Here is a 230,686-nt window from a genome sequence, read left to right as displayed (position 1 = left end):
GCCGTGTCAGATCACGAACGAAGTACGGTGCATCAGCGGCCGGTTTGCCCTGGATGAGACGCCTGAGCCCATAAAGGCCTGATCCGCCGATCCGCGCGAGGGTCGCCAGCGCCGCATAAGCCGCCCCATGGTTTTTCACAAAGTAATGCAGGCGCGAGTCGAACCAGTAATGCGGTGTTCGGTCCCAGGATTTCATACCGGTTGAGGCCGATCCGATATGCGCGACCGTGCTGGCGGGGACAAAATGCGTGCGCCATCCGGCGCGGGCGGCGCGTTGGCAAAGATCGGTTTCCTCAAAGTAGAGGAAAAAGGTCTCGTCAAATCCGCCAATTTCCTCAATAACTTCGCGGCGGATCATCAGGCTGGCGCCTGCGGTCCAATCGACTTGCGTTTCGCTCTCTGGGATATCCATTGCAACGACCGAGTGGCGCAGCAAGCGGGTGACAAAACCGGTGCGGGCGGCCATCTCGAACTCGCCGGCGATAGAGGGAAAGCGAAACGCGGTGCGATGCGGGCTGTCATCGGTTCCATGCACGAAAGAGCCTGCAAGTCCCGCACCTGGGCTTTGCATCAGGAAATCGCGCAGCCGGGATATGGTTTCTCCTTCGACAAAGGCGTCAGAATTGAGAAGGTAGTAAAAACCTGGTGCGCTGCCATCAGGCAGCCCGGCCATCATGCCAATGTTCATTCCGGCGCCAAAACCGCCGTTCACTTCTGACCGGATCAGACGGACCTTATGGCTGTCCAGCCAGCCACGCCGGGCCGCGCCGTCCTGCAGTTCTTGCCAGGAATTGTCGCCTGAGCCGTTTTCAACGATCACCAGACCGCCGGGCAGCTCTTCCATTTCTGCCAGCGCGGCCTCGGCGGCCTGCAGCGTCATCTGCGGCGTGCGATAGTTCAGAATGATGGTCAGCACGCTGCTTTCTACAGTGTCGACCGGGTGTAAATTGCTGGCCTGAGATGATGGCATGGTTGCTACTCCGCGGCCTGATGATGTGCGCGGCTCTGCGCTCTTAGGCTATCGGAGAGATCAAGGCGCGCTTTAATCTCGGCTGCCAAGACGCTGACATTGGGGACCAAAACCATACTGTCGTGATTGCCCGGCACTTCAACCACTTCCACATTCGGCGCCCAGCGGGTCCAGTCGTTGTCGTGGAAGACATACTCTCGCTCGGCGCTGACAAAGCGGCCTCCAGATACTGCCCAGTGGCGGTCCAAGGGAGGACGGAAAAGGGCCACCTTTCCATCCCAGCCGCGCATCTCGTATGTCACAATCGCTCTGCGAAAAGCCAATTCGATGCGGCGATTGTTGAAGGCTGGTGTAGCGCCATCCTCGGCCGGTTTCACCCGGCGTTTTTCGAACTCCCAGGCAATCCGGTTGCGGGCCCATTCGGTCAGATAAGACGGGCCCTTGCGGCGGATTTCCTGGAGTTTGATCAGCGCCTTGTCCTTGCGTGTCAGGCTGGGGCGCACGGGCAATGGAGTGTCGAGCAGGATCAGGGCAGCGGTTTCCTCACCTGCAGCCTGCAATTGTTGTGCCATCTCGTAGGCGGTAATCCCGCCGCCAGAGAAGCCACCCAGGAGATAGGGGCCTTCGGACTGTATCTCTTTGACTTCGCGCAAGTAATCCGCAGCGGCGTCGTTAATGCGATCATGCGGCGCGTCGCTGCCAATCAGCCCGCGAGCCTGCAGGCCATAGACAGGTCGGTCCGCCCCAAGCATTTGAGCCAGATGCCTGAGGTTGAGGACATTGCCGAACATGCCCGCCACGATAAAGAAAGGCCGCCGCCCGGTGCCATCGCCCGGATGCAGCTTGACCAGATGCGTGAACGCGGGTGTGGCCGTATCGTCGTTCCCTTCGCTTGCGGTTTCCGCGCTGACACCGCCGCCGGTTCGCTCAATGATCCGGTCAGCCAGAGCCGCAACACTGGGAGCTTCGAACAGGATCGATAGCGGGAACTCCACGTCATAATCCCGTTTGATCTGCGCAAAAAGTCGAACGGCGATCAGGGAATGTCCGCCTAGATCAAAGAAACTGTCTTGCGTGCCCACCTGCGCCACGCCCAGGAGGGTCTGGAAATGCTCGGAGAGTCGCTCTTCCACTGCATTTGTCGGCGCGACATAATCGGTATCGAGCTCTGGACGTTCAAAGCTCTGGGTTTCTTTGTTTGAGACTTCGGGGCGGATCTCGGCCTCGGCGATCAGATCTTTCAGGTCCAGCGATGAGACGACGACCTGCGGCAGGCGCTGGTCTGTGGCGACACTCAGCGCACGCACGAGGGCCTCTCCGCCTTCATCTGCGCGGATCCCTTGTGTGATGTTGTGACGAAGGCGCTGCTCGTCCTTGGACAGGGGCTGGGCGCTGCTGCTGGGCGCCATAGCGATCTCAAGTGCAGTGACATCCTTTTCATCCGTTGCCGAGCTCTCAAAACCAGCCGCCAGTTTCTGCATGCGAAAGCCGTCGACCTCGACAAGGACTGCACCAGTCTCGTCGCTGATGGTAATATCAAAGAGCGCGGTATCCGGTGCACCGGTATCCTGCGCGGAAAGGCGCATGTGACTGTGGATCGTGTCGCTCAGGCGGGCGTGAATTCTGATCGCTTAATAGGATACTGGCACCCAAAGGGAAACGGGGCTGTACCCCGGCGCCAGAGACACGGCCCAGCCGGTTGCAAGGTCCAGAAGACCCGGGTGCAGGATTGCGCCATCGCCTTTCGCTGCGTCGGAAAGGCGCAGAGTGGCGAGCCCTTCACGTGCACCGAATGCCATCTTGTGCAAGACATGCCAGCGGGGGCCGAATGCGAGGTTCGCTTCCTGAGGGGAACATAGGCGGTTGTTTTGGGCAGGCTCTGGTGGCTGGCACCGCGCGCTGATGTCTTTTAGCGAAAGTGGCTTCGCCGGGGAGGCTTGCGCATAGGTCGCCAGCGCTTCGGCATGGAGCGCAAACCCGTCTTGCGCTGCGCTGTAGAAACTCAGCGCATAGCCATCTTCCTGTGCAACCAGGCGGATGAGCAAATCTGCTGGCTTGTCTTCAGCAACAACAAGAGGGCGCAGGAAATAGAAATCGCGAAGTTCAAGCGCGGGCAGGGTGCCTTCCTCGGCCCGTCCAAGTCCGGCAAGCGCTTCGGTGGCCAGTTCGATATAGCCTGTGCCAGGCATGACGGCGGTGCCATCCTTGGTGCGGTGCTCATCCAGCAGCCAGTGCTGCCGCGCATCAAGACGCGTTCGGTAGATGCGGTTGCCCGCTCCATCGAAGCCTTCACTGTCCCATAGCGGCTGCTCTGAGGGTGTCAGCTCGCTTGGCTCACCGCCTCCCTGCCGGGCGCGCAATGCATCGGCGGCCATGCCTGTATCCGCCCAGACGCCCCAGTCCACGGCGATGACGCGGGTCTGCCCGCCCGCGCGATGGGCTGCAAAGGCGTTGAGGTATTCGTTGGCCGCGATGTAGTCCACCTGGCCCGCAGGCGCTGTTACGGTGGAAGAGGAGGAGAAGAGCACCATCATGTCGAGGCTGCCATCCGGGAACAGCGCGTCCAGCACGCGCAATCCGCTAACCTTTGGCGCTAGAACCTTGCTGATCTGCTCCTCCGTTTTGGCCAGCAGCGGCGCATCGTTAATGTGGCCCGCACCGTGGATCACGCCGGTGATGGCACCAAAGCGTGTCTCGGTTTCTTCTACGGCACGCTTCATTTGGCCTGAGTTGCAGACATCCGCCGCCAGTGGCACTACTGTGCCTTTTTCGATGTTTTCGAGGTCCTGCACTGCGCGAATACGCTGTGCAATGCGGTTTGCCGGACTGTGCATCCGCAGGTGCCGCGCCCAGGTGTCGCGTGGGGGCAATCCGTCGCGCGAGATCAGCACGACATTAGCCTCAAAATGCTGCATCAAGTGGCGGGCGATCGTCAGGCCGATGCCGCCATAGCCGCCTGTGATCAGGTAGGTTCCGCCTGTTTTGAATACCGGCGCCTCGGCCTGCGGCAAGGGCAGGGCGCGCCAGTCTTTCTCAAACCGCTTTTCGCCGCGCCAGATCGCGGCAGCATTGATCGGCTCTGCCAGCATCTCTTCCAAAAGACGCGGGGTTATGTCAGAGGGCTGGGCGCTCCTCAGACGTGCCAGAAGACCTGTCGGCGCTTTTGGGAGTTCGATATCCACGCTCGTGCAGGTGAAGCCCGGCAGCTCGCGCGGGAGCATGCAGGCGGGGCCGACAATAAGGGCCTTTTCCGGGTTTGCCAGCGGTTCGTTGCCAAGCTGCGCTGCGCCCGTAGTGAAGACGGTCACATGGGGCGGCTTCGGCAGATCCATACTGCCAAGCTCCTGCGCCAGCGCCGTCAGGGAGTGAAATCCCATCTCCAGGTTGCGGTCAAAGAAAGAAGAGCCTGGGCGGAAGCTTTCTTTATCGGTTACCAACCAGAAATGTGCGATGCGGCTTGGGAGCATGTCTTCACGCTCCAGGTCGGCCAGAAGCGCGGCATAGCCCGCGCGCCCCTGCTCTGGCGCCAGCACAAAAGACGTTTCAGTGAGCTGTGCATAGGTATCGCCCGGGCGTACACGGGCCACCTTGTGACCGGCTGCTGTGAGCCTTTCAGCCGTCTTGGCCGCAAGCCCGATGTCATCTTCGAAGATCAACCAGATTTGCGGGTCCTGGCTGAGCTCTGTTTCGATGTCGAGGGTGCAATCGGCAAGGCGGGGGCGCCAGACCGGGCGATAGCCCCAATCGCTCAGGTCATCAGTTCGCACCAATGGCGCCGTCTCTTTGGCCTGTTTTGTGGTGCCAGGTTCGATGAAATAACGACTGCGCTGGAAGGCATAGGTGGGCAGGGAGAGGCGATGACGCGCGGCCTCGCCCCAGATCTGATCCCAATCAGCCTCATAGCCGCAGGCCCAGAGCCGCCCGATGACGCCAAAGAAATAGGCATCGTCCATCACGTTCTGATCCGGGTGTCGCAGGGAACTGAGGACTTGTCCGGGTTTCACCGCCGGGGCCATCTGCGCCAGTGCGCTCAGGGCCTTGCCGGGGCCAACCTCAAGATAGATCCGCCCGGCCACGGCACTCAAAGTTTCCATGCAGTCGGCAAACAGCACCGTGCCGCGCAGCTGGCGTACCCAATAGTCTGGATCGGTCGCTTCTTCTGCGGTCAACTGCTGTCCACTGCGATTGGACAGGATCGGGATTTGCGGCGCCGACAGGGTCAGACCGCGCAGGAAGGTGCCGTACTGATTGAGGATACCGTCCAGCATCCGCGAATGGGCGGCAATGTCGATCTGGATGCGCTGGTGGTCTATATCACGCGCTTTCAGCGTTTCCGCAAGACGGTCGAGTGCGGCCTGTGGGCCGGAAACGGCGGTCAGGTTCGGTGCATTCACGCTGGCGATATCGAGGTCATCACCGATGAGTGCCTGAACCTCCTCCAGAGGCAGGGAGATCGACAGCATGCCGCCGGCGGGCACCGTATCGAACAGCTGTCCGCGCAAAAGGACCAGGTCGATACAGTCCTCGAACGACAGAACACCGGCCAGACAGGCGGCGGTGTTTTCGCCCATGGAGTGCCCAACCATAGCCGAGGGGCGTACGCCCCAGCTTATCCACAGCTGCGCCAGCGCATACTCGACGATCATGATCAGCGGCAGCTGCACCGAAGGTTTCTGAAGCGCAGCGTTCGCGGCCTTCTCCTGTCCCTCTTCCGGGAGCCAGAGCGCGCGGATGTCATAGTCGAGGCTCGCCTGAAGATGATCCAGCCCGCGATCCATCCAGTCGGCAAAGACCGGCTCTGTCTCGTAAAGGTCGCGCGCCATTCCCGCATATTGCGCGCCGCCACCGGGGAACATGAAAACCACCTCAGGCGCGTCGCCGAGGTGATCATGGGTAAAGACTTGACGCGAGTCTGCGGCCTCAAGCAGATCTGCGGCCTCGGACGCTGTCTCCGCGACGACCACGCGGCGCTTGGCAAACCCGCGACGCCCTTCTTTCAGTGTATAGGCTACATCGGCAAGACTGGCCTCGGGGTTGGCGCGCAGCCAGTTCACCAAGGCGGCGGTGTTGTCGTCCAGCGCGCCTTTGCTTCGCCCTGACAGGCACAGAACGTGGAACGGAAAGTCGCTTTCCTCAGATGGGCTGCGCTCGGGCGCTTCCTCAATAATAACATGGGCATTCGTGCCGCCGACCCCGAGTGCGTTGACCCCTGCCCGGCGCGGCCCCTTATGGGGCGCCCAGTCGGTCAGGGACGCGTTCACCTTGAACGGGGAATGGTCGAAATCGATCGCCGGGTTCGGCGCCTCATAGCCAAGAGAGGCTGGGATCTGTCTGTGTTTCAGAGCCAGCGTGGCCTTGGCAAGCCCTGCCACACCGGCCGCGGTATCAAGATGCCCAATGTTGGTTTTGACCGAGCCGATGCGGCAATAGCCGACCTCGTCTGTGCTGTCGCGATAGGCCTCGGTCAGGGCGGTGACCTCGATCGGATCACCCAGATAGGTGCCGGTGCCATGGCACTCCACATAGTCAATCGTGTCAGCGGGCACATCCGCCGCGGCCAAGGCCTTTCGCACGGCTGCGGCCTGTCCTCCGACCGACGGTGCCAGGTATCCGGCCTTGTCTGCGCCATCGTTGTTGATAGCCGAGCCTTTTATGACAGCCCAGATGTGGTCTCCGTCGGCAACTGCGTCTTCCAGACGGCGCAGCGCGACAGCGCCCGCGCCGGAGCCAAAGACAGTGCCCTGCGCCCGGTGATCAAAGGCATGGCAATGACCGTCCGGCGACAGGATCTCGTTTTCCTTGTAAAGATAGCCGCGCCCCTGGGGCAGCTCGATGGTGACACCGCCTGCCAGGGCCATGCCACATTCGCCCTCGCGCAGCGCCTTACAGGCATAGTGGACGGCGACCAGGGATGTCGAGCAGGCAGTCTGGATGTTGACCGAAGGCCCTTTGAGATCAAAGACATGGCTGACACGGGTTGACAGGAAGTCCTTGTCGTTGCCGGTGTGACGCAACAGGAACATTCCGACCTCATCCACAAGGTCCGGGTTGGAGCAGATGTTGAAGTAGAAATAGCTGCCCATGCCGCATCCGGCATAGACCCCGATGGGCGCATCAAGGCTCTCCGGCGGGTGGCCGGCATCTTCCATCGCGCTCCAGGCGACCTCAAGGAACTTGCGGTGCTGGGGGTCGAGAATGGCGGCTTCCTTTGGGCTGAAGCCAAAGAACTCTGCATCAAACCTGTCATAGTCATTCAGCAGCGCCGCCGCAGGTACGTAGTTCGGATCGCTCAGGGCTGCGGGCCGTTCTCCGGCTGCAAGTAGGGCGTCTTCGTCGAGGACCTCAATGCTTTCGATGCCACCGCGCAGATTCTCCCAGAACGCCGCAGCCGATCCCGCTCCTGGTACGTCAACGGATAGACCGACGATGGCGATGTCGCCGGAATACTCCCGGGCATGTGCTTGGCTGTCGTCTTGCGTATCCAACTTGGTTGTCACCTTTTACGTTCCGGTGTTGTCAGCCCCCCCTCATGCCCACCTAGATGGAGCGCTGTTTCTAAGGTCTGTCAATCCCAATCGGCCCTTAGGTTTGCCTTGATCGCTGGGCAATTGCGCCAATCGCAAGCCTGTTTCAAATCATACGCGCATCAAAGCTGCCCCAAAGGCGGAGCTTTCCGTCGGCCAAATTGGGAAACCTATACGGCCAAGCTATGAACGGACGGTGATGAATTGTGCCTGAAACGGGAAAAAAATGAGGCAAAGCACCGATTTGGGTTAGAGGATGCTGCGAGATCCCCCTGAGGTTGTGGTGGGTGCCATGCTCTGTTGCCCGTCGAACAGGCTTCGTTTGCCGGAAAACACCTGTGGGTTTCGCAGACGTTCCGCGTAGCCCAGGACCGATCCGGCACAAAGCCACGTAATGGGGATAAGAGTGTCGTTGAGCAGCATGTCGGCCAGAGTCGCGGCCAGGATCAGGGCGATGGGGGCCGCAAGGGGCGAGACCTGCCTGTTCTGGCGGCGATGCAATTCGATGGCCAGCAGGAAGATGGGAAGCGTGAGAATGCCCATTTCGGCGATATAGCCGAGCCAGCCGAAAGTGCCGAAGGTGATGATCCAGCGGCCATCCGGGATTGAAATGATCTGTCCCGTTTCCAGGTCCCGGACCAGATTGCGACCCCAGCCGCCCCAACCGAACCAGGGTTTTTCGGCCGCCCGCGCGAGCATCATGGCCTCATTGTCAAAGCGATAGCCTAACGATTGAGCGCGCTCGGCACTGATTGCTTCGGCCTTGGCCAGGATCGCATCGGTCGGGATTACGCCGAGGTTTCTGAGCATCGGGTAGGTAATGGCAATGACCGCGATCAGCACCGCAAGCCGGATTTGCCAGCGCGCTGATGCAAGAGCGACAATGGGTACGATGGCAAGTCCATAGGCCAGCGAGGCGAGGCTTTTGCACAGGATCAGCACCACAAAAAGATAGGTCGCAGCAAATGCAAAGCGCGTACGATCCCTGTCCTTGGAAGCCCTGGCCAGGGCGGACGCTGCGACCACACAGGAGAAGATGAAGAACGCCAGCCATAGGGCGTGGGGCAGGAAGACGATGGGGCGAAATCCGCCCTGGCGCATCATTTGAGCAAAGTCATGCTGGAAGAACCCATAGATCCAGGTGTTGAGCTGCGGGCTGAAACGAACTTCGAACAATGCCGGCAGGCTGTAGGCAAGCCCGGCCAGACAAAGTGCCAGAAGCAGCTCTCTTTGCCCCTTTTCGTCAGAGAGATACCGGCGTGCCAGAAGGAATGGCATCAGCAGTATGGCCTGGTTGATGATGACCGAGCCAAGGTCGCGCCAGCGCAGTCCCGGCAAGATATCGGTAATGAAGATAATTGGATCCGAATTCTGCAGAACCCGGAACAGGATCGGATCACCATTTGTCAGAACCGTCGGAATTACGCAGGTCAGAAACAGAAGCACCAGCAGCCGTGCAAGCAAAGGCTGGGGCCAGATCGGCACCGGCTTGCGCAGCACATAGATACACAGGCCAAAGGCCATGACAGCAGGAATCGAGAACTTGTCCATGTCCGGGACGAGAGGCAGATCGAATTCTGCCAGCGGCGGCAGCAAAAGATACCCGGCAATGAAACACCACAGAATGGCTCGCTCCAGGGGCAGGCGCAGGAACAGTGTCAGGCTGACCAAGGGCCAGGCGATGAGCATCAGATATGCCAGGGCGTTGGGCATCGGCGCGCGGAGCTTTCCTATGCTGGGATGCGAGTGTTCAGTGGCGAGTCGGCGTCCGACCGTTTGTCTAAAAGTCTATTCAGTGTTTTCTATTCTGTCCCGAACGAAAGGAAAATCCGGTAAACAGATGGCAACACAGCAACAATATGACTCGCGGGACGTTGCTTTGCTGGCGCCACCGCCAACGGGACGCTATGAAAGCAGGGGCATCAAAGGGGAAAGGTCCTTTGTATTTCGAATACGAAGATCGAAAAATCACCGTAAACATTGCCGATAGAGCACAGCTGGAGCGTGAAGTTCTGGCGCGCCTCAGTGCGAAACGCGGGTTTTCGCTTGCGACGATCAACTTGGATCATATGGTGAAGCTCGAGCAGGATGCAGAGTTTCTTGCAGCTTATGCTGCCCAAGATCTTGTCGTGGCCGATGGGCGCCCTGTGGTCTGGCTGTCTCAGCTTGCCCGCAGGCCGGTCCACCTTATGCCGGGCTCTGATATGGTCATTCCCCTTTGCCGTATGGCAGCAGAAACGGGGGCATCGGTCTCATTGGTTGGTAGCACCAGTCAGGCATTGTCGGATGCGCAAGAGGCCCTGCTGGCCGCTGTGCCGGGGTTGGAGGTGACGTGGTGCCATGCGCCGTCGGGCGTGTTTGATCCCGAAAGCGAGGAGGCGGCAGACATCCTCACTGAGTTGGCCGAGAGACAGGTGGGACTTTGTTTTCTAGCGCTCGGTGCCCCAAAACAGGAGAGACTGGCGGCGCGGGGGCGCATCCTTGCCCCAAAAGTGGGGTTTGCTTCAGTTGGCGCCGGGTTGGACTTTCTGGGCGGGCACCAGCGCCGAGCGCCCTTGTGGCTTCGCCGAATGGCGCTTGAGTGGTTGTGGCGCGCGCTGAGCAATCCGATCCGGATGGTGCCACGCTACTTGAAATGTGTCGGCATTCTGCCCCGCCAGATTCGCGCGGCCCTAAGGCTCAGACGTACGCTCTGAGGCAGGCTAGGTGCGGGCCACCTTTGATCTGCCTTGCTTTTTTCCCCCGCGCCAACGTCCGGTCCGGCCCGAACGCTGGTGTCGCGACAGCGCGAAACGCCTGTTTCTGCTAGCCAGCAGATTTGTATTCGATGATGCGGCGAGACCGGCCGCGCAAGCGGTTCCAGTGGTATTCCAATACACCGACAGATTCTGGAAACTTCCCAAGGACAGTGAAAAACGCCTGCTCCAGAGGCATCGCGCGGGATAGTCTGAGGAATTGCAGGGGATAGATGGCAAGGGCCAACAGAGCCCAGGGGCTTATCATGACGCTGGAAAGCAGGGAGGCAGGCAACGCAAGCCCCCATAAAAGCGCCCGTCGTGTTTCTCGTACCCAATGCCGCTCAGGCGGGGCGCCATGGAGCGCGGCTCCTTCGGCAAAAGCATGCCCGGCGCGCCGGGCGCGTTTGGCCCATTGCTCGAAGCGTGTGATCTGGGCATCGTGGCGTGTCATCTCGGCATCAAGCCTCCAGATGCGCCATCCATTTTGGCGCAAACGCACGCAGAGTTCCGGCTCTTCGCCGGCAATCAGGCTCTCCCGGTATCCTCCGAGTTGTCTTAAAGGGCCGACTCGCATCAGGGCGTCGCCCCCGCAGGCCAGGGCCTCTCCGATGGGGGTGTCCCATTCTTGATCGCACAGACGGTTGTAGACAGAGACCTCGGGGTGCTGTTCGCGCCGCCTGCCGCAGACAACCGCAACATCGTCATGGTCCGCCAGAAAAGCGCTGGATGTTTCTAGCCACAGGGCATCAACCGTGCAATCGCCATCCACAAATTGCACCAGACTGGTGTCGCTCTGGTCATTTAGAGCCGCGAGTCCGGCGTTGCGAGCGCGAGCTGCCGTAAATGGTACGGTGAGATCCAGTTCCACGACCTCGGCCCCAATGGCACGCGCTGCAGCGACGGATCCGTCACTTGATCCGCTGTCCACGTAAATCAGCCGGTGCACTTGCCCCGCAAGAGATTTGAGGCAGTTCTTCAATCGCTCGCCTTCGTTGCGGCCGATCACCACGGCGTTGATAGGGGGCGGGGTGGGGTGCTGCTTGCGCGTGATTTCAGGCATTGCCGGTCCTCGCAGGGGCATCCGGGTGCATGCGCATTTGCTCCAGAAAAGCGTCGTAGTCATCGCAGCTTTTCAAGAAACCCGCCTCCTGCAGAGGTCGGTTTCCCTCGTACGCCCTTGCGGTTTCGGACCATAGCGACAGGTCAGGCTGCTTGGACATGCGCGCGACGCGCAGCTTGTCCTCACCATGCGCGATGGAGGCGGTCGCGACCGAAAGCCGGTCCCGTGCCAGTGAATCGTTGGCGAACTTATAGTGCTTGATCAGCGCGGTCATCGGGGCGACCTGCACGCCTGCCGCGGCATGAGGATGCACACCGGCTTCAACGGCCGGACCAACAAACACGAGGGGGTGTTTTGTGAGGCAACACTTCTCTCCAAATACCTTGGCCCGCACCCCGCCGAACAGAACCTCGGGCGCAGCATGGTTTGGCGTGTGGTTCCGCGCCAGAAAATAGGAAAGGCCGGTTTCCTCTGCATCATAGGGTAGGGATGCGATGGCGCTCAGGTCATAGAAGTTGAAGGCCTGAAGTACCTCGCGATAGGGCATCTGAGCGACATCGCACAGGGGGGCCTTGGGGAACATCTCAAGCATCTGCGCCATCATTGCCGTGTGGCCTTGGGAGGCAAGGTATCGAAGAAGGCCCTTCAGCCCGATGTCGGCCCGCCCGGGAAAGTCGAAGATTTCATCCATGTCGACAATCAGGCACCAACGGTTCTGTGCATAACGCTGCGCTGCGTAGCTACGAAACATGTTCTCGTAGGTGCCCCATGGCAGGCGCGACTGCAAAATAGCCGTGCCGGGGCGTTTGCGGATCTGCGCTATGGTGTCGTCGTCAGACCCATTGTCAAAGAACACGAAGTGCCGAATGCCGAGGCTCTGATAGTGGTCAAAGAAGCTGTCAAGATAGTAGCTTCCGTTTCGTACCAAGGCGATGATGGTGACGTCATTGCGCCCCGCAAACCTGCGACGGGGGCCGTGGATATGGCGCAGAGAGGCGAGAAACCGGAGGCGTTCCCTGTCGCGCCGGATGCGGTCGCACAGCCGCTGGGCCAATGGCATGCGCGCGATGCTGGTCGTCATGGCGTCTTGTCCGGTTGCGTTTGTCTATGGCCACCCTACGGCCAGAAGGCGACCGACGGCAAGAGGGCTGACAGTCACCGTGATGGTTGCGCCAACATTTCCGTTTTGATATTCGAAACAGCAGCTTTGGGTTGCATGATCCCGCGATCCGAATTGTCGAGGAGGGTGGGTGTAATGGCAACGGATCTGACCGTGCTTGTCGGCGATGTCGGAGGCAGCAATACCCGATTGGCGCTTGCGGGTCCTGAGATTGGTGTGACCGCGCTCAAGCATTTTTCCAACGATAGCTACTCCTCACTGGAGGAGGTACTCGCCGCCTATTGCGAACAACCCGATTTGCCGACTCTCGGCGGATGCTGTCTGGCCGTGGCTGGGCCGGTCTTTGGCGAGGCCTATCGCCTGACCAATCGGGACTGGCATGGCACTGCGCGGGATTTGCAGAACTGTCTGCCGCTGGCTTGCGATGGCCGTGTTGATGTCATCAATGACCTTGCCGCATTGGGGCACGCACTGCCGGTTCTGATGCCCGGTCAACTTTCCTCCCTTAGGGCGGGGAGGCAGCAGGGCGGGCAGGCGCTGGTTGCCGGGGTCGGTACCGGTTTCAACGTGGCCTTGTCGGCTGCGGGGCACACGGTTGAGGCCGAACTTGGACATGCGAGCCTGCCAGAAACCGTTGCAAGGGAATTGTCGCATGCTGTGGGAAAAGAGGTGCACGGCTTTGCCAGCGTGGAAGAGCTGTTTTCCGGCCGTGGTCTTGTGCGTCTCCACCGTGCGCTGGGCGGGGACCCTTCGGAAGAGGGCAGCCAGATCGTATCGGCATATCGCGACAAGGTTCCAGGCCATCCGGCAGAACGCACGATCCCGATCTGGGCGCGGCTCCTCGGTTTGTTCAGCCGTGAATTGGTGCCGGGTTACATGCCAGGGCAGGGGTTATTCTTAGCGGGCAGCGTGGCCCGCGGCGTCTTGGGTACGGATGCCCGGACCGAGTTCCTGAGCGCATTTGCCGAACCATGGGGCAAGCTCTCGCAGCGTGCGGCCGAAGTCCCGCTCTGGCTGATCACCGACGATGCCGCTGGGGTGAGCGGAACTGCCAGATACGCCATTGAGGCGGCAAGGGCGCGGCTCAGTAATCTCGCTTGAAAAAAATCCCGAGACCGGATTCACCGACGCTGTCGACCTTGCCTGTTACGGTCAGGTTATCGGTGACGTCCAGGTTGAGGCTCAACTCGCTTTCGCCGCGCGTATTCACGTCCAGATCGGTGTAAATGTTTTCAGCGATATAACCGCCCAGGCCCAATTGTCCGGCGCCCAGCTGGTCCATCCCGATATCTGCATCGTCTGCGCCCGTACTGTTGCGCAGGGTTTGAGTGGCTTTGCCGCTGCGCCCGCTCAGCGTCAAGGCAGACGAGGCAAGTCGCGCAAGCGCTAGGGGAGACAGATCCTTGATGTTGTCACCAAAGAGTAGCAAGGCCAATGCCTCTTCGCTGGGGCGGGGAGGCTCTGAGGTGACGACGATCTCTGGGGCATCAATGAGGCCCGAAATGCTGAGGGTGGCGCTGCCCTGTTCGGTCTGCGCCGACGAGCGGAAATCAAGATAGGGTGTCAGGTTGCCCAGAAGCGTGATCTGTCCCTCGTCCAGGGTCAGGCGGCGCCCGAGGATGTCAAAACTTCCGCGGATCAGGCCGATTTGACCGGATGGGCTGATCTGGTTTGTGCTGCCGCGCAAGTGAATACGCCCGCCCATCTCCGCACGCAGGCCGCGCCCGCGAGCAAAGACTTTTCGTGGCGCATCAATCACCACATCGAGTGCGGTTCGGGACACTCTGCTTGATGACCGGGCTTGTGTGCTTTCAATCAGGCCCGCACGCTCCCTTGTGGCCTGAACCGCTTGGGATGCGCCAATATGCGAAATCGTTGGTATGGGGGCGGCGGTGACCGATCCGGCGGCGGTGTTGAGGTTGATATTTGTCTCGCCAACGTCAATTCTCCCCCGCAGGCTGCTGTTGCTGGCCAGGGCGCCATTCAGTCTCAGGTCGCCGTTCAGGCGGGTGTCATAACTGAGATGGTCGGTCATGACGAGATCGCGAATGCCGATACTCAGATCGCTTTGGAAGGGCGGGGCCAGGGACAGCGGGCCGCTGATCTGAACCGTGCCGCTGGCGCCCGGGCTTGCGGTGACCTGCACCTGGGCCCGGCTGTTACCAAGTGAGAGGCTGGCGTTGATGGCGTCGATGCGCTGACCGGCCGATGGCAGGGCAAGAACCGATCCGGTCGTCGAAATCGTCCCGGAAAGGCTCTCCACAGCGGGCGGGCCTTTCATGGCAAGATCAAAGCGCGCGCTACCCTTGGCCAGGTTGGGTTTGATAAAAGGATTGGCGCCCTCCAGCCTCAGTTGACCTGAGGCAGTGGCATCGATGCTGCCGCTTGTCTCGGAATACGTACCCGCGACATCCACCGTGGTCTGTGCCGGCGCGGTCGCTGTGGCGCTGAGGCGCCACAGACCGTCGTCGCGCTGTGCGGTGCCTTGCGCCCGAACTGCCCCGGCGAGTTCTGGAACGAAGCGTTCCAACTCGTTCAGGGCCGCATCAAAATCAAATCGGGCGTCTCCGCTCAGGCTGAGTTCTCCGTTTACTGTAGCATTTGAGGAATGCGGCCCCTTTAGCCGTATATTGCCGGACAGCGTATCTGCGTTGCGGGTCAGGGTGGTCGAAAGCTCAAGCGGTCCGGGGGCTTCCGGCACCAGACGCTCAAGATGTTCCATCCTTGCGCTTGCGATCAATGAGCCGGACGAGCTGTTCAATGTGCCCTCTGCCGTCGCCGAGAGGTTGTCTCCGGCCAGCTCGAAGTGGTCGATACGTATGCCTTCTTCCCCTCGCGCTGCGACAAGGCGCGTCGTAATGGTACCGGAAAGAAGAGGATCGATCTGGGCAATGCCTGCGCTCAGATCCCGGCTAATCAACGTGATGTCGGCATCGAACCCACCCCACAGAGGGGTTGCAGTGCCTTTGATTCTGGCCTGCATTGCGCCGCCAAGCTGGTTTTGTGCTAGGAGCGAGAAACGCGACAGGTCTGATGCTGCCGCATCCAGATCCGCAGTGATCTTCATCCCGGTATCAAGGCCTGAAAAAGCGACATCTCCCACCAGCCGGTAATCAGTGCCTTCTAGCTGTAGGTCCGTCAGCCGAAAGGCAGAGTCGCCTTTCGTGCTCAGCCCGGTCTCCAGCGTAATCCGGTCCCCCACAGCTGCCGCCAGTGCCGTGTCGCGCAAGTCAACTCCGCTGACGTCGAGCTGAATCTGGCCATCCAGAACAGTGCCCTCAGCGCCGTCGCCCGCAGCCACCATGGTCCCTGAGGCGCGCAGCGTGGCCTCGGAAAGGTTCGCCTCCGGACGCGAAAGCTGCCGCAGGTCGCCTGATAACGCCCAATGCCCGGCAGCGGTCTTCTGCAGCGACATGTCAGCGCCCGCCAGCGTGGTACTGGCGCCAGGTATGGGCAGGATGATCGCTGCATTTCCCGCGGGCGGCGTGATCGCGGCTTTCAGGTTTGCGGTCTCGAGCCGTCCCGCGGCGCCGCTTGCAAGGGAGCCGGTTACGCGCAGTGCCTGCGTGTTCAGCGCAAGCGTATCAATGGAAAGGCCACCATCATTCTCGGTCTGCCCTCGCACCACCAGTCGCAGTCCAGGCCCGAAGAAGGGGCGGTAGTCCGGTTTGAGAAGCGGATCGATATCACCAGACAGGTCTGCCCTAAAGGATATGGCAGAGGTCCGCACGACTGGCTCATTCGTGTTCGAACTCGGCTCCTGCGTCGGCTGTGATGGTGTGGACAGAACAACCTGTCCTGCGAGGCGATCCTGCCCGTTGCTGCTTAGGCCAATCTCCGCGGCAAAATCACTGACCGGGCCGCTGCCTTTGGCGACAAGTTGCAGGTTTGGCCGCCCGGGTAGGTCTAGTGCCGTGGCGATCAGCCCGTCCGCGGATTCTGACAGGGTCAGATCCAGATCAATCTGTCGTGTCGATGAGACATATCCAGCTATCAGCGACAGCCGGTCTCCGGGTTTGTCGAGCCGGGCGATTTCCAGCTTGGAGCTGAGAGTCCCGTCGGCCAGCGTCAAAGCGCCGTTGATAGCTAGGCTGGATGACTGGCCCAGAATATCCTCTCCTAGATCAATGCGTGAGACACGGATCTCTCCCACTTCCACCGCAACAGGCAGATCGGGCAAGGCGAAAGGCGTTGCCTCGGGCGAGGGCAGAGCGGGATCTTCAGGGACGGGGTTCGGCGTACGGGTGACAGTGATCGCCGCGGCGCTGAGCGTATTCACGGAAAACCGACCTTGGATCAGCGCAAGGCGATTCCAATCCAGCTTTGCCTCATCAAGGATCAGCCATACGCCGTCGTCATCCGCCACGGTCAGGCGCTTTATCGTAGCCTCGGACGATAGCGCGCCCGTCAGCCCCTCGACCGAGATATAGCGGCTGTCGCCAGAGAGCGTATCTTCCAGAAAGCCGACAAGGAATCCGTCGCTGTCCGCGGATGCCCGCTCTTGCGCAGGGGCTGAGGTCGGCAGGCTACCGATCATGGCGGCGACCAGCAGGAGGCTCCGGGCGAAGAAATGGCCAAAAAAACTCAAAATGCCTGTCCTATGCCAATGTAGAGTTGTGCGCCGTCTTCGTTGCCACCAGTGACAGGGTAAGCCAGATCGACCCGGATGGAACCGATGCCCGCAATCGAATACCGGAGGCCAAGCCCTGCGCCAGAATGGCTTGTAGAGCTGCTCGTGATGAAGCTGTCCGCGTCAACATAGGCGTGATCGTAAAAGCCGACGACAGAGATCTTGTCAGTGACCCTCCCGCGGATTTCGCCCGAAAGGGCCAGGAAGCCGCGGCCGCCTGCGGTACCGCCCGCCACGGGCACGCCGAGAGACTGATACTCATGCCCGCGTACAGTGCCACCACCGCCGGAAAAGAACAGCATGGTGGGGGAGGTGCCGCTGTGGGACGGGCCAATGACCGAGCCGAGCTGCGCCCGTCCCGCCAGGATGATGCGATCATCTTGGCCAAGTCCGAGATAGCTTCTAGCATCCAGAGTCACCTGAATGCCCGGATCGCCCCCATCGGCGCCAAAAAAGGGCGAAACCCTCCCGCTCATGAACAGGCCTTTGGAAGGCTCCGTCGCACTGTCGCGCCCGTCGAATTCCGCCCGCAGACTTGCAAAGACGTATTTGAAGCGGCGTTTGCCAAAGGCATCGGTGGCCAGTATCGAATCGAACCCAAGCACAGCTTCGCCATAAAGCTGGTCCGAGTAGACCCGTCGTACGCCGATACCACCCATGCCATGAACGGCGGTGAAATGCTCCTGATCCAGGCTTTCGGCCTCGGTCATGTAAAATATGTTGTCATCAGGTCCCAGCGTCGCGGGTCGATCAAGCCGCAGGGCAACACGCCCGTCGATATCGTCACTGCCGCCAATGCCACTGATGCGCGCCTCGAACCGTAGTTTCTCGGCGCCGCCAAAAAGGTTTCGGTGCATCCAGCTTGTGGTGACAGACAGTCCTTCGGTCGAACTCACCTCAGCACCAAAGGTTAGCCTGCGGGGCGGCATGTCCTCGACCGTCGCGGTGAAGTTGATCGTACCATCTGGCTGCGCCTTTTCCGCTTCCTGGAAAGAGACCGAGGAGAAAGTACCGGTCCGGCGCAGACGGGCCGCAGACCGTGTGATCAGATCGGGGTGATAGGTTTCGCCTTTTGGAAAACCGGCGATCTTGCGAATGACGTCCTCACGGACGCGGCTAGGCCCCGACACGGCCATATCTCCAAAGCGCAGGCGCTGACCGGGGCGGATGGTCAGCCGTGCATCAAGGGTGGCCTTGCGGTGGTCAGCCGTGATCCTTTGTGGTCCAAGCGTGGCCTTTGCATGACCCGCGCGCCGCCAGGCGCGGATGCCACTGTTGGCGGCATCGCGGATTGCGCCTGTGCTGGCGGGCGCGCCGCTGGCAAATCCTTGGGGCAATTCGGTGTCGCTGTCCTGTGGCAAGGGCACAATCTCGGTTCTGCCAAACGTAAACAGTGGGCCGACATCGACGGTTATTTCGATCTCATCGATGCGTCGGGGCGGGTTAATGGGATCGATGCGCGCAGCTTCACGCCCGTCCAGACGAATATCGACAACAGGGGCAAAGTGCCCGGCATCGTAAAGCACCTGAACCAAGGTGCGGTAATCCGACAAGGCCGCAGCCAAGAGGTCCTGCACGTCACTGTCCTGAGCCGCAGACAGAACGGCGGAAGCCTCTGTCAGGCGCGTCGTCAGCTCTGCAGGCGCCCCAGGCGCAGAAAGTCGTGTCTCAGCGCCGTAGGCCGGAGCGACGGACAGGGCCGCGCAGGTCAGCAAAACTGGCACCAAACCCTTGAGGGCGGTGCGGGCTTTCGGTTTTGACGGCATCGGCTCTCCGGGCAGCGGCGGACGATTTTGGGCGGGGTTCTTAGAACCCGTGCAGTAGCCCAGACCGTACCACAGAGCGTGTCGAGGTAAAGGCGCCAAGGTATCAAATGCGCGGCTGCGGAGACGGCTTGGCGGATCGGCGCCAAGAGCCGGGATACTTACATTTGCGCAGCGCGGAACCAGCGACGGATGGCGGCGCGGTCCTCGGGCTCCATATAAGTGATGTTGGCCGGGGGCATGGCATGGGTAAGGCCGGCCTGCAGATAGATTTCCCGTGCACGACGGGCAACATCGGCCCCTGTCTCAAGCAGGACGCCTTTGGGTGCCGTGCGAATCCCGTCCCAGAAGGGCTCGCGCGCATGGCACATGCTGCAGCGGCCCATGACGATCTCATGCACTTCGTCAAAACCCGCGGTGTTGGCCATGACAAGGGCGGTTCCGGTCAGGTCGGCTGTGTCGGTCTCTTCGTCGCCTTCGTATTCGAGGCCTGCAGTCGACAAGATGATCACGCCAAGAAACAGCAGTACTGTCACAAGCCAGGTCCAGGTGGGATTGCCCGCGCGGGCGTGGCGTGTGTTGAAGTAGTGCCGGATCGTCACCCCCATCAGAAAGACCAGCGCTGCGATCAGCCAGTTGTAATCGCTGGCAAAGGCCAGAGGGTAATGGTTGGAGAGCATCAGAAAGATGACCGGCAGGGTCAGGTAGTTGTTATGGGTCGAGCGCAGCTTGGCGATCTTGCCGTACTTTGCGTCTGGCATGCGCCCCTCTTGCAGGTCTTTCACAACGATGCGCTGGTTCGGCATGATGATGAAAAAGACGTTGGCTGTCATGATGGTGGCGGTAAAGGCGCCAAGGTGCAGCATCATGGCGCGGCCGGTGAAAACCTGGTTGAGGCCCCATCCCATCGCCACCAAGAGCACAAAGAGCAGGACCATCAACAGGGTGGGACGTTCGGCCAGACCCGACTTGCAGAGCTGGTCGTAGACGATCCAGCCGATCGATAGGGTAGCCGCGGAGATCAAGATCCCCTGCCAGAGGGTCAGGTCCGCCTTTGACTGGTCGATAAGGTAGAGCTCTCCGCCTGCCCAATAGACCACCATCAATAGGGCAAACCCAGAGAGCCAGGTGGAATAGCTTTCCCATTTGAACCAGGTGAGATGCTCGGGCATCTCGGAGGGCGCCACCAGATACTTGCGGATGTGGTAAAAGCCGCCGCCATGGACCTGCCATTCCTCGCCATGGGCGCCGACGGGCAGGTCGGGCGCCTTGCGCAGGCCCAGATCCAGCGCGATGAAGTAGAAAGAGGATCCGATCCAGGCGATGGCCGTGATCACATGCAGCCAGCGGATCGCAAAGCCCAGCCAATCCCACATCATCACAAGTTCATACATGCGCAAAAGTCCCTGATTTGTGCCGCCGCTGCACACTAGGCAAAGCGGCTTTTCTTCGGTATTGCAGATAAATCCCAAGCTGTATCAAAAATCATGGAAGAATGGCGAGCCGCCCCATGTCTTATCTCGACAATATCCGCACCTTTGTCCGTGTCTATGAGCTTGGCTCCATGTCGGCGGCGGGGCGGGATCTGAGGATCTCACCGGCTGTAACTTCGGCACGAATTTCGCAGCTTGAGGATTATCTGGGCGTACGATTGTTTCAGCGCACCACGCGCAACCTGTCTCCAACCGAACAGGGGCAGGCGTTTTATCCGGGTGCGGTCTCGGTGCTGGAGGCGGTGGATCAGGCCGAAGCAAAGGTGATGCACCTGACCGATGCGCCGCGCGGTACCCTGTTTGTTGCGGCGCCTTTGGGGATGGGGCGGCGGCTGGTTGCGCCGCAGGTGCCGGAATTCCTGGCTGAGTACCCTGAGATCAACATGCGTTTGCGCCTGTCGGATCGTGCCGTGGATCTGACAACGGAAGGCCTGGATCTGGCGTTCTTTCTTGGTCAGCCTGCGGACAGCAACCTGAAAATCCGCAAGATCGCCGATTGCCGGAGGGTTCTATGTGCGGCGCCTGACTACATCAACAGGAGAGGGATGCCGACAGATGGCGCGGCGCTACTACGAGACGGGCACAATTGTCTCAATCTGCGCTATCCCGGTGCCAGCGAGTTCCAGTGGATGCTGGAGACGGCCGAAGGCCCGCAGCGGTTTGCCGTATCCGGGCGCCATGAATGTGACGACGGGGATGTGCTGACCGATTGGGCTTTGGCGGGTGAGGGGATTGCGCTGAAACCGGTGTTTGAGGTTGCGACGCATCTGTCAGCGGGGCGTCTGCTGCCTGTGGCAACGAAGACGCTGCCGGTGCCGGTTCAGATGGCTTGCCTATATACGCATCGTCGCCATCAGGATCCAAAGACGCGACTGTTTATGGATTTTATGACTGAGCGAATGGCCCGTGTCATCAAAGAGGCCGAAGCCCGTACAGATCTTGTTTAATTGTGTCGGGCCCAGAGTTGGGCCGGGCGCCGCGTTGCGGCCCGTAATTGCAGTGAGTCGCTGCCGTTCAGCGCAGGCTGCGTTGCGGCGCTTCTTGACGATGAGGCGCTGCTGCGCAGCGCTAAGACAATGCTGAAAAGCGGTTCAGGGGCAGGTCTGCCCTGAACGCGCCCTTTCCAGTGGCTCCCACAAACCACCGCCTTAAGGGCAAGGCGCGCGGTGCGCGCAGGCTGCGCCTCCCTTGACCCGGTGATTTGTGGCTGGGGAGCCTAACTGCCGCGGTAGGTGGAGTAGCCAAAGGGCGAGAGCAGAAGCGGCACATGGTAATGTGCGTCTGCGTCGCTGATGCCAAAGCGGATGGGAACCGTATCAAGGAACAAAGGATCCTCACTCGCCTGTCCGGTGGCGCGCAGATAGGCGCCTGCGTCAAACTCCAGCTCATAGGTGCCGACACCGAAACCGTTCTGCGGCAGGATGGGGCTGTCTGTGCGTCCGTCCGAGTTGGTCGTCATCTCGGCGAGCGCTTCACGGCGTGCGCCCTCGACGCGGAAGAGTGTTATTGTCATTCCGGCAGCTGGGCAGCCGCGGGCAGTATCCAGAACATGTGTGGTCAGGTATCCAGTCATAGGGGCTCCCTCAGTCAAAGCCTGAATGAAGTGATGTCTTGTTATGCAGCAACTTCCTGCACCAAGCCCGAGCATTCGGCAAACCGCATGCGATTGACAGTGCATTCGTGAAATTTTGAAAAAAACGTCTCGTCTTCTGCCATAATAAAAGGAAACTCGCGGTTGACCCAGCCTTGGCGCCCTGACGAAAGAGATACCGTTATGATCAGATATCCCCGCAACATGATTGGCTATGGGGCGACACCTCCGGACGCGGCTTGGCCTGGGGGGGCGAAGATCGCCGTGCAATTCGTTCTGAACTATGAAGAGGGCGGTGAGAACTCTGTTCTACACGGTGATGCGGCTTCTGAGGCCTTTCTGTCGGACATTGCCGGTGCGGCGCCCTGGCCCGGACAGCGCCATTGGAACATGGAGTCGATATACGAGTACGGCGCGCGCGCAGGCTTCTGGCGGCTGCACCGCATGTTCACTGGCGCCGATATACCGGTGACGATCTATGGGGTTGCGACCGCCCTTGCACGCTCACCAGAGCAGGTTGCGGCGATGAAAGATGCAAATTGGGAGATTGCATCACACGGGCTGAAGTGGGTGGAGCACAAGGATATGCCGGAGGACGCAGAGCGCGCTGCGATTGCCGAGGCGGTTCGGCTGCATGCCGAGGTTGTCGGCACTCGTCCGCGTGGCTGGTACACGGGTCGCTGCAGCGTCAACACTGTGCGCCTTGTCGCCGAGGAGGGTGGTTTTGACTATATCTCTGACACCTACGATGATGATCTGCCTTATTGGCTGGAAGTGGGGAACCGCGACCAGTTGATCATCCCCTACACGCTGGAAGCCAACGACATGCGGTTTGCAACAGCTCCGGGGTACATCACCGGTGAGCAGTTCTTTCAGTATCTGAAGGATGCGTTTGATGTCCTTTATGCCGAGGGTGAGGCAGGCGCGCCAAAGATGATGTCTGTCGGCCTTCATTGCCGTCTAATCGGGCGACCGGGCAAGGCTGCTGGACTGAAGCGCTTTATTGAATACATCAAGGGTTTCGAAGGAGTTTGGTGTCCGCGGCGGATCGATGTCGCCGAGCATTGGGCGCGTGTGCATCCCCACCAGCGCCGCAATTTGCCCAGTCGGATGGAGCGCGAGGATTTCGTCGCTGCATATGGAGGAGTATTTGAGCATTCCGCGTGGGTCGCGGATCGGGCCTTCGAGCTGGAACTGGGCGCAGCTCATGACACGGCGATCGGTCTGCACAACGCGCTGTGTCGTGTGTTCCGTTCGGCCAGCGAAGTGGAACGCCTGGGCGTCTTGACCGCCCACCCTGATTTGGCCGGTAAACTCGCGGCGGCCAAGCGCCTTACGGCCGAAAGCACCTCTGAACAGGCAAGCGCGGGGCTTGATGCTCTCACGGATGCAGAGCGAGAGCGCTTTACCCGCTTGAACGCGGCCTACATGGAGAAACATGGTTTTCCGTTCATCATCGCCGTGCGCGATCATGACAAGGCGAGCATTCTGGCGGCCTTCGAACGGCGGATCGGCAATGACCGGGCTGAGGAATTCGATGAGGCGTGTCATCAGGTGGAGCGGATTGCCGAGTTTCGCCTCAAGGACCTTCTGCCATGAGCCGAGTCATCAAGATCCGGCCGATCAGTTCTGAGGCCTTTCTTCCCTTCGGAGATGTGATCGATACCTCCGGTGCGCCCGACAAGATCATCAACCAGGGGCGTTGTGGACGCTACCATGATCGGGCGCAGATGGATTTTGCTGATGGGCGCGCCGGACTGAGTCTTTTCAATGCTGAGCCCAGAACGCTGCCCCTGAAGCTTGAGATGGTTGAGCGCCACCCGGACGGGAGCCAGGCCTTTATCCCCATGAGCGAACACGGCTTTCTTGTCGTGGTTGCCGAGGATTTAGGCACTGGCCCGGGCGCTCCGCTGGCGTTTGAGACAAAGCCGGGGCAGGCCATCAATTTTCACCGCGGAATCTGGCATGGTGTGTTGACGCCCCTGCGCGCGCCCGGTCTTTTTGCGGTGGTGGACAGGATCGGGGCAGGTGCCAACCTGCAGGAGCACTGGTTCGATACGCCCTATGAGGTGAGGCGCGCCTGACACGTCCCTCTCTAGCGTTTTTATCTGCCCGAGAAGAGGCGGAACAAAATAACACAAAATGCCAACAGAAGAGGGAATATGAAAATGGCCGATGGCTCCATAGGAACGCCAGCGCAGCTGCGCGATCCGAACTACACGCCGCCACTGAGCCAAGCGATACCGCTTGGGATCCAGCACGTGCTTGCGATGTTTGTTTCAAATGTTACCCCGGCCATCATTGTTGCCGGGGCTGCCGGGTTCGGGTTTGGCTCAAACTCGCCGGATTTTCCCGAGCTGTTGTATCTCATACAGATGTCCATGCTCTTTGCCGGTGTTGCAACGCTACTGCAGACCATCACGCTGGGGCCGGTGGGGGCTGCCCTTCCGATCGTGCAGGGGACCAGTTTTGCCTTTTTGCCGATCATGATTCCGCTGGTGGCGGGAAAAGGCGTGGATGCGCTGGGCGCGCTTTATGGTGGCGTGCTGATCGGGGGCGTGTTCCATGCAGTGTTAGGCCTGTTCATCGGCAAGATCCGCTTTGCTTTGCCGCCTTTGGTCACCGGTTTGGTCGTGACCATGATTGGGCTCGCCCTGGTGAAGGTCGGCATTCAATATGCCGCTGGCGGTGTGCCTGCGATAGGAAAGCCGGAGTATGGATCGCTCTTGAACTGGTCAGCGGCGTTGGTGGTGATCGTCGCGACGCTCGGGCTCAAGTTCTTTGCCCGTGGCATGTTGTCTGTATCCGCAGTGCTTCTAGGGCTGCTGGTGGGTTACATCTACGCGCTGACGGTGGGAATGGTGAGCTTTGACGTCATCGGCAACAGCTGGTCGCGCGCGGCTGGCTTTGCGCTGCCGGTTCCCTTCAAATACGGGTTCGAGTTTTCCTTTGCAGCCATCATCGGGTTCTGTCTGATGGCCTTTGTTTCGGCGGTAGAGACCGTTGGCGATGTCAGTGGCATCACCCGTGGTGGCGCGGGCCGAGAGGCGACGGACAAAGAGATCGCGGGGGCCACCTATGCCGATGGTCTTGGCTCCGCGGTCGCAGGGGTGTTTGGAGGCTTGCCCAATACCTCGTTCAGCCAGAACGTGGGACTTATCGCCATGACGGGAGTGATGAGCCGCCATGTGGTGACCTGTGGCGCGATCTTCCTGATCATCTGCGGGTTGGTGCCCAAGGTCGGTGCAATCATCCGCACCATTCCGATCGAGGTGCTGGGCGGAGGCGTCATTGTCATGTTCGGCATGGTGGTCGCGGCAGGAATCTCGATGCTGTCGGACGTGAACTGGAACCGGCGCAACATGGTGGTCTTTGCAATCTCACTTTCTGTTGGGCTGGGCCTTCAGTTGGAGCCAGGCGCGGTGCAATACCTCCCGGATACTTTGCGCATCCTGATGACCAGCGGCCTGTTGCCCGCTGCGGTGATTGCCATCGTTCTAAACCTCGTTCTACCCGAAGAGTTGGCGGACAGTGCAACCGAAGAAGTCTCAGGCGGTTTGGCTGGACGCGGACAAGGTAGTCTGGGCGGGAAATGAATGTCCAGGCGGGCGCAGGGTGCTCCCGCCTGGTCTGCGATCATCAAAGATGATCTGGTCCAGTTGGGCCTGGCGCCGCGCTTTTGCGCGGCGCTTTTCCGTTTCAATGAGAGTGGCCTGTAGCGGACGTCTTCCTTGAGAGGTAGGTGCCAATGGAGGGTCCCGTCCCTGGTCTCAACGGCCGGTGACGTGGTCGCTGTGCTGCTGCGAGAGGTAGTTGCCAACGACATCATAGCGGTCCGCGAACCAGGGAGACGGAGCACCGCGCTAGCGCGGTGCCGGGCTCAGCCGGGGGAGTGGGGTTTTGCAGAAAGCACGGCAGTCCAGGGCGGGAGTGCCTATGTGCCCTGTGTCAGGCCTTGCTCATCAGACGAGCCACATCCAGCATGCGGGCAGAGAACCCCCATTCGTTGTCGTACCAGCCAAACAGGCGAAGTTGGCTGCTGGCTATGATCCGGGCTTCGGGGGCGGCAAGGATCAGCGATTCAGGCCGGGCGCGCAAATCCGACGACACCAATGGCAACTCTGTCCAGCCAAGCTGGGCCGAGCGGTCCACGGCCGCTTTCAGAGTGCTGATCAGATTCTCCGTAGCGACTGGGTTTGTGAGTTGCGTGACCAGATCGACGGCTGAAACGCTTGCGGTTGGCACACGCACGGCGGCGCCGCTGATGCGCCCCTTGAGGTGTGGCAGCACCTCATCAATCAAATGCATGGCTGAGGTCGTCGTGGGCACCATCGACATGGCCGCGCTGCGGGAACGAGCAAAATCGCCGCGCGGAGCATCCACAAGCGGCTGGGAGTTCGTGTAGCAGTGGATCGTTGTCATATGGGCCGTTTCGATCCCGAACAGATCATCGAGAATCTTAATGAGCGGCGCCAGACCATTGGTGGTGCAGGAGGCGTTTGAAACGATCTGCGCGTCGCCAAGAGTGTCCTCATTGGCGCCCAGAACGATTGTGCGTTCGGCTGCGGGCGAGGGGCCCGATATGAGAACTTTTCGTGCGCCAGCCTTCAGACCCCGCCGTGCTACATCTGACGTGCGGGCAATACCAGTGCATTCGAGAACGACGTCGACGCCCGACAGATCAACAGCCTTCAGATCACTTTCCCGGCTGAAGGCTATGTTGCGGCCCAAGACGCGCAACGCGCCCGGTTCCGTTTCGACCTCGCCGGGCAAGGGGCCGTAGGTGCTGTCATATTGAAACAGGTAGGCGCACAGGTCGAGCGGTGCGATATCGTTGATCTGCACGACTTCGATGTCTTTGTGTTCTGACGCGCAGACGATCTGGCGCAGGATTGCCCGGCCAATGCGACCAAATCCGTTGATGGCGATTTTCATGGGTTTTCTCCGTCCGGACCTTGTAGCCCCCAAGGGACATTTCCGGCGCAAGACCTGTTTGAAATGAGGGAGCCGAAACGCAGAGGCGTTGCGGCTCTAGTCTGATGGACAGCGAAGCGCGCCGATGTAAGTCCCCGAGATGGTTTTGACCAGCGAGTTGCGTTTCAGCTGGCATCCCGTGGCGGCGCGAAAGGCCCGTGCCGCCTGTCGTGCGCCGATCATGGCCGGTGGACGGAAGGGGGCAAGCTCATGATTGAGGCGGGTGGCCTCATAGCGGCCAGGATAAGATTCCGAGGGGACCACATGCCAATCCCGGCCGAGAACCGTGACCTTTTTGGGGGCATGCTCTGCAGCGACAATCGGGGATGCGGCGGAAATTCCTGTGCCCAAGGCGCAGCAGAGGCAAAAGGTACGAAGAATGGCCGGGGCAAAAGCAACAGTCATCTGACGGCTCCTGATGGCAAGATATGGGCGCAGCCTAGCGAAGCTGCGCCGGTTTGCAATGGGGCCTGCCCGAAAAAGCGGAAGCGCTGTATCAGCCCTGCAAAGACAACGGCATGTGGCGGTTCACGTCCTTGTACAGGAGATAGCGGAACCGGCCGGGTCCGCCTGCATAGCAGGCCTGCGGGCAAAAGGCGCGCAGCCACATGAAATCCCCGGCCTCGACCTCTACCCAGTCCTGATTGAGGCGGTAGACGGCCTTACCTTCCAGCACGAACAGGCCGTGTTCCATCACATGTGTTTCCGCAAAAGGTATCGTGCCGCCGGGTTCAAAGGTGACGATGGTGACATGCATGTCGTGGGCCAGATCTTCGGGGTTCATGAAACGTGTCGTACCCCAACGCCCATCGGTGCCCGGCATCATGTTGGGGGCCAGATCCTTTTCGTTTACCGTAAAGAATGTAGGGGCGGACAGCCCCAGCGCACTCTGCCACTGCTTCCGGATCCAGTGGAAGGAGGCCAGGCTGTCGCCCGTATTGCGCAGCGACCACGTACTGCCCGGCGGTACATAGGCAAAGCCGCCGTCGGTAAGAACATGGGCCGCGCCGTTGATTGTCAGCTCGAGCGTTCCCGCAGTGACAAACAGGCCACCTTGTGCGCGTGGGTCGGTTTCCGGAGTGTCCGAGCCGCCGCCGGGCTGAAGTTCGACGATATACTGCGAGAAGGTCTCTGCAAATCCGCTGAGAGGGCGGGCAATCACCCACATGCGCATGCCTGTCCAGCCTGGCAGAACCGAGGTGACGATGTCCTGCATGGTGCCTTTGGGAATAACGGCATAGGCTTCGGTGAACACGGCGCGCCCGGTGAGCAGTTGCTCCTGTCCAGGGTGGCCTCCTGACGGAGTGAAATAACTGCGGTCTGTCATTTTGCGCATATTCTCTTTAGCCCTCGATGGCCTGCTGCCGACCCGGTGCCGCATCCGTGCCTGCGGCCTTCAGTTGTGGTGGGGTGTTGCGTGGACTATGAGACTTTGCCACCTCGGCTCCAAGGTGTGAGAGGGTGAAAACAATCTTCGTGATAATTTGAATATCCGCGCAGAGAAACCGCGCTGTCACAAAGCCTCTACAGCCCGTGATTGTCTGAGATCCGCAGCGCAGACTTGCAGGCCACGCAACAGCGCCTCGGTGTCTTTATCAGTGCTTTGGCCCCGCGGCACAGAGGCTCCAACAACGATCGGGGTCCTCCCGGGGGCCGATACCGGCACCGCAATGCCCAGAATGCCGGCCTCAAATTCGCTGTCGGTCAGCGACCAGCCTTGTTGTCGCGCAAGATCGACTTGCTGACTGATCGCGTCCGGATCGGTCAGAGAGGTTTCGGTGTGACGCGGGATCGGGACCCGCGACAAGGTCTCGTTGATCTCATCTGCTGGCAGCCCGGCCAGGAGCATGCGCCCCAGACTGGTGTGCGCCAGTGGAATATGAGCTCCAGCGGTGAAGCCATAGGTCACCGGGCCCTGATCCACTGTGGACTGGGCAAGAACGAGAACCCGATCCTGATCGAGCATACAAAGGGTGATACCGGCGTCGAGGGCGCGGGCGTGCTGGTTGAGGAGAGGTTGAACACGGCGCCCGAACTGATTTGCCTGAAGGAACCCGCCTGCCAAAGCCAAGACACGCGGGGTCAGTGACAGCATCCGCCCGTCTTGTCGCAGGTATCCCGCCTGCACCAACGTTAAGGCTCCGCGGCGCGCTGTCGCCCGGTCCTGCCCGGTGCGACGGGCAATTTCAGCAAGGGTCAGGCTGGGCGTTTCCGCATCGAACACGGCCAAAACCTTCAGGCCTTTGGCAAAGCTGGAAGATATGTTTCGATCTTGTGGGGTCTTGGTCATGCGCCTGATGCCTGTGAAACAAAATTAGGGTGCGCTCTTGACATGAAAGGCTGGGTCAAGCACGAGTAGTTCGTATTTAGGCAATAAAGTGCGAATAACGCACCTTGTCAAGCCCTGTTCGCTTTCTTGCCAGCAAAAGGACTGAAACCATGATCAGCCAGGAACTCAACGACAGTCTAACCCGAGTCGGGAAAGGCAGCGATGCCGGAGAAGTTTTGCGCAGATACTGGCAACCCGCCGCTCTTCTGGACGAATTACAGCAGGGCAGGCCGGTGGTCCCGGTGCGCCTGTTGGGTGAAGACCTTGTGCTGTTCCGCGACAGTGAGGGCCAGCTGGGCCTGATCGGACGGCATTGTCCGCACCGGGGGGCTGACATGTGCTACGGACGGCTTGAAGACAACGGGTTGCGCTGCCCATTCCACGGTTGGCATTTCAATCGCTCTGGTCAGTGTGTCGAACAACCCGGTGAGCCGGAAGGCAGCCGGATGCACGAGAAGATCCAGACAGCCTCTTATCCGGTGGTGGAAAAGAACGGTATCATCTGGGCCTATATGGGCCCGGGGGAGCCTCCTGAATTTCCGAGCTTTGACTGCTTCCGGGCACCGGATACCCATGTCTTTGCCTTCAAGGGGCTATGGGAATGCAACTGGCTTCAGGCGATGGAGGTGGGGATTGACCCGGCTCATGCTTCCTTCCTGCACCGCTTCCTGCAGGACGAAGATCCGGCCGACAGCTATGGCAAGCAGTTCCGCGACAAGGCCGGCAATACCGAGATCCCGATGACCAAGCTGTTGCGCGATTATCCGCGCCCGGACATCCAGGTCGACGAGGCAGATCACGGGCTTAAGATCACCGCCCTGCGCCACATGGAGGACGGGCGCACCCATGTGCGCGTGACCAACCAGATCTTCCCGGAGGCGATCTGCATCCCGATGAGCCGTGAGATGACCATCACCCAGTGGCATGTGCCGATCGATGATGAGAACTGCTACTGGTATTCGATGTTCACCAGTTTCGACAAACCGGTCGACAAGGATCTGATGCGCGAGCAGCGCCTGAAGGAGCACGTGTTGCCCAGCTATGCGCCGAAGAAGAACAAGCGCAATAACTATGGCTATGACCCCGAGGAGCAGGAGCGCGAGACCTATACCGGCATGGGTCTTGATATCAACGTACACGATCAGTGGGCGGTGGAAAGCATGGGCGCCATCCAGGACCGCACAGAAGAGCATCTGGGCAAAACCGATGTAGCCATCATCCGCTATCGCCGCATGTTACGCGCGGCCATCTCCGCAGTGAAGGAGGGGCGTGAACGCGATCTTCCGATGCAGGGCGGGCTGGACGTGGGCGGTATTTTCGGGCCTATTTCCAATGACTCGATCGCGCAGGACGGCGATTGGCAGAAGGCGGCAGGGGAGGCGGACGATGCCCGTCGCAGTCGCTGCCCTTGGGATGCCAGCGTCTGACCCCTCTAGGAGCGATCCGCAGAGCAGCCAGTGCCGACCCAGTCGGCGCGCAGCCATGAAAGAGGTGTGATGGGCAGAGACTATTCCACCGGCAAGCTGGCCCAGATGGGTCTCTTGTCTTCCGATGCCAGTGCCTTGGCGCAGGACCTTTGCTCTCAGGTGGCCGCGGAAGGTATCGAAACCATTCGTGTCCTTTTCGCCGACCAGCACGGCATATTGCGTGGCAAGACGCTTGTGCCCGAGGCTTTTGCGTCTGTGTTTGATGCAGGGCTGAATATACCCTCGACGCTCTTGCTCAAGGACACCTCGCACCGTACTGCCTTTCCGGTCTGGTCCGAGGCTGCCAAGGGGCCTGCTCATTTGATGCGGGGCGCCAGCGACGTGATGCTGGTGCCGCGCCCCGAAACGTTTCGGGTGCTGCCGTGGTCGCCACATTCCGCTTGGATGTTGTGCACGCCGGTAATGCGCGATGGCAACCCGATTGCCTTTGCCTCGGATACCGTCCTGCAAACGGCTGTGGATCGCCTCGCAGGGCAGGGCATGGCGGCTACCCTCGGGCTGGAGGTGGAGTTCCAGATCTACGAGCGGCTCGACGACGCCCGCGATCATGGCCGCTGCGGCATGCCCGGTGCACCGGTGCAAACACGCAATCTGGCGCAGGGCTACCAGTACCTGACCGAGACACGCTATGGCGAGATGGAGCGCGCGCTGGATCTTGTTCGCCGCAATGCGCAAGGTCTGCGGCTGCCGGTGCGCTCGGTCGAGGTGGAGATGGGGCCGAGCCAGGTCGAATTCACGTTTGCCCCAGCGGATCCGATGACCCAGGCCGATGCCATGGTGATGTTCCGCACCATGGTGAAAGAGGTCTGTGCCGCCGAAGGGATGCACGCCAGTTTCATGGCCAAGCCCAGGCTTGAAAACGCCATGGCCAACGGCTGGCATGTGCATCAGTCGGTGCAGGACATTGCCACCGGGCGCAACCTTTTCATGCCCGAAGCGGCGGGCGATCTCACCGTCGCAGCCTCGGGATGGATCGCGGGCCTCCTGACCCATGCGAAGGCGGCCTCCCTGATGATCGCGCCGACGGTCAACAGCTACAAGCGCTATCAACCCTATCAGCTGGCTCCAAACCTCATCCAATGGGGGTCGGACAATCGCGGCGCCATGCTGCGGGCGCTGACGGCATCCCGTGATCCCGCCAGTCGGATCGAGAACCGTGCGCCCGACAGTTCTGCCAACCCCTATTATGCCTTTGCTGCCCAGCTGATCGCAGGGGCGGAAGGGATCAAGGCAGGGCTGGCGGCGCCTCCTCCCACGACCTCTCCTTACGAAGGGGAGGCAGAGAAGCTGCCTGCATCCTTGGGGGAAGCGCTGGAAGCCTTTGAGGCCTCTACTGTGTTTGCAGCGGCGCTCGGTGACGATTTCAGTACCTATCTGAGCCACCTCAAGCGGTTCGAATGGGAGCGTTACCTGAGCACCATTTCGGAGTGGGAGCAGGCCGAGTATTTCAACCTGTTCTGATACCAGCAGGCAGGTAAAGCAAAAGCGACAATTATCGCCTTGTTTGCGTCTTGAATGGAGGGCGGTGCGCTGCTAGTGTCGCGGCGCGCAGACGGGAGAACCGCAGCGGGGCAGAATCGTATCGCTCCAAAGTGGTGCCGAAGGAGCAACCGCCCCGGAAACTCTCAGGCCACAGGGACCGCCTGCGCAATGAACTCTGGAGAGATCCCGGACAGATCCGGGGCGCCGAAGGGATAGCGATCTCAGGCAGCAAGGACAGAGGGGGCATCGAAGTGTGCAGGGTCAATCTGCGCGAAACTTGGATGCCGGACCCATTCGCGCAGATGGATCGGACCGGCCGTGACAACGGGACGGACGCGCATGTCTGACGAAACCACGTCTGAATTGAAAAAGACGCCTCTTTTTGCCCTGCATGAAGAACTCGGCGGCAAGATGGTGCCCTTCGCGGGGTACCTGATGCCGGTGCAATACCCAATGGGGATCATGGGCGAGCACAAACACACCCGTGCCAAGGCGGGCCTCTTTGACGTCAGCCACATGGGTCAGGTTATCCTCAAGTCCGACAGCTATAAGGCCGTGGCCGAAGCATTCGAAACGTTGGTGCCGATGGATGTTCTGGGTCTCAAGGAGGGGCGTCAGAGGTACGGTCTTTTCACCAATGACAAGGGGGGCATAGAGGATGACCTGATGTTCGCCAATCGCGGCGATCATCTTTTTGTTGTGGTCAATGCCGCTTGCAAAGAAGCCGACATCGCCCGCATGAAAGCTGCGCTTGAGCCTGCCGTCATCGTAACCGAGGTGGTCGATCGGGCGCTGCTGGCGCTGCAAGGGCCTGCGGCAGAGGCGGTCTTGTCCTCTATCGTTCCGGCAGCGGCTGAGATGAAATTCATGGATGTGGCAACGCTTGACGCGGATGGTGTGGAAATCTGGGTCTCTCGCTCGGGCTACACCGGTGAGGATGGCTACGAGATTTCCGTACCCGCAACACAGGCCGAGGAATTTGCCCGCCGTCTGTTGGCGCATGCCGATGTGGAGCCGATCGGCCTTGGTGCGCGGGACTCCTTGCGTCTTGAGGGCGGTCTTTGCCTTTATGGTCATGATATCGATGCTGAAACCCGCCCCGCTGCGGCTTCGCTAACCTGGGCAATCCAGAAGGTGCGCCGCGCTGGCGGCGACCGCGAGGGCGGTTTCCCCGGTGCTGCGGCGGTCTTTGCGGAGATGGCTGATGGTGCGGTCCAGCGCCGCGTTGGCCTAAGGCCCGAGGGACGCGCGCCCATGCGCGAAGGCGTTGAACTCTTTGCCGAAGCAGAGGGCGGCGCGCCCATCGGCAAAATTACCTCGGGCGGCTTTGGCCCCACTGTTGGTGGCCCTGTGGCCATGGGCTATGTGCCAGCAGACCTTGCCGCGCCAGGCAGTCAGATATTCGGCGAGCTGCGCGGCAAGCGCGTGCCCGTCACCGTTGCATCGCTGCCCTTCGTGGCGGCCAACTTCAAGCGCTGAACTCAAACAACAAAGCGCATTGGTTCAAAGGGAACGAGACCATGAAATACACCGAAGAACACGAGTGGCTGCAGGCCGAGGGCGAGATCATCACTGTGGGCATTACGTCCCATGCGGCTGAACAGCTGGGCGATGTGGTCTTTGTGGAGCTGCCCGAGGTTGGCACCGAAGTCACCAAGGACGAAGAGATCGTGGTGATTGAATCCGTCAAGGCCGCCTCGGACATTCTGTCGCCATTGGATGGCGAGATCGTTGAGATCAACGAAGCCATCGTGGATGAGCCGGGCAAGGTCAACGAAGACCCCGAAGGCGGCGCCTGGTTCTTCAAAATCAAAGCCTCCGACCTGTCGCCGATGGACGACTACATGGACGAAGCTGGCTACAAGGCCTTCATCGGCTGATCACCTTTCCCCGCCGCGCTGCTGCGGCGGGGTGCAAAATCTCTCGCGAACGGGCCAGCCCGACGCCTTATCTGTTGTCCGAACTCATGATCCTCAAAGGGGTGCCTCATGTCTTTTGAACCGACGGACTACCTTCCGTATGACTTTGCCAACCGCCGCCACATTGGCCCCTCTCCGCAGGAGATGGAGGAGATGTTGCGTGTTGTTGGTGCCGACAGCCTTGATGCGCTGATCGATGAGACCGTTCCGGCCTCAATCCGCCAGAAGGCTGCGCTTGATTTCGGCCGTCCGCTGTCCGAGCGCGAACTGTTGTTCCACATGCGCCAGACCGCACAGAAGAACAAGGTGATGACCTCGCTCATCGGGCAGGGCTATCACGGCACCGTCACCCCGCCTGCGATCCAGCGCAACATTCTGGAAAATCCGGCCTGGTATACCGCTTATACGCCCTATCAGCCGGAAATTTCCCAAGGGCGGCTTGAGGCGCTTTTGAACTTCCAGACAATGATCTCGGACCTTACTGGTCTTGAGATTGCCAATGCCTCGCTTCTGGATGAAGCGACCGCCTGCGCCGAGGCGATGACCATGGCGCAGCGCGTCGCCAAATCCAAGGCCAAGGCGTTTTTCATCGACCGCGACTGCCACCCGCAGAACATCGCCGTTATGAAAACCCGCGCGGAGCCGTTGGGGATCGAAGTTATCGTGGGCAACCCTGAGAAGATGGACCCCGAGCAAGTCTTCGGTGCGATCTTCCAGTATCCGGGCACCTATGGTCACGTGACCGATTTCACGCCGCATATCGAAAAGCTGCATTCACACAAGGCTATTGCCGTGGTCACCGCCGACCCTCTGGCGCTGACGCTGCTAAAAGAACCCGGCGCCATGGGGGCGGATATCGCTGTTGGCTCGACGCAGCGCTTTGGCGTGCCTATGGGAGCAGGGGGGCCGCACGCGGCCTATATGGCATCGAAGGACGCCTACAAGCGGGCGATGCCGGGGCGCATTGTGGGCGTTTCTATCGATGCCCATGGCAACAAGGCCTACCGTCTGTCGCTGCAAACCCGTGAGCAGCACATCCGGCGCGAAAAGGCGACCTCCAACGTCTGCACGGCGCAGGCTCTGCTGGCTGTCATGGCATCGATGTATGGCGTGTTTCATGGCCCCAAGGGCCTCAAAGCCATCGCGCAGCGCATCCACCGCAAGACGGTGCGTCTGGCCAAGGGCCTCGAAGAAGCCGGGTTCAAGGTCGATCCCAAGGTGTTCTTTGACACCATCACCGTGGATGTGGGCCCGCTGCAGGCGGCGGTGCTGAAATCCGCCGTGGATGAGGGTATCAACCTGCGTCGTGTCGGAGAAACCCGTGTCGGCATCACCCTTGATGAGACCACCCGCCCCGAAACCATCGAGGCCGTCTGGCGCGCCTTTGGCATTGTCCGCAAGGATGACGATTTCACCCCGGAATACCGTGTGCCAGAGAACCTGCACCGGACCTCGGACTATCTGACACATCCGATTTTCCACATGAACCGGGCCGAGACAGAGATGATGCGCTACATGCGTCGTCTGGCGGACCGCGATCTGGCTCTGGACCGGGCGATGATTCCGCTTGGCTCCTGCACCATGAAGCTGAACGCGGCGGCGGAAATGATGCCACTCAGTTGGCCCGAATTTGCCCATATTCACCCCTTTGCACCGGCCGATCAGACCGAGGGCTATAGCGAGATGGTCACCGACCTGTCGCAAAAGCTGTGCGAGATTACCGGCTATGACGATATCTCGATGCAGCCCAATTCCGGCGCACAGGGCGAATATGCGGGTCTTCTGACCATCGCGGCCTACCACCGCGCGCGAGGGGAAGGGCACCGCAACATCTGCCTGATCCCAGTCTCTGCGCATGGTACCAACCCGGCCTCGGCTCAGATGGTGGGCTGGAAGGTTGTCGTCGTCAAATCGGCCGAAAACGGCGACATCGACCTCGATGACTTCCGCGCCAAGGCGGAAAAGCACCGCGACAATCTGGCGGGTTGCATGATCACCTACCCCTCGACCCATGGCGTGTTCGAGGAAACCGTGCATGAGGTGTGCGATATCACTCATGAATTCGGTGGTCAGGTCTATATCGATGGTGCCAACATGAACGCTATGGTGGGCCTCAGCCGTCCTGGTGATCTCGGCGGCGATGTCAGCCATCTTAACCTGCACAAGACCTTTGCCATCCCGCATGGCGGCGGTGGCCCCGGCATGGGACCGATTGGTGTGAAATCGCATCTGGTGCCGCATCTGCCGGGCCACCCGGAAACCGGAGGGGAAGAGGGGCCTGTCTCGGGTGCGCCCTTTGGTTCTGCATCGATCCTGACCATCAGCTGGGCCTATTGCCTGATGATGGGAGGCGCAGGCATGACCCAGGCAACCAAGGTTGCCATCCTCAATGCCAACTACATCGCCAAGCGGCTCGAAGGGGCCTATGACGTCCTTTACAAAGGGCCGACCGGACGGGTTGCACATGAGTGCATTCTTGACACGCGCCCCTTTGCAGACAGCGCCCACGTAACCGTGGATGATGTGGCCAAGCGCCTGATCGATAGCGGTTTTCATGCGCCGACCATGAGCTGGCCGGTGGCCGGTACTCTGATGGTGGAGCCGACGGAATCGGAGACGAAAGCAGAGCTGGACCGGTTCTGCGATGCAATGCTGTCGATCCGTGACGAAATCCGTGACATCGAAGAGGGACGTATCGACGGGGAGAACAATCCGCTGAAACACGCGCCGCACACGATGGAGGATTTGGTCAAGGACTGGGATCGCCCCTACAGCCGCGAACAAGGCTGTTTCCCCCCCGGCGCTTTCCGTGTGGACAAATACTGGCCGCCGGTGAACCGCGTGGACAACGTCTATGGCGACCGTCATCTGATCTGCACGTGCCCGCCGCTGGAGGACTATGCCGAGGCGGCTGAATAGGGCGCGATCGCTCTATCTTCTATGAACTGAAAAGGGTCCCTGATGCGGGGCCCTTTTTGCATGATCTTCCGGAGTGCGGCCGGACTGTGAGGAGGATCTGAAAGCTCCTGCGATTCGGATCAGACCGTTTTCGGAGTTGCGCAAGGAGACGTTTTTCTTCCGAATTTTGGGTAGCTGGCGCAATTATCTTACGCGCCCTATGCGGTTGTCACCCCGGGAGACGCACAATTTCTAAGCTGAGGTTTATTTGACGGAGTTATTGCGCAGGTGCAGAAAATCCAAGTCTTTTTCCTAAGAGGGCCTTAAGACCTTGGGGGTCCCATGGCTCCATACCAATTTAGGAGCCAAACATGAAAATCGGTATTGCAGCCTGTCTGTCTGCATCTTTCCTGTTCTTTTCGCATTCCGCCATGGCGGCAGAAATCACCGTGATGGCGGGAGATCTGCCTCCGATGATCAATCAGGACGGAACCGGCCGTGAGGCTGAGATCATCTCCACCGTTCTGGGGCACTGTGGCCACACAACTACCTTTGTGGTGCAGCCCTTTACGCGTCATTGGCAGTCGTTCGAGAATGGTTCTGGCGATGCGGTGGCAACGGTGCCGGTCGGCATGCCAACAGCCGGGACCCAGACCCAAGCCTATATCAACTATCAGAACGGCGTGTCCTTCTTGACCTCCTCGGAGCAGCAGGCGGACGACCTGGCCGATCTGGAAGGTTGGAACATCGTCGCATTCGAAGGAGCCAGCAACATTATTCCCGGGCTGGGGGATGTGACGTCAACATTCAAGTCCTATCGTGAGATGGCCGATCAAAAGACCCAGAGCAAGCTGCTTTACGGCAAACGCGTCAATGGCATTCTGGGCGATGGTATGCTGTTTGCCGAATTCAGTCGCCAACTCCAGGAGGCAGGCGCTTCCTCCGGTGTTGATGCCAGCCAGCCGATCGAATTCCGCGCCATCTTCGATCCCAGCCCCTATGCCATGAGTTTCAGGGACCCGGCGCTAGCAGCTGAATTTGATCGTTGCTTTGCCGAGCTTGAGGCAGACGGCAGTATTCAGGAAATCAATACGCGGTGGACCGAAAAGTATCGTGCTGCCCTTGAGGATAACTATCTGTCTTACTGACGCTCCATCCTCGCGGAGGGCTGGGCTGCAACGCCCACCCTCTGTTGCTGCAGCAGCAGCCGTGAAACTTCAAAAGGACGCCATAAGGCGTCCTCGATCAAGCAGAATGGGCAATCTGAACGGATGAGCCCGCCCTGTCTACGAGTGGTTCAGGTGTCGAAGACTTGAAGGCCATGCAATTCGAGAACAGCCTGCAAGGCCATGCAGCGACCCGGCCGGCAGCTATGACCACAAAGATGGCAACTGAGCGTTGTCAAACCGGAGCTCTGAAATGAAACGCAAGCTGACAAAACTCCTTGGCATGTCAATCAAGAGAAAACTTCTACTCCCGATCCTGGCTTGTATCCTTGTATCCAACGTGGCCTACACGGTCTTCTGGGCGTCCAAGCACAGCAGCGCTTTGATCGATGCGTTTGAAAATGAGGTCCAACTGGCACAGCGCTTTGTCGGACCACCGGTAGCCGCCGCCGTTTGGGATTTCAATGGTGATGCCGCGCTGGGGGCGCTTCAGGGCGTTGCGGAGATGAAAAATGCGGTCTTCGCCCAGGTCGTGGTGGACGGAGAGAGCTTTGCGGAGACCTTTGTGGTGGAAGGGCGACGGGAAGAGTTCATGGGGGCGGTTTCATCGCTGTTGGAAGATCCCGAAGCGGAAAAGTCGATCGAGGCGAACCAGGTTGTTTATGTCAAATTTCCGATTCTGCTAAGTGATGGTACCCTCGTGGGTGAAATGGTCATGGGGTTCGAGAACAGCGCAATCCAGGAAACGATTTCAGCTCTGTATCTGCAGTCTGCCATCATTGGCCTCGCGATCTGTGGTGTGATCGGCCTCATTGTCTACTTCTCGGCGGCCTCGGTGACGCGACCTTTGGACCGAATCGTGGACCGCATTGATGCTTTGCGAAACGGGGATACCGAAAGCGAAGTTCCTGAACAAGATCGCGGTGATGAGCTGGGGCGGCTTGCTGCTGCTGTTGAGGAATTCGTCGATGCCATGCGGGCCAATGCGGAGTTGGAAGGCAAATCGCGGGCTGCCGCCCGTGAACAGGCCGAGGTCGTGCAGGAACTGGCCAATGCGCTCAATAATCTGTCGTCGGGGAACCTTTCATATCGCATCACCAAGGACATGAGCGGCGAATACGTTGGGCTGCGCACTGATTTTAATCAGACGGCCGAAACTCTGGATGATGTCATCGGCCGCGTGCTGTCGACAGTCGATAGTATTGAGCGCCAAACCGGTGATATGGCTGTTGGAACCGACAACTTGTCCCGGCGTACCGAAAACCAGGCGGCGACCCTGGAACAGACCGCAGCAGCGCTCGACAGCATAACGTCGAGTGTTCGTTCTGCCACGGAGCAGACACGCGAAGTGGAAGCTACTATTGCAAACACCACCGCCGAGGTTCAGCGCAGCGGCGAGATTGTGGTGCGTACCGTGGATGCCATGAAAGAAATAAACGAAGCCTCTGAAAAGATTTCAGATATCAACAGCGTGATTGATGATATTTCTTTCCAGACCAACCTGTTGGCGCTGAATGCAGGCGTTGAGGCAGCACGAGCCGGTGATGCCGGTCGCGGATTTGCAGTGGTTGCTTCCGAGGTGCGCTCCCTGGCGCTGAAATCTGCCAATTCCGCGAATGAAATCCGTGGACTGATCCAAAGCAGCTCTGAAAAGGTCAAGATCGGCGTGGAACTGGTCGATGAGGCCGGTAAGTCGTTGGAAGAGATTATTGGAAAGATTAAATCCGTCTCGGATCTCGTCAGCCAGATCTCCGCATCTTCGGGGGAGCAGGCGTCGACGATTTCCGAGATCAATTCCGGAATGACCGAACTCGACCGTGTGACGCAGCAGAACGCAAGCATGGTGCTGAAGTCGAGCGAGCAGGGCAAGTCCCTTCAGGAAGCGGCTGGTGAGCTGGCGCGGCTGGTTGCGCAGTTCAAACCCTCTGCAAAGGCGATGACTGAAGCCCTTTCTTCGGCTTCCGGTGCTTATGGTGATGCCTATGCCGCATTCGACCAGGACCGTCTTGCAGGCTAGCCCGGCGTGGGCCCGGAGACGGCCACTGGCCAATTGGCTTCGGGTTTTAGCTGCAGATATTCTGCAGGCGTACCCAATCGGCGTCGCTTAGGACGGGTTCTAGGCGGCGCCCCGCCATGGGATCGGCTTCTATCAGGCCCAGTGTGGTTTCTCCCGTAATGTCAATCGCATAAGCATATGGGGTGGAGGAGATCGACGCACGGGCGAATTCTGCAAGAAGTGTCTCATCCGGCAGGGGAGGGCGGGGTGTGCTCAGGACGGTTTCGACGTAGTGATCAAGGGTTTTCCGCTCAAGCTGGCCAGTCGTCAGCAGGCGGAAGGACGCGGGCGTCCCGCCCGAATTCAGCAGTTCTGCCAGCGGATCCAACATCTGGGTACGAGCGCGCTCGGCGAGAATGGCACCGGCCGCAACTGAGGGATCTTCGTAGTCTTCCACAAAAGTCTTGTTCAATAGAACAATGCCACCTGGAAGATGTAGGCTACTGGCCAGTCCCGAGCGGAAGATGACAAGGCGTCGAATGCCGGTCCGCAGTGCAAGTTTTTCAAGCACGGAGCCCGTATCTGCGCTGGTGCAAGCCTGTCCTGCCACGCGCTCGATACGTCCCAGCAAAGCCTCGCCAATTGCTTTTCGCTTGATGTCAGGTACGACGTTGACGGCGTGCTTTTGCAATGCGGTGGGTAGCCAGAGCACCACCAAAAGCGCCAGCAGGCCCATTACGGCAAAGACACTTGCTGCTCGAAGACGCCCGGGATGTGGGCGGCTATGCTCGATAGCAGCTTTCACCCGTTCGATGGCGTCGAGCATAGTTGCTTCATCTTCGGCTATTTCCAGGGTCTCCCCCGGGTCACCATCAGGATGAAAAAGAGCCGGGAATTGGCCTGGGTTGGCACGTTCAATGGCTGCGAGGGACCAATGAGCCAATGGTTTGTCATTCATGTCCGTTATGGTGAGCGTCGCATCGCCCACCGAAACGATGACATCCCTACGCTGTGCATCAGGGGTCTCGCGCCACAGGCCAGCAGCCTCCAGTCGTTGAAATTCCCTGAGTGCTGTCATGCGATCTGCCCGTGTTGCGGTCTTGGTCCGATTGACAGCAAATTAGCACGCCACGCGGCAAAGCGGCAAACCGCTTTGCCAAAAAACGCAATCATAACCGAGCAGTTTAGAGTAACCGTTTAGGCGGGCTTCAGCCCAAGGCGGGCAAAGATCATGGCTGCCGGGCAAAAGCCGGTAAAGGCGGATTGGAACAGGTTTGCGCCGACAAAGACGGTCAGCCACATCCAATGGGGCGAGACGAACTGCGTCAGCACCACGGAAAGAAGAACCATAAATCCGGCCATCGCCATGACCGCTCTGTTGATCGTCATGTCATTTCCTCTCGATTGCAGACGTCGGGCGACGCCACTTATATTCTGAAATAGGAATGTAAGTGGCGTCATGCAAGGGGCAATCTGTTGAGAAATGCTCTTTGTCAGGCGTTGGCGATCTTTCGCAGCTCAAATTTCTGGATCTTTCCGGTCGAAGTTTTGGGCAACTCTTGGAACACCACTTTCTTTGGTGCCTTGAAGCCGGCGAGCGTTTCGCGGGAAAATGCGATCAGACCTGCTTCGTCCACTGTGGCGCCTTCCTTTAGTTCCACAAAGGCGCAAGGCACTTCACCCCACTTTTCGTCCTGTTTAGCGACCACAGCGGCAAGATTGACATCCGGGTGAGCCATCAGCACGCCCTCAACCTCGACCGAAGAGATGTTCTCACCGCCCGATATGATGATGTCTTTGGCACGATCGGCGATCTGGATATAGCCATCGGGATGCTGGATCGCGATGTCGCCGGAATGAAAATACCCGCCCTTGAAGCTCTCGGCCGTGGCTTCGGGGTTCTTCAGATAGCCCTTCATCACGGAATTGCCGCGCATGACGATTTCGCCCTGATCCTTTGCGTTCATCGGGATTTGGCTCATGGTCTCATCTACCACGGTGATGTGGTCCATCATTGGGAAGGCAACGCCTTGGCGGGCCTTGATCGCCGCTCGTCCCTGCTGGTCAAGCGCATCCCAGCTGCCGCCTTTCCACAGGCATTCGGTGACATGGCCATAGGTCTCGGTCAGACCGTAGACCTGCGTTACGTGAAAGCCGAGGCGCTCGATCTTTTCAAGGGTTGCCGGGGCAGGGGGTGCGCCTGCGGTAAAGACCTCGACGGTGTGATCAAATGCGCGGCGTTCTTCTTCCTTGGCGTTGACGATCATGTTGAGCACGATCGGCGCGCCGCCGAAATGGGTGACCCCTTCATCAGCTATGGCGTCATAGACGGCGGGTGCGGTGATATTGCGGCAGCAGACAAGTGTGCCCCCCAATACAGGCATCATCCAAGTGTGGTTCCAGCCATTGCAGTGAAAAAGCGGAACGATGGTGAGATAGACCGGGTGCATCACCATGCGCCAGGAAATCACTGTGCCCATAGTCATTAGGTAGGCGCCGCGGTGGTGATAGACGACGCCCTTGGGCCGCCCCGTGGTGCCAGAGGTGTAGTTTAGTGCCAGGCTCTCCCACTCGTCCTCGGGCATGATCCATTCAAAATCATGGGCTGCATTGCCCAGGACCTCTTCATAGATCGGATAGCGGCCGCTGGCCGGGAACCCGGCGTCCGGATCGGGCACCTCGATCAGGATCGGGCCGTCCCCCTCCATCTGGGCCTTAGCCGCCTCAGCTAGAGGCAGGAATTCGGAGTCTACCAAGGCGACTTTGGCCTCCCCGTGGCCAAAGATATAGGAGACGGTGTCAACATCGAGCCGTGTGTTGATCGTATTCAGAACCGCGCCGCAGGCGGGCACACCGAAATGCGCTTCGGCCTGGGCGGGCAGGTTGGGAATGAGGGTCGCCACCACATCACCGGGTTTGACGCCCATGCCCGCAAGCGCCGAGGCGAGCCGCGTGCAGCGATCATAGTAGGCGGCATAGGTCTTGCGGTGTTTGCCATAGACCACCGCCGGTACCTCGGCAAAGACATGTGCAGCGCGGCGCAGATGAGAGAGCGGCGTCAGCGGTACATAGTTCGCCGCATTTTTCTCCAAACCGGTTTCGTCAGCCATCCAGCCCATGATTTTCCTCCCATGATTCCGCGCAATGTCGCTTTGGGAACAGATATTGCGGAAAGTTGCGTGCATTGGAAGCCATATGAAACAAATGACCTTTTCTGATGCGACATCGACCCGTCAAGGCTCAGCCGCCCAAGCCATGTTGGCGGCCATGGTCATTCTGGGGATCAGCGATAATGCGGTCCCGTTGATGGCTGAACAGATTGGCATTTGGCAGTTCTACCTGATGCGTACGGCGATTGCTTTGCCTCTGGTCTGGGTCATGGCACGCGCGGGCAGTGGAGGGATAAAGCCTGTGCGCATTGGTGCGGTTGTGCTGCGGGGCATGTTGCTCGCAGTCGCGATGGTGTTCTACTTTTCCGCTGTCGCCCTCATGCCAATGGCGCAGGCATTGGCGGGTCTTTTCACCTCACCGATCCTGATCGTGCTGATATCGGTTCTGTTCCTCAGACATCGCATCGGCCTGGTGCGCATCTCCGCCGTCACCTTTGGGTTTCTGGGCGTGCTGTTTGTCCTTCAGCCAGACCCTTATGAATTTGACTGGCTGATTTTGCTGCCAGTTGCGGGGGGCTGTTTTATGCTCTTGGCTCTTTGGCAACAGGTCTGATGTGCCGCAACGAGAGTACAATATCCATGCTGTTCACGATGTTGCTTGCTCAGGCATTGATGGGGGCGGTTGCACTTTGGGGGCTTGCCCTGTGGCCACTGCCCGTCGCCGAGGGAGCCGATGGATTTGTGACCCGAGGCTGGGTCTGGCCGGTCTGGGAGGTATCCCACTGGATAATACTGCAGGGCGTCGCGTCGGTTCTGGGCGTTTTCCTGATCACCAAGGCCTATCAATTGGGCGACGCGTCTTTTGTATCTGTGTTTGAATACTCCGTCATCATCGTGGGGCCTGCGTTTGCATGGATGGCCTTTGGGCAAAGCCTGGACGGTCTGCAGATGGCTGGCATCGCAATAATCGTGGTGGCCGGTGGCACACTTGCCGTGCGCGGTGGGTAGGGCGGCAGACGTTTGCATTCGCAGCCCGATGTCATAGGCTGACCAGCATGATACTGTCACCGGGTCGAAAATTTGTATTCATTCACATACCAAAGACGGGCGGCACTGCCCTGGCGCTGGCGCTAGAGGCGCGGGCGATGAAGGATGACATGATGCTGGGAGACACACCCAAGGCGCTGAATCGTCGTCGTCGGTTGCGTGATGCGAATGCGCGTGGGCGCCTTTGGAAACACTCGACCATGGCTGACATTGAGGGGCTTTTGCCCGAGGATGAATTGCGCAGCCTTTTTGCCTTTACCCTTGTGCGTAACCCATTTGACCGTGCAGTGAGCTACTACCATTGGCTGCGAGTGCAGGCCTTTGACCATCCCGCGGTGCGGCTCTCCAAGTCCTTGAACTTCCGAGATTTTGTCCTACATTCTGACGCGCTTCAAGCGTTTCAAAAGCACCCACCCAGATCCTATATGCAACACGCGGACGGGTATGAGCAGTGTGATGCGTATATCCGGATCGAACACTTCGAGCAGGACGCAGAGGCTCTTTTTGATCATCTCGGTTTTCGTCTGACGCTAGAGCGAACAAATAGATCAGAACGCGGTCCAGACTGGAGAGACTACTACGATCCGCAAACCAGAGCGGCCGTTGCAGCAAGTTGCGCAGAAGAAATCGAACAATTTGAATATTCTTTTAACCATTAGCCTTTACGTCTGTTTAAGACGGGCTCCTGAGCCCAGCGTAGACAGATGAAACGGGCTTTGTGTTCAGAAGGTCGCACAGCCTTATGCCGGAGATCGGAAAGGGGCGCTCATGTTCGATTGGTTCCAGAAACGCAGCGGATCTTCAATTGAGATGCCTGTGCCGATGGTGTCGGTCGGGCGGGGTGGTTTCATGGCTGGAACGCATGTGGCGTCAAGCCTCGGCTGGCGCCCGGTCGAGGCGCTGACGGTCGGGGACGGAGTGCTCACCTTTGATCACGGCATGCAACCCATTGTAGAACTGGGGCGCGAAACCCTTGTTCTGAGCGAAGGGCCAATGGAGGCTGCGCAATGCCCCCTGCTGGTGCCCCGCGATGCCCTGAACAATCGTGTGCCGATGTACCTGATGCCAGACCAGGGCGTTCTGATCGAAAGCGATCTTGTCGAAGACGCGAAAGGGGATCCCTTCGCCGTGGTTCCGGCTTGCGCGCTTGACGGTTATCGTGGAATTCAACGCCTGCACCCGGGCGCACGGATGGAACTGATCGTTCCACGGTTCGCACAGGATCAGGTGATCTACCTTGAGGCCGGGTTCCTGGGCTATGCCCCGGCGCAGCGTGACCTTTTGGCAGATCCAACTGGTGCAGAGCTCTATTCTGTCCTGTCTCATCGTGATGCGCGTGACCTTGTGCGGGCGATGATTGCCAACGAGACCTACAGTCATATCGCGGCCAGTACCCCGCATAGTCCTACAGGATTCCCATTCATAAGCTGACCTTTTCGAGCAACACAGAAGAAACCAGCCGCGTCAGACCTCTCTGACGCGGCTGGTTCATTTTTAAAATTCAGTTACTTGTCGTGCGGCTTAATTGGCGGCTCAATTTTCTGAGCCACCAATCAAAAAGTTGCTTCAGCCTTTAAGCCGCTTCCGCCGCCTCCGGGTTAAAGCGCCCGTAGAAGCTTTGGCCCTTTTCCGCCATTTCCCGCAGCAGCGGCGGGCAGGCGAAGCGTTCGCCATAGGCCTCGGTCAGCTGATCACAGCGTTCCGCGGCATAGGGCGTGCCGATGATGTCGAGCCAGCTCAGCGGACCACCGGACCAGGGCGCAAAACCCCAGGCCAGGATCGCGCCCACATCGCCTTCGCGGATGTCCATCAGAACACCTTCTTCGAGAGCGCGCACGGCCTCCAGAACCTGTGCGAACATCAGGCGTTCCTGCACTTCGATCAGGTCGGGCTGATCTTCGGCCAGTGGATACTTCTCCTGCATGCCCTTCCAATACTCGACCCGCTTGCCCTTTTCATCATAGTCAAAGAAGCCGGCATTGGATTTGCGCCCCAGGCGGCCCAGATCCTCAAGCCAGAAAATCAGATCGTCTGCGGGGCTTTCGGGGTAGGCATCGCCCATGGCGGCCTTGGTGGCGCGGGCGATCTTGGCCCCCAGATCGATAGAGGTCTCGTCGTTGAGCTGGATCGGACCCACCGGGAAGCCCAGCTGACGCGCCGCATTGTCGATCAACACGGGCGAGACGCCTTCGGTGATCATGCGCAGACCTTCGTTGATGTAAGGGATGATGCAGCGGTTGGCGTAGAAGAACCGCGCATCGTTGACCACGATGGGGGTCTTGCGGATCTGGCGCACATAATCCAGCGCCTTGGCCACGGCGCGATCACCAGTTTCCTTGCCCTTGATGATTTCCACCAGCAGCATCTTCTCGACCGGAGAGAAGAAGTGGATGCCGATGAACTGCTCGGGGCGGCTTGAGGCCTTGGCAAGATCGGTGATCGGCAGCGTCGAGGTGTTGGAGGCAAAGATGCAATCTTCGGGAATGATCGCCTCGACCTTCTGGGTCATCTCGGCCTTGACGCCGGGATCCTCGAATACCGCTTCGATAATCAGATCGCAGCCTTTTAGCGCTTCCAGATCAGGGGTCGCATTGATCAGGCCCAGCATCGCCTCTTTCTTTTCGGCTGTGACCTTGCCGCGCTTCATACCCTTGTCCAGGTAAGCTTCGGTATAGGCCTTGCCCTTGTCGGCTGCGGCCTGATCGCGGTCTACCAGGACCACTTCCATACCGGCCTGGGCCGAGACCAGCGCGATGCCCGCGCCCATCATGCCGGCACCCAGAACGCCGAGTTTCTTGACGCGCTGATCGGGCACATCCTTCGGGCGTACCGCGCCTTTCTCCAAGGCTTCCTTGTTGAGGAACAGCGAGCGGATCATGGCGCCGGACGACGGGTTCATGATGACAGAGGTGAACCAGCGGGCCTCGATCTTCAATGCGGTGTCGAAATCGACCAGTGCGCCTTCATAGACTGCTGATAGAAGCGCCTTGGCCGCCGGGAAGGCGCCTTGCGTCTTGCCGTTGATCATTGCCGAAGCGCCGACGAAATTCATGAAACCCGCCGGGTGGTAAGGCGCGCCGCCGGGCATCTTGTAGCCCTTGGCATCCCAGGGTTTCACCAGGTCCACGTTCTTGGCAGCGAGCACCCATTCCTTGGCAGCGGCGACGGGATCGGCTGCGATCTCATCGATGTAGCCCGCGCCTTTTGCCTTTTTGACATCCAGCATCTTGCCTTCAAGCAGCAAGGGGGCGGCAGCGATCGCGCCCACCTTGCGCACCATGCGGGTGGTGCCGCCGGCGCCGGGGAAGATACCTACCATGATTTCCGGCAGGCCGTATTTCGCCTTGGGGTTCTCGGCGGCAAAGATGCGATGCGTGGCCAGTGGCAGCTCCATACCGATGCCGGCTGCGGTGCCGGGCAGGGCGGTTGCAATCGGCTTGCCGCCCTTTTTGGTCTTGGGGTCCATGCCCGCCAGCTCGATCTTGCGCAGAAGGGCGTGCATTTTCATGATGCCGTCAAAGACGCCGCGCGCAGGGTCATCTCCGGCTTCTTCCTTCATCACTGCGAGCAGATTCAGGTCCATGCCACCGGCAAAGGAGCCTTCCTTGCCCGAGGTGATCACGATGCCCTTGACCGCATCGTCTGCCAAGGCGTCGTCGATGGCGGCTTCCAGCTCCATGAGCCCATCAAAGGACATCACGTTCATGGTCTTGCCGGGCACGTCCCAGGTGATGGTTGCAACGCCGTCGGCGTCCTTGGAAAGCGTAAACTCAGTCATGTTTCGTCTCCGATCTGGTCAGCCGTCAGCGGGCTGCCGTCCTTGCGGGTGAAGCGGTCGCCATTGGCGTCGACCTTCACCATCATGTCCAAATCGCTGTAAACAGCGGTCTCTGTTTCGGTGCGCGTGCCCACCACCAGAAAGGTGGCCGGCGCGTCTGTGTTGTTCTTCAGGTGATGACCGTTGGCCTCACCGGCGGGGAAGGTGGCGCAGTCACCTGGGTGCAGTTCCGTCTGACCGTGATCGTCGATCAGGGTGCAGACCCCGGCGGTGACCATCAGAAATTCGTCCTGCTCCATGTGGTAATGGCGCAAGGACGACAGCCCACCGGGTTCAAGCTGAACCAGGTTCACACCAAACTGCGTGAGCCCGCCTGCATCCCCCAGACGCTGGCTGGAGCGGCCTGCGACCGCCTCTGCCAGCTTGCCGGGATAGACAGAGCCTGTCCGCCAGGGGATATCGGCAAGGTTCAGCTTGGGCATCAGACGCGCTCGATGATGGTAGCGGCGCCCATGCCGGATGCGATGCAGAGCGTGGCAAGGCCGACTTCCTTGTCGGTGCGCTCCAACTCGTCCAGCAGCGCGCCGATGATCATCGCGCCGGTGGCGCCCAGCGGATGGCCCATGGCGATCGAGCCGCCGTTGGGGTTCACCAGCGCCGGATCGACGTCAAAGGCCTGCTGGAAGCGCAGCACGACCGAGGCGAAGGCTTCGTTCACCTCAAAGAGGTCGATGTCGCCGATTGCCATGCCGTTGTCGGCAAGGATCTTCTGCGTTGCGGGCACGGGGCCGGTGAGCATGATGGTGGGATCGGTGCCGATCTTGGTGGTCGCCTTGATGCGCGCGCGGGGTTTCAGCCCGTATTCCTCGCCGAACTCCTTGTTGCCGATCAGAACGGCGGCGGCGCCATCGACGATGCCGGAGGAGTTGCCCGCGTGGTGGATGTGGTTGATCCGCTCCAGATGCGGGTATTTCAGCTTCGCCACCGCATCGAAACCGGGCATCTGCTCGCCCATCATCTGGAACGAGGGGTTCAGCGCGCCAAGCGACTGCATGTCGGTCTGCGGGCGCATGTATTCGTCGCGGTCCAGAATGGTCAGCCCGTTCTGATCCTTGACGGTGATCACCGATTTGGAGAACCGCCCCTGGTCCCAGGCTTCCTTGGCGCGGCGCTGGGATTCAACGGCCAGCGCATCGGCTTGCTCGCGGGTAAAACCGTATTCGGTGGCGATGATATCGGCCGAGATGCCTTGCGGCACGAAATAGGTCTCCATCGCGACCGAAGGATCCACGGCGATAGCGGCGCCATCGCTGCCCATGGCAACGCGGCCCATCATTTCAACGCCGCCCGCGATATAGGCCTTGCCCGCGCCGCCTTTGACCTGGTTTGCGGCCAGGTTCACGGCTTCCATGCCGGAGGCGCAGAAGCGGTTGATGGCAAGGCCCGGAATGCGTTCATCCAAGTCCGAGGCCAGAACCGCGGTGCGCGCTAGGCAGCCGCCCTGTTCCATCACCTGGGTGACGTTACCCCAGATCACGTCCTCGACGGCGTGGCCTTCAAGGTTGTTGCGCTCTTTCATGGCGTTGAGCGTGACGGCGGAGAGTCGCACCGAGGTCACCTCGTGCAGGGAGCCGTCTTTGCGACCCTTTCCGCGCGGGGTGCGGATCGCGTCATAGATATAAGCTTCGGTCATCAGTTTCTCCTCAAGCTCGGTCCGACGGGTTGCCGGGCATCAGATCATAGGGGTGTTTCCAGCCGGGCGTTTCGCTGAGGCGCGTCAGCCAGGCATCGATATGGGGCCATTCGGCGCGGTCAAAGCCGAAGGGTTCGGGATAATAGAGGTAGCCGCAGCACGAGAGATCGGCATTTGTGATCCCGTCGCCGACGATCCACTCGCGCCCCTCAAGATGGGCGTTCAACGTCGCATAGGCAGCCTTGAGACGCCCTTGCATGAAGCCGATTACCTGATCGGGGCGTTTGTCTTCGGGCAGGAAGTTCATCAGGAAGCGGGTCATGCCTGCCTGACTGGAGAGTTTGTGGTTGTCCCAAAGAACCCAGCGCAGCACCTCGTATTTGTCTTCCGGCGCGCCGCCGAATTTGCCGGATTTATCGGTGATATACTGCTGGATGGCGCCGGATTGCGTCAGGCGCATGTCACCATCTTCCAGGATCGGGGCCTCGCCCATGACGTTCATCTCGCGAAACTCCGGGGAGCGGTTCACCCCGGCGAAGAAATCGACGTAAACAGGCTCCCATTCAAGCCCCGATAGTTCCAGCGCCAGCGCGGCCTTGTAGGCGTTACCGCTTTCGCCGAAACAGTGCAGTTTGATGGTCATTTCTCAAATCCTCCCACGGAAATCTGTTTGTCAAAGGCTGCGCGAAATCAGTTCCTTCATGATTTCGTTGGTGCCACCGTAGATCCGCTGGACGCGAGCGTCAGCCCACATTTCCGCGACCGCATATTCCTGCATGAAGCCATAGCCGCCGTGCATCTGGACGCATTCGTCCAGCACTTCGCCTTGGGTGTCGGTGGTCCAGTATTTCGCCATCGCAGCCTTTTCGACCGTCAGCTTGCCTTGCAGGTGTTCGACCATGCATTCATCAAGAAAGGCGCGCGCTACCTTGGTCTTGGTCAGGCATTCCACCAGTTTGAAACGGGTGTTCTGGAACTGGGTGAGCGGGCCGCCAAAGGCTTCGCGTTCCTTGCAGTAGGCGATGGTGCGCTCCACTGCGCCTTCCATGGCGCCGACCGCACCGCAGGCGATGATCAGACGTTCCTGCGGCAACTGCTGCATCATCTGGTAGAACCCTTTGCCCTCTTCCTGGCCAAGGATGTTCTGTGGCGGGATTTCGACGTTGTCGAAGAACAGCTCGGAGGTGTCGGCGGCATGCAGGCCGACCTTTTCAAGGTTGCGGCCGCGCTGGAAACCTTCTGCGCCGTCGGTTTCAAGCGCCACCAGGGACACGCCCTTGGAGCCCTGCGAGGGATCGGTCTTCGCCGCCACTAGGATCAGGTTGGCGTGCTGGCCGTTGGTGATAAATGTCTTCTGGCCCGACAGGCGGTAGGCGTTGCCGTCGCGGATCGCCTTGGTCTTGATCCGCTGCACGTCCGAGCCGGTCGAGGGTTCGGTCATCGCCAGCGCGCCGACCAGCTCACCCGAGACCATCTTGGGGAGCCAGCGTTTCTTTTGTTCTTCGGTGCCGTATTCTAGGATGTAATGCGCAACGATGCCTGAGTGGATGCCATGGCCCCAGCTGGCCAGATTGGCGCGGCTGCCTTCGATGAGGATCGCGGCCTCATGGCCGAAATCACCACCAGCTCCGCCGTATTCCTCAGGGATCGAAGGGCAGAGCAGGCCCAGCTCACCGGCCTGGTTCCAGGTTTCGCGGTCCATCATTCCCTGTTTGCGCCACTTTTCGTATTTGGGCATCCATTCGTTGGTGATGAACTGGGCCGTCATGTCGGCGAGCATCTGGTGCTCATCGGTCATCCAGGCGGAGCGGGTTTCCGTGCTCATTTCTCTCCCTTTCGCCACGCACCTAGGCGTGGCTATTTCTTGCGGTCTTCCAGCGTGCTGTTGAACAGGCGCAGCCGGTGGGTCAGGTTTTCCGTGTCGGTGACGCTGTCGAAGTTTTCGAACAGAAAGGACAGCGCTTCGCCCTCATCCAATCCAGAGTCAGTGGCAAAGCGTTTCAGCCGACGGTAGCCATCCTCGGTCATGGCGACCGGAAAGCGGCGGGTCAGGCGGAACCGTTTTGGCATCGCGAATGCGTCCTCATGATGGCGGACAGGCTTGGGGGCGGATCGGGGCGCCTCAGACAGGCGCCCCGAGGATGGATCAGAAGTTTGCGGCGTCCAGCGCCATCACCGTGTCGGCACCGCTTTCGATGCGCGCCAGGTGCAGTTTGGTGGCAGGCAGGCGACGTGCCATGTAGTAGCGGCCGGTGGTCAGCTTTGTCTCGTAGAACGCCGCGTCATCGGTGCCCGCATCCAGCGCTTCCTGCGCGGCCTTGCCCATCTGTGCCCACATCAGGCCGAGGCAGACATGGCCGAACATGTGCATGAAGTCATAAGACCCAGACAGCGCGTTGTTGGGGTTCTTCATGCCGTTCTGCATGAAGTACATGCCCGCGGCCTGAAGGTCCTTCGACGCCGCCTTCAGAGGCTCGATGAAATCCTTGGCGTAAGCCTCGGAAACCCCTGCGTTTTCCTTGCAGAAGTTTTTCACCAGCTCAAAGAAGGCCATGACGTGTTTGCCACCGTCCTGCGCCAGCTTGCGGCCCACGAGATCCAGCGCCTGAACGCCGTTCGCACCTTCATAGATCTGGGCGATACGGGCGTCGCGGGTGTACTGGCTCATACCCCATTCTTCGATGTAGCCGTGGCCGCCATAGACCTGCTGTGCCTTCACGGTCATGTCGTAGCCTTCGTCGGTCAGGAAGCCCTTGATCACTGGGGTCAGCAGGGAAACCAGACCATCGGCATCCTTGTCACCGTCGCGGTGCGCCTTGTCGATCATGGTGGCGCCCCACAGAAGGAAGGCGCGGCCCCCTTCGACAAAGCTTTTCTGATCCATCAGGCTACGACGGATATCGGGGTGAACGATCAGCGGATCGGCGGGTCCATCCGGATTCTTGACGCCGGTCACGTCACGGCCCTGCAGACGATCCTTGGCATATTCCACAGCGTTCTGATAGGCGGCTTCAGCCTGGGCGACGCCCTGCATGCCGACGCCCAGACGAGCTTCGTTCATCATGGTGAACATGGCGCGCATGCCCTTGTGCTCGGTGCCCAGAAGGTAACCCGTCGCCTCGTCATAGTTCATCACGCAGGTGGAGTTGCCGTGGATGCCCATCTTCTTTTCGATGTTGCCAACGGAGACACCGTTGCGGGCGCCCGGCGTGCCGTCCTCGTTCACGATGAACTTTGGCACGATGAACAGGCTGACGCCCTTGATGCCCTCGGGACCGCCTGGGATCTTGGCAAGAACCAGATGGATCACGTTGTCGGACATGTCGTGATCGCCGGAAGAGATGAAGATTTTCTGGCCTGAGACCTTGTAGGTGCCATCGCCCTGCGGTTCCGCCTTGGTGCGCATCAGGCCCAGGTCGGTGCCGCAATGCGGCTCGGTCAAGTTCATGGTGCCGGTCCACTCGCAGGAGACCATCTTGGGCAGATAGGTGCTTTTCTGCTCGTCGGTGCCGTGCGCCAGAATGGCCGAGGCCGCGCCATGGGTCAGGCCTTGGTACATTGTGAAGGCCTGGTTCGCGGAGGAGAACATCTCGCCCACGGCAGTGCCCATCACATAAGGCATGTTCTGTCCGCCGTATTCTTCTGGCATGTCAAGGCCGGTCCAGCCGCCTTCCTTGACTTGCTCAAAGGCCTCTTTGAAGCCGGTGGGCGTGTAGACCATTCCATTTTCCAGGCGGCAGCCTTCAGTGTCGCCAACCACGTTCAGCGGGTGCAGCACTTCTGAGCTGATCTTGCCGGCTTCTTCCAGAATGGCCGCGGTGAAATCGCGCTCCAGCTCATCATAGCCGGGGGTGGCGGCCTCGGAGACTTTCAAGACATCGTGCAGGATGAACTGGGTGTCCTTGGTGGGAGCGTTGTAAACGGGCATCTTTGTCCTCGTCGAGTTTCATCTGGTTGTGTTTGTATGGCCGCAGGAGGGCTGAGGCCGGGGCAGGGCGCCGATTACTCGGCGGCCTCCTGTTCGGATTTCATCGAGGCGATTACGCTTTCGCCCCATTTCAACTGATCTTTGAGATCGTCGATCGCCTCATTCAACTCATCACGCTGACGCTCCATGTCAGCAAGCCGCTCGCAGGCGATATCATAGGTGCGTGACAGCTGTGTCAGCTGCTGGTCACCGATGTGGTACAGGTCGAGAAGCTGGCGGATCTCCTCAAGGCTGAAGCCAAAGCGCTTGCCGCGCAGGATCAGCTTGAGGCGCGCGCCGTCACGTTTGGTGAACAGCCGTTTCTGGCCGTCTCGGATCGGGAACAGCAGCTCTTTGGCCTCGTAGAAGCGCAGCGTACGGGGAGTCACTTCGTACTCATCGCACATCTGCCGGATGGTTTTGGTCTCTTCGGTCATCGTCATCACTCTATGACTGCTAGGTGCACCCCAAAGTTGATCAGCTGCTGGGCCTTTTTCAACATCTTCTTGACGTTGACGTAAGCTGTACGCTGCGTCATTTGCAGTCCTGACGTTGGGAGAGCTCTTCGTGACGTGACGTCCTGCGTTTGTGCGGGCGTTTTCGGGCCGTGTCGGTGATCATTTTGAGGCTTAGGACGATGGGAAATCCGGCCACAGAGAGGGCGCAGTGTGATTCCGCTCGAAGGCACGGTTGAGCAAATCAACCGCCGGAATGATCTGGTCCGGGCCACGCTCTGACAGCGCGCACCGCGGGCTCATCGCAGGATTAGTCTATCAGGGTCAGGGTTGTTTTGCGCAGGGCGCTCAGCTCGTCCATCGCCTCGTCGAGTTGCTCACGCTGCTTTTTCAGCTCGCCCATCTGGCGATCTGCCATTTCAACAAAGGCCTTCATTTGCGCTTGATCGCCCTCGTTTTCATAGATCAAGAGCCACTGACGGATCTCTTCGAGCTGGAAACCAAAGCGGCGGCCTCTCAGGATGAGTTTCATCCGTGCCCGTTCGCGAGCGCCATAAAAACGCGAACGCCCTTCACGGTCGGGCTGCAACAGCTCGATGTACTCGTAGTATCGCAATGTGCGCGGGGTTACATCGAACTCGGCGCACATTTCCTTGAATGACAATCTGGCTTCGGTCATCCACTGTCTCCCTTGCGCTGGAACCTATGCAACTGTTTCACCCAGTGCAAGCACCCCCAAGGAGTGGGGCTTGCGCTTTGCGGTCGGCGGGGCCAAGGTTGCAGGCGAAAAGAACAGACAGATCAAAGGGAACGCCCATGGCGGACAAGACCAAGCTGGCGCGCCAGTTTATCGAAGCGATCCCCCATGCCCGGGAGCTGGGTATGATCCTGACCGAGATCGGCGACGGAACAGCCGAGATCACAATGGCTTATGATGAGAAGCTGATTGGCGACCCGGAGACCGGTGTGATCCATGGTGGAGCGGTCTCAGCAGTGATGGATACATGCTGTGGTGCCGCCGTCATGAGCCACCCATCGGCGCCCGGTGGTACGGCAACCATCGATCTACGCATCGATTACATGCGGGCTGCGACCCCCGGTCAGACAATCATCACCCGCGCCACCTGTCATCATATCACCCGCAACGTCGCTTTTGTCCGCGCCGTGGCGATGGATGACGAGACCGACCGACCCGTAGCCACTGCTTCGGGCGCCTTTACAGTGGAGAAAGGGTTTTGAGCCGTCCCCGTCCCGAGCCTGTCCAGGTGGTCAAGCAGCGCCGCGATGCCGCCCTTGCCGCCCTTGTCAATGCCGTGCCCTATATCCGGTTTCTGAATATCACCTTCGATCGACGCGGCGATGAGCTGACCTCCGTTCTGCACTTCGACGAGAAGCTGATCGGCAACCCTTTTCTGCCTGCTATTCATGGCGGGGTCACCGCAGCCTTTCTTGAGGTGACCTCTGTCATCACCCTGAATTGGTCCCACCTGTGGCCGCGCATCGAATCCGGAGAGCTGGACCCCGAGGATCTCGCTGCGGGCAACCTGCCGCGCCAGCCCAAGACGATTGATTTCACCGTGGACTATCTGCGCTCGGGCCTGCCGCGCGATGCCTATGCGCGGGCGACGGTGAACCGGTCGGGTCGGCGCTATGCTTCGGTCCATGTCGAAGCCTGGCAGGATCACAAGGATCGCCTGTTCGCTCAGGCAACGGGTCATTTCCTGATCCCGCAGGACCCAAAAGCCAAGACCTGAACCGGGAGTGAGCATGAGCGCAGTCGCAGAGGCGCCGATCACCCATTCGCGGGTGTTGAAAATCGCCGTGCCTATCGTTCTGGCCAACGTGACCGTGCCGATCCTTGGCGCTGTAGACACCGGCGTGGTCGGTCAGATGGGAGAGGCGGCCCCGATTGGAGCCGTCGGTATTGGGGCCGTCATTCTCTCGACAGTGTATTGGATCTTTGGCTTCCTGCGCATGGGCACTACGGGGCTAGCATCGCAGGCGCGCGGGGCTGGAGATATCGCCGAAACCGGCGCGCTTCTGATGCGGGGGCTTTTGGTGGCAGGGCTTGCCGGTGCGATCTTCATCCTGTTCCAGTCGGCCCTGTTCTGGGGCGCCTTTGCCTTGGCCCCGGCCAGCGCCGAGGTGGAAAGCCTCGCCCGAGACTACCTGAGCATTCGCATCTGGGGCGCACCTGCGACCATCGCGCTTTATGCGGTCACCGGCTGGCTGATTGCGATGGAGCGCGCGCGGGGGGTCTTTATCCTGCAGCTTTGGATGAATGGGCTGAATATCCTGCTCGATCTGTGGTTCGTCCTTGGGCTTGGCTGGGGCGTGGAAGGTGTCGCTCTCGCTACTCTGATCGCCGAATGGTGTGCCCTTGCACTGGGGCTCTGGCTTTGCCGCGATGCCTTTGGCGGTAACCAGTGGCGTGACGGGGCCAGAGTGTTCGATCCGGCGCGGCTGCGGCGGATGTTGCAGGTCAATGGCGACATCATGGTTCGCTCTGTCCTGCTGACAGGCTCATTTACCAGCTTCTTGTTTATCGGCGCAGATCTGGGCGATGTTCAGTTGGCGGCCAATCAGGTGCTGCTGCAGTTTCTTCATATCACCGCTTTTGCGCTGGATGGGTTTGCCTTTTCGGCCGAAGCTCTGGTGGGAGGAGCCGTCGGGGCCAAGAACCGCCTGCGGATGCGGCAAGCAGCCTACATGGCATCGCTTTGGGCTGTTGGCAGTTCGGTGGTGCTGACGGTTGGCTTCTATGTGCTGGGCGGTGTGATCATCGACGTTATGACAACCTCGCCTGAGGTGCGTGAAGCGGCGCGGGTCTTCTTGATCTGGGCGGCCCTTGCACCGCTCTTGAGCGTTGCCAGCTACATGCTAGACGGTGTGTTCATCGGCGCCACCTGGACGCGCGATATGCGCATCGCCATGATCCAGTCCGTGGGGCTTTACGTGGTTGCCCTGGTCGTTCTAGTGCCGAGCTTTGGCAATCACGGGCTATGGGCCGCGCTGATGGTGCTCAACGTCACCCGCGCGGTCACATTGGCTCTGCGCTATTCCCGGCTTGAGGCACAATTGGCCGCCTGATTTCAGAGCAGCGTCTCGATCGCTTCGGTCGGGCGCCCGATCACGGCCTTTGAGGCCCTGATTGCAATCGGGCGTTCGATCAGGATCGGATGCGCGGCCATTGCAGTGAGCAGGTCGGCATCAGAACTCTCCTTTGAGAGCCCAAGCTCTTTGAAGGTCTTTTCCCCCGTCCGCATCATGTCGATCACAGAGGTTCCTAGGGCGGCATGGACTGCTTCGAGTTCTTCCAGGTCGGGTGCGTCTTTCAGGTAAAGACGAACGTTGACCCCAGCGCCGCGCTCTTTCAGTAACGCAAGGCCAGCGCGGGATTTGGAACAGCGTGGATTATGCCAATAGGTGATCACAGCCAGTCCTTTCGTTTCGTGCCAACAGCTTCGGCGACAGTGTCAAAGCCGTCCCGAGCGAGAAGCTGATCAAGGCCGCGTGCGATATCGCCCGCAAGCGACAACCCGCCATAGACCATCGCCGTGTATAGTTGCACCGCCGAGGCCCCAGCGCAGATCTTTGCATAGGCCTGATCAGCAGTGGAAATGCCGCCAACTCCGATCAGGGGCACACGATCCTGCAGCAGGTCCGAAAGCTGTGCCAGAACCTTCGTGGAGCGTTCAAAGAGCGGCGCGCCGGACAGACCGCCTGGCTCGTCCTTGTGTGGGCTTTTCAGGCCATCACGCGACAGGGTCGTGTTGGTGGCGATCACCGCGTCGATACCGCTATCGACCGCAACGGCGGCGATATCCTCGATACCCTCCCGGTCCAGATCCGGTGCGATCTTTAGGAATACCGGTACGCGGCGGGGCAGGTTATCGCGGGTCTCAATCACCCCTGCCAGCAGCGCAGACAGCGCGGCCTTGCCCTGAAGATCGCGCAGTTTCTCTGTGTTGGGGGAGGAGACATTGACGGTTGCGAAATCCAGATGCGCGCCGCAATGGGCCAGCACGCGGGCAAAATCAGCCGCGCGGTCGGCGCTGTCCTTGTTGGCGCCAAGGTTCAACCCGATCACCGCATCGCGGGGGCGCTGCGCGAGCCGGGCGCCTATCGCCTCCATTCCCTCGTTGTTGAACCCGAAACGATTTATGGCGGCGCGGTCTTCCGTCAGGCGGAAGAGGCGCGGTTTTGCGTTGCCGGGCTGCGGGCGGGGCGTTGCAGCACCCACCTCTATAAAACCGAAGCCCGCACGCGAGAGCGGCAGAAGTGCTTCGGCGTTCTTGTCAAAACCGGCCGCCAGCCCAACGGGATTGGGAAGATCGATTCCAGCCAAGGTGGTCTTGAGGCGGGACGAGGTCACAGGCCCCGGTGTCGGCGTCAGTCCGGCTGTCAGCGCCTTGATCGACAGACCATGGGCTGTTTCCGGATCAACCCGGTGCATGGCGGCCAGTGCCAGCTTTTCTGTCAGCTTCATCCGAAGGTTGCTCCCCCGTCGGCCGGACTGGTGCGGATCAGGCGTGAGGTTTCCACTGCGGCCTGACGGTGCACGACCGCCTTGTGATAGTCCGGGTCGGTGACCATCTCCAGAAATGCATGTGCGGTCGGGTAGCGGGCGATGAACATCTCGTCCCAGACCTCATCAGCCGGACCAATAAGGGTTGTCTGCCAGCTGCCGCGCCAGACAATGCTGGCGCCCAGTCGGGCAATGATCGGGCCCGTGTCACGGCCATAGTTTGCATAGGCTTGTGCACCAGTCAGATCGGCCCCGGCCAGCGCATGTTCGGCAGGGTAGGCGGCCTTTTGGCGGAATTTTACAAGGTTGAGCATTTCGATCGGCTGGTCACGATCCAGCGCTTTGAAGGCTTCAAACTGCGCGCGTTCGGGATCGATGAATTGGCTCATGTCATCTCCTTAGGGAACTGATGCACGCCGTCGACCAGTGGTAGCGGTTTGGCCCAAAGCACCTCTGTCATGTGCATTTCACGGTAGAGATGGGGAAACTCTGCACCCCCCCGCGAGATTTCCCATTTGAGCGCATCGCCCAGAGCTTCGGCGTCAAGAGCCAGGAGGAACAGGCCTTCTGCACCGGCAAAATGCTTGGCTGCCGTTTCGGCTGCCTGCTCTGCGGTTGAAAAATGGATATAGCCATCGGTGAGATCGATTGGCGCGCCGCGTGTCGATCCTGCGGCCTCGAATGCGGCCCATTCGTCCGCTCGGAAGATTTTGTAGATCAGCATATCCGTCAGATGCCTTCTGGCTGTTTTAGAATCAAGTCCGGATTCTGCGCAGTGGATTGGCAGGCTGACCTTAGGAAACCCGGGCAGGTTGTTTTTCTCCTTTGACTGGCGCGGTCTTTGGTCGCACCATTGGCCGAACGAATACACCAGGGAGTTTGTTTCATGATCACACGTTTTCTGAGTACCGCCGCAGTGCTGGGCCTGACGGCTGGCATGGCCGCTGCCGACTACAAGCTGACGGTCCTGCACACCAATGACATTCACAGCAGAATTGAGTCGATCAACAAATATGACTCCACCTGCAACGCCGAGAGCGAGGCGGAGGGTAAATGCTTTGGCGGGGTCGCGCGGATCAAAACAGCAATTGACGGAAGGCGGGCTGAACTTGCAGGTCAGAACTATGTCGTTCTGGACGCAGGCGATCCGTTTCAGGGGTCTCTGTTTTACACAACCTATAAGGGCGCGGCCGAAGCTGAGTTCATGGAGGCGATCGGCTACGATGTGATGGCCGTGGGCAACCACGAGTTTGACGACGGGCCTGCCGGGTTGGAAAAATTCATCGACGCCGTGTCTTTCCCGGTAATCTCGGGCAACCTGGACCTGACCTCTGAGCCGCTGTTGAAAGGCAAGGTGAGCAATCATGTGGTGCTGGAGGTCGGCGGAGAGAAGATCGGTGTCATCTCCGTTCTTGCTACAGACACGGTCGATACATCTTCTCCAGGGCCAAACGTGGTCTTTCAGGATGAAATCGAAAGCCTGAAGGCCGATGTCGCGACGCTTGAGGCTGAAGGGGTGAACAAGATCATTGCGCTGACCCATGTCGGATTGCCGATGGATCTCAAAATCGCTGCCGCCGTTCCGGGCATCGACGTGGTGGTCGGCGGGCATTCGCATACGCTGCTGTCCAATACAAATGAACGTGCCGCAGGACCGTACCCCATAATGGTTGGCAGTGTGCCCGTGGTTCAGGCCTACGCCTATTCCAAATACCTTGGCGATCTGACCGTGACCTTCGACAATGCCGGGAATGTGCTGTCTGCCTCGGGTGAGCCGATTCTTCTGGATGCCTCCGTCATGCCTGATGCCTCTATCCTGGAGCGGGTCGCGGAGATGGGCGCGCCGATCGAGGAGATGAAGCAGCAGATCGTGGCTGAGACTGGCGACGTGATCGAGGGATCGCGGGATGTTTGCCGCGCGGGCGAATGCCAGATGGGCAATCTTGTGGCTGATGCGATGCTGGCTCGCGTCAAGGATCAGGGTGTGTCCATCGCGATCCAGAACGGGGGCGGTCTGCGCGCCTCGATTGATCAGGGGCAAGTCACCATGGGGGAGGTCCTGAGCGTGCTGCCTTTCCAGAACTCCCTGTCCACATTCGAGGCGTCAGGTCAGACTGTCATCGACGCTTTGGAGAATGGTGTGTCACAAGTCGAAGAGGGCAAGGGGCGCTTCCCGCAGGTGGCGGGGCTAAAGTTTGCCTTTGACATTTCGGTGCCTCCGCTGGAGGGGCGTGTGTCGGATGTGATGGTACAGGAAGGTGGGAACTGGGTTCCGATCGATCCTGAAAAGACCTACATGTTGGTCACCAACGACTACGTCCGAAATGGAGGGGATGGCTACAAGGTCTTTGCGGGCAATGACAAGAACGCATACGACTACGGTCCCGATCTTGCGGCCGTTGTCGCGGAGTACCTGGCAGCTCGGGCCCCTTACACCCCATACACGGATGGCCGCATCACGCGGAAGTAATCTCTTCCTGGCATAAGTAAAAAACCCTGTTGGGTGTGGGCTCCTCCGACGCTGTTCGGGGGAGCCCTTTTCGTGATCGCCGGTCTGCGCTTTTCTGTGGATCAACGATCGCGCAAGTCGCTCTCGCCTACCATGTCTGTCTTTGGGTGGGCCGTTGCCCTTGATCCGCGCGGGCGCTTTTCAGGCTTTCAAGTCCTTGAGTGCAATCTGTCGGCATATCCGCAAAAAGGGGGCAGGTCCGCAGGTGAGATGCCGGACCCAAGGCTTGGCGTTGCTTCCCAGACGGGGAATGGCCCGGTCTTTAAGTCTGCGCCGCTCGGTGGAGGGGATTGTAACGTTAGGAATGCACATGCCTCAGAATGATCCGTTTTCGCAATTTACCCGCGGTCTCGACAGCCCCGGCGCGCAGCACTTCGCCATCGTGCCCGTCGATGGCTCCGACCTGCCGGTTCGGCCGCGCGTGCTTTACATTGTTGCCAGTGGAGATCTTGTTGTCCGAGACTGCGAAAACACCGTGTTGACCTATCCGGTATCCGCAGGGCAGGTGCTGCCGTTTTCCGCTGTCGGGATCGAGGCCACTGGTACAAACGCTGTCGCGGTGGGCTGGATCTGATGCTTGGGGTTGGCGTCGGCGTAGCTGCTCCCAGTCAGCATGAAAAGGATGGCAACAGCGGCCCATTGAAGATCCTTCTCGTGGGCCAAAGCGAGGACTACTACACCATCAGTACGGTCCAGAATGTGCTTGCGCCTGAGACTTTGGTTGCAGAAAATCAGGTGACATTCTGGTGGCATGACCGGACCAATGATGGCACGGCGGGTGTGCAAAGCGTGGCCTTGACTCAAGATACCGTGGCCAACGATGCGCGTGTGACCGCCGGGATGGTGGCGATGGCAAACACGTTCATGCGGGCTACATCGCGCGATGTGCATCTGGTCATGATGGCAGTGAGCGGCACAGAGCCGCGCGAACTGATGGATGATGCCTTTGTCCCGAGCGGAACCAAACGCCGCTGGCAGGATGACTGGGCGCTGCACGATGCGGCAACGGCCGATGGCATCCCGATCCACTACGGCTGGCACAGCTGGTTCGCGGCGCCCGGAACCTATGCGGCTGACTATGGCAAAGCCTTCGCAGCCTATCTCTGGGGGCGAGATCTGAATGGCGACCTGCTGACCTATTCGGAGGCAGCGCCTCTCCCGCTTTCTATTGGCGGGAATACCTGGGCCGTGAGCCGCACGCTGCGGGAGATGTTCGGCGGCGACGGGCCGCAATGGGTCGCTATGGGCGGCGCGCATCGCTTCATGGATACCGACCCAACGGACCTCGAAAACGCGACGACCTATGTGGGTGGCGGGTCCCAGTTCAGTTTTGTGAATAAAGAGCTTGCCACACAGTCCTGGCGCAGTCTCTTGGATAACCCGGCCTTTGCGGGGCGTGTCATCAAAACCGAAATGCACTTGAATGCCCACGCAATCGGGAGGCCGGACGGCAGCGGCGGCTGGGTGGACGGAACACACCCAAGTGGTGTCACGGATGACGGCATCAACCGCCGCGCACGGCTAACAGCGCACGCAATCCTGCGGGCCATGGGGAGTGAGAGTTTTTCCCTGCCGGTAGTCGACGCCGAGGAATGGCAAGCGGATGGCTCATTCATGGAATTCTGGAGTTCTGCCGGTCAGATCACCACGTCGCGGCTGGCCGCTGGAGATCCGGCATTGCCCGCCACCTATTCTCACTGGACAGAGGTTGCTGGGGTGCAGATCAATGGCGCCCCTGCTCAGAATGCGCAGATCGTGAATGGGCGTGTGCGCGTCTACCCGAACAGCGGTATGTTCACCAACACGAGCCTAGTCACCTTCGGAGAAGGTGGCGCCTCGGGCGGTCTGATGTTCCCAGAAGATCCACTCAATGAGTTCTACAAAAACTGGCCGGTGGTCGATGTGGGGCTGTCAGATGTACCCGGCCTGCCTCTGGCGCACTTGCCAGATCAGAGCGTCATGGCTTCGACGATCATGGGCGCGTCGCAGTTCATCACGGGTCCGGCAGGACCGTACTTTGTGGATCCGGTCGGCAACCTCCCAGCCGGTGCCAGCCAATTCACAGGAACGGTTACCTTTGCCATGGACGCGGCGCAAACATCTAACCAAGGGTATCTGGTTGGTATCAGCGGGCTGCAAGTGCAGCTGTGGGCCAACAATAGCAATCAGGACGTGATACTGACAGTACGAGACAACTCCGGGGGCTTTCTGGTCTCTGCCGCCTCCGCCGGTTCGAACCAGTTTACCCACGGTGTTATCGTGACGCTCACCGTCAGTATAGATCTTGTGGCAGGCTTTGCGCGCGTGTGGAAGGATGGGGATCCGCTGCCGATTATCGATGCCAGTTTCATCTCACCCGATCCGTTTTTTCACGGCGTCCGCGAAGTGCAGCTGCTCGCAAATAGCAACGGTGCAACCCAACTGGAGGGTACGGTAGAGTATGCAGCGGCGTGGTTTGAGGCGACCGCAGATGGAACACAGCCACAGAGCGCGCCCTACGTTGAAATCTCCGGCGACGATGCAGCGGTTGCGTTACACACATGGAAGCTGCCTTGAGCGACACGGATGGTTCGAAGGACGTTGTTGGAGGGGGCGCTTCATGGCGGCAATCTGGTAGGCCCGGCAGGATTCGAACCTGCAACCAAAGCGTTATGAGCGCTCTGCTCTAACCGTTGAGCTACAGGCCCGCCATGTGGATTGGTTAGGCAATGGCTGCGGTGAGGTCAAGCGATGATTGAGCGAGCTGCTTTCTTCCTGCGCTGTGGGCGTTCAGCTGTCCAGCATCGGTTTCGTTGTCTTTTTCGGGGCGGGCTCACCCATCGGCTTGCAGCGTTTGAGGCGGCAACGACCGGATATCCATGGCGGTTGGATCGAGAGGGCGGGAGCCTGTGATCGGAGTGCGCCGCCGAACCCTCTGTTGCAGAGTGGTACAATCCCTTGTTCCCTTCCGAAGCGCCTTGCGTTAAAGGCTGCGCAACACTTCCAAAGGAGCCAGGCGATGAGTAGCGGCAAGAACGGTTTGACCTATGCGGATGCAGGTGTGGACATCGATGCGGGCAATGCATTGGTGGACCGGATCAAACCGGCTGCGAAACGCACCAACCGCCCCGGCGTGATGAGCGGTCTGGGGGGATTTGGCGCGCTCTTTGACCTGAAGGCGGCCGGATACAGCGACCCCATCCTTGTTGGGGCCACCGACGGAGTTGGCACCAAGCTGCGCATTGCCATCGACACTGGCGTGGTGGATGGGGTCGGCATCGACCTGGTCGCCATGTGCGTCAACGATCTGGTCTGTCAGGGTGCCGAGCCTCTGTTTTTCTTGGACTATTTTGCGACTGGCAAGCTGGAAACCGAGGTCGCGGCGCGGATCATCGAAGGCATTGCCGAGGGCTGCGTGCGCTCTGGCTGCGCGCTGATTGGCGGCGAGACAGCGGAAATGCCCGGCATGTACCCAGAAGGCGATTTCGATCTTGCAGGATTCGCAGTGGGCGCGATGGAACGCGGTACGGCCCTGCCAGAGGGCGTTGAAGAAGGGGATGTTCTTCTGGGGCTTGCCTCCAATGGGGTGCATTCCAATGGCTATTCGCTGGTGCGAAAGCTGGTTGACCTCTCCGGTCTTGGCTGGGAGGCAGATTGCCCGTTTGCGGAAGGCACGCTGGGTGAAGCGCTGCTGACGCCGACTCGCCTTTATGTGAAACAGTGCCTGGCTGCGGTGCGGGCAGGGGGTGTTCATGCGCTGGCCCACATTACAGGTGGCGGTCTGACTGAAAATCTGCCGCGTGTTCTGCCCGAGGGGCTGGGTGCCGATATCGATCTGGGCAGCTGGGATCTGCCGCCCGTGTTCAAATGGATGGCTGAAACCGGCGGCATTGCCGAGGCAGAGATGCTCAAGACCTTCAACTGTGGCATTGGCATGATCCTGTCGGTGTCCGCTGATCGTGCCGATACGTTGACCGAGGTGCTGCAGACTGAAGGCGAGACCGTAACCCGCCTTGGCACCGTAACGTCAGGCGCAGGCATGCGCTATTCGGGCAAGTTGCTGTGAGCCACAAGAAGGTAGCCATACTGATTTCGGGTGGTGGCTCCAACATGGTGTCGCTGGTCGAGAGCATGACCGGGGATCACCCGGCACGCCCCTGTCTGGTCCTGTCCAACAATGCCGATGCGGGCGGGCTCAAGAAGGCCGCCGCTGCCGGGATCGCGACCGCGGTTGTGGATCACCGTCCCTTCAAGGGCGACCGGGAGGCCTTTGAGGCGGAACTGGTGAAACCCATCCTTGCGGCGGACGCAGATATCGTCTGTCTTGCGGGGTTCATGCGGGTGCTTACAGCCGGGTTCGTATCGCAGTTTCAGGGCCGGATGCTGAATATCCACCCGTCGCTCCTGCCGAAATACAAGGGGCTGCACACCCATGCGCGGGCGCTGGAGGCTGGCGACGCGGAACATGGCTGCACAGTTCACGAGGTGACACCTGCGCTGGATGATGGCCCCATTCTGGGACAGGCGCGGGTGCCGATTCTTGCGGGTGACACGCCCGACGATCTGGCAGCGCGGGTGCTGGTGAAGGAGCATCTCCTTTATCCTGCGGTGCTGCGCCGCTATGCAGCGGGGGATCGAACCCCTGTGCTCCTAGACTGAGACGCTGCGCTTCGTTTGCATTGCTCCGCCCGACGGCGTATCACCTTGGTAAACGCAAGACATAAAAAGAAAAGCCGCGACAGATGAAAACATTGACGACCACCGAAGCCTTGTCCGCCTTCTGCAAAGAGGCGGCGAAACATGACTATGTCACGGTGGACACGGAGTTTCTGCGGGAGCGGACCTACTATTCCAAGCTTTGCCTGATCCAGCTTGCTTTTGCAGGAGACGGGAAGGACGATGCGGTTCTGGTGGACCCATTGGCCGACGGGCTGTCGCTTGATCCGCTTTATGAACTCTTCCGGGATGAGAGCGTGGTCAAGGTCTTTCATGCTGCCCGGCAGGACCTTGAGATATTCTGGGTGGATGCAGGTGTGTTCCCCAAGCCGTTGTTTGATACGCAGGTTGCGGCCATGGTGTGCGGTTTTGGGGAGCAGGTGGGCTATGAAACCCTGGTGCGCAAGATCGTCAAGCAGGGCCTCGACAAGACCTCGCGCTTCACAGACTGGTCGCGCCGTCCCTTGAGCGATGCGCAAAAGACTTATGCTCTGGCCGATGTGACCCACCTCCGAAAGATCTATGAACATCTGGCTGCGGAGTTGGAGCATAGCGGGCGCAGCCATTGGGTTGCCGAAGAGCTTCAGGTTCTGACTGATCCAGCTACCTATGACATTCGCCCCGAAGAGGCCTGGCGTCGCATCAAGACGCGCACCACGTCGGGCAAGTTCCTTGCGGTTGTGCGCGAGCTTGCCGCGTTTCGCGAGGACTACGCGCAGCGTAACAACGTGCCACGCAACCGGGTATTCAAGGATGATGCGCTGGTCGAACTCGCTTCGACAAAACCGCGCACTGCATCAGATTTGGGTGGCTCACGCCTTCTTTTGCGCGAGGCGCGCAAAGGGGCAATCGCCGAAGGAATTCTGGAGGCGGTTGGCCGCGGAGTGAACTGCCCGCCCGACAAACACCCGCGCCCGGACCGCAGCCGCGAAAAGCTGCAGGTCAACCCGGCCTTGGCAGATCTTTTGCGGGTGCTTCTGAAGGCAAAGACCGAGAGTGCCGGAGTTGCAGCCAAACTGATCGCTCCAAGCGCGGATCTGGATGCTATCGCAGGTGGTCAGCGCGATGTGCCCGCCCTGTCTGGATGGCGACGCGAGGTATTTGGTGAGGACGCTTTGCGTCTTTGCGATGGAGAAATCGCGCTGGCGGCCCAAGGGCAGTCCGTAAAAGTGGTGGCGCTCTGACGGCTCAATCCGCGCATGATGGGCCCGAAGACCCGGCACTGTTCTCGGGCGGTGCCTCTTGGTTCCATGGGGGGCTGCGGGCCGAGGGGCTCTGTCAATCAGCGGCGACGGCTTTCCCGGGCATTGTTTGCGCCGTTTACGCGGATCAGGCGAATGCCTTTGAGGTCTTCATTCGTAAGACTGACTGCTTCATGGATCGTGCGGCTGAACGCGCTGCCTGTTGGGGTCGCAAATTCAGGATAGACCACGCGGAAATCGTATTCGAGCACCGAGGGGTCTTCGTTGTCGGTTGGGGTCAGAGCTACGTTGAAGGCGCCTTGGCGTGAGGCGATGCCGGTTGCGTAGATGATGGCGCCGACAGAGGTGCGTTCAATGCGCAATTCGCTGACCTCGGCGATCAGAACGCTGCGATCTACCGGCTCGGGCTTGTCAAAAATGCCGCTGCCGGTTTTCTCAGGGATCAAAGGATTCACGTCCCCGCTCACTGGGGCTTCGGAAACTTTGGAGGAGCCGAACCAGTTCGACGGGTTTATACGGGAGTCGCGCCAGCCGCCGCAGCCTGCCAGAAGGATTGCACCAGCCAGTAGTAGTGATAGGGGTTTGCGCATGATGTCCCGCCCGTTTGAGTTCTCCCTGACTGTGGTTACCCCATTGCTGCTGCGTTGAAAAGCGGTTGAAAACACGGGGCTGTCGGCATAACTCGTTGGCTGCCCATAGTGAAACCGAAAAAGGGGTACTCTGCCCATGGCCAGCGCTGCCTTCGAAGAGATCGTCGAAGATTTCGAATTCCTGGATGACTGGGAAGACCGCTATCGTCATGTGATCGACCAGGGCAAGGCGATGGAGCCTCTGGACGACGCCTTCAAGGTACCTGCCACCAAAGTCGAGGGCTGTGCAAGCCAGGTCTGGCTGCACCCCAGTCTTGAGAACGGGAGCTTTCGTTTTGACGGTGACAGTGATGCGATGATCGTGCGCGGTCTGATCGCGGTTTTGCGGGCGCTCTACAACGGTTTGTCGCCGGCAGAGGTTCTGGCGGTGGATGCAAAGGCAGAACTGGGGCGACTGGGGCTGAACGATCATCTTTCGGCGCAGCGCTCCAACGGTCTGCGGGCCATGATCGAACGCATTCGCGAGATCGCTGCGGGGGCCTGATCAGGCCTCCAGGGATGACAGTTTGGTTTCGGCACAATGATCCCGTGCCCTCAGACTGTCGACAAATTCCCTGAGCAAGGCAACCCGGCGCGGGCGAAAGCTCTCTGCGGTCTTCTTGTATCCCTCAATCCGGGTGACGTGGAAACTGCGGAAATCGCGCCGTTTGCAGCACCAGGCCAAAAGCATCACGTTGCGATCATGATATGCCAGGGCGAGCGGATAGATCCGCCGCTGGGTTCGTGCCTCTTTCAGATCTCGATAGCCGATATCAAGGGCCTCTTCCGCCCACATGGCCTCTCGCAGAAGGGTCATGTCGATTGTCGGCTCGGGCGGTGTGTTGAACCGTTGCACCAGATTGACTGCATGCAAGGCCTGGCGCTGCTGGCGTTCGGGCAAGGTCGCCAGAATCTTCACTAGGGCATCATTCGCCGCCTGCGCCAGCTCCCGATCGCCGCGCTGGTTTACATCGGCAAGGCCAAGCGTCAGCGCTTCCAGTTCGATCTGGGTAAAGGTCTGCGGCGGCAGGGCAGGGTCCTCCGTCATGGTATAACCAAGACCTGCTTCCCCTTCGATCCTTGCTCCGGCAGCGCGCAGGCTGTCGATGTCGCGGTAGATGGTACGTTCGGACACGTCCATTGACGCAGCCAGCCGGGCTGCCGTCACCGGCGGGCGCAATCCGCGGATCAGGTGGAGCAGTCGGAACAGGCGGTCACTCTTGGACATGGGCAACGGCTATCAAATCAATCCTGACAGTAAATGACAGGAGGATATCCGCATAAGCGGCCCATCATCAATCTAAAGATGATAGACATGAAAACGAGAAGGTCATTGATATGCCGAGACTTTTCCATTCCCCGAACTCCCGGTCCTCGCGCGTGATAGCCCAATTGATGCAGATGGGGCACTTAAGCGACGTGGAGGTCGTGCTCGTCGATGTACCGCGCCAAGATGGTGGCGGGCGGCGCGACCCGGATAACCCGCACCCTGAAGGCAAGGTACCCTTCCTGATCACAGATGATGGTCAGGAGGTGCGAGAAAGCGCCGCCATCATGATGTACCTGGATGAACTGTTCGGCCAACCGCTGAGTCCCAAGCTCGGATCGGTCGAGCGTGGCGCATACCTCTCCTGGATGACCTACTATGGCGGTGTGCTCGAGCCCGTGCTTGTTTCATCTGTGGCTGGGTTTGAGCATCCGGCTTTCGCAAGCACGTTCCGGAGCATGAATGAGATCGGCGCCGCGCTCGAGCGCGGTCTTGGCGACAAGCCGTTCCTTCTGGGGGAGGGGCTGAGTGTGGCAGACATCCTGATGGCTTCGGCCTTTCAATGGGCGCCGCACTTTATGCCAGACAGCGCGGTGATCAAGGCTTGGCTCAATCGGGTCGGTGCTGCAACAGATAGCACAGCGCTTCAGGTCTATGAGGCTGCAGCCATGAAGCAGCTTGGCGCGGTTGAGCCTGCATAAAACATAAAAGGGGACTTCCCGGCTGGCGTGCCCGCGCGGTGCGTCAGTCGGCTGCCCAAAGGGTCAGGCTGGTTTCAAGATCGCCATAGCCGGTGTGGCGATGTTCAAATGCCAATCCCATTCGCGCGGCACAGGCCTGCGCTTTCTCCAACAAGACCGGGTCCTTGATCTGGGACTGGTAGACCAGTTTCGTGTAGTTCCCAAAAACCATGTCACGCAGCTCGGGGTGTTTATCCAGCCCCATGGGGCGCCAGACAAAAGCGTCGAACTGTTTGACCAAAAAGTCGGTCAGGTAAAAGGCTGTGATTTCCCCGTTCTCAGCGTGCTGCGCAAAGGCGTCGTTGCCTTCAAAGAAGGCATAGCAGTGAGGGCCTGGCACCATCTCAACACCCAATTCGGCGCATGCCCGCTCCAGCTGGCCGCCGGTGCCGCAATCGGCATAGACTACGTAGATCTGATCGTAGACCGAGCGGTGTTTCAGAACGGCGCCTTCAACGGCCTCAACGATCTTGTCGGGGTACAAATGGAGTTTGGCGGGCAAACAAGTCAGATCCATGTGATCCAGACTGTTTTTTTTCTTAATATCAAGGATCTCGCGTGCCAGCGCGCCACAGCCGATCAACAGGATACGTCCTGTCTTTTTCTCAGGTGCAGCGAGGCCGTCTTCGCGCAAGGAGCTTTCGTCCAGGCTGCGCCCGGACGGAGGGCGGAAGGCAACCCGCTCTGTCAGGCGGGCTGCGCGTCCTTTACGGGCCAATTCAGGCGCTCATCTGGTTGTGCTTGCGGGCAACAAAGTCCTTGGCGGTTTCCACGGCCACAGCGGCATCGCGGCAATAGGCATCTGCGCCGATCGCCTTGCCGAACTCTTCGTTCAGCGGGGCGCCACCAACGAGGACGATGTAGTCGTCTCGCTTGCCCTGCTCGACCATCGTGTCGATCACGACTTTCATGTAAGGCATGGTGGTTGTCAGCAGAGCCGACATGCCAAGGATGTCGGGTTTATGCTCTTCCAGGGCCTCAAGGTAGTTTTCGACCGGGTTGTTGATGCCCAGGTCTACGACTTCGAAGCCGGCGCCTTCCATCATCATCGATACCAGATTCTTGCCGATGTCGTGGATGTCGCCTTTGACTGTGCCGATCACCATGGAACCCATGCGCGGGGCCCCTGTTTCCGCCAGCAGCGGTTTCAGGATTGCCATGCCACCCTTCATCGCGTTGGCCGCGAGCAGAACTTCGGGCACAAACAGGATACCGTCACGGAAATCGGCGCCGACGATGGTCATGCCGCCCACCAGAGCCTCGGTCAAGATCTTGTACGGTGCCCAGCCACGCTCCAGAAGAATGTTGACCCCTTCTTCGATCTCTTCCTTCATCCCATCGTAAAGATCGTCGAACATCTGCTGGACTAGTTCTTCGTCGTCCAGTTCCGCCAGGATGATTTCGTCTTCTTCTTCCGACATATGCCTATTCCTTGACTGGCGGGGTAACCCCGGCTTGGCCTTCCTGTTCGACTAATGGGCCAGAATGCCGCAGCGAGACTGCATTATTTGCGACACTGCCTTTATCCGAACCGACCTATAGGCGGAAAACATGCCGAATGATAATGAAGAATTCGCAAGGAAATCTTCGGTTTTGCTTGTTTGTTCTTTATTTGTTCCAGTCGATCTGCCATTTAATGCGCATGAGTTCTGTTTCCAAACACACCTTGCTGCGTCGCAAAGCGCGCGCCAGTCTCAGCAATGCGCCATCTCGCTTTGAGCCAGAGCGGACAGCCGTTGATGACGGCTGGGAGCATGCGGCTCCACGCAATGTGATTCCCACCGAAATTCGGGAAGAAATCGCGCGTAGCATCATCACCTATAACAAGTCACCCGATCTGCCTTTTGATCGCGCGATCAACCCTTACAGGGGATGCGAACATGGGTGCATCTATTGTTTTGCCCGACCGAGCCATGCCTACCTTGGTCTATCGCCGGGGCTTGACTTTGAAACCCGTCTGATCGCGCGTCCAAATGCGCCGGATCTTTTGCGGCGGGAACTGTCCGCCAAACGCTATCGTGTGGCCCCAATCGCCATAGGCACCAATACCGACCCTTATCAGCCGTGCGAGCGGGATCTGGAGATCGCCCGCAGTTGTCTCGAGGTGTTGCGCGATTTCTTGCACCCGGTCGCCATCGTGACAAAAGGAGCCATGGTGGAACGCGATATCGATATCCTTGCGCCGATGGCAGAGCAAGGGCTTGTTCGGGTCGGGATATCCGTGACCACGCTTGACCCTGACCTGTCGCGCCGGATGGAGCCACGTGCGCCTCTGCCCGCGCGCAGGCTAGCGACGATCCGCAGGCTCAGCGAGGCAGGGATTCCGGTGCGGATCATGACTTCGCCCATTGTGCCGGGGCTGACCGACCATGAGGTTGAGGCGCTTTTGGCCGCCGGGGCCGAGGCTGGCGCGGATGCTGCCAGCTGGATCATGCTGCGCCTGCCGCGCGAGGTGTCGGCGCTTTGGCAGGAATGGCTTTCGGAGCATGAGCCCAATCGCGCCGCCAAGGTTATGGACCGCCTGCGACAGATGCATGGGGGGCGCGACTACGATCCGCGTTGGGGTCACCGGATGCGCGGCGAGGGGGTGTACGCCGACATGATTGCCCGCCGTTTTCGCGCGGCGTGCAGGCGGCTTGGCCTGCAAGAGAAGTCGCCACCCTTACGCTGTGATACCTTCGCGATTCCACCACAAACAGGCGACCAATTGGCCCTTTTCTGAGAAATGAAGAATGCGTCAAACCTTGAAAGATAAGACCATAGCGGTCTGCGACCGGAAGATTGCACAAAAAAGCCCGGGCGGCGGCCTGTCCTTTATGCCGTCTTTGCAAACAGGAATGATGATCCAGATCTCCTGATGGAGGGGCCAGCTCGTGGATCGCCACGCATTGTTTGCCGTGCATCATCTGGTTCATTGTGAAAATGCAACACGGATCCTAGAGATGGTGTTGGCGGATAACTGGCCTGCCGCAATGAAAAGGGGCCTTGCCCGGCCCCTTTGTTCAGATCGCTGTCAGTCTAGTGACAGGCGCCAGATCAGCTGCGCCGACGACTGCGGCGTCCTCGCCGCTCTCCCGCGGCGGCGTCCTCGCCGGTTCCGTCGCTGGCCGAGGAAAACGGGCCGAGTATTTCGACGATATGCTCAAGCGTCGGGCGCTCACCTCGGGGACGGGTATCGAGCGCCTCGCGCATGTGGCGCAGATGATCGGGCATGGTGCCGCAGCAGCCGCCGATGATCTTGGCACCGCAATCGCGGGCCATCACTGCGTATTCACCCATCAGTTCGGGGGTGCCGTCATAATGGATATGCCCGTCGACGTACTTGGGAATGCCGGCATTGCCTTTTGAGATGATCGGGCGCTCGGTGCCTTGGGCGGAAAAGCCAAGTACCGTGCGCAGAATGTCCGAGGCGCCAGTTCCGCAATTGGCGCCAAAGGCCAGCGGGGTGTTGTCGAACTCCTCGACCAGCTGCGCGAGCGCGGCAGAGGTCACGCCCATCATGGTGCGGCCTGCAGTGTCAAAGCTCATGGTGCCACACCAGGGCATATCGGCCAGCTTGAAGGCTTCGGCCGCAGCGCGGAATTCTTCGGGGGCGGAAATCGTCTCAAGCCAAAGGACATCGACGCCGCCCTCTTTCAGCGCATCAGCTTGTTCGTGGAACATTTCAACGGCCAATTCATGCGACAGCTCGCCCACAGGCTGGAGGATCTCGCCGGTCGGGCCGACCGAACCGGCAACGGCGATCTTGCGCTCAGCCTTGTCGGCGACCTCCCGTCCCAGTTCGGCGGCGGTGCGATTGAGTTCGCGAACACGCCCCTGCGCTTCATGCAGTTTCAGGCGGGCTGCTGTTCCGCCAAATGAATTGGTCAGGAACAGATCGCTGCCCGCGTCAACCGAACCCTGGTAGAGGGCCAGGATCTTTTTCGGCTCATCGGTGTTCCACAGCTCCGGCGCATCGCCAGACTGCAGCCCCATGTTGAACAGGTTGGTGCCCGTGGCCCCATCGGCCAGAAGGACGTCTTTGGTTTCCAGAAGCTCTGTAAAAGTGTTGCTCATCGCAGGTACGTCCGCTCAAAGGGTTGCGACCGGCGGGCACGGGCCGACCGGTGTTTGTTTCGCCTCTCCTGTCATGGAGAGCTATTAAGGGCAATTGCATAATCCTCAACTTGATTATGAATTGGACCGCCTGACAGCGTTTCGGGGGCGGCTGTTTCTCTCGTATCGTCGTCGCGATGCAGGGGGGCTGCGACAGGCGTAACCGGGGCTGGGCGGTGCACCAGGCGCAGTATCTCGATCAGGGAAACTGCCATATGCGGCCAGGAGGGGGCGGCGATATAACGGGGTTCCCAGGCGGGTGCGAAGCAGGACTTGAAGCGACGCAGCCCCTTGTCGACGCGATGCGCCCAGCGATGGTCAGGCACGGCGGCCAGAGACAGGCGCACCACGCCGTTCTTACTCGCGGCAGCAATTGCGGCGCGCACAAGGGCATGGCTGGTCCCGTCCGGAGCACTGGGGCGAATGCGCATCAGATCAAGACACCACTCCGAAGTGGTTTCATGCAGGCTGATGAAGCCATCAAGACGCCCCTTGCGCCAGGCAAGAAAGACGCGCTGCTGTGCCAGATACCCCGGCTCGAATTGCCCCATCGTGGTGCCGTATGCGGTTCCGTGGGCGATCCTCCACTCCTGGTCTATTTCGGCCATTTGTTCGATCGGTAAGGAGATTTGCGCGGGCCGCACTGTCACGCCTGCCTTTTCGGCGTGACGCAGCTTGCGGCGCAGCTGGCGGTGACGTGAACCCGTTTCGGTGAATTCTTGCGGGATCAGCACGGCTTCTGCGGCGATGCGTAGAACCTTCCAGCCCGCCCGCCGCGCTGCGATACCGCTGCCAGTGTTGCATTTATAAAGACAGGCCGAGAGATTCCTTTGGCGGGCGTGGGCTGCAAGGGGGGACAGGACTTCCTGCACGTGCCCCGAGAGGGGATCAAAGAAGGCCAGCGCGCATTGAGGGCTTTCAAGCATAGCGATTTGGTTAAGGCCAAAGGCTTGGAGGTGGCCTCCGTTCTGCATGATGATTGCCGCCTCTGCAATTGGGCGCTGGCGTGGCAGGTCACGGGCGGGGCGCTTGTTGGCGCCGAGCAGGGCATCGTCTTGGGGCAGTTCGTCGTCTTCGGTGGATCTGGTCGGCCAAAGCAGCGCAAGGGATGCCAAGGCTGCCGGAGTCGCGTAGTAGACAAGACGAAATGCCACCAGCGCAGCCAAGAGGGCCGCGGTGTCGGTACCGGGCAATAGTGCGCAGATCGTCAGCTCCAGTGGGCCTGCCCCTCCGGGCGCAGATGAAAGTATCGCTGCGCCAAGCGCGATGAAATAAACCGTGACCAGATTGCTCCAGGCCAGTTCCACGCCACCGGGTAGCAGGAGCCAAAGCGCAGTGCCCGCAGCGATCACATCCAGAGCAGTCCAACCAAGCAGGGCCGTCATGGCAATGAAGGAGGGCCAGCGCAGTTTGAGTTTGCCAATGCGGAAAGCTGGGTAGAAAAAACTGCCCGCCAACGTGGCAAAAAAACCGGCGACCAATATCGCGCCAAGCCAGCCCATGCCGGGCAGGACCGGGTTAATCAGCAAGGCAATGCCGCTGATCGCCGCCAGCGTCACCATGAATGTAAAGCCGACAAGGGCGGTCACCTGTGTGGCCTGAAGTGCACTTAGCCCCGGCAGCAGCCGCCAGCGGGCATAGGCGCCGGTGATCAGACCGAAGCCGACGGTCTGTGAAAATGCGATGGCCGCCATGCCGGCTCGGCGGGCGCGGGCCCCGTCTAACCCCGTTCCCAGGTGTCGATGGGCTACCGTGTCATAACGCCCGAGGGCCCAAAAGCTGACACCGGTCGCCGACAGGGCCGCGATCCAGCGCCAGACCGGAATATTGCGCAGTGTATCCGTAATCTGTTGCACAGAAGGCAAGCCTATGCGCGCCTCGAGCGCCCAAATGCACAAGGCGGCCATCGCAATAGGCGCGATCCACCGGACCCCGGCAAGCACCGGTCCGGAAAGCGGGCGGTTTCGGATGGTCATAAGAGTCCCTGCTGCTAGGCGCAATTTGCACGTAGCTTACCGTCGAGACATTGGTTGGAGGTTAACGCTTGCTGCAGCGCACACCATCAAAATATGCGCATTTGGATACTTCCAGAATGCATGAGGGTACAGAATGCATGAGGGTAAATGGAACTAAGCTACGACGGCCGCGGCAGTCAGTCGGGTCCGGGGTGGGGCGTCCTGTTCGGTTACGCCCCAGGCGTCGGCTCATCCTACCTCTGACAGGATCTGCTCCTTGGCCTTTGGAAGCAGCTCCGCCATCTTTGCGCGGATCTCGTCTGCGCTTGCAAGATCGTTCAGGTCTGCAGCAACCTTGCGAACGACGTCTTCGTGACCGGCTTCTTCGAAGTCTGCTACGACCACGGTTTTTGCATAATCCTCGGCATCCGAGCCCGATTTGCCAAGCTTTTCTGCGGCCCAAAGGCCAAGAAGCTTGTTGCAGCGTGCCTGAGCCTTGAACTGCATTTCTTCATCATGTGCATATTTTGCCTCAAAGGCCTGTTCGCGGTTGTCAAAGGTGGTCATGGGTTTCTCCAGTTTTGACTGTCTGCCTCCAATTATATGTGTAGCTCGCAGCGGTTGCGCAATAGTTTGATGAAACGATAGCCGCCCGAACGCGCGGCAGCTTCGCCTCGTGGCAATATGGATGAGGGATGGACCGCTGTGACCGCGCGCCGCGCTTGCGGCGCAATGTCGCTTGCACTATGACGGCGGCAAGATACTGGGATGGATTCCCATCATGCACCCCCGAAAGGCTCCTCATGGCACGTCGCAAGAAGATATACGAAGGCAAGGCCAAGACACTTTATGAAGGTCCCGAACCGGGCACCATCGTGCAGTACTTCAAGGACGACGCCACCGCGTTCAACGCCGAAAAGCGGGACGTAATCGAGGGCAAAGGCGTTCTGAACAATCTTTTGAGTGAGTTCTTTATGCAAGGGCTGGGACAGATCGGCGTTCCGACCCATTTCCTGAAAAGGCTCAACATGCGCGAACAGCTGGTGCGCAGCTGCGAGATCATCCCGCTTGAGGTCATTGTGCGCAACTATGCTGCCGGCAGCATCTCAAAACGCCTCGGTATCGATGAGGGCACGCAATTGCCGCGCCCCATCGTGGAATACTGCTACAAGGACGACGCACTGGGTGATCCTCTGGTGACCGAAGAGCATATCGCTGCCTTCGGCTGGGCCAGCCAGCAGGATATGGACGATATCCTGAGTCTTGCGCTTAGGGTCAATGACTTCCTGTCTGGCGTTATGTTGGCTGTCGGCATTCGCCTGGTGGACTTCAAGATCGAGATCGGCCGCGTGTATGAAGGCGACTTTCAGCGCCTTGTCGTCGCCGATGAGATCAGCCCCGATAGCTGCCGCCTTTGGGATGTGGAGACCGGCCAGAAGCTCGACAAGGATGTGTTTCGCCGCGACCTGGGCAGCCTGACGGATGCTTACACCGAGGTTGCGCGCCGCCTGGGCGTGATGCCGAACAACCCGCCTGCGCCGGGAAAGCCGACGCTGGTCAACTGACTGGTGCGGCCTGCGCAAACGAGACTTGAAACAAAAGCCCACTGCCGGGCTTTGCCATCGATAGCTGAGGAAAGACGCGATGAAGGCACGGGTGCATGTGATGCTGAAAAACGGAGTTCTGGACCCGCAGGGCGAGGCCGTGCGCCATGCGCTTGGTGCAATGGGCTTTGACAAGGTCGAAGGGGTGCGCCAAGGCAAGGTTATCGATCTGGATCTCGCCGAAGGCGCCACCGAGGCGGATGTGACCGAGATGTGCGAAAAGCTGCTCGCCAACACCGTGATTGAATCCTACAGCATCGAGATGGTCTGATGAAAGCGGCGGTTGTTGTCTTTCCGGGATCCAACTGCGACCGGGATCTAGCAGTGGCCTTTGAGCAGGCCGGTTTTGACGTGTCCATGGTCTGGCACAAGGACAGCGCGCTGCCCGCGGGCGTGGATATCGTTGGCGTCCCCGGTGGTTTCTCCTACGGGGATTACCTGCGCTGCGGCGCGATCGCGGCCCAGTCGCCGATCTGTCAGGCGGTCGTGGATCACGCCAATCGCGGTGGCTATGCCATCGGGATCTGCAATGGCTTCCAGATCCTGACCGAGACGGGCATCCTGCCAGGGGCGCTGCTGCGCAATGCCGGGCTGAAATATATCTGCCGCACGGTCGATCTGAAGGTTGAAACCTCCAGCAGTGTCTTTACCGAAGGTTACAGCGCCGGGGATGTGATCGGCATTCCGATCGCGCACCATGATGGCAACTATTTTGCTGATGGTGACACTGTGGCAGCGCTGCAGGATCAGGACCGCGTCGCCTTCACCTATGTTGACAATCCGAACGGCTCGGTCGCGGATATCGCCGGTATTCTCTCCGAGAACCGCCGGGTGTTGGGCATGATGCCCCACCCGGAACGTGCAGCCGATGAAGGGCACGGTGGCACAGACGGAACGGCAGTCTTCCGCGCATTGGCGGGTATGGTCACGACAGCATGACTTGAGGCTGGCGGGCTGGCGCAATAGATTCACGCCATGTCCGCTTCGCCTGACCCCTCTGCACGCGCCACGACCAAACGACGCCCCGCCACCCGGTCGGGAACGATCTCCTGGCGTGCGCGTCTTGGGCTGCTTTTGTTCATGGTCATTGCCGGGACTACGGTCTGGGTAACCAACCGCATGCTGAGTGACCGTTTCACCGAAAGCACGCGGAATCGGGCGGAACTGCGTTTGGCCCTCTATTCTGGCAACCTGGTCAGCGAATTGCGCCGTCACGCGATTGTTCCGCAACTGCTGGCGCGCGATCAGGCTTTGATCGCGGCACTGCAAAGCCAGGATTTCTCCTTGTCCACTCAGCGGCTCATTTCCTTTGTCGAGGAAATCGGCGCGGCCTCGATCATGCTCTTGGCCAGCGATGGGCGCACAGTCGCAGCGACAAACCGCAACAGGCTTGGGGAAACGCATCGCAATGCGGCCTATTTCGTGGATGCGGTTCGCTCCAAGGCGACGGTATTCTCGGTGATCGAGCGCGAGGTGGGCGGCTATCGCTTCACCTATTCGCGGCGCGTGGTGGATACGACTGGCACGCTCGGCGTCATAGTGATCGAGGTCGATCTTCAGAAATTTGAACGGGCCTGGGCCGGGATTTCCGACGCGGTCATGGTCAGTGACAGCACCGGCCGGATCATCCTTGCGACAGAGGCACGCTGGCGTGGCAAGGAAGAGCGTGATGCGCTGCGCGTGCAGACCCCCGAAGGCGCTATCCAGCGCGCGATCCGTGCCACGGCGGATTGGACCGTTCTGCCGGCGGATGCCTACCTTCAGGGCGAAGCTGTCATGCGGCTTGAAACCCGCGTACCGTTTCAGGGTTGGCGGCTGACATCTTTCACTACCTATGCCTCAATCCGGGAAAAGGTGAACGCGGTTCTGGCGCTTGAGATCATGGGATTCGCCATCCTTCTGGCGCTCGCCTTCTACGCCCTCAGCCGGAAGACGGCGCTGCGCATGGCGCTGTTCCAGCGCGAGTCGGCAGAGCTTCGCGTATTGAACGCTCGGCTGCAGCGGGAAATTGCCGAACGGGAAAGGGTGCAAGAGACGCTCGCAGTGGCCGAGCAGAGCCTCGCGCAAAGCTCGAAACTTGCCGCGCTTGGCGAGATGTCGGCTGCGGTCAGCCATGAGCTAAATCAGCCGCTTGCGGCGATGAAGACCTACCTTGCCGGGGCGCGTCTGTTGCTCAATCGCAATCGTCCAGAAGAGGCGTTGGCCTCCTTCGGGCGCATCGATGATCTGATCGAGCGGATGGGCGCGATCACTCGGCAGCTCAAATCCTATGCGCGCAAGGCTGGGGATGCCTTTGCCCCAGTGAACATGGGGGATGCGCTCGCTTCATCCCTGTCGATGATGGAGCCGCAGCTGCGCCAGAGACAGGTCAAGATTACCCGGATCCTGCCCGAGGAACCTGTTTATGTGATGGGTGACAGGATGCGGCTGGAACAGGTGATGGTCAACCTCTTGCGCAATGCCCTTGATGCCACCAAATCTGTGGAAGACCCTGAGGTTGAGATCCTGCTGGCGGCAGGTGAAACAGCGACTCTTTCAGTGCGTGACAACGGGGCAGGGATCAAGGATTTCGATAACCTGTTCGAACCCTTCTACACGACCAAGCAGCCCGGTGACGGGGTTGGCTTGGGTCTTGCGATTTCCTCGGGGATCGTGAACGACCTTGGCGGGCGGCTGATCGCACGCAACGGGCAGAACGGCGGCGCCGTGTTTGAAATGCAATTGCCGGTCCTGGTTGAAGGGATCGAAGCCGCAGAATGAGCGGGATCAAGGATGGAGAGGCCATTATGGCACAGGCTATGAAAATCGCGATCGTGGACGATGAACAGGATATGCGTCAGTCCATCAGCCAATGGCTGGCCCTTTCCGGCTATGACACGGAAACCTTCGCCAGCGCCGAAGATGCGCTGAAGGTTCTGGGCTCGGATTATCCCGGCATTGTCATCTCGGATATCAAAATGCCCGGCATGGACGGTATGCAATTTCTGAAGAAGCTCATGGGGAGCGACAGTGCCTTGCCTGTGATTATGATCACCGGCCACGGGGACGTGCCCATGGCTGTAGAGGCGATGCGGGTCGGCGCCTTTGATTTCCTTGAGAAACCCTTCAACCCAGATCGCATGTCTGAACTTGCCAAGCGCGCAACGAACTCGCGTCGTTTGACGCTAGACAATCGGGCCCTTCGGCGTGAATTGTCGGACGGTGGTCAGATCATGAAGAAACTGATCGGCATGAGCCCGGTGATGGAGCGCTTGCGCGAAGACATTTTGGATCTCGGCCAGGCGGACGGTCATGTTCTGATCGATGGTGAGACCGGCACCGGAAAGACGCTGGTGGCCCATGCGCTGCATGCCGTCGGCAGCCGCGCCGGTAAAAAGTTCGTGCTGATTTCCTGCGCGGCGCTGGAAGAGGACGCTCTCGCCAAGCGCCTTTTCGGGCCGATGCAGCCCGAGGACAGCATGCTTCCGGCCATCGAAGAGGCCCGCGGCGGCACGCTGGTCCTTGAGGATGTCGAGGCATTGAGCGAAACCTTGCAGGCGAAACTCCTGAGTGTGATCAACGAGCAGGGCACGCCTGGCGAAACCCGGATCATCGCGATTTCAAACCTGCAAGAAGCAGGCAAGACTTGCGAGGATGCACTGCGCCCCGACCTGTTCTACCGCCTTGCAGCCCTGCGCATCACCGTGCCGCCCCTACGCCAGCGCGGTGAGGATATTCTAACGCTTTTTACCCGTTTCAGTGAGCAATTTGCCGAGGAGTATGGCTGTGATGCGCCTCAGGTCACGGCACAGGAAGCCGCCCAGCTGTTGCAGGCGCCCTGGCCCGGCAATGTGAGGCAGCTCATCAACGTGGCCGAACGCGCCGTTCTACAATCGCGCCGCGGATCGGGAACGATTGCCTCGCTCCTGATGTCGGATCACGATGAGATGCAACCGGTCATGACCACCGAGGGTAAGCCGCTCAAGGAATACGTCGAAGCCTTTGAGCGCATGCTGATTGATAACACGATGCGCCGCCACAAGGGCTCCATTGCATCGGTGATGGACGAACTGTGCCTGCCGCGCCGGACCCTAAACGAGAAAATGGCAAAATACGGTTTGCAGCGGTCTGACTATCTTGGCTGATCGTCGCCCCCAGAAGGGGTAGTTGAGCGTCAAAAGCAGGTTTTCCTGCTTTTGTTAACCGTTTCCACGTAAAACAGAATAGTTTACACTTTCACGAGTGCCTGTTGCGAATGGCCATTGTCATTTCCCAGCGACAGGCCTTATGGTGGATAAACAGGGTTTCTGCGTGTTTATCGCGCCACCCCATATGAGATTCGCTGCGCCTTCCTTTTGTCCGGCATGAACCGAGAAAGCAGGAGCAGACCGATTTGTCCCGGCAAACGGGGCAGCCAAACACCTCTTCCGGGATCGCCGGGAAGGAATAACATGGCAGGGTTCGGGATATCCCACCTGTCGGAGAAGAACCGCGATGACGCGCGCGCGAGCCAAGAGCATACAGGACAAAGGGCCGGACAGACGTTCCGGGATCCTGCCCTGCGGCGCGACGTCTGATATCGCCCTGACAAGACACCCCCCAAGACATGCGCGGCCCCCTGGAAGAGGGAGGCCTCCGTTTGCACTGGGCAGGTGCACTAAGGACACATGGCCAAGAAGATGCTTATCGATGCCACCCACGCGGAAGAAACCCGCGTTGTGGTGGTCGACGGAAACAAGGTTGAAGAATTCGATTTTGAATCCGAAAATAAACGCCAGCTTGCTGGCAATATCTATCTCGCAAAGGTAACCCGGGTCGAACCGTCGCTTCAGGCGGCATTCGTGGACTATGGCGGCAACCGTCATGGCTTCCTTGCATTTTCTGAGATACATCCCGACTACTATCAGATCCCCGTCGCTGACCGTGAGGCGTTGATGGAGGAAGAGCGCGCCTACGCCGAAGCGATGCGTGCCAGGGATGAGGCTGAAGAGGAAAAGCCCTCACGGTCCCGCTCTCGCGGTCGGAAGTCGTCTCGCAGCAAGGCTGCTTCGGCAAAATCATCGGATGCGATTGAGACCAAAGAGGTCGACACGTCCTCCGCCGATAGCGCGCAGGCGGGTGTTGAGATTGATCAGCTCGTGGGTGGCGGCGAGATCGCCGGCATGGAGACCATCGATCTGACCAGCGATGACGCGAGCGGAGAGGACAAGCTGGCAGAGGTGCCGGAAGGAACCTCGCCGATGGAGCGTGTCGCCGAAACCCCGGTTGAGGAGCCTCAGGGCGAAGAGGCGGCGCCGGAAACTGCCGAGACTGCAGACGCGGCGGTCGAGGAAAAACGCGCTGAGGCAGATGCGGCTGAGGATGCGACGTCCGAGCCTACAGAAGACGGTGCTGCGAACGGCAGTTCTGATGTCGCCGAAGAGGACGATGACGAAGACGGAGAAAAGAAATCCGATGCGGCCTCCAAGGATGAAAGCATAGAATCCGTTGCCGACGACGACGACAGCGAGGACATCCGCCCGCCGCGCAAACCGCGTCCGCGTCGTTACAAGATCCAGGAGGTCATCAAGGTCCGTCAGGTCCTGCTGGTGCAGGTGGTCAAGGAAGAGCGTGGCAATAAGGGCGCGGCTCTCACCACTTACCTGTCTTTGGCGGGCCGCTACTGCGTCTTGATGCCCAACACCGCCCGTGGTGGCGGCATCAGCCGCAAGATCACAAACGCCGCCGACCGCAAAAAACTGAAGGACATCGCGGCCGAGCTGGACGTGCCACAGGGCGCGGGCCTCATTGTGCGCACCGCCGGTGCCAAGCGCACCAAGGCCGAGATTAAGCGCGACTATGAATATCTGCAGCGTTTGTGGGAGCAGATCCGCGAGCTGACCCTGAAATCTATCGCGCCGGCCAAGATCTATGAAGAGGGCGACCTGATCAAACGGTCGATCCGCGATCTATATAACCGGGAGATCGATGAGGTTCTGGTCGAAGGCGAGCGCGGTTACCGCATCGCCAAGGACTTCATGAAGATGATCATGCCGTCCCACGCCAAGAACGTGAAGAACTACAACGAGTCACTGCCGCTCTTTGCGCGCTACCAGGTGGAAAGCTACCTGGCCGGTATGTTCAACCCGACGGTGCAGTTGAAATCCGGCGGCTATATCGTGATTGGCGTGACCGAAGCTCTGGTGGCCATCGACGTGAACTCGGGCCGCGCCACCAAGGAAGCCTCGATCGAGGAGACCGCGCTCAAGACCAATCTGGAGGCCGCTGAAGAGGTGGCGCGCCAGCTGCGTCTGCGCGACCTTGCTGGCCTTATCGTCATCGACTTCATCGACATGGACGAGCGCAAGAATAATGCCGCTGTCGAAAAGCGTATGAAGGACAAGCTGAAGACCGACCGCGCCCGCATTCAGGTTGGCCGGATCTCGGGCTTTGGTCTGATGGAAATGTCACGCCAGCGTCTGCGTCCCGGCATGATCGAGGCAACGACCGCGCCATGTCCCCATTGCCATGGAACTGGCCTGATCCGTTCGGACGATTCCCTTGCGTTGTCGATCCTGCGCCAGATCGAGGAAGAAGGCACCCGCCGTCGTTCACGCGAGGTTCTGGTGAAATGCCCTGTTGCGATCGCCAACTATCTGATGAACCAGAAGCGGGATCATATTGCGCAGATCGAAGCGCGTTATGGCATGTCGGTGCGGATCGAAGGTGATGTTCACCTCGTTAGCCCGGATTTCGAACTTGAAAAGTTCAAGACCGCCTCTCGCGCAGTGCCTGTGGCCGCAGCTCCTGTGGTGTCTGTCGACACCTCTATCATGGATGAGGTGGACGCGGATGAAACGGCTGCAGATGCTGCGAACACAAGCGGTGCTGAGGATGCGCAGCCTGACACTGACGAAGATACCAAGCCCAAGCGAAAGCGTCGTCGTCGGCGGCGCCGGAAATCCGGTGCGCCTGAGGCGGGCAATGGTGAGAACGGCTCTGACGCCGAAGAGCAGAAAAGTGATCCTGAGCAAAAGGCTGGCGAAGGCGCTGAGCAAGCGGATCAGCCCGTAGCGGACCAGAAGGAAGCAGCTGAGGCCGATAATGGCGAAGACGCCACTTCTGAAGCGGAGGATAAGCCGAAGAAGAAAACGCGTAAGCGTCGCAGCCGGAGCCGCAAGCCTGCCGACAAGGAAGCTGACTCAGGCACCGAGGCAGAGGCAAAGGAGGCGGAGCAAGGCACGGCTGACCCCAACACGCCCGAAGATGCGCCCGCGCCGGAGGCTGCTGAAGCTGAGAGCGACGCCATTGCAGAAGAAGGCACCACTGCCCCTCAGTCGGGCAATGCCAAGGAGCAGGGCGCCGAGGTCGCTGAGATCGAGAGTGTAGCCCCCTCCGAAGAAGCGGCCGATGAAGCAACGACCGTTGAGCCTGCTGCCAAAGATGATAGCGACGCTGCTGGCGAAGCACAGGCGTCAGAGGATGTCGCTGAACCCGCAACGGAAGCTGTCGCAGAGGCCGTCGCCGAGACCCCAACGCAGCCGGAGCCGGAAACGGCTGAGCGGTCTGAGCCAGAGCTCGTCACAGCCGACGCTGACGCGGCTCCGGGTCCTGATCCGGAAAGCCCGCCAAAGCCGAAGCGCCGGGGATGGTGGTCTTTGGGCAGTTGATCCAACGAACAAGAGGCGGTCCGGTTCGGGCCGCCTTTTTTCATTGAGCGGAAGGGCAGTCCGATGCGTGAAAAGGATGATCTGTTGCACCAGCTTGTGGCTTGCGAGACCGCAGTCTGGGAGGCTCTGCAAAAAGGTGATGCGGCGGCTGATCGAGCAGCGCTGCATCCGGAGTTCCTGGGGGTCTATCCAAGCGGCTTTGCGGGTCGGCAGGCGCATTGCGATCAGCTCCGCGATGGCCCGACAGTTCGGCGCTTTGAGTTGTCACAGGCGCGGGTGTTGCCGTTGGCAGGTGATTGCGCCCTATTGGCGTATCTTGCGACCTATTCTTTGCCCGGGGATGACACGGAACGTGCTATGTATGTCAGCTCGATCTGGAAACGCTGCGGCGATGGATGGACCAACGTCTTTAGTCAGGACACCGAAGCCCTTCCCGAAGGCGCCGAGAACCCGTTGCCTTGAGGTCTGCCTTGATGTTCAGCCGCCCTTTCGGATGCGGTAAATCTGATGATCCGCCGCGTCGCTTTGTCCCAGAAATTCATGTCCCGCTTCAGTGCAGAAATGGGGCACATCGACGATGGCTGCGGGATCATCTGCCAGAATTGTCAGCACATCGCCCGAAGCGAGTGATTTCAAGCGCTTGCGGGCCTTCAGGACGGGCAGGGGGCACAGCAAGCCAATGGCATCGAGGGTGGTTTCGATATCGGTCATGACATTCAGATAATCCGCCAGTCACGGCCTGTCCACAAGGATGTGACCACGGTGGCCCGTGACCTTTTGCAAGACGTGGTCTAAGTCAATGCCATGTTTGGAATTGAGATCATCGACGCAGGACTGATTCCTGCCATGTTCGTGGCGCTGGTGGCCGGCCTGATCAGCTTCCTGTCGCCGTGCGTGCTCCCCATCGTGCCGCCCTATCTGGCCTATATGAGCGGCGTGACCATCGGCGAGATGCAGGGCACCGACACGGCGCGGCGCAAGGTCATCGTCTCCGCGCTGTTCTTTGTTTTGGGGCTGTCGACGGTCTTTCTGCTCCTTGGTTTTACCGCCTCTGCATTTGGGGCCTTTGTGCTGCAGAATCAGGAGCTTTTTGCAAAGGTGTCCGGTGTTGTCGTGATCATCTTTGGCCTGCATTTTCTGTCAGTGTTCCGTATCCCGATCCTCGACCGCGAAGCGCGGATGGACGCCGGGGAGTCCGGTGGCTCGGCGCTTGGGGCCTATGTTCTGGGCCTGGCCTTTGCATTTGGCTGGACGCCCTGTATCGGCCCGCAACTCGGCGCGATCCTGTCGCTTGCGGCGTCCGAGGCTTCTGTCAGCCGTGGTACGATCCTCTTGGGCGTTTATGCTCTCGGCCTGGGCGTGCCGTTCCTTCTGGCTGCGATCTTCCTCAACCGTTCCATGGCGCTGATGAACCGGATGAAGCGCCACATGGGTCTGATCGAAAAGATCATGGGGGCACTGTTGCTCTTTGTGGGCGTGATGCTGGTCACAGGTCTGTTTTCAACCTTCTCCTGGTGGCTTTTGGAAACCTTCCCGGCACTTGCTGCCCTCGGCTAAGTCCCTGCATCTAGGGTCTTACTCTTGCCCATATCCGCCGTTACTCTGAGGGAAATCAGATGGGGCCGGAATGGGCAAGGTTGCAGTGCAGGGGCAAACGGACGGGCACAGCGGGACGACAGTGCGTCGCCGGCGCGTATTCTACATCCCTGGCTACGACCCGATCCACCCACGTCGCTACCGGGAACTTTACCGAAGCGAAAGCGCGGCCCAAGCAAGGATTTCAGGCTATGAGATTGCGCAGCGCCCAAAACAGGCGGGCGGTGCATATGGTTGGCATGTTTCCGCCCGCCTGGAGGGGGCAGAGGTCGAGGCTGATGTAGAAGTGCTGGTTTGGTCCGATATCGTGCGGGGCAGCATGGCGGCTTCAATTCCCGCGACCTATTTGCAACTGGCGCGTACCGCCTGGATCTATATCTCCACAGGTGCTTTGTCGCGCCTGATGCACCTGCGCAAGGGCCCGGTGATTGCCGCGCTCTATCCAGTGGGTATGCTCCTGCTGCAATTGATCCTCGCGGTGCTCGCAGGGTGGCCTTTTGCCATGGTCGCGCAGGGGCTTGTGCAAGCGGGACTCGCTGCCGCAATAGGCTCTGAAGGTGCCTCTGTGGTGGGGACGCTGGTGTTCCTGGTTGTCTTTGGGGCTGTGGCCAGCTTTTTGCTCAGATGGTTCAAGGCGAGAGACGGAAAGCTCTTTGCCTACTACCTGATGCACGACTACGCCTACTCAGCTGACGCCCGTGGGGCCAACCCGCCGGAGCTTGAGGCGCGCATCGGTGACTTCCGGCAGTTGGTCCGTAGTGCCGTTGAAGAGAACACGGTGGATGAGGTGCTGATCGTTGGCCATTCCTCTGGCGCTCATGTAGGGGTCTCGGTACTGGCGGATTTGCTGCGTGAAGGTTTGCCGGAGACGCGCCCAGCTTTGGGGTTTCTCAGCCTTGGGCAGGTTGTTCCCATGGTCTCTTTCCTGCCGCATGCTCATCGGTTGCGGGCTGACTTGCGGTATCTCTCGGCCAGTCCAGATATCGCTTGGGTCGATGTGAGTGCGCCGGGGGATGGTTGCGCCTTTGCTTTGTGTGATCCGGTCGCCGTCAGCGGTGTTGCGCCAGAGGACAAACGTTGGCCGCTGGTGATCTCGGCGGCCTTTTCACAGACGCTGAGCCCCGCACGCTGGAAAGAGCTCCGCTGGCGGTTCTTTCGGCTGCATTTCCAGTATCTCTGCGCCTTCGATCAGCCCGGCGACTATGATTATTTCAAGATCACCGCTGGTCCCATCACACTGGCTGAGCGTTTCAAGAGGCGCCAGCCGTCAAAATCCCGGATCGAGGCTGCAACGTCCGGCTACACCTCGGTGAGCGCGCCATGACGCCAATGCCCCCCAAACCGCCTGCGCGCCCGGATAAGGTCTCGCTCTGGCGCTATGTGCAGCTCTTTCGCAAGGACATCCTGTCGGCCCAGCCCGCGCGGCTTTATCGGGCGTGGATGGCGGAGTTTCGCACCCCCTTCTTCCGCTCCTTTCTGCTGAACCAGCCAGATCTTTTGCAGACGGTGCTGAAGGAGCGCCCTGATGATTTCCCGAAGTCGAACCGGATCAGTGAAGGCTTGCGGCCCCTACTGGGAAATTCGGTCTTCCTGACCAACGGAGAGACTTGGAAACGACAGCGCCGCATCATCGATCCAGCCTTTGAAGGCGGACGCCTGAAAGAGACCTTCCCGGCGATGCGCGCTGCGGCCGAGGCCGCTGTGGAGCGGCTGAAAGGGCAGGCAGGCGAAATCGAGATTGAGGCGGTGACCTCCCATGTGGCGGCAGATGTCATCTTTCGCACGTTGTTCTCGATCCCGATCGAACATGAGGTTGCCGCCGAGGTTTTTGCGCGGTTTCGCGACTATCAGCGCAGCCAGCCGATCCTGAACCTTGCCGCCTTTGTGCCGGTGCCACGTTGGGTTCCGCGTTTCTTTCGCAAGGGAACACGGGAAAACGCCGCCCGTATCCGCGCCCTAATCACGCGTCTCACGGATGAAAGGGCAGCCCAGATCGCGGCGGGTACGGCGCCGCTGGATCTGGCGACCAAGATCATGACCACCAGGGACCCCGAGACCGGAGAGAGTTTCACGACCGAGGAAATGGTCGACCAGGTGGCGATCTTTTTCCTCGCGGGTCATGAAACCAGCGCGTCGGCACTGGCGTGGACGCTTTATCTGATGGCGATTTTCCCGGAGTGGCAGGAGAAGATCGCGGCGGAGGCTGCAGCATTGGGCGATACCAGCTTTGCCGCGGTATCACGCTTACGAATCAGCCGCGATGTCTTCCGCGAGGCGTTGCGGCTTTACCCGCCGGTTCCGATGATGGTGCGCGAAGCGACCTGCCCGGAGCATTTCCGCGACCGGAATGTTCCAAAAGGATCGCAACTGGTGCTAAGCCCCTGGCACCTGCATCGGCACGAAAGGCTTTGGGACAATCCTGACGGGTTCGACCCGGCGCGTTGGGAGACCGAGAATGGAAAGACCTGCCAGCGCGAGGCCTATATGCCCTTCTCGGCTGGGGCGCGGGTCTGTACCGGAGCAGGCTTTGCGATGGTCGAGGGGCCGCTGATCCTGTCGATGCTGCTGCGCCACTACAGGGTGACACCGGTTGAGGGCAAAGAGCCTGTGCCGGTCGCTCATCTGACAGTGCGCGCGAAAGATGGAATTTGGTTGCGGCTGGAGCCGAGAGCTCACTGTAAAGACTGACGCTGTTGTAGATGCCGCAGGACGTAAAGCCTTATGGCCGACGCGAGCCCGCAGTCGGTCCCGCGCGCCTCGTCTATTTCTGCTGCCAATTCATTGATGGCGCGGCCTTCTTCGGTGGCAATGGCACGGAAGGCGGACCAGAATTCATCCTCCAAGGAGACAGAGGTGCGGTGGCCGCGTAAGGTCAGCGAGTGTTTCTTGGGGCGGCTGTTCATGTCTCGCCTTGATCGTCAGCCTTGTGGCCATCCAGATCTCGCGCCTGTTTGTTCCGAAGGCTGCGGTCGAGCTGTTTTTCCGCCTTGCTGCGGCCGAATTTCACCGCGTTGGCGTCGGCGCGGGCCTTTTTCTCGGCCCGCGCCTTTTGCTTTCTAAACCGGTTCAGATTGACCGGCTCTGCCATCAGTCCTTGGGCCCGATCATCTGTTCGGGGCGCACAACCGCGTCGAAGGTGGCCTCATCCACAAAGCCAAGCGCGATGGCTTCTTCCTTCAGGGTGGTGCCGTTCTTGTGCGCGGTCTTGGCGACCTTGGTGGCATTGTCATAGCCGATGGTCGGAGCCAGCGCGGTGACCAGCATCAGGCTTTCTTTCATCAGCTTGTCGATGCGCGGCTCGTTGGCCTTGATGCCGTTCAGCATCCGCTCGGTGAAGCTGTCGGCCACATCTCCCAGCAACTGCATGGACTGCAGGAGGTTGTAGGACATCATGGGATTATAGACGTTCAGCTCAAAATGGCCTTGGCTGCCTGCGAATTTGATCGCGGCGTCGTTGCCCATCACATGGGCCGCGACTTGCGTCATCGCTTCAGCCTGGGTCGGGTTCACCTTGCCCGGCATGATCGAGGAGCCCGGCTCGTTTTCCGGCAGGATCAACTCACCAAGGCCCGAGCGCGGGCCGGAGCCGAGGAAACGGATGTCATTGGCGATCTTGTACATGGCGCCAGCGACCGAGGCGAGCGCGCCGGACATGAAGACCATTGCATCATGTGCGGCCAGGGCTTCGAACTTGTTGGGGGCAGTGACAAAGGGCAGGCCGGTGATCTCGGCCATGTTGGCGGCGACCTTTTCGCCCCAGCCATGTTGGGTGTTAAGGCCGGTGCCAACGGCAGTTCCGCCTTGGGCCAGTTCATAGATGCCGGGCAGGGCGGCCTCGATGCGGGCGATGCCCATGCGGATCTGGTGGGCATAGCCGCCAAATTCCTGGCCAAGCGTCAGGGGAGTTGCATCCTGCGTATGGGTGCGGCCGATCTTGATGATGTCCTGGAACTCTTCGGACTTGGCCTCCAGACCTGCCAGCAGCTTGTTCAGCCCCGGCAGCAGGACGTCGCGTACCATCATGGCGGCGGCGATATGCATCGCGGTCGGGAAAGTGTCGTTCGAGGACTGACCCATGTTGCAGTGATCGTTCGGGTGTACCGGATCCTTGGAGCCGATCTCGCCGCCGAGGATCTCGATCGCGCGGTTGGCGATCACCTCGTTAGAGTTCATGTTGGACTGAGTGCCGGAGCCAGTCTGCCAGACAACCAGCGGGAAGTTGTCGTCGAACTTGCCCTCAAAAACCTCACCGGCAGCCTGAATGACCGCATCGGCGATCTTGGGATCGAGCTTGCCGCTCTCCTTGTTGGCCATCGCGCAGGCCTTCTTGATCACGCCGAGCGCGCGCACGATGGCGACGGGCTGTTTTTCCCAGCCGATGGGGAAGTTCATGATCGAGCGCTGCGTCTGCGCGCCCCAGTATTTGTCGGAAGGAACTTCCAGCGGACCAAAGCTGTCTGTTTCGGTGCGGGTATTGGACATCTCGTCTGTCTCCGTCTCGTATGCCGTTGCATGCCGTTTAGCCCGCAGCCGCCTTGGGCGCAATCGGGCAGTTGCGCGCATCATAAGGAAACACATGCGCGGGTATAGGCCCAATTAGGGGTGATCCATTGCCTGTGCGTTGAAATAGGCTAAACTTCAAACTGCGCGTGAGATGCGGACCATGCCTCAAGGATAAGAGATTGCGGAAACCTTCCCTTCGCCCACAACAGTCGTCATCCCAGTGCAACGGATGTGTGACAGCGTCGAAACGCTTGTTTCAGGTGCAGATGGCCCTGATGAACGGTCTCCTTCTGGCGTTTCTTCTTGTGTTCGTCGCCCGGTCAGCCTTTGCAGATGCCACGCCGTTCCTTGGCTCCTATTCGGGATCGGTCGAGCTGGCTCATACAGATGGCTCGATCGAGCTGCGTGACATGAGTGTAACCATCGCCGAGACAAGAAAAGGGTTTTCTGTGCGGTGGAGCACAGCGACGATCCGGGAAGATGGCAGCCGCAAAATCAAGAGTTACGACATCAGTTTTGTCGAAACAGATCGCCCCGGAATTTTCGCGGCAGCGATGGAGAGAAATGTTTTTGGCCACGAGGTGCAGATGGACCCGATGAAAGGCCAACCCTACGTCTGGGGACGCATTTCTGGAAGAACACTCACTGTATTCTCCATGTTCATTGCCCCAAACGGAGATTACGAGATGCAGCAGTACGACAGGACCCTCACGGACGGGGGCCTTGAACTGCGGTATATGGCGCATCGGAACGGCGCGCCCACGCGCACACTCTCTACCTTCCTGGATCGTATCGATTAGTCAGGTGGCACTTGGGATTTGCCCGGAAGAGGGAGGAACGGCGGGACCGCGCTGTACATACATCGCAGCACAGACGGCTTCACTGCTGATTTGAAGGTCTTAGCACGTCAGCAGGCTACGAAGTCCGCAAACGGGTTGAGCGACCAAAACCGGCGCGTCACTTCCGGAAACTGTCTAGCGAGACCACCTCTGCATCTGCCTTTTTCTTTGGCTCGTCTTGTGCCTCATCCGCTTCAGGTGCCGCTTCGATTTCTTCTGAGGTGTCCTCGTCATCGTCTTCGGCCGTTTCGAAACGCAGGCCGAATTCCACAGATGGGTCGACGAACGTCTTGATCGCATCGAACGGGATATAGAGCGGCTCCGGGGTGTCACCGAAATTGAGGGTAACGGCAAAGCCGTCCGCGGTTATGTCGAGGTTGTCGAACCAGTGTTGCATCACCACGGTCATTTCGTCCGGATAACGTTCACGCAGCCAATCCGCGAGCTTTGCATCCGGGTGGCGAGTGTCGAAGGTGATGAAGAAGTGGTGATTTCCGGGCAGACCATGGTCCGCCACATTCTGCAGAACGGTGCGAATAAGACCACGCATGGCCGTATGCATCAGGTTTCCGTAGTCGATTTCCTGTGACACGCTGTACCCTCTTCTTCGTTGCCCTCAGCATAAGCGAATTTCGCGGAAACGAAATAGGTCCGGCATCGGATTTGGAAAAAATCATCTGTTTCTGGTAGGGCGGCGGGGCGCTGTGCTGCGCCATGCTTTAGGTACTAAACCCAAACGCGAACACCAGAAGGCCGACACTGGCCATCAGCCCGAGCAGGAAAGCCAGTCTTCCTTTGAGCATGAAGGCTGCAATCGTTGCGGTGACGGTCAGGCCAACAGCTTTAGGGTCAATGCTATCCCACTGCGGGAGCGCGAGCAGGAATGGGCCCACCTCGCTCTTGCTGACTTTGTGAAATAAGACGTGAAAGAGGAACCACAGGCTCAGGTTCAGAATTACCCCGGTGACGGCGCATGTGATTGCCTTGAGCGCATTGCCAAGGCGGGGATGTTGCGCGATCCGCTCCACGAAAGGCGCGGCCGCAAAGATCCAAAGGAAACAAGGAACGAACGTGGCCCATAAGGCGACCGCACCAGCCGCCACGAACAGGCCAAAGCCGCCTTGCGCATAGCCTGCCAGCATTGCCACAAACTGTGTGACCAGAATCAATGGGCCCGGTGTCGTTTCGGCCAACCCCAGCGCATCGATCATCTGGCCGGTTGAAATCCAGCCGTGGTCTTGGACAACTGTTTGCGTCATGTAAGCAAGCACCGCATAGGCGCCGCCAAAGGTCACTACTGCCAGCTTGGCAAAAAACCAGCCGATTGCTGCTAGAAACTCATATTGGAAGAGACCGAGAGTGACCAACGGAGCTAGCCACAACACCCCCCAGAAGAGCACCGTTTTGACGGTCTGTTTCGGCTCGGTCTTTGGCGCCCCTGAAGGGAAGCTGACAGGCCCCGTCGGGCGTAGAAGCAATCCGGCCAATCCGGCCGTAAGCACAACGACAGGGAAGGGCAGCCCCAGAAAGAACAGGGCGCAGAAGCCAAACCCCGACAAAGCCCAGTCGACAGGTGTTTTCAGGGCCTTGCCGCGCAATCTCCAGAGGGCCTGAAGTACAATGACAATTACGGCGGCCTTTATTCCGGCAAAGGCGCTTTGGACCGCGGGGAGGCTGCCGTAAGCCAAATAGCCCCATGCCAGCAAGGCGATGACGAGGGCGCCCGGTAGTACAAACAAGAGGCCCGCCAGAATGCCGCCCCAAAGCCCGCGCAGGCGCCACCCTGTATAGGTGCACAGTTGCATGGCCTCTGGGCCGGGCAGCAGCATGCAGAAAGACAATCCCCGCAGGTATTCGTCCTCGCTGAGCCACGCGCGCTCTTCGACCAGCTCGCGATGCATGAGAGCGATCTGGGCTGCCGGTCCGCCAAAGCTAATAAGGCCAATGCGGGAAAACGCGATTGCGAGGTCCCGCGTCGTCGGGCGCGTGCTGTGACAACCTGTGGACACGGGTCTTCTCCGATGCTGATGCCTGAGGTCCAGAACCAGCCTATAGACCAGCGGGAAGGCGTCGGACAGGATAAAGGGAGTGCGCGTCCCAAAGGGGCAGGTTTAACTGCCCCATACCAAACGTTCGCCGGTCAGGCAGATTGCCAGTGACTCCTCGGGGAGTTGCCCGAGTTGCTCGAACATCTTCATGTAGTCAATTGTCGAGGACAGTTCGGTGAGCTTTCCATCCTCAACGCGCGCGATGAAGTGACCAGAAAAACGGATGTCCGATTTTGTCACAGCAGATTGCGCCCGCACCAGCAGCTTTGCTGCGACAAGCTCGCCGCATTCCATCACATGTTCATATTCAAAGGAGATGTTGTCGAGCAGCCTGTTCAGGGTCATGACCATGTCGGCATAGTCTTGGCGTGAGCCTCCCAGAGCCGTGATTTGCCCTTCTATGGAGATGTCTGTCTGCGCAAGATCTTGGATTGCGGCGATGTCCGCCTTTTCCCAGAGCGTATTGAACCACTGTTTGACAACATCGAAATTGCTGCTGGGAAAGTCGCTCATGCTCAAGCACCTCGGTGGCGTTTGGAGTGTGGGTTAGTCAAGTAGAATTGTCGGCCGGAGGCAGTTGGACGCGTCATCACTTTGGGTTTCTTTTGTGCTGAGTTGTCCTGACACGATGGGCGAAATGCAAGCCTATTGAAAGGCTTGATCTCATTCTGAACAGGTCAGCGGAGCCGGGCTTAGCTGGCCCAGGTCAAGCGCTGACCAGTGAGGCAGATAGGAATCGTATCTGCTGGCAGAAGCTCCATCTGTTCCAGCAGCGACACGTAGTCAAAATGATTGTACGCCTCGACGATTTTTCCATCTTTGAACCGGGTCATGATCTGCCCGGTCACTTCCAGCGGGGCGCCCGTGTCACCACGCGTTGTGCGCACAATCACAAGGGCGGCAACCCAGTCGCCTTGTTCAATGACCTTGGCCAGATCGATTTTGAACTTGCCGACGTGGGCCTGAAAAGCCATGACCAGTTCTTGCAACTCGCCCGTGCCAACCTGTATCTCTGGAACGATACCAGTGGCGATCGTGTCGTTTGCGAAAAACTCCCCGATTTTGTCTAGGTTTCCTTTTTCCCAGACTTCTGTGTACCAGGCGCGAAGGTGTTCGGTATTGGTCATTCTTTTACTCCGTATGACGTGGAAGAAGCCGACAAACTCTCGATTAATCCCCAAAAAGAGCGTCTGGCCCATGATGCGAACGTGGAGGCCTATGATTTCGCCAGAGTATGGTAAGAACCGCCGCTGACAATTTTTGCAAAGCTCGTTCCGAGCGACACTGATCAGTTACAGGAGAGAAAGTGCAGGTTTCTGTTGCCAGGTACCTGCGAACCCCGCCTTACGCGGCTAGGCATAAGGACTTAAAGTCGGTTCGACTCGAACTGCTTACGCAGCCAGAGCAACCGGAGCACGATTGTCGTTTGCAATTGTACTGTTTTCGCCGGTAACGGTGGCAGACAGCCGAGACAAAGCTAACCCCTTTAGACGTTCGTCGATCCTATTTCGGCCCCCCGGTTCTGAAAGGCGTCCCCAAACGAAGGAAACCGCCAGAGGTTTATTGGTGGAGCCGCCGGGTACCGCCCCCGGGTCCGATCCGCTTATTACGAGCGCGTTTATGTCCATAGTCCCAGAACGAACATGGTAAATATACGGTTTGTGAGAGGAGATTTAAAGGGGGGAATTGGGATCAATAACTCGAAAATTGCTATGAATGTCGTGGAGGCGCCGACGCCAGGCGCGTCCCCTTGGCGCGTGCTGCAAAGACATCCGCAGCGAGCCTGCGGGTCTCGTATTCAAGGTCACTCAGTCCGGTGCTGGCCGCTTCTGCGTCGCGGGCTTGGATGGCATCCGCAATATCTGTGTGCAACGAGATGATCCGAGCGCGATCACGGGCGGTGAAGGTGATCATGTTCATGAGAGGCTGCATCGCCTCGACAGCGCCGACCAGTTGATAAGACAGCACCGGGTTGCAAGCCCCGTCCACCAGTGCCCGGTGAAACGTGACATCGGAGGCACAGAAAGCCTCGTCCGTGAGGCCCGGCTGTGACTGCCTGAAGATTTCGGCGCGCATCGTGGCTAGCTGATCCGCCGTTCGACGCTGCGCCGACAGCGATGCGCAGGCGCGCTCGAGCGCGTAGCGCGCCTCGCAGGCTGTATCAAAGCTGATGGCATTCATCGAAAGCAGCAGGGTCGAGGTGGTTATATGTTGGTCGTAGGCATCTTCATAACTGAGCCGATTGACAAAGGCGCCGCCGGTGGCCCCGCGCTGCGTGCGAATCAGGGACTGCGCCGCGAGCCTTTTCAAAGCCTCCCGGACTGTCGGCCTCGACACCCGGAAGTGATCGGACAACTCTGCCTCGGACGGAAGCCGTTCGTCCACAATCAGGGTGCCGTCGACAATCGCGTCCTTGATGGCCTGGGCGATCTGGGCGGATAGGTCTTCGGGGCGGCTGGGGTCGATTTGCATGGTATCGCCTTATTTCCGTACTGAAGGTCAGGGCCGAGGTGGCTCGCCGGTATGATACGCCTTTCGAGGGAGCCAAGAAATTATTTGTCAGACATTTAAAAGTCTGACATTTAAACTTCAAGTTCTGAGTCGCGCTCTGCAGCCCGGTTTGGCGCAGAGGTTCACCATTGCCTGGGAGGATTTGCAATGGCCCTGATCTCACCATCCCGCCGCCTGAGGCGCACCCCGTTTTCCGAAGGAGTGGAGGCCGCCGGCGTCAAGGGATACACCGTTTACAATCACATGCTACTGCCGACGGTGTTCGACAGCGTCGAGGCAGACTACCACCACCTGAAACGTCACGTGCAAGTCTGGGACGTTGCCTGCGAGCGCCAGGTCGAATTGCGCGGACCCGATGCGGGCCGATTGATGCAGATGCTGACCCCGCGCGATCTGCGGGGAATGACGCCCGGCCAATGCTATTATGTCCCGATCGTGGATGAAACAGGTGGAATGCTGAACGATCCGGTCGCCGTCAAGCTGGCCGAGGATCGCTGGTGGATTTCCATTGCTGACAGCGATCTTCTTTACTGGGTCAAGGGAATCGCCAACGGCTGGCGGCTGGATGTCTTGGTGGATGAGCCTGATGTGTCGCCATTGGCCGTGCAGGGGCCAAAGGCCGAAGAGCTGATGGTGCGGGTTTTTGGTGAAAGCATCCGCAACATCCGCTTCTTCCGCTTTGGTGTCTATCAGTTCCAGGGGCATGATCTGGTCATTGCGCGCTCTGGCTACTCCAAGCAGGGCGGTTTCGAGATCTACGTGGAGGGCAGCGAATTCGGCATGCCCTTGTGGCGGAAACTGTTTGAGGCGGGCGAGGATCTGGAGGTGCGCGCCGGTTGCCCCAACCTGATCGAGCGGATCGAAGGTGGTCTTCTGAGCTATGGGAACGACATGACGGACGACAACACGCCCCATGAATGCGGGCTTGGCCGGTTCTGTAATACCCACACGGCCATTGGCTGCATCGGGCGGGATGCGCTATTGCGGGTGGCAAAGGAAGGTCCTGTGCAACAAATCCGACCTATTGCCATCGATGGCGATGCGGTGCCGCCTTGTGATCGGTTCTGGCCGGTCTACTCCGGCGGTCGCAAGGTTGGACGCATCTCATCGGCGGCCTGGTCGCCCGACTTTCAGACCAATGTGGCCATCGGAATGGTGCGCATGACCCATTGGGATGAGGGGAGCAGACTCGAAGTGGAAACGCCGGACGGCATGCGATCTGCCACCGTGCGTGAGAAGTTCTGGATTTAACACGAAAGGATACTGGCATGTTCAATGCATTGATGGTGAACAAGGACGAGGAAACCGGCAAGACTTCTGCCGCAGTTGAGCAGATCGGCCTCGATGATCTGCCCGATGCGGACGTGACGGTTGCTGTCGAGTATTCAACCGTGAATTACAAGGACGGCCTGTGCATCGGCCCCGGTGGGGGGCTTGTGCGCAAGTATCCGCACATTCCCGGAATCGATTTTGCAGGCACGGTCGAAAGCTCAGCTGACGCGCGATACAAAGCGGGCGACAAGGTGGTTCTGACAGGTTGGCGCGTAGGCGAAGCCCACTGGGGCGGCTATGCGCAAAAGGCGCGGGTGAGGGCAGACTGGCTGGTTCCGTTGCCGGGGGGGCTTGATACCCGGCAGGCAATGGCTGTGGGCACTGCCGGCTTTACCGCCATGCTCGCTGTGATGGCCCTGGAGGATCATGGAATGAGCAAGGACCACGGCCCGGTTCTGGTCACTGGCGCCGCGGGCGGTGTTGGTTCGGTTGCGACCGCGATCCTGGCGCATCTGGGCTACGAAGTTGCCGCCGTCACGGGGCGGCCCGAGACCGAGGACTACCTGCGCGGCCTGGGCGCCAGCCAGATTGTCGCGCGTGAAGAGATCAACGAAACGGTCAAGCGTCCGCTGGAAAGCGAAACTTGGGCCGGTTGTGTCGATGCCGTCGGCGGCGCCATGCTCGCGCGTGTGCTGGGTCAGATGAAATACGGCGCCTCGGTTGCGGCGGTGGGCCTAGCAGGCGGCGCGGCCCTGCCTGCGACCGTGGTGCCGTTCCTGTTGCGGGGGGTCAACCTTCTGGGGATCGACTCCGTCATGCAACCTTACGAGAACCGCTTGCGTGCCTGGGAGCGGATCGCCACAGATCTGCCAATGGACAAGCTTGAGGCGATGATTCAGCCCGCGACGCTTCAGGATCTGCCCAAGCTTGGCGCCGACATTCTGAAAGGTCAGGTCAAGGGACGTGTGGTTGTGGATGTAAACGCCTGAGGCCAACGACAGAAGAAGACCTTTGCAACGCGCGGCGTCGACCCGCGCGTTGCCTTTTGTGCGGCAGACAGGCCGCCTTGGAACCTCGGAAGCCAGAAGGCCAGCTGCGCTTGACCTTTGTACGCAAGATCTGCATCCATTTCCCGGTGGCTGACATGGGGGTAGAGAATGGCGCTTGATATCGATTTTGTCCGGGGGCAGTTCCCGGCGTTCTCCGAAGCATCGCTGCAAGGTCAGGCCTTCTTTGAAAATGCTGGTGGCTCCTACACCTGCCAGCCGGTGATTGATCGGCTGACTCGGTTCTACATGCAACGCAAAGTCCAGCCCTATGCACCCTATGAGGCCTCGAGCCTGGCTGGCGCAGAAATGGATGAAGCGCGCCAGCGGCTGGCGGGGATCCTAGGGGTTCAGAGCGATGAGGTGAGCTTCGGCCCCTCTACCACGCAGAACACCTATGTGCTGGCCCAGGCTTTTCGCCAGTTTCTGACACCGGGGGAGGCAATTGTCGTCACCAATCAGGACCATGAGGCCAACACAGGCCCCTGGCGCCGTCTTGCTGAAGAGGGGATCGAGATCCGGGAATGGAAAATCGATCCAACCACCGGGCATCTTGATCCTCGCAATCTGGAAACCTTGCTGGATGAAAATGTGCGGCTTGTCTGCTTTCCGCATTGCTCGAATGTGGTCGGTGAAATCAATCCTGTGACGGAGATCACCGCCCTGTGCCACGCGGCAGGAGCGTTTGTCTGCGTGGATGGGGTCTCCTATGCGCCGCATGGGCTGCCGAATGTGGACGATCTGGGCCCTGACATCTACCTGTTCTCGGCCTATAAAACCTATGGTCCCCATCAGGGCATCATGGTGATCCGTCGTGCCTTGGGGGAGCTGCTGCCGAACCAGGGGCACTATTTCAACGGCGATGTGCTCTACAAGCGTTTTACGCCCGCCGGGCCGGATCACGCGCAGGTTGCCGCCTCTGCGGGCATGGCGGATTACATCGACGCCCTGTGCGACCATCATGCGGGTCCTGCCGAAGGTGCCGCTGCACGTGCCGGATTTGTACACGATCTGATGCGAGCCCATGAGGCAAAGCTTTTGCAGCCGCTTTTGGATGCTTTGAAGGGCCGTAATGATCTGCGGCTTCTGGGGCCGACACAAGCCGAGAACCGCGCGCCCACCGTGGCCGTGGCGGTCAATCGCCCGGGCGTCGAGGTGGCAAAAGACCTTGCCGCTCATGGGATCATGGCCGGTGGTGGCGATTTCTATGCCGGGCGCGCGCTAGAGGCGATGGGGGTGGATGCTCAAACCGGTGTTTTGAGGATGAGTTTCACCCATTACACCACTGAAAATGAGGTGACACGGTTGATCGAGGCCCTAGATCGCGTGCTGTAAAAGACACTCCAGCACGAGGTCACGTCTCACATGAGCAGTCAAGCCCCGGCACAAGCGCCGGTCATCTGGTGGATCCGGCGCGATCTGCGCCTTGCCGATAACCCCGCACTGACCGCCGCCGTTGAACGCGGCGCGCCTGTGATTCCGCTTTATATCCTGGACGGGCAGGAAGAGGCCCTTGGCGCAGCCCCAAAGTTTCGCCTTGGTCTGGGGCTGGCACATTTTGCCAAGGTTCTGGCCGGGCGCGGAAGTCTCCTGATCCTGCGACGCGGGGATGCGCAACAGGTCTTGTCCGATGTGGTTAAAGAAACCGGAGCAGGGGCCGTCTATTGGTCTCGCCTCTACGACCCGGATGCGATTTCCCGAGACACTGCCGTCAAGGAAACGCTGAAATCAGGCGGGCTCGAAGCCAAGTCCTTCGGCGGGCGCTTATTGTTTGAGCCTTGGACGGTGGAGACCAAGGCAGGCGGTATGTTCCGGGTCTACACGCCCTTCTGGAAAGCCGTTCGGGAGCGGGAGCCCGCCGCGCTTTTGCCCGAGCCGAGCAAGATACCTGCGCCAGATGTCTGGCCCGACAGCGAAGATCTTGATGCGTGGCAAATGGGTGCGGCGATGCGGCGCGGGGCTGATGTCGTAAAAGACCATTGCCGTGTCGGAGAGGCCGCAGCCCTGGACCGGCTCGATGAATTTCTGGATGAAGCGGTTGTTCGCTACAAGGATTTGCGGGATTTTCCGGCGCTTGATGCGACGTCGGGCCTGTCGGAAAACCTTGCATGGGGTGAGATCAGCCCGCATCGAATGTGGCACCTGGGCCAGCGCGCGATGGAGCAAAGCCGCAATGGGGCCGAGCATTTCCTCAAAGAGGTGGTTTGGCGCGAGTTTGCCTATCATCTGATGTATCATTCGCCCGAAATCCTGACCCGAAACTGGCGATCTGAATGGGACAGCTTTGGCTGGCGCACTGAAACAACCCCGGAGGTTGAAGCCTGGATGCGCGGGCAGACTGGTTATGACTTCATCGATGCCGCCATGCGTGAGCTTTATGTGACAGGCAAGATGCACAACCGAGCGCGCATGATCGTGGCGAGTTTTCTGTGTAAACACCTGATGGTGCACTGGAAGGTCGGCATGGACTGGTTTGCCGAATGTCTGGTGGATTGGGATCCGGCGTCGAATGCGATGGGCTGGCAATGGGTCGCCGGGTCTGGACCGGACGCGGCGCCGTTTTTCCGCATCTTCAACCCGGAAGGGCAGCTCGACAAGTTCGATGCGGATCGCCGTTACACCCGCCACTGGATCGCCGAAGGCCAACAGAACCCACCAAAGACGGCCATGGCGTTCTTTGATGCCGCGCCGCGGAGCTGGGATCTGAAACCCGGTCAACCCCGCGCGAGACCCCTGATCGATCTCAAGGTCGGCCGAGAAAGGGCATTGAACGCCTACAGCGCCAACCGCAAGTCCGATCAGGCAACTTGAGTCGGGGTTGAGTTCACAGGGTTTGGCCTCTTGCGGATGGCGACATAAAACGGGAAAGTGCCAGTGAAAAAGAGCCGCAAAGCCTTCGGCGGGTCGGCCACACTGCAAGACGGGACAGCTTCTCATGCCCAATGGAGCCAGATTGATCGCAGCCCTCTCGATGGCGGCGCTGGCATTTGTTGCATCGCAACTGATTATGCCTCTCATGCCAGACGGCACGGATTTTGGCTATTTTATCTATGTGAACATGGCGATCGGTATTGTGACCGGCTGGGTTTTGATGGGACGACGCGCAGGCGGCGGGCTGGTTCCGGCCATCAACAACGGTCTAACCGGGATGGCGGTCATGGTGTTTTGGGGCCTCTTTGCGCAGGGCGTCTGGGAGATGGTCAGGCTGGCGATGCGCCATCGCTATGATGGCCCTTTTGAGGCGCTGACTGCGATCTTCACTATCGGGCTGGATTACTTCTTTGTGATGGCTGTACCGCAGGTCCTGCTGGCGCTTGCCATCGGCGGAGTCGTGGCGGGGCTTGCCACGGAGAATGCCCACCGCCGCTGGCGCTGAGCCTCCCGGCCTCTCCTCGAAAAAAGGAACCTTCAGCTTGGCTGACCTATTTTTATACGGAACCCTTCAGTATCCGGAGCTGCTGTCCTGCGTGCTGGGGCGTGATGCTGACGACCTGCACATCGAAACCGCCACGCTTGCCGATCATCAGGTTCTGCAGGTGTCTGGCCAGCCGTTTCCTGTGATTGTTGCCTATGACGGCGCTCGGATAACGGGGCGTCTTGTGCGCGGGCTTTCGACAGAGGATCTTGAGGCGCTCGAATTCTACGAAGGGGGCTTTGGCTACACGCTGAAACCGGTTTCGGTTGCGCTTGGCACCGGTGGAACCTGCAAGGCTGAGGTCTACTTCCCGGATCGCGCGCTTGCGACTGACGGCCCTTGGGATCTTGCGGCCTGGATTGAGGAATGGGGGGATCTGTCAGTCAGGGCCGCAGCGGAGGTGATGGCCTATCGGGGGCGAATGAGCCCGGAGGAAATCGCAACGGTCTTTCCGTCGATACGCCGTCGCGCATCGGCCTGGTTGGCTGCTCAGGCAAGGCCCGAAGATCCTGAGCATGATTTGTCGCTGGATGTACGCGTGCACAGGCATAAACGTGCCTTCATGAACTTCTTCGCGATGGAGGAAATGGATCTGCAATTCCGCCGCTATGATGGCACTCTCAGCCCGGTGATCAATCGCTGCGTGGCTCTTGTGGGGCGGGCGGCGATCGTTCTGCCCTATGATCCGCTGCGAGACGAAGTGCTTCTGATCGAGCAGTTTCGGGCTGCAACCTTCATCGCTGGTGAAAAGCGCCCTTGGATGTGGGAGCCGGTTGCCGGCTTGATTGACCCAGGCGAAACTCCAGAGGACGCAGCTTTGCGCGAAGCGGCTGAGGAGGCCGGTTTGAACGTATCCCGACTTGAGCCGGTGGGGGAGGTTTATTCGTCCAGCGGGGCTTCCGGGGAATTTCTTCACATCTTCGTGGGGCTGACGGATCTGCGTGACGTTCAGGGTGGCGGCGGGCTGGACAGTGAAAACGAAGATATCCGCAGTAAAGTCATTTCGTTCCGGGAATTGATGGATGGGGTGGACAATCGTATCTATCAGGACATGCCATTGGTGACAGCGGCACTGTGGCTGGCTCGGCACCGGGAGAGGCTTCGGGCGCTTGGCCGTGAATAGGCCAATTGCCGGAGTTGCATGCCTTGTGATCAGGCATGGGCTTGGCTAAGTCTTTGGGGAACGACTGAAAGGGATACCATGCGCATTGCACGTGATCTGGCCGATGCGATCGGCCATACGCCTCTGATCCGGCTGAACCGCGTCAGCGAGGAAACCGGTTGTGAAATCCTCGGCAAGGCGGAGTTCATGAACCCCGGCCAGTCCGTGAAAGATCGCGCGGCGCTCTACATCATCCGCGACGCAATTGCGCGCGGTGATCTGAAGCCGGGCGGCACCATCGTGGAAGGCACGGCCGGTAACACGGGGATCGGCTTGGCGCTGGTGGGCGCTTCGATGGGCTTCAAGACCGTGATTGTGATCCCGGAAACCCAGTCCGAAGAGAAAAAGGACATGCTGCGCCTTGCAGGTGCGCAACTGGTGCAGGTGCCCGCCGCGCCCTATCGTAACCCCAACAACTTCGTGCGCTATTCTGAACGTCTGGCCAAGGAACTGGCAAAGACCGAGCCCAATGGCGCGATCTGGGCCAACCAGTTCGACAATGTTGCCAACCGTCAGGCCCATGTTGAGACCACCGGTCCCGAAATCTGGGAACAGACCGACGGCAAGGTCGATGGGTTTATCTGCGCGGTGGGCTCGGGTGGCACGCTGGCCGGTGTTGCCGAGGCGCTTCAGCCCAAGGGCGTGAAGATCGGTCTGGCCGATCCGATGGGTGCGGGGCTTTACAGCTATTACACGACGGGTGAGATCGCGATGGAGGGCTCCTCCATTGCCGAAGGGATCGGTCAGGTGCGTATCACCAAGAACCTTGAAGGTTTCACCCCGGATTTCAACTATCAGGTGCCGGACGACGAAGCGCTGCCTTACGTCTTTGACCTTCTGCACAACGAAGGGCTGGTGCTTGGCGGCTCGTCTGCCATCAACATCGCCGGCGCTGTGCGCATGGCCAAGGAGATGGGACCGGGCAAGACCATCGTGACCGTGTTGTGCGACTATGGCACCCGCTATCAGTCCAAGTTGTTCAATCCGGATTTCCTGCGGGAAAAAAGCCTGCCTGTGCCCGACTGGATGACACATGCTCCGGCTTCGATCCCGGGCGTGTTTGAAGACCTCTAAAGTAGAATGGCACGCGCGAGTTCACTGCTACGGGTCTGGTGTCTTGGTCTGGTGCTGCTTGTCGGCCTCGCCGTTTCAGCGCTGGCCCAGGTCACTGAAAAAGAGCGTGCCTATGTGGCAGAATGGCAGAAGACGGCCTCCCGCGCAGAACAGGTCATTGACGCCAATCGCGCCTCCAGCGCCGCGCTGGAGCAGCTGCGCAGTGAGCTGGTGCGCTATCGTCAGACCTTCCTGACTGCGAGCACCGAAAACGCGGACAGGATCCGCACACTGGAAGGCCAGTTGCAGGCATTGGGGCCTGCGCCCGAAGACGGCAAAACCGAGGCTGAAGACATCGCGCAGCTGCGGGCCAGTCTGCAGGATCAACTGAGCGCCCTGCGTGTGCCACGGGTGGTGGCAGAAGAATCCTACAGTCGCGCCGCCGGTTTGATCTCCGAGATCGATAAAATCGTCAGGGAACGGCGCACCAAACGCCTGTTAGAGCGGGGACCGTCGCCGCTCAACCCCCAGCACTGGCCGACTGCCTTGGCGGCCCTGTCCGAAGCAGGTGTCGCCATTTGGCACGAAAGCACCGCGCAATTCTCCAATGACACCACGCAAGAGCGGATAGGTGACAACCTGCCGGCCATCCTCGTTCTTTCGGCTCTTTCGATACTGCTGCTGCTTCGGGGGCGTCCCTGGGCGCGGTCAATCGGCCATTATCTGCGACAATTTGGGGCGCGGGGAACCGGCGTGTGGACCTTCGTTGTGTCTCTGCTCCAGGTTGCCTTGCCTTTCACCGGAATCTTGCTGCTGACCACAGCGATTGATCTGTCTGGTGTGCTTGGGCTGCGCGGCACGCTTCTGAGCGATTATGTGCCCTATTGGGCCTTGATGATTTTGGGATTTCACTGGCTAGGGGAACAGCTTTTCCCACCCGGGGGCGCAGAGGCCCTTCTTGGTGTGCCGGATAATCGTCGGCGGCAAGCTCGCTTGCTGGTGGACCTGCTGGCCATTGTGCTGGTGTTGCAGGATGCGTTGATCCGCATGGAACAGATCGAACGGTTCTCAGGAGAATCCCATGCCGTTCTTGGTTTTCCACTTGTTTTGGGCGCCGCTCTGCTTCTGTTGCGCGTGCAGCGGCTCGCTCTGGTGCCGCATCAGGACCGTGTAACCGAAGGTGATGACGGCGGCGTCAGCGGTCTTGGCCGGGTCTTGGCCCTCATCCGGCGTGGCAGCATATTCCTTGCGGTTGTTTCCCCTGTTCTGGCGGCGGTGGGTTATACCAATGCCGCAGAGGCGCTGATTTACCCTGCAATTTCGAGCATTGCGCTTTTTGGCGTCATTCTGGTCTTGCAGCGCTTCATAGGCGATATCTACGGCCTGGTCAGCGGCAAAGGGCAGGCTGCCCGAGACTCACTGTTCGCGGCGCTGATCGGCTTTGTTTTGGTGTTGATGGCGCTGCCTTTGCTGGCCCTGATCTGGGGTGCGCGTGTGGCGGATCTGACAGAGCTGTGGTCGCGGTTTTTGGCGGGTTTCCAGATCGGTGATACGCGCATCTCGCCAGCAGCCTTCCTGAGCTTTGCCGTGGTCTTTGGCGTTGGCTATGTGGTCACCCGGATCGTGCAAAGCAGCCTTCGTAACTCCCTGCTGCCTAAAACCCGGATCGATCCGGGCGGACAGAATGCGATTGTGTCAGGGCTTGGCTATGTGGGGATCTTCCTGTCCGCTGTCGTTGCGATCTCGCTTGCTGGGCTTGATCTGTCGTCGCTGGCCATTGTGGCCGGTGCCCTGTCGGTCGGGATTGGTTTCGGCCTTCAAACCATTGTTTCAAATTTTGTATCCGGAATCATTTTGTTGATCGAGCGCCCAATCTCCAAAGGCGACTGGATCGAGGTTGGCGGTTTGATGGGCTATGTCCGTGACATCTCCGTGCGCTCAACCCGGATTGAGACCTTTGATCGCACCGATGTGATCGTGCCGAATTCCGACCTCATCAGTGGTACAGTCACCAATTATACCCGGAACAATACGGTCGGCCGCGTTATCGTTCCCGTCGGCGTTGCATATGGAACCGATTTGAGACTGGTCGAATCCATCCTGATGGAAATCGCCGAAGCCCATCCCATGGTCCTGATGAACCCAGGGCCGAGTGTCATATTCCAGGGGTTTGGTGGCGACAGTCTCGAGTTTGAGATCCGGGCAATTCTGCGTGATGTGAACTGGGTGCTGTCGGTCAAGTCGGACATGAACTACGAGATCGCGCGGCGCTTCCAAGAAGAGGGAATAGAAATTCCGTTTGCCCAGCGCGATATATGGATCCGCAACCTGGATCGTCTTCCAACTGCCTCTGGCGGCGGTGTTGCGTTCGATGCGGAGCCAGGCCGCCCCTCCACGGCTCCGGTAAAGCCTGATCTCCATGATCTCGACCCGGATGCTGCCGAAGGGGACGACTGATTTTTCGCCGGGCCATTGCTGCCGTTCAAGACAGGCAGAAGTGAGGGATGGTTGCCTCTCTTGCCAACGGGTTGAAACGCGAAAGCCCTGTGAGGGCGGCGAATTTCTGACGATTCGGTGTGCCGACCCGGGAGTATAGTTTCGAACTTGGTGACAGTGGTTGTCAAATCGCAGCATTGTCCTCGAAATCACTTGTTGTGGCAAGGAGCGGGAAACTCGCGGTCTTTGCGGTGGCTATTTGCGGGAATTCGCGATATTGAATGCGAATTGGAAACAGTTCTAACCAAAACGCGGCTTTTTCCGCCTAACGAGGCTTGCCAGGACTGGTCCATGATTTGGGAAGAACCTGTTAAGATTTTGGAAACTAATTAAAAAGGTTCCTCACTGAGCGCTGCTTGCCGATTTACGGCTTTCGGCCGAACCTGCGGCGGCCAAAATAGACAGTATACAATTTCGTTAAACTTTTTCCTTTGCCCGTATCTTGTGCTGCAGTAATTTGAAATTGCCCGTTTGGGGGGGCTTCGCGGTTCGAGCGCTGATTGTTTGTAGTGTACGTTTAGTTTGGTGCTCAGTGCTCAGTGTTCGGTTTCGGATTTGTCGTCATGCCTATGTTGGTTCGTGATGATTTTCGCCGTGTCGGCCATGTGCCGCTGGTGCGTCACGTATTGATCATTACTGCGGTCGTTAACGCTGATCTCCCCCTCTTCTTTGTAACGGGCCGCACTGCGGCATGTGCTGCACCTGCGTTGTCTCGCCGGTCCCGGTTGATGGTTCGGCGCCAAACATGGTTTTAGGTGCGATGACGTGCCGCCGAGGAGACTCTTATGGCTAACAATTTTGACAACCCATATTCCGCCAATCTGGTTGGACTCTGGGACTTCAGAGATGGTTATACACAGGATGACACCGGCCTCGGTGACGGCATAGCGCAAGACGGTGTCGGTTCTCCGAGCACGACTTACTCTGGTGGTTGGATGATGGGGAATGGCAGCGACAGCCAGTTCACCGTCGACGGCAGTCAGGATGATCCGTTCGATCTGACCGAAGGCACCGTCATCACGACCTTCCGCCCCAACAGCCCTCCGGATGCAGGGCACCAGACTGTCGTGAGCCGCGGTCTTGACGAAGAAGGCGACAGTGATGGGGAGCTTTTCGAAATTCGCACGACATCTGCGGGCGCGGTTGAGATTGTTCATGCAGATGGCGGTGCCTCTGTGCTGCTGTCGACGGATCCCGGTTTCTTCACCTTTGGCGATGTATTGAACGTCAAGTACAGCTGGACCGATGGTGGTCAGACGATGGTCGTGGAGAATATTACCCAAGGCACCGTTGCAACGGCTGGTGACGATGTGTCGGGCCTGACCCTCGATCTTGTTGGCGCGGGCGACGACAGCTTTTCCATCGGCGCCGCCGGGGATGGCACGCAGTCCTTTGACGGGATGATCGACTACGTTGCCGTGCTGGATGAGGACGTCATCGCTGGCGGGCTTGACGGCATTGTCGAAGGTGGCGCCACGGACGATCTGATTGATCTCGGCTACACCGGTGATCCCGAGGGCGACCGGATCGACGCCAGCGATGCAATCAACCCATCTGTCGATCCCGATGCTGATCTGGTCAGTGCCGGAGCAGGAGATGACACGGTTCTGGCGGGTGATTCTGACGACACCATCCATGGTGGGGCAGGGGCCGACAGCCTGAGCGGCGGTGCGGGCAATGACGTCTTCGAAGGCGATACCGATGCGCCCGGAGCGGGCAGCAGCACCCGTGAAGTGTTCCAGTGGGATCTCGCGCCGGACCCGGATGATGCCAGCGCCGTCGATGACGGCGATGATCTGAGCGGAGGCTTCAGCCAGGACACTGGATCAGTCACGGTCGACTTCTCTGTGCTGTCGCAGTCCCCGGATGCGGATACAGAGTTTGGTGATGTGACGCAGTTCACTGGTAACATTGACACCGGTGGGAACGCTGCTGATGCCAATAGCGGTCTGGCATCGGACATGAACGGGGATGGAAACAGCGCCGCTTACCAGCTTGAATTCTCGGACTCGGTGGGCAACGTGTCTTTCCGGGTTAACGACATCGATGGTGACAGCAACGTCCATATCACCGCCTATGACGCTGCAGGGAACCCTGTTGTGGTAAACCTGGCGGGCGGCCCTGCTCTTACCCTGTCGGATACGGACGCTGTGCCGGGATTTGACAACGCCGGGGTAACCGTTTCGGGAACCTATGTCAGCGACGACAATCCAGATCATTCGTTGCTGGTGACAATTCCAGGTCCTGTTTCAAGGATCGTGATCGAACATAGTCAGGACGGAACCAACAACAGCGAGATCGATGTCACGGATGTCTATTTTGACGCCACCGACCCGACCGCGCCGATTGTACCCGGCAATGACACCATTGATGGCGGTGACGGAGATGACGCGATCTTCGGCAACGGCGGCGATGACAGTCTGATCGGTGGCGATGGCTCCGACAGTGTCGACGGCGGCGAAGGCGACGATTTCATCGATACCTCCGGCAATGAGCCTACTCCGCTACCTGATCGTGGCTTTCCGGGATATACGGGTACAACGCCGCCCATCCCGCCGATCCCGGCCGATCCGGATCCGACCGATGACATGGACACCGTGGCAGGTGGCGCGGGAAATGACACCATCTTCACCGGAGATGACGCGGATCTTATTTCGGGTGGAACTGGCGATGATGTGATTAATGCCGGTATCGACGATGACACGGTCGATGGTGGTGCTGACAATGATGTGATCACCGGGGGCGAAGGTGCCGACGTGCTTTTGGGTGGTGCGGGTGACGACACGCTCTATGGGGGCCTCGACCCGGCTTTCCCGGATGGTCTCAACATCATGGACGATGGCGCCGACGGCCGCCCGGTTGATCCTGACATCACCAACGGTATGGACACGATCGAAGGGGGCGCCGGCAACGATCTGATCTTCGGTCAGGACGATGACGACCTGATTTCGGGCGGTGATGGCGACGATACGATCGACGCGGGCATCGACGACGACACCGTGGCCGGTGGCGCCGGAAACGATGTGATCACCGGGGGGCATGGCACGGACTCGCTCAGCGGCGGTGCGGATCGGGATACCTTTATTGGCGGCACCGACGGAGATACAGTTGATGGCGGCTCGGGTGGGGACGATTACGATACTCTGGACCTGACCGGGCAGAACTTCGTGATCACGTCCCGCACTCTGGATGCAGATGGCAACAGCTATTCGGGAAGCATCGATCTGCTTGACGGTTCGGATTCGGTCATCGGGACTATGACCTACCGCGAGATCGAGCGGATCATTCCCTGTTTCACGCCGGGCACCCTGATTGCCACTCCAAACGGAGAGCGGAAGGTCGAAGAGCTGAAGGCGGGCGACCGCGTCATTACCCGCGACAACGGTATTCAGGAAATCCGCTGGATCGGAACGCGCAGCCTGACAGATCAAGACCTGGCACATGCCGCGCATCTGCAACCGGTCCTTATCCGCAAAGGGGCCTTGGGCAACGGTCTACCGGAACGCGACATGATGGTCAGCCCGAACCACCGGGTCTTGGTCGCCAATGACAAGACGGCACTCTACTTCGAAGATCGCGAGGTTCTGGTTGCAGCCAAGCATCTGACCGGACTTGAGGGCATCGACGCGGTCGAAACCACGGCTGTCACCTACATCCACTTCATGTTCGATCAGCACGAGGTGGTGCTGTCAGACGGGGCCTGGACCGAAAGCTTCCAGCCTGGCGATCTGACCCTGCGCGGCCTCGACACGGACCAGCGCAACGAGGTGCTTGAACTGTTCCCCGAGCTGAAAACAGCCGAAGGGCGTGAAGCCTATACCTCGGCGCGCCGCTCGCTCAAGAAACACGAAGCCCAGCTGTTGGTGCACTGATCTGGGTCACCCTGTCGCCTGGGGAGGAACGACAGGAAAGAGCCGCGCGGTGAAAGAGCATCGGCACACATGGAGAGCAGGGCTGTGATGGCCCTGCTCTTTGTCTTTGTGGAGCGTGTCGCTGTGTTTGTGGCCCTCGCGGCGTCACGAGCCTGCGCCCCTATCCGTAGATAGTGCTCTTTGCAGAGTCGCAGCCGATAGACAGCTTTGCGGGACGAAGTGTGAATTCGCTGCGGGTGCAAGAACGTCACCTAAATCTTGAATTCCAAATCTTCCGCCGCGCTTCGTCTCGGTTTTCGTATGCCTCGATAGCGCTTTCCAAATCTTCGGGAGAGAGTGGCTCTTTGTAATTTGCCAGCCGAGTGATCTGCATCGTGTACCACGCTGTCACTCCGCCTGCGGGTGGATTCTTGAAGCGCGGAAACTGTGGTGTATCACGCTGACCTGACAGCCAATATGATGGGAGTTCGGGGTCGACGACCAACGCTCGCGCCAATCCAACCAGATCGGTCTTGCCTTCCGCAACAGCACTTTCGGCTTGTGCGAGCGTTTTAATACCGCCTGTTACCATCAAAGGTAGGTTTGTCTTTTCACGGGCACGTCCCGCGAAATCCACGAAATATGGACCCGGGCCAACCCGATCCGATGAGGAGGCGACACCGGGGAAATATGTGCCGCCGCTGATGTCAATGAGGTCAACCGCCAAATGGTCAACAGCTGCAATAACATCAAGGGCTTGGTTCTCGTCAAAGCCACCCTCAAGCTGATCGGTGGCATTAAGTTTGATCCCCAGCGGAAACGCCGACCCAACAGCATCCCGTACCGCGCTGATAATCTCGAGCAACAGCCGCATGCGGTTTTGCAAGGAGCCGCCGTAGGCATCATTGCGTTTATTGAACAACGGGGAAAGAAACTGGTTCAGGAGGAAGCCGTGGGCTGCATGAATTTCCACACCTCCAAATCCAAGCTCTTTGGCAAGAACGGCCGTGCGGGCAAAGTCGATGGGCAATGCTTCTATTTCTTCTAGCGATAGAGCGCCACAGGTTAGGCCTGGAAGGTCAAGCGCGCTCGGCCCTTTGGGGCTGCTAATCTGCCCGTCGGCCATTGCACCTGCGTGACCCAGTTGCAGCCAAAGTTGCGCGCCATCCGCTGCACCTGCCTGTGCAAGGTGCATTAGATTATTACGATCTGAGTGATCGCTCATGATGAGGTTGCCGGGTTTTTCAGCATAGTGGGGCGTGGCCTGAACCTCACCAATAATCGACAGACCAAGACCACCTTTGGCCCAGCGTTTGTAGAGCTTGATCTGGTCTTCGGTAGGATTGCCTGCGCCATCGCCCAGAGAGTCAGACATTGCGGATTTCGCGATGCGGTTTTTGAGCGTCACGCCGCAGGGCAAAGTCATTGGTTGAGCAAGAGGTGAGGTCTGAGTTTGGGCCATGGGCTATGTCCGGTGTGTTCTGCTAGGGTACTCCAAAGCTGTCATTCGTGCAAAGTGCAGCATCCAGTAATCACGGCTCTGAACAGACGTTCGCTGCGCAGCCAACAAGTGATCGCTTCAGGCTGAAATACCGGCATGCCTGTCAAGGCCAGGAATAGCGCGCACCCTAAAATGGTAGCCAATAGGCAACGTCGAATTCCGTTCTCAACCGGGCAGGCTCAGCCATTTGCTGCGCGCCAGGCGGCCCAGGCTTCGGGGGTGTCGAGATCGGTGATGGCATGGCGTGCGGGCAGGGCGATGTATTGCACTTTGTCGCGTTTCAGCAGAGCGCGTGCTCCCTGATCCCCCGAAAGCTCGCAAAGGTCATCGAAACTGCGTTTTGGAAACAGCACCGGGTGGCCTGCCTGGCCATTTTCGGAGGTGGCCCGCAGGATCGGGCCGTCTCCTCCGTGAAAATGCGCCGCCACATGCATCAGATCCTGAGTTTCAAGATCTGGCATGTCTGCCGGTACGATCATCACCCCTTCGGTATTTGCAGGAAGGGCTGCGATGCCCCTGCGGATCGAGGCGGCCATGCCCTCTGCGGCATCCGGGACCGGCACCGTTGTTGCTGTTCCGGTCAGGCCGGTACGGGGGTGGGCATCGCTTGGCACGGTGACGTAGACCGGCAGCCCGGTCAGCGCCGCACGGCGGCACATCAGGGACAGAAGCGGCTGTCCGTCGACCTCTTCGCTGAGTTTGTCGCGACCCGCCATGCGGGATGAGGCGCCTGCTGCAAGGAGCAAGATGGCAAGACCCGACATGACCTCCCCCTTTTCATGGCACATTCACTGCACATCTGCCGTGATCTTGGGGGAGGGCTGCTTGCAAAGCCAGAGATTTTTCGCCGCAGGCGCCGAGATTAGCCGCGCATCCGGGCACCATCCGCATCGAACAAGGGCGTGGTGATCATCCGCGCCTTGTGCATCTTGCCAAGGATCTCAATCTCAACCTCCAGCCCGTCTGCCATCTTTTCGGTGGGCACAAACCCTTGGGCAATCGATTTTTGGGCATAGTGCGAGTAGCCACCTGAGGTACAGAAGCCCACAACCTTGCCATCCAGCCAGATCGGCTCATAGGCGGTGACATCGGCATCATCGGCATCGACCTCAAAGGCACAGAGCTTGCGGGCAGGGCCTGCTTCACGCTCTGCTTCGGCCGGTGCGCGGCCTATGAAGTCGACATTCTTCTTGAAGGAGATGAAGCGATCAAGGCCCGTCTCGGCGGCGGTGTAATCGGGTGAGAATTCCCGCAGCCATGCACCAAAGAACTTGTCGAGCCGCAGCGACATCATTGCCCGCATGCCAAAGGGTTTCATACCGTGCGGCTGGCCTGCCTCCCAGAGCACATTCCACAGGGCGCGCTGGCTGGGCAGATCGCAGTAGATCTCATATCCCAGATCGCCGGTGTAGCTGACCCGTTGCACGATGCAGTTGGCCATGCCAACGCTCATGCGGCGCACGTCGAGGAACTTCATTTCAGAAATGTCCTGACGCGTGCAGGCTTGCAGCACCTCGCGCGCCTTGGGGCCGGCGATCTGGAAGCCGTTGATCTTGTCCGAGATGTTCTCGACCGCGACGCCATCCTCTGCGTTCTGCTGGAACCAGCGCATGTGATAGGCCTGTGCGCCGTATGAGGCGGTCAGCTGATAGGTTTCCTCATCGAGGCAGGAGATAGTGAAATCGCCAATCAGGCGGCCCTTGTGGGATAGCATCGGCGTCAGGCTGATGCGCCCCGGCTGCGGTACCCGGCCTGCCATGATCCGGTCCAGCCAGGCGCGGGCGTTCTTGCCAGTGACACGGTATTTGCCGAAGTTATGGACTTCGTTGATGCCGACGGCCTCTCGTACGGCCTTAACCTCGCGCGCGGTGGCGTCAAAGGCGTTGGAGCGCCGGAAAGAGGGCGTCTCGTAGCGCGGCTCACCTGCTGCTGCGAAGTAATTCACCACTTCCATGCCATACTGCTGGCCCCAGACCGCGCCCATGCCGTCGAAGATGTCGTACATCGGCGTGGTGCGGAAGGGGCGCGCGGCGGGCAGTTCCTCGTTCGGGTAGGAGACGGAGAAGCGCGTCTGGTAGTTCTCGATCACCTTGGGGCGGGTATAGCCCGGCGTGATCCAGTCGCCAAAGCGAGCGCAGTCCATGGCAAAAGTGTCGCGTTCGCATTCGCCCTCAACCATCCATTGCGCCAGCATCAATCCCACACCGCCCCCTTGGGAGAAGCCTGCCATCACAGCACAAGCCGACCAGTAGTTGCGCATGCCGGGCACCGGGCCGACCAGAGGGTTGCCATCCGGGGCAAATGTGAAGGGGCCATGGATCACGGATTTCACCCCTGCGCGCTCCAGCGCCGGGAAACGGCGATAGGCAAAGGCAATGCTGTCCTCGATCTTGTCAAAATCATCGGGCAGCAACTCGTGCCCGAAGGTCCAGGGCGTGCCATCCACCGCCCAGGGTTTGCAGGGCTGTTCGTAGAAGCCAATGCAAAGGCCGCGCCCTTCTTGGCGCAGATAGCTTTCACCGGCGGGGTCCATCACGTGGGGGTGCTCGCCGCCCGCATCGATGATGGCGGCGATTTCAGGGACTTCGTCGGTGACGATATACTGGTGCTCCATCGGGTGCAGTGGGAAATAGACACCTGCCATCGCCCCCACTTCGCGCGCCCAAAGCCCGCCTGCATTGACCACATGCTCGGCGTGGATGGTGCCCTTTTCGGTGACCACATCCCAGGTGCCATCGGGGCGTTGGTTTGTTTCCACCACCTTGCAGTGTGTTTCGATTGTCGCCCCGCCCATGCGCGCGGCCTTGGCATAGGCGTGGGTGGTGCCCGAGGGATCAAGATGCCCATCCAAGGGATCGTAAAGCGCACCCAAGATGCCGTCTGTATTGGTGATTTCTGAGAGTTTCTTCACCTCTTCAGGGCCGATGATGTCGGTCTCAAGCCCCATGAAGCGATGCTTGGCCCGCTCGGCTTTGAGCATGTCAAAACGTTCCTGGTTGTCGGCAAGGGTAATACCGCCCACGTGGTGAAGTCCGCAGGACATGCCGGTGATCTCTTCCAGCTCGCGATACAGCTTAATGGTGTAGCCCTGTAGGGCCGCCATGTTGGTATCGCCGTTGAGAGTGTGAAACCCGCCCGCAGCATGCCAGGTGGAGCCAGAAGTCAGCTCGGAACGCTCGATAAGCATCACATCTGACCAGCCCAGTTTGGTCAGGTGGTAAAGGACCGAACAGCCGACGACACCGCCGCCGATGACCGCTACGCGGGTTGTGGTTTTCATGACTGTGCTCCCTGGCGTGTCGTGTTTTCCTCATTCTGGACATATGTGAACAGTAATCCAGTGAAAAAGCGACATACCGTGTCGCTCGCTGGCGGCAACGAGCTTGCGGGTATCAGTCTTCGGTGCGGAACCGGCTGTTTTGCACGATCAGGATGGCCAGCAAGGGCGCAAACAAGGTCAGGACTGTGACCGTGATCAGAAGTGGACCCAGCTGTGTGTAATCGGCCGCTGTGACGATCGCACCGGTGTCGACCTTCACCTCGCGGGTGACCACAAAGATCTGGTTGAGGTATTTCGTTCCAAGGCTTGAGGCGGAAAGAGCCAGATTGGTGAAAGAGGCCATCACGGCAAAGAAGGTCGCCTTTAGGTTCGAGGGTGCGTTGCGGGCAATCCAGGCCAACATGGGAATCATCGAAACCTGCCCGAGGGGCGATTCCACCGCAGTGTCCACCAGCGCGATAAAACGGGCATCGACGACGCCATTCGTCATCGCAGAGGTCCATTCATGCACCCCATAGTAGAGGGCAAGATTGGGTAGGCTGAGGATGGCTTCGCTGATGGTCAGGAAGATCACGATCCAGGTGATCGAGTTGTTGGCCATCATCGGACGCAGCACGATCATACCGACCAGGGTCAGCAGGGATGCGATCAGCGATAGCACCGACAGGAACTGTGGATCGAAGCCAAGAACATCGATTTCGAACCAGGTGGTCCCGGGGCCGCTCAGTGGTTTGGCGCGGTAGACGAAAATGATTATCGCAGTTCCGATCAGCGCGCGTGCTTGGGCGGGTGTCAGTACGGCAATAAGCTGGCGCATGAGGAACAGGACAATGCCCATGGATCCGGCAAAGATGATCTCTTGCCCATAGGCAAGATCGCTGAGGCCGACGCTTAAAGACAGAGTCACAAAGGCGCCACCACCGATGAAATACCACCAGTTTACATCGACGGGATCGCGCGGCGGGTCCAGCCTGGCCATGATCTCTGTTACCGACAGTCCGTTGCCCCGCAGATTTGCTGTCTTGCGGAGTCGTTGCACCAGGGCCAGTACCACGCCTGAGAGGGACAGGACAGGCACCAGAAGTGCCAGCATGTAGACATGGGCGTAAAGCGCGCCTTTTTCCGGTTGAGGCAGGGTCTCGGCGCCTTCAAAGATCACCACGTTGAGAGCCGCCGCCGCGCTGGATCCTGCAATGAGGGCGATCCGGCCAAAGGTCTGCATCGTGGTGTGCAGCGCGCGGGTTGCCTCGGTGGGGAGCTCAACGCCATTGGCGTCCCTGTGTGGCACGGCCTCGACCGACATTGCGTCTGCCACCACATCCTGCAGCACAAACCCGCAAGGGGCGAGGATGATGGAGGTCACATACCAGGCGTTCACCGGCATGATCGCCTGCATGGTCTCCGGCAGCGTCAGCAGGGCTACGATGATGGAATAGCTCATCGCCATCAATGCAGCCCCCAAAAGGATCAGAAGGTACTTCCAGCGCCAGATCAGATCGACCAGATGGCCGATCGGCATTTTCAAAGCCCAGGGAATGCCCACCCAAAAGCTGAGGCCCGCCAGAAAGGCTGCAGGAAGGTCCAGGTACTCCTTGACATAAAAGGCCCCAGCAACCGAGGTGATGCCCTGCGCGCCGTAGGCAAAATAGATCAACAGCGGCGGCAGGAAAGACCAGCGCAATTGACGCGACAAATCAACGAAGATGCTGTCGATCCACCGCCAGGCGCGTGTCATATGCGTACCTCTCTCCTGTCTGTGCCGTTTTTATTCCGACCTAAGTCAGCGGGCGAATCTTGAGGCCCGTGACGCGGTTCCCTTCCCGGGAGGTCACCTCAAAGCGGAACCCGTGGAAGGAGAACACCTGTCCCACGGTCGGTATCATCTGTGCTTCGTGGATCACAAGGCCGGCAATGGTGTTGGCTTCATCATCGGGCAGGTTCCATTCGGTCGCACGGTTCAGGTCACGAATTGTGGTGGCGCCATCGACCATGAAGTGACCGTCTTGGGTTTTCTTGGCGGGCGACTGTTCTGCCGGATCGAATTCGTCTGTGATCTCGCCCACGATCTCCTCGAGGATGTCCTCAAGCGTGATCAAGCCCTGCAGTGCGCCGTACTCATCCACGACAAGGGCAAAATGGCTGCGCATGCGAAGGAACTGTCGCATCTGCTCGTCCAGCGTGGTGGTTTCCGGCACGAAGTAGGGCGGCTTGGCCACCGAGGTGATCTGGAAATTGCGCAAGGCTGCCGCATCGCCGTCCGGTCCGCCAATCTGGGCATACATGTCGCGCAACAGGTCCTTGGCGTGGACCACGCCGACGATGTTTTCGGGTTCATCCTTGAACACGGGCAGGCGCGTATGGGGCGAAGTCAGACATTGCTCCAGGATGGCCTGCGGGTCGGAATTGGCATCGATCATCTCGATATGGGAGCGGTGCAGCATGATCTCTTCTACGAAGCGGTCCGAAAGGTCCAGAGCACCAAGGATCCGATCCCGATCTTCCTTTTCAACAACGCCTTCGGAGTGGCCCAGATGCAGGGCGCCTGCAATCTCCTCACGCACCGCCATGATGTGACTGTCGGGGTCGATCTGCACGCCGAAAACACGCAGAACGGTGCGCACCAGAAGGCGCACAGCCCCGACGATGGGGGCCAGCACGGTGACCAGTATTGCGATGATGGGCGCCACGGCAGAGGCTGCTTTTTCGGCATTCGAAATGGCGTACGTCTTGGGCAGAACCTCGGCAAAGATCAGGACCAGGAGGGTCATGACCAGGGTGGCCATTGCCACACCGCTTTCCCCGAAGGCACGGGTGAAGAGGGCAGTTGCGAGCGATGTCGCGAGGATGTTCACGAGGTTGTTGCCAAGAAGGACCGAACCGATCAGCCGCTCGCTGTCTTCGGTGACGGCCAGGGCGCGCTGTGCCCCCCGCGACCCCTTGTCGGCCTGGCTGCGGAGTTTCCCGCGCGAGGCGGCTGTCAGCGCCGTCTCAGAGCCGGAAAAGAACCCCGAAAGGACAAGCAGCAGGACGATTGATCCCGCTGTGAACCAAAAGGCACTGTCCAGGGTCGCAAGTTCGGTTTCCATGTCAGGTTCCGTTTTTCAAAGGGTTTTCTCGGTTATGGGGTCGGTATCGGTTTGGTTCAAGGGGGGAGGGCCGCTCATCACGGCAGGAAGCAATCTAGTCGCGCTCTGAGCTTGTTTTGCTGCGAGAGAGCGGATGATGGTCCAGTACCAGCTCGCTCAGACGCGCATCAAGCACATGTGTATAGATTTCTGTCGTTGCGATGTCGGCGTGACCCAGAAGCGCTTGAATGGCCCGCAGGTCGGCTCCATTGGCCAGAAGATGAGTGGCGAAGGCATGGCGCAGGGTATGAGGCGTGACCTTTTCAGGGGCAACGCCGCCGCTGACAGCAAATTCCTTGATGAGCAGAAAGAATCTTTGCCGTGTAAGGTGACCTGCCTTCCCACGGGAGGGGAACAGGAACCGGGATGCGGGCCGACCCTCCGCCTCGGCCTCAGCTTCGGCGCCATCGCGGGCCTTCAGCCAGGCCGCTAAAGCCTCACGGGCGGGCGGGGATAGTGGGACCATACGTTCCTTGCCGCCCTTGCCCGCAACGAGCAACATACGGGGATCCCCCCGGGCGGCGGCCACGGGCAGGGAAACGAGCTCGCTCACCCTCATGCCGGTGGCATATAGCAACTCCATCAGGCAGGTGTTGCGCAGGCGATCAAAAGGCGTGCGCCCACTGGAACGTGCCGCATCCAGCAGTCGGTCGACCTCGATCACCTCCAGCGTCTTTGGCAAGGCCTTGCTGCGCGCAGGACCTCTGATCTGAATGGCCGGGTTGTCCCGGCGCCAGCCTTCCTCAAAGGCAAAGCGGTAGAGCTGGCGGATCGCCGAAAGGCGGCGCGCCCGTGTGGCGCGGGACAGCCCTTCGGCGTCACAGGCCACTAGGTATGCTTCGATCTGTTCCTGCGTGAGATTGTTGAATTCAGCCCCCTTGCGCGCGACCCAACCGGCGAAATCCTTCAAATCCCGACCATATGCCAAGAGGGTGTTGCGCGAAGCGCCAAGATCGGCAGCCTGCGCCTCCAGAAAGGTCGAAATCCAAAGGTGATCGTCCTTCGGCCCCACCATGTCAGTGACGGTCCAGCAGCATCAACTGCAGCGATGCGCGCCGTGCCGTGTCCTCCAGACCCATGGCGCGAAAAGCGACCAAGGCGCCTGTGAGGTCACCGAGGTTTCCAGCCGCGCCACGTGCGAACAGGGACATGCTGGTCAGGATCGCTTCGCCCAAGTGTCCCTGATCCAGATGACGGCGCACGGGCGTTGGCAGCTCCGCCTGATCTCTGAACCCGGCGGCAATGCTGAGGGCCAGCTCGGAAGGAGCCTGTGCATCCTGAGGCCGCCCCTGGGCAAGCGCGGCAAGGAACAGATCCTCCGCGCTGTCGGACGGCGCTGCGCGTGCCGAAAGCTCGTAGCTGGGCGCCAGAAGGCGAATGCGCCATGACAGTTCCTCGGCCTCCAGGGGCAGTTGCGCCCGCGCCAGATCGTCGGCAAAAAGATCAGCAAAAGCGACTTCGGTGCGGGCCGCTTGTGCGGCGGCCCACGCGGCTGTCAGCGCTTGGGCAAGGTGGTCAGCGGTCGCTTGGGGCGTGCCTTGTGTGGGATTCCCGTGAACAGCCGTTTCAAAGTCCTGCAAAGCCCGCACCCGGTCCCATATGCCGCCTGACGCAGCGGGTTTGCGCTCGGTGAACAGGCCCAAAAGCTGGTTGGGATTCAGCGCCCCAACACGTGTCAGCCGCTCGGCTGCTTCAAGCTGTGCTTTCCAGCCGGCAATGTCGCGCAGGTCTGCCGCGGCGTAGGCACGCGGAAGAGGCGCGGTCGGCAGGCGCTCACCAATGGTTTCAAAAAGACGGAATGTGAGCGGGTCCATCGTATCGGGGGCGGGCAGGGGCGGTGCACCCTCGAAGATGTCGGGATTCAGAAAGCGATCGAGGACGGCGAGCTGCTCCGAGGACAAAAGATCCAGCGCATGAGCTGTTTCCAGCATCAGGGCGGCGGTGGGCCAGTCGCCGCGTCTTGCGGCACAAAAGATCCTCGCGCTGTAGTCCTGCGCCAGATGGGGTGCGGCGGTCAGCGCCGCGCAAGCGCGATCTTCGTCTCCAGTCAAAAGCGTTGCATTGAACCAGCGTGCAAACCGTGCACGAGAGCTCGTTGGGCCAGCCTGCTCTGCCAAGGCCTGGGCGGGATCGATTGCACCCAGTGACATGAGGCGGTCGAGCCGGGCCAGCAGGATTGCATCCTTTCCCCCAGGCGTCGGCCTGCTTTCGGACAACAGCAAGGTAAACAGCAGCGATTGCATCGCAGGGTTGCCTTGGACTGGGACTTCGCGGATCAGTCGGGCGATGTCATCCGGGTCACTGCCGCGCCAAAGATCGACCGGCAGCCCTGTTGCGGAGGGCGCCACAAGGCCGATGGGTGGGAGCAGAGCTTCCAGCTGGGTCACGGTGATCTCGGGGCGCGCTGCGCTGCCGGTGACAGCAGGCTCCATCAGGATGGTGTCTGGAATGTCCTGCGACGTAGGCTGGCCAAGCCAGTCGATAACGGTCAACGGCTCTTCTGCAAGTGATGCGCCTGCCAGCAGTGCGGTGCAGACCGCAGCTGCATGTAACTGCGACAGCCTAGTCGGCATTGAGCACCACCGGCTTGCGGATCTCCTCTGTCGGAGCGCTGAAATCAGCGCCGAACCACGGGCCGACGTAGGCATACCCAACCAGCCCGATCGCGGCCAGGATGACGATGTAAAACAAGTATTTGATCAAGCGCGCCATGAGGTCCCTGCTGCCTGCTTCTTTATCTTTTGTTCAAGTTATATATGGCCTTTTTGGCAATATCACGTCATTCACTGAAGAATGAGCGAAAAAGAGCAAACAGACGAAACCGTGATGGAAGAGGTCGCGCCGATGCGGCTCAAGAAGACTGTCGTCATGGTGGGGATGATGGGGGCTGGTAAAACGGCCGTCGGGCGCGCTTTGGCTGCCCGTCTTGGTGTTCCGTTTCTCGACAGTGATCATGAAATCGAAGCTGCGGCCAATATGTCGATCCCTGAGATATTTGCCCGTGATGGCGAGGCGTTCTTTCGCCTCAAGGAACGTCAGGTGATCTCGCGGCTGCTGGACGAAGAACGTGGCATCCTGTCAACCGGTGGCGGCGCCTTTCTCGCAAAGGAAAACCGGGAGCTTATTTCGAACGGAGGCATCTCTGTCTGGCTAAATGCCGACCTTGAAGTGTTGTGGAATCGGGTGCGTCACCGCGACACGCGCCCGCTGCTTCGCACGCCCGATCCTAAGGGCACCCTGCGCGGCCTTTATGAGGCGCGGGTGCCGCTTTATGCCAAGGCGGATCTTACTGTGAAATCGGATGGGCAGGCCTCGATCGAGGAAATGGTCGATCGGGTGCTGGAAGCGCTCAGAACGCGTCCTGACGTATTGGAATGGAACTAGATGGAACGCATCGTACATGTGCCCCTTGGGGAGCGCGGCTATGACGTGGTGATCGGCCCGGGGCTGCTGATGGAGGCAGGCAAGCGGATCAAGCCCTTGCTGAAACGCCAGCGTGTTGCGGTTTTGACCGACGAGACCGTCGCGGGCCTTCATCTAGATAGCTTGCGCGCCGGACTTGCCCTTGAGGGTATTGAGATGGACGCCCTAGCGCTGCCGCCCGGTGAGAGCACCAAGGCCTGGCCACAGTTTACCCGTGCGGTGGAGTGGCTGCTGGACAAACGGATCGAACGCTCTGACGTTGTGGTGGCCTTTGGTGGTGGAGTGGTCGGTGATCTTGCAGGTTTTGCCGCCGCCGTCTTGCGCCGTGGTGTGCGTTTCGTGCAGATCCCGACCTCGCTGCTGGCGCAGGTGGACAGCTCGGTGGGCGGCAAGACAGGCATCAATGCCCCGCAGGGCAAGAACCTGATTGGCGCCTTTCATCAGCCCTCGCTGGTGCTCGCCGATACCGAGGTGCTGGGTACGCTGAGCGCGCGCGATTTCCTCGCCGGCTATGGAGAGGTGGTAAAATACGGCCTGCTGGGAGATGCGGCATTCTTCGACTGGCTTGAAAAACAGGGCCCGAAACTGGCGGCCGGTGACATGGCTACCCGGGTCGAGGCGGTGGCGCGATCTGTTCAGATGAAGGCAGATATTGTGGTGCGTGATGAAACCGAACAGGGGGATCGCGCACTCTTGAACCTTGGACATACCTTTTGCCACGCGTTCGAGGCGGCGACCGGCTATTCGGACCGGCTGTTGCATGGGGAAGGGGTTGCCATTGGCTGTGCCATGGCCTTTGAGCTATCCTCGCGGTTGGGGCTGTGCAGCCAGGAAGACCCAAGCCGGGTGCGCGCGCATCTGAAAGCGATGGGCATGAAGGCGGACCTCGCCGATATCCCGGGAGATCTGCCCGATGCTACCGGGCTGCTGGATTTGATGGCACAGGACAAGAAGGTTGTGGATGGCCAGCTGCGGTTCATCCTTGCGCGTGGGATCGGCTCTGCCTTTGTGACCTCGGATGTGCCGCGCGAGGCGGTATTGAAGGTTCTTGAGGACGGGCTGTTGCAGCGCACGGCCTGAGCCGGTGTCTGACGGTGGCGCTTGTCAGCGCCCCTGGACGACCATTAACTCGCCGATGTTTTCTGCGGTGATATAGCCTGCGATGGCGCCTGCTTTGGTTGTCACGACAACCGCCGGCGCGCCCTGATGCAGGCTGTCGAGAATGGCTTCGAGCCCGGCGGTCATCGAAACGGTGGGTATATCAGTCTGCATGATCGCAGATATTTCGGTCAGTCGAGGGCGGTTCGCGGCAAGGGCGGTGAACAGGCTTGCACGGGTGAGAAATCCCAAAGGATGGCCCGCGGGATCAAGAACAGGAAACTCGTGCTGAGTGGTACGGATCACCGCAGCCGAGGCTGTCTCAAGCGTGTCCTCGGGACGGAGAGCCTCGAAGCTGGTAATCATCGCATCACGGGCCATGAATTGGCGGGAGACGTCGCGCATGGCAACATCCTGATTTTCCGCGTTGGCGGCAATGAATACAAAGCCAGCCACTAGAACAAGGATGGGATTGCCGGATGTAAGGCCGATATAGGCAAGACCGACAGCGCAGATCTGCCCGGCAAGCGCTGCGACGCGGGTTGCCTTGACCCGGTCCATTCCAAGGCACAGGGCAGCGCGCAGCACGCGGCCTCCATCCATCGGAAATGCCGGGATCAGGTTGAACACAGCCAGAATCAGGTTCACGGCTGCAAGACGGCCAAGGAAGGTCCAGATCGAAAACTGCTGTCCAGGATCGGTCAGGCTTTCCAGTGTCCAGTGACCGGCGCCGATGAGGACGAGAATAGCCCAGATCACGACGTTGACGGCTGGGCCTGCCAGCGCCACTGCGATCTCTTGCAGCGGATTGGTGGGCATCCGCTCAAGCCGGGCCAGTCCGCCAATTGGCAAAAGGGTGATGTCCGGCGTCGCAATCCCATAGCGCCGCGCCATCAGCGCGTGACCGAATTCATGCGCGAGAACGCAGGCAAACAAGGCCAGAACAAAGGCGGTATTCTCGATCGCGCCTGGCAGGCCCTGGTCCGCATAGGCCGAGAGACCGATCCACCCCAGCAGGAGAAAGAAAGTCACATGGACCCTCACATCTGAACCCAGTAGGCGGCCAAGAGAGAAAGACCATGTCATGTGCAGTGTTCCTTGCGTCTGAAGCGACTCGCCTGTCGGTCAGGCGAAGTATCCATTCTTGCCTCTGGTATAACGCGAAACACTTCTGGGCCGGAACCGAAGAAACCCGCACCGTTGACGCAGGCGGGTTTGCTTTCTCGTTTTGGTGCAAAACCGAAGGCGGAGCCCGTCTGCGGACAATGGCTTTGCGCAAATGGCCGGATTAGCTTCGACGGCGGCGGCGCACCGCGGCAGCGCCGAGCAGACCTGACAGCAAGAGCATTCCTCCCGCTGGCAGCGGAACGGCTGCGATTGTTGCGAACTCAAGGGCAACGGAATTGATCCGGTAGGATTCATTGGTGTTGTTACCGTAAAGTGCAAAACCAAGCACGCCGTCGGTATCAAGGGTTGAAGACAGCGGCACGTTGTTGGCGCTGTAGCTACCGTTGGAATAGGACAGGGATGCGGGACCGCTTCCATCCGCGACGGTAAAGGTCGCCGAGATCTCGTTTGAAAATCCGATATGGCTTTGCTGCAAAGTCAGATCATTGGCAGCCCCGTTCAGCAGGTACAAAGACCCGCCAGCATTGTCGGCCTGCATCGCGCCGACAATCCCTGACCCATCGGTGAAGCCGAATGCAAGGTCGTTGTCGTTGGTGAGGGCGTCGTAGTTGATTGTGACGGAAAAGGAAATCGCGCCCCGCGGACCGGGGCTGAGCGGGAACAGCTGTGCCAGTGTCGCATATCTCGCACTTGGGCTGTAGGTAACAGAGTTGCCTGAGACGCTTTGTGTTGCGTTACTCCCCAGGGTTGCCTGAGCTGCAAACTCTGCACCTGTGTAGGTCTGGGAGAAAAGGGTGGCGGCATTTGCAGTCATCGGGATGACTGTTGCTGTCATGAGAATCGGAGCCGTTAATGCGAATCTTGCCATTGCTACCAAACCTTTTCCGAGCACTTCATGAGATTAACAATATATTAACGCAAAGGGCATTGTTAGTGTCCGAAAGTATAGAAACCAAAGCAATTTTGGCCGCCAACCTCATGCGGTTTGTCAAACTGGAGGCTAGCCAAAACTCTCATAACCAAGCCCTTTTGCGTTTGGAAGGCTACTGTCAGAACGCAAAAAGGGCCGACTGCTGTCAGCCCTTTTGAGACATCGTCGGTGAACTGGAGGGCGTGTTCCCTTGGCTAGAAGGGAATCTCGTCGTCATCGATATTGTGCGAGGGGCCACCCTGACCGCCGCCGAAGCCGCCGCCACCCTGAGGCCCGCTGTCATAGCCACCGCCGCCGTAGCCTCCGCCTGCGCTGCCACCGCCGTAGCCGCCGCCACTCTGACCGCCGCCACCTTCGCCGCGGCCGTCCAGCATTGTCAGGGTCGAGCCAAAGCCCTGCAGGACCACTTCGGTGGAATAACGGTCCTGACCGTTCTGATCCTGCCATTTGCGGGTTTGCAGCTGGCCTTCGATATAGACCTTAGAACCCTTACGGAGATACTGCTCGCAAACTCGGACCAGCCCCTCGTTGAAGACGGCTACGCTGTGCCATTCCGTCTTTTCGCGACGCTCCCCGGTGTTGCGGTCTTTCCAGGTTTCCGACGTGGCGATCCGAAGGTTGCACACCTTGCCACCGTTCTGAAAGGTCCGCACTTCCGGGTCGCGGCCCAGATTGCCGATGAGGATGACTTTGTTGACTGAGCCGGCCATTGGGTCCTGTCCTTGTTCTTGTCAGTTCTTGTTTGATTGCGCGGCCGGACCCGAACGAATCTGGCCTGCAGCGCGTTAGCGACACCCTACAGGCCCCCAGCCCGCGATGAAAGCAAGCTTCTAGGCAGGCTGGGCGCGCGGATGCTGGCAGGGATCTGCCGATGAGCAGTGAAAGGTTCCAATTCAATCAAGATTGGGTATAGTCCAGCGCCAGCATAAGTTCCGAATTCACGACAGGTGCGAGGGGCGCGGATGTTCAGCCAGTTATCGACCGGCAAGGCACCAGAGGGCCTGCCTTCCAAACAGCGCTTTGTGCGGTCCAAGCAGCCCATCGGTGCATTTGCGGCGCCCTCCGCTTTTTCGTGCACGCTTGTTGCTTTGTTGGCCTTGGGTCACCCCGCTAGCGCCGACATGTTCTCCACCAAGAACCAGCGCAGCCTTTTTGCGGCCCACACTCGGGTTCTCGATAGTCGCGCGGCAAAGCAATACGAACATTCCGCACGGCTCAAACCCCCGTCTGCCTATGGCTCGGACGCTGCTGGGGCGCTGGTTTATACAGGAAAGTACCGGGGTGAGTTCCTGCCCATGGCCAGGGCAGCGGCACGCAAACACGGCGTTCCCGAAGACCTGTTTCTGCGCCTAGTGCAACAAGAGAGCAACTGGAACCCGAAGGCTAAATCCCACAAGGGCGCGCTGGGTCTGGCGCAACTGATGCCGCAAACGGCGAAGTCTCTTGGCGTGGATCCAACCGTGCCGGTCGAAAACCTGGAAGGAGGCGCGCGGTATCTGGCGCGGCAGTTTCGTAAATTCGGCTCTTGGCGTTTGGCGCTCGCGGCATACAATGCAGGCCCAGAAGCGGTAGAAAAACACGGTGGTGTACCGCCTTACAAGGAAACTCAGGCCTATGTGCTCAAGATCTGGGGCAGCTAGGAGGGTCGCGCTGTGGCGGTCTTGAAAGCGCTTCCCGCCGCCTGAGGGTTCATAATTTCGTAATAATTGTAAATGCCGCGTTAACTTCGATTCTTGGTCACGATCTTGCCTGATTTGGAGCGGAAAACCGCGTCAGTTTCAGGAGGAATTGCCGTGACAGCCTACAGTTTTGATGAACGTCTTGATCGCCTGCAGTGGACCCCGTCCGCTGTCCCGTCTCGGGAAATCGTGGATAGCGTTCTTGGGGCGCGCCATAAAGAAAGAACGCGCAGTGTGGCTACAACGCTTGCAGGTGCGATCCTTGGCATCTTGATCGGCTTTGGACTTCTTGGAATGTCCTTCCAGCATTCTCCCTGGGGACCTGGAAGCGGCACCACCGGGCTGATTTTGGGGTCTCTTTCGCTACTGGGGCTGTTGCTATCGGTTTGCCTCGCAGTGTTTGCCGCAGTTCACAGTGCCAAACGACCTCGATTGATGCAGTTTTCCTCAATGAATTTGCTGATGATTGTAGTCTTGCTATTGAGTTGAAGCGTGTAGGCTGTGTCAGCTGCGACCGGTAGTTGATCTTTATTGTCGGGAATTGCGCTCGATCAAGGTCTGGCCTATGGATCTGCAAGACGGTCCAGGAAATGGCCCAGAATCGAAAGTCTCTTGATGCCTTTCCCGACGCAAAATCTTTTAGCGCGACCTGCCGTTGCACTGCTATTTCTCTGCTTTGGCCTTTGGGGTCAAATTGCCCAGGGTGGCGAGGCGGCCGCTTCTGTTTTTTCGACGCTTGAAGACCTCGGCGAAGCCCTGTTTCACGATCCGAACCTTTCTGCAAACCGCACCCAATCCTGCGCCAGTTGCCATGATCCGGAGTATGGGTTTGCAGATCCGCGCCGTTCAGCGGATGGGGCGTTTTCGCTTGGCGACGACGGGAAATCCCTGGGGGACCGGAATGCGCCGACCGCCTCATATGCGGCATTTGCACCGCGATTTCACCGGAAAGACGACGGAACTTGGGCCGGTGGCATGTTCTGGGACGGGCGCGCTGCGGGCCTAGAGGAACAGGCGGGCGGACCGCCGCTCAATCCAATGGAAATGGGGCTGGCCAGCAAGGAACAGGCTGTCACCCGCCTGAGAGAGAACCCAGACTATGTCACGGCCTTTCAGGCGCATTTCGGCGTATCCGTGCTGGAGAATGCGAATCTCGGTTTTGAGGCGATGACAAAGGCGATTGCCGCCTTTGAACGCAGCAGCGCCTTTTCCCCCTTTGACAGCAAATACGACCGCTTTCTGCGCGGCGAAGTCGAGCTCTCCAAAGAAGAAGAGCTAGGCCGGGTTCTGTTCTTCTCTGAGCAGTTCACCAACTGCAATCAGTGCCATCAACTCAAACGCAGCGCGATTGATCCTCAGGAGACCTTTACCGATTACAGCTATCACAATATCGGCGTGCCAGAGAATGGTCTGGGACGGGCCGAGAACGGCGTTGCCCTCGGCACGGTAGATGAGGGTCTATTCGCGAACCCTGCGGTTTCGGATCCAGGCGCAAGAGGTAAGTTCAAAACGCCGACCCTTCGCAATGTGGCTGTGACAGGTCCCTATATGCACAACGGTGTGTTTCAGGAGCTGCGCACTGTCATCGCCTTTTACAATCGCTACAACAGCAAATCGGAGGCGGCGCAGATCAACCCGGAAACAGGGAAAACCTGGGGCGATATCCCTGTTCCAGAGACAGTTTCTCAGACTGAGCTGACACATGGTCCGGCGCTGGATGCCCGCCGTATCGATGCGCTTGTGGCCTTTCTGAAAACGCTGACGGATCAGCGTTATGAGGTCTATCTGGAACCATAGAGGGCTTCTTGGATTCAAGACATGTAAGAACCGGCCGACCGGGCTTTGCGCTGGCCGGTTCTTACATCCCGGTCCTTGTGTGCTTCACTCTGCTGCGATCTTGATAACCGGGCTCATCCGCTCAAGCACCTCATCGCTGAGGTGACATTTAATCTGATGGCCAGCCTCCAACTGTCGTACCGGGGGAACCTCGCGTTCGCACAGGCCGCCGGGGACTTCGGATTTCCAGCGGCAGCGCGTCTGGAACGGGCAGCCGGGGGGCGGATTCATCGCCGAAGGAATGTCGCCCTCCAGCACGATATGCTCCTTCTCGACCGAGGTATCGGCGATGGGCACCGCGCTGAGCAGGGCTTCGGTGTAGGGGTGATAGGGCGGCGAGAAGACCTGGTCGGTATCCCCCAGTTCCACCACATGGCCGAGGTACATGACCATCACCCGGTCGGAGAGGTATCGCACGATCGACAGATCGTGGCTGATGAAAAGAAGCGTGGTCTTTTCGTTGCGCTGAATCTCCATCAACAGATCCGTCACCGCCGCCTGAACCGAGACATCGAGTGCTGAAACCGGCTCGTCCGCCACCACGATGCGCGCACCGCCCGCGAATGCACGGGCAATGCCCACCCGCTGTTTCTGCCCGCCCGAGAGCTGCCTCGGCATGCGGTCGGCAAAGGCGCGGGGTAGTTTCACCAGGTCCAGCAGTTCCAGCATGCGCTGTTTACGCTCTGCGTCGCTGTCGCCGATCCCGAAAATCTCCAGCGCGCGGGTGATCTGCCGCCCTACGGTCATTGATGGGTTCAGCGTATCAAAGGGATTCTGGAACACCATCTGCACGTCGGAAATGGTCTTGGTGTCGCGCGCCTCGATGGGGGTCTGTTCGATGTTTTGATTGTCGAGCAGGATTTCGCCATCCGTCGCCGTTTCCAGCCCCATCAGAACCTTGGCAAAGGTGGATTTGCCGCAACCGGATTCGCCCACGATGGCCAGTGTTTCGGATTCGCGGGCCTCGAACGACAGGGTCTCGTTCGCCTTCACGACCTTTTTGGCGCCGCCACCGAAGAGGGCGTTCGCCGCCACCTCGTAGTATTTCTTCAACTGGTCCATCTTCAGGACCACCTTGCCGGGCGCGGTCTTTTCCTTCTGCTCCCCGACGGTGATCGGCGCGTTCCAGTCGATCTCTTGGAACTTAAGGCAGCGGGTGGCATGGCGATCATTGCCGGGCACATCGGCCATCGGGATATCGCCTGCATCGCAGCGCCCTGCCTCGAAGTAATCGCAGCGCGGTCCGAAGTTGCAGCCCGGCGGGCGTTCGTGGGGCAGGGGGAAGTTGCCGGGAATGGCCACCAGGGGGCGTGCGTTCTTGTCAGCACCCGGCAGCGGGATCGAGCGGAACAGCGCTTGCGTATAGGGATGCTGCATCTCGTCAAAGACATCCTCGATACTGCCGCGCTCAACCGCTTCGCCCGAGTACATCACACAAAGCCGGTCGCAGGTTTCCAGCACAAGGCCAAGGTTGTGCGAGATGAACAGCATCGAGGTGCCGTATTTTTTGCCCAGATCCTTGACCAGTTCAACTACAGCAGCCTCCACCGTCACATCCAGCGCCGTGGTCGGCTCATCCAGGATCAACAGCGCCGGTTTCGACATCAGCGCCATGGCGATCACGATCCGCTGCTGCTGGCCGCCCGACAGTTGGTGCGGATAGCTGTTCAGCATACGCTCGGGGTCGGGCAGGCGCACATCGGTCACCACTTCAAGGGCGCGCTTATAGGCTTCACCCTCGCTGACGCCCTCGTGGATCATCGGCACTTCCATGAGCTGCTTGCCGATCTTCATCGCCGGGTTGAGGCTCGCCATCGGCTCCTGGTAGATCATCGCGATCTCATTGCCGCGAATGTCGCGCAGCTCCTCGACGCTCATTTCGCCCAGGTCGCGGCCCTTGAACTTGATCGAACCGCCCACGATGCGGCCGTTCTTGCCCAGATCCTGCATCACCCCAAGGGCGACGGTGGATTTGCCGCAGCCGCTCTCGCCCACAAGGCCAACCGCCTCGCCGGGCATGACGGAGACGGAAAAATCCATCACCGCCGGGATTTCGCGTAGCCGCGTGAAGAAGGAGATCGACAGGCGGTCGATTTCCAGGATTGGGCCGTCGGTGTAGTCAAGCTTGCTCATGTCATCAATCCCTCAGGCTTTCTTCACGCAGCCCGTCGGCCAGCAGGTTCAGCCCCAGAACGAGGCTGAGCAGGGCAATGGCGGGCGGTAGTGCGGGGTGCAGGTAGACCGACAGAAGCTTGCGCCCCTCGTTGATGGTCGACCCCCAGTCGGGGCTTTCGGGCGGCAGGCCAAGGCCGAAGAAGCCCAAGGTTCCAAGCAGGATAGTGGTGTAGCCGATACGCAGGCAGAAATCGACGATCAGCGGGCCACGTGCGTTGGGCAGAACCTCCCAGAGCATGATGTACCAGGGGCGCTCTCCGCGTGTCTGGGCGGCGGCGACGTAATCGCGCGTCTTGATGTCCATGGTCAGCCCCCGCACGATGCGGAACACGGTGGGGGAGTTAACAAAGACCACCGAGACAAAAACCACAAGGATCCCGCCGGGCACGTCAAAGAAATCCAGCGGCCAGAAGTCGATCTTGGAGCCCGCCGCGTTGATCAGCGACATATACATCAGAAACAGCGGCACCAGGACCACGGCAAGGATAATCAGGTTCTTTTGTGGCTGTGTTCGATAGCGGGCGTTCAGTAGCACGCCAAAGAACACCATCGGAAAGGCGAACAGGACCACGCCCATGTATTGCGGCAGGCCGGTTGCCACGATTTCCGGCGTCACCAACAGGTAGAATAACAGGATTACCGGGAAGGCCAGAATCAGGTTGGCAAGGAAGGACAGGAAGGTGTCGAGTTTGCCGCCGTAGTACCCGGCAGGCAGGCCAAGGGTGATCCCGACCATGAAGGCGAATATCGTGGCCAATGGTGCGATCTTCACCACCTCCCATGCCCCTTTGACCATGCGGCTGAACACATCGCGCGCGAGGTTATCCCCGCCTAACAGATACCAGGCAAAATCCCCTTCCTCGGCGCCGCGCAGCGGTGTTCCGGGGGCCTTGTTCTTCATCCCCGAGGCCTGCGACAGGGAGTCATGTGTGACGATCAGGTCAAAGGCCCCAAAGATGCCTGTGAACACCCAGAACATGACAAGGCCGAAACCGATCATGCCGATGGGGCTGTCGAAGAGCTTGCCATAAAGGCCAATGCGCCGTTTGAAGGCGATCGACAGGGTGAATAGGACGATCAGCGCAGCCCAGACAGGGAGCATTCGCTGCGACAGTGCGCCGATGATGCCGGCATCCGTGCCCATGAAAAGACCCAGCACGATATAGGCCAGCAGGATCACGGCTGAGGCCAGGAAAGTGATGCGCACCGCGAGCGCCGCCAGCCCTTGCGGGCCAGCCGACAGGCTGAGCGTGCCGCCGGCATTGGTGATGGTGCGATCCTCGGGCGTTACCGCACCTATGAGGATCCAAAGAAGGATTGAAATCGCCAGAAGTCCCAAAGCCGCAAACAAAAGCGGGTTGAGAAAGGCGATTGATCCGGTCCAGCTAAGTGGTTCCATTGTCTTTCTCCGTCTTCAGGAAATGCGAATGCGCGGGTTGAGGTACACATAGCCGATGTCGGAAATCAGCTGCGTGATCAGCACCACGAGGACGGAGACGACCGAAACCCCCAGGAGGAGTTCGATATCGTTGTTGCCCGCCGCCTGCACCAGCGTCCAGCCAAAGCCCTTGTAATTGAACAGGGTCTCGACGATCACGACGCCGTTCAGAAGCCAGGGAAACTGCAGCATGATCACCGTGAAGGGCGCGATCAGCGCGTTGCGTAGAGCGTGTTTCATGACGATGTTTGGAAAACTCACGCCTTTCAGGCGCGCGGTTCGGATATACTGCGCCGTCATCACCTCGGTCATCGAGGCGCGGGTCATCCGGGCGATATAGCCCATGCCGTAAAGGGCGATTGTCAGTACCGGCAGCAGGAAATTCTCGATATTCGGGCTTTCCATGGCGCTGGTTGCGGTGCCCTTGAACCATTTGAGGCCCACCGCAGATGAGGAAAAGATCGCGATGAACAAGACGCCAGAGACATATTCAGGTGTCGCCGTGGTGGTGATGGCAAAGGTCGAGAGCGTCCTGTCCGTGGCTGAGCCTTCCTTCATTCCCGCCAGAACGCCAAGGATCAGCGCGGATGGCACCATGACGATCATCACCCAGAACATAAGCGTCCCGGTCAGAGACAGGCGCGTTGCGATGATGGAACTGACCTCATCCTTGAAAACGGTGGAATAGCCCCAGTAGCCCTGCAGGATCCCGCAGAACCGTGGCGCCTCGGCGGGGTCCATGCCCGGTGTGATGCAGCGCCCGGTGATGGTGCCGTCCTCGGCCACATGCTGATAGGAGGGCGCCAGGCCTACCCATTCGAGGTATTTCTTGGGCGTCGATTGCAGGTAGCCGCCCTTTTCGAGCCAGCTTGCGACGGCCTCGTCCGACATGCGGAAGTTGCCTTGCGTTTTGGCGAGTTTTTCAAGGTTCGGATAAAGATTCGTCATGAAGAACACGACGAATGTCAGACACAGAGCGGTCAGGATCATGACCCCGACACGTCTGAGGATAAACAGTCCCATGAATGCCCCCGTTGGTGGCTATGCGCACGGTGCTTTGCCGCTGCGCTTTTGGTAGGGCGCGGCTGCGCCCGGTCTTTGGCTGTGGTTCGGGTCCAGCAGAAACGGGCCGCGCCTGTCTAGCGCGGCCCGATAGGGTAAGCTTAGGCCTTAAGCGCCCATTTGTAGATCTGCGGCAGGTCCGCGATATGCTTGTCCACACCCACCAGATTGTCCCTGTGGTGACGCATCGCCGTGCGCCAGTAGGGCTGGATAGTGACGCCTTCGTCGATCATGATGGCCTGCAGCTTAGCCATCACTTCGCGGCGCTTGTCCGCATCGGCGATCGCGTTGGCTTCGGCCAAAAGCGCGTCGAATTCGGCATTGGCAAACCCGCTTTCGTTCCAGGCTTCGCCCGACCGGTAGGCCAGTGCCAGAACCTGGGTGCCCAGCGGGCGGTGGTTCCAGTTGGTCGAGGAGAACGGATACTTCGCCCAGTCGTTCCAGAAGGTGGAACCCGGCAAAATGGTTCGCTTGACGTTGATGCCGGCATCGCGCAGCTGAGCGGCCACTGCATCGGTGGTGTTGCGGCGCCAGTCATCGTCGATCGACAGTAGCTCGTGCTCGTAATCGCCCATGCCCGCTTCGTCCATCAAAGCCTTGGCCTTGGCTGGATCAAACGGGATACGGGTGACGCTCGGGTCATGCTCGGGATGCATCGGGCCAACATGGCAGTTGTCGGCGGGGATCCCGTAGCCCGACATGCCCAGTTCGAGGCAGACATTGTTGTCCACGGCCATGGCCAGCGCCTGGCGCACACGCTTGTCGGCGTAGGGCTTCATGCCGTTCACTTCGGCCTGCTGGTTGGGGCGGATCACAATGGTAAAGCCCGAGGGAATTTCCGACCGGGTGAGGCCGATACCGTCGAAGATGTCGACGTATTCACCGACCGATTCCCAGTTCATGTCGATCTCTTCCGCCTCGAAAGCGGCCAGGAAGGCGGCCGGGTCGGTGCCGTAGTCGATGAACTCGATCCGGTCCAGGTGCCCGCCCTTGCCTGCGGCATAGCCCCACCAGTCGTGACCTTCGTTGCGGACCAGCACGCCCTTGACGCCTACTTCCATGCTTTCGGGCAGCATGTAGCCGGTCCCGATCGGGTTCTCCAGCATGGTTGCGGCATCAAAGCTTGCGTGGGTGATCGCTGCCGGATAGTCTGCCATGCCGGGGATGATGGTGATGTCAGGGGTGTTGGCTTTCAGCTTCACGGTGTGGCTGTCCACCACGGTGATCGCACCCTCGGCGGCCTTGCCGGTTTCCGCGTCAATCAGCGAACCCATGCGGGCTGCCATGGAGTTGCCCTCGACCGAGCTGTCGCACCAGCCAGTGATGTTTCGCGCCACATCTTCGGCAGTGAAGTCATCGCCGTTGTTCCACTTCACGCCCTTGCGAACGTTAAGCGTGTATTCAGTGGCATCGTCATTTGCGCTCCAGCTTTCCAGCAGCATCGGGCCGAAAGAGCCGTCGCTGTTGTACTCAACAAGATACTCCAGCCAGCCAGCAGTGAAGGTCGCGATCTGGGTCCAGTCAAAGGTGCGCGGATCCTTCAGCGCGCGCACTTCCATCTGCATGCGCAGGGTGCCGCCCTTTTGCGCATGCGCCGCGGCTTGCGCTGGGGCGGACATACCGATCAGCCCGTAGGCAGCCGCAGCGCTGACGCCCAACGCGGTCGAGCGGGCCAGAAACTCGCGTCGGTCCAGCTTGCCCTGTTTGACTTCCTCAGCATGCATTTTAGCCGCCCAATGGATCGGCGTTGCTGTGGTGGTTCTAATCTTCATGTGGATCTCCCTAGTGCACCGGCAGGGTCTTTAGCGCCCCGTGTCGTGTGGCGATATAGGGCCGAATAGCTGGCCTCATAGGTGCTTTGGTTGTTTTTTCGCCGTCTCACCAGCCCATTCGGCCTGATTAGCCGCTGCACGTCAATGCATAGTTTCGGCAGATCGGGTGTCAAAAGCGACCTTTTGAACGTCGGTTTTGAATTGTGTGTCAAAATGATCCTATGGCTGCGGTCGGAACTGGGCATATGTGCCTAGTGGTCGGCCGTCATGGCCGATCTCAAGGTTTGTCTGGGGAATCACCTCTGTAGCCTGCGCCGGAAGCGGCGCGCTTAAAGCGCAACCGCGCTAAGCCGGGCTTTCTTGCGCAGGCTGCTGGGTGTTTCACCTGTGTGCTGTGTGATGAAGCGGGTGAAGTAGGCGGCGCTGCCAAATCCGAGAAGCGAGGCAATATCTCGCATTGGCAAATCGCTGGAAATGAGAAGGCTGCGAGCGGCATATAGCTGCCGCTCTGTAAGGAGCGTTGCTGCGGTTTTGCCGGTTTCGGCTTTGCAGACGCGTGTCAGGTGTGTTGGCGTGACCCGCAAGGCTGCAGCGTGATCGGCCATGTTGGCCTGTTGGTCGAAACATTCGACAACGCGTTGGCAATACGCCTGGGACAAGCGCCGCGCTGCACTTGGTTTGGGCGGAGGCAGAGGTCCGGACGGGATCTGCCTGCGCAGATGAACGCTGACCAGATCCGAATAGGACTGTATTGCACGTCGCCATAGGGCAGGGTGGGTGCTTTGCTCATTTGCGATTTCTTCAAGCAGGCTGTTCAGCCGGGCCTGCTCTCGAATGTCCTGGACTTTGAGGTGAAGCGGCGCATCGGGCATGGACACCGGTGCGCTGGCGGGTACTACGAGAACCTGGCCCAAACACTGTCGTCCGAATTCTGCCGACCAAAGATGGCCTGCGGGAAAAAAAAGAGCGTTGTGCGTTCCAAACCCTTTTTGGTGTCCATCCATCAGACAGCGGCCCTGTCCGCGCGTGATCCAGATCAGGACATGTTCCTTTCGGTCATGCGCAAGTTCTGTCTGCCAGGGACCGCCAGGCGTAAAACGCGAAAGCGGCAGAACGCACAGATCTTCGGTTGGTTTCGGGTCAAATGGCATGAGTGGTCATCATATTCCGTAAAATTGAATATGAGTGTCCACGAAAATATGATTCTTGCAAGCACACGCTCTGCCTTGAGGCGTGCAGATACCTTGCAATACGCCCTAAGGCGAGGTTTTCGAGAGTTAGAACCTAAACGTCGCGTTCTGGCAGAATTTCATGCCAGGCTTTCATTCTGGCCCGAAACCAGGTGCGTTGTCTTTTGGCGAACTGGCGGGTTGAGATTGCAGCGGCTTCTTCGGCCTCTTCCAGGGTAGTTTGCCCGGCGACATAGCGCATAAGCTCAGGAACGCCGATTGCCTTGCAAGAGGGCAGCGCCGGATCATAGAGGTCTCGCATGGCCTCTATCTCATCAAGGGCGCCGGCTTCGATCATTTTACGGAAACGCTTTCGGATGCGGGCCTCAAGCCACTCTTTCGAACTGCTTATGACAAATGCAGTGCTATTAGAGAGTGGCAACGCAGGCGCCGGGGTGGCATCCTGCCAGTCTGCCAGTGGGCGCCCGGTGGCGGTCAGAACCTCCCAGGCGCGCTGGACGCGTGCACGGTTCTTGACGTCTATGCGCGATGCGGTTTCCGCATCCAGCTGAGTGAGCAGATCCTGGTGCGATAGGCGATCTCCTTTTGCGCGCACCTCTGGAGGCGTTGCTGGAATATCGGCCATGCCTTCGGTCAGGGCGCTGAAATAGAGACCGGTTCCGCCGACAATTATGGGGCGCTCAGAACCATTGAGGAGGGGAAGAACCTCTCGCAGCCAGTGACCGGCCGAATAGGTTTCGTCAAAGCGGATATGGCCATAGAGGCGATGCGGTGCGCGGGCTTCTTCTTCGACCGAGGGGCGGGCCGTGACCACGCGCCAACAGTCGTAGACCTGGCTGGCATCGGCGTTGACGATCACGCCGCCCTGGGTTTCGGCGATCTGGAGCGCAAATGCCGATTTGCCGGAGGCGGTTGGACCGGCGATCAGCACCGGTTTGTCCGGATCGATGTCTGGAAGTGTCATTTCTATGCGGACCTGTAAGTAACAGAATTTGGCTGAATTGGGACATAAAAGGCGTCCGGCCTGCATTGATCCCGGCTGCGATTTGCTCCATTTTGCGGCGCAAAGTAACCCCGTCATATTCCGGAGCGCAACATGCCCCAAGAAATCGATACACCGGCCGCCTCATCGGCCGCCGCCTATAAACGTGTGATGCTGAAAATCTCGGGTGAAGCCCTGATGGGGGATCAGGGGTTTGGCCTGCACCCGCCGACCGTTCAGCGTGTTGCGCAGGAAGTGAAATCGGTGCATGATATGGGCGTCGAGATCTGCATGGTCATCGGCGGTGGCAATATCTTCCGCGGCCTGTCCGGCGCCGCGCAGGGGATGGAGCGCACCACAGCGGACTATATGGGGATGCTGGCCACGGTGATGAACGCCCTCGGCATGCAGGCCGCACTCGAAGGGTTGGGGGTTTACACACGGGTGATCTCGGCCATTCCGATGGATCAGGTCTGCGAGCCCTACATCCGCCGCCGCGCGGTGCGCCACCTTGAGAAGAAGCGGGTCTGCATCTTCGCCGCAGGCACCGGCAACCCTTATTTCACCACCGATACGGCGGCGACACTGCGGGCTAATGAAATGGGCTGCGAAGCGATTTTCAAGGGTACCAAGGTGGATGGCGTCTATGACAAGGACCCGGTCAAATTTGATGATGCCAAGCGCTATGACACCGTGAGCTATGATGATGTGCTGGCCAAACGCCTGGGCGTGATGGATGCCTCGGCGATTGCGCTGGCGCGCGACAATAGCCTGCCCATCATCGTCTTCTCCCTGGACGAGCCGGGCGGGTTCCGGGGCATCCTGGCGGGCGAGGGCACCTACACCAAGGTCGGATGATGAAACGCCTCTTCGCCATTGTGTTGGCGTTCTCTTTCCCGGGTGCCGCAGCAGCCGGGGAGGCAGAGCTGATCTCCTTTCTGCAGCATGAAGGCTGCACCATCGGGCCAGCGGTGATCGAAAAAGCCACGGCACGCGGATTTTCGCAGGATGCGCTGAACCGCCTTGCACAGGATGCGCTGGACGATGGGCAGGCCAAACAGGAAGGCGCCTGTGTGGTTCTGGATCGCAGCCTGTGCGAAATGAAGCTGCCGATTATCCAATCGGACTTCAGTATCGGCGATGCTGTCTTTGCGCCATATATCGCGGTCGAAGACCCCGAAGGCGATGGCGCGCAACAGGGCTGCTATCTCAACGACGCCATAAAGGCGCTGGAAGCTATTCCGGGGATGTCTGCCGAGGATGCTGGTTACGCGCATCTGAAGCTTCTCGGCTCTGGCCTTGTTTCCGGTCAGCTTGCCTTCTTTGAAAACACGCCGCTGCGCGCACCGCCTGGATTCACCGTTATTCACAATGAAGATTGCGCGGCCCTTCCGGCGGCGAGGGATGTGCGGGAAGGTTTCTCCGTCAAGAAAAAGTACTTCGATTGGTTCATGCGCTACCTGTTTGAAAACGCAAAATGCGGGGGAAACGGGACCGAGAGTTTGCATGCGCAGTGGGAAATCGACGATGACAACAAGAATGCTTGGCTCTTTTTTGAATACGAAATGATTGTGCGAGCTGCTGGGTGGTATGAAGGCGCGCATGTAAGCGACGGGCGACCTCCGCTGTGTCACTATCCCAAGGCCGGCTAGGTGGCCAAAAGCTCTGACAGCCAGCCGGAAACCAGAAAGGGCGACGCGCGTCCAAGGCCACCAAACCTGCGCAACATTGCTATACAATCTTGCGCCAATCGCTTATGAGCGGTGTAAAGACCGCCTCAAGTCAGGGGAGAGAGCAGAATGTCTGATGAATTTGAACTGGATACCGACGATCTGAAACGCCGCATGGACGGCGCAATGGCCAACCTGCGGTCGGAGTTTGCATCCTTGCGTACCGGGCGTGGCTCGGCCTCGATGCTGGACCCGGTGATGGTTGATGCCTATGGATCGATGACACCGATCAACCAGGTCGGCACCGTCAACGTGCCCGAGCCGCGCATGGTGACCATCAATGTCTGGGATAAGTCCCTCGTCGGTAAGGTGGAAAAGGCGATCCGCGAATCCGGCCTTGGCATCAACCCGCAGCTCAACGGCACCATCATCATGCTGCCGATCCCCGAGCTGAATGAGGAACGCCGCCGCGAGTTGAGCAAGGTGGCCGGCCAATATGCCGAACATGCCCGTGTCTCGGTGCGCAACGTGCGCCGCGACGGCATGGACCAGATCAAGAAAGCAAAGGCCGATGGCATGTCCGAGGACGATCAAAAGTTCTGGGAAAGCGAGGTGCAGGACCTGACCGACAAGATGATCAAGGCAGTCGACGAAGCACTGGAGACGAAGCAAGCTGAAATCATGCAGGTCTGATCTCCGGCCATGTCCCAACAGACCGACACGGCGCTGCGGACAGACGCCCCGCAATCAGGCATCCCGCAGGGGCCATGCCATGTTGCCATCATCATGGATGGCAACGGACGCTGGGCGCAATCCCGTGGGCGTCCGCGACTGTTCGGTCACCATGCCGGCGCCAAACGCGTGCGTGAGATCGTCGAATGCTGCCAATCGCTTGGCATCAAGTATCTGACAATCTTTGCCTTCTCGACAGAGAACTGGAAGCGAACACAGGTTGAGGTCGCTGGCCTGATGAGCCTGTTTCGCAGGTATATCTCGAAAGAGATGAAAGCCCTTGCTGCCAAGAATGTGCGCGTGCGTTTCATCGGGGACCGGGTACGGCTTGATGCAAAGCTGATCCAGTTGATGGATCAGCTTGAGATCGAAACCCAGGGCAATGACGGCACCCATCTGACGATCGCGCTGAACTATGGTGGGCGCGACGAGGTGGCTCGGGCCACCAAACGCTTGGCGCAGGATGTGGCTGCTGGAAAGCTTTGTCCCGAGGATGTGGATGAAGAAACCCTGCCTAAGTACCTGGATACACACGTTTTGCCTGATCCGGATCTGGTGATCCGGACCAGCGGCGAAGCGCGGATATCGAACTTTTTGCTGTGGCAGTCCGCCTATGCGGAGTACGAGTTCATCGACACGCTCTGGCCGGATTTCTCGGCTGAGGAACTGGGCAGGCTGTGCCGTGATTATGGTGCGCGGGATCGCCGATTTGGAGCGGTCAAGACATGAGTGCGGGGCGCTGGTCCGATCTGATACCGCGGATCCTCTCGGCGGTCGTGATGGTTGTGGTTGGCTCGCTGGAGATCTGGCTTGGCGGAATCTGGTTCGCCCTTCTGATCGCTGCGGCCTGCGGGGGCATGGTCTGGGAATTGGTGCGAATGGTGGCTCCAGCGCAAAAGGGGCAGGCGCTGCAGCTGGGCGGTATGACCGCTGCGGCCGTTCTTGGGTCCACTTTGTTGCCGGCAACTTGGGGTATGTCGCTGCTGGTCGCGCCTGTCATGGCTGGAATCTTTCAGATGCCGACTGCTTCTAGAGTCAGGTTCGGTCTGTTCGGGCTATGGATCGTCTGCGCAGGCTTTGCCTTTGTCTGGCTGCGAAATGAAATGGGCGTGCTGTGGCTTTTGTGGCTGATTGGTGTCGTCGTCGTCACCGATGTTGCGGGGTATTTTGCAGGAAAAATCATCGGCGGGCCAAAGCTTTGGCCGCGTATCAGCCCCAAGAAAACCTGGTCCGGCAGCTCAGCCGGCTGGCTTGCGGCGGCCGGTGTGGGGCTGGCCTTTGCCGAACCCTCGGGCCTTGGGCTTTGGGCGGTGCCTCTGTCTGTGGTGATCTCCATGGCCAGTCAGGCCGGGGATATCGCCGAAAGTGCCCTGAAGCGACGCATGGGTGTCAAGGACTCGAGCGCGCTCATTCCCGGTCATGGCGGGCTTTTGGACCGGTTTGACGGGATGCTTGGCGCAGCCGCCGCCTTCCTGATTTTCGTGATGTTTTTCTGATAGCCTTGAAAGGCAGGATGATGCGCAAGATCTCAATCTTCGGGGCCACCGGCTCCATTGGTCAGAATACCATCGATCTGATCCGCAGAAATTCGCGTGCCTATGACGTGGTGGCCCTGACCGGCGGGGCGAACATCGCACAACTTGCCAAGGACGCCGTTGCGCTGAAGGCCGACGTGGCCGTCACTGCCTATGATGACAAGCTTGAGGATCTGCGCGCGGCCCTTGAGGGCAGTGAGGTCGAAGCGGCAGCAGGCCAGGAAGCCCTGATCGAGGCGGCGGCCCGCCCCGCCGACTGGGTGATGTCCGCCATCGTGGGGGCTGCTGGTCTGGCGCCGGGGCTTAAGGCTTTGGAGCAAGGCGCCACACTGGCTCTTGCTAACAAGGAGTCGTTGGTTTGCGCAGGCGAGTTGCTGATGCGGACTGCGCTCAAGCATGGCGCCCGCCTGTTGCCTGTAGACAGTGAGCATTCGGCCATTTTTCAAGGGCTTGTCGGCGAAGAAATCGCTGCGGTAGAGCGGATTATCATTACCGCGTCAGGCGGGGCTTTCCGCGATTGGCCGATTGAAGATCTGGAACGGGCTTCATTGGAAGAGGCCTCTTCTCATCCAAACTGGGACATGGGGCAACGGATCACGATCGACAGTGCATCCATGTTCAACAAGGCCCTTGAAGTGATTGAGGTAAAAGAGTTCTTCGGCGTCACTCCTGATCAGATCGAGGTTTTGGTCCACCCGGAGTCGCTGGTGCATGCGCTCGTTGGTTTCAAGGATGGTGCGCTGATGGCCCATCTGGGCGCACCAGATATGCGTCATGCCATCGGCTATGCGCTGCATTGGCCTGATCGCAAGGATCTGCCGGTGGATCGCCTTGATCTTGCGGATATTGGCCAGCTCAACTTCCGCAAGCCGGACCCGGCGCGTTACCCCGCACTCACGCAGGCCTTCGACGTGATGGAGCGCGGTGGGCTTATGGGGGCCGCTTTCAATGGCGCCAAGGAACGGGCGCTGGATCTGTTTATCGAAGGGCGGATCGGTTTTACCGACATGGCGGACATCACCGCGACCGTTCTTGAACGGATGGAGGCACAATCTGGCCTCATTGATTCCGCAATGACCCTTGATAACGTCACCGAAACGGACCATCTCGCTCGGCAAGAGGCAGCACGCGCCGCAGCAGAACGTCAATAAGGTAAGAACTTGGATATCGTATCTCTTCTCCCGCAGTTTGGCGGTTTTCTCTACGTGATTGCCAGTTTCGTCGTGGCGCTCTCGGTGATCGTGGCCGTTCATGAGTACGGTCACTACATTGTCGGGCGCTGGTCCGGCATTCATCCGGAGGTGTTCTCGCTCGGTTTTGGTCCTGTGATCTGGAGCCGTGTCGATAAACGGGGCACGCGCTGGCAGATCGCCCTTTTGCCGTTTGGCGGCTATGTCAAATTCCTTGGCGATGCGGACGCGGCTTCGGGCAAGGATGCGGAGGCTATGGAAGCTGCGGCGCAAGATCCGTCCCGTCTGCGCAAGACGATGCATGGGGCGCCTTTGTGGGCGCGCAGTGCAACTGTTGCAGCGGGACCCGTGTTCAATTTCGTGATGTCCGCGATCATTTTCTCGGCTTTGGCCCTGACGCAAGGCAACGTGCGTGAGCCCTTAACCGTTGGGGAACTGTTGCCTCTTCCGGGCGTGGAAACCGGTCTTCGCGCGGGGGACGAGTTGGTCTCGGTCGAAGGCGTGGCCGTTCCGCAAGAGAGCAACGGGACAGAATGGACTACCTTCCGCGATGCTCTGCCCATGGTGCAGCCGATGCAATATGAAGTGCGTCGTGACGGGGCCATAGTCAGCGTGGACGGCCCCTTCCTGTCGCCGCCTTACGTGCGCGGTGTTGCGCCGCGCAGCGCTGCCGCGGATGCCGGGCTTGAGCCGGGCGATGTCATCACTGCAGTAGACGGCCAGGAGATCTTTGCTTTCGACCAGCTGAAGTCTGCTGTGGAAGATGCCGATGGGCGCGCGCTTGCATTGAAGATCTGGCGCGATGGAGCTGTTCTCGATCTGACGCTTGCACCGCGTCGTACGGATGAACCGCAGGCCGATGGAAGCTTTGCGACTCATTGGCGTATTGGGGTTATCGGCGGCCAGGCTTTTGAGCCTGCGACCGAGGCAGCGGGCCTTGGCGAATCGATCAGCGCTGGCGTGGCTCAGGTCTGGGCTGTGATCGATATGTCGATCTCTGGACTGACACATATGATTACCGGTGCCATCAGCACCTGCAATCTGTCCGGTCCGATCGGCATTGCCGAAACTTCCGGGGCGATGGCCAGTCAGGGGCTCGACAGCTTTATTCGCTTCATCGCTGTCCTGTCGACGGCGGTGGGCCTTCTGAACCTTTTCCCCGTGCCGGCGCTGGATGGGGGGCACCTTGTGTTCTATGCCTATGAGGCAGTATCTGGCCGCCCGCCCAGTGACGCGGTGATGCGCATCCTGATGACACTGGGAATTGCTGTCATTCTGTCCTTGATGCTCTTTGCCTTGGGGAACGACATTTTCTGTTAAATTTTCAGTAAGCAGTGTGGTGATGCAGCGGCACTGCCAAACTGTGGCCATATTCCCGACCTAAGCTTGCAGCGCGTGGGTAGGTGTGCGCTGTCGGCAGTGGCCTACCCCTTCTGTGCTCTGGCTGAGAATTGGAGGGTCAATTGGATCGTTTGGCAAACATGGATCGAGGTCTGGGTCTGTTGATGCGTATCAACTGGGACCGAATGCTGGCCGTTCTGGCCGTTTTTGTCAGTTTGAGCACGGGTGCATGGCTGGCCTCGATTTTCTAGCTCCCCTCTGAGGAACAGTAGCGTTTTCGCACAGGGGAAGGGAATGGGCTGCCTCTTCTTCCGGTGCGCGGTCGAGCATCTAAGTTTCAGCCATTGCGTTCTTGGTTTTGACAACGGAGTTTAAACCCGATAGCACGATTAAAAGCTGCTAAAAAAATCGGGTTTAGACTGATGGTTCGGGGGAATTTCGCGGGTACATCCTGCGTTCTGCGTGAAAAACGCACCAATATTTTGTATAGAAGCGCATCTGCAGCCGTTTTGGCGGTTGCTCTTGGATTTGCATTTACACCACTGGCTGCGAACGCCCAGAGCTATCGCTTCAATGCGGTTCAGGTCGAAGGCAATCAGCGCATTCAATCCAACACGATCGTGTCCTACGCCGGGCTTGAACGCGGCAAAGCCGTTAGCGCGGGGCAACTGAATGATGCTTATCAGCGCATCCTTGCCAGCGGCGTGTTCGAAACCGTTGAGCTGGTTCCCAGCGGCAACACGCTGATTATCAAGGTCACTGAGTTCCCGACCATCAGCCGGATCAATTTCGAAGGCAACCGTCGGATCAAGGATGACAAGCTTGCCGAACTGATCGAATCCACTCCGCGCCGCGTCTTCAGCGCCGCGCAGGCCGAACGGGATGCCGAAACGATCGCGGCGGCCTATGGAGCCCAAGGGCGTCTGGCCTCTCGCGTGACGCCGCGCATTATCCGTCGCAGCGACAATCGTGTGGACCTTGTCTTTGAAATCGTCGAGGGCGACACAATCGAGGTGGAGCGTGTCTCCTTTGTTGGCAACACCGTCTATTCCGATCGCAGACTTCGCCGTGTTCTTGAGACCAAGCAGGCCGGGCTTCTGCGGGCCTTTATCAACAAGGATACGCTGATCGAGGATCGTCTGCAGTTCGACAGGCAGGTGCTGCGAGACTTCTACCTGTCGCGCGGGTATGTCGACTTCCGGGTGAACAGCACAAACGCCGAGGTCACTCGGGAACGAGATGCGGTGTATCTGGTCGTTGACGTTACTGAAGGCCAGCAATTCACATTCGGTGAGGTCTCCGTGACCAGCGAGATCGCCGAGGCAGACGCGGATCTTTATTTCTCAGCGCTGGAGGTTAAACCCGGTGTCGTCTACTCGCCACTTCATGTGGAGCGTGCAGTCGAAAAGCTGGAAACACTTGCTGTGCGCCAGGGGGTGGACTTCCTTCGTGTGGAGCCGCGCGTTACGAGAAATGATCGTGATCTGACGCTTGATGTCGAGTTCGCACTGGTCCGCGGCCCCCGCGTGTTCGTTGAAAGAATCGATATCGAGGGTAATACGACGACCCTGGATCGTGTGATCCGTCAGAAGTTCAGAACCGTGGAGGGCGACCCCTTTAACCCGCGCGAAATCCGGGAAGCAGGTGAGCGCATCCGTGCGTTGGGCTTCTTTGCGACCTCTGATGTTGAGGTGCGCGAAGGCAGCGCCCAGGATCAGGTCATCGTGGATGTCGATGTCGAGGAACAACCGACTGGCTCTCTTAGTCTTGGTGGTGCCTACTCGGTCAACGATGGCTTTGGTATCAATATCGGTCTGACGGAGAACAACTTCCTTGGCCGCGGTCAGCGCCTGTCCTTCTCTATCGCGACAGCGCAGGAATCCGAAGAATATGTCCTGGGCTTTACCGAACCACACCTTCTGGGGCGCGACCTGACGTTCGATTTGGATCTTGGTGTTTCGGAAACCGATTCCAGCTTCGCGGAATACGACACGTCCCGTGCGTTCTTCCGTCCGGCCTTAACGTTCAACCTGCGCGAAGATACGACGCTGCAGGTGCGCTATGAGTGGTCAAAAAGTGAAATGATCAAGCGGGACGACGCCACGGCCTCTGGTGTGACATACCCCGTTGCCGGTCCGGTTATTCAAAGCGAGATTGCTCAGGGGGAAAGGTCCACAAGCTCGATCGGTCTGACCTATACCTACGACAGCCGTCTGACTGGCCTTGATCCCAATCGTGGCTTCACGGTTCAGGTAAGTGCGGATTATGCAGGGCTGGGTGGAGACAATGAGTACCTGCGTTCCACGGCGAAGGTCGTCGCGCAGCGCCAGATCTTGAATGAAGAAGTCACGCTGCGGGCAACTCTTGAGACCGGCTCTTTGCATTGGATGGGCAACGACAACAGCCGGTCAATCGACCGCTTTGTCCTGTCTCCCAGCATCATGCGCGGTTTCGAGCCGGGTGGTATCGGCCCGCGGGATACATCTCCGCGTCCGGCGGGCGTTGGCGGGTCCTATGATGACTTCCTTGGTGGCAACATCTACGCAGTGGCCCGCTTTGATGCTGAATTCCCACTCGGCTTGCCCGAAGAACTGGGCCTGCGCGGTGGCCTGTTCTACGATGTCGGGAACCTCTGGGGCTTGCAGAATGTGAATACTGCCGCAGCTGGCGGCAACATTCAGGGGCGCAATGGGTCCTTCCGGCATGTGATTGGTGTGTCCGTGCTTTGGACCACCGCGTTTGGACCTTTGCGCTTCAACTTCTCTAATGCGATCAAGAAGGAAGACTTTGACAAGGAGCAAAGCTTCGATCTGACTTTGCAGGCAAGGTTCTGAGCCGGGTGCAGGGTTGGAAAGGCGAGGCGCGCGACAGGAGCAGGGCCTCGTTCTATCTTGGTTTCCGTGAGGGGATATGAGGCATAGGGTGCACATATTCGTGGTCTATGGGTTCGCAGCCGCTTTGGCAGTGCTCCTTCCGCATCCGCAGGCCTTCGCTCAAAGCAATCAGCCTGTACTCGGTGCGCCTTTTGATCCGCTTCGGATACAGGGAGGGCAGATCGGGGTGCCGCTTAGCGGCATTCTGACCATTCAGCCTGAACGGTTGTTTTCCGAAAGCGCTTTTGGTCAGCGGGTTGCCCGGGAACTGGAAGCCGAAGGCGCCGTACTGACGGCCGAGAATCGCCGTATCGAGGCGGAGTTGCGCGCCGAGGAAAAGGACCTGACTCGGCGCCGAGGAGAAATGGAGGCGGAAGCATTTCGGGCCCTGGCAGATGCCTTTGACGAAAAGGTGCAGGAAACCCGCCGTGAACAGGATCGCAAGCTTCGCGAAATAAGCGAGATGGGTGAAGCGGCCCGGCGAGAGTTCTTTGTCGCCTCTCTGCCCGTCCTTCAGGGGATACTGCGCGACAGTGGTGCAGGAGCCATTCTGGACCACTCTTCTGTATTCCTAAGCTCTGAGGCGGCAGATGTGACAGAACTTGCAATCACGAGAATCGATGCTGTTCTCGGGGACGGATCGCAAGCGGGCGATCCCACAAACGAACCCTGACAGCTCAGCCCCGCGCTTGCCCAGCGATGCCAAGGTTGCTAGGGACGCGCAATGCACAACAAACGGGACATATGCCATGACAGCCGATCTCAAAAGCGCTGATATTCACTTGATCCAGCGGATTTTGCCGCACCGCTACCCGTTCTTGCTGGTTGATAAAGTGGTTGATATCGATGGCTATGCGTCGGCGCGCGGCATCAAGAATGTCACCATGAACGAGCCGCATTTCCAAGGGCATTTTCCCGGAACGCCGATCATGCCCGGGGTGACCATTGTTGAAGCCATGGCGCAGACTGCAGGCGTTATGCTAGGCGTTGGCATGGACATGGTGGACACTGATCTGCTGATCTACTTCATGAACATCGACAAGTGTAAATTCCGCCGCAAGGTGATCCCCGGTGACGTGCTCGAGATGAATGTCGAAACACTGCGCGGCAAGAAAGGTGGCAAGATCTTCAAGTTCAAGGGTGTTGCCACGGTCGAAGGCGAAACCGCTGCCGAAGCCGAATTCTCGGCAATGGTCGATCTTCAAAAGGACTGATCCGGATGAGCGTGATCCATCCTTCCGCAGTGATTGAAGACGGCGCCACGATTGGCACTGACTGCGAAATCGGGCCGTTCTGCGTTGTCGGCGCCGGGGTGACCCTGGCGGACCGGGTGGTGCTGAAGTCTCATGTCGTTGTCACAGGGGATACAGAGGTCGGAGAAGACACAACTATCTTTTCCTTCGCCGTTATTGGCGAAATTCCGCAGGATCTGAAGTTCAAGGGCGAAAAGAGCCGCACGATTATCGGCAAGCGCAACCGCATCCGTGAGCATGTGACGGTCAATGCCGGAACCGAAGGCGGCGGCGGTGTGACACGCATCGGCGATGACGGCCTGTTCATGGCTGGTTGTCATATTGCCCATGACGCTCAGATCGGGGACCGGGTGATCGTGGTGAACTCTGCCGCGGTGGCGGGCCACTGCATTCTTGAGGATGATGTGATCATCGGTGGCCTTTCCGGCATTCATCAATGGGTGCGGATCGGGCGCGGCGCCATTATCGGGGCTGTCACCATGGTCACCAATGATGTCATCCCCTACGGCCTGGTGCAGGCTCCGCGTGGAGAATTGGATGGCCTCAATCTTGTCGGTCTCAAGCGGCGGGGGGTTGCGCGCGCTGACATCACCGCGCTGCGCGCGGCCTTTCAGATGCTGGCGCAGGGAGAAGGTCCATTTCAGGAACGCGCCCGACGCTTGGGCGAGGAAACTGACAGCGCCTATGTGGAAGAGATTGTTGCGTTTATTACCGGGGCCAGTGACCGGTCCTTCCTGACACCGGGAGGCTGATCCATGATTGCATTGATCGCGGGGCAGGGGGCCTTGCCTGCAGAAATCTGCCAACGCCTGCCAGAGCGCCCCTTGGTCTGCGCGATGATGGGTTCCGAACCGGATGCGCTGGATGCAGAGCTCACCTTTAGGCTGGAACAGTTTGGCAGTTTTCTTGAACGGCTGAAATCTGCTGGGGTGTCAGAGATTTGTCTTGCCGGAGCTGTGAGGCGCCCGACGATTGATCCGTCGGCTATTGATGCGGCGACCCTGCCCATGGTGCCGGTGCTTCAAGGCGCCCTGACCTCGGGCGATGATGGGGCCCTGCGCGCTGTCATGCACTTGATCGAGGCTGCCGGTTTCACCGTGCGCGCCGCGCATGAGGTTGCCCCGGATCTTTTGATGGCGCCAGGTGTGCCAACGCGGGTGAAGCCCGGTGAGTTGGACAAGGCCGATGCCGCGCGCGGCGCCCAAGTCGTTGCGGCCATGAGCGCCGCCGATATCGGTCAGTCCTGCGCAGTGCGCGCGCAGCAGGCGATCGCGATCGAAACGATCTATGGCACGGACTGGATGCTGGAAACACTGATCCGCCGCCCGGACGGGCAGGGTGGTGTAATGGTCAAGGCTCCCAAGCTTGGACAGGATCGCCGTGCTGACCTGCCGACAATCGGGCCATCAACGGTCAGGAAGGCTGCGGCCGCAGGGCTGTCCGGTATAGTTCTAGAGGCGGGCGGCGTGATCGTTCTGGATCAGGACGCGGTGATCGCCGCCTGTGATGATCTGGGCCTTTTTCTGTGGTTGCGGGACGGGGCATGAGCCTCAGGGTCTTTATTCTGGCGGGTGAGCCTTCTGGCGATCGGCTGGGCGCAGCCCTGATGGAGGGCCTCAAGAGCCTCGACCCCGGTGTCACGTTCGAAGGGGTCGGCGGTTCGCTGATGACCGCTCAGGGGCTGTCGTCCCGCTTTCCCATGTCCGAGCTTTCGGTGATGGGCCTTGCCGAGGTGCTGCCGAAGTACCGACATTTGAAACGCCGCATCCACGAAACCGCCGATGCCATTCTTGCGATGCAGCCCGATGTGCTGATCACCATCGACAGCCCGGATTTCTCTTTACGGGTTGCCCGTCTGGTCAAGGAGCATAGCGCGATCCGCACGGTGCACTATGTTGCGCCGTCGGTCTGGGCTTGGCGGCCGGGGCGCGCGCAGAAGATGGCGACATGCATTGACCATGTTCTCGCCCTGCTTCCGTTTGAGCCTCCTTATATGGAGGCTGCGGGCATGGAGTGTGATTTTGTGGGGCACCCTGTCGTGGGTGAACCACATGCGACACCCGAGGAGACATCAAAGCTGCGTGCAGACCTCGGTATTGGGGATGCGCCGGTGGTGCTTGCTTTGCCGGGGTCGCGCCGCTCGGAGGTGTCGCGCCTTGCTCCGGTGTTTGGGGCGGCTTTGACCGATTTTGTCAGCGCGCACCCCGAGTATCGGATTGTTGTGCCCACGGCTGGAGCCGTCACCGACCTTGTGCGTGAGCAGGTCGCGACATGGCCCAAAGACACCATCCTGCTGGATCCAACAGGGCTGCAGCCTGCGCATGCCGAGGCCCGCAAACGCGCAGCCTTTTCCGCGGCCAGTCTGGCGCTTGCGGCGTCTGGCACGGTCTCGCTCGAACTGGCGGCCGCGCGCACACCAATGGTAATTGCCTACAAGTTCCAGTGGCTGACCTGGCAGATCATGAAGCGTATGGCGCTGATTGACACGGTGACATTGGTCAATCTGGTCAGCGATACCCGCGTCGTGCCAGAGTGCCTTGGCCCTGACTGCACCCCGTCCCGCATTGCCAGTGCTTTGGCTGATGTGCGTGCCAAACCCGAGGCGCAGGCAGCAGCGATGGCGCTGACGATGGAGCGATTGGGCGAAGGGGGCGAAGCGCCCGGTCTGCGCGCTGCCCGAGCGGTATTGGCGCGGCTTCAGTAACCACGCCAGATCCAGCCGCCGCCAAAAATCCGGCTGCTGTTCGTGTCATAAAAAACGCAGGCCTGACCAGGCGAGACACCTTCCTCGGGCGTCAGCAATTCCACTTCTGCCATGTTCTCCGACAAGGGACGAATAATTGCCTCTCGTGGGGGGCGGGTCGAACGCACCTTCACCGAGACATGCCATTCCTTCTGGCTGGTGAAGGGCGAATCGCCCAGCCAGTTAATTTCGCGCACCGGAATGGTTCGCGTTGCGAGCATCTCCTTGGGGCCGACAACCACCTGTTTCTTTTCAACGTCGAGGCGCACGACATAAAGAGGTTCGCTGAGCCCGCCAATGCCCAGGCCGCGCCGTTGGCCGATGGTGTAATGGATCACGCCGGTGTGCTGGCCCAGAACGCGGCCATCCGCGTGCACGATCTCGCCTGGATCGGCTGCGCCCGGGCGCAGTTTTTCGATCACGCTTGCGTAATCGCCGTTGGGCACAAAGCAGATGTCCTGGCTGTCGGGCTTGTCCGCCACTGCTAGCCCGTATTGGGCTGCCATGTCCCGCGTTGCGTCCTTGGACGGCAGGTGTCCTAGCGGAAACCGCAAGAACTCCAACTGCTCGGGCGTTGTTGAGAAAAGGAAATAGCTCTGGTCACGGTTTGCATCCTCGGCGCAATGCAGCTCTGGCCCGTTGGGGCCCATCTTGCGCTGGATGTAGTGGCCGGTGGCCATGCAGTCGGCCTCCAGATCCTTTGCGGTTTCCAGAAGGTCCTTGAACTTTACCCTCTCATTGCATCGAATGCAGGGTACCGGCGTTGCCCCGGCAAGATAGCTGTCGGCAAATTCATCGATAACAGCATCCTTAAAAATGTTCTCATAATCGAGGACATAATGCGGGAAGCCGCGCTCCTCTGCGACGCGGCGGGCATCATGAATATCGATCCCGGCACAACAGGCCCCCTTTTTCGCCAGTGCGGCCCCATGGTCATAAAGCTGCAGCGTCACACCGACGACATCATAGCCCTGATCGGCGAGATACGCTGCAACAACAGAGCTGTCGACGCCGCCAGACATGGCCACAACCACCCGCGTTTCGGACGGCGGTTTGGCAAAGCCAAGCGAGTTCAGCGGTACATTCGTATCCAGCGCCATGGGGCGACTCCTCAAATCAAGGAAAAGGCGTTGCAGAATATAGGAAAATGCTAACGATCCTCAAGGGCGTGGTTCACGTGCCGTTAAGGACAATCGGCCAAATCTGCTTGTGCACTTAAATACGCAAATCCGCACAGGGATAAAGTGATGTTCTTGAAGAAAGTTGATGGACCGCGCGCCGTAACCCTGCCTGATGGCACGGTGATGACGCGAGCGGACCTGCCGCCAAAGACAACCAAGCGATGGGTCGCTTCCCGTAAGGCCTCGGTCGTACGCGGCGTGCTCTACGGTCTGATTCCCCAAAGCGAAGCCCTGCGGACCTATGGCTTGAGCGAAGAAGAGTTCCGAAGCTGGGTTGCTGCGGTGGCCGATCACGGTGAAGAAGCCCTGAAAACAACCCAATTGAAGAAGTTTCGTAAGCCTTAGTGAACCGTACTATCCTTTTGATCCTCCTCCCTTTTGGACGCATCCTGTGGTAATGTGTGTTAACCAGGTTGCTTTGTAGTTGAGATTTAACGATTATGGTAACGGGCCATTAACTATTTTCCAGCAAGGTTAACGCGACCTGAGGGAAACAGGATACAGGCGGAGAAAAAAACATGCGCATTCTTCTTGTCGAGGATGATCCTACTACTGCGAAAAGCATTGAGTTGATGCTGACCCATGCAAATCTGAACGTCTACACGACGGATTTGGGCGAAGAGGGCATCGATCTTGCGAAACTTTATGATTACGATCTGATCCTTCTGGATCTGGGCCTTCCTGACATGAATGGGCACGAAGTGCTGCGCCAATTGCGCATGGCACGTATCGAGACACCCATCTTGATCCTGTCCGGAGCTGATGACACCGACAACAAAATCAAGGGCTTCGGTTTTGGGGCAGACGATTATCTGACAAAACCGTTCCACCGCGAAGAGCTGGTGGCCCGTATTCACGCGATCATTCGCCGTTCCAAGGGGCATTCACAGTCAATCATCAAGACCGGCAAGATTTCGGTCAACCTTGATGCCAAGACCGTCGAGGTGGAAGGCAAGGCTGTGCATCTAACCGGCAAAGAGTATCAGATGCTCGAACTGCTAAGTCTGCGTAAGGGCACCACTTTGACCAAAGAGATGTTCCTGAACCATCTATATGGTGGCATGGACGAGCCTGAGCTCAAAATCATCGACGTATTCATCTGTAAGCTGAGAAAGAAACTCAGCACCGCAACCGGTGGCGAGAACTACATCGAAACCGTCTGGGGCCGCGGGTATGTTCTGCGTGATCCGCAGGATGACCAGCTGGGCAACGGTAGCGAGCAACGCCTCGCTGTTGGCGCCTGACCCGGCATAGCAACGCGGACAGTTCTGCATTTTGTCACGCTGACGGTGTGACCGTTTGCTGGGAACGCTAGCGTCGCATTTTGGAAACCCGCTTCGGCGGGTTTTTCTGCGTTTAATGCGTTGCGTGATCCTGGCTCGACTGGACGTCGCGGCGGCCCCGTCCTATGACCTATGAAAAGACAGATGGGGAACACGCGTGACACAGAAGCAGGACGGCGATCCAAAGTCTCTTTCGGCAGAAGAAGCAAAAGCAGAGTTTCTTGCGCTGCAAGAGCGGCTGCGTGCGGCAGATATTGCCTACCATCAGGAAGATGCGCCGGTTATTTCGGACGCTGAGTATGATGCGGACAAACGGCGCTACGCTGCATTGGTTGCAGCGTTTCCCGAACTTGAAAAAGACGCGACGCAGCTGAACTCCGTCGGGGCTCCAGCGGCCTCTGGCTTTGGCAAGGTCAGCCATGCCGTTCCAATGCTATCGCTCGGGAATGCCTTTGAAGATGAGGATGTGGCGGATTTTGCGCGCAGCATCCGAAAATACTTGGGCCTGTCCGTCCAGGATCCGCTTGCCTTTACGGCTGAACCAAAAATTGACGGATTGTCGCTTTCCTTGCGGTATGAAGATGGTGTTCTGGTTCAGGCTGCAACGCGTGGCGATGGCAGTGTCGGCGAGAACGTGACCGAAAACGCCCGTACGATTGCCGATATCCCTGAGCAAATCGCCGGGGCACCAAGGATTCTTGAGGTGCGCGGCGAAGTGTACATGAGCCACGACGCCTTTGCCGCGCTTAACCAGCGTCAGCAAGAGCGGGGCGGTAAGGTTTTTGCCAATCCGCGGAATGCCGCGGCTGGCTCGCTAAGGCAGTTGGACGCCGAAATCACGCGGTCGCGTCCTTTGCAGTTCTTTGCCTATAGTTGGGGTGAGCTGTCTGAGCCCTTGGCGGATGCGCAAATTGAGGCGATAAACAGACTTCGGTCCCTTGGCTTCTCCACGAACCCGCTGACTCGTCTGTGCTCTTCGCTAGAGGAGATGATCGATCATTATCGCAGCATCGAGGCTCAGCGTGCCACACTGGGCTACGACATTGACGGTGTTGTCTACAAGGTGAACGACCTGAGCCTGCAGGGGCGGCTGGGCTTTCGGTCCACAACACCCCGCTGGGCGATCGCACACAAATTCCCAGCCGAATTGGCCTGGACCCGGCTTGAGGCCATCGACATTCAGGTTGGTCGCACCGGCGCGTTGAGCCCGGTGGCGCGGCTTGCGCCTGTAACGGTGGGCGGTGTGGTGGTTTCCAATGCAACGCTGCACAATGAGGACTACATTGCAGGGCGTGATTCCAAAGGGGCTGAGATCCGCGGCGGCAAGGATATCCGTGTCGGGGACTGGGTGCAGATCTACCGCGCGGGTGATGTGATCCCAAAGGTTGCAGATGTGGATCTTAGCAAGCGGCCGGAAAGCGCTGAGCCTTATTCCTTTCCACATGTCTGCCCCGAATGTCAGTCGCCGGCGATCCGCGAAGAAGGTGACGCGGTGCGACGCTGCTCTGGTGGGTTGATTTGCCCCGCGCAGGCCATTGAAAAATTGAAACATTTCGTGTCGCGCGGGGCCTTTGATATCGAAGGGCTGGGTAACAAGCAGGTCGAACAGTTTTACGCAGATGAATGGATCAGGGAGCCTGGGGATATCTTTACCCTGCGCGAGAGGTTTGGTTCTGGCTTGCAGCAGTTGAAAAACCGCGAGGGCTGGGGGGAAAAGTCTGCCGCGAACCTGTTTGATGCCATCGACGAAAAGCGGACCGTTCCATTCGCCAAGTTCATATTCGCTTTGGGTATTCGCCATGTTGGGGAAGTCGCCGGCAAGGATCTTGCACTTCACTATGGGGAGTGGTCTGCACTGACCTCAGCGCTGGATGCAGCGCGGGCCGCGGCCCTGGCGCACCGCGCGGCGGATGAAGCGGAGGACGCCGAGCGGATTGCGGCGGAAGCCGAAGGGCGCCGGGCACGCATTTCCGAAACGCGGGCGGCCGCAATCAAGGCTTGCGGTGTCCCTAATGAAGCGCAGGCCGCCTGGGACGATCTTGTTGGCACTGATGGGGTCGGTCCAATCCTTGCCCTGTCGCTGTCCGACGCGCTGGCCAACCCTGAAGAGCGGGCAGCAATTGATCGCTTGGCGGACCATCTCAATATTGTCCCTCCGGATGCCCCGGCAGCAGAAAGCCCCGTGTCCGGCAAAACCGTTGTGTTTACCGGAACGCTTGAACAGATGACGCGGGCAGAGGCAAAGGCCCGTGCAGAGGCGCTAGGCGCCAAGGTGTCCGGCTCGGTATCCAAGAAAACCGACATTCTGGTCGCGGGCCCCGGCGCTGGATCCAAGGCAACAAAGGCGGCGGAACTGGGCATCAAGGTGCTGGACGAGGCTGGCTGGCTGGAGCTTATCGGATAGTCATGAGTGGGCGCCCGGAAATCCTGTTTCCATTGTTTTCCCGGCTGGACAGCCTGCCGGGTATTGGCCCCAAAACGGCGCAACATCTTGAGCAGATTCAGATAGAGACGCCGCGTGACCTTTTGTTTTCGCTACCTTATTCCGTTCAGGATCGGAGGCGACGTGATACCATAAAGGGGCTTGAGCTGCCTGCTGTGGCAACGGTTGAAGTCACGATCGGCGCCCACAGACCGCCGCGCAACCGGGGCGGGGCCTATCGAATTACGGTCAGCGATGCCGAGACGGACTTTCAACTGGTGTTCTTCCATGGGCGCAGTCGTTATCTTTTGGCTCAGTGTCCGGAAGGCGCCCGGCGCCTGGTGTCCGGGAAGTTGGAGCTCTTTGATGGGATCGCCCAGATGGTTCATCCGGACCACATGCTTCCCGTGGAGGAAGCTGCGGATATTCCCGAGTTTGAACCGGTCTATCACCTGACCCATGGCGTGACGCAAAAGACCATGTTCAAGGCGCTGCGCGGCGCCGTTGGTTTGCTGCCTGAGCTGCCGGAATGGATTGACCCGGGCCAGATCAAGCGCGAGGCCTGGCCATCCTGGCATTCTGCCATCGCGCAGGCTCATGAACCCAAAGGACTTGAGGATCTCTCGCCGGAAGCGCCAGCGCGCGCCCGGCTTGCCTATGACGAGTTGCTGGCGCACCAGCTGACCCTTGCGCTGGCCCGCCAGTCAGAGCGCAAATCCCGCGGCATCCAAAGCGTGGCCTCCGGTAAGTTGCAGTCCCGTGTTCTTGAAGCACTGCCATACAGGCCAACCGGCGCGCAACAACGCGCGATCGAGGAAATCTCGGCCGATATGGCGTCAAACGAACGGATGAACCGCCTTTTGCAGGGCGATGTGGGGGCAGGAAAGACACTTGTGGCCTTGATGGCGTTGTTGGTGGCTGTCGAGGCAGGCGGGCAGGGGGTGATGATGGCCCCGACCAGCATTCTGGCCCAGCAACACCATGAGGGCCTTCGTCCCCTCGCGGAAGAGGCGGGTGTGGTGCTGGAACTCCTCACGGGGCGCGACAAGGGTTCAGAACGCAAGGCGAAACTGGCTGCGCTTGCCAAGGGTGATATCCAGATCCTGGTTGGGACTCATGCTGTGTTCCAAAAAGACGTCCATTTTGCAGATTTGCGGTTGGCAATCGTCGATGAACAGCATCGCTTTGGCGTGCGTCAGCGTATGGAACTGGCCGAAAAGGGAATCGGCGCCGATGTTCTGGTGATGACCGCCACGCCGATTCCGCGCTCTTTGGCGCTGGCGCAATACGGCGACATGGATGTTTCGGTGCTTGATGAAAAACCGCCTGGGCGAAAACCGGTCAAGACTGCGGTGATCAGCACAGAACGGATGGAGGAGGTCATCAGCCACCTGCGGCAGGCGATAGAGGACGGGCGTCAGTGCTATTGGGTGTGTCCTTTGGTGGGTGAATCCGAGGTAATGGATTTGACCGCCGCCGAAGAACGGTTCAAGCGGTTGCGCGCGATCCTCGGCGATGAAACCGTGGGTCTCGTGCATGGGCAGATGCCACCGGCGGAGAAGGACGCGGCGATGGCCGCCTTTCAGGATGGTCGGACCAAGGTTCTCGTGGCCACTACGGTGATCGAGGTGGGCGTCAACGTGCCAAATGCGACGATCATGGTGATCGAGCGGGCAGAAATCTTTGGTCTAGCGCAGCTTCATCAGTTGCGAGGACGAGTGGGGCGCGGTAGCGCTCAATCGACTTGCCTCTTGATGTATCAACCGCCGCTCAGTGACGGGGGGCGTCGGCGTCTGGAAGTGCTTAGAGAGTCGGAAGATGGCTTTCGCATCGCTGAGACCGACCTGCAGATGCGCGGCGCCGGGGATATGATCGGGACGGCACAGTCTGGTTTGCCCCGGTTCAGAATCGCTGATCTTGAACGGCAGGCGTCCTTGATGGCTGTCGCTCAAAGCGATGCTCGTACCCTGCTCTCGACCGATCCCGGCTTAAGCTCGCCGCGTGGTCAGGCCGCGCGTGTTCTGTTGTGGCTGATGAAGCAAGATCAAGCTTTCCGTTTGATTTCAGTTGGTTAACTGTCAGGGCAACAAATGTGTCGGATGGGCGTTCCCATTTGTTCTCAAATGTTCTCAAAAAGTTCTTTACTCGATGCGGCTCTTGTGAGAACAAAGGGGCAACAAAAGCGTGAGCAACACGCAATCAACTGACCCGGAGGACGAGAGATGATCGCACAGCTGAAATCGACGCTGCAAAACGCCCAATCAACCCTTCTGCAGGATGCCATCGGCGCGTGCGCCCTGATGGTGATGCTGATTGCCGGCCTGCACCTGCCCGGACTGTTCTGACTCGAAATTTTGCCTGCCTTGGCTCTTTATGGTGACTGCGCTTGCATCCTGTCCCGATTTGATGAGGGGAACATCCGCCTGTACCGAGATCCCTTCCGGCCCATCCCGATTGCCGGAAAGCGCATCACATCCCGCATGAAGAGCCCTTTTGCCGCCGCCATCTGCCCGGATGTGCGGCGGCCTTTTTATGCTGACGTGTCGGTACGGATGGCTAGCTGGTGAAGGCCATGCGCAACCCGCCCCAGTGGCGTCCGTTCACGGTGATTGGGGCCGACAGATCCTTCATCATCGCAAACTCGCCGCCTCCCATATCGCGGCGATAGACCTGCATCAGGAAGGGGCCGGTGTTGCGTCCGGCCTTCAGGCCAACACGGTCGTCAAAAATGCGGCGGTTGCGGCAGTTCGCCATGTTCCAGTCCGGATCGGGGCCCTGGGGATGCGAAAACTTCTTGTTGTGGGTCGGAAGATAACCATTCACATCCACAGCGGCCGAAAACACGACACGGGGATCAAGCTCGAGCGCGCTTTCAAGAAGGGGCGGCAACACCTTGTCGGTGAATTTTGTGACCCCTGTCATCACTTGTTGTGGATTGGTGTTCGGGATCGGCACATAAGTGCGGTCAAAGAGCTCGGCCTCGGTGATCTCTCCGCTCTCCAGCGCCTTTTCGAACTGGCTACCGATATTGGCGGCCATGTCGGTGACAAAGGCAATGAATTTCTTGTCGGCGGATTGTCCGCCAAGTGCGATGGTGCCCTGCACAAGGCGTTCTGACGAGGCAACAAGTCTTTCCACCCGGTCATGGGCTTTGTGGATTCCGGAGGTGGTCTCTTCAACAGAGGCCTTGATCCGCGCGATGTTCGGAAAACACGCTTCCATGGCATCGCGTACTGTTGTTGCGTCGCTCAGAATGCGTTCGGTGCCAGTGCTGACTTGTTGGCTGTCCTTTTCGATGCCGAGCAAAGAAGCATCCGTATCCCGTGCTTGGTCGAGAATACGGCTGGCGGACTTGGAGATCGTATCTGTCTCCTGGTCGAGATCCTTGATCCAGGCATAGAGCGTCTCAATATTCTTGCTAATTTCGGTGGCGGCGACGGTGGTGCGTTTCGACAGGTCGTTGATCGCTTCAGCCACGACGGCAAAACCGCGGCCCGCATCTCCGGCGCGTCCGGCTTCGATCTTGGCATTGATTGCCAGAATATTCACCTGCGCGGCGATCGCTGTGATCTTTTCGTTGTCCTTACGCATGGCGTCAACGGTGTCGGCAACGGCCTCGGTGCGGCTGTTGAGCTCCTGCACCCACTCGGCAACTTCCTGGCCGTGGCCACTGCTTTCGCGCACAAGCGTGACCGAGTTTTGAACCGAGGCAAGGGTCTGTTGGGCAGATTTAGTGACCGTTTCCACGGTTTCCATCACCTGGGCATTTGCCTTGACGACCCGTTCAGCGCCGCGATCCAGCTGTTTTAGATCATTCAGCTGGCCTTGCGACTTGTTTTCAATCGTGTCGAGAAAGCCTGCAACGTCGACAATCTCAAAGCCAAGCTGAGATGAGATTTCTGCCAACTCGTTTATTTCCCTTCCCTTTGGGGGGGATGGCTGGGACGCACTATTCACATTCTGCATGTCGGATCCGCCTACTCAAGATTCTAAACGGTTAGCGCAGATGCAGTGAATTTTGCGTTAAGCGCAGTTTTCTTTTGCTTGAAGCTCCATCGCTTCAAGCGTTGCGTCGAGGGCAAGCATAATTGACGCATGGCGGTTCTTGAACTCGCGCGCAGGTAGAAGAACTTCCAATTCTTGAAAAGGAGCTGCGGGCGGTGGCGCCCCTTCTGTGAGCATCGCTTTCAGTTGATCCCGTGCCGTTTGCACATCGTCCAAAGAGCATCCGATGATGTTCTCGCCAACAACCGCAGCGGCTGCCTGGCCCAAGGCACATGCTTTAACGTCCTGACCGAAGTCAGTGATCTTGCCATCCTCGACTTTCAGATCGACGGTCACAGTAGAACCGCAAAGAGGTGAGCGCTTTTTGACTGTGGCATCCGCGTTCTCGAGCCGCTCCAGATGTGGAATATCCGCTGCCAGTGCAAGGATGCGCGACGAATAGAGCTTGATCAGATCGGTTTCACTAGACATGCGGGCCTCGGGGTTTCCCTTGGGATGACTTCCCAATACATAGGCAGCCACGTCTCAGATGCAAAAGGTTTTTGTCATGTCCGTCAGCTCTTCGCCATTTGATCCTCAAAGCTTGCGTTACGACTCCAATGGTTTGATTCCTTGCATTGCCCAGGACCATGACAGTGGTGAGGTGTTGATGATGGCCTGGATGAATGCGGAAAGCGTCGCCCGAACCTTGGAGACCGGCAAGGTCACCTATTGGTCGCGCTCGCGTCAGTCCTTTTGGGTCAAAGGTGAAAGCTCGGGGCACCTGCAGGAGTTGCTTGATCTCAGGCTGGATTGTGACCGGGATTGCCTGCTGGCCGTGGTGCGCCAGACAGGGCCGGCCTGCCACACCAACCGCCGCAGCTGTTTTTACACTGCCGTCCGCGGAGGCGAAGAAGTCGAGCTTATGAAGCCCATGGTCTGAGGCGTCTCAGGCCGGCTCCGCTCGCTTAGTACAGTCCCACCATACGGCGGATATCCTGCGGCGTTGCCCCTTCGGCGCGGTATTTTGAGATGGCGCGGGCATCGTCTCGTTTGGCCAGCCGCTTACCCGCATCATCCCGGATCAGCCGGTGATGGTGGTAGACGGGCACCGGCATACCCAACAGCGTGAGCAGCAGCACCTGCAGCTGGGTGAAGTCGAACAGATCCTCTCCCCGTACCACATGGGTAATGCCCTGATGCACGTCGTCCAGCGCCGAGGCGAGGAAATAGGCGATGATCTCTTCACCCTTGCGGCAGAGCACTACATCGCCAATCTCCTGCAGGGCGCGCTGAGGGTCCAGGTGATGGGTTCCCCTATGGGCCTGGCCGGTTTCCTCAAACACCACGTTCTGCCCATCGAGGCAGTCAAGGGCCCGGTCCAGATGCAGCCGCAGCGCATCGCCGGGCTTCCGGCTTTCCATCGAGCGGGATTTGCAGGTGCCGGGGTAGAGGTCGTGTGACACACCCTCTTGCGGGGCGGATAGGGCGGCACGGATATCGGCGCGGCTGCAGGAACAGGGGTACAGCAGTCCCATGTTCTCAAAGGTTTCGAGGTATCTGTTGTAGTCGCTCAGGTGTTCTGACTGGCGCAGAATGGGTCCATCCCAGCCGAGGCCGAGCCAGGTGAGGTCCTCTATGATGGCGGCATCCCATTCGGGCTTGGACCGTTGCAGGTCGGTGTCTTCCAGCCGCAACAGGAATTCACCACCGGCGGCGCGCGCCATATCATGGGCAACAATGGCAGAATAGGCATGGCCCAGATGCAAGGGGCCGGTGGGCGAGGGCGCAAAACGGGTCCGAAATGTCATTGCGCCCCTCGCATATCACGCAAACTGCTGCAGCCAGTCACTCCAGGCGGCCTTGGCGCGGTCAGTATAGGCCTTGTAGCGGTCCTTGCGGCCCCGCCGCCCGCCCTTGAGCCCGTCCACCGGGCGGAACAGGCCGAAGTTCACGTTCATCGGCTGAAAGGTCTTGGCCTCGGCGCCGCCGGTGATGTGATGGATCAGCGCACCCATGGCGCTGTCTTGCGGCACTTCGCTCAGATCCTGACCAAGGATCTCCGCCGCGGCTAGGCGCCCGGCCAAAAGACCCATGGCAGCACTTTCCACATACCCTTCGACTCCGGTGATCTGCCCGGCAAAGCGGATATGGGGCTTGGATTTCAGCCGCATCTGGCTGTCGAGCAAGGTGGGGGAGTTGAGGAATGTATTGCGGTGAATACCGCCAAGACGGGCAAAACTGGCATTCTCTAACCCCGGAATCATCCGGAAGACCTCGGTCTGGGCGCCGTATTTCATCTTGGTCTGAAAGCCGACGATGTTGAACAGCGTTCCCAGCGCATTGTCGCGGCGCAGCTGCACCACCGCATGGGCCTTCACATCGGGCTGATGCGGATTTGTAAGGCCGACGGGCTTCATCGGACCATGGCGCAGGGTTTCGCGGCCACGCTCAGCCATCACCTCGATCGGCAGGCAGCCGTCAAAATAGCCTGCGGTCTCGCCCTCGTGGAACTCGGTCTTGTCGGCGGCGAGCAGCGCATCGATGAAGGCCTCGTATTGGTCCTTGTCCATCGGGCAGTTGAGGTAGGCTGTGCGCTCTTCCTCGGTTTCGCCCTTGTCATAGCGCGACTGCATCCAGGCCTTGGACATATCGATGCTCTCGGCATAGACGATGGGGGCGATGGCATCGAAGAACGCCAGCGCCTCGGCCCCGGTTTCCGCCTGGATCGCCTTGCCCAGTGACGGCGAGGTCAGCGGGCCCGTCGCAAAGATCCAGTGCCCATCGCTGGGCAGGTCGGTGACTTCCTCATAAGAAACAGTGACATTCGGGTGGCTCTTCAACTTGGCCGTGATGGTTTCGGCAAAGGGATCGCGGTCCACGGCGAGGGCGCCACCAGCGGGCAGGCGATGCTTATCCGCAGTGGTCATGATCAGACCATCTGCTGCGCGCATTTCCCAATGCAAGAGACCCACGGCGTTCTGCTCGTCATCGTCCGAGCGGAAGGAGTTGGAGCAGACCATCTCACCAAGGTTACCGGTCTGATGGGCAAAGGTCTCCACCTTGGGCCGCATCTCGTGCAGTACGACCTTCACGCCCATGTTTGCCGCCTGCCAGGCGGCTTCGGACCCGGCCATGCCGCCGCCCACGATATGCAATTCCTGTGTCATGAGGTGCCACATAGGGCAGCTTCGGCCCTTGCGCAATACGACAGGCGCGGTCAGCCATGTTCGATGATCCGGCGCCCATGAAAGCAAGTGTCGGTCTGCGCACCCGGTGCGATGTATGGGAAGGATTTTTTATGGGGGGGATTTTGGGGTCGCTGCGGCGGGTATGTCAGCCGGGGAGAGAGACCCGGATCGGAGGGACCTTCCGGCGCAGCGACCCAAAATTGTGACCGGCTTGTGACCAGTGCCCAATCTTTGCCATGATCCTGCCTTTTTTGAAAGACCGGATATGGAAACAATAACCGGTCAATCGTAAACAAAGGCTGAACTTGTCTTAAATTTTCGGAAAAATCAGGTTTTCTCCCAGTTCGGAGGGCGCTTTTCGATGAAAGCGTTCAACCCTTCGATGGTGTCGCGGTTCATCAGATTTTCGACGATGACGTCGCTGGTGTAGGCGTAGGCTTCTTCGATCGGCATTTCGAGCTGGCGATAATAGGCCTCCTTGCCGACCTTTACCGCTGAACCAAGTTTGGAAGCGATGGTCGTTGCCAGTTTCAGTGTTTCGGCCTCAAGAGCGTCCGACGAAACGGCGCGGTTGATCAGACCAAGGTCAGCCGCGCGCGCAGCAGACATGAACTCGCCGGTCGTCAGCAGTTCGAACGCGTGTTTGCGGGGGATGTTGCGCGACAGGGCTACCATGGGGGTCGAGCAGAAGAGCCCGATATTGACGCCATTGACCCCGAACCGCGTGTCATCCGCGGCCACTGCCAGATCGCAGGAGGCCACAAGCTGACAGCCCGCTGCCGTTGCAATGCCATGCACCTGTGCGATCACCGGTTGGGGCAGGCGCTGCAGGCCCAGCATGACCGACGTGCATCGTGAAAAAAGATCCTGGAAATAGGCCTTGCCACCATCATCAGCCTGTCGACCTGCGGTCATCTGCCGGATGTCGTGGCCCGCGCAAAAGGCCTTGCCCGCGCCGGACAGCACAACGGCCTTGATGCTGCTGTCGCCCCGAAGTGCATCGATCTGCCCTTGCAGCGCTGCGAGCATTTCATCCGACAGCGCATTCAGCCGCTCGGGTGCGTTCATTTGCAGATGTGCGATCCCATTTGCGTCGCGACGTTCCAGAATTGTCATCTTGTCCTCCTGACCCTGTTTGGGGCAACTCTATGGCGGACAAGGGAGAAGGAAAAGCATGGGCTTGGCTTTTGATGCGGCGGGGCTATCCGCCTATATTGGGGAAATCTTTCCGCAGGTGGCGGGTGATTTCGCGGTAGATGAGTTGACCGAGGCGGGGATCACCATGCGCCTCCTGACGGCCGAGCGGCACCTGCGCCCTGGTGGCACTGTCTCGGGCCCTTCCATGTTTGCACTGGCAGATGTGACCGTCTACGGGCTGGTTCTGTCGCGGCTGGGGCGCAAGGCGCTCGCGGTGACGACGAACAGCTCGTTGGATTTCATGCGCAAGCCGGAGGCGGGGGTCGATCTCATCGCCAGGGGAACCTTGCTGAAGCTTGGGCGCTCACTTGCGGTGGGGGATGTGCACATGTTCTCGGACGGGTCGGACAAAATGGTGGCGCGTTCTACCATGACCTATTCGATCCCGCCTGAGAAATAGTACCTACAGGGCCGTTGCGAGAGGTTCGCCAACTTTGACAAGGGTTTCCAAGCCTTTGTAACTGTTGGCAATTAGATCGTCCGAGAAACGAACCGCGCCAGGTTCAAAGACAACAACCACGGTCGAGCCTCCGAATTTGAAATAGCCCTTCTCCTGCATCTTGGCGACATGCCCTTCGGTCGTCGTGTTGACGATGGTGCCGACCCCAAAGGCGCCCACTTCGACGAAACACATCGTGCCCGCGCTTTCGGTTTCGATCAGGGTCAGGCTGCGCTTGTTGGCGCCAAAGACATCCGGTCCCGCCCCAAGCGCGATCGGGTTCACAGAATGCAGCGCGCCCGGAATGTCGTGGCTTTCCAGGATCCGGCCTGCGGTTGGAAAGTGATATCGATGATAATCCGCAGGACACAGGCGCACGATGGCAAGCGCGCCGCCCACAAAGCGTTCATGCAGACCCGGGAGCATGGTGCGGATCGACATCGGGTGCCCCTTGACCGGCACAAAGACATCTGCGTCCAGTCTGGGGAAAACCAGCACACGCCCGTCGGCGGGGGAGACGATCTGCCCTGGATCCTCGTCAAAGGGGCGGGTTTCAGGTTTTAGATGGCGGATAAAGAAATCGTTGAAACATCCAAAACTTTCAACAGGGTCACGCGCTTCCTTCATGTCGATGGATAGCTCTTCAACCACGGAGTTGATCTTGCCTTTCGACAAGGGCGAGTCGAACCATGCCCCAAACAGTCGGCTCACAAGCGAAGAGCGGAACAAGAGTCGCTCCAGCAAGCTTGACCCGGAATCCTGATAGGCCCAGCGTATCCATTTTTCGCCGAGGATTACCTCGTCAAAGGTCTCGCCTGTCGACCGGTCTACCACCTGGATGGAGTTCTGCGTCATGTCTTTGCCTTGGCTTGCTTTGGCGAAAGCGCCTACCAGACGTGGGGCGGCAGAAACAAGCGTAGATTGGTCCGTTGCTCAAGCTGCGCGCGGTACAGCAATGCATGGTCAGGGTTTTATTGGCAGCATGACGATGCAGCAATAAATGAGCGTCGCAATGGAAGTCGAAGATATCGCGAAGGAAATTGTCAGACGTGAAGGCGGCTACGTGAATGATCCCGACGATCCGGGCGGGGCTACCAATCATGGTGTAACAATTCATACCCTTCGGCGCCTGGGGCTTGATCTCACCGGGGATGGCGGAGTGGACGAAAGGGACGTCAAGGCGCTGAGACCCGATCAGGCCGTGGGAATCTTTGTGCGTGAGTACTTTAACCGTCCGGGGCTCGTTCGCCTGCCGTCGGTCCTGCAGGCCACGGTTTTCGATATGTATGTCAATGCGGGCAGCAATGCGATCCGCATCCTTCAGCGGCTGTTGGTGCAGATGGGATACGACGTTGCGGTTGATGGTGTGATGGGGCCTCGAACTGCAGTCGCCGCTCATGGTGCGGCCGAGGTTGACGCGTCCAATCTGAGGGATGCTTACGGAATTGCCCGGCGGAGCTACTACTTCGATCTGGCTGATCGGCGACCGGCCAGTCGCAAATATGCGCTCACACGTGCGGGGAACAAAGGTGGCTGGATACGCAGGGCCGAAGAATTTCTGTCAAAAGAATACCACATGGGCGCGGCAGAGTTTCGCGAGCGCGTGGCCGGCTGGGAAGGGTGAAGCCATGATTGCAGCTCTGATCAGGTCGCTATTTGGTAATGATCGCAATATTCTGCGTGATACAGTTGAAGTCTTTCGTGAAAACGCGGAGGCAGGCGCGAACCGCGCGCATGATGATCGCAGCGCCGCTCTGGAACAGTTCGCGGCGGAATTCGCGCAGACCGAGCGTGGCGGGTTTGACCGGGCAATCGATGGAATAAATCGCTTGCCACGGCCCTTGCTGGCCTTTGCGACCCTGGCTCTCCTGATCTCAGCAATGGTGGACCCGTTCTGGTTTGCAAAGCGCATGGAGGGACTCCTTCTGGTGCCGGAGCCGCTGTGGTGGCTATTGGGAGTCATTGTGTCATTCTATTTTGGCGCGCGTCATCAAGCCAAAAGCCAAGACTTTCAACGCAGTCTTGCCGAGGCTCTGGCGCGGCTGCCAGAAAGGACTGGAGCGGCATCAACGCAGCCACAACAAAGCGCGATAGAAAAAAGCGCCCTTCCAACGGCTGCAAGGCGTGTTGCGGAAACTGAAAATGCGGCGCTCAACGCCTGGCGAGACAGCGAAAGACACAAGGGGGCCGACAGGCTGCAGAATTGATCACGAAACTGTGTGCTGCGGCGGCTGGACGCGCCGAATGGCATTGGCGCGGCTTCGGTGACGGATTATAACATCAGCATGATTACAGAACTCGGTCACTTCGCCCTCATCCTCGCCTTCATGGTCGCCATCGTGCAGATGGTTGTGCCCATGGTGGGTGCTCATAAAAGATGGCCCGGCTGGATGGCCGTCGCCGAACCCGCAGCGCAAGCGCAGTTCTTTTTTACTGCCTTTTCTTTTGCGGCCCTGGTCTGGGCCTTTGTCACCTCAGATTTTTCGCTGAGGCTGGTGACATTGAACAGCCATTCGGCCAAGCCGATGATCTACAAGATCTCGGGTACATGGGGTAACCACGAAGGCTCAATGCTGCTGTGGGTGCTGATCGTGACCCTGTTTGGCGCGCTGGCTTCGGTTTTTGGCGGCGGGTTGCCACAAACCCTGAAAGCCCGTGTTCTGGCCGTTCAGGCTGCGATCGGCGTGGCTTTCTTTGCCTTCATCCTGTTTACTTCGAACCCGTTTCTGCGTCTTGCGACGCCACCCTTTGACGGGCAGGACCTCAACCCGCTGTTGCAGGATCCCGGCCTCGCGCTGCATCCGCCGTTCCTCTATCTAGGCTACGTGGGGCTCTCGATGGCTTTTTCCTTTGCGGTGGCGGCCCTGATCGAAGGGAGGATCGATGCGGCCTGGGGACGCTGGGTGCGCCCCTGGACGCTTGCTGCGTGGGTTTTTCTGACCATCGGCATCGCGCTGGGGTCCTGGTGGGCCTATTACGAGCTTGGCTGGGGTGGCTTCTGGTTCTGGGATCCGGTCGAGAATGCCTCTTTCATGCCGTGGCTACTGGCCGCAGCGCTTCTGCACTCCGCCATTGTGGTGGAAAAGCGCGAGGCGCTGAAAAGCTGGACGATCCTGCTGGCCATCTTGGCGTTTGGCTTTTCGCTGATCGGGACATTCATCGTGCGCTCGGGTCTTCTGACCTCAGTCCATGCCTTTGCAAACGACCCTGAGCGCGGCGTGTTCATCTTGATGATCCTTGCCTTCTTCACCGGTGGCGCGCTTACACTTTTTGCGGCACGCGCCCAGGAAATGCAGGCCAAGGGGGTCTTTGGTGTGGTCAGCCGTGAAGGCGCGCTCGTGGCCAACAATGTCCTGCTCGCGGTCAGTTGCTTCGTGGTCTTCTTTGGCACGCTGTGGCCTGTGGTCGCGGAAATGGCATTTGATCGCAAGCTGAGCGTGGGTCCGCCCTTCTTCAACGCGGCCTTCACGCCGTTCATGGTGATTCTGGGCGCGATCCTGCCGATTGGCGCAATTTTGCCCTGGAAACGGGGCAGGATTGGGCAGACGGTCTGGTACCTGCGTTACGTCTTGATCCTGTCAGTCGCTCTTGCGGTTCTGGCCTGGGCCATGCAGACCGGTCGCTCGGCCCTTGGTCCGATTGGTCTGTTCCTTGGCTCTTGGTTGGTCTTCGGGGCTGCGGCTGATCTGTGGTCCCGCACGGGGCAGAGCGGGCGGGTGTCACGTCTGATGCGGCTTCCGCGCGCTGACTGGGGCAAGGCGGTGGCTCATGCGGGCCTTGGTGTCACTATGTTTGCTATTGCAGGTCTGATGGCTTGGGAAGAGGAAGACATCCGCGTCGCTCAGATTGGAGAACCTTTCACGGTTGGCTCTTATGAATTGGTACTCGACTCGGTTGAGCGTGCACGTGGGCCGAACTATTTCACCACGATGGCGACGATCAGCGTGTTCCGCGATGGTTCCGATGTCGCTGTTCTACACCCGGAAAAGCGTGATTATCCAGTTGCCAAGATGCCGACAACCGAGGCGGCGATCGACTATCAGCTTCTGCGCGACATTTACGTCGTCATTGGCGATCAGCAGGATGATGGTGGCTGGACCGTTCGAACCTACATCAAACCTCTCGCCAACTGGATTTGGGGCGGATGCATCCTGATGTCTCTGGGGGGGCTCCTGAGCCTCAGTGACCGCCGGTTCCGTGTGGCCGCAGGCGCGCGCAAGACCTCAGGAGCAAAGGTACCAGCAGAATGATCGGCCTTGTTTCCCTCAAGCGTTATGTCGCTGCGATTGTGCTGTCAGTCTCGAGCTTTGCACCAGGATCGTCTTACGCTGTCCAGCCGGATGAAGTGCTGGCAGACCCGGTGTTGGAGCAGCGCGCGCGTGCTCTGTCAGAGGATTTGCGCTGCCTTGTGTGCCGCAACGAAAACATCGACGAATCCAATGCTGACCTCGCTCGCGATCTGCGTCTATTGGTGCGTGAACGTCTGGTTGCCGGAGACAGCGATACCGAAGTGATCGACTTTGTGGTCGATCGCTACGGCGAGTACGTGCTGCTGCGCCCAACAGCGAGCGGCGCGAACTGGATGCTTTGGGCAGCTGGTCCTTTGATGCTGGCGATGGCACTAGGTCTGGCGTTTGCCTACCTGCGGGGTCGCGCAAGGGCACCGCGCACCGCTGAAGTGGGTCTCAGCCCGGAAGAGCAGGCGCGCCTCAAACAAATTATTGATGAGTGACGCCGGGTCCACCTTTTCCAGCTTTTGGCTTTGCGTCACCATGTCGCAAATCCTTGCGCGCATCCTTTGTATGGGTCCGCGCACCCCGATACTGAGAGGCGAGGCCTTCCGATGGACTACAAAGATATCCTCTATTCACTAGATGACGGTCTGGCGATCGTGACGCTCAATCGCCCATCCAAGATGAACGCCCTGACAGGCCAGATGCGGGCAGAAATCACCCACGCCCTGAAACAGGCTGCAGGCCAAGCGCGGGCGGTGGTTCTGACTGGTGCAGGCGGGGCTTTCTGCTCCGGTCAGGATCTGAGCGATGCATCCGGCTCTGGCAGCCTCGATCTGGAGCGGACCCTGCGTGATGAATACACTCCCATGCTGGAAGCGCTTTATGACTGCCCGGTGCCGACTATGGCAGCTGTCAATGGCCCGGTGGCTGGCGCAGGTGCCAACCTTGCCCTGGCTGCGGATGTGGTGATCGCTACCGAAAGCGCCTATTTCTTGCAGGCCTTTGCACGGATTGGCCTTATGCCGGATGCCGGCGGCACATGGTTTCTGCCGCGCCAGATGGGCCTCGCCAAGGCGATGGGGGCTGCGCTCTTCGCCGACAAGATCACCGCCAAGCAGGCCAGCGACTGGGGCATGATCTGGGAAGCCGTGCCCGACGCCGACTTTGACGCCCATTGGCGCGCCCGCGCGTCCTATCTCGCAAATGGCCCGACCAAGGCCTTTGGAGCAATCAAGACGGCAATCCGGGGAAGCTACGAGAACAGCCTGCCGGAACAGCTTTCCTCTGAAGCACATCTTCAAGGACAATGCGGGAAGACCCGTGATTTCCTTGAAGGGGTAACCGCCTTCATGGAGAAACGACCCGCGAAGTTCGAAGGTCGCTAAGGCTGCCGTCGCTATTCATGGTGAAACAAGAAGGCCCTGGCCGGTTTCCGTGCCAGGGCCTCATTTGTTCGGTAAATGAGAGGCAGAGCCTCAGGAGACAGGGATACCGCCATCTGCAAACAGGCGGATGTGACGCGTGGGGTCGAACTGGCCATCCTGGTTGAGAACACGCAGCACCTCGATGCCGTCGGCAAAAACGATGGCATCACTACCGCCGTCTTCATTTGCGCGATCCACCACCGTCAGGCGCGGGGCCGGTCCATCGTCCGGGTTGTAGCCATAGACGATCTGGTCTTCGCTCCGTTCGAAGTCCGTTATGGTTGCAGGTTCAGTTGTTTCTAGCCAGTGACCTGCAAACAGTTCATCCGCGCCGCTGCCGCCCGTAACGGTATCTCCACGACCAAAGAGGACGGTATCGTCACCATCGCCGCCATTGACCACATCAGCGCCGGTGTCGGTATCGGACAGTATCGTGCCATCGATCGGGTCCACTTCAAAGAAGCTTGTCCAGAGCACGTCATCGCCCGCGCCGCCATTGATGCTATCGGTGCCAAGCCCGTCGATGACCAGATCATTGCCGTCACCGCCAAGGATCGTATCGTTGCCTTCGCTGCCAGACATCTGGTCGTTGCCGTTTCCGCCCGAGACAAGATCATTCCCGAACCCGCCAAGGAGCGAGTCGTTCCCGCCATCGCCGAAGATTCGATCGTCGCCCGCCAGTCCGCGGATTTCATCATTGCCCGAGCGTCCGGCGAGGGATTCACCTGCATTCGTGCCGTTGAGCGTGTCGTTTGCGGGGCTGCCTTCGATGAGATCACCTGGAGGCGTTGTTTCACCAGGTTCCGGCAAAGATGCGTCATCTTCGGTTGCAGCCACATCATCGTCGTCAGATGAATCGATCAAAAGCCCGGCCAAAAGACCAAAGGAGAGGAGGGCGGCAATAGCAATCATAAGGGGCGTCCAGAATGAGAAAATACAACTTATGGAAAATTAACGTGATCTTCTGGGCAAGTCAAAGTCTTAGCAAAAACAAAATGCTGCGACCGTATCTTATTTGGAAACGATAGCGGGATTATGCGTGGATAGCGCCTGAATACGTTATCGACAACGCGGGCCGTGCTTTGACCTGGGTGCCGGTCCGGCGGATAAAAAAGCCCCGCCGACAGCTATTCGGCGGGGCCAAAAACCTTGTCAGGTCTGCTCAGGTTCAGCGGTTTTCGATGTCGACGTAGTTACGCGCGGTCTCGCCAAGGTAGAGCTGACGCGGACGACCGATCTTGTTCTGTGGGTCTGCGATCATCTCTTTCCACTGGGAGATCCAGCCGACGGTGCGCGACAGGGCAAAGATCGGCGTGAACATAGATGTCGGGAAGCCCATCGCCTCAAGGATGATGCCCGAATAGAAGTCCACATTCGGGAAGAGTTTCTTCTCGATGAAGTAAGGATCGTTGAGCGCGGTCTGTTCAAGCTCCTTGGCAACCTGCAGGAGCGGATTGTCCTCGACGCCCAGAAGCTCGAGCACCTCGTCAGCCGATTGCTTCAACACCTTGGCGCGCGGGTCGGTGTTTTTGTAGACGCGGTGACCAAAGCCCATCAGTCGGAACGGGTCGTTCTTGTCCTTGGCACGGGCCAGGAACTCTGGGATGCGATCGACGGTGCCGATTTCTTTCAGCATCTCGAGGCACGCCTGGTTGGCGCCGCCATGTGCCGGACCCCAAAGGCAGGCGATACCGGCAGCGATACAGGCGAAGGGGTTGGCACCCGAAGAAGAAGCCAAACGCACGGTCGAGGTTGAGGCGTTCTGCTCGTGGTCGGCGTGCAGAATGAAGATACGGTCCATGGCACGAGCGAGGATCGGGTCCACGTGGTACTCTTCTGCCGGTACGGAGAAGCACATGTGCAGGAAGTTCGCAGCGTAGTCGAGATCGTTGCGGGGGTACACGAATGGCTGGCCGATGGAATACTTGTAGGCCATCGCGGCAATTGTGGGCAGTTTCGCAATCAGGCGGATTGCAGCCACTTCGCGCTGCCAGGGATCGTTGATGTCCGTGGAGTCGTGGTAGAAGGCCGACATCGCGCCCACAACGCCCACCAAGGTTGCCATCGGGTGTGCGTCCCGGCGGAAACCACGGAAGAAGTTGTGCATCTGCTCGTGCACCATGGTGTGACGGGTCACACGGGTTTCAAAGTCTTCCAGTTGGGTTGCGGTCGGAAGTTCACCATAAAGCAGCAGATAGCAGACTTCGAGGTGATGAGATTGCGAGGCCAGCTGATCGATCGGGTAGCCGCGGTGCAGAAGCTCGCCTTTGCCACCGTCGATGAAGGTGATGGTGCTGTCGCAGCTTGCAGTCGAAGTAAAGCCCGGATCGTAAGTAAAGACGCCGGCCTGAGCGTACAGCTTGCGGATGTCCAGAACATCTGGCCCGGCCGTCGGAGAGAAAATGGGAAGCTCGTAGGTTTCGCCATTCAGGCTGAGCTGGGCTGTCTTGTTTGAATCGGTCATAGATGTCCCTTCCTGTTACAGGCGCAAAAACCCGGATCGCATCCGGGCTTTGGGCAGGCAGCACCCGCGCGAGGTATCGCGCGGATGAGGTCGTATCGAAACAGGCTTACCCAAGGATTAAGGGCTGGGATCAGCCTGCTGCGTCGGTCAATCGGGCCAGAGTCTCGTCGCGGCCCAGAATAAGCATCATGTCGAACACCGAAGGCGTTACCGCGCGGCCTGCAAGGGCAGCCCGCAACGGGCCGGCCAGCTTTCCGAACTTGGTATCCTGTGCTTCCGCAAATGCGTTGAGAAGCGCCTCCAGATCCTCACGCGTCCAGCTAGCACTTTGCAACTGCGGCGTCAATTCATTCAGTATACCGTCGGATACAGATGCCAAAGCCTTTGCGGCCTTCGCATCTGGTTCAATCGGGCGAGACGTCAGGATGAAATGTGCTTTTTCAAGGAGTTCTGGAAATGTCTTTGCGCGATCCTTGAGGCAGTACATTGCGCGTTCAAGATCATTTGACTGCACGTCAGTCAATGCGGGCTCTCCTGCGGCGGCGAGATAGGCTTCTATCTCCTGCCGCAACGCGGCGTCATCGCTAACGGCGATATGCTGCCCGCATAGGCTTTCGAGTTTTTTCGTGTCAAACCGGGCGGGGCTTTTCCCAATTCCATCAAGGTCGAACCAGTCGCGCGCCTGCGCGTCGGTGAAGAACTCATCATCCCCGTGGCTCCAGCCCAGGCGGGCCAGGTAATTGCGCATGCCAGCGGCCGGATATCCCATCGCCTGGTATTCCTGTGCGCCCAGAGCGCCGTGGCGTTTGGAGAGCTTTTTTCCATCCGGTCCGTGGATCAGCGGAATATGCGCCCAGACTGGTACATCCCAGCCCATCGCCTCGTAAATCATCATCTGACGCGCTGCATTGTTGAGGTGGTCATCGCCGCGGATCACATGGGTTACTCCCATATCGTGATCGTCCACCACCACGGCCAGCATGTAGACAGGTGTGCCATCCGAGCGCAGCAGGATCATGTCGTCAAGCTGATCGTTGCGGATGGTCACATCCCCCTGCACCTCATCGCGGATGACCGTGGTGCCATCCTGCGGTGCCTTGATGCGCACAACAAAGGGCCCGTCCGGGTGGCTTTCGGGCGGCGCATCCCGCCAGGGGGAGCGATAGAGGGTCGATTTGCCCTCGGCGCGGGCCGCGTCGCGAAAGGCCGAAATCTCTTCCTGCGTTGCAAAGCACTTGTAGGCCTTTCCTTCGGCCAACAACTGGTGGGCAACGTCCGCATGGCGGTCCGCGCGGGCGAACTGGCTGACGACATCTCCATCGTGATCAAGGCCCAGCCACGTGAGGCCCTGAAGAATTGCGGCTGTTGCTTCGGGGGTAGAACGCTCCCGGTCGGTATCTTCGATCCGCAGCAGGAACTTGCCGCCACGGCCGCGGGCATACAGCCAGTTGAACAGCGCAGTGCGCGCGCCGCCAATGTGCAAAAAGCCGGTGGGCGAGGGGGCGAAACGGGTGACAACCGGAGTGGACATGGGGGCGATTTACCTTTTGGAAACCATAAGAGGAGTAGCGTTTCCGCCTGTCTACCCACCCAAAGGGTCAGGAGCAAGCATGGGAATGATGCGTATCCTCGACCAGCTGCTACAGGTTCAGAGGGGACATCTGCTGGCCTGGGGGCCGGTGTTTCTGGGGCTTGGAATAGGGGTCTATTTTGCCTTGCCGGTTGAGCCGGGCGCCGCGACCTATGCGTCGGTCGCGGGGCTGGGTGTGCTTTGCGCCGTGCCTGCGTTGCGCCCGCAGGCAATCGGACTTTTGGCGCGGGCTGCATTACTGGTGGTCGTCGGGTTTAACGTGGCCGGGGTGCGAGCGCATCTGCTAGAGGCGCCGGTGCTCAGCTACCGATACTATGGTCCGGTTGAAGGGCAACTGGTTCATATTGACAGATCAGGCCGGGACCATTTCCGTCTCACTCTGGACGAGGTGCGGCTCCGGAACGTCCCGGCAGACAGGACGCCTGCCTTTGTCCGGCTGTCCGTCCTTGCCGATGATCGGCTTCCCCCTGTCGGTGCGCGGATCGCCACAACCGCTCACTTGTTGCCGCCACAAGGGCCAGCTGAGCCCGGAGGATTTGATTTTCGCAGGCACGCTTGGTTCAAGCAGTTGGGGGCGAGCGGCGATACCAAGGTTGCGGTCATGATGATCGAACCGGCCGACACGAGGTTGTCGATTGCCCGGATCCGTCAGAACATCACGTCCTTTTTGCACCAAAGGCTGCCGGGCGAAGTGGGCGCGGTGGCTGCGGCCATCACCACCGGAGATCGCAGCGGCGTCAATCAGGCAACCTTGCAGGATTTGCGGGCCAGCAATCTGGCGCATCTGCTGGCCATTTCTGGGCTTCACATGGGCCTCGTTGCGGGCTTCGTCTTTGGCGCGTTGCGGTTTGGCCTGTGTTTGATTCCGGCTCTGGCGCTACGGGTGAACACCAAGAAAATAGCGGCAGCGGTCGCCCTTGTTGCGGCTTCCGGGTACCTGGCTCTGTCGGGCGGCAACGTTGCGACCGAACGTGCCTTCATCATGGTGGTCGTCATGTTCGGAGCTGTCCTGATGGACCGGCGCGCAATCTCTTTGCGGGCTGTTGCAGTCGCTGCCTTTCTCGTACTTCTGAGGCGCCCTGAAACGCTGCTCAGCCCCGGGTTCCAGATGAGTTTTGCCGCAACTGCGGCCCTCGTTGGGATTTTCGCCTGGGTCCGTGACAGCGGGCTGACGCTTGGGCCGAGCTGGCTGCGTCCGGTTACGGCTCTGATGGTGGCATCTTTGGTGGCAGGGCTGGCCACCGCTCCATTTGGTGCCGCGCATTTTAACACAGTGTCCCACTATGGCCTTCCCGCGAACCTGCTAGCAGTGCCCGTGATGGGTATGATCGTCGTGCCGGCGGCGATCATCTCGCTATGTCTCCTGCCATTTGGAGCCGAGGCCCTACCTCTGGAGCTGCTGGACGCAGGCTTGCGATGGATTCTCTGGGTCGCGGAGTCCATCGCCGATCTCCCGGGGGCGCAACGCCGGGTGATCCAGCCAGATTCGATTGTGCTTCCTTTGATGGCCTTTGGAGCGCTGGTCGTTTTGATCTGGCATGGGCGCCTTCGGTGGGTGGGTGTCATACCGATTGTCACTGCATTCGGCCTCTGGACGCAGGCTTCGCGCCCGTTGGTCCTGGTTGGGACGACAGGGCAATTGGTCGGAGTACTTGGGCCTGAGGGACGTGCGCTGTCACGCGACAAGGGCCAGAGTTTTGCGGCGAGGGTTTGGCTCGAAAATGATGGCGATGTTGCAACCCAGACGGAGGCCTTCGCGCGTTGGAATGCGACCGCCGCTCCAAGACAGAGGGAAAGGACCACCGTTCTGCCTCAAGAAGTACACATTGACGCATTTAGCATTGTTCATGTTACCGGGCGTGGGGCTGCAAGGCTTATGCGATCCTGCACGTCCCAACAGATCGTCGTCGCGACAGTAGATATTGCCCCAGCTGGACCATGTGAAGTCTTCGGGCCCGAGCGGTTGCGACGCACAGGAAGTCTCGACATTGACGGGCTCGGAAATATTACGACTGCCTCTGAAATGGCCGGGATCAGGTTGTGGACAGGCGCAAGGAGAGAAAGCGGAAATCAGACAGAGGCTTACCAACGTCCCGGAATTAGATCACTCGCCGCCCTCGGTTCAAACTGATCTTGAACGCAATCTTCTGGCCCCGAGCCCACGCACCTGAGTTGCCGCAACATCCGTCGCCGAACAGACCCAAAAGTCTGCCGTGCTGGACCCACTCAGTAACTGCGGATCAAGCCTACGAGGCGTCCCTGAACCTTCACCTGATCGGCAGGGTAGCTGCGCGTCGCATAGGCCGGGTTTGCGGCTTCCAGCTCGATGGTCGTGTTGCGTCGGAAAATCTTCTTGAGCGTCGCTTCGTGACCCTCGACAAGTGCGACCACGATGTCTCCGTCATCTGCGGTATCCGTCTCGCGGATCACGACGGTGTCCCCGTCATTGATGCCGACATTGATCATGGAGTCCCCCCGCACCTCAAGCGCATAATGGGCACCGTTGGCGCTTAGCATAGAGCTGGGCACGCTGATCCTGTTTGACACATGGCTGATCGCTTCGATCGGAACACCGGCTGCGATGCGCCCCATCACGGGCAGCTCCAGAGCGGTTGCGACCGAGAGAGACGCTGCCTCTGCGGCTGGGGAGGGCGCGGCATGAACATCGGGTTTTCCGCCAGATACGACAGTTGGCTTGAACTGTCTCTCCCCTCCAAGGGACTCTGGGAGGCGCAGAATCTCTATCGCCCGAGCCCGATGTGCGAGGCGACGGATGAACCCTCGTTCCTCAAGCGCGGTAATAAGCCGATGAATCCCGGATTTGGAACGCAGATCCAAGGCGATCTTCATTTCGTCAAAACTGGGCGGCACACCGTCCTTTTGCATCCGGGCGTTAATGAACTCCAACAGGTCCAGTTGCTTTTTTGTGAGCATGTTCATCCCTTTGCGCCAGATTGCTTTGGTTTGTTCTACTCCTGTTCACGATTTGTGTCAACTCTGGACAGAGGTGTTCTCGGGTTTTTGCAAAAGCTTTATGCCTGTGGTGCGGGAAAAAGCAGATTAGATCCGAATGTAGCTGACGGTTTCATTCGCATCCCGCGCCGGATCATGGGGGGGGCGGATTAGCAGGGCATTGGCTTTGGCGAGAACCGACAACAGCGAACTGTCCTGGCGGTCGAAGGCGCGGATCTGACCGTCGTCCTGGAGTTCGGCGCGCATGTAGTGTTCCCTAGGCCCGTTTTGAGCCAGCGGCGCAGCCAGAGGTGCCTCAAGGCGGCGCGGCTGGATACTTTTCTCACCCAGCATTGTGCGGACCATAGGTTCCAGGAAGATATGACCGCACACCATGGCAGACACCGGATTTCCCGGTAAACCGACCATCGCAGTCTGTCCCATACGCCCGGCCATAAGGGGTTTTCCTGGACGCATGGCGACCTTGTAGAATGACCGCTCCATTCCAAGGTTATGAGCCACTTCTCCGACCAAATCGTGATCGCCAACAGAGGCCCCGCCAATCGTCACCACCAGATCTGCGCCTGACGTTAGTGAAAAGGCTGTCGTGAGCGATCCAATTGTATCTCTGGCAATCGGCAGGATACGCACATGGGCCCCAAGGCTTTCAAGAAGGGCCTTCAAGCCAAATGTGTTGGAGGCAATGATCTGATCCGGTCCGGGCGTGCTGCCCGGCATCACCAGTTCGTCCCCGGTTGAAATCAGTGCGATGTCTGGGCGGCGGGTAACCGGGACTTCGGCTATGTTCATGGCTGCAAGGAGAGCGATGTCAGACGGGGTTAGACGCCGCGGCGCCGAAACCGTATCCCCGTCGAAAAAGTCACCGCCGCGCGGGCGGATATTGTCGCCATCTCCAGGCTCGTCGGTGATGGTGATCAGATTGCCCTTGCGTGTCACATCTTCCTGAATGACGACAAAACCGGCGCCCTCTGGGATGGGCGCGCCGGTAAAGATACGCACCGCCTGACCAGCGCCAACGACTCCATCAAAGCGATGACCGGCAGCCGCTTCGCCAATCACCTTGAACATGGCGTGCAGTTCCACCTCGGCGCCTTTTACCGCATAGCCATCCATGGCAGAGGCTGAAAACGGTGGTTGATCACGGCGAGCGGGAACATCCCGCGCCAGCACCCGCCCGGCGGCCTCTGCCAGGGGGACCATCTCGGCTTCCAGCGGTGAGGCAAGCTCCAATAGGTGTGCAAGCGCTTCGTTAACTGAGATCATTTATGCCTCGTATCGCCCTGATTTTCCGCCATCTTTCAGGATTACACGAATGCCGCCGATCTCCATCGCCTTATCCACGGCCTTGGCCATGTCGTAGACTGTGAGCGCTGCCGTGGAAACAGCGGTGAGCGCCTCCATCTCGACCCCGGTCTGTCCTGTCGTTTTCACCGTGCCTTCGATGCGCACACCTGGCAGCTCGGGATCCAGTGTCAGTTCGACTGCGACCTTGGTCACCGGCAGCGGGTGGCAGAGCGGAATAAGCTCAGGCGTTTTCTTGGCCCCCATGATGCCTGCCAGGCGTGCAACGCTCAGCACATCGCCCTTTTTCGCGCGACCTTCGGAAATGATTTCAAATGTCTCGCGGGCCATCCTGATGTGCCCCTCGGCGGTTGCAATGCGCGAGGTGACTGCCTTGTCCGAGACATCCACCATATGGGCGTCACCCTTGCCGTCAAAATGCGTCAGCGGCATCACATCGCCCCCGGTGTCAGCGGATTGGCAAGCAACTGCCGGGTGGCGGATGCAACATCCTCCTGGCGCATCAGGGCCTCTCCGATCAGGAAGGTTCGGGCGCCATAGCGCGCCATGTCCGATAGGTCCTGCGGCGTGAACAACCCGCTTTCGCAGACAATGGTGCGATCGGCGGGCACCCGGCGGGACAGATCGCGGGTTGTATCTAGGGTAGTCTCGAAGGTCTTCAGGTTACGGTTGTTGATGCCCATCAGGGGCGATTTCAAGGCACAGGCGCGCTCGAGCTCTTTGGCGTCATGCACTTCCAGCAGCACATCCATGTCCCATTCCATGGCGCAGTCTTCCAGTTCGGCAGCCTGTGCATCCGACACAGATGCCATGATGATCAGGATGCAATCGGCTCCTAGTGCGCGCGCCTCGGCCACCTGATAGGGGTCATACATGAAATCCTTGCGCAAAGCGGGAAGGGCGCAGGCATCGCGCGCCTCGGTCAGAAAGGATTTTGCTCCCTGAAAACTAGGGGCGTCGGTCAGAACGGAGAGACAGGTCGCGCCACCTTGTTCATAGGCCTGCGCGAGGCTTGCCGGGTCAAAGTCTTCGCGGATCAACCCTTTGGAGGGGCTGGCTTTCTTGATCTCTGCGATCAATCCGTAGCCTTCGCGGCTGGCGGCGATCAATGCTTTGGCAAAACCGCGCACTGGGGCCGCTTCGCGGGCGGCAGCCTCGATCTCCGCCATGGGAACGGCAGCCTTGTCGGCGGCGACCTCCTCCAGCTTATAGGCCTTGATCTTGTCGAGCACGTTTTCTGTCATTGCCTAGCCTCCTGTCAGGCGGCCCAGTCTATGGGCGCGTGGCCGCGCATCTGCAGCCAGGTGTTAATTGCCGAGAACGGCCGCGATCCAAAGAAACCGCGCCGTGCCGAAAGAGGCGAGGGATGCGCGCTTCTCAGGATCAGGTGATCGCCCGGATTAAGATGTTTTTCAAGCCTTTGAGCCTGTTTTCCCCATAAGACATAGGCTGTCGGCCGCCTCGATGTCCGTTCCAGCACCTCTCTGACAAGCTGGTCCCAGCCCAGATCCTTGTGCCCGTTTGCCTCGCCCGCAGGGACACTTAGGGCGCTATTCAGCAACAGAACGCCCTGACGCGCCCAGCCCCGTAGGTCTCCATTTCGTCGATCCAAGCCAAGATCGCTTTCCAACTCTTTGAAAACATTGGAAAGAGATCGGGGCAGGGGGTGAACATCCGGTTCAACTGAAAAGGCCAGGCCATGGGCGTGGCCGGGGGTGGGATAGGGATCCTGCCCGAGAATGACGACGCGCACCGTGTCCGGCTGTGTCAGCTCGAGCGCCGCAAATCGTTGCGGCTCCGGCGGCAGGATCGTTCGTGTCTCCTGCGCCAGTTTTCCCTCAATCCGCGGCAAATCGGTGTCAAAGAAGGGTAAGTCTCGCCACGCTCCAAGCCGGTCCGGCCGCACCATCAGTCCGCCCCGGAGGTGATCCGAGCCACGGCGGAGATTTTTTCTTTTGCGGCGCCGCTGTCGATGCTTTCACGCGCCTTTTCAACGCCTTCGCGCAGATCGCTCGCGTCTCCTGCTACCACAAGCGCCGCAGCGCTATTGAGGAGAACGGCGTCCCGGTAAGCCGAGGGTGCACCATCAAGAAGGGCACGGAACGCAGTTGCGTTTTCCTCCGGCGTGCCGCCCAGAATCTCTTCGAACGGGTGAACCGGCAAGCCCGCATCTTCGGGGTGAAGCTCGACATCGCGAATGCTGCCGTCTTCTTCGAGGGCGGAGACCCAGCTCACGCCGGTGATCGTCAACTCATCGGTGCCGTCCGATCCATGCACCAGCCAGGCGCGGGTCGAACCAAGCTGCTGGAGTGTTTCCGCCATAGGGCGGATCAGGGCGCGGGAAAAGGCGCCGGTCACCTGCCGTTTGACGCCCGCCGGGTTGGTGAGCGGGCCTAGGATATTGAAAATCGTTCGGGTTCCAAGCTCTTGCCGGGTGGGCATGACATGAGCAATCGCCGGGTGATGCATCGGCGCCATCATGAAACAGATCCCGGCCTCGTTCAGTGATCTTTCAACCACTTGCGGTCCGACCATCACCTGAATACCCATCTGCCCCAAAGCATCCGCGGCGCCGGATTTTGAGCTGAGGTTGCGATTGCCGTGCTTTGCCACCACCGTCCCGGCCCCCGCGACCACAAAGGCTGTGGCGGTCGAGATGTTGAGCGTGCCCTTGCCATCGCCGCCGGTGCCGACAATGTCGATGGCCCCTTCCGGCGCACGCACAGCATTGCATTTGGAGCGCATGACGGCAGCCGCGGCAGCGTATTCGTCCACGGTTTCGCCCCTTGTGCGCAGTGCCATCAACAGACCGCCCATCTGACTTGGGGTGGCTTCGCCCTCGAACAGCATGGCAAAGGCCTCTTCCGCTTCTGCGCGGGTCAGGGCGCGCTCTGCGGCGGCATTGATCAGGGGCTTCATCTGGTCGCTCATGCGGGCACCTTCATCTCGTTCAGGAAATTCTGCAGCAGCGCGTGGCCGTGCTCAGAGGCGATCGACTCCGGGTGAAACTGGACACCGTGGATCGGCAGGTCGCGATGCTGCAAGCCCATGATGGTCCCGTCCTCCAGTTCTGCCGTCACTTCCAGGCAATCGGGTAGAGTGTCCCGTTCAACGATAAGGGAGTGATAGCGGGTTGCCTCAAAAGGTGAGGGGAGGCCGGCAAACAGACCTTTGCCGCTGTGATGTACCTGTCCCATCTTTCCGTGAACGATTTCATGGCACCGCACCACTTTGCCGCCAAAGGCCTGACCGATTGTCTGGTGGCCGAGGCAGACGCCCATCAGCGGGATGCCAGCTTCAGCCGCAGCGAGGGTAAGGGGCAGGCATATTCCTGCCTGATCGGGATCGCAGGGGCCGGGGCTAAGAAGAATGCCCGCAGGCCTGATAGCCATGGCTTCTTGGACATCAAGGGTGTCGTTGCGGCGAACATCCAGCGTTGCGCCAAGCTCGCCCAGGTAGTGCACAAGGTTGTAGGTAAAGGAATCGTAGTTGTCGATCAGCAGCAACATCTTGGCAGGCTCTTTTATGGGTGGCGGGCAGGGCTTGCACCGCAGTATAGTTGTTGCGACATACATGTTCAGGCTTGCCGGCCAGCGTCAAGGGCAGGGTGCCTTTTTGGCACAATCGCGTTGGATGATCCCGGTGAATTTGGTCAGGTGGCAGGCCTGATCAATGAAGGCAAGACCAAAGAATTGAGAGGCAAAACGGGCATGCGAGGCTTTCTGGTCGGCGTCAGTATTGGAACCCTGGTGGCAGTGGGTGGCGCGGCGATGTGGTCCCTGTCCACGCCATTGCCGCCGCAGGTGCGTGTCAGCGTGACAGAGCCCGATGCGGCTGCAGCCCCTGAGCCGAGCGCCTCTGCACCGGTTGAACGTCCATCAGGCGATGCTGATCTGGTGGAGGCAGTGCCAGTTGCCCCTAGCACGGCCCCGGCAGACGACGTCAGCGGTCTGGATGCAGCGGATACGGTACCGGCCGCGCGCCCAGAGCTTGTCGTGCCGGGGGCGGTTGCCTCAGACGGTGAGGTGGCGCTTCCCGCCAAACCCGGTGCACCGTCCGAATTGTCCACCGCCAATAGTGGCGGTGATCCGGTCACCTTGCCAGCATCCACCGCAGGTGAGGACGACATCATTGTGTCCACCCAGCCCGCCCCGGCACCTGCGGAAACCGAGATTGAGGCGGCGCAGGCCCGGCAGGAGGATCCCGACCAGTCTGCCAAGCCGGAATTGACTGCAAGTCAGGACGATACAGAGGGCGCTCGCGCTTTGGTTCCATCGGTTGCGATGCCGGAACTTGGGACCGCTCCGGCTCCAACAGCGCCGCCTGTGATCACATTTGCAACACCCGCGCCTCAGGCGCAGCCGGACACTGCCGAGGAGACGCCAGCAGAGGCTGAGACGCAGGGGGATGAGACACAAGTGGCTGAGGCCGAACCTGCACCGGGGGCAGACGCCACCGACCGCATTGCGGCGCTACCAACGGCAAATGAACCAGATCGGGCCGAGGGGCCTCAGATCGGCACCCGGGTAATCCCCCTGACAGAACGGGATGGGGTCAATGAGATCGAGGAAGAGGCTGACACAACCGAGCAGTCGCCGTTCAAAGCCTTCGCGGCTCCATATGAGGCGAGCGAGGACCGTCCATTGATGTCCATCGTACTCATTGACGATGCGGAATCTGTCGAGGCCGAGGCTTTGGCGGAATTCCCCTATCCTCTAAGCTTTGCGATTGATCCCGAAGATCCGCGAGCTGCGGAAAAGATGGTTGCTCATCGCGCTGCCGGATTTGAGGTTCTCATCCTTGCGGATCTGCCGCGTGAGGCTCGCCCTCAGGATGCAGAAACCGCGTTTGAGGTCTGGCGGGAGCGCCTCCCCGAGGCGGTGGCTCTCCTCGAAGGGGTCAGGACCGGTGTGCAAGGGAACAGGCCATTGGCAGATCAGGTCTCCGACGTGGCGCAGGCAGGGGGCTATGGCCTCGTCTTGCAGAACAGCGGGCTCAACACGGTGCAAAAACTTGCACTGCGTGAAGGTGTTCCCGCAGGTGTGGTCTTTCGCGACTTTGATGGGGCGGGGCAAAACCCGAGGGCCATGCGACGGTTCCTCGATCAGGCTGCCTTCCGCGCCGGTCAAGAGGGGGCCGTGATCATGCTGGGTCGTCTGCAACCCGACACGATTTCGGCGCTGCTGTTGTGGGGATTGCAGGATCGTGCAAGCCGCGTGGCCCTTGCGCCGGTATCGGCCAGTTTGGCGGCGAACCTCGCTGAAACTGCCGAATAGCCGATTGGGGCCAGACGTCAGGCATTATCCGTCTGCAGACGCGCCCGCCTTAGCGATTGCGGCGACCGGTAAAGCGGGCGGCATCGGCGGCTGCACGGCGGATCGCATTGGATTTATGCACGGTTTCCATGTACTCGGCCTCGGGGTCGCTGTCATACACAACGCCGCCACCGGCCTGAATGTAGAGCGTCTGATCCTGAACGATGGCCGTGCGCAGGGCGATACACATGTCCATGTCGCCGCCAGCCGAGAAATAGCCCACTCCGCCGCCATAAACGCCGCGCTTTTCCGGCTCCAGCTCATCGATGATCTCCATCGCCCGCACTTTTGGCGCACCTGAGACCGTGCCCGCAGGCATTCCGGCAAAGAAAGCGTCAAGGGCGTCCTTGTCATCGTCCAGTTCGCCCACGACGTTCGAAACGATATGCATCACGTGGCTGTACCGCTCGATGATGAACTTTTCGGTCGGGCGCACGGTGCCGATTTTTGAGACGCGGCCCGTATCGTTGCGCCCCAGATCCAAAAGCATCAGATGCTCGGCCAGCTCCTTCTTGTCGGCCAGAAGATCTGCCTCAAGCGCTTTGTCCTCTTCCGGAGTGGCACCGCGCGGGCGAGTACCGGCAATGGGGCGAATGGTGACTTCCTGACCAAAGACCCGCACCAGGATCTCAGGGCTGGCGCCAATGACCTGAAACCCGCCGAAATTGAAATAGAACATGAACGGTGAAGGATTCGTCCGCCGCAGAGACCGGTAGAGCGCAAAGGGCGGCAGCGGAAAGTCCTGCTTCCAACGCTGAGCGGGAACGACCTGAAAGATGTCACCTGCGCGGATGTATTCCTTGGCTTTCTCCACCGCTTCCATGTAGCCGGATTTGGTGAAGTTGCTGACCGGCGGGGCGATTTCGTTCGCATCGCCCAGATCGCGTGTCTCGGCCGGCATGGCGCGTTCAAGATCGCGCACCGCATCCATGACCCGTTCGGCCGCTTGCGCATAGGCGGCTTTGGCCGATTGACCTGCCGCCGCCCAGGCGGGGGAAACTACCGTGACCTCACCCTTGACCCCGTCCAGAACCGCCACCACCGATGGGCGCATCATGATTGCATCGGGCAGACCGAGCGGATCCGGGTTCACGTCTGGCAGATGTTCGACGAGACGCACCATGTCGTAGCCGAGATAGCCAAAAAGTCCGGCGGCCGCCTGCGGTAGATCGTCGGGAAGATCGATGCGGCTTTCGGCCAGAAGCGCCCGCAGGTTGTCGAGCGGATCGCCGTCTTGCGGCGCGAACCCGTCTGCATCAAAACGCGCGGTGCGGTTGATCTCGGATTTGTCTCCGCGGCAGCGCCAGACCAGATCGGGTTTCATGCCGATGATGGAATAGCGCCCGCGTACCTCGCCGCCGGTTACCGACTCCAGAATGAAGGCGTCTTTTTGGGCGCCCGTCAGCTTCAACATCAACGAGACCGGCGTGTCGAGGTCCGCAGCTAGGCGGGTGTAGACCAGCTGGTTCTCGCCCGCGTCATAGGCTGCGGCAAAGCTGTCGAAATCCGGGGTCAAAGCCATGTGGTGCTGCCTTGCTCTGCTAGGTTACTGGAGGCTGGATTGAACGGCGTTCATTGCCTGCTGATCGACCCGGGGGGCGGCGCGACGCTGCGCGTCCTGCGCAAAGGCTTCGAACAGCGCTTGCGAGACGGCTTGATCAAGCTGACTGTCCAGAGCCTGTTTCAGCATTTGCATTTCTGCGCTGTCTTCGGCTGGCAGGATCTCATCAAGGCGTAGAACGACGGCGCCATCCTCATCGGTAACGATGCGCAGCTCGCCCGGCTCCATCTCGAAGGCGGCAATCATCATCTCGCCCGGAGTGCCTTCTATGTACGCGGTGCGGGTCTGTGCGGTTTCCGTTTTCAACTCGCGGTCCTCAGGGAAGGCACCGGCATCCGTAACCTCTTGCAAAAGCGCTTCGGCCTGGGCTGCGACGGCCTCGGCTGCGCGGTTGTCATTCCAGGCCTGGAAAACAGCTTCCCGTGCGTCGTCAAAGGCTTCCGGGCGCGGCGGCAGGACTTCGTCGAGGCGCAGAGCGAAAAGGCTGCCATCTTCGAGGAAGTCGACGGATGGAAAATCATCAACCGTGACCTGCTCAGCAGCGGAGCGGAAACCATCGTAGGCGGCAATCGCCTCACTGTTGGCGCCGGTCCAATTGAGGGTACCAAGACGCACATCCGAATCCTTGGCCACCTCCTCAAGGGTCATGCCACCGGCCAGCATATCCTCGATCGGCTCGGACTGCTGTTCGATCAGGCGGCGCGCACGGTCTGCGGCGAGTTCATCGCGCAGTTCTGTCTGAGCATCCTCGAACGTTGTGAGGCGGGCTTCTAGAGTACCGTTAACGCGATAAAGGGCAGGGCCAAGATCAGAGGGCAGGGGGCCGACAACAGCGCCAACCTCGGCCGCAAAGACCTCGGCGCCCGCGCCCGCCAGGTCGGCTTGTGTCACATCGCCAAGGTCGATATCGGCCAGATCCAATCCGCGATCCTGCACGAGCACCTCGAATGTTGTGCCGCCGACGTCAAGCTGTGCTTTCGCGCTTGCAGCACTGTCCTGATCTGCGAACACCAGTCGTTCGACCAGGCGGCGTTCCGGTACGTCATATTCCGCGATCCGCTCTTCATAGAGTGCCTTCAGCGCGGTTTCGTCGACATCAACAGTGTCCAGCAGCATCGCGGGGCTCAAATGCACATACGTCAGGACCTTTGTTTCCGGCAGGGTAAACAGATCGATGTTGGCGTCGTAAAAGGCCTGGAGCTCTTCATCGCCGGGCATCTGCATCGTCAGCGGAACTGTGGCCTTGGGAATGGAGACGTAAGTAAGGCTGCGACGTTCACCGATGTAGGCGACCAGCGTATCGGCCATGGTTTCGGGCATGCGTGCGCCCGACATGATGGCCGCCTGCACCAGGGTGCGCCCGGCTTCACGGCGTAGGTCATCCTCGAACTCGGCCTCGCTAAACCCGGCATTATCAAGCGCAAAGCGATAGGTTTCCCGGTCGAACTGTCCGTTCGCATTCTGGAAGGCGGGCACTTTGGTCAATTCTTCCAAAAGGTTCTCGTCGCCGATGGAAACGCCAAGTTGCTGTACTTCGTTGTCGATGGAGGCCAGAGTGATCAGCCGCCCAAGAACCACCTGATCCAGTCCCATGGCTGTCATTTGGGACATGGGCATCGCCTGACCGGTCTGGGCCTGTAATGCCCGCTGCTCGCGCTGGAGTTCGCGCATGTAGGTGTCAACGGTCACTTCGCGCTCACCGACGATGGCCACGGATGTCATCGAGCCGGAAAAATTCACCGCGCCAAACCCGGCAAGCCCCACGATCAGCATCCCCATGAGGATCCAGACAAAGGTTCGTGAAAGATTCTTCATGCCAGCGGCCATAGTGCCCTCATTCCTACCTGTTGCCCGCCCTGTCATTGCCGTTTTGCGGCTGGGAGGCGGTGCGATTTGTCATCTCGGGCTTCTGCATACGCTGCCACCCCAGAAGGGGCAAGAACTTGTCGCGCAAGCAAGGACTGCTACTGTCCGTGGTTCTGGCTGGGCTGGAACGCCGCAAGCCTGTCAAAGAGCGCCTCGATGCCTGCGCGGTCTACATTGGCAAAGGCAATTCGGAACTGACGCGCGCCGGACGTATCGCCCGAGGGCATGAACATGGTACCGGGCAACATCAAAACGGAGCTCTCCTGAACCAGCTGTTTGGCCAGCGTTTCCGATGACTGCTCAAAGGGATGCTCCACGTAGGCGAAATAGGCCCCGCATCCGAGCAGGGACCAGCCCTTGTCCGCTAACTTGTGAAACCCTTCTTCAATTGCAGCTTTGCGATCCAGGATTTCATGCCGCTCACCGGCGAGCCAGTCTTGCAGGTTACGAAGGCCCCAGACTGCGCCGATCTGACCAAGCTGGGCCGGGCATATCGTCAACGTATCGAGAAACTTTTCCATTTCGAACAATTTGGATTCGCTGGATGCGATCGCTCCAACACGGTGTCCCGTTAGCCTGTAGGCTTTTGAAAACGAATAAAGATGGATCAGAGTTTTGTCCCAGGCGACATCCTTGAACAGATCGTGTGGGGCGCCATCGCGGCTGTCAAAATCGCGATAGGTTTCGTCAAGGATCAGCGCTAGACCATGTGCGCGAGCGAGATCGAAAAAGGCACGCACGATCCCGGCTGGGTATTCGACACCGCAGGGATTGTTCGGGGTCACCAAGACGATGGCGCGGGTCCTGGGGGTAATCAGCGCAGCGGCCGCATCGGGGTCGGGCATCATGTCTGGGCCCACATGCAGGGGAACTGCCGCAACACCCGACATGTCGAGCCACATCTTGTGGTTGAAGTACCATGGAACCGGAATGATCACCTCGTCACCTTCGGCGCATAGCGATGCGATGCTGGCGGCAAACGCCTGGTTGCAGCCAGAGGTGATGCCGACCTGCGCTTTTGAGACCGAGCCGCCATAATGACTTGAGATCTGGCTGGCCAGTGCATCTCGCAAGTCATCACGGCCCAGAACCGCGCCGTAGAGGTGTGCATCCACCTGGTTGAGCGCAGCATCGGCCATCGCTTGGCGCAGCCCTTCGGGCGGCATTGCCGTTGGCGCGGCCTGGCTGACGTTGATCAAAGGGCGGTTGGATGGAAACGTGACCCCCTCCAGCCAGCGCCGCGACTCCACGATCGGTGAGCAAAAGGTGGCCTCTGTACTGGACATGTGGCCGGTCGATTCAGAGCTGCGGGATGTCGTCATGGGTTACTTTCCATCAACAAGGGAGATCTTGGTGGCGCATGGCAAGGCCTGCGCCGCACTGTGTGACACGGGCAAGCTCGACGCTCAAGAAAAAGCGCGCCACTGGGGCGCGCTCAAAACATTCCCGGCTGAGATAGCAGGCAAGCTCGCTGTCAGTCGGTGCCGCGATAGGGTTCCACGTATTGCAGGGCCATATCCCAGGGGAAAAAGATCCATGTATCCTGGCTGACTTCGGTGATAAAAGTGTCCACCATCGGTCGTCCCTTGGGTTTGGCATAGACAGTCGCGAAATGCGCCTTTGGGTACATCTGGCGGACCAGTTCCAAAGTCTTGCCGCTATCGACCAGGTCGTCGACGATCAGAATGCCTTCACCATCGCCCATAAGTGCCTGGTCGGGTGACTTGATGACTTCGGCCTCGCCTTGGGATTGGTGGTGGTAGGATTTGACCGAGATTGTATCGACCGTCCGAATGTCGAGCTCACGGCTGACGATCATGGCGGGTGCCATGCCACCACGTGTGATGGCGACCACCGCTTTCCAGGCGCCATTGTCCGGCCCCTGTCCGTCAAGGCGCCAGGCCAAGGCGCGGCTGTCCCTATGGATTTGATCCCAGCTGATGTGGAACCCTTTTTCGTGCGGAAGGCGATCTGTCATTTGCGTCTTGCTCCGAAGGAAATGGCCTCAGATGTGATGGGGCACTCCCCCCTTTGGTGGGAGGTGGCCCCGCACTTCCGGCGGTTACTTTGTTATGTCGGGGGCGTCGACGGCTTTCATACCCACCACGTGATAGCCTGCATCCACATGCAGATTCTCGCCGGTCACACCAGAGCTCAGATCCGACAGCAGGTAGAGCGCAGATTTGCCGACGTCATCGATGGTCACGTTCCGGCGCAGGGGCGAGTTGTATTCGTTCCATTTCATGATGTAGCGGAAGTCGCCGATACCGCTGGCGGCCAGCGTCTTGATCGGGCCGGCTGAGATGGCATTGACCCGGATCCCGTCCTTGCCCAGGTCCTCTGCAAGGTATTTGACAGAGGCCTCCAATGCCGCTTTGGCAACGCCCATAACGTTATAGTGTGGCATGACCTGCTCAGCACCGTAATAGGTTAGGGTGAGCATCGATCCACCATCGGTCATGAGCTTCTCGGCGCGGCGCGCCACAGCGGTGAAGGAATAGACCGAAATGTCCATTGTCATCTGGAAATTGTCGCGGCTGGTGTCAACGTACCGCCCGCGCAGCTCGTTCTTGTCGGAGAACCCGATGGCATGCACGATGAAGTCGAGTTTGCCCCATTTTTCTTCCAATGCGGCAAACAGGGCATCGACCGAGGCTTCATCGCCCACATCGCAGGGCAGCACGATGTCGCTCCCCAATTGCGACGCCAATGGATCGACTCGTTTTTTCAAGGCCTCTCCCTGATAGGAAAAGGCAAGCTCTGCCCCTGCATCCGCGCAGGCCTTGGCGATTCCCCATGCAATGGATTTGTCATTTGCCAGCCCCATGATGAGGCCGCGTTTGCCGGACAGCAGTTGGCTGGGCATGCAGGTTCTCCGCCTGTGATAAGTAAACTCATGGTCGTTTAATATGACCTTGGCTTTGCATCAAGAGTCTATGACCTGTGCGCAGAGAACCATCAGCCCGTTGATCCGTTGTCTGGATGTCAGATGCATCTGTTTACCCATCGGTGCGACGACCGGTGCTAACCTGTCTTGTATGCCGGTCGGCAGATGCATAGTGTGCCCGCAAAACGAAGTGAGGTTCCTATGTCCGAACGCTCGGGAATTTTTGGCGGTGACAACCCGTTCGAGATCGCTCAGTCCTGGCTTGCCGAAGCCGAAGAAGCAGAGCTGAATGATCCCAATGCTATCGCTCTGTCTACGGTAGATGCGCATGGAATGCCGAATGCTCGCATGGTTCTGCTCAAGGAAATTGAAGAAGACGCTTTTGTGTTCTTTACCAATTACGAAAGTGCAAAAGGCAAGGAGCTGGAGCAGGCTGGAAAGGCCGCATTTGTGATGCACTGGAAAAGTCTGCGCCGTCAGATTCGCGTGCGCGGTTTTGTCAGTCGGGAAGAGGGCCCTCAGGCGGACGAATATTACAAATCACGTTCCCTAAAGAGTCGACTGGGTGCATGGGCGTCGAAACAATCGCAACCTCTGGCCAGTCGGGCAGCCTTGATGGCAGAAGTTGCCAAAGTAACTGCCATGAAAGGGCCAGATCCGGAGCGGCCACCGTTTTGGGGCGGTTTTCGGATTGTCCCGATCGAAATCGAGTTCTGGGCCGACGGCGCTTTTCGCCTGCATGACCGATTTGTCTGGCGGCGCGAAAATGCAGGCGAAAATTGGAGCGTCCAGCGCCTCAACCCTTAAATAATTCCCCCGAAAATGTTCAATTCTCGACAACGGGGAATTTTTTTAACTTGAACTCATATAGTGAAATCGCGCATCAAGCACCGGGAAAACAAATAAGACAAAACGGACCAGAATAAGTGGCGGACGATCAAAGCAGCTTGCGACAAATCCAGGGTACGGTGAAATGGTTCGACCCGGCAAAGGGGTATGGCTTCATCGTGTCTGACGCGGGCGGGCCGGATATTCTGTTGCACGTCAATGTTCTGAGAAACTTCGGCCAAAGCTCCGTCACTGACGGGGCCGAGGTGACGGTGTTGACCCATTCGACCGAACGTGGCGTTCAAGCTGTCGAGATCCTATCGATTACTCCGCCCGCACGTGATGACGGGCCTGTTTTGAGCGATTTCATGCATTTGGAACCTCATGACCTCGAGGCCTGTCCGTTGCTGCCAGCGCGTGTGAAATGGTTCGACAAGGGAAAGGGATTCGGCTTCGCCAATCTTTTCGGTCATGGGCACGATGTTTTTCTGCACGTTGAAGTCCTTCGTCAATCCGGCCTTGCAGATCTGCAGCCGGGAGAAGCTCTCGCGTTGCGTGTCATCGACGGAAAGCGCGGGGCTATGGCCGTTCAAGTCCTGGCTTGGGAAGCAGCAGTGACTGGCGCAGAGGGCGACTGAGACATGGGTATGTGGCCAGAGCGGGCAACGTATGGCCCGGCCTTCATGCTGTCTGTTGTAACGGTCGTGGCGTCAGCGTCCGGTCTTAAGGCCGATACCGCCTCGACATGCCGCATTGATCGCGTGGATCTGCGCGGTGACTGGGGCGTTGCTTCGTTTTCTGTGGAACTTGCTGATACGGAACAGGAGCGTGCGCTGGGATTGATGTTCCGGGAGAGCATGCCGCGGAGCGCTGGTATGCTCTTTGTTTATGATCGCCCGACCACGGCTGCGTTCTGGATGAAGAATACATACATCCCTCTGGACATCATCTTTACCGACGAGACTGGGATGGTGACGTCAGTGCATTCGGACGCCAAACCGTTGGACCTGACGCCGATTCCAGGCGGAGATCGTGTGTTTGCCGTGCTGGAAATCAACGCGGGGCTGGCTCGTGACTACGGTATCTCGGCGGGGACCCAACTGCGCCACGAAATTTTTTCATCCAATCAGCCAGTTTGGCCCTGTTAGGGCTTTTCAAACCCGAAGGAGACCGCTAGGAAAGCGCACGGTCCGGGGCGTGGCGCAGTCTGGTAGCGCACCTGTTTTGGGTACAGGGGGTCGTGAGTTCGAATCTCGCCGCCCCGACCATCTTCTTTCAAAAGTTATCTAGCTGGCCGGATGACCAGCACCATTTGGCGCGGTGAAACCTGGGTGTCCGTTGGTCGATGGATGCCTTTGCGTTTGTACTTATCGGACGCCTCAATCCTGCAGGCGGGCCATGGCATTCGAGCCGTTCTCGCAAACCGGTTATGGATTTATCGGGAGAATCACGCGCCGCTAGGTGTTCGGTGGTTGGTAGCCACCAGATCTTGTGTTAACCTAGTGTTAACCATGTGACGCGAAACGGCGCCAACTGCCGTCGTCTTGGCGTAGCGTGGGGCGTGAGGGGATGCCTCAATTATGTGCGCATTGTGCAACGCCTGCTTGCCAATGCTGTTTGTTCTACCTGCCAAGGCCATGGTCGAGCCAGGGGGGGCATTCGCGAGGCAGTGAAGTAAGCGGTAGAGGGTTAGGGTATGAGGTTCGCGCAGCAAACCTTTTAGGTTTCGAAAGAAAATCCTTACGAGACGACTTCCGGCTGAGGCCGGTCGCTGATGGTTTCGGGATGTGGATGAATCGGAGTGGCTTTCGCCTTATGTTTCACTTCCTCCCGGTCAACCAAAAAAATGGTATCCGATTAGTAAATTTTGCGTTGACCCCTTGGTCGCGAATACGCCAGATTGTGGGGGCCAGTTGCGGCGCCACTAGATCTGGTAGGGTTCTGGGGTGTCGAAACAAGACTAAACACTAGTAAAGTTTCCGTAGTTCGGGGCAGGTGTGGGGCCTCTCGGCATGCTTTTTCGCAGGCATGCACTGGCTGCTGTTTTGTGTTTGGTCGTGGCATCGGCGCACCGTGTGGTGTGCCAACAAAAAGACGGGACAGAGCATATGCAAAGGGGCAGAGCATGAAGATCGAACGCAAGTTTACCAAGTCAGGACAGGACGCCTACGCGGAGCTGGATTTCATCTCGGCCACCTCCGAGATTCGCAATCCTGATGGCACCATCGTATTCCGGCTTGAGAACATCGAAGTTCCGGCGGGATGGAGCCAAGTTGCAAGCGACGTCATCGCGCAGAAATACTTCCGCAAGGCTGGCGTGCCGTCCCGTTTGAAAAAGGTACGCGAGAAGGGCGTGCCGGAGTTCCTGTGGCGCTCTGTTCCCGATGGGGATGACGTTGAGTTCGGCGGAGAAACCTCGTCTAAACAAGTTTTTGACCGTCTTGCTGGTGGCTGGACCTACTGGGGCTGGAAGGGTGGCTATTTCTCGACCGAGGAAGATGCACGCGCTTATTTCGACGAGATGCGCTACATGCTGGCGACCCAGCGCGCGGCGCCGAACTCGCCGCAGTGGTTCAACACGGGTCTGCACTGGGCTTATGGAATCGATGGTCCCGCGCAGGGCCACCACTATGTCGATTACAAGACCGGTAAGCTGACCAAATCCGACAGCGCCTATGAGCATCCCCAGCCGCATGCCTGCTTCATCCAGTCCGTTTCGGACGATCTGGTGAACGATGGCGGCATCATGGATCTTTGGGTGCGCGAGGCACGCCTGTTCAAGTACGGCTCCGGCACTGGCACCAACTTTAGCCACCTGCGCGGCGAGGGCGAGCCTCTTTCCGGTGGGGGCAAGTCGTCCGGTCTGATGGGCTTCCTCAAAATCGGAGACCGCGCAGCCGGCGCGATCAAATCCGGCGGCACCACCCGGCGCGCGGCCAAGATGGTGATCGTCGATGCGGATCACCCGGACATCGAAGACTTCATCCAGTGGAAGGTGATCGAAGAGCAGAAAGTCGCCTCTATCGTTGCCGGATCCAAGATGCACGAAAAGATGCTGAACGGTATCTTTGCAGCAATCCGCGAGTGGGACGGTCTTGAAGCCGATGCTTACGAACCGAGCAAAAATGACGGCCTGAAGAAGGCCATCCGGGAGGCAAAGAAAGTCGCGATCCCGGAGACCTACATCAAGCGGGTCCTAGATTACGCAAAACAGGGTCATACCTCGATTGAATTCCCGACCTATGACACCGATTGGGACAGCGAAGCCTATTCTTCGGTGTCGGGGCAGAACTCCAACAATTCGATCCGAGTCACCAATGCCTTTTTGCACGCGGTGGAGAAAGATGCCGACTGGGAGCTGATCAACCGCACCGATGGCCGTGTCGCAAAGACAGTCAAGGCGCGCGATCTGTGGGAAAAGGTCGGCCATGCCGCCTGGGCCTGCGCTGATCCGGGCATCCAGTTCCACGACACCGTGAACGACTGGCACACCTGCCCAGAAGACGGTGAGATTCGCGGATCAAACCCCTGTTCGGAATACATGTTCCTGGACGATACCGCCTGTAACCTGGCCTCGCTGAACCTTCTGACCTTCCTCAAGGACGGAGAGTTCCAGGCCGAGGACTACATGCATGCATGCCGCCTGTGGACCCTGACGCTCGAAGTCAGCGTGATGATGGCGCAGTTTCCGTCCAAGGAGATCGCGCAGCGGTCCTATGACTTCCGCACGCTGGGTCTGGGTTACGCCAATATCGGCGGTCTCTTGATGAACATGGGCTATGGCTATGACAGCGACGAGGGACGCGCGCTCTGCGGCTCGCTCACTGCAATCATGACTGGTGTGGCCTACGCCACCTCTGCCGAGATCGCATCTGAGCTGGGCCCGTTCCCCGGCTTTGACAAGAACCGCGAGCACATGCTGCGGGTGATGCGCAACCACCGCACGGCGGCTCACGGCAAGGCCGACGGCTATGAAGGCCTGGCGGTGCCGCCGGTTCCGCTGGATCTCAAGAACTGCCCGGATGCGCGGCTGACCGATCTGGCCGCAGGCGCTTGGGATGAAGCGCTGGAACTGGGTGAGAAATACGGCTACCGCAATGCGCAGGCAACAGTGATCGCGCCGACCGGCACCATCGGCCTTGTGATGGATTGCGACACCACCGGGATCGAGCCTGACTTTGCTCTGGTGAAGTTCAAAAAATTGGCCGGTGGCGGCTATTTCAAGATCATCAACCGCTCGGTTCCTGCCGCTTTGGAAGGGCTTGGCTATACCTCTGCCCAGATCGAGGAGATCGTTTCCTACGCTGTCGGCCACGGTACCATCGGCAATGCGCCGGGGATCAACCATACCTCGCTGACCGGTCACGGCTTTGGCCCGAATGAACTGGCGAAGGTGGACGCAGCTCTGGAATCGGCCTTTGACGTACGCTTTGTCTTCAACCAGTGGACGCTGGGCGAAGAGTTCTGCACCGGCGTTCTGGGTATCCCGGCGGCCAAGCTCAATGATCCGACCTTCGACCTTTTGCGCCACCTCGGCTTTGCCAAGGCCGACATCGAGGCTGCCAACGATCATGTCTGTGGCACCATGACCCTCGAAGGGGCGCCGCATCTCAAGGAAGAGCACTATCATATCTTTGATTGCGCAAACCCCTGCGGCAAGAAAGGGAAGCGTTATCTGAGCGTTGACAGCCACATCCGCATGATGGCCGCAGCACAGAGCTTTATCTCGGGCGCGATCTCCAAGACGATCAACATGCCCAACGATGCCACCATCGAAGATTGCCAGAAGGCCTATGAGCTGTCCTGGTCGCTGGGCGTCAAAGCGAACGCGCTCTACCGTGACGGCTCCAAACTGAGCCAGCCGCTGGCGGCGGCCCTGGTCGAGGGTGACGACGAGGCGGCAGAGATCCTGGAAACCGGAAGCCAGCAGGAGAAGGCTGTCACACTGGCCGAGAAGATCGTCGAGAAGGTTGTGATCAAGGAAGTGGTGAAATCCCACCGCACCAAGATGCCCCATCGCCGCAAGGGTTATACCCAAAAGGCAGTCGTGGGTGGGCACAAGGTCTATCTGCGCACCGGCGAATATGAAGACGGCAACCTCGGTGAGATCTTCATCGACATGCATAAGGAAGGCGCGGGCTTCCGGGCGATGATGAATAACTTTGCCATCGCTGTCTCGGTTGGTCTGCAATACGGCGTGCCGCTGGAAGAGTTCGTCGATGCCTTCACCTTCACCAAGTTCGAACCGGCCGGCATGGTTCAGGGCAACGACAGCATCAAGAACGCGACCTCGATCCTGGACTATGTGTTCCGTGAACTGGCGGTCAGCTACCTGGATCGCACCGATCTGGCCCATGTGAAGCCCGAAGGCCCGGCCTTTGACGACATTGGCCGTGGCGAGGAAGAGGGCGTGTCTAACGTCACTGAGCTGAGCGAAACGGCAGCAACCCGTTCGCTGGAGGTTCTTAAACAAATCTCCTCGACAGGGTACCTTCGCAAGCGCCTGCCGCAAGAGTTGGTGGTCTTCAATGGTGGCCAGACAGCACTGGACGGGATCACGCCGCTCGATGGGGCCGACCCGGTCTCCGCTCTGCAAACGCTGGTGCCTGAGGTGACCGAGTCCGCTTCGGTTACGGAAACCACCTCGGTGACGGTCACGGGCATGGATGCGCGGACCAAAGCCAAGATGCAGGGTTACGAGGGTGAAGCCTGCGGCGAATGCGGCAACTACACGCTGGTGCGCAATGGCACATGTATGAAGTGCAACACCTGCGGTGCCACCTCCGGGTGCAGCTAAGACTGGATCAGGGGCGAGTGCGCTCGCCCTGAACGCCAAGAAGGCCCAGGCGAAAAACCTCGGGCGGTGCAGCAAAGAGCCTGATTGGCGAAACTAGCCCCCTTCGTTTCGACGGAGGGGGTCTCTTTATTTCAGGATGAGCGGAATGCGTGGGCCTACTAGATGCGGACCCAGTCCACCGGGCATATATCAGGGTTCTTCTTTTCCGCCTGCCGGAACCATGTAGAGGGCGCCACGACGGTTTTTTCAGCATTGCGATTGAGCCACGCGCCCCACCAGGAAAAGGATGAATTGGCGATGATGTTGTGTCGGCACAAGGACATCAGGCGCAGGTCCTCGTACTGGTGGTCGCTGTCATTGAGATCCACGACGGTTTTCTTGTAGTCCAGCTGCATGTTCTGATGCGCCCATTCCGGATCGTCGGAGAAAACGAACACTTCGATGTCATCCTGCGTGACGCTGGCCACATGGGCTAGAGCCTTTTCGTAGTAGGCCATGGTGCAAAGGCCATGGGTTGCATTGGCCAAAGGATCGCTCACGTAATCACCGCGCCGCACGTGGAGTGAGACAGCATTTTTCGATTGGATACTGTCAGCCAGGGCACGGTTTTCATCCGTTTGGGGCGTGGTGATCGAGAATTCGTGGTGAATGGTATCGGCGCAGGAGGCAAAGAAACGCTCGCTTTGCCAGTAGCCTTTCAGATAGCTGGATGCGCCGTAGCCAAAGAAACCGGGATCAAAGGCATCACCGTGCTGTTCAATAAACCGGGGACCAGAAAGACCCGCCCGCCACGCAAGGTAGCGCAGCTTGTTTTCCTTTCTGAGTGGGGGCAGCTCTGATCCCGTGAGGATTTTCCCCGAAATATTAAAATGATGCAGCCCGTAGTCGAACTGTGAAGGGCCATCATAGACTCTCAGGTCCAGTCCAAGATCAACACCATTGTGCTTGGCGAGAGCCTTGCCGGCGGCATATTGGAACATTTGGTTTCCAAGGCCGCCATCCAAACGGACGATGATCATCTGAACCTCTTTCGCAGGATTTTTGGTGGGGCCGTCGCGGAGGGGGCAAATGGCACGACCTCAAACTTACTACCCAGAACGTGGGTTTCATATGTGGTTCTTAGTGCGTTCAAAAGCTGGCCGAATGGGCGCTTGGTCTCGCGCCAGAGCTTTGCCCCCGACGGGTGCTTTCGCAGGGTTTGGCGCTCCTGCTCTAGCGTGCTTTTTACAAAGCCATGAATCGGCTCTTCAAAGAAAAGGTCCTGTGCGCCAATCGCCGGGTAGATCTGATAAGCGATCACCTCGGAGAAAAAGCCGAGGTCTGGATTGAACACCAGAAGATCAGCAGGCTCGGCCACCGTTTGGGCGAGCTGCAACAGTATTTCGGCGGCTTCCCGGTGCAGGAAGTAACCGCCACCCCCGCCATGCAGGCTATGCAGGCGGCGCAGATGCCGTGTCGCTGTAACAGAATGCTGCTGCTGACCTAGGTGACATTTCTTGAAGGTGCTCTCTGCCTTTATCAATCGCGCATCGTCTGGGATCCAGTCGGAGCTTTCAAAGAAGGTAGTGCTGTCGGTGGCAAGATGAATATCATCTTCGGCAATGAATCCCCAGTCACGTTCTGATGCAAGAAGCATGCGCCAAGCGGCACAATGACTCAAGAAACAGCCAATCTCGGCAGGGCCAAAGTGCACATCAAGGAGGCGTTTGCTGCGGATCGCCTCAAGGGCTTGAGGTTCGAGCGCGCGCCCGTTGGTTGCGGCAACGCGGATCGCTGTCAGGCCAAGGGTGGCGCACTGCTCTTCGAACCAGTCACGGCGCTCCGTCTGACTGTCGAGATTGATGTAGAACAGGGGGATCACGGCTTTTGCTCACCGGCGTAGGGAATGAATTTGATACGCGCCGTTCCCAGGAAGTTGCGCAGCGCATCGGACACCTTGCGGGCAAGCCGCGTGAAGGGGCGGCTCAGCTCGCGCCAGATCTTGGCGAGACCTTTTGGCTTGCCCTTGATCCCCTGGGTGCGTCGGCTGTCCTTGCGGTCGCTGTTGAGCGTGCTGCGAAACCCGCGCTTTTGGGGTCCGCCCAACAGGTAGTCCTGAACGCAGATGGCCGGGTCCATTTGATACACGGTCATCTGCTGGACGATGCCAATCCAGTGGTGGAACAACACGTGATCCAAGGCATCGCACCTGGTCTCGCTTTCTTTCAACAGCAGAGCTGCGCCCGTGGCTGAGACGAAATAACCAGCGCTGCCACCGTGGTATGACTTCAGGAGCCTCAATTCATGCCCGGCAACCTCAGAGTGCAGCTCTGTCGAAAGAAAAACGCGCTGCCGTGCGGTCTCGGCCTTTACGATATGGGCATCCGTTGGCAGCCAGTTGCTATTTTCAAAAAACGCTTCTGCATGGGCGAGATGCAGATCGTCCTCGGCGACAAAGGCCCAGGTCAGCCCCCGGTCAATGATCTCTTTCCAAACCTTCCTGTGGCTCAGGAAACACCCCATCTCTCCCTTGCCCAAGGGAAGGTGCCCTGAGCGATAGGACAGCAGACGTTCGGCCTGCTCATCAGGGATATCATCTGAATTAACAGCCGGTATGCGTTCGAAGGTCAGGTTCATCGCTGAGAGGCGGCGTGAGATATCCTCAAGCCGGTCGGTGGAGCGGTCGAGATTGATGAGGAAAATGGGGATTTGCTGCATGGGGGAGATACCGAGCACCTTTCAGTCATCGCGAATGGGTTACCGGCGGCGCCATTGTTCCCAGACAAATGGATAGCTCCACTGGGCGCTATGGGTTTTCTCGATTGCATCCACGATCTCGTCGCGCAAGAGGATATGGGATTCCTCAAACAGGTGGAACTGAATCTGGAGCGTTTCCGTTCTGTCTAGCACGTTGCACTCCGCCAGCGCGGGTAGCAGGTCGTATTCACCGCCCTCAATATTGATCTTCATCAGTGCGATTTCCGGGAAGTCATGCGCCGCGAAAAAATCCCGAACACTGCAGATCTTGCCTGCTACGCTTTGACCTGGGTCGCTGTGCAGAGCAGAGGAGGCGTCGCCGTCATCGGATAGATCCAGAGTGCCATCCGTGCTGCCGAGGGCAAAATCATGGACCGAAATATCCGCGTTATCCGAAAACCGTTCCAGCAGGCGTGCAGCAAAGGCGGGGTGAGGTTCGAATACCTGGACTTTGCAGCCATAGCGCGCGTGCATGTCGGCGGCCCAGTTCCCTTCGAAGCCGCCGAAATCAAACACGACCGATCCGGGCCCTATTCCGGTAAAGTTGAGACGCTCCTGTTCTTTCTGGTCTGCAAGAAAGCGATCAAAAGACTGGAAAAACACCTTGCGCCATGGCTGCAGGATACCGGTCATCCAGCGTTTTACTTGCCGTCTCATTCTTGCGGACCCTTCTGGAAAAGCTGTTGAGCGTCGCTTACCACAGAACTCCAGAAGGCGCACGAGGTCGTGGCAAGTTTTCTCCTCCGCCGAGTCGAACGCAGGGGGGGAGGAGCCGGTTAACTCGGCAGATGGATCCTGAAGCTATTGCGCAACGCTCGGTCAAGGTCGGGCGCAAAACGGGCCGGACTTCTGCGGGACAGGATATCCTCTTTTTTCTGACGCGCCTTGTCGAGAAGATCGGGTTTTCCTTTCTCCTCCCATTCCTTTGGAGAGCTGCGATCGCCGAGCGACGGATAGAGGTGATCTGACTGCATGCGCGACAGGGTCTGTTCGGTGCCCAGATAGTGTCCGCTGCCGCCCAGGCAGACCTCTGCGATTTGATCAAGGGCCAGGGTCTCATCGGTGACTTCGATACCGCGCACGCAGCGCAGTGCCTGACCGATCAGGTCATCGCCCAGGATCAGCGATTCATGGCAAAAGCCCAGCAGAGAGGCATGCATGCCAGCCGCCTCGTAGATCATGTTGACCCCCGACAGGCCCGCCATCACGTTGGAGCACATCTGCTCCCAGCCGGCTTGCATGTCAGGAAGTTTTGAATCGGCAATGCCTGCGGCCGCCCCGCCGGGCAATCCGTAGAACCGGTGCATTTGCGCACAGCCCGACGTCAACAGGGCTTGCTCGCCTGATCCCCCTGTCATTGCCCCGGTCCGTAGGTCCAGCCCAAAGGGCCAAGTGCCAAAAATGGCGGGGTGCCCGGGCTTTATGGCATTTACATAAACAAGGCCTGCAAGGCATTCGGCGACGGCCTGAACGATCGCCCCGGCGATTGTCGATGGGGCCGTGGCGCCGGCCATGCCCGCCGACAGCAACAGCACGGGCATACCATGGCGGATGCATTCCTCCATGACCAAGCAGCTTTCGGTGGCGAACTTCATGGGCGGCACCACGAAACAGTTGGAGTTCGACACAAAGGGACGTTCGCGCCACTTTTCCTCTCCTCCTGCGATCAGGTGTAGCATTTCGATGGCCGGAGCGACAAAGCTCGGGTCGGTGAAGGACGTGCCGATATGTTTGAACGTGCCCGAGCAGCAGGCATAGATCGTGTTGAGATCGAGTTCCCTGTTATCGCTGATGTCGCGGCAGACCATAGGGCGCTGCACAAAGTGGATGTTGTCGAGCGCATCGCAGATGCGGGCAGCGTCATGCAGATCCTGCACCGTGGATTCTCGGTACTGCCGTCCGGACACATCGACCATATGCACAGCCGCCCCTGCGGTGCCGTAGTGGACGCGGGTTCCGCTGAGGTCTAGATCGGTTTGGCCATCGCGGCTGCACAAAGTGACAGATCGGTTCGCCTTGGCCAGCATGTCCTCGACAAGAGCGCGCGGAAACCGCAGCCGCCCGTCGGGCCCTTCGGTGCACCCTGCATCCGTGAGGATCGCGACGCCGCTGGGAGGGGCATCCGCCAAACCGATGCGTTCCAGCGCGTCAAGTGCTGCCAAGTGGATCTTTTGAACATCAGCGTCGCTCAAGGCGTTGTACGTGCCACCGGATAGCCCAGGCCGAACCGGACGCAGGTCCGTAGCGAGGGGGGCTGAACGGGCTGCACGGCGCGCGCTGCGTCCGCCGCTGCGGCCGGAGACGCGTCTTAGGGAAAGTTCTGTCATGAGAGGCCTTTCGACAGGAGGGAAAGCAGGACTGTGTTTCAGGCCCCCTCAGGTCGTCCGCGCGCCGCGCGCCCCCGGGCTGCGCCGATGGTCCGCCATATCAGGCTAATGCGGCTGCGTTCGGCCTGCATCCTGCGCTCCTCCTTCATGCTCTTTCACAGTGCCGCAGGAATCGGCAAAGGCTATCGCGTTTGCGACCTTTGTGAAAAATGCGTCATCTTTTTCAGCGACGTGGATGTTTCAGGCGCCGTTCATATCCTTGCGGCGAAGCATTTTGTGAAAATCTGCGGGATTTGAGAGGCTTGGCACAAGGCGTTCTGCTGTAGGCTCAAACAGGTAAGCGGAACCAACTTTTAACCAATATTCGGCAATCTGCCGTGTGGGAATGGCGCGCCTGTCTGAGCGTAGAATCAGGACAACAAGATGTCAGGATCGATCAAGAGAATGTCACAACATCAGCGGTTCTCTGCGAGTTTAGTCGGCCTCGTCCTGGGCCTGGCCGTGGCGGTCCCGGCGGGATCAGGGGAATGGTCATCCAGCTTTCTGGCACGGGGCTTGGGCATGCAGCGGGCCGAAGTGGGCACGGCTCCTGGGGCTATCAGGCCGATCTCGTCCGAGGCCCGTGATACGGGCCTTCGAGCCAGTTTCGATCAGGATTTTGGCAGTTTTGTGCTGGGCGGAACCTATGAGCAAGGTCGTGGTGCTGCTCTGGCGGGGTTCGGTGGCTTCGAACAAGGGCAGCGGATCGACCTGCGGGCCGGATACGATTTCGGGCGCAGCCTTGGATATATCACCTTTGGAGAGGTGGGGGTCGAACGAAGCGCCGCAGATCTGCGCAGTCAGGTCTTCGGATTTGGACTGCGGGTGTCGGTGAACCGCGTGCTCCAGATGACAGGTGAAGTTCTCCACCGAGACAATGATCACGTTGGACGCCTGGGCGCTCTTGGCGGTGATGTTCTTTCCGTTCAGGCGGCCTTCCGCTTTTGATCAGGGCCAACAACCCTTGAGCTTTGATCCGGATATTGGGCCGGTTTTGGCTTGGCGGGTTTGAAAATACCTGCTAGCAGAGGCGCATGACGAAAACCCGCACACCCATCACCTGCTGCTGCATTCCCTGCTGAAATCTACAGCGGGCTGGTTTCGTCGTTCCCTTCCAAGTGACAAATTGCTAAGCCCGCGCTGCGCGCCTCGCGCTCCGGCCTTGATGCCTGCACTTCCGTGCCCGTCCTAGGAGCTGTCATGACGACCGACACAGTACTCAAGCTGCACAATACAAAGACCCGCAAGAAAGAGGTCTTTACCCCGATCAACGCCAATGATGTGCGGATGTATGTCTGTGGCCCGACGGTCTATGACCGGGCGCACCTTGGGAATGCGCGCCCCGTGGTTGTGTTTGATGTGCTTTACCGGCTGCTGCGCCATGTTTACGGCGCCGATCACGTGACCTATGCGCGCAACTTCACCGACGTGGATGACAAGATCAACGCGCGCGCCGCCGAAAGTGGCCGACCGATCGGCGAAATCACCGCCGAGACAACCCAGTGGTTCCTCGATGACATGGGCGCCCTTGGCGCGCTGGAGCCGAACCATATGCCGCGGGCGACCGAGTTCATCCCGCAGATGATCGCCATGATCGAAGAGCTGATCGCCAAGGGCCACGCCTATGCGGCCGAAGGACACGTGCTGTTTGCCGTGGACAGCTGGCGCGAGGGCTACGGGAAGCTGTCGGGGCGTTCGGTCGATGATATGATCGCCGGCTCCAGGGTTGAGGTCGCGCCTTACAAGAAGAATCCGATGGATTTTGTGCTGTGGAAGCCGTCTAGCGAGGATCTGCCCGGCTGGGACAGCCCCTGGGGGCGCGGACGGCCCGGCTGGCATATTGAATGTTCCGCCATGTCCTATGAACTGCTCGGGGAGACCTTTGATATTCATGGCGGCGGTAACGATCTGATGTTCCCGCACCATGAAAACGAGATCGCCCAAAGCTGCTGCGCCCATCCCGAAGGAGAGTTTGCCCGCTATTGGCTGCACAACGAGATGCTGCAGGTCGAGGGGAAGAAGATGTCGAAATCGCTCGGCAACTTTTTCACCGTGCATGACCTGCTTGAGCAGGGTGTACCGGGTGAGGTGATCCGCTTTGTGTTTCTGTCGACCCATTATCGCAAACCGATGGACTGGACCGAGAAAAAGGCAAAGGAAGCGGAGGCGACCCTGCGAAAGTGGCGGGCCTTGACGAAGGGCATAGAGCCCTCCGCCAAGGCTGCTGCCGCGGTACTGGAGGCGCTGGCGGATGATCTCAATACCGCCGGGGTGATTGCAGAGCTGCACAGGCTGGCCGCCGCAGGGGATGCGGCTGGGCTGCTGGCCTCAGCCCAGATGGTTGGCCTGTTGCAAGAGGATATGGGCGCATGGGCCGCAGGTCCCACCGTGGATCTGTCGACCCACGAGGCGCGGTTGTTCGAGGCCCGTCAGGCGGCCATGGACAGCAAGGACTTTTCCGAAGTGGACCGTTTGAAATCGGCCTATATGGCGGCCGGGCTTGAGGTCCGCATGAGCAAGACAGGCGTCGAACTGGTGCCGGGGCCGGGGTTCGATCCGGCCAAGCTGGATGACCTCTGAGCCCTAAACGCCCCCCCGGACCGGGCGCTGCCCGGAGAACAATACGAGGCAGGAATGACCAAGGAACGTCTCTACCTATATGACACCACCCTGCGGGACGGTCAGCAGACGCAGGGTGTGCAGTTCTCGACCGCCGAGAAACAGCAGATCGCCCGCGCGCTGGATGATCTCGGGATCGACTATATCGAAGGCGGCTGGCCCGGCGCCAACCCAACCGACAGCGCCTTTTTCGAGGTGGCGCCCCAGATGCACGCGCGGCTGGCGGCCTTTGGCATGACCAAACGGGCTGGGCGCTCGGCCGCCAATGACGATGTGCTGGCCGCGGTGATGAATGCGGGCACCGATACGGTTTGCCTCGTGGGCAAGGCGCATGACTATCACGTGACGGCCGCCCTTGGTATCAGCCTTGAAGAAAACCTCGAGAACATCGGCGCCTCGATTGCGCATATTGTCGCCGAAGGCCGCGAGGCGCTTTACGACGCAGAACATTTCTTTGATGGCTATAAGGACAACCCTGAATATGCCGTCGCCGCCTGCCGCGCGGCGCTGGATGCCGGTGCGCGCTGGGTGGTGCTTTGCGATACAAATGGCGGCACCATGCCTGCCGAGGTACATCGCATCGTGTCTGAGGTGATTGCTGCTGGCATTCCCGGAGATCGCCTCGGTATCCATACCCACAACGACACCGAAAACGCAGTCGCCTGTTCGCTGGCGGCTGTGGATGCAGGCGTGCGGCAAGTGCAGGGTACGCTCAACGGGCTGGGGGAGCGGTGCGGAAATGCAAATCTCACCACGTTGATCCCCTCTTTGCTGCTGAAAGAACCCTATGCGAGCGCCTTTGAGACGGGCGTTTCACTGGATGCCCTGAAAGGTCTAACGCAGCTCAGCCGGATGCTCGATGACATACTGAACCGCGTGCCGATGAAACAGGCGCCCTATGTCGGGGCGTCTGCCTTTGCCCACAAGGCGGGGCTGCATGCCAGCGCGATTCTGAAAGACCCGTCAACCTATGAGCACATTGAGCCCGAACGTGTAGGCAATGCGCGCATCATCCCGATGTCGAACCAGGCCGGTCAGTCCAACTTGCGCAAACGGCTGATGGACGCGGGGCTTAAGGTTGATAAAGGCGATCCGGCGCTGGCGCGCATTCTTGAGCGCATCAAGGCCCGCGAGGATGAGGGGTATTCCTACGACACGGCACAGGCCTCCTTCGAGCTGCTCGCCCGGGAGGAACTGGGGCAACTCCCGACCTTCTTTGAGGTCAAGCGGTACAAGGTCACGGTGGAGCGGCGTAAGAACAAATACAACAAGATGATCAGCCTCTCGGAGGCGGTTGTAGTGGTCAAGGTGGACGGCGAAAAGCGCCTCTCAGTCAGCGAATCCATGGATGAAACCGGCAGCGACCGCGGGCCGGTGAACGCGCTGGCCAAGGCGCTGGCCAAGGATCTGGGCCGCTATTCCGAGGTGATTGACGATATGCGCCTTGTGGACTTCAAGGTGCGCATCACCCAAGGCGGCACCGAGGCCGTCACTAGGGTAGTGATCGACAGTGTCGACAATCAGGGACGCCGCTGGTCCACTGTTGGTGTCAGCCCTAACATAATAGATGCGTCCTTTGAGGCGCTGTTGGACGCGATCCGTTGGAAGTTGATCCGCGATTGCAGCGGGCAGAGCACGTGATTTCGGCAAGTTGAGGGGCGAAACCAAGTGGAGTTTGACGACGATCTGAAAGGCTGCGCTGAGCTTGTCCGCCAGGGCGATCCGGACCGGTTCCTCGCCACCATGGCTGCGCCGGTTGCTGCGCGGCCTGTGCTTTTCGCGCTCTACGCGTTCAATCTGGAATTGTCGCGCGCGCCCTGGGCGAGCCAGGAAAGCATGATCGCAGAAATGCGTGTTCAATGGTGGCGGGATGTCGGGGCTGAGCTCGCAGAAAGCCAACCTGTGCGCCGTCACTATGTGGCGACCCCTCTTGGACGGCTTCTGCGGCCCGATCTGGCGGGGCATATCGATGCCATGGCAGAGGCGCGGCGCTGGGATATCTACCGGGATCCGTTCGACGATGAAGCGGCGTTTGAGGCCTATATCGATGCGACGTCCGGCAGCCTCATGTGGATGGCCGCAGGCTCACTTGGCGAAGCGGATGAAAACACAGTACGGGCCTTTGGGCGCGGTGTTGGTATCGCCAATTGGTTGCGGGCCATCCCCGAACTGGAAAAACAAAAGCGTGTCCCCATGCTGGATGGCACGGCTGAAGGTGTGCGAAGGCTGGCCGCGCAGGGATATGAGTCCATCCAAACGGCCCGCAAAGACCGTTCTTCCGTTTCCAAGGAAGCAGGCGTTGCCTTGCTGGCCGGATGGCAGGCCCATGACATACTGAAACAGGCCATGAAAGAGCCAGAGCGGGTGGCTGTCGGCGCGCTTGGCTCCAGCGAGTTTCGTCGTCGGACAAGCCTGATGCTTCGCGCGGCCCTCGGGCGTTGGTAGGCAAATCACGAGTTCTCATATGAAGAATCAGCCGCCCAGGTCTGGGCGGATGTTTTCTTTAAATCAGGCTTCTACGGGGCGACTTAAATCTGCTTTGGGCGCAGAACCAACCAAAGAAGCGCGCCGCCTGCGAGAACCAGGAAAGGCGCCATGGCCATGTTGACCGCGTTCCAGCCGTCCACCGGATTGCCGCCTGAGCAGTTCATCAACCCGCCCGAGGCCAGCGATGCCATGGTGACACCGCCAAAGACGAGAAGGTCATTGAGGCCCTGCATCCGGCCGCGCTCGTGCGGCTCATGCGCACCGGCCAGCATGGTGGTGGCGCCAATAAAGCCGAAGTTCCAGCCGATGCCCAGCAGGACCAGCGCGATGAAGAAGTCCTCGAGTTCGACACCACTGAGGGCAACCGCTCCCGCAGCGGCGAGGATCACGAGGCCTGCCGCGACGATCTTGTGCACGCCGAACCGCGCAATGAGGTGCCCGGTAAAGAAGGAAGGCACATACATCGCCAGAACGTGGGCGGTTACCACATCCGCCGCGTTGCCTTCGGTGAAGCCGCAGCCGACCACTGCCAGCGGCGTTGAGGTCATCACGAGGTTCATCAGCGCATAGGAGACCATTGCGCAGATCACGGAGACGGCGATCACCGGCGTTTTCAGGAGTTCGACCCGGCTCCGGCCCTTCGGCGCATCCTGGCTCGGTACCGGTGGTTTTGGTATGTTCAGGAATAGGAACAACGCCGCGCCGAAGACATTTACCGCAATGACGGCCATGTAGGTGCCCATGAAGGGCACGACAAAGGCTTGGCTGGTCGCCTTGACAAGTTGCGGCCCAATGATCGCCGACAGCAGGCCGCCGGCCATCACATAGGAAATCGCCTTGGGACGGAACTCTTCTGATGCCGTATCGGCGGCGGCAAAGCGGTAAAAGCCATGCGCACTCATGTAGACGCCGGTCAGAAGACTGCCCAGAAGGAAAATCGGAAAGGATCCGAGGTAAAGACCATAGGCCCCCACGACGCCGCCAAGTGCACCAAACAGAGCACCTGTAAAGAACCCCGCGCGGCGCCCCCACCGCTGCATGATGGCCGAAATCGGCGTTGCCGCCATCATCGATCCTGCCACGATCAGCGAGATCGGCAAGGTTGCGAAACAGGGGTTTGAGGCGAGCGATTGCCCCGCCAGGCCGCCAATGGTGAAAATCATCGGCATCTGCGCACCAAGGAAGGCCTGCGCCATCACCAGGATGGCAACGTTCTTCTTGGCGACGGTATCGTCGGGGGTGGTCATGCTCTGTGTCATGTGGGATGCGTAACTCTGAATGTGTTCTGGAACAAGCCGCCTTGCGCTGCTTGAGCGTAAAGCACAGGTCTCTGTGCATTGGATAACAGGTGAAGGAAAGAGCGGCGTGTCGTCACATCAGGACTTGGGCCGGGGAATTGGCCGCATCATCCAGAGCGACGCCTGCGTGGTGGAAGGCGCCGAATGGCTTGCCGCACAGGACGGCCGCTTTGCTGCGGCGCTGGAACAAACCGGTCCCTTGCCACTAAGACGCAAGCCGGATGGCTTTGCTGAACTATTGAGCGCAATTGTCAGCCAGCAGGTGAGTGTCGCCTCGGCCCGCGCGATCTGGGCGCGTATGGAGACAGCGGGGCTGACTGTGCCCGAACGGATTTTACAGGCGTCCGAGGAGGAGTTGCGCGGCGCGGGGCTGAGCAGTCAGAAGATCCGATATGCCCGTGCCCTGTCCGAAGCGGGTATAGATTTCAACGCATTGCGGGGCTTAGATGATGCAGAAGTTGTCGCCACTCTGACCCAGGTTTCCGGCATCGGCGTCTGGACGGCTGAGATTTACGCGATGTTTTCGTTGGGGCGCGCGGATGTCTTTGCGCCCGGTGATCTGGCCCTGCAGGAGGGCGCGCGGCTTCTGTTCGATCTGGCCGAACGCCCAAAGGAACGCGCCCTGCGCCAGATGGCCGAAGCCTGGTCGCCCTGGCGGTCGGTTGCGGCGCGGCTGCTCTGGGCCTATTACCATGTTGCAAAGGACAGGGAAGGGATCCGATGACTCGTGTTTTGACCGCCGGCCGCAAAGAGCCGCTTTCTGGCTCAACCCGCTCGGTTGTGGTGTTTTTGCATGGCTATGGCGCCAATGGCGCCGATCTTTTGGGGCTGGCCGATCCCTTGGGGGAGCATCTGCCCGACACGCTGTTCGTGGCACCCGATGCGCCCGAAAGCTGCGCGGGTGCGCCCATGGGCTATCAGTGGTTTCCGATCCCTTGGATCGATGGCTCCTCCGAGGAGGAAAGCATGCGTGGCATGCAGGCGGCGGTCGAGGATCTCAATGCCTTCCTCGATGCCCTGATGGTCGATGAGGACGTGCTGCCCGAACAGGTGGTTCTCTTCGGGTTTTCCCAAGGAACGATGATGAGCCTGCACGTTGCGCCGCGCCGGGAAGATCCGGTCGCGGGGGTCGTGGCCTTCTCGGGGCGCCTTTTGGGTCCGGATACCTTCAAGGATGAGGTGGTCAGCCGGATGCCGGTTCTTCTGGTGCATGGCGATGCGGATGACGTGGTGCCGGTGCAATCCCTTCCAGAAGCAGCCGAGGCCCTGCAGGAAGCAGGCTTTCAGGAGGTTTTTGCCCATATCCAGAAAGGCACCGGACATGGCATCGCCCCCGATGGTTTGAGCGTGGCGTTAGCCTTTATGCGAGATAAGCTGAGCCTCTGAAGGGACATCCAGATACGATTTCAGGACGGGCGGCGGGGCTTTCGGGGTTTGCCGCCTTTTCTTTTTTGCCCCGCGTCTTTGGCCTTTTCGTCCAACCGCCTTGCCTGAGCTTTGCGGTTTGGGACATGCGCGGGTTTGGGACGGCCGGGCACTTTTGGCGGGTCCAGGGCTTCCCAGCTGCCTTGGGCCAGTCCGTCCAATGTCCAGGCGCCAATGGCATAGCGGATCAGGCGCAGGGTGGGGTGACCCATAGCTGCAGTCATACGGCGGACCTGTCGGTTGCGCCCCTCGGTGATCGTCAGCTCCAGCCATGTATCCGGCACGGATTTGCGCACCCGGCTCGGCGGATTGCGCGCCCAAAGGCCCTGAGGTTCGTCGATCAATCGCGCCTTGGCTGGCCGGGTCATTCCATCCTTCAGCTCAACGCCTTTGCACAGGGCGTCAAGCGCGGCCTGATCCGGCGTGCCTTCGACTTGGACCCAATAGGTCTTGGGCATCTTGTTGCGCGGATCGCTGATCCAGGCCTGAAGGCGGCCGGTATCCGTCAGCAGCATCAACCCTTCGCTGTCGCGGTCCAGCCTTCCAGCAGGATAGACGCCTGGGCAGTCGATGAAATCGCTGAGCGTCTTGCGTGGCCCACTTTCGGTGCTGCGGTCGGTGAATTGTGGCAGCACGTCATAGGGTTTGTTGAAACGGATGAGGCGGGTCATGCCGCCGCAATAGGGGGCTGATGCGCAGGGTGCAAGGATCTTGGGCAGAACCGTTACCCATCTGTCATGGAATCGGGCTATCCAGCACCCCGAGATCTAGTATGCGCAAGGGGCTTGTCAGCCTTTGATCGCGATATATAGTCAATCTCAGACTGGGGCGGGTTCCCCGCTCTGGTGTCACGAAACTGGCAGGCAGGGCGAGGAAGACGTTTAGAATGGACGGTGATTTCAGAAGCGATTTTGTACGTGAACCCGGGGCGCTCAAACAGCATCCGGCACTTGTACTGAATGCGGATTACAGACCGCTTTCTTACTATCCTCTGTCACTCTGGCCCTGGCAGGACGCGGTCAAGGCAGCCTGGCTGGACCGCGTTGCCATTGTTGCCGAATACGACACCGTCGTGCACAGCCCGAGCACCGAGATCCGAATACCTTCAGTCGTTGTTCTGAAAGACTATGTAAAACCTCAAAAGCGCGTGGCCTTCACGCGCTTTAATTTGTTTCTGAGGGACGAATTCTGCTGTCAGTACTGCGGTGCGCGGGGAGATCTGACCTTTGATCACGTGGTGCCACGGGCATCCGGGGGCGTGACCAGTTGGGAAAACGTCGTTGCGGCCTGCTCAAAATGCAACCTGCGCAAAGGGTCGAAGTCCTTGCACCGGGCCGGCATGCACCTTCGCAAAGCTCCCAGACGACCGGGCGCCGAGGAGTTGCGCAACATCGGGCGTAAGTTTCCACCCAACCACTTGCATGAAAGCTGGATGGACTTCCTTTATTGGGATTCCGAGCTGGAAGCCTGAGGCTTAGGCCAGGTGTGCCGCGCCTGAGCGTTGCAGCATGCCAAAAAGGTCACGTGGATCGTCAGGGTCGGCCAGCATATCCAATTCAATGTAGAAGGCACTGTCCTTGATCCGGTCGCGGATATAGCGCAGAGCGCTGAAATCCTCGATCGCAAAGCCGACGCTGTCAAACAGAGTAATCTGACGCTCATCGCGCCGCCCGGGCTTTTGCCCACTGATTACCTGCCAGAGTTCAATCACTGGAAAATCCTCGGGCATCTGCTGGATCTCACCCTCGATACGGGTTTGCGGCGGAAACTCCACAAAAACATCCGACCGGCTTAGAATCCCTGCCGCCAGTTCGGTCTTGCCCGGGCAGTCGCCGCCGATCGCATTAATGTGGACGCCAGCGCCGACCATGTTGTCGCTGAGAAACGTCGCATATTGTTTGTCGGCGGTACAAGTGGTGAGGATCTGCGCGCCCTCAATCGCCTCTTCTGGGCTGGTGCAAATGATCACCTGCAGGCCCGTACCGGCCAGATTGCGCGCGCATTTTTCGGAGGCGGCCGGATCCTTGTCGTAAAGGCGCACGGATTTCACCCCGCAGATTGCCTTCATCGCAAGGCTCTGAAACTCTGACTGAGCCCCATTTCCGATCATTGCCATGGTGTCAGAACCCTTTGGTGCCAGATACTTGGCTGCCATAGCTGACGTTGCGGCGGTACGCAGCGCCGTCAGAAGGGTCATCTCGGTCAGCAGCACCGGATAGCCGGTGTAGACATCGGCCAAAAGACCAAAGGCCGTCACGGTTTGCAATCCTTCGGAGGTATTCTTGGGGTGGCCGTTGACGTATTTGAACCCATAGGCCTCGCCGTCCGAGGTGGGCATTAATTCGATCACGCCCACGTCCGAATGGCTGGCGACGCGGGGGGTCTTGTCGAATAGCTCCCAGCGGCGGAAATCCTCTTCGACGTAGGAGGCAAGATCCCGCAGCATCTCTTCGATGCCGACGTGATGAACAAGGCGCATCATGTTGTCTACACTGACAAAAGGCACCAGGGCTTTATCGGAAGGCTGGGTCATTGGTAGCTCCGTGTTGGGCGGTCAAAGACGCGGCGGCCAAGAGCCGAAGCGCAGAGATCGACCATCAGATGCGCGGTGCGGCCGCGCTCGTCCAGGAAGGGGTTGAGTTCAACCAGATCAAGCGAAGTGACGAGGCCGGAATCGTGCAGAATCTCGCAGACAAGATGCGCCTCGCGTACAGTGGCGCCGCCGGGCACGGTGGTGCCGACGGCAGGGGCGATGGATGGATCGAGGAAGTCCACATCGAGTGATACATGCAGCATGCCGTTCTGGGCCGCGACATCCTTCAGGAAATCCGTGAGAGGTCCCTTTATGCCGTTCTCGTCAATATCTCGCATGTCATGGCGTCGGATCTTACTATCCTCCAGCGCCTGACGCTCCGCCTGGTCGACTGATCGCAAGCCGATCATACAGACGTTTTCCTCTGGCACCGGGTTCGGAACCTCGGGAAAGCCGTCGAACCCCCCACGTCCGGTGAAGTAACCCACCGGGGTGCCATGCAGATTGCCGCTGTCGGTGGTCTGGGGCGTGTGGAAATCCGTATGGGCATCCAGCCAAAGCACAAACAGTGGACGACCTAGTGCTGCGGCGTGGTTGGCGGCACCAAGCACCGAGCCAAGCGAAAGCGAATGATCCCCGCCGAGAAAGATGGGCAGGCCTTTCCCAAACGCCTCTTGTGCGGTGCGGGCCAAGGCTTTGGTCCAACCGATGGTGCGGTTCAGCGCAAAGAGATGGTCGCCTGCATCGTCCGGTTCGTGCGCGTCGGGAGAGAGGTTCCCAAGGTCCGAGACGCTGTGCCCTAAGTCGATGAGAGCCTTTGCCAGACCAGCCGTGCGAAATGCATCCGGCCCCATCAGACAACCGGGCCGACGTTTGCCGCTGTCGACGGGGGCGCCGACCAGAACACAGTTTCGTTCACTCACCTTCGCTGCTCCTGTGATGTGAATTCGGGGTTTGCGTTAAGAAATATCCGAATTGGGGTAGTTGAAAGTGTAAAAAGTGATCATATTGCGACATGATTTGCGAAAACGGAGGTAAATATGGACAAAACGGATGAGCGGTTGATCGCGGCGCTGCGGCATAACGCGCGCGCCTCCCTGTCTGATCTGGCGCTTCAGCTCAACCTGTCCCGCACTACCGTCAGGGCACGGATCGAACGGCTTCAGTCGCGTGGGGACATTCTTGGCTTTACAGTTGTTCTGAAAGAAGACGTGCTGCGGGATCCGGTGCGAGGGCTGATGATGATCGGGATCGAGGGACGCGGTGCCAGCAGGATCATTCGGCAACTGCAGGGGCTGCCAGAGGTGCGCGCCATTCATACCACCAACGGGCGCTGGGATCTTATTGTCGAGCTGGGCACCGAAACGCTGGAAACGCTGGATATTGCCCTCACCAAGATTCGAAATTTTGAAGGGGTGGCCAACAGCGAAACCAACCTCTTGCTGGCCACCAAGAAAGAGACCTGACGCGCTCAGCGGCTGTGGCGGGCCGCTGCAAACCAGACGAGAGCCAAGCCGAGGGAGATCACCGCGTTCCAGCCCGCCATCGACAGACCGAACATCTCCCAGGGAATCTCATCGCAGCGCACGAGCGGCGCGGCCATGATCTGCTCCATCAGCTGTTCCGGAGTAAGACCGGTGACCGGACCCGAGGTGCAGGTGCTTGGGCCCTCCCACCAGCCTTGCTCAACACCTGCATGAAAGGCGCCGATGGCGGATGTGCTGAGCGGGGCCAAAGCGCCCAGATAGGGCAGGGCGCTACCAGACAGGAACAGGGCCAGCGCGCCGATGCCGATAGCCGCACCATGTGGATACCGCTGCCAATAGCACATTTTGCAGGGCGGCATGTCACCAAGATACTGAAAGCCGAAGGCGCCAAGCAAAAGCGCAGCAGAGCCGCCCGCGGCCATTAGAATCAGGAAGGATCTGAGCGTCATAGGTACCTCGTCGCAAGGAAGCCGCCAAATAACAGAACGACAAAAACGGTGAACACAACCCCGAGCCTTTTCTCTATGAAGTTGCGCACCGGGGCACCAAACACGCGGAGCAGGGCTGCCACCGCAAAAAAGCGCACCGCGCGCGCCAGGATCGAGGTTGCGATAAAGGTCGCCAAGGGCATGCCGGTCCAACCGGACATGATGGTGATCACCTTATAGGGAAAAGGCGTGATCCCCGCCATCAAGACAGCCCAGAAGCCAAAGTCGTTGAAACGGGTGTTGAAAGCCTCAATGGCGTCCCCTTTGCCCATGGCCTGCAGAACCGGCTGGCCGACCCCTTCATAGAAAAACGCGCCGATTGCATAGCCAAGAAGCCCGCCCAATACGGAGGAGACCAGTGCTACCAGCGCAATCAGCCAGGCCCGCGATGGACGGGCCAATATCATTGGGATCATCAGCACATCCGGTGGGATCGGAAAGACTGAGCTTTCGGCGAAAGATACCACTGCCAGCCACCACAGCGCGTGGGGATGATCCGCGAGGGCCATCGTGCGATCATAAAGCCTGCGCAGCATATTTTTCCCCACTTACAGCACGTTTGCGTCGGAGTTACACGGTGCGGCGGCGAGGTCAATATTACGCCACAGGTTGACTGCGCTTTCTGCAGTTTTCTGCTCGTGGATTGATCTTTGCCTCTGGACCTCCCCCAACGCCTTGGGTAACAACGCCTTTGAGGCCCAAGTGGCGGAATGGTAGACGCAGGGGATTCAAAATCCCCCGCCTTTGCGGGCGTGCCGGTTCGAGTCCGGCCTTGGGTACCAGCCTCATCCCACAATCGTTGTGTATAGTGTTGCTGACGGTGTTGGCGCACCAAAAGCTTCACCAAGGGGCCGAGCATGCCGCCATTTTTTCTGGCGACGTAGCGCGCTCATCCGCATGCGCGCCTTCAGTCTGACGAATGAAAAGAGGCGCCGGATTAGGGCGCCCCTCATTGGTAGTAGAAGTTGTTGGCAGTTCAGCTCAACAGCTCTTTGGCCTTTGCGACCGCAGCCTCTGCCGTGATGCCGAACTTTTCAAAGAGCTCTCCGGCCGGAGCCGAGGCACCAAAGCGGTCCATGCCAACAAAGCCAGCCTTCTTTTCCTGGCCGCGTTCGCCCAGCAGCCAGCGATCCCAGCCACCATCGCGCACGGCAGCTTCGATTCCAACTCGGACAGGGCCTGCGGGCAGAACCTTGCGGCGATAGGCTTCGTCCTGCTGCGCAAATAGCTCCATGCAGGGCATGGAGACCACGCGGGTGCCGATGCCTTCGGCTTCCAGCTTGGCCTTTGCTTCCAGTGCGAGGGAAACTTCGGAGCCGGTTGCAATCAGGATCACCTGACGCTTGCCTTCGGCTTCGGCCAGAACATAGGCGCCTTTTTCGGTGAGGTTGCTCAGCTTGTGCTCGGTGCGCACGGTCGGCAGGTTCTGACGGGTCAGCACCATCACCGAAGGGGTTTCCTTGGCGGTTACGGCGATTTCCCAAGCTTCGGCAGCTTCGACCGTGTCCGCGGGGCGGAACACATAGGTGTTCGGGGTCGCGCGGCAGATCGCCAGATGTTCGACCGGCTGGTGGGTTGGCCCATCTTCGCCCACACCGATGGAATCGTGGGTCATCACGAATACGGTCGGGATCTTCATCAGCGCGGCAAGTCGCATGGAGGGGCGCGCATAGTCGGTGAAGCAGAAGAAGGTGCCGCCATAGGGACGCATGCCGCCGTGCAGGGTCATACCGTTCATCGCGGCGGCCATGCCGTGCTCACGAATACCCCAGTAGACATAGCGACCCTTGCGGTTGTCGGTGTCAAAGACGCCCAGATCGCCGGTCTTGGTGTTGTTCGATCCGGTGAGGTCGGCCGAACCGCCCACGGTTTCCGGCATGATCGGGTTGATCACCGCCAGAGCCATTTCGCTCGCTTTGCGGGTGGCGACCGTGGGCTGCTCTTCGCTCACCTGCTTTTTCAGCGCCTTGATGGCGGCAGACAGTTTCTTCGGCGCCTCCAGCGCATAGGCGCGGTTGAACCGGTCCTGTTTCTGTTTGGAGATCTCGGCAAAGCGTGTTTCCCACGCGGCACGATCCGCAGCACCGCGGGCACCGATGGCTTCCCACTGGGCCTTGATGTCGGCAGGCACTTCGAAGTCGCCCAGAGGCGCGCCATAGGCTTCCTTGGCGGCTTTCAGCTGTTCTTTGTCAGTCAGCGCGCCGTGGCCCTTGGAGGTGTCCTGTGCCGCGTGACCCAGGGCGATATGGGTCTTGCAGGCGATCATCGAAGGCTTTTTCGACTTCTTAGCCGCGGAGAGGGCGGCGTCGATTGCTTCCGGGTCGTGGCCGTCGATTTCCAACACCTGCCAGCCGGATGCCTTGAAGCGCTGCACCTGGTTGGTGCGGTCGGACAGCTCCACCGTGCCATCGATGGTGATGTTGTTGTTGTCCCAAAGAACGATCAGCTTGCCCAACTGCTGGCGCCCGGCGATACCGATGGCTTCCTGGCTGATGCCCTCCATCAGGCAGCCGTCGCCTGCGATCACATAGGTGTAATGGTCAACGATCTTCTTTCCGTAATGGGCGCGCTGCATTTCCTCGGCCATGGCAAAGCCCACGGCATTGGCGATACCCTGGCCCAAGGGGCCGGTGGTGGTTTCCACAGCATCAATCAGGAAGTTTTCAGGGTGGCCCGCAGTCAGGGCGCCCATCTGGCGGAAGTTCTTGATCTGATCCAGCGTCACTTGCTCGTCGCCCATGAGGTAAAGCAGCGAATAGATCAGCATCGATCCGTGACCGGCAGACAGAATGAACCGATCGCGGTCGGCCCACTTTGGTGCCTTTACGTCAAATTTGAGGTGTTTTTCAAACAGGACGGTGGCCACATCGGCCATGCCGATCGGCATGCCGGAATGGCCGGAGTTTGCGGCGGTGACGGCATCGAGGGTCAGGGCGCGTATGGCTGCGGCCTTGTTCCAATGATCGGGATTTGCGGTGCGCAGGGCTGTCAGATCCACTGAACTGTTCCTTTAGGTTGGCAGGCAGATTGGGCGCTCAATACCAGTGATGCGGCAAAGATCAAGCGTTCCCGGGGGTTTCTGCTGATTGAACACTAAGGATCGCTTGCAAGTGCTTGAAAGCAAACAGGGGGTGTTTTACTCATGCATTGGCTAAGGTGGACATGGTTTCGCCTGCCGGTCGTGATTCGCACGCAGGGCAGCGAGATTTCAAAGGCTGGCAAAGGATCAAAAAGCGTGCATAGCGGCGCCAGCGACGTTGACGGGTGAGGGACAGGCATGAACCAGATCGAAGACTTGCAGGGGCGGATCCTGGCGGCGATGGAGCGGATCGGCTCTGGTGTCGACACGCTTGAGGCAGCAAAGACGTCGGCCGAGGCGCGCGCGGTTGAAGCTGCGGATACCAGCGCACTCGAAGATGCTCTTGAAGAAGAACGAATTGCCAATGCCCAGTTGACCGAACGGGTCAAGGTTCTGCGGGCGCGGCAAAAAGAGCTGGAAGCACAGGCAGGCGACGGCCCGGCTGCTGCGGGCGGGGAGAACTCTGAAGACATCGCTGCCATGAAAGCCGATCTGGAACTCTTGCGCAATGAAGCGGGAAATTCTCCAGAGGCTGAGGCGCTCAAGCAGGAAGTTGCCCGGCTCAAATCTCAGCTTGAAGTGGCCCAGAACACCGCCGCGACAGAAAAAGAAACACTGGAAGTGCGCATTGAGGAGCTGGAGACCGCAAATGCAGAGCTGATCGGCCGCCTTGAGGGCGGGGATGCTTCCGGGGAGGTGTCAGCCAATATGGAGGCTGCGCCTGGAGAGGCAGGAGAAATGCTGGTTCGCCTTGATACGGAACTTCAGCAATTGCGCCTTGCCAACGAACAACTGCGGACCTCGAATGCGGCCCTTCGTGAAGCCAATGCCGAAGGTCTGGGCGATGCCAGCTTGATCAATGCGGCCATGGCGGCAGAGATTGACGGGCTGCGGGCGGCGCAAGCCAGCGACAAGGCGCAGGTCAATGCGGTGCTGGCGCGGCTTGAACCGCTTTTGGCCGGTGCACCCAATCTGCCAGAAGGAGAGGAAGTCTGATGCCCGAAGTGACCATTCATATTGGCGGCCGCGGTTTTGAGGTGTCCTGCCAGGAAGGCGAAGAAAGCTATTTGCACTCAGCCGCAAAGATGCTGGATGATGAGGCACAGGTTCTGTCAGACCAGATCGGGCGCATGCCCGAGGCCCGTATGCTTTTGATGGCGGGCTTAATGCTTGCCGACAAGACGGCGGCCGTCGAAGATCGGATCAAAGAGGTTGAGGCAGTGCTGGCCGAACGCGATGCCGAACTGGCCAAGCGGACTGCGGAGCTGGAAGAGCTGCGCAACGCTCCGCCGCCAGAGCCGGAGCGAATTGAGGTTCCCGTTGTGCCGCCGCAGGTCGAAGAAGGCCTCGCAGAGGTCGCGGCACGCGCCGAGGCGCTTGCCCAGCAAATCGAGGAAAAGGCCGCAGCGGCGGCGCAGTAACGCAGCGACACTGCGCACGTGTGCGCCCGCCGTTCCCTAAATAGCCAAACGGGCCTGTCCAGCGATCTGTGGACAGGCCCGTTTCAAATTTTGTGACCGAATTGGTTTAGCCGTTGGCTTCGCGGATCTTGTCGGCAGCGGCCTTGTCAAAGGTCACGCCGTTCTGCTCGAACATGCCATCGAGTTCACCCGAGAGCGTCATTTCGGTGATGATGTCGCAGCCGCCCACGAACTCACCTTTGATGTAGAGCTGGGGGATGGTGGGCCAGTCGGAATAGTCCTTGATGCCTTGGCGGATCTCTTCATCGGCCAGAACGTTCACATCGGTGTAATCCACGCCGATGTAGTTCAAAACGCCCGCAACGCGGGAAGAAAAACCACACTGGGGCATTTCCTTGGTGCCTTTCATGAAAAGCACCACGTCGTTGTTCTTTACGGTTTCGTCGATACGGGTATTTGCGTCACTCATTTGGGTTTTCCTCGAATGTCTGGCGTATTTAGTTTCGGTTTCGGAAGCGCTGATTGGTTGCCGAATTGACCGCTTCCAGGCGTTTGTTTTCTCGTGTTACGCGTTCCACAAGATTTAGGTCCGTTGCCTCCATTCCCAGTTCAGGAGCTTGAGTACGTCTGTCTGGTTCGGGTTGCCTATGGGACAGGGGCCGCCGCTTGCCGCGTTTGGAAACACTTTGAACGAAGACAACAAAAGTGAGCATCGCCACACCGCCCAGCAACATCCAGAGCTGGGGCGTCATCGCGGCCCCCCGGTGAGCAGGGCAAGTGCACGAAATTCAATCTGTGATGCGTCCATCTTGCATTTCCTTTTGGCGTTCGCGCCAGTGTTCTGCTTTCCGTGATCCAGAGAAAAGTCTGATCTACTGCCAATTCGTCCTGCCACTTTGTACCGGTTAAGTTGACGGCGTTATGGTTTGCGCCTCGGAACAAAGAACTTTGCGTATTCCTCTGGATCTTTGGGGATTTTCCAGGTGCGCACGGAGCCTCCGCCCATGCCGGACTGGTAGTCAGATCTCAGGGTGTGATAGTCGGGATCTGTGTCGTCTTCCTCCAGGGGCGCGCGGCGCTGACCGATGATCGAAGTCACTGCGATCAGGGCAATCACGCCGAGCAGGAGAAGGGACATGAACACGGTCATCTTTGTTACTCGGGCGCCTTGGTGGTCAGGGCCAGAGCATGCAGCTCACCGTTCGAGCCGTCCATCTTGCCCTTCAGCGCCGCGTATACTGCGCGTTGCTGCTGCACGCGGTTCTTACCGCGGAAGCTCTCGTCGATAACCATTGCGGACATATGCACGCCGTCGGTTCCACCGACCTGGATTTGGGCATCCGGGAAGGAGGCGCGCAGAAGCTCTTCGATTTCATGGGCCTGCATGGGCATTGCGTGGGATCCTCGTGTCTCTGTTCGCTGAAAATGTAGGGGTGTCGGAGGGCCAGTTCAAGCCGGGAGATGCTCCCGCCCCGCGCGTTCAGATTGAAAATCCGACGCAGCGAGTTCGGCCCGGCAGCGCGCTTTTGCGCGCTGCCGGGCCGAAGGCTGCCAAGGCGCCCTTGCCAATGGCAAGGGCGCCTGCGGGCGCGGGAGCACTCCTGTTTGGGCTGTCTTAGGCCACTGCCTCGGCAAAACTGCTGCGGAAGATCTGTGACAGCTCCTCCAGCGGAGCCTCACTGCCGCCGATCTTGACAGTGTCGCCGGTAAATCGGCCGACGGTGGTGATTGTGACACCTGCCTGTCCTGCCGCCATCATCAACGCCTCAGCCTGGTCAAAGTTGCAGGCCACAAGGTAGCGTGCTTGGTCTTCTCCAAAAAGGGTTGGAGTATCGCCAGCGTCGATCTGGACACCGACGCCAGCCTCTTCGGCGAGCTCAAAGGCCGCAAGCGCAAGGCCGCCATCGCCCAAGTCGGTGCAGGCCTTGATCAGCTCGCGATTGGCGCGGATGAATTCGCCATTGCGCTTTTCTGCCTCCAGATCCACCGTTGGCGCATCGCCGTCCTCGCGGTTGAAGACTTCTGCCAGCAGGGCCGATTGCCCCAAGTGGCCGGTGGTTTCACCGATCAGCAGGGCGATGTGGCCGTCGCGCGCCTCGCCGGTGATGGCTTCTTCGCCCTCTGCAATCAGGCCTACGGCGCCGATGGTGGGCGTGGGCAGGATGCCCTGACCGTCGGTTTCATTGTAGAGCGAGACATTTCCGGACACGATCGGCATGTCCAGTGCGGCCACCGCCTCGCCGATGCCTTTGATGGCGCCGACGAACTGGCCCATGATTTCGGGCTTTTCGGGGTTGCCGAAGTTCAGGTTGTCGGTTGTCGCAAGCGGCAGCGCCCCCACGGCAGACAGGTTCCGATAGGCCTCGGCCACGGCCTGCTTGCCGCCCTCAATCGGGTTCGCCTTCACATAGCGCGGTGTCACGTCAGAGGTAAACGCCAGCTGCTTGCCGGTGCCATGCACACGCACGATACCAGACCCCGCTCCGGGGCGGCGGGCAGTGTCACCCATTACTGTGGTGTCGTACTGTTCGTATACCCACTGTTTGCCGGCATAGTTCGGTGAGGAGATCAGCGCCTTCAGCCCATCGATCGGGTCGATTGTCGGCACATCTTCATCGCTCAGCGCCTCTGCTGCCGGGGTCGGCACCCAGGGGCGATCATATTCAGGCGCGGAGGAGGACAGCTTGGACAAAGGCAGGTCCGCTTTCACCTCGTTATTGTGCATGATGAGGAAGCGGTCTTCGGCGATGGTTTCGCCGACGATGGCAAAGTCCAGATCCCATTTTTCAAAGACGGCCTTGGCTTCGGCCTCTTTCTCGGGCTTCAGCACCATCAGCATCCGTTCTTGGGATTCCGACAGCATCATCTCATAGGCTGTCATGCCTTCTTCGCGCTGCGGGACGCATTCCAGGTTGAGTTTGATGCCCAACTCACCCTTGTCGCCCATTTCTACCGCAGAGCAGGTGAGGCCCGCCGCGCCCATATCCTGGATCGAGATCACCGCGCCGGTCTGCATCAGCTCCAGCGTGGCTTCCATCAGGCGCTTTTCGGTGAAGGGGTCGCCGACCTGGACGGTGGGTCGCTTTTCCTCGATGGTGTCGTCAAATTCGGCCGAGGCCATGGTGGCCCCGCCAACGCCATCGCGCCCCGTCTTGGCACCAAGGTAGACCACCGGCATGCCAACGCCCGAGGCGGCAGAATAGAAAATGCTGTCTGTCTTAACCAGACCCGCTGCAAAGGCGTTCACAAGGCAGTTGCCATTATAAGCGGGGTGAAAACGGACTTCGCCGCCCGCGCAGGGCACGCCAAAGCAGTTGCCATAGCCGCCGATGCCTTCAACCACGCCGTTGACCAGCTGGCGGGTCTTGGGGTGGGAGGGCTCACCAAATGACAGCGAGTTCATAGACGCAATAGGCCGTGCACCCATGGTAAAGACATCGCGTAGGATGCCGCCAACACCGGTCGCCGCACCCTGATAGGGTTCGATGTAGGAGGGGTGGTTGTGGCTTTCCATCTTGAAGACCACTGCATCGCCATCACCGATATCGACGATGCCCGCGTTCTCACCGGGGCCGCAGATCACCTGCGGGCCGCTGGTCGGCAGGGTGCGCAGCCATTTCTTGGAGGACTTGTAAGAGCAATGCTCATTCCACATGGCGGAAAAGATGCCAAGCTCTGTAAATGTCGGCTCGCGGCCAATGATTTCGAGGATCAGATCGTATTCCTCGGGTTTCAGTCCGTGGCTCTCAATCAGTTCCTGCGTGATGGCTGGTTCCTGCATCCGTGTCATATCCCCAGTGGCTGCGATTGCGCGCCTTTTAGGACATGCTGGCGCCCGAAGGAAGGGCAAAGCGTCATGGCTATTGTGGCGGAGCGTGTGCAGACATTGGAGAACAAAGAAGAGTCGGGAGGAAACCCGTCGTGGTGTTGCGCTGTCGACTCTGGCCTGCTCATATTCTGGGCAAAGCGTTTGCAGGGTGGCTATTGCTGAGTGGAAAGCAGGCAAATCGCGCGTGAACTGTCGCCAAAGTCTCTGCAAGTCTTGCAGGGGCATTTGAAAAGGCGGCAGGTTTTTGGCAATCGCGAGGACTGCGTCGCGGTCAGGGGGCTTTGTCGCAAAAAAAAGGCCGAGCGCTAAGCTCGGCCGTAGTCCAACAGGGAGGTATGAAGCGCGCCGAGGCGCCGTCTTCATGAGGGTGATTTAGGGATAGCACTCCACCGCTTCAAGAATTTTTCGTCCCAAGTTGAGTCATTTCTGATATGCATGTTTTGCATAGCTCGTCTTTTTTTGACTCAGCGGTTACAGTTTTCCTAACTCTTTCATATGCTTGCGGTGCGCCATGATCTCGGTCTGGACGAAGTCCCGAAATGCGGAAACGCGCTGCGAATGGCGAAGTTCCTCGGGGTAGGCGAGGTAAACGGGTACGCCACTCGTGTCTTCATGGGGGAGGACCTGAACCAGATCCGGGAAATCCTCGGTCACGTAATCGGGAAGAATACCAATCCCAAGGTCATGCAGCACGCCCTGCAGAACGCCAAAATAGTTGTTCACGGTCAGCATCGAGGCCGGGCTTTGCGTGAGCAGTTTTTGGACGAGAATGGCAGCCGATCCAACCTGAGCGGAGTTTTGATTCTGGCAGATCAGCCGGTGATCCTTGATGTCGTCGATTGTTTCCGGCGTTCCGTTCCGATCAAGGTATGCGCGGGATGCATAAAGGCGCATTTGTACGGTCATCAGCCGCTTGCGGACCAGGTCCGCCTGGCTTGGCTCTTTCATTCGGATGGCCACATCGGCCTCTCGCATGGGCAGGTCCAAGACCCTCTCTTCCAGCATCAGGTCGATTTTGAGGTTGGGGTATTGTTCAAACAACTTTGTCAGGCGTGGCGCCAGCCAGAGCGTTCCAAAGCCGAACGTGGTGGTGACGCGCAGCTCCCCAAAAACCTCTTCCTCGCTGTCGCGGATCCGCGCTGAGGCGGCCTCCAGTCGTTTCGACATGGATTTGGTGGCATCGAACAGAAGTTCGCCCTGTTCGGTCAGGATCAACCCCCGTGCGTGTCGGTGAAACAACGTGACGTTCAGGCTTTCTTCTAGCGCACGGATCTGGCGACTGACGGCAGATTGCGACAGGTTCAGCTTGTCGCCCGCGTGGGTCAGGCTGCCGACGTCCGCAACGGCGTGAAAAATTCTTAGCTTGTCCCAATCCATATCCGTTACTTTCGCAATGTCCGTTCTAGACTACATGAAACCTTACACTTGGATCAATTTCCGATCGCAGGCGAGACCTGACGGAAAGGATATTGACAAAAGACCCGATACAGGTCAGCATTTGTGACCTAATATCGATCAAAAAGATTGCAAGCCACCTTTGGTTGGGAGGACCGGATGAGCACGCAGAAGATCTCACTGAACGACAAATACGATCTGAGCAAATCGCCCGTTATGCTGAACGGCACCCAGGCGCTGGTGCGGCTCATGCTGATGCAAAAGGCCCGCGACGAGGCCGCAGGGCTCAACACAGCGGGTCTTGTCACCGGATATCGTGGCTCGCCTCTTGGTGCGGTGGACATGCAGATGAGCCGCGCGGAAAAGCAGTTGAAAGAGGCCGATGTCACCTTTCAGTACGGATTGAACGAGGATCTGGCCGTCACGGCCCTGTGGGGTGCGCAGCAAGCCGAGATTCGCGGTGAAGGCAAGTTCGACGGTGTCTTTGGTCTTTGGTACGGCAAGGGGCCGGGTGTGGATCGTTCGGGTGATGCCTTCCGTCACGCAAATATGGCCGGCACCTCCAAACATGGCGGCGTGCTGGTTGCCATGGGTGACGATCACACCGGCGAAAGCTCTACCGTGCTGCACCAGTCCGAATGGGCCTTGATGGATGCCTACATTCCCATCCTCAGCCCAGCCGGCGTGCAGGAGATTCTGGACTATGGCCTTTATGGCTATGCTCTGAGCCGGTATTCCGGGCTGTGGGTTGGTCTCAAGACCATGAAAGACACCATTGAGGTGACCTCGGTCGTGGACGCCGACCCGGATCGGGTGCAACTGACCCTGCCGAACTATGACATGCCCGCCGATGGGCTGAACATCCGTCTGGTGGATGACCGCTTCCAGCAGGAAGACCGTATCATCGATCAGAAACGTTTTGCGGCTGAGGCCTTTAGCCACGCCAACAAGATGGACAAGCGTATCTGGGGCAAGCCCGGCGCAAAGATCGGCTTTGTTGCGGCCGGTAAGAACTGGCTGGATCTGGTCCATGCGCTGTCGCTTTTGAACATCGACGAGGCCATGGCCGAGCGGCTTGGGATTACCACTTACAAGGTTGGGCAGGTCTGGCCGCTCGATATGAAAGGGTTCCACGACTGGGCCGAGGGGCTCGACCTGATCGTTGTGGTCGAGGAAAAGCGCAAGCTCATTGAGGTTCAGATCAAGGAAGCCATCTTCGATGATCGCCGCGGCCGCCGGGTCTATGGCTGGCACAAGGGTGGCGGTGCGGGCTCGATGCACGGGCCGGAGCTGTTCCCGACCCGCTATGCGCTCGATCCGATCATGATCGCAGAGAAACTGGGCGAGATCCTGATCGAGGAGGGGCGCGATACCGAAGCGATCCGCGCCGGGCTTGCCAGCCTCGATGAGGCGCGCCGCGCCGATAATGCAGAGGAAATCGCAGCCCGCCTGCCGTATTTCTGCTCGGGCTGTCCGCACAACTCCTCCACCAAATTGCCCGAGGGCAGCCGTGCCTACGCGGGAATAGGCTGTCACTTCATGGTGCAGTGGATGGACCGCGAAACCATGGGCTTCACGCATATGGGCGGTGAAGGGGCCAACTGGATCGGCGAAGCGCCGTTCTCGAAACGCAAGCATGTCTTCCAGAACCTCGGCGATGGCACCTATAACCACTCGGGCGTGCAGGCGATCCGCGCTGCGCTCGCCGAAGGGACCAACATCACCTACAAAATCCTCTACAACGATGCGGTGGCCATGACCGGTGGTCAGGGCAACGAGGGTGGCCTCAGCGCATACCGCATTGCCCATGAGCTGAAGGCGATGGGAGTCGAAAACCTTGCCATCGTCTATGACGAGAAAGAAGACATCGATTTCAAACAATTCCCGGCTGGCGTTCCCACCCATGAGCGAGCCGAGCTGATGACGGTGCAAAAGCAGATGGAAGAGGTCGAGGGCGTTTCAGCCATCATCTATATTCAGACCTGCGCCGCCGAAAAACGCCGCCGTCGCAAGCGCGGCCTGTTCCCCGATCCCGATCAGCGCGTCTTTATCAATAGCGACGTTTGCGAGGGATGCGGCGATTGCGGGGTGCAGTCGAACTGCGTCTCCATCGTGCCGAAGGAAACCGAACTGGGCCGCAAGCGGGCGATTGATCAGTCCTCCTGCAACAAGGACTTTTCCTGCGTCAACGGCTTCTGCCCCTCCTTCCTGACCATTGAGGGCGCCAAGATCCGCAAGGAGGCAACTGCCGAGCTGAAACTGCCGGATCTGCCGCTACCCGAGCTGCCCAAGATCGAGGGAACCCATAACGTGGTGATCACCGGTGTCGGCGGCACTGGCGTTGTCACAATTGGTGCAGTGCTGGCACAGGCCGCCCAGATCGACGGCAAGGGTGCGGGCATGATGGAAATGGCGGGCCTTGCCCAAAAGGGCGGCGCGGTTCACATCCACTGCCGCATTGCCGAACGCCCCGATGACATTAGCGCCATTCGCGTTGCAACCGGCGAAGCCCATGCGCTGATCGGGGGTGATCTCGTGGTGAGCGCGGGCGCCAAAACCATTGGCCTGATGCGCACCGGTCAGACCGGCGGCGTGGTGAACAGCCACGAGATCATCACCGGTGATTTCACCCGCGACACCAATTTCCAACTGCCCACCGACCGCTTGGAGGTCGCCCTTGAGGCGCGTCTGCGGGAACGTCTTGATATGTTCGATGCCTCGGAACTGGCGCGGGTCACCATGGGGGATTCGATCTTTTCCAACATGATGGTCTTTGGCGGGGCCTTCCAGCGTGGGCTGATCCCGGTGAGCCTTGAGTCGATCAGCCAGGCGATTGAACTGAACGGGGCTGCGGTTGAAAAGAACCTGCGCGCGTTTGAAATTGGCCGCTGGGCCGTGCTGCATGCCGACGAGGTCGCCAAGTTGATCAAGCCTGCGAACGTTGTCGAGCTGCCCAAATCTCTGGATGAGAAAATCGCCTATCGCCGCGATCATCTTGTCGCCTACCAGGGCAAGGGGTTGGCCAAGCGGTATTCCAAGATGCTGGACGGCATTGAGGATCCGTGTCTCAAAGAGGCGGTCGCCAAGGGCTATCACAAGCTGCTCGCCTACAAGGATGAGTATGAAGTGGCGCGGCTGCTGTTGACCAGCCGGGAAAAGGCAGAAGAGCAGTTCGAGGGGGATCTGAAAATCTCGTACAACCTCGCGCCGCCGATCCTGGGTGGGAAAGACGCCAATGGCCGTCCGAAAAAGCGCCGGTTCGGACCAGGGATGGAGCGAGGCTTGCGCCTTTTGGCGAAATTCAAGGGCCTCCGGGGCACGCCGCTCGATATCTTTGGCTACACGGATGAGCGCAAGATGGAGCGTTCGTTGATCAAGCAATATGAGCGCGACATGAAGGAGTGGCTGCCCAAAGCCGCGCCGGAGATCATGGATCCGCTGGTCGCGCTGGCCGAACTCCCGCTGCAAATCCGGGGCTTTGGGCCGGTGAAGCTGCAAAGCGAGCAAAAGGCGGCCAAGCGGCGCGAAGAGCTGCTTGCGGCCTTGCGTCAGGGCGGCGCGCCATTGAAAGAAGCAGCCGAGTAAGCTGCGGCGGGCACTCTCCCGCCCGTCGCGAGGCGCATGAGACATGCACCGCTCCCGTTGGGCCAGGCGCCGCGCTGATGCGCGGCGCTATTGCGTCTGGGGCTGACGGAAAAGTCACAGGACTGTTACGCGGCGTGGCTAGGCTGCTATGCCTGACCCGGTCACGAAAGTGATTCCGTGAAGAAAGATCCGCCCCATGCCCAGTTCGCGACAGATCGCGCGTGATATCTCTTATGCGCATTCGGCTGAAACCCGCCCGGGGCGGATCGTGATCCGCCTGATGGAGAACACGACCGGCAGGCTCAGCCTTATCCGCCGCGCCCGCGGGTATGAGCAGGAGGTCGCCAATGGGCACAGTCTCTGGAGCGTGATCGCAGAGCGTTACGGGCTGTCCCTGGAGTTGATCGGCGGGGCGTTGGCCAACATCCCGCGCGACAAACCTGTCGTCCTGATCGCCAACCATCCTTATGGGATCCTCGATGGGCTGATGATGGGGCATATCCTGGCCGAAACACGCGGTGATTTTCGGATCATGGCGCATCAGGTCTTTGGCAAGGCGCAGGATCTGAACCGGGTGATCCTGCCGATTGATTTCGCCGAAACCAAGGAGGCGCTGCGCACCAACCTTGAGACGCGCAAGATGGCTCTGGACTATCTGGGGCAGGGCGGCGCCATCGGCATCTTTCCGGGCGGGACCGTGTCCACTGCGGCGACCCCCTTTGCCCATCCGATGGATCCGGGCTGGCGTAGCTTTACCGCCCGTATGATTGCCAAATCCGAAGCGGTTGTGGTGCCGGTGTATTTCGACGGGCACACCTCGCGCCTGTTCCAGATCGCAAGCCATCTGCACGCAACCCTGCGTATGGGGTTGTTGATCAAGGAATTCCACCGCCGGGTCGATACACCGGTGCGCGTGGTGATCGGTGATCCAATCGGGCGCGACAAACTTGACCCACTGGCGGGAAATGCCAAAGCAATGATGGATTTCCTGCGCAAAGCGACGTATGAGCTGTCTCCAACTCCTGTGGATCCGGGGCTGCGCGGCTATGAGTTCGAAGAGAAACACCGCGCCTGACCTGTCTCCACCTCAACTGCGTCGCGAAAGTGGAACATGGCGGTAGGTATCTTTGATTCTGGTCTGGGTGGTCTCACGGTTCTCAACGCCGTGCAGAAACGCCTGCCGGATATTGAGCTGATCTATTACGGCGACAATGCCCATGCGCCCTATGGGGTGCGGGATGCCGAGGATGTCTATCAGCTGACCAAGGCCGCCGTTGAAAAAATGTGGGAAAAGGGCTGCGATCTGGTGATCCTGGCCTGCAACACCGCCTCTGCCGCGGCCCTGCGGCGCCTTCAGGAGGGCGGTCTGCCGCCGGGCAAGCGAATCCTTGGCGTCTTTGTTCCGCTGATCGAGGCGCTGACCGAACGGCAATGGGGCGACAACTCCCCACCGCGCGAAGTTGCGGTGAAGCACGTGGCGCTGTTTGCAACGCCTGCGACCGTCTCCAGCCGGGCCTTTCAACGGGAATTGGCGTTTCGCGCCATCGGTGTGGATGTGGAGGCGCAGGCCTGTGGTGGTGTCGTGGACGCCATCGAGGATGGTGACATGATCCTGGCGGAGGCACTGGTGCGCAGCCATGTGGAGGCACTGCAGCGCAAGATGCCCCATCCCGAGGCGGCGATCCTTGGTTGCACCCACTACCCGCTGATGGAAAAGACCTTTCAGGAGGCGCTTGGCGCCGATGTAAAGGTCTTCAGCCAGGGTGATCTGGTGGCTGACAGCCTGGCAGACTATCTGGAGCGGCACCCGGACATGTACGGGGCCGGCAAGGCGGGCTTTTACACCACCGGCGATCCGGCACGTGTAAGCGCCCGTGCGACTCAGTTCCTCCGACGACAAATCACCTTTGAGGCACCCTGATGCGCGGCGAGTAATCGCTCCATGCATCTGACACCTGTGATTTTTCCCTATCCCTGCCGCGCACTGCTGCGGTAAACATCATTCAAAATTCAAGATATGAGGTCTGACATGACCCACAAAGTGGCTATCCTTGGCGCCAGCGGTTACACCGGCGCCGAACTTGTGAGGCTGATCGCCCAGCATCCGAGCATCGAAATCGCGGCCCTCGCGGCTGAGCGCAAGGCTGGCATGACCATGGCTGAGGTGTTTCCGCATCTGCGTCATTTGGATCTGCCGGTGCTGTGCAAGATTTCCGAAATCGATTTTTCCGGCATCGACCTATGCTTCTGCGCCCTGCCGCACAAGACCAGTCAAGAGGTGATCGCGGCCCTGCCTAGCGTTCTGAAGATCGTGGACTTGTCGGCAGATTTCCGGCTGCGCGATCCGGCGGAGTATCAAAAATGGTACGGCAATCCGCATTCTGCGATCGAGCAGCAGGAAGAGGCTGTTTACGGCCTGACCGAGTTTTATCGGGACGAGATCCGCGCCGCACGGCTGGTTGCCGGGACGGGCTGCAATGCGGCCACCGGGCAATTTGCGCTGCGGCCCCTGATCGCTGCCGGGGTGATTGATCTGGACGAGATCATCCTTGATCTGAAATGCGGTGTTTCCGGTGCCGGGCGGGCGCTGAAGGAAAACCTTCTGCATGCTGAACTCAGCGAAGGTTACAACGCCTATGCTCTTGGCAGCACACACCGGCATCTGGGGGAATTCGATCAGGAATTCTCCAAACTTGCGGGTCGACCCGTCAAGGTGCAGTTCACGCCGCATCTGCTGCCGGTGAACCGGGGTATCCTGGCGACTGTTTATGTCAAAGGCGATGCAGAGGCGATCCAAGCGGCCTTTGAAAAGGCCTATGCGGATGAGCCCTTCATCGAGGTTCTGCCCTTTGGCTCCGCACCCAGCACCCACCACGTGCGCGGCTCCAACTTCTGCCACATCGGCGTGGCGGCGGACCGGATCCCAGGGCGGGCCATCGTCTTTGCAGCACTCGATAACCTGACAAAAGGTAGCAGCGGCCAGGCCTTGCAGAATGCAAACCTGATGTTAGGTGAGAATGAAACGGCGGGCCTCATGATGGCTCCGCTGTTCCCCTAAATGAGGTGCCCAGGTAAGGGGAGGGAGGTAAAGAGATGAAAAACCTCAAGAAACAGCGCCGCATTCAGGTGATTGCCTTGGCGACGGTGGCCCTGATCGTTTCAACCGCGCTCATCGGGTATGCGATGCGGGATGGGATCAACTATTTC

200 protein-coding genes, 3 tRNA genes, 1 other RNA gene, 1 pseudogene and 1 riboswitch (2 of these 206 only partly in view) are annotated in these 230,686 nt (G+C 59.4%); of the genes and pseudogenes, 102 read left to right on the top strand and 103 right to left on the bottom strand.

The features are described 5' to 3' along the window. From INS80_RS17470 to INS80_RS17460, 3 genes and pseudogenes are all read right to left on the bottom strand, one after another. On the bottom strand, positions 1 to 970 hold the 5' portion of the coding sequence (locus INS80_RS17470; RefSeq protein WP_192966848.1) for a glycosyltransferase family 2 protein. Its footprint begins 83 nt before the window's first position; 970 of the gene's 1,053 nt are visible here — the first part of the coding sequence; its start codon is at positions 968 to 970; the stop codon falls past the left edge of the window. 5 nt (positions 971 to 975) lie between these two features. Then, a pseudogene (locus INS80_RS17465) lies at positions 976 to 7,467 on the bottom strand (type I polyketide synthase). Between the two features lie 276 nt (positions 7,468 to 7,743). Beyond that, on the bottom strand, positions 7,744 to 9,207 hold the full coding sequence (locus INS80_RS17460) for a hypothetical protein (RefSeq protein WP_192966847.1): 1,464 nt from the start codon (positions 9,205 to 9,207) through the stop codon (positions 7,744 to 7,746). Positions 9,208 to 9,434: 227 nt separating this feature from the next. Here INS80_RS17460 and INS80_RS17455 point away from each other — a divergent pair, with 227 nt between their 5' ends. Beyond that, positions 9,435 to 10,190 carry a WecB/TagA/CpsF family glycosyltransferase gene (locus tag INS80_RS17455; protein ID WP_192966846.1) on the top strand — a complete coding sequence of 252 codons (756 nt, stop codon included), beginning with the start codon at positions 9,435 to 9,437 and terminating at the stop codon, positions 10,188 to 10,190. 109 nt (positions 10,191 to 10,299) lie between these two features. Here the strand turns inward: INS80_RS17455 and INS80_RS17450 are convergent, their stop codons facing one another. Next, complete coding sequence (locus tag INS80_RS17450) at positions 10,300 to 11,292, bottom strand: glycosyltransferase family 2 protein (protein WP_192966845.1); 993 nt, start codon at positions 11,290 to 11,292, stop codon at positions 10,300 to 10,302. After that, entirely contained in the window at positions 11,285 to 12,373 is a 1,089-nt protein-coding gene (locus INS80_RS17445) for a glycosyltransferase family 2 protein (protein WP_192966844.1), read from the bottom strand. The genes INS80_RS17450 and INS80_RS17445 overlap by 8 nt, the downstream gene beginning before the upstream one ends. Before the next feature lie 174 nt (positions 12,374 to 12,547). Between INS80_RS17445 and INS80_RS17440 the strand changes: the two genes are divergently transcribed. After that, entirely contained in the window at positions 12,548 to 13,513 is a 966-nt protein-coding gene (locus tag INS80_RS17440) for a glucokinase (protein WP_192966843.1), read from the top strand. Here the strand turns inward: INS80_RS17440 and INS80_RS17435 are convergent. The 3 genes from INS80_RS17435 to INS80_RS17425 all read right to left on the bottom strand — a co-directional run bounded on the left by INS80_RS17435 (position 13,497) and on the right by INS80_RS17425 (position 20,199). Next, positions 13,497 to 16,949 (bottom strand): translocation/assembly module TamB domain-containing protein, encoded by a 3,453-nt coding sequence (locus tag INS80_RS17435; protein WP_192967327.1) that lies wholly within the window; start codon positions 16,947 to 16,949, stop codon positions 13,497 to 13,499. The two genes, INS80_RS17440 and INS80_RS17435, sit on opposite strands and share 17 nt — an antisense overlap. Before the next feature lie 47 nt (positions 16,950 to 16,996). Further along, a complete protein-coding gene (locus INS80_RS17430) occupies positions 16,997 to 18,808 on the bottom strand; it encodes an autotransporter assembly complex protein TamA (protein WP_192966842.1) in 1,812 nt (603 codons plus the stop codon). Between the two features lie 158 nt (positions 18,809 to 18,966). Beyond that, positions 18,967 to 20,199 (bottom strand): urate hydroxylase PuuD, encoded by a 1,233-nt coding sequence (locus INS80_RS17425; RefSeq protein WP_192966841.1) that lies wholly within the window; start codon positions 20,197 to 20,199, stop codon positions 18,967 to 18,969. A 116-nt stretch (positions 20,200 to 20,315) separates the two neighbouring features. Here INS80_RS17425 and INS80_RS17420 point away from each other — a divergent pair, with 116 nt between their 5' ends. Continuing rightward, a complete protein-coding gene (locus INS80_RS17420) occupies positions 20,316 to 21,245 on the top strand; it encodes a LysR family transcriptional regulator (protein WP_192966840.1) in 930 nt (309 codons plus the stop codon). 269 nt (positions 21,246 to 21,514) lie between these two features. On the opposite strand, the gene uraH is transcribed toward INS80_RS17420, so the two are convergent. After that, a complete protein-coding gene (uraH, locus tag INS80_RS17415) occupies positions 21,515 to 21,871 on the bottom strand; it encodes a hydroxyisourate hydrolase (RefSeq protein ID WP_192966839.1) in 357 nt (118 codons plus the stop codon). Positions 21,872 to 22,072: 201 nt separating this feature from the next. Here uraH and puuE point away from each other — a divergent pair, with 201 nt between their 5' ends. The 3 genes from puuE to INS80_RS17400 all read left to right on the top strand — a co-directional run bounded on the left by puuE (position 22,073) and on the right by INS80_RS17400 (position 25,485). Next, positions 22,073 to 23,488 (top strand): allantoinase PuuE, encoded by a 1,416-nt coding sequence (gene puuE / locus INS80_RS17410; protein WP_192966838.1) that lies wholly within the window; start codon positions 22,073 to 22,075, stop codon positions 23,486 to 23,488. Beyond that, on the top strand, positions 23,485 to 23,973 hold the full coding sequence (locus INS80_RS17405; protein ID WP_192966837.1) for an ureidoglycolate lyase: 489 nt from the start codon (positions 23,485 to 23,487) through the stop codon (positions 23,971 to 23,973). The genes puuE and INS80_RS17405 overlap by 4 nt, the downstream gene beginning before the upstream one ends. 84 nt (positions 23,974 to 24,057) lie before the next feature. Further along, positions 24,058 to 25,485 carry a uracil-xanthine permease family protein gene (locus INS80_RS17400; protein ID WP_192967326.1) on the top strand — a complete coding sequence of 476 codons (1,428 nt, stop codon included), beginning with the start codon at positions 24,058 to 24,060 and terminating at the stop codon, positions 25,483 to 25,485. Positions 25,486 to 25,837: 352 nt separating this feature from the next. On the opposite strand, the gene INS80_RS17395 is transcribed toward INS80_RS17400, so the two are convergent. The 4 genes from INS80_RS17395 to INS80_RS17380 form a co-directional block, all read right to left on the bottom strand. Continuing rightward, the gene (locus INS80_RS17395; protein ID WP_192966836.1) at positions 25,838 to 26,824 is read right to left on the bottom strand and encodes a type I glyceraldehyde-3-phosphate dehydrogenase; all 987 of its coding nucleotides are present in this window, start codon (positions 26,822 to 26,824) and stop codon (positions 25,838 to 25,840) included. A gap of 96 nt (positions 26,825 to 26,920) precedes the next feature. After that, complete coding sequence (locus tag INS80_RS17390; protein WP_192966835.1) at positions 26,921 to 27,268, bottom strand: hypothetical protein; 348 nt, start codon at positions 27,266 to 27,268, stop codon at positions 26,921 to 26,923. Positions 27,269 to 27,359: 91 nt separating this feature from the next. Then, positions 27,360 to 28,190 carry a bifunctional allantoicase/(S)-ureidoglycine aminohydrolase gene (locus tag INS80_RS17385; RefSeq protein WP_192966834.1) on the bottom strand — a complete coding sequence of 277 codons (831 nt, stop codon included), beginning with the start codon at positions 28,188 to 28,190 and terminating at the stop codon, positions 27,360 to 27,362. Positions 28,191 to 28,376: 186 nt separating this feature from the next. Further along, positions 28,377 to 29,153: an IclR family transcriptional regulator gene (locus tag INS80_RS17380; RefSeq protein ID WP_192966833.1), complete on the bottom strand. Its 777-nt coding sequence runs from the start codon at positions 29,151 to 29,153 to the stop codon at positions 28,377 to 28,379. 149 nt (positions 29,154 to 29,302) lie between these two features. On the opposite strand from INS80_RS17380, the gene INS80_RS17375 reads away from it, so the two are divergent. The 7 genes from INS80_RS17375 (at position 29,303) to INS80_RS17345 (ending at position 40,161) form a co-directional block, all read left to right on the top strand. After that, entirely contained in the window at positions 29,303 to 30,619 is a 1,317-nt protein-coding gene (locus INS80_RS17375; protein WP_192966832.1) for an aromatic ring-hydroxylating dioxygenase subunit alpha, read from the top strand. A gap of 69 nt (positions 30,620 to 30,688) precedes the next feature. After that, on the top strand, positions 30,689 to 32,140 hold the full coding sequence (locus tag INS80_RS17370; protein ID WP_192966831.1) for a glutamine synthetase family protein: 1,452 nt from the start codon (positions 30,689 to 30,691) through the stop codon (positions 32,138 to 32,140). Positions 32,141 to 32,222: 82 nt separating this feature from the next. Beyond that, a riboswitch (glycine riboswitch) is annotated at positions 32,223 to 32,331 on the top strand. A gap of 169 nt (positions 32,332 to 32,500) precedes the next feature. Beyond that, a complete protein-coding gene (gene gcvT / locus INS80_RS17365; RefSeq protein WP_192966830.1) occupies positions 32,501 to 33,640 on the top strand; it encodes a glycine cleavage system aminomethyltransferase GcvT in 1,140 nt (379 codons plus the stop codon). Positions 33,641 to 33,681: 41 nt separating this feature from the next. Continuing rightward, complete coding sequence (gene gcvH, locus INS80_RS17360; protein ID WP_192966829.1) at positions 33,682 to 34,041, top strand: glycine cleavage system protein GcvH; 360 nt, start codon at positions 33,682 to 33,684, stop codon at positions 34,039 to 34,041. Between the two features lie 108 nt (positions 34,042 to 34,149). Next, positions 34,150 to 36,999: an aminomethyl-transferring glycine dehydrogenase gene (gcvP, locus tag INS80_RS17355; RefSeq protein WP_192966828.1), complete on the top strand. Its 2,850-nt coding sequence runs from the start codon at positions 34,150 to 34,152 to the stop codon at positions 36,997 to 36,999. A gap of 350 nt (positions 37,000 to 37,349) precedes the next feature. Beyond that, the gene (locus INS80_RS17350; RefSeq protein WP_192966827.1) at positions 37,350 to 38,126 is read left to right on the top strand and encodes a substrate-binding periplasmic protein; all 777 of its coding nucleotides are present in this window, start codon (positions 37,350 to 37,352) and stop codon (positions 38,124 to 38,126) included. Between the two features lie 301 nt (positions 38,127 to 38,427). After that, entirely contained in the window at positions 38,428 to 40,161 is a 1,734-nt protein-coding gene (locus tag INS80_RS17345; protein ID WP_192966826.1) for a methyl-accepting chemotaxis protein, read from the top strand. 46 nt (positions 40,162 to 40,207) lie between these two features. Here INS80_RS17345 and INS80_RS17340 read toward each other — a convergent pair whose 3' ends face one another. The 3 genes from INS80_RS17340 to INS80_RS17330 form a co-directional block, all read right to left on the bottom strand. Beyond that, positions 40,208 to 41,218, bottom strand: coding sequence for a hypothetical protein (locus INS80_RS17340; RefSeq protein WP_192966825.1), 1,011 nt, complete (start codon positions 41,216 to 41,218; stop codon positions 40,208 to 40,210). Positions 41,219 to 41,337: 119 nt separating this feature from the next. Further along, entirely contained in the window at positions 41,338 to 41,529 is a 192-nt protein-coding gene (locus INS80_RS17335) for a YgaP family membrane protein (RefSeq protein WP_192966824.1), read from the bottom strand. 104 nt (positions 41,530 to 41,633) lie between these two features. After that, positions 41,634 to 43,259 (bottom strand): AMP-binding protein, encoded by a 1,626-nt coding sequence (locus tag INS80_RS17330; RefSeq protein ID WP_192966823.1) that lies wholly within the window; start codon positions 43,257 to 43,259, stop codon positions 41,634 to 41,636. 85 nt (positions 43,260 to 43,344) lie between these two features. On the opposite strand from INS80_RS17330, the gene INS80_RS19360 reads away from it, so the two are divergent. The 4 genes from INS80_RS19360 to INS80_RS17315 all read left to right on the top strand — a co-directional run bounded on the left by INS80_RS19360 (position 43,345) and on the right by INS80_RS17315 (position 45,728). Further along, a complete protein-coding gene (locus tag INS80_RS19360; protein WP_226892656.1) occupies positions 43,345 to 43,863 on the top strand; it encodes an EamA family transporter in 519 nt (172 codons plus the stop codon). Further along, positions 43,863 to 44,258 (top strand): EamA family transporter, encoded by a 396-nt coding sequence (locus tag INS80_RS19355; RefSeq protein ID WP_255430532.1) that lies wholly within the window; start codon positions 43,863 to 43,865, stop codon positions 44,256 to 44,258. Before INS80_RS19360 ends, INS80_RS19355 begins: the two co-directional genes overlap by 1 nt. A 47-nt stretch (positions 44,259 to 44,305) precedes the next feature. Beyond that, positions 44,306 to 44,956, top strand: a complete 651-nt coding sequence (locus INS80_RS17320) for a sulfotransferase family 2 domain-containing protein (protein WP_192966822.1) — start codon at positions 44,306 to 44,308, stop codon at positions 44,954 to 44,956. A gap of 109 nt (positions 44,957 to 45,065) precedes the next feature. Beyond that, entirely contained in the window at positions 45,066 to 45,728 is a 663-nt protein-coding gene (locus INS80_RS17315; protein WP_192966821.1) for a Hint domain-containing protein, read from the top strand. 142 nt (positions 45,729 to 45,870) lie between these two features. On the opposite strand, the gene INS80_RS17310 is transcribed toward INS80_RS17315, so the two are convergent. The 9 genes from INS80_RS17310 to INS80_RS17270 all read right to left on the bottom strand — a co-directional run bounded on the left by INS80_RS17310 (position 45,871) and on the right by INS80_RS17270 (position 54,869). Continuing rightward, complete coding sequence (locus INS80_RS17310) at positions 45,871 to 48,075, bottom strand: 3-hydroxyacyl-CoA dehydrogenase NAD-binding domain-containing protein (RefSeq protein ID WP_192966820.1); 2,205 nt, start codon at positions 48,073 to 48,075, stop codon at positions 45,871 to 45,873. Further along, entirely contained in the window at positions 48,072 to 48,557 is a 486-nt protein-coding gene (locus INS80_RS17305) for a cupin domain-containing protein (protein WP_192966819.1), read from the bottom strand. Before INS80_RS17305 ends, INS80_RS17310 begins: the two co-directional genes overlap by 4 nt. Continuing rightward, a complete protein-coding gene (locus INS80_RS17300) occupies positions 48,557 to 49,768 on the bottom strand; it encodes an acetyl-CoA C-acetyltransferase (RefSeq protein ID WP_192966818.1) in 1,212 nt (403 codons plus the stop codon). Before INS80_RS17300 ends, INS80_RS17305 begins: the two co-directional genes overlap by 1 nt. Positions 49,769 to 49,778: 10 nt before the next feature. After that, entirely contained in the window at positions 49,779 to 50,411 is a 633-nt protein-coding gene (locus INS80_RS17295) for a glutathione S-transferase family protein (protein ID WP_192966817.1), read from the bottom strand. 30 nt (positions 50,412 to 50,441) lie between these two features. Next, positions 50,442 to 51,593, bottom strand: coding sequence for an acyl-CoA dehydrogenase family protein (locus INS80_RS17290; protein WP_192966816.1), 1,152 nt, complete (start codon positions 51,591 to 51,593; stop codon positions 50,442 to 50,444). A 32-nt stretch (positions 51,594 to 51,625) separates the two neighbouring features. Beyond that, entirely contained in the window at positions 51,626 to 51,838 is a 213-nt protein-coding gene (locus INS80_RS17285) for a hypothetical protein (protein WP_192966815.1), read from the bottom strand. A 76-nt stretch (positions 51,839 to 51,914) separates the two neighbouring features. Next, a complete protein-coding gene (locus INS80_RS17280; protein WP_192966814.1) occupies positions 51,915 to 53,696 on the bottom strand; it encodes an acyl-CoA dehydrogenase C-terminal domain-containing protein in 1,782 nt (593 codons plus the stop codon). Positions 53,697 to 53,770: 74 nt separating this feature from the next. Continuing rightward, complete coding sequence (locus tag INS80_RS17275; protein WP_192966813.1) at positions 53,771 to 54,172, bottom strand: MerR family transcriptional regulator; 402 nt, start codon at positions 54,170 to 54,172, stop codon at positions 53,771 to 53,773. Between the two features lie 328 nt (positions 54,173 to 54,500). Further along, entirely contained in the window at positions 54,501 to 54,869 is a 369-nt protein-coding gene (locus INS80_RS17270; protein WP_192966812.1) for a MerR family transcriptional regulator, read from the bottom strand. Positions 54,870 to 55,006: 137 nt separating this feature from the next. Here INS80_RS17270 and INS80_RS17265 point away from each other — a divergent pair, with 137 nt between their 5' ends. From INS80_RS17265 to INS80_RS17255, 3 genes are read left to right on the top strand one after another with little or no spacing between them, the layout of a single operon-like run. After that, on the top strand, positions 55,007 to 55,429 hold the full coding sequence (locus INS80_RS17265) for a PaaI family thioesterase (protein ID WP_192966811.1): 423 nt from the start codon (positions 55,007 to 55,009) through the stop codon (positions 55,427 to 55,429). Further along, positions 55,426 to 55,944: a PaaI family thioesterase gene (locus INS80_RS17260; protein ID WP_192966810.1), complete on the top strand. Its 519-nt coding sequence runs from the start codon at positions 55,426 to 55,428 to the stop codon at positions 55,942 to 55,944. The genes INS80_RS17265 and INS80_RS17260 overlap by 4 nt, the downstream gene beginning before the upstream one ends. A gap of 13 nt (positions 55,945 to 55,957) precedes the next feature. Then, on the top strand, positions 55,958 to 57,280 hold the full coding sequence (locus tag INS80_RS17255; RefSeq protein ID WP_192966809.1) for an MATE family efflux transporter: 1,323 nt from the start codon (positions 55,958 to 55,960) through the stop codon (positions 57,278 to 57,280). A 2-nt stretch (positions 57,281 to 57,282) separates the two neighbouring features. Here INS80_RS17255 and arsC read toward each other — a convergent pair whose 3' ends face one another. From arsC to INS80_RS17235, 4 genes are read right to left on the bottom strand one after another with little or no spacing between them, the layout of a single operon-like run. Then, positions 57,283 to 57,624 (bottom strand): arsenate reductase (glutaredoxin), encoded by a 342-nt coding sequence (gene arsC, locus INS80_RS17250; RefSeq protein WP_192966808.1) that lies wholly within the window; start codon positions 57,622 to 57,624, stop codon positions 57,283 to 57,285. Next, the gene (locus INS80_RS17245) at positions 57,621 to 58,679 is read right to left on the bottom strand and encodes a quinone-dependent dihydroorotate dehydrogenase (RefSeq protein ID WP_192966807.1); all 1,059 of its coding nucleotides are present in this window, start codon (positions 58,677 to 58,679) and stop codon (positions 57,621 to 57,623) included. Before INS80_RS17245 ends, arsC begins: the two co-directional genes overlap by 4 nt. Next, entirely contained in the window at positions 58,676 to 59,107 is a 432-nt protein-coding gene (locus INS80_RS17240) for a DUF1330 domain-containing protein (RefSeq protein ID WP_192966806.1), read from the bottom strand. The genes INS80_RS17245 and INS80_RS17240 overlap by 4 nt, the downstream gene beginning before the upstream one ends. After that, positions 59,104 to 59,442 carry a DUF952 domain-containing protein gene (locus INS80_RS17235; RefSeq protein WP_192966805.1) on the bottom strand — a complete coding sequence of 113 codons (339 nt, stop codon included), beginning with the start codon at positions 59,440 to 59,442 and terminating at the stop codon, positions 59,104 to 59,106. Before INS80_RS17235 ends, INS80_RS17240 begins: the two co-directional genes overlap by 4 nt. Positions 59,443 to 59,604: 162 nt before the next feature. Between INS80_RS17235 and INS80_RS17230 the strand changes: the two genes are divergently transcribed. The 3 genes from INS80_RS17230 to INS80_RS17220 all read left to right on the top strand — a co-directional run bounded on the left by INS80_RS17230 (position 59,605) and on the right by INS80_RS17220 (position 63,783). Continuing rightward, the gene (locus tag INS80_RS17230; protein ID WP_192966804.1) at positions 59,605 to 61,188 is read left to right on the top strand and encodes a bifunctional metallophosphatase/5'-nucleotidase; all 1,584 of its coding nucleotides are present in this window, start codon (positions 59,605 to 59,607) and stop codon (positions 61,186 to 61,188) included. Positions 61,189 to 61,537: 349 nt separating this feature from the next. Then, positions 61,538 to 61,801: a spike base protein, RCAP_Rcc01079 family gene (locus INS80_RS17225; protein WP_192966803.1), complete on the top strand. Its 264-nt coding sequence runs from the start codon at positions 61,538 to 61,540 to the stop codon at positions 61,799 to 61,801. Positions 61,802 to 61,866: 65 nt separating this feature from the next. Continuing rightward, on the top strand, positions 61,867 to 63,783 hold the full coding sequence (locus tag INS80_RS17220; protein WP_192966802.1) for a hypothetical protein: 1,917 nt from the start codon (positions 61,867 to 61,869) through the stop codon (positions 63,781 to 63,783). Positions 63,784 to 63,838: 55 nt separating this feature from the next. On the opposite strand, the gene INS80_RS17215 is transcribed toward INS80_RS17220, so the two are convergent. Further along, a tRNA-Ile gene (locus INS80_RS17215) sits at positions 63,839 to 63,914 on the bottom strand. Between the two features lie 311 nt (positions 63,915 to 64,225). Here INS80_RS17215 and purM point away from each other — a divergent pair. From purM to rnd, 3 genes are all read left to right on the top strand, one after another. Then, the gene (purM, locus tag INS80_RS17210) at positions 64,226 to 65,272 is read left to right on the top strand and encodes a phosphoribosylformylglycinamidine cyclo-ligase (RefSeq protein ID WP_192966801.1); all 1,047 of its coding nucleotides are present in this window, start codon (positions 64,226 to 64,228) and stop codon (positions 65,270 to 65,272) included. Next, a complete protein-coding gene (purN, locus tag INS80_RS17205) occupies positions 65,269 to 65,865 on the top strand; it encodes a phosphoribosylglycinamide formyltransferase (protein WP_192966800.1) in 597 nt (198 codons plus the stop codon). Before purM ends, purN begins: the two co-directional genes overlap by 4 nt. Positions 65,866 to 65,948: 83 nt before the next feature. Then, a complete protein-coding gene (rnd, locus tag INS80_RS17200; protein ID WP_192966799.1) occupies positions 65,949 to 67,106 on the top strand; it encodes a ribonuclease D in 1,158 nt (385 codons plus the stop codon). 98 nt (positions 67,107 to 67,204) lie between these two features. Here rnd and INS80_RS17195 read toward each other — a convergent pair whose 3' ends face one another. Beyond that, positions 67,205 to 67,714, bottom strand: coding sequence for a hypothetical protein (locus INS80_RS17195; protein WP_192966798.1), 510 nt, complete (start codon positions 67,712 to 67,714; stop codon positions 67,205 to 67,207). A 136-nt stretch (positions 67,715 to 67,850) separates the two neighbouring features. On the opposite strand from INS80_RS17195, the gene INS80_RS17190 reads away from it, so the two are divergent. Next, positions 67,851 to 68,258, top strand: a complete 408-nt coding sequence (locus INS80_RS17190) for a SufE family protein (protein ID WP_192966797.1) — start codon at positions 67,851 to 67,853, stop codon at positions 68,256 to 68,258. Here the strand turns inward: INS80_RS17190 and INS80_RS17185 are convergent, their stop codons facing one another. Beyond that, complete coding sequence (locus INS80_RS17185; protein ID WP_192966796.1) at positions 68,259 to 68,981, bottom strand: helix-turn-helix transcriptional regulator; 723 nt, start codon at positions 68,979 to 68,981, stop codon at positions 68,259 to 68,261. Positions 68,982 to 69,091: 110 nt separating this feature from the next. On the opposite strand from INS80_RS17185, the gene INS80_RS17180 reads away from it, so the two are divergent. Beyond that, positions 69,092 to 69,721, top strand: a complete 630-nt coding sequence (locus tag INS80_RS17180; RefSeq protein ID WP_192966795.1) for a glutathione S-transferase family protein — start codon at positions 69,092 to 69,094, stop codon at positions 69,719 to 69,721. A gap of 43 nt (positions 69,722 to 69,764) precedes the next feature. Here INS80_RS17180 and INS80_RS17175 read toward each other — a convergent pair whose 3' ends face one another. Beyond that, complete coding sequence (locus tag INS80_RS17175) at positions 69,765 to 70,478, bottom strand: DUF1638 domain-containing protein (protein WP_192966794.1); 714 nt, start codon at positions 70,476 to 70,478, stop codon at positions 69,765 to 69,767. A 1-nt stretch (position 70,479) separates the two neighbouring features. Further along, positions 70,480 to 71,181: a corrinoid protein gene (locus tag INS80_RS17170; protein ID WP_192966793.1), complete on the bottom strand. Its 702-nt coding sequence runs from the start codon at positions 71,179 to 71,181 to the stop codon at positions 70,480 to 70,482. A 221-nt stretch (positions 71,182 to 71,402) separates the two neighbouring features. Here INS80_RS17170 and INS80_RS17165 point away from each other — a divergent pair, with 221 nt between their 5' ends. Beyond that, positions 71,403 to 72,482, top strand: a complete 1,080-nt coding sequence (locus tag INS80_RS17165; RefSeq protein ID WP_192966792.1) for a PA0069 family radical SAM protein — start codon at positions 71,403 to 71,405, stop codon at positions 72,480 to 72,482. A 314-nt stretch (positions 72,483 to 72,796) separates the two neighbouring features. On the opposite strand, the gene bmt is transcribed toward INS80_RS17165, so the two are convergent. From bmt to INS80_RS17145, 3 genes are all read right to left on the bottom strand, one after another. Beyond that, positions 72,797 to 73,816: a betaine--homocysteine S-methyltransferase gene (gene bmt / locus INS80_RS17155; protein WP_192966791.1), complete on the bottom strand. Its 1,020-nt coding sequence runs from the start codon at positions 73,814 to 73,816 to the stop codon at positions 72,797 to 72,799. Between the two features lie 71 nt (positions 73,817 to 73,887). Continuing rightward, positions 73,888 to 75,711, bottom strand: coding sequence for a phosphatidylglycerol lysyltransferase domain-containing protein (locus tag INS80_RS17150; RefSeq protein WP_369411427.1), 1,824 nt, complete (start codon positions 75,709 to 75,711; stop codon positions 73,888 to 73,890). A 348-nt stretch (positions 75,712 to 76,059) separates the two neighbouring features. Next, positions 76,060 to 76,377 carry a DUF1476 domain-containing protein gene (locus tag INS80_RS17145; protein ID WP_192966790.1) on the bottom strand — a complete coding sequence of 106 codons (318 nt, stop codon included), beginning with the start codon at positions 76,375 to 76,377 and terminating at the stop codon, positions 76,060 to 76,062. A 236-nt stretch (positions 76,378 to 76,613) separates the two neighbouring features. Here INS80_RS17145 and purC point away from each other — a divergent pair, with 236 nt between their 5' ends. The 7 genes from purC (at position 76,614) to INS80_RS17110 (ending at position 85,504) form a co-directional block, all read left to right on the top strand. Beyond that, positions 76,614 to 77,375 (top strand): phosphoribosylaminoimidazolesuccinocarboxamide synthase, encoded by a 762-nt coding sequence (gene purC, locus INS80_RS17140; protein ID WP_192966789.1) that lies wholly within the window; start codon positions 76,614 to 76,616, stop codon positions 77,373 to 77,375. Positions 77,376 to 77,454: 79 nt separating this feature from the next. Continuing rightward, positions 77,455 to 77,685 (top strand): phosphoribosylformylglycinamidine synthase subunit PurS, encoded by a 231-nt coding sequence (gene purS, locus INS80_RS17135; RefSeq protein WP_192966788.1) that lies wholly within the window; start codon positions 77,455 to 77,457, stop codon positions 77,683 to 77,685. Continuing rightward, on the top strand, positions 77,685 to 78,353 hold the full coding sequence (purQ, locus tag INS80_RS17130) for a phosphoribosylformylglycinamidine synthase subunit PurQ (protein WP_192966787.1): 669 nt from the start codon (positions 77,685 to 77,687) through the stop codon (positions 78,351 to 78,353). The genes purS and purQ overlap by 1 nt, the downstream gene beginning before the upstream one ends. 36 nt (positions 78,354 to 78,389) lie before the next feature. Further along, entirely contained in the window at positions 78,390 to 80,174 is a 1,785-nt protein-coding gene (locus INS80_RS17125) for an ATP-binding protein (RefSeq protein WP_192966786.1), read from the top strand. A gap of 26 nt (positions 80,175 to 80,200) precedes the next feature. After that, positions 80,201 to 81,538 (top strand): sigma-54-dependent transcriptional regulator, encoded by a 1,338-nt coding sequence (locus tag INS80_RS17120; RefSeq protein ID WP_192967324.1) that lies wholly within the window; start codon positions 80,201 to 80,203, stop codon positions 81,536 to 81,538. A gap of 522 nt (positions 81,539 to 82,060) precedes the next feature. After that, positions 82,061 to 85,042 (top strand): ribonuclease E/G, encoded by a 2,982-nt coding sequence (locus INS80_RS17115; RefSeq protein ID WP_192966785.1) that lies wholly within the window; start codon positions 82,061 to 82,063, stop codon positions 85,040 to 85,042. 63 nt (positions 85,043 to 85,105) lie between these two features. Further along, entirely contained in the window at positions 85,106 to 85,504 is a 399-nt protein-coding gene (locus INS80_RS17110; RefSeq protein ID WP_192966784.1) for a nuclear transport factor 2 family protein, read from the top strand. 15 nt (positions 85,505 to 85,519) lie between these two features. On the opposite strand, the gene INS80_RS17105 is transcribed toward INS80_RS17110, so the two are convergent. Further along, entirely contained in the window at positions 85,520 to 85,753 is a 234-nt protein-coding gene (locus INS80_RS17105; RefSeq protein ID WP_192966783.1) for a sulfurtransferase TusA family protein, read from the bottom strand. A gap of 93 nt (positions 85,754 to 85,846) precedes the next feature. Between INS80_RS17105 and INS80_RS17100 the strand changes: the two genes are divergently transcribed. The 3 genes from INS80_RS17100 (at position 85,847) to INS80_RS17090 (ending at position 89,326) form a co-directional block, all read left to right on the top strand. After that, positions 85,847 to 86,599: a cytochrome c biogenesis CcdA family protein gene (locus INS80_RS17100; RefSeq protein ID WP_192966782.1), complete on the top strand. Its 753-nt coding sequence runs from the start codon at positions 85,847 to 85,849 to the stop codon at positions 86,597 to 86,599. Between the two features lie 70 nt (positions 86,600 to 86,669). Beyond that, positions 86,670 to 87,962, top strand: a complete 1,293-nt coding sequence (locus INS80_RS17095) for a hypothetical protein (protein WP_192966781.1) — start codon at positions 86,670 to 86,672, stop codon at positions 87,960 to 87,962. Then, the gene (locus INS80_RS17090; RefSeq protein WP_192966780.1) at positions 87,959 to 89,326 is read left to right on the top strand and encodes a cytochrome P450; all 1,368 of its coding nucleotides are present in this window, start codon (positions 87,959 to 87,961) and stop codon (positions 89,324 to 89,326) included. Before INS80_RS17095 ends, INS80_RS17090 begins: the two co-directional genes overlap by 4 nt. On the opposite strand, the gene INS80_RS17085 is transcribed toward INS80_RS17090, so the two are convergent. From INS80_RS17085 to fumC, 3 genes are read right to left on the bottom strand one after another with little or no spacing between them, the layout of a single operon-like run. Beyond that, positions 89,311 to 89,541 carry a ribbon-helix-helix domain-containing protein gene (locus INS80_RS17085; protein ID WP_192966779.1) on the bottom strand — a complete coding sequence of 77 codons (231 nt, stop codon included), beginning with the start codon at positions 89,539 to 89,541 and terminating at the stop codon, positions 89,311 to 89,313. The two genes, INS80_RS17090 and INS80_RS17085, sit on opposite strands and share 16 nt — an antisense overlap. Further along, positions 89,538 to 89,726 (bottom strand): DUF4169 family protein, encoded by a 189-nt coding sequence (locus INS80_RS17080; protein WP_192966778.1) that lies wholly within the window; start codon positions 89,724 to 89,726, stop codon positions 89,538 to 89,540. Before INS80_RS17080 ends, INS80_RS17085 begins: the two co-directional genes overlap by 4 nt. Beyond that, positions 89,726 to 91,120, bottom strand: coding sequence for a class II fumarate hydratase (fumC, locus tag INS80_RS17075; protein WP_192966777.1), 1,395 nt, complete (start codon positions 91,118 to 91,120; stop codon positions 89,726 to 89,728). Before fumC ends, INS80_RS17080 begins: the two co-directional genes overlap by 1 nt. A 254-nt stretch (positions 91,121 to 91,374) precedes the next feature. On the opposite strand from fumC, the gene INS80_RS17070 reads away from it, so the two are divergent. Then, the gene (locus INS80_RS17070; protein WP_369411426.1) at positions 91,375 to 91,941 is read left to right on the top strand and encodes a hypothetical protein; all 567 of its coding nucleotides are present in this window, start codon (positions 91,375 to 91,377) and stop codon (positions 91,939 to 91,941) included. A gap of 157 nt (positions 91,942 to 92,098) precedes the next feature. Here INS80_RS17070 and INS80_RS17065 read toward each other — a convergent pair whose 3' ends face one another. The 6 genes from INS80_RS17065 to INS80_RS17040 form a co-directional block, all read right to left on the bottom strand. Then, positions 92,099 to 92,572 carry an SspB family protein gene (locus INS80_RS17065; protein WP_192966776.1) on the bottom strand — a complete coding sequence of 158 codons (474 nt, stop codon included), beginning with the start codon at positions 92,570 to 92,572 and terminating at the stop codon, positions 92,099 to 92,101. Between the two features lie 127 nt (positions 92,573 to 92,699). Then, entirely contained in the window at positions 92,700 to 93,989 is a 1,290-nt protein-coding gene (gene chrA, locus INS80_RS17060; RefSeq protein WP_192966775.1) for a chromate efflux transporter, read from the bottom strand. 102 nt (positions 93,990 to 94,091) lie between these two features. Continuing rightward, positions 94,092 to 94,541 (bottom strand): ester cyclase, encoded by a 450-nt coding sequence (locus INS80_RS17055; protein ID WP_192966774.1) that lies wholly within the window; start codon positions 94,539 to 94,541, stop codon positions 94,092 to 94,094. Positions 94,542 to 94,720: 179 nt separating this feature from the next. Next, positions 94,721 to 95,155 carry an ester cyclase gene (locus tag INS80_RS17050; RefSeq protein ID WP_192966773.1) on the bottom strand — a complete coding sequence of 145 codons (435 nt, stop codon included), beginning with the start codon at positions 95,153 to 95,155 and terminating at the stop codon, positions 94,721 to 94,723. 178 nt (positions 95,156 to 95,333) lie between these two features. Continuing rightward, positions 95,334 to 95,710: a transfer-messenger RNA gene (gene ssrA / locus INS80_RS17045) on the bottom strand. 28 nt (positions 95,711 to 95,738) lie between these two features. After that, complete coding sequence (locus INS80_RS17040) at positions 95,739 to 96,500, bottom strand: FadR/GntR family transcriptional regulator (RefSeq protein WP_192966772.1); 762 nt, start codon at positions 96,498 to 96,500, stop codon at positions 95,739 to 95,741. Positions 96,501 to 96,686: 186 nt separating this feature from the next. Here INS80_RS17040 and INS80_RS17035 point away from each other — a divergent pair, with 186 nt between their 5' ends. The 9 genes from INS80_RS17035 (at position 96,687) to INS80_RS16995 (ending at position 110,855) form a co-directional block, all read left to right on the top strand. After that, on the top strand, positions 96,687 to 97,790 hold the full coding sequence (locus tag INS80_RS17035) for a dimethylsulfoniopropionate demethylase (RefSeq protein WP_192966771.1): 1,104 nt from the start codon (positions 96,687 to 96,689) through the stop codon (positions 97,788 to 97,790). A 17-nt stretch (positions 97,791 to 97,807) separates the two neighbouring features. After that, positions 97,808 to 98,800, top strand: a complete 993-nt coding sequence (gene acuI, locus INS80_RS17030) for an acryloyl-CoA reductase (RefSeq protein WP_192966770.1) — start codon at positions 97,808 to 97,810, stop codon at positions 98,798 to 98,800. Positions 98,801 to 98,968: 168 nt separating this feature from the next. Continuing rightward, positions 98,969 to 100,192 (top strand): aminotransferase class V-fold PLP-dependent enzyme, encoded by a 1,224-nt coding sequence (locus INS80_RS17025; protein ID WP_192966769.1) that lies wholly within the window; start codon positions 98,969 to 98,971, stop codon positions 100,190 to 100,192. Between the two features lie 30 nt (positions 100,193 to 100,222). Then, positions 100,223 to 101,668 carry a cryptochrome/photolyase family protein gene (locus tag INS80_RS17020; protein WP_192966768.1) on the top strand — a complete coding sequence of 482 codons (1,446 nt, stop codon included), beginning with the start codon at positions 100,223 to 100,225 and terminating at the stop codon, positions 101,666 to 101,668. A 124-nt stretch (positions 101,669 to 101,792) separates the two neighbouring features. Further along, positions 101,793 to 102,233, top strand: coding sequence for a TrgA family protein (locus INS80_RS17015; protein WP_192966767.1), 441 nt, complete (start codon positions 101,793 to 101,795; stop codon positions 102,231 to 102,233). 37 nt (positions 102,234 to 102,270) lie between these two features. Further along, entirely contained in the window at positions 102,271 to 103,395 is a 1,125-nt protein-coding gene (locus INS80_RS17010) for an NUDIX domain-containing protein (protein ID WP_192966766.1), read from the top strand. A 78-nt stretch (positions 103,396 to 103,473) separates the two neighbouring features. Then, positions 103,474 to 104,508, top strand: a complete 1,035-nt coding sequence (locus tag INS80_RS17005; protein ID WP_192966765.1) for a cysteine synthase A — start codon at positions 103,474 to 103,476, stop codon at positions 104,506 to 104,508. Positions 104,509 to 104,514: 6 nt separating this feature from the next. Next, the gene (locus tag INS80_RS17000) at positions 104,515 to 106,944 is read left to right on the top strand and encodes a DUF3772 domain-containing protein (protein ID WP_192966764.1); all 2,430 of its coding nucleotides are present in this window, start codon (positions 104,515 to 104,517) and stop codon (positions 106,942 to 106,944) included. Positions 106,945 to 107,768: 824 nt separating this feature from the next. Further along, a complete protein-coding gene (locus tag INS80_RS16995) occupies positions 107,769 to 110,855 on the top strand; it encodes a Hint domain-containing protein (protein ID WP_192966763.1) in 3,087 nt (1,028 codons plus the stop codon). Positions 110,856 to 111,102: 247 nt separating this feature from the next. Here the strand turns inward: INS80_RS16995 and INS80_RS16990 are convergent, their stop codons facing one another. The 8 genes from INS80_RS16990 to INS80_RS16955 form a co-directional block, all read right to left on the bottom strand. Beyond that, a complete protein-coding gene (locus INS80_RS16990; RefSeq protein WP_192966762.1) occupies positions 111,103 to 112,296 on the bottom strand; it encodes an oxidoreductase in 1,194 nt (397 codons plus the stop codon). Between the two features lie 218 nt (positions 112,297 to 112,514). Then, the gene (locus INS80_RS16985) at positions 112,515 to 113,099 is read right to left on the bottom strand and encodes a nucleotidyltransferase family protein (RefSeq protein ID WP_192966761.1); all 585 of its coding nucleotides are present in this window, start codon (positions 113,097 to 113,099) and stop codon (positions 112,515 to 112,517) included. 98 nt (positions 113,100 to 113,197) lie between these two features. Further along, positions 113,198 to 115,615: a GcvT family protein gene (locus tag INS80_RS16980; protein ID WP_192966760.1), complete on the bottom strand. Its 2,418-nt coding sequence runs from the start codon at positions 115,613 to 115,615 to the stop codon at positions 113,198 to 113,200. 112 nt (positions 115,616 to 115,727) lie between these two features. After that, positions 115,728 to 117,350, bottom strand: a complete 1,623-nt coding sequence (locus tag INS80_RS16975; RefSeq protein WP_192966759.1) for an MFS transporter — start codon at positions 117,348 to 117,350, stop codon at positions 115,728 to 115,730. A 40-nt stretch (positions 117,351 to 117,390) separates the two neighbouring features. Continuing rightward, complete coding sequence (locus INS80_RS16970) at positions 117,391 to 118,701, bottom strand: HlyC/CorC family transporter (protein ID WP_192966758.1); 1,311 nt, start codon at positions 118,699 to 118,701, stop codon at positions 117,391 to 117,393. Between the two features lie 94 nt (positions 118,702 to 118,795). Continuing rightward, a complete protein-coding gene (locus tag INS80_RS16965; RefSeq protein WP_192966757.1) occupies positions 118,796 to 119,755 on the bottom strand; it encodes a site-specific tyrosine recombinase XerD in 960 nt (319 codons plus the stop codon). 1 nt (position 119,756) lies between these two features. Next, positions 119,757 to 121,313: a hypothetical protein gene (locus INS80_RS16960; protein WP_192966756.1), complete on the bottom strand. Its 1,557-nt coding sequence runs from the start codon at positions 121,311 to 121,313 to the stop codon at positions 119,757 to 119,759. Then, on the bottom strand, positions 121,303 to 121,452 hold the full coding sequence (locus INS80_RS16955; RefSeq protein ID WP_192966755.1) for a hypothetical protein: 150 nt from the start codon (positions 121,450 to 121,452) through the stop codon (positions 121,303 to 121,305). The genes INS80_RS16960 and INS80_RS16955 overlap by 11 nt, the downstream gene beginning before the upstream one ends. Before the next feature lie 81 nt (positions 121,453 to 121,533). Between INS80_RS16955 and INS80_RS16950 the strand changes: the two genes are divergently transcribed. Next, a complete protein-coding gene (locus INS80_RS16950) occupies positions 121,534 to 122,124 on the top strand; it encodes a shikimate kinase (RefSeq protein ID WP_192966754.1) in 591 nt (196 codons plus the stop codon). Continuing rightward, a complete protein-coding gene (gene aroB / locus INS80_RS16945) occupies positions 122,125 to 123,243 on the top strand; it encodes a 3-dehydroquinate synthase (RefSeq protein WP_192966753.1) in 1,119 nt (372 codons plus the stop codon). A 24-nt stretch (positions 123,244 to 123,267) separates the two neighbouring features. On the opposite strand, the gene INS80_RS16940 is transcribed toward aroB, so the two are convergent. The 3 genes from INS80_RS16940 to INS80_RS16930 all read right to left on the bottom strand — a co-directional run bounded on the left by INS80_RS16940 (position 123,268) and on the right by INS80_RS16930 (position 126,030). Continuing rightward, positions 123,268 to 124,347, bottom strand: coding sequence for a site-2 protease family protein (locus INS80_RS16940; RefSeq protein ID WP_192966752.1), 1,080 nt, complete (start codon positions 124,345 to 124,347; stop codon positions 123,268 to 123,270). Positions 124,348 to 124,549: 202 nt separating this feature from the next. Beyond that, the gene (locus tag INS80_RS16935; protein ID WP_192966751.1) at positions 124,550 to 125,224 is read right to left on the bottom strand and encodes a VPLPA-CTERM sorting domain-containing protein; all 675 of its coding nucleotides are present in this window, start codon (positions 125,222 to 125,224) and stop codon (positions 124,550 to 124,552) included. A gap of 290 nt (positions 125,225 to 125,514) precedes the next feature. Continuing rightward, positions 125,515 to 126,030, bottom strand: a complete 516-nt coding sequence (locus INS80_RS16930; RefSeq protein ID WP_192966750.1) for a single-stranded DNA-binding protein — start codon at positions 126,028 to 126,030, stop codon at positions 125,515 to 125,517. Positions 126,031 to 126,441: 411 nt separating this feature from the next. On the opposite strand from INS80_RS16930, the gene INS80_RS16925 reads away from it, so the two are divergent. The 3 genes from INS80_RS16925 (at position 126,442) to INS80_RS16915 (ending at position 128,796) form a co-directional block, all read left to right on the top strand. Continuing rightward, on the top strand, positions 126,442 to 126,960 hold the full coding sequence (locus tag INS80_RS16925) for a lytic transglycosylase domain-containing protein (protein WP_226892820.1): 519 nt from the start codon (positions 126,442 to 126,444) through the stop codon (positions 126,958 to 126,960). A gap of 153 nt (positions 126,961 to 127,113) precedes the next feature. Then, the gene (locus INS80_RS16920) at positions 127,114 to 127,488 is read left to right on the top strand and encodes a hypothetical protein (protein ID WP_192966748.1); all 375 of its coding nucleotides are present in this window, start codon (positions 127,114 to 127,116) and stop codon (positions 127,486 to 127,488) included. A gap of 126 nt (positions 127,489 to 127,614) precedes the next feature. Then, positions 127,615 to 128,796 (top strand): cytochrome-c peroxidase, encoded by a 1,182-nt coding sequence (locus INS80_RS16915; RefSeq protein ID WP_192966747.1) that lies wholly within the window; start codon positions 127,615 to 127,617, stop codon positions 128,794 to 128,796. Positions 128,797 to 128,880: 84 nt separating this feature from the next. Here INS80_RS16915 and INS80_RS16910 read toward each other — a convergent pair whose 3' ends face one another. The 6 genes from INS80_RS16910 to miaA all read right to left on the bottom strand — a co-directional run bounded on the left by INS80_RS16910 (position 128,881) and on the right by miaA (position 137,436). Continuing rightward, positions 128,881 to 130,968, bottom strand: coding sequence for a dipeptide ABC transporter ATP-binding protein (locus INS80_RS16910; protein ID WP_192966746.1), 2,088 nt, complete (start codon positions 130,966 to 130,968; stop codon positions 128,881 to 128,883). Between the two features lie 4 nt (positions 130,969 to 130,972). Further along, positions 130,973 to 132,409, bottom strand: coding sequence for an ABC transporter permease (locus INS80_RS16905; protein ID WP_192966745.1), 1,437 nt, complete (start codon positions 132,407 to 132,409; stop codon positions 130,973 to 130,975). Positions 132,410 to 132,424: 15 nt separating this feature from the next. Then, positions 132,425 to 133,471 (bottom strand): ABC transporter permease, encoded by a 1,047-nt coding sequence (locus tag INS80_RS16900; RefSeq protein ID WP_192966744.1) that lies wholly within the window; start codon positions 133,469 to 133,471, stop codon positions 132,425 to 132,427. Positions 133,472 to 133,611: 140 nt separating this feature from the next. After that, entirely contained in the window at positions 133,612 to 135,282 is a 1,671-nt protein-coding gene (locus tag INS80_RS16895) for an ABC transporter substrate-binding protein (RefSeq protein ID WP_192966743.1), read from the bottom strand. 329 nt (positions 135,283 to 135,611) lie between these two features. Next, positions 135,612 to 136,154, bottom strand: coding sequence for a helix-turn-helix transcriptional regulator (locus INS80_RS16890; RefSeq protein WP_369411424.1), 543 nt, complete (start codon positions 136,152 to 136,154; stop codon positions 135,612 to 135,614). A gap of 412 nt (positions 136,155 to 136,566) precedes the next feature. Beyond that, complete coding sequence (gene miaA, locus INS80_RS16885) at positions 136,567 to 137,436, bottom strand: tRNA (adenosine(37)-N6)-dimethylallyltransferase MiaA (protein WP_192966741.1); 870 nt, start codon at positions 137,434 to 137,436, stop codon at positions 136,567 to 136,569. 132 nt (positions 137,437 to 137,568) lie between these two features. Between miaA and pyrH the strand changes: the two genes are divergently transcribed. The 13 genes from pyrH to lpxB all read left to right on the top strand — a co-directional run bounded on the left by pyrH (position 137,569) and on the right by lpxB (position 150,752). Continuing rightward, positions 137,569 to 138,312: a UMP kinase gene (gene pyrH, locus INS80_RS16880; RefSeq protein ID WP_192966740.1), complete on the top strand. Its 744-nt coding sequence runs from the start codon at positions 137,569 to 137,571 to the stop codon at positions 138,310 to 138,312. Next, positions 138,312 to 139,106 (top strand): hypothetical protein, encoded by a 795-nt coding sequence (locus tag INS80_RS16875; RefSeq protein ID WP_192966739.1) that lies wholly within the window; start codon positions 138,312 to 138,314, stop codon positions 139,104 to 139,106. The genes pyrH and INS80_RS16875 overlap by 1 nt, the downstream gene beginning before the upstream one ends. A 147-nt stretch (positions 139,107 to 139,253) precedes the next feature. After that, positions 139,254 to 139,817, top strand: coding sequence for a ribosome recycling factor (gene frr, locus INS80_RS16870; protein WP_192966738.1), 564 nt, complete (start codon positions 139,254 to 139,256; stop codon positions 139,815 to 139,817). A 9-nt stretch (positions 139,818 to 139,826) separates the two neighbouring features. Further along, complete coding sequence (gene uppS / locus INS80_RS16865) at positions 139,827 to 140,585, top strand: undecaprenyl pyrophosphate synthase (RefSeq protein WP_192966737.1); 759 nt, start codon at positions 139,827 to 139,829, stop codon at positions 140,583 to 140,585. Next, a complete protein-coding gene (locus INS80_RS16860) occupies positions 140,582 to 141,352 on the top strand; it encodes a phosphatidate cytidylyltransferase (protein WP_192966736.1) in 771 nt (256 codons plus the stop codon). The genes uppS and INS80_RS16860 overlap by 4 nt, the downstream gene beginning before the upstream one ends. 20 nt (positions 141,353 to 141,372) lie before the next feature. Beyond that, a complete protein-coding gene (gene dxr, locus INS80_RS16855; protein ID WP_192966735.1) occupies positions 141,373 to 142,542 on the top strand; it encodes a 1-deoxy-D-xylulose-5-phosphate reductoisomerase in 1,170 nt (389 codons plus the stop codon). Positions 142,543 to 142,551: 9 nt separating this feature from the next. After that, a complete protein-coding gene (gene rseP / locus INS80_RS16850; RefSeq protein ID WP_192966734.1) occupies positions 142,552 to 143,901 on the top strand; it encodes an RIP metalloprotease RseP in 1,350 nt (449 codons plus the stop codon). A 443-nt stretch (positions 143,902 to 144,344) separates the two neighbouring features. Then, entirely contained in the window at positions 144,345 to 146,756 is a 2,412-nt protein-coding gene (gene bamA, locus INS80_RS16845) for an outer membrane protein assembly factor BamA (RefSeq protein ID WP_192966733.1), read from the top strand. 205 nt (positions 146,757 to 146,961) lie between these two features. Continuing rightward, positions 146,962 to 147,468 carry an OmpH/Skp family outer membrane protein gene (locus INS80_RS16840; RefSeq protein ID WP_369411445.1) on the top strand — a complete coding sequence of 169 codons (507 nt, stop codon included), beginning with the start codon at positions 146,962 to 146,964 and terminating at the stop codon, positions 147,466 to 147,468. 76 nt (positions 147,469 to 147,544) lie between these two features. Next, positions 147,545 to 148,009 (top strand): 3-hydroxyacyl-ACP dehydratase FabZ, encoded by a 465-nt coding sequence (gene fabZ / locus INS80_RS16835; RefSeq protein ID WP_192966731.1) that lies wholly within the window; start codon positions 147,545 to 147,547, stop codon positions 148,007 to 148,009. Positions 148,010 to 148,014: 5 nt separating this feature from the next. After that, positions 148,015 to 148,800 carry an acyl-ACP--UDP-N-acetylglucosamine O-acyltransferase gene (gene lpxA / locus INS80_RS16830; RefSeq protein WP_192966730.1) on the top strand — a complete coding sequence of 262 codons (786 nt, stop codon included), beginning with the start codon at positions 148,015 to 148,017 and terminating at the stop codon, positions 148,798 to 148,800. A gap of 3 nt (positions 148,801 to 148,803) precedes the next feature. Beyond that, positions 148,804 to 149,595 carry an LpxI family protein gene (locus tag INS80_RS16825; RefSeq protein ID WP_192966729.1) on the top strand — a complete coding sequence of 264 codons (792 nt, stop codon included), beginning with the start codon at positions 148,804 to 148,806 and terminating at the stop codon, positions 149,593 to 149,595. Continuing rightward, a complete protein-coding gene (gene lpxB / locus INS80_RS16820; RefSeq protein WP_192966728.1) occupies positions 149,592 to 150,752 on the top strand; it encodes a lipid-A-disaccharide synthase in 1,161 nt (386 codons plus the stop codon). Before INS80_RS16825 ends, lpxB begins: the two co-directional genes overlap by 4 nt. Here the strand turns inward: lpxB and mnmA are convergent. Next, complete coding sequence (mnmA, locus tag INS80_RS16815) at positions 150,746 to 151,891, bottom strand: tRNA 2-thiouridine(34) synthase MnmA (protein WP_192966727.1); 1,146 nt, start codon at positions 151,889 to 151,891, stop codon at positions 150,746 to 150,748. The two genes, lpxB and mnmA, sit on opposite strands and share 7 nt — an antisense overlap. 147 nt (positions 151,892 to 152,038) lie before the next feature. Here mnmA and sciP point away from each other — a divergent pair, with 147 nt between their 5' ends. From sciP to INS80_RS19415, 5 genes are all read left to right on the top strand, one after another. After that, a complete protein-coding gene (gene sciP, locus INS80_RS16810; RefSeq protein WP_192966726.1) occupies positions 152,039 to 152,317 on the top strand; it encodes a CtrA inhibitor SciP in 279 nt (92 codons plus the stop codon). A 173-nt stretch (positions 152,318 to 152,490) separates the two neighbouring features. Beyond that, the gene (ctrA, locus tag INS80_RS16805) at positions 152,491 to 153,216 is read left to right on the top strand and encodes a response regulator transcription factor CtrA (RefSeq protein ID WP_192966725.1); all 726 of its coding nucleotides are present in this window, start codon (positions 152,491 to 152,493) and stop codon (positions 153,214 to 153,216) included. Positions 153,217 to 153,412: 196 nt separating this feature from the next. Further along, on the top strand, positions 153,413 to 155,659 hold the full coding sequence (gene ligA / locus INS80_RS16800; protein ID WP_192966724.1) for an NAD-dependent DNA ligase LigA: 2,247 nt from the start codon (positions 153,413 to 153,415) through the stop codon (positions 155,657 to 155,659). A gap of 2 nt (positions 155,660 to 155,661) precedes the next feature. Then, entirely contained in the window at positions 155,662 to 157,752 is a 2,091-nt protein-coding gene (recG, locus tag INS80_RS16795) for an ATP-dependent DNA helicase RecG (protein WP_192966723.1), read from the top strand. 147 nt (positions 157,753 to 157,899) lie between these two features. Next, on the top strand, positions 157,900 to 158,022 hold the full coding sequence (locus tag INS80_RS19415; protein ID WP_255430531.1) for a hypothetical protein: 123 nt from the start codon (positions 157,900 to 157,902) through the stop codon (positions 158,020 to 158,022). A gap of 211 nt (positions 158,023 to 158,233) precedes the next feature. On the opposite strand, the gene INS80_RS16790 is transcribed toward INS80_RS19415, so the two are convergent. Both INS80_RS16790 and INS80_RS16785 read right to left on the bottom strand, forming a co-directional pair. Continuing rightward, complete coding sequence (locus tag INS80_RS16790) at positions 158,234 to 159,583, bottom strand: methyl-accepting chemotaxis protein (protein ID WP_226892655.1); 1,350 nt, start codon at positions 159,581 to 159,583, stop codon at positions 158,234 to 158,236. Between the two features lie 117 nt (positions 159,584 to 159,700). Then, complete coding sequence (locus INS80_RS16785) at positions 159,701 to 160,153, bottom strand: iron-sulfur cluster assembly scaffold protein (protein WP_192967322.1); 453 nt, start codon at positions 160,151 to 160,153, stop codon at positions 159,701 to 159,703. A 58-nt stretch (positions 160,154 to 160,211) separates the two neighbouring features. Between INS80_RS16785 and hisI the strand changes: the two genes are divergently transcribed. Beyond that, entirely contained in the window at positions 160,212 to 160,604 is a 393-nt protein-coding gene (gene hisI / locus INS80_RS16780) for a phosphoribosyl-AMP cyclohydrolase (RefSeq protein WP_192966721.1), read from the top strand. A gap of 25 nt (positions 160,605 to 160,629) precedes the next feature. Here the strand turns inward: hisI and gluQRS are convergent, their stop codons facing one another. From gluQRS to INS80_RS16765, 3 genes are all read right to left on the bottom strand, one after another. Beyond that, on the bottom strand, positions 160,630 to 161,472 hold the full coding sequence (gene gluQRS / locus INS80_RS16775; RefSeq protein ID WP_192966720.1) for a tRNA glutamyl-Q(34) synthetase GluQRS: 843 nt from the start codon (positions 161,470 to 161,472) through the stop codon (positions 160,630 to 160,632). A gap of 15 nt (positions 161,473 to 161,487) precedes the next feature. Further along, positions 161,488 to 162,831 carry a methylenetetrahydrofolate--tRNA-(uracil(54)-C(5))-methyltransferase (FADH(2)-oxidizing) TrmFO gene (gene trmFO, locus INS80_RS16770; RefSeq protein WP_192966719.1) on the bottom strand — a complete coding sequence of 448 codons (1,344 nt, stop codon included), beginning with the start codon at positions 162,829 to 162,831 and terminating at the stop codon, positions 161,488 to 161,490. A 348-nt stretch (positions 162,832 to 163,179) separates the two neighbouring features. Continuing rightward, positions 163,180 to 163,968: an enoyl-CoA hydratase gene (locus INS80_RS16765; protein WP_192966718.1), complete on the bottom strand. Its 789-nt coding sequence runs from the start codon at positions 163,966 to 163,968 to the stop codon at positions 163,180 to 163,182. 58 nt (positions 163,969 to 164,026) lie between these two features. On the opposite strand from INS80_RS16765, the gene INS80_RS16760 reads away from it, so the two are divergent. After that, on the top strand, positions 164,027 to 164,449 hold the full coding sequence (locus tag INS80_RS16760) for a PaaI family thioesterase (RefSeq protein ID WP_192966717.1): 423 nt from the start codon (positions 164,027 to 164,029) through the stop codon (positions 164,447 to 164,449). A gap of 3 nt (positions 164,450 to 164,452) precedes the next feature. Here INS80_RS16760 and asd read toward each other — a convergent pair whose 3' ends face one another. Then, entirely contained in the window at positions 164,453 to 165,343 is an 891-nt protein-coding gene (gene asd / locus INS80_RS16755; protein ID WP_192966716.1) for an archaetidylserine decarboxylase, read from the bottom strand. Between the two features lie 145 nt (positions 165,344 to 165,488). Between asd and INS80_RS16750 the strand changes: the two genes are divergently transcribed. The 5 genes from INS80_RS16750 (at position 165,489) to INS80_RS16730 (ending at position 170,108) form a co-directional block, all read left to right on the top strand. Then, positions 165,489 to 166,112: a holin-associated N-acetylmuramidase gene (locus tag INS80_RS16750; RefSeq protein ID WP_226892654.1), complete on the top strand. Its 624-nt coding sequence runs from the start codon at positions 165,489 to 165,491 to the stop codon at positions 166,110 to 166,112. Positions 166,113 to 166,116: 4 nt separating this feature from the next. Further along, complete coding sequence (locus INS80_RS16745) at positions 166,117 to 166,695, top strand: holin family protein (RefSeq protein ID WP_192966715.1); 579 nt, start codon at positions 166,117 to 166,119, stop codon at positions 166,693 to 166,695. Between the two features lie 78 nt (positions 166,696 to 166,773). Continuing rightward, positions 166,774 to 168,738, top strand: a complete 1,965-nt coding sequence (locus INS80_RS16740) for a heme lyase CcmF/NrfE family subunit (RefSeq protein ID WP_192967320.1) — start codon at positions 166,774 to 166,776, stop codon at positions 168,736 to 168,738. After that, positions 168,735 to 169,220: a cytochrome c-type biogenesis protein gene (locus INS80_RS16735; protein WP_192966714.1), complete on the top strand. Its 486-nt coding sequence runs from the start codon at positions 168,735 to 168,737 to the stop codon at positions 169,218 to 169,220. The genes INS80_RS16740 and INS80_RS16735 overlap by 4 nt, the downstream gene beginning before the upstream one ends. Before the next feature lie 111 nt (positions 169,221 to 169,331). Continuing rightward, the gene (locus INS80_RS16730; RefSeq protein WP_192966713.1) at positions 169,332 to 170,108 is read left to right on the top strand and encodes an enoyl-CoA hydratase-related protein; all 777 of its coding nucleotides are present in this window, start codon (positions 169,332 to 169,334) and stop codon (positions 170,106 to 170,108) included. 90 nt (positions 170,109 to 170,198) lie between these two features. Here the strand turns inward: INS80_RS16730 and INS80_RS16725 are convergent, their stop codons facing one another. From INS80_RS16725 to gltX, 3 genes are all read right to left on the bottom strand, one after another. Continuing rightward, positions 170,199 to 171,059, bottom strand: a complete 861-nt coding sequence (locus INS80_RS16725) for a calcium-binding protein (RefSeq protein WP_192966712.1) — start codon at positions 171,057 to 171,059, stop codon at positions 170,199 to 170,201. Positions 171,060 to 171,315: 256 nt separating this feature from the next. Continuing rightward, positions 171,316 to 172,611: a citrate synthase gene (gltA, locus tag INS80_RS16720; protein WP_192966711.1), complete on the bottom strand. Its 1,296-nt coding sequence runs from the start codon at positions 172,609 to 172,611 to the stop codon at positions 171,316 to 171,318. Positions 172,612 to 172,741: 130 nt separating this feature from the next. Then, a complete protein-coding gene (gltX, locus tag INS80_RS16715; RefSeq protein WP_192966710.1) occupies positions 172,742 to 174,142 on the bottom strand; it encodes a glutamate--tRNA ligase in 1,401 nt (466 codons plus the stop codon). Positions 174,143 to 174,221: 79 nt separating this feature from the next. On the opposite strand from gltX, the gene INS80_RS16710 reads away from it, so the two are divergent. Continuing rightward, positions 174,222 to 176,333, top strand: a complete 2,112-nt coding sequence (locus INS80_RS16710; RefSeq protein ID WP_226892653.1) for a ComEC/Rec2 family competence protein — start codon at positions 174,222 to 174,224, stop codon at positions 176,331 to 176,333. Between the two features lie 95 nt (positions 176,334 to 176,428). Here INS80_RS16710 and lexA read toward each other — a convergent pair whose 3' ends face one another. From lexA to INS80_RS16675, 7 genes are all read right to left on the bottom strand, one after another. Then, positions 176,429 to 177,136 (bottom strand): transcriptional repressor LexA, encoded by a 708-nt coding sequence (gene lexA, locus INS80_RS16705; protein WP_192966709.1) that lies wholly within the window; start codon positions 177,134 to 177,136, stop codon positions 176,429 to 176,431. A 126-nt stretch (positions 177,137 to 177,262) separates the two neighbouring features. Then, positions 177,263 to 178,438 (bottom strand): molybdopterin molybdotransferase MoeA, encoded by a 1,176-nt coding sequence (locus INS80_RS16700; RefSeq protein ID WP_192966708.1) that lies wholly within the window; start codon positions 178,436 to 178,438, stop codon positions 177,263 to 177,265. Continuing rightward, entirely contained in the window at positions 178,439 to 178,909 is a 471-nt protein-coding gene (gene moaC / locus INS80_RS16695; RefSeq protein ID WP_192966707.1) for a cyclic pyranopterin monophosphate synthase MoaC, read from the bottom strand. Further along, the gene (gene trpC / locus INS80_RS16690) at positions 178,909 to 179,721 is read right to left on the bottom strand and encodes an indole-3-glycerol phosphate synthase TrpC (protein WP_192966706.1); all 813 of its coding nucleotides are present in this window, start codon (positions 179,719 to 179,721) and stop codon (positions 178,909 to 178,911) included. Before trpC ends, moaC begins: the two co-directional genes overlap by 1 nt. A gap of 14 nt (positions 179,722 to 179,735) precedes the next feature. Beyond that, on the bottom strand, positions 179,736 to 180,386 hold the full coding sequence (locus INS80_RS16685) for a uracil-DNA glycosylase (protein WP_192966705.1): 651 nt from the start codon (positions 180,384 to 180,386) through the stop codon (positions 179,736 to 179,738). Beyond that, the gene (gene trpD, locus INS80_RS16680) at positions 180,386 to 181,408 is read right to left on the bottom strand and encodes an anthranilate phosphoribosyltransferase (RefSeq protein ID WP_192966704.1); all 1,023 of its coding nucleotides are present in this window, start codon (positions 181,406 to 181,408) and stop codon (positions 180,386 to 180,388) included. The genes INS80_RS16685 and trpD overlap by 1 nt, the downstream gene beginning before the upstream one ends. Continuing rightward, complete coding sequence (locus INS80_RS16675) at positions 181,405 to 181,986, bottom strand: anthranilate synthase component II (RefSeq protein ID WP_192966703.1); 582 nt, start codon at positions 181,984 to 181,986, stop codon at positions 181,405 to 181,407. Before INS80_RS16675 ends, trpD begins: the two co-directional genes overlap by 4 nt. Positions 181,987 to 182,106: 120 nt before the next feature. On the opposite strand from INS80_RS16675, the gene INS80_RS16670 reads away from it, so the two are divergent. Further along, entirely contained in the window at positions 182,107 to 183,753 is a 1,647-nt protein-coding gene (locus INS80_RS16670) for a divergent polysaccharide deacetylase family protein (protein ID WP_369411423.1), read from the top strand. A gap of 49 nt (positions 183,754 to 183,802) precedes the next feature. Here INS80_RS16670 and trpE read toward each other — a convergent pair whose 3' ends face one another. The 5 genes from trpE to fabI all read right to left on the bottom strand — a co-directional run bounded on the left by trpE (position 183,803) and on the right by fabI (position 190,085). After that, on the bottom strand, positions 183,803 to 185,314 hold the full coding sequence (trpE, locus tag INS80_RS16665) for an anthranilate synthase component I (RefSeq protein WP_192966702.1): 1,512 nt from the start codon (positions 185,312 to 185,314) through the stop codon (positions 183,803 to 183,805). Positions 185,315 to 185,338: 24 nt separating this feature from the next. Continuing rightward, positions 185,339 to 187,180, bottom strand: a complete 1,842-nt coding sequence (locus tag INS80_RS16660) for a peptidylprolyl isomerase (protein WP_192966701.1) — start codon at positions 187,178 to 187,180, stop codon at positions 185,339 to 185,341. Positions 187,181 to 187,317: 137 nt separating this feature from the next. Next, entirely contained in the window at positions 187,318 to 188,505 is a 1,188-nt protein-coding gene (locus tag INS80_RS16655; protein WP_192966700.1) for an aminotransferase, read from the bottom strand. Between the two features lie 188 nt (positions 188,506 to 188,693). Next, positions 188,694 to 189,197 carry a xanthine phosphoribosyltransferase gene (gene gpt / locus INS80_RS16650; RefSeq protein WP_192966699.1) on the bottom strand — a complete coding sequence of 168 codons (504 nt, stop codon included), beginning with the start codon at positions 189,195 to 189,197 and terminating at the stop codon, positions 188,694 to 188,696. A gap of 84 nt (positions 189,198 to 189,281) precedes the next feature. After that, on the bottom strand, positions 189,282 to 190,085 hold the full coding sequence (gene fabI, locus INS80_RS16645) for an enoyl-ACP reductase FabI (RefSeq protein ID WP_192966698.1): 804 nt from the start codon (positions 190,083 to 190,085) through the stop codon (positions 189,282 to 189,284). A gap of 222 nt (positions 190,086 to 190,307) precedes the next feature. Between fabI and pdxH the strand changes: the two genes are divergently transcribed. The 5 genes from pdxH (at position 190,308) to INS80_RS16620 (ending at position 196,731) form a co-directional block, all read left to right on the top strand. Further along, on the top strand, positions 190,308 to 190,913 hold the full coding sequence (gene pdxH / locus INS80_RS16640; RefSeq protein ID WP_192966697.1) for a pyridoxamine 5'-phosphate oxidase: 606 nt from the start codon (positions 190,308 to 190,310) through the stop codon (positions 190,911 to 190,913). A 119-nt stretch (positions 190,914 to 191,032) separates the two neighbouring features. Beyond that, complete coding sequence (locus tag INS80_RS16635) at positions 191,033 to 191,572, top strand: cold-shock protein (RefSeq protein WP_192966696.1); 540 nt, start codon at positions 191,033 to 191,035, stop codon at positions 191,570 to 191,572. Positions 191,573 to 191,575: 3 nt separating this feature from the next. Then, positions 191,576 to 192,082, top strand: a complete 507-nt coding sequence (locus INS80_RS16630) for a DUF192 domain-containing protein (RefSeq protein WP_226892652.1) — start codon at positions 191,576 to 191,578, stop codon at positions 192,080 to 192,082. Positions 192,083 to 192,125: 43 nt separating this feature from the next. Next, positions 192,126 to 192,202: transfer RNA gene (locus tag INS80_RS16625), tRNA-Pro, on the top strand. Between the two features lie 857 nt (positions 192,203 to 193,059). Beyond that, positions 193,060 to 196,731 (top strand): vitamin B12-dependent ribonucleotide reductase, encoded by a 3,672-nt coding sequence (locus tag INS80_RS16620; protein WP_192966695.1) that lies wholly within the window; start codon positions 193,060 to 193,062, stop codon positions 196,729 to 196,731. Positions 196,732 to 196,889: 158 nt separating this feature from the next. On the opposite strand, the gene INS80_RS16615 is transcribed toward INS80_RS16620, so the two are convergent. The 5 genes from INS80_RS16615 to INS80_RS16595 form a co-directional block, all read right to left on the bottom strand. Beyond that, the gene (locus INS80_RS16615; RefSeq protein ID WP_192966694.1) at positions 196,890 to 197,750 is read right to left on the bottom strand and encodes an alpha-1,2-fucosyltransferase; all 861 of its coding nucleotides are present in this window, start codon (positions 197,748 to 197,750) and stop codon (positions 196,890 to 196,892) included. Beyond that, positions 197,747 to 198,592 carry a glycosyltransferase family 25 protein gene (locus INS80_RS16610; protein ID WP_192966693.1) on the bottom strand — a complete coding sequence of 282 codons (846 nt, stop codon included), beginning with the start codon at positions 198,590 to 198,592 and terminating at the stop codon, positions 197,747 to 197,749. Before INS80_RS16610 ends, INS80_RS16615 begins: the two co-directional genes overlap by 4 nt. Then, positions 198,589 to 199,428, bottom strand: a complete 840-nt coding sequence (locus INS80_RS16605) for a glycosyltransferase family 25 protein (RefSeq protein WP_192966692.1) — start codon at positions 199,426 to 199,428, stop codon at positions 198,589 to 198,591. The genes INS80_RS16610 and INS80_RS16605 overlap by 4 nt, the downstream gene beginning before the upstream one ends. A gap of 39 nt (positions 199,429 to 199,467) precedes the next feature. Beyond that, positions 199,468 to 200,124, bottom strand: a complete 657-nt coding sequence (locus INS80_RS16600; RefSeq protein WP_192966691.1) for an FkbM family methyltransferase — start codon at positions 200,122 to 200,124, stop codon at positions 199,468 to 199,470. A 119-nt stretch (positions 200,125 to 200,243) separates the two neighbouring features. Continuing rightward, the gene (locus INS80_RS16595; protein WP_192966690.1) at positions 200,244 to 201,794 is read right to left on the bottom strand and encodes a trimethylamine methyltransferase family protein; all 1,551 of its coding nucleotides are present in this window, start codon (positions 201,792 to 201,794) and stop codon (positions 200,244 to 200,246) included. 444 nt (positions 201,795 to 202,238) lie between these two features. On the opposite strand from INS80_RS16595, the gene INS80_RS16590 reads away from it, so the two are divergent. The 4 genes from INS80_RS16590 to INS80_RS16575 all read left to right on the top strand — a co-directional run bounded on the left by INS80_RS16590 (position 202,239) and on the right by INS80_RS16575 (position 206,897). After that, complete coding sequence (locus INS80_RS16590; protein WP_192966689.1) at positions 202,239 to 202,781, top strand: hypothetical protein; 543 nt, start codon at positions 202,239 to 202,241, stop codon at positions 202,779 to 202,781. A 252-nt stretch (positions 202,782 to 203,033) separates the two neighbouring features. After that, complete coding sequence (gene cysS / locus INS80_RS16585; protein WP_192966688.1) at positions 203,034 to 204,413, top strand: cysteine--tRNA ligase; 1,380 nt, start codon at positions 203,034 to 203,036, stop codon at positions 204,411 to 204,413. Between the two features lie 54 nt (positions 204,414 to 204,467). Beyond that, positions 204,468 to 206,093, top strand: coding sequence for a citramalate synthase (gene cimA / locus INS80_RS16580; protein WP_192966687.1), 1,626 nt, complete (start codon positions 204,468 to 204,470; stop codon positions 206,091 to 206,093). 27 nt (positions 206,094 to 206,120) lie between these two features. Then, entirely contained in the window at positions 206,121 to 206,897 is a 777-nt protein-coding gene (locus INS80_RS16575) for a squalene/phytoene synthase family protein (protein ID WP_192966686.1), read from the top strand. Positions 206,898 to 206,980: 83 nt separating this feature from the next. On the opposite strand, the gene INS80_RS16570 is transcribed toward INS80_RS16575, so the two are convergent. Further along, positions 206,981 to 208,198, bottom strand: a complete 1,218-nt coding sequence (locus INS80_RS16570; protein WP_192966685.1) for an MFS transporter — start codon at positions 208,196 to 208,198, stop codon at positions 206,981 to 206,983. A 106-nt stretch (positions 208,199 to 208,304) separates the two neighbouring features. Between INS80_RS16570 and INS80_RS16565 the strand changes: the two genes are divergently transcribed. Beyond that, the gene (locus INS80_RS16565; RefSeq protein WP_369411422.1) at positions 208,305 to 208,961 is read left to right on the top strand and encodes a DNA-3-methyladenine glycosylase family protein; all 657 of its coding nucleotides are present in this window, start codon (positions 208,305 to 208,307) and stop codon (positions 208,959 to 208,961) included. Then, entirely contained in the window at positions 208,958 to 209,623 is a 666-nt protein-coding gene (locus tag INS80_RS16560; RefSeq protein ID WP_192966683.1) for an alpha/beta hydrolase, read from the top strand. Before INS80_RS16565 ends, INS80_RS16560 begins: the two co-directional genes overlap by 4 nt. 20 nt (positions 209,624 to 209,643) lie before the next feature. Here INS80_RS16560 and INS80_RS16555 read toward each other — a convergent pair whose 3' ends face one another. After that, positions 209,644 to 210,333, bottom strand: a complete 690-nt coding sequence (locus tag INS80_RS16555; protein ID WP_192966682.1) for a pseudouridine synthase — start codon at positions 210,331 to 210,333, stop codon at positions 209,644 to 209,646. Positions 210,334 to 210,548: 215 nt separating this feature from the next. On the opposite strand from INS80_RS16555, the gene INS80_RS16550 reads away from it, so the two are divergent. Further along, positions 210,549 to 211,133, top strand: coding sequence for an HNH endonuclease (locus INS80_RS16550; RefSeq protein ID WP_192966681.1), 585 nt, complete (start codon positions 210,549 to 210,551; stop codon positions 211,131 to 211,133). Between the two features lie 3 nt (positions 211,134 to 211,136). Here INS80_RS16550 and ocd read toward each other — a convergent pair whose 3' ends face one another. After that, positions 211,137 to 212,195 (bottom strand): ornithine cyclodeaminase, encoded by a 1,059-nt coding sequence (gene ocd, locus INS80_RS16545; protein WP_192966679.1) that lies wholly within the window; start codon positions 212,193 to 212,195, stop codon positions 211,137 to 211,139. Further along, positions 212,192 to 213,118 carry an arginase gene (gene rocF / locus INS80_RS16540; protein WP_192966678.1) on the bottom strand — a complete coding sequence of 309 codons (927 nt, stop codon included), beginning with the start codon at positions 213,116 to 213,118 and terminating at the stop codon, positions 212,192 to 212,194. The genes ocd and rocF overlap by 4 nt, the downstream gene beginning before the upstream one ends. A gap of 117 nt (positions 213,119 to 213,235) precedes the next feature. Here rocF and INS80_RS16535 point away from each other — a divergent pair, with 117 nt between their 5' ends. After that, entirely contained in the window at positions 213,236 to 213,661 is a 426-nt protein-coding gene (locus INS80_RS16535; protein ID WP_192966677.1) for an Lrp/AsnC family transcriptional regulator, read from the top strand. Between the two features lie 5 nt (positions 213,662 to 213,666). Here INS80_RS16535 and INS80_RS16530 read toward each other — a convergent pair whose 3' ends face one another. Both INS80_RS16530 and INS80_RS16525 read right to left on the bottom strand, forming a co-directional pair. Then, positions 213,667 to 214,131: a disulfide bond formation protein B gene (locus INS80_RS16530; RefSeq protein ID WP_192966676.1), complete on the bottom strand. Its 465-nt coding sequence runs from the start codon at positions 214,129 to 214,131 to the stop codon at positions 213,667 to 213,669. Beyond that, positions 214,128 to 214,706 (bottom strand): YqaA family protein, encoded by a 579-nt coding sequence (locus INS80_RS16525; RefSeq protein WP_192966675.1) that lies wholly within the window; start codon positions 214,704 to 214,706, stop codon positions 214,128 to 214,130. Before INS80_RS16525 ends, INS80_RS16530 begins: the two co-directional genes overlap by 4 nt. Before the next feature lie 160 nt (positions 214,707 to 214,866). On the opposite strand from INS80_RS16525, the gene INS80_RS16520 reads away from it, so the two are divergent. After that, positions 214,867 to 214,952 (top strand) — tRNA-Leu (locus INS80_RS16520). A gap of 194 nt (positions 214,953 to 215,146) precedes the next feature. On the opposite strand, the gene tkt is transcribed toward INS80_RS16520, so the two are convergent. Next, complete coding sequence (gene tkt, locus INS80_RS16515; protein WP_192966674.1) at positions 215,147 to 217,168, bottom strand: transketolase; 2,022 nt, start codon at positions 217,166 to 217,168, stop codon at positions 215,147 to 215,149. A 279-nt stretch (positions 217,169 to 217,447) separates the two neighbouring features. Between tkt and INS80_RS16510 the strand changes: the two genes are divergently transcribed. Continuing rightward, positions 217,448 to 218,245, top strand: a complete 798-nt coding sequence (locus tag INS80_RS16510; RefSeq protein ID WP_192966673.1) for a coiled-coil domain-containing protein — start codon at positions 217,448 to 217,450, stop codon at positions 218,243 to 218,245. Continuing rightward, positions 218,245 to 218,670: a cell division protein ZapA gene (locus INS80_RS16505; RefSeq protein ID WP_192966672.1), complete on the top strand. Its 426-nt coding sequence runs from the start codon at positions 218,245 to 218,247 to the stop codon at positions 218,668 to 218,670. The genes INS80_RS16510 and INS80_RS16505 overlap by 1 nt, the downstream gene beginning before the upstream one ends. A 106-nt stretch (positions 218,671 to 218,776) precedes the next feature. Here INS80_RS16505 and grxD read toward each other — a convergent pair whose 3' ends face one another. The 5 genes from grxD to INS80_RS16480 form a co-directional block, all read right to left on the bottom strand. After that, positions 218,777 to 219,139 (bottom strand): Grx4 family monothiol glutaredoxin, encoded by a 363-nt coding sequence (grxD, locus tag INS80_RS16500; RefSeq protein WP_192966671.1) that lies wholly within the window; start codon positions 219,137 to 219,139, stop codon positions 218,777 to 218,779. Positions 219,140 to 219,589: 450 nt separating this feature from the next. Continuing rightward, the gene (locus INS80_RS16495; protein WP_226892651.1) at positions 219,590 to 219,808 is read right to left on the bottom strand and encodes a hypothetical protein; all 219 of its coding nucleotides are present in this window, start codon (positions 219,806 to 219,808) and stop codon (positions 219,590 to 219,592) included. Positions 219,809 to 219,825: 17 nt separating this feature from the next. Beyond that, the gene (locus tag INS80_RS16490) at positions 219,826 to 220,062 is read right to left on the bottom strand and encodes a BolA/IbaG family iron-sulfur metabolism protein (RefSeq protein ID WP_192966669.1); all 237 of its coding nucleotides are present in this window, start codon (positions 220,060 to 220,062) and stop codon (positions 219,826 to 219,828) included. Between the two features lie 223 nt (positions 220,063 to 220,285). Next, positions 220,286 to 222,451, bottom strand: coding sequence for a phosphoribosylformylglycinamidine synthase subunit PurL (gene purL / locus INS80_RS16485; RefSeq protein WP_192966668.1), 2,166 nt, complete (start codon positions 222,449 to 222,451; stop codon positions 220,286 to 220,288). A 519-nt stretch (positions 222,452 to 222,970) separates the two neighbouring features. Further along, positions 222,971 to 223,876: a LysR family transcriptional regulator gene (locus tag INS80_RS16480; protein ID WP_192966667.1), complete on the bottom strand. Its 906-nt coding sequence runs from the start codon at positions 223,874 to 223,876 to the stop codon at positions 222,971 to 222,973. A 177-nt stretch (positions 223,877 to 224,053) separates the two neighbouring features. On the opposite strand from INS80_RS16480, the gene INS80_RS16475 reads away from it, so the two are divergent. The 5 genes from INS80_RS16475 to ccmE all read left to right on the top strand — a co-directional run. Continuing rightward, positions 224,054 to 227,479, top strand: coding sequence for an indolepyruvate ferredoxin oxidoreductase family protein (locus tag INS80_RS16475; protein ID WP_192966666.1), 3,426 nt, complete (start codon positions 224,054 to 224,056; stop codon positions 227,477 to 227,479). A 196-nt stretch (positions 227,480 to 227,675) separates the two neighbouring features. After that, positions 227,676 to 228,554 (top strand): lysophospholipid acyltransferase family protein, encoded by an 879-nt coding sequence (locus tag INS80_RS16470; RefSeq protein ID WP_192966665.1) that lies wholly within the window; start codon positions 227,676 to 227,678, stop codon positions 228,552 to 228,554. 36 nt (positions 228,555 to 228,590) lie between these two features. Then, positions 228,591 to 229,400: a glutamate racemase gene (gene murI, locus INS80_RS16465; protein ID WP_192966664.1), complete on the top strand. Its 810-nt coding sequence runs from the start codon at positions 228,591 to 228,593 to the stop codon at positions 229,398 to 229,400. 108 nt (positions 229,401 to 229,508) lie between these two features. After that, the gene (gene argC, locus INS80_RS16460) at positions 229,509 to 230,537 is read left to right on the top strand and encodes an N-acetyl-gamma-glutamyl-phosphate reductase (protein WP_192966663.1); all 1,029 of its coding nucleotides are present in this window, start codon (positions 229,509 to 229,511) and stop codon (positions 230,535 to 230,537) included. 35 nt (positions 230,538 to 230,572) lie between these two features. Beyond that, positions 230,573 to 230,686: the beginning of a cytochrome c maturation protein CcmE gene (gene ccmE, locus INS80_RS16455; protein ID WP_192966662.1), read on the top strand. The gene runs 330 nt beyond the window's last position; 114 of the gene's 444 nt are visible here — the first part of the coding sequence; the start codon lies at positions 230,573 to 230,575; its stop codon lies beyond the right edge, outside the window.

It is taken from the genome of Phycobacter azelaicus (assembly GCF_014884385.1).
Lineage (GTDB): Bacteria > Pseudomonadota > Alphaproteobacteria > Rhodobacterales > Rhodobacteraceae > Phycobacter > Phycobacter azelaicus.
Note: the sequence above shows the minus strand (reverse complement) of the source record. Positions and strands in the feature narration are given on the sequence as shown.

Coding starts and splice junctions, on each gene's coding strand:
- INS80_RS17460 (WP_192966847.1), bottom strand. CDS start 9,207: ATGCCCAACGCCCTGGCATATCTGATGCTCATCGCCTGGCCCTTGGTC.
- INS80_RS17450 (WP_192966845.1), bottom strand. CDS start 11,292: ATGCCTGAAATCACGCGCAAGCAGCACCCCACCCCGCCCCCTATCAAC.
- INS80_RS17445 (WP_192966844.1), bottom strand. CDS start 12,373: ATGACGACCAGCATCGCGCGCATGCCATTGGCCCAGCGGCTGTGCGAC.
- INS80_RS17440 (WP_192966843.1), top strand. CDS start 12,548: ATGGCAACGGATCTGACCGTGCTTGTCGGCGATGTCGGAGGCAGCAAT.
- INS80_RS17435 (WP_192967327.1), bottom strand. CDS start 16,949: ATGATCGGTAGCCTGCCGACCTCAGCCCCTGCGCAAGAGCGGGCATCC.
- INS80_RS17430 (WP_192966842.1), bottom strand. CDS start 18,808: ATGCCGTCAAAACCGAAAGCCCGCACCGCCCTCAAGGGTTTGGTGCCA.
- INS80_RS17425 (WP_192966841.1), bottom strand. CDS start 20,199: ATGTATGAACTTGTGATGATGTGGGATTGGCTGGGCTTTGCGATCCGC.
- INS80_RS17420 (WP_192966840.1), top strand. CDS start 20,316: ATGTCTTATCTCGACAATATCCGCACCTTTGTCCGTGTCTATGAGCTT.
- uraH (WP_192966839.1), bottom strand. CDS start 21,871: ATGACTGGATACCTGACCACACATGTTCTGGATACTGCCCGCGGCTGC.
- puuE (WP_192966838.1), top strand. CDS start 22,073: ATGATCAGATATCCCCGCAACATGATTGGCTATGGGGCGACACCTCCG.
- INS80_RS17405 (WP_192966837.1), top strand. CDS start 23,485: ATGAGCCGAGTCATCAAGATCCGGCCGATCAGTTCTGAGGCCTTTCTT.
- INS80_RS17400 (WP_192967326.1), top strand. CDS start 24,058: ATGGCCGATGGCTCCATAGGAACGCCAGCGCAGCTGCGCGATCCGAAC.
- INS80_RS17395 (WP_192966836.1), bottom strand. CDS start 26,824: ATGAAAATCGCCATCAACGGATTTGGTCGCATTGGCCGGGCAATCCTG.
- INS80_RS17390 (WP_192966835.1), bottom strand. CDS start 27,268: ATGACTGTTGCTTTTGCCCCGGCCATTCTTCGTACCTTTTGCCTCTGC.
- INS80_RS17385 (WP_192966834.1), bottom strand. CDS start 28,190: ATGACAGACCGCAGTTATTTCACTCCGTCAGGAGGCCACCCTGGACAG.
- INS80_RS17380 (WP_192966833.1), bottom strand. CDS start 29,153: ATGACCAAGACCCCACAAGATCGAAACATATCTTCCAGCTTTGCCAAA.
- INS80_RS17375 (WP_192966832.1), top strand. CDS start 29,303: ATGATCAGCCAGGAACTCAACGACAGTCTAACCCGAGTCGGGAAAGGC.
- INS80_RS17370 (WP_192966831.1), top strand. CDS start 30,689: ATGGGCAGAGACTATTCCACCGGCAAGCTGGCCCAGATGGGTCTCTTG.
- gcvT (WP_192966830.1), top strand. CDS start 32,501: ATGTCTGACGAAACCACGTCTGAATTGAAAAAGACGCCTCTTTTTGCC.
- gcvH (WP_192966829.1), top strand. CDS start 33,682: ATGAAATACACCGAAGAACACGAGTGGCTGCAGGCCGAGGGCGAGATC.
- gcvP (WP_192966828.1), top strand. CDS start 34,150: ATGTCTTTTGAACCGACGGACTACCTTCCGTATGACTTTGCCAACCGC.
- INS80_RS17350 (WP_192966827.1), top strand. CDS start 37,350: ATGAAAATCGGTATTGCAGCCTGTCTGTCTGCATCTTTCCTGTTCTTT.
- INS80_RS17345 (WP_192966826.1), top strand. CDS start 38,428: ATGTCAATCAAGAGAAAACTTCTACTCCCGATCCTGGCTTGTATCCTT.
- INS80_RS17340 (WP_192966825.1), bottom strand. CDS start 41,218: ATGACAGCACTCAGGGAATTTCAACGACTGGAGGCTGCTGGCCTGTGG.
- INS80_RS17335 (WP_192966824.1), bottom strand. CDS start 41,529: ATGACGATCAACAGAGCGGTCATGGCGATGGCCGGATTTATGGTTCTT.
- INS80_RS17330 (WP_192966823.1), bottom strand. CDS start 43,259: ATGGGCTGGATGGCTGACGAAACCGGTTTGGAGAAAAATGCGGCGAAC.
- INS80_RS19360 (WP_226892656.1), top strand. CDS start 43,345: ATGACCTTTTCTGATGCGACATCGACCCGTCAAGGCTCAGCCGCCCAA.
- INS80_RS19355 (WP_255430532.1), top strand. CDS start 43,863: ATGTGCCGCAACGAGAGTACAATATCCATGCTGTTCACGATGTTGCTT.
- INS80_RS17320 (WP_192966822.1), top strand. CDS start 44,306: ATGATACTGTCACCGGGTCGAAAATTTGTATTCATTCACATACCAAAG.
- INS80_RS17315 (WP_192966821.1), top strand. CDS start 45,066: ATGTTCGATTGGTTCCAGAAACGCAGCGGATCTTCAATTGAGATGCCT.
- INS80_RS17310 (WP_192966820.1), bottom strand. CDS start 48,075: ATGACTGAGTTTACGCTTTCCAAGGACGCCGACGGCGTTGCAACCATC.
- INS80_RS17305 (WP_192966819.1), bottom strand. CDS start 48,557: ATGCCCAAGCTGAACCTTGCCGATATCCCCTGGCGGACAGGCTCTGTC.
- INS80_RS17300 (WP_192966818.1), bottom strand. CDS start 49,768: ATGACCGAAGCTTATATCTATGACGCGATCCGCACCCCGCGCGGAAAG.
- INS80_RS17295 (WP_192966817.1), bottom strand. CDS start 50,411: ATGACCATCAAACTGCACTGTTTCGGCGAAAGCGGTAACGCCTACAAG.
- INS80_RS17290 (WP_192966816.1), bottom strand. CDS start 51,593: ATGAGCACGGAAACCCGCTCCGCCTGGATGACCGATGAGCACCAGATG.
- INS80_RS17285 (WP_192966815.1), bottom strand. CDS start 51,838: ATGCCAAAACGGTTCCGCCTGACCCGCCGCTTTCCGGTCGCCATGACC.
- INS80_RS17280 (WP_192966814.1), bottom strand. CDS start 53,696: ATGCCCGTTTACAACGCTCCCACCAAGGACACCCAGTTCATCCTGCAC.
- INS80_RS17275 (WP_192966813.1), bottom strand. CDS start 54,172: ATGACCGAAGAGACCAAAACCATCCGGCAGATGTGCGATGAGTACGAA.
- INS80_RS17270 (WP_192966812.1), bottom strand. CDS start 54,869: ATGACCGAAGCCAGATTGTCATTCAAGGAAATGTGCGCCGAGTTCGAT.
- INS80_RS17265 (WP_192966811.1), top strand. CDS start 55,007: ATGGCGGACAAGACCAAGCTGGCGCGCCAGTTTATCGAAGCGATCCCC.
- INS80_RS17255 (WP_192966809.1), top strand. CDS start 55,958: ATGAGCGCAGTCGCAGAGGCGCCGATCACCCATTCGCGGGTGTTGAAA.
- INS80_RS17245 (WP_192966807.1), bottom strand. CDS start 58,679: ATGAAGCTGACAGAAAAGCTGGCACTGGCCGCCATGCACCGGGTTGAT.
- INS80_RS17240 (WP_192966806.1), bottom strand. CDS start 59,107: ATGAGCCAATTCATCGATCCCGAACGCGCGCAGTTTGAAGCCTTCAAA.
- INS80_RS17235 (WP_192966805.1), bottom strand. CDS start 59,442: ATGCTGATCTACAAAATCTTCCGAGCGGACGAATGGGCCGCATTCGAG.
- INS80_RS17230 (WP_192966804.1), top strand. CDS start 59,605: ATGATCACACGTTTTCTGAGTACCGCCGCAGTGCTGGGCCTGACGGCT.
- INS80_RS17225 (WP_192966803.1), top strand. CDS start 61,538: ATGCCTCAGAATGATCCGTTTTCGCAATTTACCCGCGGTCTCGACAGC.
- purM (WP_192966801.1), top strand. CDS start 64,226: ATGAGTAGCGGCAAGAACGGTTTGACCTATGCGGATGCAGGTGTGGAC.
- rnd (WP_192966799.1), top strand. CDS start 65,949: ATGAAAACATTGACGACCACCGAAGCCTTGTCCGCCTTCTGCAAAGAG.
- INS80_RS17195 (WP_192966798.1), bottom strand. CDS start 67,714: ATGCGCAAACCCCTATCACTACTACTGGCTGGTGCAATCCTTCTGGCA.
- INS80_RS17190 (WP_192966797.1), top strand. CDS start 67,851: ATGGCCAGCGCTGCCTTCGAAGAGATCGTCGAAGATTTCGAATTCCTG.
- INS80_RS17185 (WP_192966796.1), bottom strand. CDS start 68,981: ATGTCCAAGAGTGACCGCCTGTTCCGACTGCTCCACCTGATCCGCGGA.
- INS80_RS17180 (WP_192966795.1), top strand. CDS start 69,092: ATGCCGAGACTTTTCCATTCCCCGAACTCCCGGTCCTCGCGCGTGATA.
- INS80_RS17170 (WP_192966793.1), bottom strand. CDS start 71,181: ATGTCGGAAGAAGAAGACGAAATCATCCTGGCGGAACTGGACGACGAA.
- INS80_RS17165 (WP_192966792.1), top strand. CDS start 71,403: ATGAGTTCTGTTTCCAAACACACCTTGCTGCGTCGCAAAGCGCGCGCC.
- bmt (WP_192966791.1), bottom strand. CDS start 73,816: ATGAGCAACACTTTTACAGAGCTTCTGGAAACCAAAGACGTCCTTCTG.
- INS80_RS17145 (WP_192966790.1), bottom strand. CDS start 76,377: ATGACCACCTTTGACAACCGCGAACAGGCCTTTGAGGCAAAATATGCA.
- purC (WP_192966789.1), top strand. CDS start 76,614: ATGGCACGTCGCAAGAAGATATACGAAGGCAAGGCCAAGACACTTTAT.
- purS (WP_192966788.1), top strand. CDS start 77,455: ATGAAGGCACGGGTGCATGTGATGCTGAAAAACGGAGTTCTGGACCCG.
- purQ (WP_192966787.1), top strand. CDS start 77,685: ATGAAAGCGGCGGTTGTTGTCTTTCCGGGATCCAACTGCGACCGGGAT.
- INS80_RS17125 (WP_192966786.1), top strand. CDS start 78,390: ATGTCCGCTTCGCCTGACCCCTCTGCACGCGCCACGACCAAACGACGC.
- INS80_RS17120 (WP_192967324.1), top strand. CDS start 80,201: ATGGCACAGGCTATGAAAATCGCGATCGTGGACGATGAACAGGATATG.
- INS80_RS17115 (WP_192966785.1), top strand. CDS start 82,061: ATGGCCAAGAAGATGCTTATCGATGCCACCCACGCGGAAGAAACCCGC.
- INS80_RS17110 (WP_192966784.1), top strand. CDS start 85,106: ATGCGTGAAAAGGATGATCTGTTGCACCAGCTTGTGGCTTGCGAGACC.
- INS80_RS17105 (WP_192966783.1), bottom strand. CDS start 85,753: ATGACCGATATCGAAACCACCCTCGATGCCATTGGCTTGCTGTGCCCC.
- INS80_RS17100 (WP_192966782.1), top strand. CDS start 85,847: ATGTTTGGAATTGAGATCATCGACGCAGGACTGATTCCTGCCATGTTC.
- INS80_RS17095 (WP_192966781.1), top strand. CDS start 86,670: ATGGGCAAGGTTGCAGTGCAGGGGCAAACGGACGGGCACAGCGGGACG.
- INS80_RS17090 (WP_192966780.1), top strand. CDS start 87,959: ATGACGCCAATGCCCCCCAAACCGCCTGCGCGCCCGGATAAGGTCTCG.
- INS80_RS17085 (WP_192966779.1), bottom strand. CDS start 89,541: ATGAACAGCCGCCCCAAGAAACACTCGCTGACCTTACGCGGCCACCGC.
- INS80_RS17080 (WP_192966778.1), bottom strand. CDS start 89,726: ATGGCAGAGCCGGTCAATCTGAACCGGTTTAGAAAGCAAAAGGCGCGG.
- fumC (WP_192966777.1), bottom strand. CDS start 91,120: ATGTCCAATACCCGCACCGAAACAGACAGCTTTGGTCCGCTGGAAGTT.
- INS80_RS17055 (WP_192966774.1), bottom strand. CDS start 94,541: ATGAGCGACTTTCCCAGCAGCAATTTCGATGTTGTCAAACAGTGGTTC.
- INS80_RS17050 (WP_192966773.1), bottom strand. CDS start 95,155: ATGACCAATACCGAACACCTTCGCGCCTGGTACACAGAAGTCTGGGAA.
- INS80_RS17040 (WP_192966772.1), bottom strand. CDS start 96,500: ATGCAAATCGACCCCAGCCGCCCCGAAGACCTATCCGCCCAGATCGCC.
- INS80_RS17035 (WP_192966771.1), top strand. CDS start 96,687: ATGGCCCTGATCTCACCATCCCGCCGCCTGAGGCGCACCCCGTTTTCC.
- acuI (WP_192966770.1), top strand. CDS start 97,808: ATGTTCAATGCATTGATGGTGAACAAGGACGAGGAAACCGGCAAGACT.
- INS80_RS17025 (WP_192966769.1), top strand. CDS start 98,969: ATGGCGCTTGATATCGATTTTGTCCGGGGGCAGTTCCCGGCGTTCTCC.
- INS80_RS17020 (WP_192966768.1), top strand. CDS start 100,223: ATGAGCAGTCAAGCCCCGGCACAAGCGCCGGTCATCTGGTGGATCCGG.
- INS80_RS17015 (WP_192966767.1), top strand. CDS start 101,793: ATGCCCAATGGAGCCAGATTGATCGCAGCCCTCTCGATGGCGGCGCTG.
- INS80_RS17005 (WP_192966765.1), top strand. CDS start 103,474: ATGCGCATTGCACGTGATCTGGCCGATGCGATCGGCCATACGCCTCTG.
- INS80_RS17000 (WP_192966764.1), top strand. CDS start 104,515: ATGGCACGCGCGAGTTCACTGCTACGGGTCTGGTGTCTTGGTCTGGTG.
- INS80_RS16995 (WP_192966763.1), top strand. CDS start 107,769: ATGGCTAACAATTTTGACAACCCATATTCCGCCAATCTGGTTGGACTC.
- INS80_RS16990 (WP_192966762.1), bottom strand. CDS start 112,296: ATGGCCCAAACTCAGACCTCACCTCTTGCTCAACCAATGACTTTGCCC.
- INS80_RS16985 (WP_192966761.1), bottom strand. CDS start 113,099: ATGTCGGGTCTTGCCATCTTGCTCCTTGCAGCAGGCGCCTCATCCCGC.
- INS80_RS16980 (WP_192966760.1), bottom strand. CDS start 115,615: ATGAAAACCACAACCCGCGTAGCGGTCATCGGCGGCGGTGTCGTCGGC.
- INS80_RS16975 (WP_192966759.1), bottom strand. CDS start 117,350: ATGACACGCGCCTGGCGGTGGATCGACAGCATCTTCGTTGATTTGTCG.
- INS80_RS16970 (WP_192966758.1), bottom strand. CDS start 118,701: ATGGAAACCGAACTTGCGACCCTGGACAGTGCCTTTTGGTTCACAGCG.
- INS80_RS16965 (WP_192966757.1), bottom strand. CDS start 119,755: ATGGTGGGGCCGAAGGACGATCACCTTTGGATTTCGACCTTTCTGGAG.
- INS80_RS16960 (WP_192966756.1), bottom strand. CDS start 121,313: ATGCCGACTAGGCTGTCGCAGTTACATGCAGCTGCGGTCTGCACCGCA.
- INS80_RS16955 (WP_192966755.1), bottom strand. CDS start 121,452: ATGGCGCGCTTGATCAAATACTTGTTTTACATCGTCATCCTGGCCGCG.
- INS80_RS16950 (WP_192966754.1), top strand. CDS start 121,534: ATGAGCGAAAAAGAGCAAACAGACGAAACCGTGATGGAAGAGGTCGCG.
- aroB (WP_192966753.1), top strand. CDS start 122,125: ATGGAACGCATCGTACATGTGCCCCTTGGGGAGCGCGGCTATGACGTG.
- INS80_RS16940 (WP_192966752.1), bottom strand. CDS start 124,347: ATGACATGGTCTTTCTCTCTTGGCCGCCTACTGGGTTCAGATGTGAGG.
- INS80_RS16935 (WP_192966751.1), bottom strand. CDS start 125,224: ATGACAGCAACAGTCATCCCGATGACTGCAAATGCCGCCACCCTTTTC.
- INS80_RS16930 (WP_192966750.1), bottom strand. CDS start 126,030: ATGGCCGGCTCAGTCAACAAAGTCATCCTCATCGGCAATCTGGGCCGC.
- INS80_RS16925 (WP_226892820.1), top strand. CDS start 126,442: ATGTTCTCCACCAAGAACCAGCGCAGCCTTTTTGCGGCCCACACTCGG.
- INS80_RS16915 (WP_192966747.1), top strand. CDS start 127,615: ATGCCTTTCCCGACGCAAAATCTTTTAGCGCGACCTGCCGTTGCACTG.
- INS80_RS16910 (WP_192966746.1), bottom strand. CDS start 130,968: ATGAGCAAGCTTGACTACACCGACGGCCCAATCCTGGAAATCGACCGC.
- INS80_RS16905 (WP_192966745.1), bottom strand. CDS start 132,409: ATGGAACCACTTAGCTGGACCGGATCAATCGCCTTTCTCAACCCGCTT.
- INS80_RS16900 (WP_192966744.1), bottom strand. CDS start 133,471: ATGGGACTGTTTATCCTCAGACGTGTCGGGGTCATGATCCTGACCGCT.
- INS80_RS16895 (WP_192966743.1), bottom strand. CDS start 135,282: ATGAAGATTAGAACCACCACAGCAACGCCGATCCATTGGGCGGCTAAA.
- INS80_RS16890 (WP_369411424.1), bottom strand. CDS start 136,154: ATGCCCGATGCGCCGCTTCACCTCAAAGTCCAGGACATTCGAGAGCAG.
- miaA (WP_192966741.1), bottom strand. CDS start 137,436: ATGACACTTCCAGACATCGATCCGGACAAACCGGTGCTGATCGCCGGT.
- pyrH (WP_192966740.1), top strand. CDS start 137,569: ATGCCCCAAGAAATCGATACACCGGCCGCCTCATCGGCCGCCGCCTAT.
- INS80_RS16875 (WP_192966739.1), top strand. CDS start 138,312: ATGAAACGCCTCTTCGCCATTGTGTTGGCGTTCTCTTTCCCGGGTGCC.
- frr (WP_192966738.1), top strand. CDS start 139,254: ATGTCTGATGAATTTGAACTGGATACCGACGATCTGAAACGCCGCATG.
- uppS (WP_192966737.1), top strand. CDS start 139,827: ATGTCCCAACAGACCGACACGGCGCTGCGGACAGACGCCCCGCAATCA.
- INS80_RS16860 (WP_192966736.1), top strand. CDS start 140,582: ATGAGTGCGGGGCGCTGGTCCGATCTGATACCGCGGATCCTCTCGGCG.
- dxr (WP_192966735.1), top strand. CDS start 141,373: ATGCGCAAGATCTCAATCTTCGGGGCCACCGGCTCCATTGGTCAGAAT.
- bamA (WP_192966733.1), top strand. CDS start 144,345: ATGGTTCGGGGGAATTTCGCGGGTACATCCTGCGTTCTGCGTGAAAAA.
- fabZ (WP_192966731.1), top strand. CDS start 147,545: ATGACAGCCGATCTCAAAAGCGCTGATATTCACTTGATCCAGCGGATT.
- lpxA (WP_192966730.1), top strand. CDS start 148,015: ATGAGCGTGATCCATCCTTCCGCAGTGATTGAAGACGGCGCCACGATT.
- INS80_RS16825 (WP_192966729.1), top strand. CDS start 148,804: ATGATTGCATTGATCGCGGGGCAGGGGGCCTTGCCTGCAGAAATCTGC.
- lpxB (WP_192966728.1), top strand. CDS start 149,592: ATGAGCCTCAGGGTCTTTATTCTGGCGGGTGAGCCTTCTGGCGATCGG.
- mnmA (WP_192966727.1), bottom strand. CDS start 151,891: ATGGCGCTGGATACGAATGTACCGCTGAACTCGCTTGGCTTTGCCAAA.
- sciP (WP_192966726.1), top strand. CDS start 152,039: ATGTTCTTGAAGAAAGTTGATGGACCGCGCGCCGTAACCCTGCCTGAT.
- ctrA (WP_192966725.1), top strand. CDS start 152,491: ATGCGCATTCTTCTTGTCGAGGATGATCCTACTACTGCGAAAAGCATT.
- recG (WP_192966723.1), top strand. CDS start 155,662: ATGAGTGGGCGCCCGGAAATCCTGTTTCCATTGTTTTCCCGGCTGGAC.
- INS80_RS19415 (WP_255430531.1), top strand. CDS start 157,900: ATGATCGCACAGCTGAAATCGACGCTGCAAAACGCCCAATCAACCCTT.
- INS80_RS16785 (WP_192967322.1), bottom strand. CDS start 160,153: ATGTCTAGTGAAACCGATCTGATCAAGCTCTATTCGTCGCGCATCCTT.
- hisI (WP_192966721.1), top strand. CDS start 160,212: ATGCAAAAGGTTTTTGTCATGTCCGTCAGCTCTTCGCCATTTGATCCT.
- gluQRS (WP_192966720.1), bottom strand. CDS start 161,472: ATGACATTTCGGACCCGTTTTGCGCCCTCGCCCACCGGCCCCTTGCAT.
- trmFO (WP_192966719.1), bottom strand. CDS start 162,831: ATGACACAGGAATTGCATATCGTGGGCGGCGGCATGGCCGGGTCCGAA.
- INS80_RS16765 (WP_192966718.1), bottom strand. CDS start 163,968: ATGACAATTCTGGAACGTCGCGACGCAAATGGGATCGCACATCTGCAA.
- INS80_RS16760 (WP_192966717.1), top strand. CDS start 164,027: ATGGGCTTGGCTTTTGATGCGGCGGGGCTATCCGCCTATATTGGGGAA.
- asd (WP_192966716.1), bottom strand. CDS start 165,343: ATGACGCAGAACTCCATCCAGGTGGTAGACCGGTCGACAGGCGAGACC.
- INS80_RS16750 (WP_226892654.1), top strand. CDS start 165,489: ATGAGCGTCGCAATGGAAGTCGAAGATATCGCGAAGGAAATTGTCAGA.
- INS80_RS16745 (WP_192966715.1), top strand. CDS start 166,117: ATGATTGCAGCTCTGATCAGGTCGCTATTTGGTAATGATCGCAATATT.
- INS80_RS16740 (WP_192967320.1), top strand. CDS start 166,774: ATGATTACAGAACTCGGTCACTTCGCCCTCATCCTCGCCTTCATGGTC.
- INS80_RS16735 (WP_192966714.1), top strand. CDS start 168,735: ATGATCGGCCTTGTTTCCCTCAAGCGTTATGTCGCTGCGATTGTGCTG.
- INS80_RS16730 (WP_192966713.1), top strand. CDS start 169,332: ATGGACTACAAAGATATCCTCTATTCACTAGATGACGGTCTGGCGATC.
- INS80_RS16725 (WP_192966712.1), bottom strand. CDS start 171,059: ATGATTGCTATTGCCGCCCTCCTCTCCTTTGGTCTTTTGGCCGGGCTT.
- gltA (WP_192966711.1), bottom strand. CDS start 172,611: ATGACCGATTCAAACAAGACAGCCCAGCTCAGCCTGAATGGCGAAACC.
- gltX (WP_192966710.1), bottom strand. CDS start 174,142: ATGTCCACTCCGGTTGTCACCCGTTTCGCCCCCTCGCCCACCGGCTTT.
- INS80_RS16710 (WP_226892653.1), top strand. CDS start 174,222: ATGGGAATGATGCGTATCCTCGACCAGCTGCTACAGGTTCAGAGGGGA.
- lexA (WP_192966709.1), bottom strand. CDS start 177,136: ATGCTCACAAAAAAGCAACTGGACCTGTTGGAGTTCATTAACGCCCGG.
- INS80_RS16700 (WP_192966708.1), bottom strand. CDS start 178,438: ATGATCTCAGTTAACGAAGCGCTTGCACACCTATTGGAGCTTGCCTCA.
- moaC (WP_192966707.1), bottom strand. CDS start 178,909: ATGCCGCTGACGCATTTTGACGGCAAGGGTGACGCCCATATGGTGGAT.
- trpC (WP_192966706.1), bottom strand. CDS start 179,721: ATGACAGAAAACGTGCTCGACAAGATCAAGGCCTATAAGCTGGAGGAG.
- INS80_RS16685 (WP_192966705.1), bottom strand. CDS start 180,386: ATGGTGCGGCCGGACCGGCTTGGAGCGTGGCGAGACTTACCCTTCTTT.
- trpD (WP_192966704.1), bottom strand. CDS start 181,408: ATGAGCGACCAGATGAAGCCCCTGATCAATGCCGCCGCAGAGCGCGCC.
- INS80_RS16675 (WP_192966703.1), bottom strand. CDS start 181,986: ATGTTGCTGCTGATCGACAACTACGATTCCTTTACCTACAACCTTGTG.
- trpE (WP_192966702.1), bottom strand. CDS start 185,314: ATGGCTTTGACCCCGGATTTCGACAGCTTTGCCGCAGCCTATGACGCG.
- INS80_RS16660 (WP_192966701.1), bottom strand. CDS start 187,180: ATGGCCGCTGGCATGAAGAATCTTTCACGAACCTTTGTCTGGATCCTC.
- INS80_RS16655 (WP_192966700.1), bottom strand. CDS start 188,505: ATGTCCAGTACAGAGGCCACCTTTTGCTCACCGATCGTGGAGTCGCGG.
- gpt (WP_192966699.1), bottom strand. CDS start 189,197: ATGACAGATCGCCTTCCGCACGAAAAAGGGTTCCACATCAGCTGGGAT.
- fabI (WP_192966698.1), bottom strand. CDS start 190,085: ATGCCCAGCCAACTGCTGTCCGGCAAACGCGGCCTCATCATGGGGCTG.
- pdxH (WP_192966697.1), top strand. CDS start 190,308: ATGTCCGAACGCTCGGGAATTTTTGGCGGTGACAACCCGTTCGAGATC.
- INS80_RS16630 (WP_226892652.1), top strand. CDS start 191,576: ATGGGTATGTGGCCAGAGCGGGCAACGTATGGCCCGGCCTTCATGCTG.
- INS80_RS16620 (WP_192966695.1), top strand. CDS start 193,060: ATGAAGATCGAACGCAAGTTTACCAAGTCAGGACAGGACGCCTACGCG.
- INS80_RS16615 (WP_192966694.1), bottom strand. CDS start 197,750: ATGATCATCGTCCGTTTGGATGGCGGCCTTGGAAACCAAATGTTCCAA.
- INS80_RS16605 (WP_192966692.1), bottom strand. CDS start 199,428: ATGCAGCAAATCCCCATTTTCCTCATCAATCTCGACCGCTCCACCGAC.
- INS80_RS16600 (WP_192966691.1), bottom strand. CDS start 200,124: ATGAGACGGCAAGTAAAACGCTGGATGACCGGTATCCTGCAGCCATGG.
- INS80_RS16595 (WP_192966690.1), bottom strand. CDS start 201,794: ATGACAGAACTTTCCCTAAGACGCGTCTCCGGCCGCAGCGGCGGACGC.
- INS80_RS16590 (WP_192966689.1), top strand. CDS start 202,239: ATGTCACAACATCAGCGGTTCTCTGCGAGTTTAGTCGGCCTCGTCCTG.
- cysS (WP_192966688.1), top strand. CDS start 203,034: ATGACGACCGACACAGTACTCAAGCTGCACAATACAAAGACCCGCAAG.
- cimA (WP_192966687.1), top strand. CDS start 204,468: ATGACCAAGGAACGTCTCTACCTATATGACACCACCCTGCGGGACGGT.
- INS80_RS16570 (WP_192966685.1), bottom strand. CDS start 208,198: ATGACACAGAGCATGACCACCCCCGACGATACCGTCGCCAAGAAGAAC.
- INS80_RS16560 (WP_192966683.1), top strand. CDS start 208,958: ATGACTCGTGTTTTGACCGCCGGCCGCAAAGAGCCGCTTTCTGGCTCA.
- INS80_RS16555 (WP_192966682.1), bottom strand. CDS start 210,333: ATGACCCGCCTCATCCGTTTCAACAAACCCTATGACGTGCTGCCACAA.
- INS80_RS16550 (WP_192966681.1), top strand. CDS start 210,549: ATGGACGGTGATTTCAGAAGCGATTTTGTACGTGAACCCGGGGCGCTC.
- ocd (WP_192966679.1), bottom strand. CDS start 212,195: ATGACCCAGCCTTCCGATAAAGCCCTGGTGCCTTTTGTCAGTGTAGAC.
- INS80_RS16535 (WP_192966677.1), top strand. CDS start 213,236: ATGGACAAAACGGATGAGCGGTTGATCGCGGCGCTGCGGCATAACGCG.
- INS80_RS16530 (WP_192966676.1), bottom strand. CDS start 214,131: ATGACGCTCAGATCCTTCCTGATTCTAATGGCCGCGGGCGGCTCTGCT.
- INS80_RS16525 (WP_192966675.1), bottom strand. CDS start 214,706: ATGCTGCGCAGGCTTTATGATCGCACGATGGCCCTCGCGGATCATCCC.
- INS80_RS16510 (WP_192966673.1), top strand. CDS start 217,448: ATGAACCAGATCGAAGACTTGCAGGGGCGGATCCTGGCGGCGATGGAG.
- INS80_RS16505 (WP_192966672.1), top strand. CDS start 218,245: ATGCCCGAAGTGACCATTCATATTGGCGGCCGCGGTTTTGAGGTGTCC.
- grxD (WP_192966671.1), bottom strand. CDS start 219,139: ATGAGTGACGCAAATACCCGTATCGACGAAACCGTAAAGAACAACGAC.
- INS80_RS16495 (WP_226892651.1), bottom strand. CDS start 219,808: ATGTCCCTTCTCCTGCTCGGCGTGATTGCCCTGATCGCAGTGACTTCG.
- INS80_RS16490 (WP_192966669.1), bottom strand. CDS start 220,062: ATGCCCATGCAGGCCCATGAAATCGAAGAGCTTCTGCGCGCCTCCTTC.
- purL (WP_192966668.1), bottom strand. CDS start 222,451: ATGCAGGAACCAGCCATCACGCAGGAACTGATTGAGAGCCACGGACTG.
- INS80_RS16480 (WP_192966667.1), bottom strand. CDS start 223,876: ATGGATTGGGACAAGCTAAGAATTTTTCACGCCGTTGCGGACGTCGGC.
- INS80_RS16475 (WP_192966666.1), top strand. CDS start 224,054: ATGAGCACGCAGAAGATCTCACTGAACGACAAATACGATCTGAGCAAA.
- INS80_RS16470 (WP_192966665.1), top strand. CDS start 227,676: ATGCCCAGTTCGCGACAGATCGCGCGTGATATCTCTTATGCGCATTCG.
- murI (WP_192966664.1), top strand. CDS start 228,591: ATGGCGGTAGGTATCTTTGATTCTGGTCTGGGTGGTCTCACGGTTCTC.
- argC (WP_192966663.1), top strand. CDS start 229,509: ATGACCCACAAAGTGGCTATCCTTGGCGCCAGCGGTTACACCGGCGCC.